The 194,615-nt window shown below is 69.6% G+C and carries 179 protein-coding genes; 44 read left to right on the forward strand and 135 right to left on the reverse strand.

The window, feature by feature from the left end:
- Nucleotides 1–146 precede the first annotated feature (146 nt).
- The 4 genes from LY41_RS21845 to LY41_RS21865 form a co-directional block, all read right to left on the reverse strand.
- Nucleotides 147–1,442 carry a thymidine phosphorylase gene (locus LY41_RS21845; protein WP_253866164.1) on the reverse strand — a complete coding sequence of 432 codons (1,296 nt, stop codon included), beginning with the start codon at nt 1,440–1,442 and terminating at the stop codon, nt 147–149.
- A gap of 39 nt (nt 1,443–1,481) precedes the next feature.
- Complete coding sequence (locus tag LY41_RS21850) at nt 1,482–2,180, reverse strand: VOC family protein (RefSeq protein ID WP_253866166.1); 699 nt, start codon at nt 2,178–2,180, stop codon at nt 1,482–1,484.
- Nucleotides 2,181–2,495: 315 nt separating this feature from the next.
- Nucleotides 2,496–2,870 (reverse strand): DUF397 domain-containing protein, encoded by a 375-nt coding sequence (locus LY41_RS21860; protein WP_253866168.1) that lies wholly within the window; start codon nt 2,868–2,870, stop codon nt 2,496–2,498.
- Nucleotides 2,871–2,898: 28 nt separating this feature from the next.
- Nucleotides 2,899–3,765, reverse strand: coding sequence for a helix-turn-helix domain-containing protein (locus tag LY41_RS21865; protein WP_253866170.1), 867 nt, complete (start codon nt 3,763–3,765; stop codon nt 2,899–2,901).
- Nucleotides 3,766–3,984: 219 nt separating this feature from the next.
- Between LY41_RS21865 and LY41_RS21870 the strand changes: the two genes are divergently transcribed.
- The 4 genes from LY41_RS21870 to LY41_RS21885 all read left to right on the forward strand — a co-directional run bounded on the left by LY41_RS21870 (nt 3,985) and on the right by LY41_RS21885 (nt 5,672).
- Nucleotides 3,985–4,236: a hypothetical protein gene (locus tag LY41_RS21870; RefSeq protein ID WP_253866172.1), complete on the forward strand. Its 252-nt coding sequence runs from the start codon at nt 3,985–3,987 to the stop codon at nt 4,234–4,236.
- A 62-nt stretch (nt 4,237–4,298) separates the two neighbouring features.
- On the forward strand, nt 4,299–4,718 hold the full coding sequence (locus tag LY41_RS21875) for a hypothetical protein (protein WP_253866174.1): 420 nt from the start codon (nt 4,299–4,301) through the stop codon (nt 4,716–4,718).
- 2 nt (nt 4,719–4,720) lie between these two features.
- Entirely contained in the window at nt 4,721–5,092 is a 372-nt protein-coding gene (locus tag LY41_RS21880) for a hypothetical protein (protein WP_253866176.1), read from the forward strand.
- A gap of 118 nt (nt 5,093–5,210) precedes the next feature.
- On the forward strand, nt 5,211–5,672 hold the full coding sequence (locus tag LY41_RS21885) for an NUDIX hydrolase (RefSeq protein ID WP_253866178.1): 462 nt from the start codon (nt 5,211–5,213) through the stop codon (nt 5,670–5,672).
- 103 nt (nt 5,673–5,775) lie between these two features.
- Here LY41_RS21885 and LY41_RS21890 read toward each other — a convergent pair whose 3' ends face one another.
- From LY41_RS21890 to LY41_RS21910, 5 genes are all read right to left on the reverse strand, one after another.
- Nucleotides 5,776–6,168 (reverse strand): cytidine deaminase, encoded by a 393-nt coding sequence (locus LY41_RS21890; protein WP_253866180.1) that lies wholly within the window; start codon nt 6,166–6,168, stop codon nt 5,776–5,778.
- Entirely contained in the window at nt 6,165–7,412 is a 1,248-nt protein-coding gene (locus tag LY41_RS21895; RefSeq protein ID WP_253866430.1) for an ABC transporter permease, read from the reverse strand. Before LY41_RS21895 ends, LY41_RS21890 begins: the two co-directional genes overlap by 4 nt.
- Nucleotides 7,413–7,420: 8 nt before the next feature.
- A complete protein-coding gene (locus LY41_RS21900; protein ID WP_253866181.1) occupies nt 7,421–8,515 on the reverse strand; it encodes an ABC transporter permease in 1,095 nt (364 codons plus the stop codon).
- 121 nt (nt 8,516–8,636) lie between these two features.
- Nucleotides 8,637–10,172, reverse strand: a complete 1,536-nt coding sequence (locus LY41_RS21905) for an ABC transporter ATP-binding protein (protein WP_253866183.1) — start codon at nt 10,170–10,172, stop codon at nt 8,637–8,639.
- A 225-nt stretch (nt 10,173–10,397) separates the two neighbouring features.
- On the reverse strand, nt 10,398–11,513 hold the full coding sequence (locus LY41_RS21910; RefSeq protein WP_253866433.1) for a BMP family lipoprotein: 1,116 nt from the start codon (nt 11,511–11,513) through the stop codon (nt 10,398–10,400).
- Nucleotides 11,514–12,056: 543 nt separating this feature from the next.
- Between LY41_RS21910 and sdhC the strand changes: the two genes are divergently transcribed.
- Genes sdhC through LY41_RS21930 form a run of 4 tightly spaced genes read left to right on the forward strand, consistent with a single transcriptional unit; the run spans nt 12,057 to nt 15,541 of the window.
- Nucleotides 12,057–12,503 carry a succinate dehydrogenase, cytochrome b556 subunit gene (sdhC, locus tag LY41_RS21915; RefSeq protein ID WP_253866185.1) on the forward strand — a complete coding sequence of 149 codons (447 nt, stop codon included), beginning with the start codon at nt 12,057–12,059 and terminating at the stop codon, nt 12,501–12,503.
- A complete protein-coding gene (locus LY41_RS21920; RefSeq protein WP_253866187.1) occupies nt 12,503–12,916 on the forward strand; it encodes a succinate dehydrogenase hydrophobic membrane anchor subunit in 414 nt (137 codons plus the stop codon). The genes sdhC and LY41_RS21920 overlap by 1 nt, the downstream gene beginning before the upstream one ends.
- Nucleotides 12,917–12,939: 23 nt before the next feature.
- On the forward strand, nt 12,940–14,730 hold the full coding sequence (gene sdhA, locus LY41_RS21925) for a succinate dehydrogenase flavoprotein subunit (protein WP_253866189.1): 1,791 nt from the start codon (nt 12,940–12,942) through the stop codon (nt 14,728–14,730).
- A 34-nt stretch (nt 14,731–14,764) separates the two neighbouring features.
- Nucleotides 14,765–15,541, forward strand: a complete 777-nt coding sequence (locus LY41_RS21930; protein ID WP_253866191.1) for a succinate dehydrogenase iron-sulfur subunit — start codon at nt 14,765–14,767, stop codon at nt 15,539–15,541.
- A 355-nt stretch (nt 15,542–15,896) separates the two neighbouring features.
- Here LY41_RS21930 and LY41_RS21935 read toward each other — a convergent pair whose 3' ends face one another.
- Nucleotides 15,897–16,151: an SCO4848 family membrane protein gene (locus LY41_RS21935; protein ID WP_253866193.1), complete on the reverse strand. Its 255-nt coding sequence runs from the start codon at nt 16,149–16,151 to the stop codon at nt 15,897–15,899.
- An 87-nt stretch (nt 16,152–16,238) separates the two neighbouring features.
- On the opposite strand from LY41_RS21935, the gene LY41_RS21940 reads away from it, so the two are divergent.
- The gene (locus LY41_RS21940; protein ID WP_253866195.1) at nt 16,239–17,492 is read left to right on the forward strand and encodes a D-alanyl-D-alanine carboxypeptidase family protein; all 1,254 of its coding nucleotides are present in this window, start codon (nt 16,239–16,241) and stop codon (nt 17,490–17,492) included.
- 24 nt (nt 17,493–17,516) lie between these two features.
- On the opposite strand, the gene LY41_RS21945 is transcribed toward LY41_RS21940, so the two are convergent.
- The 5 genes from LY41_RS21945 to LY41_RS21965 form a co-directional block, all read right to left on the reverse strand.
- Nucleotides 17,517–18,761, reverse strand: coding sequence for an MFS transporter (locus LY41_RS21945; RefSeq protein WP_253866435.1), 1,245 nt, complete (start codon nt 18,759–18,761; stop codon nt 17,517–17,519).
- Nucleotides 18,762–19,020: 259 nt separating this feature from the next.
- Entirely contained in the window at nt 19,021–19,992 is a 972-nt protein-coding gene (yhjD, locus tag LY41_RS21950; RefSeq protein ID WP_372493344.1) for an inner membrane protein YhjD, read from the reverse strand.
- A 186-nt stretch (nt 19,993–20,178) separates the two neighbouring features.
- Nucleotides 20,179–22,710: a bifunctional FO biosynthesis protein CofGH gene (locus tag LY41_RS21955; protein WP_253866199.1), complete on the reverse strand. Its 2,532-nt coding sequence runs from the start codon at nt 22,708–22,710 to the stop codon at nt 20,179–20,181.
- A gap of 95 nt (nt 22,711–22,805) precedes the next feature.
- On the reverse strand, nt 22,806–23,291 hold the full coding sequence (locus LY41_RS21960; RefSeq protein WP_372493337.1) for a hypothetical protein: 486 nt from the start codon (nt 23,289–23,291) through the stop codon (nt 22,806–22,808).
- A 406-nt stretch (nt 23,292–23,697) separates the two neighbouring features.
- A complete protein-coding gene (locus LY41_RS21965; protein WP_253866201.1) occupies nt 23,698–24,264 on the reverse strand; it encodes a TetR/AcrR family transcriptional regulator in 567 nt (188 codons plus the stop codon).
- 100 nt (nt 24,265–24,364) lie between these two features.
- Between LY41_RS21965 and LY41_RS21970 the strand changes: the two genes are divergently transcribed.
- Nucleotides 24,365–24,826 carry a nuclear transport factor 2 family protein gene (locus LY41_RS21970; protein WP_253866203.1) on the forward strand — a complete coding sequence of 154 codons (462 nt, stop codon included), beginning with the start codon at nt 24,365–24,367 and terminating at the stop codon, nt 24,824–24,826.
- 231 nt (nt 24,827–25,057) lie between these two features.
- On the opposite strand, the gene LY41_RS21975 is transcribed toward LY41_RS21970, so the two are convergent.
- The 8 genes from LY41_RS21975 to LY41_RS22010 form a co-directional block, all read right to left on the reverse strand.
- Nucleotides 25,058–26,338, reverse strand: a complete 1,281-nt coding sequence (locus LY41_RS21975; RefSeq protein WP_253866205.1) for a peptidoglycan-binding protein — start codon at nt 26,336–26,338, stop codon at nt 25,058–25,060.
- Between the two features lie 208 nt (nt 26,339–26,546).
- Entirely contained in the window at nt 26,547–26,765 is a 219-nt protein-coding gene (locus tag LY41_RS21980; protein ID WP_253866207.1) for a hypothetical protein, read from the reverse strand.
- Nucleotides 26,762–26,938, reverse strand: coding sequence for a hypothetical protein (locus LY41_RS21985; protein WP_253866209.1), 177 nt, complete (start codon nt 26,936–26,938; stop codon nt 26,762–26,764). The genes LY41_RS21980 and LY41_RS21985 overlap by 4 nt, the downstream gene beginning before the upstream one ends.
- A 39-nt stretch (nt 26,939–26,977) precedes the next feature.
- The gene (locus LY41_RS21990; RefSeq protein WP_253866211.1) at nt 26,978–27,835 is read right to left on the reverse strand and encodes a helix-turn-helix domain-containing protein; all 858 of its coding nucleotides are present in this window, start codon (nt 27,833–27,835) and stop codon (nt 26,978–26,980) included.
- Nucleotides 27,819–28,337, reverse strand: coding sequence for a DUF6879 family protein (locus tag LY41_RS21995; RefSeq protein WP_253866212.1), 519 nt, complete (start codon nt 28,335–28,337; stop codon nt 27,819–27,821). The genes LY41_RS21990 and LY41_RS21995 overlap by 17 nt, the downstream gene beginning before the upstream one ends.
- A 236-nt stretch (nt 28,338–28,573) precedes the next feature.
- Nucleotides 28,574–29,392, reverse strand: a complete 819-nt coding sequence (locus LY41_RS22000; protein WP_253866213.1) for an exodeoxyribonuclease III — start codon at nt 29,390–29,392, stop codon at nt 28,574–28,576.
- 132 nt (nt 29,393–29,524) lie between these two features.
- Nucleotides 29,525–29,845 (reverse strand): SH3 domain-containing protein, encoded by a 321-nt coding sequence (locus LY41_RS22005; RefSeq protein ID WP_308292293.1) that lies wholly within the window; start codon nt 29,843–29,845, stop codon nt 29,525–29,527.
- 175 nt (nt 29,846–30,020) lie between these two features.
- Nucleotides 30,021–31,244: an NADP-dependent isocitrate dehydrogenase gene (locus LY41_RS22010; RefSeq protein WP_253866215.1), complete on the reverse strand. Its 1,224-nt coding sequence runs from the start codon at nt 31,242–31,244 to the stop codon at nt 30,021–30,023.
- Between the two features lie 628 nt (nt 31,245–31,872).
- Here LY41_RS22010 and LY41_RS22015 point away from each other — a divergent pair.
- Both LY41_RS22015 and LY41_RS22020 read left to right on the forward strand, forming a co-directional pair.
- Entirely contained in the window at nt 31,873–32,073 is a 201-nt protein-coding gene (locus tag LY41_RS22015) for a DUF1918 domain-containing protein (protein WP_253866217.1), read from the forward strand.
- A 487-nt stretch (nt 32,074–32,560) separates the two neighbouring features.
- Nucleotides 32,561–33,772: an MFS transporter gene (locus tag LY41_RS22020; RefSeq protein ID WP_253866218.1), complete on the forward strand. Its 1,212-nt coding sequence runs from the start codon at nt 32,561–32,563 to the stop codon at nt 33,770–33,772.
- Between the two features lie 106 nt (nt 33,773–33,878).
- On the opposite strand, the gene LY41_RS22025 is transcribed toward LY41_RS22020, so the two are convergent.
- The 3 genes from LY41_RS22025 to LY41_RS22035 are packed head-to-tail and all read right to left on the reverse strand — an operon-like array spanning nt 33,879 to nt 36,099.
- Nucleotides 33,879–34,199, reverse strand: coding sequence for a DUF3017 domain-containing protein (locus LY41_RS22025; protein ID WP_372493338.1), 321 nt, complete (start codon nt 34,197–34,199; stop codon nt 33,879–33,881).
- A gap of 3 nt (nt 34,200–34,202) precedes the next feature.
- Nucleotides 34,203–35,054 (reverse strand): bifunctional methylenetetrahydrofolate dehydrogenase/methenyltetrahydrofolate cyclohydrolase, encoded by an 852-nt coding sequence (locus tag LY41_RS22030; RefSeq protein ID WP_253866220.1) that lies wholly within the window; start codon nt 35,052–35,054, stop codon nt 34,203–34,205.
- A gap of 22 nt (nt 35,055–35,076) precedes the next feature.
- Nucleotides 35,077–36,099 (reverse strand): DMT family transporter, encoded by a 1,023-nt coding sequence (locus tag LY41_RS22035; protein ID WP_301297490.1) that lies wholly within the window; start codon nt 36,097–36,099, stop codon nt 35,077–35,079.
- Between the two features lie 173 nt (nt 36,100–36,272).
- Between LY41_RS22035 and LY41_RS24205 the strand changes: the two genes are divergently transcribed.
- Nucleotides 36,273–39,788 (forward strand): glycohydrolase toxin TNT-related protein, encoded by a 3,516-nt coding sequence (locus LY41_RS24205; RefSeq protein WP_253866222.1) that lies wholly within the window; start codon nt 36,273–36,275, stop codon nt 39,786–39,788.
- A 102-nt stretch (nt 39,789–39,890) separates the two neighbouring features.
- Here LY41_RS24205 and LY41_RS22045 read toward each other — a convergent pair whose 3' ends face one another.
- From LY41_RS22045 to imuA', 5 genes are all read right to left on the reverse strand, one after another.
- Nucleotides 39,891–40,475 (reverse strand): pentapeptide repeat-containing protein, encoded by a 585-nt coding sequence (locus tag LY41_RS22045; protein ID WP_253866444.1) that lies wholly within the window; start codon nt 40,473–40,475, stop codon nt 39,891–39,893.
- A gap of 129 nt (nt 40,476–40,604) precedes the next feature.
- Nucleotides 40,605–44,120 (reverse strand): error-prone DNA polymerase, encoded by a 3,516-nt coding sequence (locus LY41_RS22050; protein WP_253866223.1) that lies wholly within the window; start codon nt 44,118–44,120, stop codon nt 40,605–40,607.
- A gap of 3 nt (nt 44,121–44,123) precedes the next feature.
- A complete protein-coding gene (locus tag LY41_RS22055) occupies nt 44,124–44,261 on the reverse strand; it encodes a hypothetical protein (protein ID WP_253866225.1) in 138 nt (45 codons plus the stop codon).
- On the reverse strand, nt 44,261–45,922 hold the full coding sequence (locus tag LY41_RS22060; RefSeq protein WP_443678878.1) for a DNA polymerase Y family protein: 1,662 nt from the start codon (nt 45,920–45,922) through the stop codon (nt 44,261–44,263). Before LY41_RS22060 ends, LY41_RS22055 begins: the two co-directional genes overlap by 1 nt.
- Nucleotides 45,919–46,788 (reverse strand): DnaE2-dependent mutagenesis accessory factor ImuA', encoded by an 870-nt coding sequence (gene imuA' / locus LY41_RS22065; protein WP_253866227.1) that lies wholly within the window; start codon nt 46,786–46,788, stop codon nt 45,919–45,921. The genes LY41_RS22060 and imuA' overlap by 4 nt, the downstream gene beginning before the upstream one ends.
- 380 nt (nt 46,789–47,168) lie before the next feature.
- Here imuA' and LY41_RS22070 point away from each other — a divergent pair, with 380 nt between their 5' ends.
- The 3 genes from LY41_RS22070 (at nt 47,169) to LY41_RS22080 (ending at nt 49,465) form a co-directional block, all read left to right on the forward strand.
- Nucleotides 47,169–47,906, forward strand: a complete 738-nt coding sequence (locus tag LY41_RS22070; RefSeq protein ID WP_253866228.1) for an ANTAR domain-containing protein — start codon at nt 47,169–47,171, stop codon at nt 47,904–47,906.
- Nucleotides 47,907–47,963: 57 nt separating this feature from the next.
- Nucleotides 47,964–48,722: a GAF and ANTAR domain-containing protein gene (locus LY41_RS22075; protein ID WP_253866230.1), complete on the forward strand. Its 759-nt coding sequence runs from the start codon at nt 47,964–47,966 to the stop codon at nt 48,720–48,722.
- Between the two features lie 233 nt (nt 48,723–48,955).
- Nucleotides 48,956–49,465: an STAS domain-containing protein gene (locus LY41_RS22080; RefSeq protein ID WP_253866232.1), complete on the forward strand. Its 510-nt coding sequence runs from the start codon at nt 48,956–48,958 to the stop codon at nt 49,463–49,465.
- Between the two features lie 220 nt (nt 49,466–49,685).
- Here LY41_RS22080 and purH read toward each other — a convergent pair whose 3' ends face one another.
- The 7 genes from purH to LY41_RS22115 all read right to left on the reverse strand — a co-directional run bounded on the left by purH (nt 49,686) and on the right by LY41_RS22115 (nt 59,500).
- The gene (gene purH, locus LY41_RS22085; RefSeq protein ID WP_253866233.1) at nt 49,686–51,257 is read right to left on the reverse strand and encodes a bifunctional phosphoribosylaminoimidazolecarboxamide formyltransferase/IMP cyclohydrolase; all 1,572 of its coding nucleotides are present in this window, start codon (nt 51,255–51,257) and stop codon (nt 49,686–49,688) included.
- A complete protein-coding gene (gene purN / locus LY41_RS22090; RefSeq protein ID WP_253866234.1) occupies nt 51,254–51,871 on the reverse strand; it encodes a phosphoribosylglycinamide formyltransferase in 618 nt (205 codons plus the stop codon). The genes purH and purN overlap by 4 nt, the downstream gene beginning before the upstream one ends.
- A 124-nt stretch (nt 51,872–51,995) precedes the next feature.
- The gene (locus LY41_RS22095; RefSeq protein WP_253866235.1) at nt 51,996–53,837 is read right to left on the reverse strand and encodes a cell division protein PerM; all 1,842 of its coding nucleotides are present in this window, start codon (nt 53,835–53,837) and stop codon (nt 51,996–51,998) included.
- A 220-nt stretch (nt 53,838–54,057) separates the two neighbouring features.
- The gene (locus LY41_RS22100; protein ID WP_308292294.1) at nt 54,058–54,819 is read right to left on the reverse strand and encodes a DUF5336 domain-containing protein; all 762 of its coding nucleotides are present in this window, start codon (nt 54,817–54,819) and stop codon (nt 54,058–54,060) included.
- A gap of 472 nt (nt 54,820–55,291) precedes the next feature.
- A complete protein-coding gene (sucD, locus tag LY41_RS22105; protein WP_253866237.1) occupies nt 55,292–56,179 on the reverse strand; it encodes a succinate--CoA ligase subunit alpha in 888 nt (295 codons plus the stop codon).
- A 5-nt stretch (nt 56,180–56,184) separates the two neighbouring features.
- Complete coding sequence (gene sucC / locus LY41_RS22110; RefSeq protein ID WP_253866239.1) at nt 56,185–57,351, reverse strand: ADP-forming succinate--CoA ligase subunit beta; 1,167 nt, start codon at nt 57,349–57,351, stop codon at nt 56,185–56,187.
- A gap of 265 nt (nt 57,352–57,616) precedes the next feature.
- Entirely contained in the window at nt 57,617–59,500 is a 1,884-nt protein-coding gene (locus LY41_RS22115; protein WP_253866240.1) for a hypothetical protein, read from the reverse strand.
- Nucleotides 59,501–60,289: 789 nt separating this feature from the next.
- Here LY41_RS22115 and LY41_RS22120 point away from each other — a divergent pair.
- On the forward strand, nt 60,290–61,012 hold the full coding sequence (locus LY41_RS22120; protein WP_253866447.1) for a M23 family metallopeptidase: 723 nt from the start codon (nt 60,290–60,292) through the stop codon (nt 61,010–61,012).
- An 835-nt stretch (nt 61,013–61,847) separates the two neighbouring features.
- Here the strand turns inward: LY41_RS22120 and pcrA are convergent.
- Complete coding sequence (gene pcrA, locus LY41_RS22125; protein ID WP_253866241.1) at nt 61,848–64,304, reverse strand: DNA helicase PcrA; 2,457 nt, start codon at nt 64,302–64,304, stop codon at nt 61,848–61,850.
- Between the two features lie 220 nt (nt 64,305–64,524).
- Here pcrA and LY41_RS22130 point away from each other — a divergent pair, with 220 nt between their 5' ends.
- The 6 genes from LY41_RS22130 (at nt 64,525) to LY41_RS22155 (ending at nt 70,661) form a co-directional block, all read left to right on the forward strand.
- Nucleotides 64,525–64,869: a chorismate mutase gene (locus tag LY41_RS22130; RefSeq protein WP_253866242.1), complete on the forward strand. Its 345-nt coding sequence runs from the start codon at nt 64,525–64,527 to the stop codon at nt 64,867–64,869.
- A 149-nt stretch (nt 64,870–65,018) separates the two neighbouring features.
- A complete protein-coding gene (locus LY41_RS22135; protein ID WP_253866243.1) occupies nt 65,019–65,333 on the forward strand; it encodes a hypothetical protein in 315 nt (104 codons plus the stop codon).
- A gap of 409 nt (nt 65,334–65,742) precedes the next feature.
- Nucleotides 65,743–67,182 (forward strand): hypothetical protein, encoded by a 1,440-nt coding sequence (locus LY41_RS22140; RefSeq protein ID WP_253866244.1) that lies wholly within the window; start codon nt 65,743–65,745, stop codon nt 67,180–67,182.
- Between the two features lie 227 nt (nt 67,183–67,409).
- Nucleotides 67,410–67,811: a hypothetical protein gene (locus LY41_RS22145; protein ID WP_253866245.1), complete on the forward strand. Its 402-nt coding sequence runs from the start codon at nt 67,410–67,412 to the stop codon at nt 67,809–67,811.
- Nucleotides 67,812–68,003: 192 nt separating this feature from the next.
- A complete protein-coding gene (locus tag LY41_RS22150) occupies nt 68,004–69,695 on the forward strand; it encodes a serine/threonine-protein kinase (protein WP_253866246.1) in 1,692 nt (563 codons plus the stop codon).
- 18 nt (nt 69,696–69,713) lie between these two features.
- Nucleotides 69,714–70,661: a serine/threonine-protein kinase gene (locus tag LY41_RS22155; protein WP_253866247.1), complete on the forward strand. Its 948-nt coding sequence runs from the start codon at nt 69,714–69,716 to the stop codon at nt 70,659–70,661.
- Between the two features lie 3 nt (nt 70,662–70,664).
- Here the strand turns inward: LY41_RS22155 and LY41_RS22160 are convergent, their stop codons facing one another.
- The 3 genes from LY41_RS22160 to LY41_RS22170 form a co-directional block, all read right to left on the reverse strand.
- Complete coding sequence (locus tag LY41_RS22160) at nt 70,665–71,603, reverse strand: DMT family transporter (protein WP_253866248.1); 939 nt, start codon at nt 71,601–71,603, stop codon at nt 70,665–70,667.
- A 219-nt stretch (nt 71,604–71,822) separates the two neighbouring features.
- A complete protein-coding gene (locus tag LY41_RS22165) occupies nt 71,823–72,593 on the reverse strand; it encodes a response regulator (RefSeq protein ID WP_253866249.1) in 771 nt (256 codons plus the stop codon).
- The gene (locus LY41_RS22170; RefSeq protein ID WP_372493346.1) at nt 72,590–74,128 is read right to left on the reverse strand and encodes a PspC domain-containing protein; all 1,539 of its coding nucleotides are present in this window, start codon (nt 74,126–74,128) and stop codon (nt 72,590–72,592) included. The genes LY41_RS22165 and LY41_RS22170 overlap by 4 nt, the downstream gene beginning before the upstream one ends.
- Nucleotides 74,129–74,478: 350 nt before the next feature.
- Between LY41_RS22170 and LY41_RS22175 the strand changes: the two genes are divergently transcribed.
- On the forward strand, nt 74,479–75,753 hold the full coding sequence (locus tag LY41_RS22175; RefSeq protein ID WP_253866251.1) for a PspC domain-containing protein: 1,275 nt from the start codon (nt 74,479–74,481) through the stop codon (nt 75,751–75,753).
- Nucleotides 75,743–75,967, forward strand: coding sequence for a hypothetical protein (locus LY41_RS22180; RefSeq protein WP_253866252.1), 225 nt, complete (start codon nt 75,743–75,745; stop codon nt 75,965–75,967). Before LY41_RS22175 ends, LY41_RS22180 begins: the two co-directional genes overlap by 11 nt.
- 171 nt (nt 75,968–76,138) lie before the next feature.
- Here the strand turns inward: LY41_RS22180 and LY41_RS22185 are convergent, their stop codons facing one another.
- Nucleotides 76,139–76,918: an E3 ubiquitin ligase family protein gene (locus tag LY41_RS22185; protein WP_253866253.1), complete on the reverse strand. Its 780-nt coding sequence runs from the start codon at nt 76,916–76,918 to the stop codon at nt 76,139–76,141.
- 28 nt (nt 76,919–76,946) lie between these two features.
- On the reverse strand, nt 76,947–78,563 hold the full coding sequence (guaA, locus tag LY41_RS22190) for a glutamine-hydrolyzing GMP synthase (protein ID WP_253866254.1): 1,617 nt from the start codon (nt 78,561–78,563) through the stop codon (nt 76,947–76,949).
- 169 nt (nt 78,564–78,732) lie between these two features.
- Between guaA and LY41_RS22195 the strand changes: the two genes are divergently transcribed.
- A complete protein-coding gene (locus LY41_RS22195) occupies nt 78,733–80,058 on the forward strand; it encodes an aldehyde dehydrogenase family protein (RefSeq protein ID WP_253866256.1) in 1,326 nt (441 codons plus the stop codon).
- Between the two features lie 642 nt (nt 80,059–80,700).
- On the opposite strand, the gene LY41_RS22200 is transcribed toward LY41_RS22195, so the two are convergent.
- From LY41_RS22200 to guaB, 3 genes are all read right to left on the reverse strand, one after another.
- Entirely contained in the window at nt 80,701–82,470 is a 1,770-nt protein-coding gene (locus LY41_RS22200; RefSeq protein ID WP_253866258.1) for a GMC oxidoreductase, read from the reverse strand.
- A gap of 164 nt (nt 82,471–82,634) precedes the next feature.
- On the reverse strand, nt 82,635–83,816 hold the full coding sequence (locus LY41_RS22205; protein ID WP_253866260.1) for a GuaB3 family IMP dehydrogenase-related protein: 1,182 nt from the start codon (nt 83,814–83,816) through the stop codon (nt 82,635–82,637).
- A gap of 117 nt (nt 83,817–83,933) precedes the next feature.
- Entirely contained in the window at nt 83,934–85,418 is a 1,485-nt protein-coding gene (gene guaB, locus LY41_RS22210) for an IMP dehydrogenase (protein ID WP_253866449.1), read from the reverse strand.
- A gap of 175 nt (nt 85,419–85,593) precedes the next feature.
- Between guaB and LY41_RS22215 the strand changes: the two genes are divergently transcribed.
- Nucleotides 85,594–85,989 (forward strand): DUF5319 domain-containing protein, encoded by a 396-nt coding sequence (locus tag LY41_RS22215; RefSeq protein ID WP_253866262.1) that lies wholly within the window; start codon nt 85,594–85,596, stop codon nt 85,987–85,989.
- Nucleotides 85,990–86,551: 562 nt separating this feature from the next.
- Here the strand turns inward: LY41_RS22215 and LY41_RS22220 are convergent.
- The 4 genes from LY41_RS22220 to LY41_RS22235 all read right to left on the reverse strand — a co-directional run bounded on the left by LY41_RS22220 (nt 86,552) and on the right by LY41_RS22235 (nt 90,743).
- Nucleotides 86,552–87,871 (reverse strand): anti-sigma-D factor RsdA, encoded by a 1,320-nt coding sequence (locus LY41_RS22220; RefSeq protein WP_253866263.1) that lies wholly within the window; start codon nt 87,869–87,871, stop codon nt 86,552–86,554.
- On the reverse strand, nt 87,872–88,444 hold the full coding sequence (locus LY41_RS22225) for a sigma-70 family RNA polymerase sigma factor (RefSeq protein WP_253866265.1): 573 nt from the start codon (nt 88,442–88,444) through the stop codon (nt 87,872–87,874). It lies immediately after the preceding gene.
- A 511-nt stretch (nt 88,445–88,955) separates the two neighbouring features.
- Nucleotides 88,956–89,552 carry a response regulator transcription factor gene (locus LY41_RS22230; protein WP_253866267.1) on the reverse strand — a complete coding sequence of 199 codons (597 nt, stop codon included), beginning with the start codon at nt 89,550–89,552 and terminating at the stop codon, nt 88,956–88,958.
- Nucleotides 89,553–89,681: 129 nt separating this feature from the next.
- Nucleotides 89,682–90,743: a hypothetical protein gene (locus LY41_RS22235; RefSeq protein ID WP_253866269.1), complete on the reverse strand. Its 1,062-nt coding sequence runs from the start codon at nt 90,741–90,743 to the stop codon at nt 89,682–89,684.
- 262 nt (nt 90,744–91,005) lie between these two features.
- Between LY41_RS22235 and LY41_RS22240 the strand changes: the two genes are divergently transcribed.
- Nucleotides 91,006–91,305 carry a WhiB family transcriptional regulator gene (locus LY41_RS22240; protein ID WP_253866271.1) on the forward strand — a complete coding sequence of 100 codons (300 nt, stop codon included), beginning with the start codon at nt 91,006–91,008 and terminating at the stop codon, nt 91,303–91,305.
- Nucleotides 91,306–91,419: 114 nt separating this feature from the next.
- Here LY41_RS22240 and LY41_RS22245 read toward each other — a convergent pair whose 3' ends face one another.
- Nucleotides 91,420–92,016 (reverse strand): TetR/AcrR family transcriptional regulator, encoded by a 597-nt coding sequence (locus LY41_RS22245; RefSeq protein ID WP_253866273.1) that lies wholly within the window; start codon nt 92,014–92,016, stop codon nt 91,420–91,422.
- Nucleotides 92,017–92,112: 96 nt separating this feature from the next.
- Here LY41_RS22245 and LY41_RS22250 point away from each other — a divergent pair, with 96 nt between their 5' ends.
- Nucleotides 92,113–92,850 carry an SDR family NAD(P)-dependent oxidoreductase gene (locus LY41_RS22250; RefSeq protein WP_253866276.1) on the forward strand — a complete coding sequence of 246 codons (738 nt, stop codon included), beginning with the start codon at nt 92,113–92,115 and terminating at the stop codon, nt 92,848–92,850.
- A gap of 211 nt (nt 92,851–93,061) precedes the next feature.
- Here the strand turns inward: LY41_RS22250 and groL are convergent, their stop codons facing one another.
- Both groL and groES read right to left on the reverse strand, forming a co-directional pair.
- Entirely contained in the window at nt 93,062–94,675 is a 1,614-nt protein-coding gene (groL, locus tag LY41_RS22255) for a chaperonin GroEL (RefSeq protein WP_253866277.1), read from the reverse strand.
- A gap of 81 nt (nt 94,676–94,756) precedes the next feature.
- Nucleotides 94,757–95,050: a co-chaperone GroES gene (groES, locus tag LY41_RS22260; RefSeq protein ID WP_308292295.1), complete on the reverse strand. Its 294-nt coding sequence runs from the start codon at nt 95,048–95,050 to the stop codon at nt 94,757–94,759.
- A gap of 260 nt (nt 95,051–95,310) precedes the next feature.
- Between groES and LY41_RS22265 the strand changes: the two genes are divergently transcribed.
- Complete coding sequence (locus LY41_RS22265; RefSeq protein WP_253866279.1) at nt 95,311–96,513, forward strand: alpha/beta fold hydrolase; 1,203 nt, start codon at nt 95,311–95,313, stop codon at nt 96,511–96,513.
- 308 nt (nt 96,514–96,821) lie between these two features.
- Nucleotides 96,822–98,840: an N-acetylmuramoyl-L-alanine amidase gene (locus tag LY41_RS22270; protein ID WP_253866281.1), complete on the forward strand. Its 2,019-nt coding sequence runs from the start codon at nt 96,822–96,824 to the stop codon at nt 98,838–98,840.
- 228 nt (nt 98,841–99,068) lie between these two features.
- On the opposite strand, the gene LY41_RS22275 is transcribed toward LY41_RS22270, so the two are convergent.
- The 8 genes from LY41_RS22275 to tsaB all read right to left on the reverse strand — a co-directional run bounded on the left by LY41_RS22275 (nt 99,069) and on the right by tsaB (nt 104,457).
- A complete protein-coding gene (locus LY41_RS22275; RefSeq protein WP_253866283.1) occupies nt 99,069–99,713 on the reverse strand; it encodes a hypothetical protein in 645 nt (214 codons plus the stop codon).
- Between the two features lie 3 nt (nt 99,714–99,716).
- Entirely contained in the window at nt 99,717–100,229 is a 513-nt protein-coding gene (locus LY41_RS22280; protein ID WP_253866286.1) for a DUF3558 family protein, read from the reverse strand.
- 46 nt (nt 100,230–100,275) lie between these two features.
- Complete coding sequence (locus tag LY41_RS22285) at nt 100,276–100,731, reverse strand: hypothetical protein (protein WP_253866288.1); 456 nt, start codon at nt 100,729–100,731, stop codon at nt 100,276–100,278.
- 17 nt (nt 100,732–100,748) lie between these two features.
- Entirely contained in the window at nt 100,749–101,639 is an 891-nt protein-coding gene (locus LY41_RS22290) for a WXG100 family type VII secretion target (protein WP_253866289.1), read from the reverse strand.
- Entirely contained in the window at nt 101,629–101,880 is a 252-nt protein-coding gene (locus LY41_RS22295) for a hypothetical protein (protein ID WP_253866291.1), read from the reverse strand. The genes LY41_RS22290 and LY41_RS22295 overlap by 11 nt, the downstream gene beginning before the upstream one ends.
- Nucleotides 101,881–102,113: 233 nt before the next feature.
- Complete coding sequence (gene tsaD / locus LY41_RS22300; protein ID WP_253866292.1) at nt 102,114–103,160, reverse strand: tRNA (adenosine(37)-N6)-threonylcarbamoyltransferase complex transferase subunit TsaD; 1,047 nt, start codon at nt 103,158–103,160, stop codon at nt 102,114–102,116.
- Nucleotides 103,160–103,654 (reverse strand): ribosomal protein S18-alanine N-acetyltransferase, encoded by a 495-nt coding sequence (gene rimI, locus LY41_RS22305; RefSeq protein WP_253866452.1) that lies wholly within the window; start codon nt 103,652–103,654, stop codon nt 103,160–103,162. The genes tsaD and rimI overlap by 1 nt, the downstream gene beginning before the upstream one ends.
- A 77-nt stretch (nt 103,655–103,731) precedes the next feature.
- A complete protein-coding gene (tsaB, locus tag LY41_RS22310) occupies nt 103,732–104,457 on the reverse strand; it encodes a tRNA (adenosine(37)-N6)-threonylcarbamoyltransferase complex dimerization subunit type 1 TsaB (RefSeq protein ID WP_253866294.1) in 726 nt (241 codons plus the stop codon).
- Between the two features lie 108 nt (nt 104,458–104,565).
- Here tsaB and LY41_RS22315 point away from each other — a divergent pair, with 108 nt between their 5' ends.
- Nucleotides 104,566–106,089 carry an acyl-CoA synthetase gene (locus LY41_RS22315; RefSeq protein ID WP_253866296.1) on the forward strand — a complete coding sequence of 508 codons (1,524 nt, stop codon included), beginning with the start codon at nt 104,566–104,568 and terminating at the stop codon, nt 106,087–106,089.
- 190 nt (nt 106,090–106,279) lie between these two features.
- On the opposite strand, the gene tsaE is transcribed toward LY41_RS22315, so the two are convergent.
- From tsaE to glmS, 5 genes are all read right to left on the reverse strand, one after another.
- Nucleotides 106,280–106,735: a tRNA (adenosine(37)-N6)-threonylcarbamoyltransferase complex ATPase subunit type 1 TsaE gene (gene tsaE, locus LY41_RS22320; RefSeq protein ID WP_372493339.1), complete on the reverse strand. Its 456-nt coding sequence runs from the start codon at nt 106,733–106,735 to the stop codon at nt 106,280–106,282.
- A complete protein-coding gene (locus LY41_RS22325; protein WP_372493340.1) occupies nt 106,732–107,739 on the reverse strand; it encodes an alpha/beta fold hydrolase in 1,008 nt (335 codons plus the stop codon). Before LY41_RS22325 ends, tsaE begins: the two co-directional genes overlap by 4 nt.
- Complete coding sequence (gene alr, locus LY41_RS22330) at nt 107,736–108,866, reverse strand: alanine racemase (protein WP_253866302.1); 1,131 nt, start codon at nt 108,864–108,866, stop codon at nt 107,736–107,738. The genes LY41_RS22325 and alr overlap by 4 nt, the downstream gene beginning before the upstream one ends.
- Before the next feature lie 100 nt (nt 108,867–108,966).
- Nucleotides 108,967–110,439 carry an NAD(P)H-hydrate dehydratase gene (locus tag LY41_RS22335; protein ID WP_253866304.1) on the reverse strand — a complete coding sequence of 491 codons (1,473 nt, stop codon included), beginning with the start codon at nt 110,437–110,439 and terminating at the stop codon, nt 108,967–108,969.
- Nucleotides 110,440–110,444: 5 nt separating this feature from the next.
- Nucleotides 110,445–112,310 (reverse strand): glutamine--fructose-6-phosphate transaminase (isomerizing), encoded by a 1,866-nt coding sequence (gene glmS / locus LY41_RS22340; RefSeq protein WP_253866305.1) that lies wholly within the window; start codon nt 112,308–112,310, stop codon nt 110,445–110,447.
- Nucleotides 112,311–112,535: 225 nt separating this feature from the next.
- On the opposite strand from glmS, the gene LY41_RS22345 reads away from it, so the two are divergent.
- Nucleotides 112,536–113,384, forward strand: a complete 849-nt coding sequence (locus tag LY41_RS22345; protein WP_253866307.1) for a dienelactone hydrolase family protein — start codon at nt 112,536–112,538, stop codon at nt 113,382–113,384.
- 64 nt (nt 113,385–113,448) lie between these two features.
- Here LY41_RS22345 and LY41_RS22350 read toward each other — a convergent pair whose 3' ends face one another.
- The 16 genes from LY41_RS22350 to eccCa form a co-directional block, all read right to left on the reverse strand.
- Entirely contained in the window at nt 113,449–114,675 is a 1,227-nt protein-coding gene (locus tag LY41_RS22350) for a beta-ketoacyl synthase N-terminal-like domain-containing protein (RefSeq protein ID WP_253866309.1), read from the reverse strand.
- Entirely contained in the window at nt 114,672–115,916 is a 1,245-nt protein-coding gene (locus LY41_RS22355) for a beta-ketoacyl-[acyl-carrier-protein] synthase family protein (RefSeq protein ID WP_253866311.1), read from the reverse strand. Before LY41_RS22355 ends, LY41_RS22350 begins: the two co-directional genes overlap by 4 nt.
- 44 nt (nt 115,917–115,960) lie before the next feature.
- A complete protein-coding gene (locus tag LY41_RS22360) occupies nt 115,961–116,332 on the reverse strand; it encodes an acyl carrier protein (protein WP_253866313.1) in 372 nt (123 codons plus the stop codon).
- A 167-nt stretch (nt 116,333–116,499) separates the two neighbouring features.
- Complete coding sequence (locus LY41_RS22365; RefSeq protein ID WP_253866315.1) at nt 116,500–116,973, reverse strand: hypothetical protein; 474 nt, start codon at nt 116,971–116,973, stop codon at nt 116,500–116,502.
- Nucleotides 116,974–117,080: 107 nt separating this feature from the next.
- Nucleotides 117,081–119,558 carry a WXG100 family type VII secretion target gene (locus LY41_RS22370; protein ID WP_253866317.1) on the reverse strand — a complete coding sequence of 826 codons (2,478 nt, stop codon included), beginning with the start codon at nt 119,556–119,558 and terminating at the stop codon, nt 117,081–117,083.
- Nucleotides 119,555–119,884 (reverse strand): hypothetical protein, encoded by a 330-nt coding sequence (locus LY41_RS22375; protein WP_253866319.1) that lies wholly within the window; start codon nt 119,882–119,884, stop codon nt 119,555–119,557. The genes LY41_RS22370 and LY41_RS22375 overlap by 4 nt, the downstream gene beginning before the upstream one ends.
- A gap of 435 nt (nt 119,885–120,319) precedes the next feature.
- Nucleotides 120,320–120,781, reverse strand: a complete 462-nt coding sequence (locus LY41_RS22380; RefSeq protein WP_253866321.1) for a hypothetical protein — start codon at nt 120,779–120,781, stop codon at nt 120,320–120,322.
- Nucleotides 120,782–120,866: 85 nt separating this feature from the next.
- Nucleotides 120,867–123,887: a hypothetical protein gene (locus LY41_RS22385; protein ID WP_253866323.1), complete on the reverse strand. Its 3,021-nt coding sequence runs from the start codon at nt 123,885–123,887 to the stop codon at nt 120,867–120,869.
- Between the two features lie 2 nt (nt 123,888–123,889).
- Entirely contained in the window at nt 123,890–124,216 is a 327-nt protein-coding gene (locus tag LY41_RS22390; protein WP_308292296.1) for a WXG100 family type VII secretion target, read from the reverse strand.
- A gap of 262 nt (nt 124,217–124,478) precedes the next feature.
- Nucleotides 124,479–125,822: a phosphoglucosamine mutase gene (glmM, locus tag LY41_RS22395; RefSeq protein WP_253866325.1), complete on the reverse strand. Its 1,344-nt coding sequence runs from the start codon at nt 125,820–125,822 to the stop codon at nt 124,479–124,481.
- 486 nt (nt 125,823–126,308) lie between these two features.
- Nucleotides 126,309–126,779 carry a 30S ribosomal protein S9 gene (gene rpsI / locus LY41_RS22400; protein ID WP_253866327.1) on the reverse strand — a complete coding sequence of 157 codons (471 nt, stop codon included), beginning with the start codon at nt 126,777–126,779 and terminating at the stop codon, nt 126,309–126,311.
- 14 nt (nt 126,780–126,793) lie between these two features.
- Entirely contained in the window at nt 126,794–127,246 is a 453-nt protein-coding gene (gene rplM / locus LY41_RS22405) for a 50S ribosomal protein L13 (RefSeq protein WP_253866329.1), read from the reverse strand.
- A gap of 390 nt (nt 127,247–127,636) precedes the next feature.
- Nucleotides 127,637–127,927: a WXG100 family type VII secretion target gene (locus LY41_RS22410; RefSeq protein WP_253866456.1), complete on the reverse strand. Its 291-nt coding sequence runs from the start codon at nt 127,925–127,927 to the stop codon at nt 127,637–127,639.
- A 57-nt stretch (nt 127,928–127,984) separates the two neighbouring features.
- Nucleotides 127,985–128,302, reverse strand: a complete 318-nt coding sequence (locus LY41_RS22415; protein WP_253866331.1) for a WXG100 family type VII secretion target — start codon at nt 128,300–128,302, stop codon at nt 127,985–127,987.
- A 333-nt stretch (nt 128,303–128,635) separates the two neighbouring features.
- On the reverse strand, nt 128,636–130,882 hold the full coding sequence (locus tag LY41_RS22420) for a type VII secretion-associated protein (protein ID WP_253866332.1): 2,247 nt from the start codon (nt 130,880–130,882) through the stop codon (nt 128,636–128,638).
- Nucleotides 130,883–130,934: 52 nt separating this feature from the next.
- On the reverse strand, nt 130,935–134,966 hold the full coding sequence (eccCa, locus tag LY41_RS22425) for a type VII secretion protein EccCa (protein WP_253866334.1): 4,032 nt from the start codon (nt 134,964–134,966) through the stop codon (nt 130,935–130,937).
- A 304-nt stretch (nt 134,967–135,270) separates the two neighbouring features.
- Here eccCa and eccD point away from each other — a divergent pair, with 304 nt between their 5' ends.
- Both eccD and LY41_RS22435 read left to right on the forward strand, forming a co-directional pair.
- Entirely contained in the window at nt 135,271–136,665 is a 1,395-nt protein-coding gene (gene eccD / locus LY41_RS22430) for a type VII secretion integral membrane protein EccD (protein ID WP_253866336.1), read from the forward strand.
- Between the two features lie 119 nt (nt 136,666–136,784).
- Nucleotides 136,785–138,515, forward strand: coding sequence for a S8 family serine peptidase (locus tag LY41_RS22435; protein ID WP_308292297.1), 1,731 nt, complete (start codon nt 136,785–136,787; stop codon nt 138,513–138,515).
- A 171-nt stretch (nt 138,516–138,686) separates the two neighbouring features.
- Here LY41_RS22435 and eccB read toward each other — a convergent pair whose 3' ends face one another.
- Entirely contained in the window at nt 138,687–140,327 is a 1,641-nt protein-coding gene (eccB, locus tag LY41_RS22440) for a type VII secretion protein EccB (protein ID WP_301297494.1), read from the reverse strand.
- 705 nt (nt 140,328–141,032) lie between these two features.
- Here eccB and eccE point away from each other — a divergent pair.
- Together eccE and LY41_RS22450 are read left to right on the forward strand one after the other, a co-directional pair.
- On the forward strand, nt 141,033–142,214 hold the full coding sequence (gene eccE / locus LY41_RS22445; RefSeq protein ID WP_253866340.1) for a type VII secretion protein EccE: 1,182 nt from the start codon (nt 141,033–141,035) through the stop codon (nt 142,212–142,214).
- A 76-nt stretch (nt 142,215–142,290) separates the two neighbouring features.
- The gene (locus LY41_RS22450; RefSeq protein WP_253866342.1) at nt 142,291–143,010 is read left to right on the forward strand and encodes a hypothetical protein; all 720 of its coding nucleotides are present in this window, start codon (nt 142,291–142,293) and stop codon (nt 143,008–143,010) included.
- A 220-nt stretch (nt 143,011–143,230) separates the two neighbouring features.
- Here LY41_RS22450 and LY41_RS22455 read toward each other — a convergent pair whose 3' ends face one another.
- From LY41_RS22455 to rpsL, 37 genes are all read right to left on the reverse strand, one after another.
- Nucleotides 143,231–144,058: a tRNA pseudouridine synthase A gene (locus LY41_RS22455; RefSeq protein WP_253866344.1), complete on the reverse strand. Its 828-nt coding sequence runs from the start codon at nt 144,056–144,058 to the stop codon at nt 143,231–143,233.
- A gap of 71 nt (nt 144,059–144,129) precedes the next feature.
- Complete coding sequence (rplQ, locus tag LY41_RS22460) at nt 144,130–144,687, reverse strand: 50S ribosomal protein L17 (RefSeq protein WP_253866346.1); 558 nt, start codon at nt 144,685–144,687, stop codon at nt 144,130–144,132.
- 70 nt (nt 144,688–144,757) lie between these two features.
- Nucleotides 144,758–145,837 carry a DNA-directed RNA polymerase subunit alpha gene (locus LY41_RS22465; RefSeq protein WP_253866348.1) on the reverse strand — a complete coding sequence of 360 codons (1,080 nt, stop codon included), beginning with the start codon at nt 145,835–145,837 and terminating at the stop codon, nt 144,758–144,760.
- Between the two features lie 91 nt (nt 145,838–145,928).
- The gene (gene rpsD, locus LY41_RS22470) at nt 145,929–146,534 is read right to left on the reverse strand and encodes a 30S ribosomal protein S4 (RefSeq protein ID WP_253866350.1); all 606 of its coding nucleotides are present in this window, start codon (nt 146,532–146,534) and stop codon (nt 145,929–145,931) included.
- A 23-nt stretch (nt 146,535–146,557) separates the two neighbouring features.
- Nucleotides 146,558–146,956, reverse strand: coding sequence for a 30S ribosomal protein S11 (gene rpsK / locus LY41_RS22475; RefSeq protein WP_253866352.1), 399 nt, complete (start codon nt 146,954–146,956; stop codon nt 146,558–146,560).
- A gap of 16 nt (nt 146,957–146,972) precedes the next feature.
- On the reverse strand, nt 146,973–147,164 hold the full coding sequence (locus LY41_RS22480; RefSeq protein WP_253866469.1) for a hypothetical protein: 192 nt from the start codon (nt 147,162–147,164) through the stop codon (nt 146,973–146,975).
- Nucleotides 147,164–147,541: a 30S ribosomal protein S13 gene (gene rpsM, locus LY41_RS22485; RefSeq protein ID WP_253866355.1), complete on the reverse strand. Its 378-nt coding sequence runs from the start codon at nt 147,539–147,541 to the stop codon at nt 147,164–147,166. Before rpsM ends, LY41_RS22480 begins: the two co-directional genes overlap by 1 nt.
- Nucleotides 147,542–147,879: 338 nt before the next feature.
- A complete protein-coding gene (rpmJ, locus tag LY41_RS22490) occupies nt 147,880–147,993 on the reverse strand; it encodes a 50S ribosomal protein L36 (protein WP_005453284.1) in 114 nt (37 codons plus the stop codon).
- Between the two features lie 79 nt (nt 147,994–148,072).
- Nucleotides 148,073–148,294, reverse strand: a complete 222-nt coding sequence (infA, locus tag LY41_RS22495) for a translation initiation factor IF-1 (protein WP_030532868.1) — start codon at nt 148,292–148,294, stop codon at nt 148,073–148,075.
- A gap of 383 nt (nt 148,295–148,677) precedes the next feature.
- The gene (gene map / locus LY41_RS22500; protein WP_253866459.1) at nt 148,678–149,478 is read right to left on the reverse strand and encodes a type I methionyl aminopeptidase; all 801 of its coding nucleotides are present in this window, start codon (nt 149,476–149,478) and stop codon (nt 148,678–148,680) included.
- A 29-nt stretch (nt 149,479–149,507) separates the two neighbouring features.
- Nucleotides 149,508–150,062, reverse strand: a complete 555-nt coding sequence (locus LY41_RS22505) for an adenylate kinase (RefSeq protein ID WP_253866357.1) — start codon at nt 150,060–150,062, stop codon at nt 149,508–149,510.
- A complete protein-coding gene (gene secY / locus LY41_RS22510; RefSeq protein ID WP_253866359.1) occupies nt 150,059–151,366 on the reverse strand; it encodes a preprotein translocase subunit SecY in 1,308 nt (435 codons plus the stop codon). The genes LY41_RS22505 and secY overlap by 4 nt, the downstream gene beginning before the upstream one ends.
- Nucleotides 151,367–151,724: 358 nt before the next feature.
- Nucleotides 151,725–152,168 (reverse strand): 50S ribosomal protein L15, encoded by a 444-nt coding sequence (rplO, locus tag LY41_RS22515; RefSeq protein WP_253866361.1) that lies wholly within the window; start codon nt 152,166–152,168, stop codon nt 151,725–151,727.
- Complete coding sequence (rpmD, locus tag LY41_RS22520; protein WP_253866363.1) at nt 152,165–152,350, reverse strand: 50S ribosomal protein L30; 186 nt, start codon at nt 152,348–152,350, stop codon at nt 152,165–152,167. The genes rplO and rpmD overlap by 4 nt, the downstream gene beginning before the upstream one ends.
- A gap of 1 nt (nt 152,351) precedes the next feature.
- Nucleotides 152,352–152,993: a 30S ribosomal protein S5 gene (gene rpsE / locus LY41_RS22525; RefSeq protein WP_253866365.1), complete on the reverse strand. Its 642-nt coding sequence runs from the start codon at nt 152,991–152,993 to the stop codon at nt 152,352–152,354.
- A 34-nt stretch (nt 152,994–153,027) separates the two neighbouring features.
- The gene (gene rplR / locus LY41_RS22530) at nt 153,028–153,426 is read right to left on the reverse strand and encodes a 50S ribosomal protein L18 (protein ID WP_253866367.1); all 399 of its coding nucleotides are present in this window, start codon (nt 153,424–153,426) and stop codon (nt 153,028–153,030) included.
- A 2-nt stretch (nt 153,427–153,428) separates the two neighbouring features.
- Nucleotides 153,429–153,968 (reverse strand): 50S ribosomal protein L6, encoded by a 540-nt coding sequence (rplF, locus tag LY41_RS22535; RefSeq protein WP_253866369.1) that lies wholly within the window; start codon nt 153,966–153,968, stop codon nt 153,429–153,431.
- Nucleotides 153,969–153,984: 16 nt separating this feature from the next.
- Nucleotides 153,985–154,383 carry a 30S ribosomal protein S8 gene (gene rpsH, locus LY41_RS22540; protein WP_253866371.1) on the reverse strand — a complete coding sequence of 133 codons (399 nt, stop codon included), beginning with the start codon at nt 154,381–154,383 and terminating at the stop codon, nt 153,985–153,987.
- 79 nt (nt 154,384–154,462) lie between these two features.
- Nucleotides 154,463–154,648 carry a type Z 30S ribosomal protein S14 gene (locus LY41_RS22545; protein ID WP_253866373.1) on the reverse strand — a complete coding sequence of 62 codons (186 nt, stop codon included), beginning with the start codon at nt 154,646–154,648 and terminating at the stop codon, nt 154,463–154,465.
- Nucleotides 154,649–154,651: 3 nt separating this feature from the next.
- Nucleotides 154,652–155,221, reverse strand: coding sequence for a 50S ribosomal protein L5 (gene rplE, locus LY41_RS22550; RefSeq protein ID WP_253866375.1), 570 nt, complete (start codon nt 155,219–155,221; stop codon nt 154,652–154,654).
- Nucleotides 155,221–155,535: a 50S ribosomal protein L24 gene (rplX, locus tag LY41_RS22555; protein ID WP_253866377.1), complete on the reverse strand. Its 315-nt coding sequence runs from the start codon at nt 155,533–155,535 to the stop codon at nt 155,221–155,223. The genes rplE and rplX overlap by 1 nt, the downstream gene beginning before the upstream one ends.
- Complete coding sequence (rplN, locus tag LY41_RS22560; RefSeq protein WP_253866379.1) at nt 155,536–155,904, reverse strand: 50S ribosomal protein L14; 369 nt, start codon at nt 155,902–155,904, stop codon at nt 155,536–155,538.
- Nucleotides 155,905–155,985: 81 nt separating this feature from the next.
- A complete protein-coding gene (rpsQ, locus tag LY41_RS22565; RefSeq protein ID WP_253866381.1) occupies nt 155,986–156,267 on the reverse strand; it encodes a 30S ribosomal protein S17 in 282 nt (93 codons plus the stop codon).
- Nucleotides 156,264–156,515 carry a 50S ribosomal protein L29 gene (gene rpmC, locus LY41_RS22570; protein ID WP_030532883.1) on the reverse strand — a complete coding sequence of 84 codons (252 nt, stop codon included), beginning with the start codon at nt 156,513–156,515 and terminating at the stop codon, nt 156,264–156,266. The genes rpsQ and rpmC overlap by 4 nt, the downstream gene beginning before the upstream one ends.
- Nucleotides 156,515–156,934, reverse strand: a complete 420-nt coding sequence (gene rplP, locus LY41_RS22575) for a 50S ribosomal protein L16 (protein WP_183779642.1) — start codon at nt 156,932–156,934, stop codon at nt 156,515–156,517. The genes rpmC and rplP overlap by 1 nt, the downstream gene beginning before the upstream one ends.
- A gap of 3 nt (nt 156,935–156,937) precedes the next feature.
- On the reverse strand, nt 156,938–157,774 hold the full coding sequence (rpsC, locus tag LY41_RS22580) for a 30S ribosomal protein S3 (protein ID WP_253866383.1): 837 nt from the start codon (nt 157,772–157,774) through the stop codon (nt 156,938–156,940).
- Nucleotides 157,774–158,184 carry a 50S ribosomal protein L22 gene (rplV, locus tag LY41_RS22585; protein WP_253866385.1) on the reverse strand — a complete coding sequence of 137 codons (411 nt, stop codon included), beginning with the start codon at nt 158,182–158,184 and terminating at the stop codon, nt 157,774–157,776. The genes rpsC and rplV overlap by 1 nt, the downstream gene beginning before the upstream one ends.
- Nucleotides 158,185–158,214: 30 nt before the next feature.
- Complete coding sequence (gene rpsS, locus LY41_RS22590) at nt 158,215–158,496, reverse strand: 30S ribosomal protein S19 (RefSeq protein ID WP_253866387.1); 282 nt, start codon at nt 158,494–158,496, stop codon at nt 158,215–158,217.
- An 18-nt stretch (nt 158,497–158,514) separates the two neighbouring features.
- Complete coding sequence (gene rplB, locus LY41_RS22595; protein ID WP_253866389.1) at nt 158,515–159,354, reverse strand: 50S ribosomal protein L2; 840 nt, start codon at nt 159,352–159,354, stop codon at nt 158,515–158,517.
- A 14-nt stretch (nt 159,355–159,368) separates the two neighbouring features.
- Complete coding sequence (rplW, locus tag LY41_RS22600) at nt 159,369–159,677, reverse strand: 50S ribosomal protein L23 (protein WP_253827837.1); 309 nt, start codon at nt 159,675–159,677, stop codon at nt 159,369–159,371.
- Nucleotides 159,674–160,366: a 50S ribosomal protein L4 gene (gene rplD, locus LY41_RS22605; RefSeq protein WP_253866391.1), complete on the reverse strand. Its 693-nt coding sequence runs from the start codon at nt 160,364–160,366 to the stop codon at nt 159,674–159,676. The genes rplW and rplD overlap by 4 nt, the downstream gene beginning before the upstream one ends.
- Nucleotides 160,363–161,019 carry a 50S ribosomal protein L3 gene (gene rplC, locus LY41_RS22610; protein WP_253866393.1) on the reverse strand — a complete coding sequence of 219 codons (657 nt, stop codon included), beginning with the start codon at nt 161,017–161,019 and terminating at the stop codon, nt 160,363–160,365. The genes rplD and rplC overlap by 4 nt, the downstream gene beginning before the upstream one ends.
- A gap of 69 nt (nt 161,020–161,088) precedes the next feature.
- Nucleotides 161,089–161,394, reverse strand: coding sequence for a 30S ribosomal protein S10 (rpsJ, locus tag LY41_RS22615; protein WP_028848712.1), 306 nt, complete (start codon nt 161,392–161,394; stop codon nt 161,089–161,091).
- Between the two features lie 474 nt (nt 161,395–161,868).
- Complete coding sequence (gene tuf, locus LY41_RS22620; RefSeq protein WP_253866395.1) at nt 161,869–163,062, reverse strand: elongation factor Tu; 1,194 nt, start codon at nt 163,060–163,062, stop codon at nt 161,869–161,871.
- A 233-nt stretch (nt 163,063–163,295) separates the two neighbouring features.
- On the reverse strand, nt 163,296–165,395 hold the full coding sequence (gene fusA / locus LY41_RS22625; RefSeq protein ID WP_253866397.1) for an elongation factor G: 2,100 nt from the start codon (nt 165,393–165,395) through the stop codon (nt 163,296–163,298).
- A gap of 89 nt (nt 165,396–165,484) precedes the next feature.
- Nucleotides 165,485–165,955 (reverse strand): 30S ribosomal protein S7, encoded by a 471-nt coding sequence (gene rpsG / locus LY41_RS22630; RefSeq protein WP_183779664.1) that lies wholly within the window; start codon nt 165,953–165,955, stop codon nt 165,485–165,487.
- On the reverse strand, nt 165,955–166,329 hold the full coding sequence (gene rpsL / locus LY41_RS22635) for a 30S ribosomal protein S12 (protein WP_030532894.1): 375 nt from the start codon (nt 166,327–166,329) through the stop codon (nt 165,955–165,957). Before rpsL ends, rpsG begins: the two co-directional genes overlap by 1 nt.
- 730 nt (nt 166,330–167,059) lie before the next feature.
- Between rpsL and LY41_RS22640 the strand changes: the two genes are divergently transcribed.
- From LY41_RS22640 to LY41_RS22670, 7 genes are all read left to right on the forward strand, one after another.
- Nucleotides 167,060–167,731, forward strand: coding sequence for a hypothetical protein (locus LY41_RS22640; RefSeq protein WP_253866399.1), 672 nt, complete (start codon nt 167,060–167,062; stop codon nt 167,729–167,731).
- Between the two features lie 179 nt (nt 167,732–167,910).
- Nucleotides 167,911–168,246 carry a type VII secretion target gene (locus LY41_RS22645; protein ID WP_253866401.1) on the forward strand — a complete coding sequence of 112 codons (336 nt, stop codon included), beginning with the start codon at nt 167,911–167,913 and terminating at the stop codon, nt 168,244–168,246.
- 11 nt (nt 168,247–168,257) lie between these two features.
- Nucleotides 168,258–169,400, forward strand: a complete 1,143-nt coding sequence (locus tag LY41_RS22650; RefSeq protein WP_253866403.1) for a hypothetical protein — start codon at nt 168,258–168,260, stop codon at nt 169,398–169,400.
- Between the two features lie 172 nt (nt 169,401–169,572).
- On the forward strand, nt 169,573–170,151 hold the full coding sequence (locus LY41_RS22655; RefSeq protein WP_253866405.1) for a YbaB/EbfC family nucleoid-associated protein: 579 nt from the start codon (nt 169,573–169,575) through the stop codon (nt 170,149–170,151).
- Nucleotides 170,152–170,462: 311 nt separating this feature from the next.
- The gene (locus LY41_RS22660) at nt 170,463–170,783 is read left to right on the forward strand and encodes an ESX-1 secretion-associated protein (RefSeq protein WP_253866407.1); all 321 of its coding nucleotides are present in this window, start codon (nt 170,463–170,465) and stop codon (nt 170,781–170,783) included.
- 2 nt (nt 170,784–170,785) lie between these two features.
- Entirely contained in the window at nt 170,786–171,901 is a 1,116-nt protein-coding gene (locus LY41_RS22665; protein ID WP_253866409.1) for a hypothetical protein, read from the forward strand.
- A 3-nt stretch (nt 171,902–171,904) separates the two neighbouring features.
- Complete coding sequence (locus LY41_RS22670; protein WP_253866411.1) at nt 171,905–173,341, forward strand: hypothetical protein; 1,437 nt, start codon at nt 171,905–171,907, stop codon at nt 173,339–173,341.
- A gap of 194 nt (nt 173,342–173,535) precedes the next feature.
- Here LY41_RS22670 and LY41_RS22675 read toward each other — a convergent pair whose 3' ends face one another.
- The 14 genes from LY41_RS22675 to LY41_RS22740 form a co-directional block, all read right to left on the reverse strand.
- Nucleotides 173,536–177,447 (reverse strand): DNA-directed RNA polymerase subunit beta', encoded by a 3,912-nt coding sequence (locus tag LY41_RS22675; RefSeq protein ID WP_253866413.1) that lies wholly within the window; start codon nt 177,445–177,447, stop codon nt 173,536–173,538.
- Nucleotides 177,448–177,562: 115 nt separating this feature from the next.
- On the reverse strand, nt 177,563–181,057 hold the full coding sequence (rpoB, locus tag LY41_RS22680) for a DNA-directed RNA polymerase subunit beta (RefSeq protein WP_253866415.1): 3,495 nt from the start codon (nt 181,055–181,057) through the stop codon (nt 177,563–177,565).
- Nucleotides 181,058–181,443: 386 nt separating this feature from the next.
- On the reverse strand, nt 181,444–182,661 hold the full coding sequence (locus LY41_RS22685) for a hypothetical protein (RefSeq protein WP_253866416.1): 1,218 nt from the start codon (nt 182,659–182,661) through the stop codon (nt 181,444–181,446).
- A 149-nt stretch (nt 182,662–182,810) separates the two neighbouring features.
- Nucleotides 182,811–183,707, reverse strand: coding sequence for an Rv1363c family protein (locus tag LY41_RS22690; protein ID WP_253866418.1), 897 nt, complete (start codon nt 183,705–183,707; stop codon nt 182,811–182,813).
- A gap of 57 nt (nt 183,708–183,764) precedes the next feature.
- A complete protein-coding gene (locus tag LY41_RS22695; RefSeq protein ID WP_253866420.1) occupies nt 183,765–185,027 on the reverse strand; it encodes an MCE family protein in 1,263 nt (420 codons plus the stop codon).
- A complete protein-coding gene (locus tag LY41_RS22700; protein WP_253866461.1) occupies nt 185,027–186,199 on the reverse strand; it encodes an MCE family protein in 1,173 nt (390 codons plus the stop codon). The genes LY41_RS22695 and LY41_RS22700 overlap by 1 nt, the downstream gene beginning before the upstream one ends.
- Before the next feature lie 38 nt (nt 186,200–186,237).
- Nucleotides 186,238–187,422, reverse strand: a complete 1,185-nt coding sequence (locus LY41_RS22705; protein WP_253866421.1) for an MCE family protein — start codon at nt 187,420–187,422, stop codon at nt 186,238–186,240.
- Complete coding sequence (locus LY41_RS22710) at nt 187,419–188,405, reverse strand: MCE family protein (RefSeq protein ID WP_253866463.1); 987 nt, start codon at nt 188,403–188,405, stop codon at nt 187,419–187,421. Before LY41_RS22710 ends, LY41_RS22705 begins: the two co-directional genes overlap by 4 nt.
- Entirely contained in the window at nt 188,402–189,676 is a 1,275-nt protein-coding gene (locus LY41_RS22715; RefSeq protein ID WP_253866423.1) for an MCE family protein, read from the reverse strand. Before LY41_RS22715 ends, LY41_RS22710 begins: the two co-directional genes overlap by 4 nt.
- Complete coding sequence (locus tag LY41_RS22720; RefSeq protein WP_253866424.1) at nt 189,676–191,037, reverse strand: MCE family protein; 1,362 nt, start codon at nt 191,035–191,037, stop codon at nt 189,676–189,678. The genes LY41_RS22715 and LY41_RS22720 overlap by 1 nt, the downstream gene beginning before the upstream one ends.
- Nucleotides 191,034–191,873 (reverse strand): MlaE family ABC transporter permease, encoded by an 840-nt coding sequence (locus LY41_RS22725; RefSeq protein ID WP_253866426.1) that lies wholly within the window; start codon nt 191,871–191,873, stop codon nt 191,034–191,036. Before LY41_RS22725 ends, LY41_RS22720 begins: the two co-directional genes overlap by 4 nt.
- A 3-nt stretch (nt 191,874–191,876) precedes the next feature.
- On the reverse strand, nt 191,877–192,629 hold the full coding sequence (locus LY41_RS22730; RefSeq protein ID WP_253866465.1) for an MlaE family ABC transporter permease: 753 nt from the start codon (nt 192,627–192,629) through the stop codon (nt 191,877–191,879).
- Between the two features lie 32 nt (nt 192,630–192,661).
- Nucleotides 192,662–193,816, reverse strand: coding sequence for an ABC transporter ATP-binding protein (locus tag LY41_RS22735; RefSeq protein WP_253866467.1), 1,155 nt, complete (start codon nt 193,814–193,816; stop codon nt 192,662–192,664).
- A 505-nt stretch (nt 193,817–194,321) separates the two neighbouring features.
- Nucleotides 194,322–194,615: IS30 family transposase (locus LY41_RS22740; RefSeq protein WP_253866428.1), on the reverse strand; the 294-nt coding region annotated here is incomplete at its 5' end.

Below are 194,615 nucleotides of genomic sequence, written 5' to 3' on the forward strand. Positions count from 1 at the left end.
GCCACAAACCTCTCACGCCGACCCACAACCGACACGATCGCCACAACCTCCCACAACTCAGGGTGTTGCAACCACCGCTAGAACCCGCCGCCCTTGGGGGCACTGAACCCGTCGGGGCGCGACCCCGCTCGGGCGGACGCGCCAACTTACGAGCGGACCGTGTCGAGGACGGGTGTGGCGGGCCACGGGGTGCGGTCGGGAGCCGCGTCCGACACCTCGATGCCGCCTTCCAACGCCGCCAGGGCTGCGGGCACCGCGTCGGGGGTGTCGGTGTGCAGTTCGAGCAGCGGCCTGCCCGCCTCGACCCGCTCGCCCGGCTTCGCCAGGCAGCGCACGCCTGCCGCAGCCTGCACCGGGTCCTCCTTCCGCTCCCGCCCGGCGCCGAGCCGCCATGCCGCCACGCCGACGGCGCGGGCGTCCAGCGTCGTCAGCACACCGGTCTCCGGTGCTTCGACGACGTGGACGTGATCGGGTTTCGGCAGGGGCGCGTCCGGGTCGCCGCCCTGGGCGCTGATCATGCGGCACCACGTCTCGTACGCCTCGCCCGACGCGAGGACAGTGCCCGGATCGACGTCGCCGTGCCCGGCGAGCGCCAGCATCTCGCGGGCCAGCGCCAGCGTCAGCGCCACGACGTCGTCCGGCCCCTCGCCACGGAGCACGTCGACGGCCTCGGCCACTTCGACCGCGTTGCCGACGGCCGCGCCGAGCGGGGTCGACATGTCGGTCAGCAGCGCCCGCGTCGGCAGTCCGTGCGCGGTGCCGATGTCGACGAGCGTCTTCGCCAGCACCCGCGCCTCGTCGAGCGAGCCCATGAACGCCCCCGAACCGACCTTCACGTCGAGCACCAGGCCGCCGGCGCCCTCGGCGATCTTCTTGCTCATGATCGAACTGGCGATGAGGGGCACCGATTCGACGGTGGCCGTGACGTCCCGCAGCGCGTACAGCTTCCGGTCGGCGGGCGCGAGGGTGTCGGTCGCGGCACAGACCACCGCACCGATGTCCTCCAGCTGCCTGCCGATGGCGTGCGCGGACAGCTGCGCCCGCCAGCCCGGGATCGATTCGAGTTTGTCCAGCGTGCCGCCGGTGTGTCCCAGCCCGCGGCCGGACAGCTGCGGCACCGCGGCGCCGCACGTGGCGACCAGCGGCGCCAGCGGCAGCGTGATCTTGTCTCCGACGCCGCCGGTGGAGTGCTTGTCGACGGTCGGGCGGGAGACGTGCAGGGCGAGCCGCTCCCCCGAGTCGATCATCGCGCCGGTCCACCGCGCCGTCTCGGCCGGGTCCATCCCGCGCAGGAACACGGCCATGGCCAGTGCGGCCATCTGCTCCTCGGCGACAACACCGCGGGTGTAGGCGTCCATGACCCAGTCGAGCTGTTCCGGGGTCAGCGTCCCGCCGTCGCGCTTGGCTCGGATGATGTCGACTGCGGCGAACGGTTCGTGCATGCCGACAACCCTATGTCCGATCAGGCCCGCCCGGCGCGCTTACGCGTCGAGTACGCAGAACTCGTTACCGGAGGGATCAGTGAAGACCCGCCATGGGAGGTCGGTGTCCCCGCCAACGGGGCATGCGCCCATCGCGGGCAGCTGATCGACCAGATCGTCGTCGCCGGTGGGTCGCACGTTGACGTGCAGCCGGTTCTTTCCCACTTTCGGGCCGGCCTCGGGGCAGAGTTCGAGCAGCGGACCCACGCCGGCAGGATGGCGCAACGCCGGCATGTCTCCGCTGCTCGGACACGGCACCCAGCCGATGATCGACGCCCAGAACCGGGCGTCGCGGTCGGGGTCCGCGCTCTGCATCGGCAGTGCGGCAATCGGCCCGGAATCGCGGAAGACCTCGCGCTCGTCCATCACGCAGAACGGGTTTCCCTCCGGGTCGGCCAACACGACCCACGACTCGTCACCCTGGCCGACGTCGGCATGGACCGCACCCAGCCCGAGCAGGTGCTCCACCACCTCCGCCTGCCGAACGCCGCGCAGATCCGGGTGCAGCCGCGACCGCGAGTGGGAGGGCTCGGCGACCCGTGGGAAACACAGGTCCAGAAAGACCTCGTCGGCCACCCGAACGCGGGCGTCGAACAGGTCCGCCTCGTCGGTCAGCGGATCGGCGTCGAGAGCCGCGGCCCAGAACGATCCGAGCCGCCGCGGATCGCGGGCCTCCCACACGATGTTCTCCAGGCGCATGCGAACAGCCTCCGAGTCGGTCGGCACCTCACCGGACGGCGGGGCTCATGCGGGCAGGTCGGTCGGTCCGAACGCGTCCGGCGGCACGGCCGCCCCGCTCGGGGTGTCGAGGAGGCACTCCGGACCGCCGAGTACATGCCGACAACCCTATGTCCGATCAGGCCCGCCCGGCGCGCTTACGCGTCGAGTACGCAGAACTCGTTACCGGAAACTGCGGGTGACACGGAACGGCCGGTGCGACCGACGCCCGGAATCACGAAGGCCCCGCTGCCCTACACAACGGGCAACGGGGCCTTCAACCGGCGAGCCGGACTCCTATGCGGCGGCGTACGCGATGGCGTCGAACTCGTGCTTGACGATGCCGTCCTGGAACGCGGCAACCTCGGCCGCGGTGAACACCAGCTCCACCGCGCCGCCACGACGACGAAAGACATACGTGCCGTCGGTCCGCCGCACCATCTCCAGGCAGAGACCTTCAGGCTCGCCCGCACGAGCGCCGGCCAGATAGGCGTCGAACTCCTCCGCCGTGAACACGAGCCGCTGGTCCTCGGCCGCGCCGAAGACCGTCTTGTCGTCACGCAGCTCGACCCAGCCGTCCCGACGGGCCACCCGAACGCATTCCTTGTCAGGTTCGCTGCGAGTCGCCTTGCGGAACTCGACCTCAGCGAACGACGGAGGTGCAGTGTTCATTCCTACGGACTCCCTATGGTTTGGGGGTTCACTGTTTCCACTCGTCCAGCACCTTGGCGATGAACTCGCGGCTCTCATCGAACCGCAGCGCGGCGTTGGTGAGACGAGCCCATGCGGACTCGTAGGCGGCGAGCGCCTTCCGATCGTCCAGGTACCGGATTTCTCCTTCGGCTTCGGTGTAGACGAGTTCTAGCGGCCCGGCTGCGCCGGGCGAGGGCACCCTCACCACGGTGAACCGGTTGCCGACCGGCGAACGTCGCCCCGGCTGCGTCTTGAACGGCATCACCTGGAGCATCACGTGCTTGCGGTTGGACAGGGTGATCAGGTGCTCGATCTGCGCACGCATGACGTCTTCGTCGCCCCACATCCGGCGAAGGCAGGACTCCGACAGCACGAAGTGCACGGCAGGCGGGTTCGGCTTGTCCAGGATTTCCTGACGGGCGAGCCGTGCGGCCACGCGATCGTCCACGGTCGGCCCGCCGTCGACCGGTGGAGCGTCCTCGTGCATGGCTCGCGCGTAGGGCTCGATCTGGAGCAGACCGGGGACGAGTTCCACTCCGGCCTGGCGGATCTGGTCTGCGCGCTTCTCGAGATCGACCAGCAGGCGGAGGTCTTCGGAGTACGCGCGGTTGTGACCCGTGGACCAGAAGCCGCGCTTGTGGTTGTCGCGCCGCAGCTCCCGCAGTGCTTCGTTGTACCCCTCGTCGGTGAAGCCGAGGGTGCGCGCCAGCCGTTCCAGGTCGCCGACGGTGATGGATCCGGCGCCGTTGATCAGTCCCGCGATCCGGCTCTGACTCGTCTCGATGATCGAGGCCGCCTCGGTCTGCGACACGTTCGCGGTCTCGATCATGTGCGCGATCTCGCGACCGAGCAGGAACTTCCGAGCAGTACGCATGGTTGCCATTGACATTGGAGCCCTCTCCGTGACGTGTGGACACCCCGCCACGGGTCGAGCCGACGCCTCCCTTCATCACAAAGGGTATCGCTTGGCTCTACTCGAATGGAGGGGTAGGCAAAAGGTAATTATCACTGTAGCTTCTATCGAAAGACGCTACGGCATATCACGATGATGTCGATATGACCTAGAGCGTAGGACGCTATCTCGGAGAAGGTTATGACTGGCCAGGAGAACGCGGCGAAGGCGGCGAACACGTCGCCGACCAGGAGAAACGTCGGCTGCACCGATGGGCTCCAGCGGCCGAAGAAGGTCAGCACCTATCTCGGCGGTCACCACGTCGTCCTTCTCGCGCCGCTGGCCGAAACCGCGCTCATGACCCCCGAGGCCGCGCGGGAGCTGGCCGGCCACCTGAACGAGCACGCCGACGCGATCGAGACGCGGCAGCGGGTCGCACCGGTCGCGCAGTGATGAGCCCTGCCCGGTCGGCCTGCAACCACCACGCCGCTCCTGCAACCACCACGAGGTGAGTCATGACCACCACACCCGCCCGGCTGTTCGTCACGTGGTTCCGCAGCGGAACCGACGGCCGGGACCACGCCGTCACGGACGAGGCGAACGCGCTGGCACACCAACGCTGCGACGACGCCGCGGCCGTCTGCGGCCACCGCGTCACCCCGGTCCCACTGACCGTCCCACCCGGACCGCGCTGCCACGCCTGCCAGCGGTACCTGCACGCCCGCACCGCCCTGCCGGACTTCGACCAGCGGACGGACCCACCACCCCGCCGTCGCCGCACGCCGACCTTCCTGCGGCGGCTGGTGCCCAAGTCCCCTGCCCGGTCCGTTGCCGCCCAGGCACTCCCCCGAACGGACCGGGCAGGGCCGGACCACGGCGGCTCCGCCGAGACCCCGACCTCCGGCGGGGCCGCCGTGCACCACCCCGAGGAATGATCGTGGCCCTCATCCCACCCTCCGACGAGGAAGCCCCACACCTCGCCGCCCTACGGCGCGCCGTGGAACTCGGGTTCCGGTTCAGACCACTCACCGTCACACCCGAGGACGGCGGCGTACCGGCCGCGCTGTACGCCGAACGCTGGTGCCGCTACGGGGTGGTCGAGAACATCACCGTGCCCTCGATGGACCAGACGATCGCGCGACGTCTCCGCACCGAGGACTACCCCCACGGCGACCCGCTCTGGCAACACATCGGCACGGTCGCCGACGTGATCCACGAGCTCCTGGCACTCCCGGCCCACGGCTTCCCCGGCGCGCCCACGCTCGCCCGCCGAACATCCGACTCGTTCTGGCTGCCCGGTAACCCCTGATGCTCGCCGAAACAGCCACGCGCCGGGGCGGCACCGCGTAAGCTGCCGCCGGTCCGGCGCGCCCCGTCCTCGGGTGCGTGCCGGCTCCGGCCGCAATCACGAACGCGAGGACCGATCCGTGCCCGACCGTCACCTCATCGACGTCCACGTCCTGTTGGCCCACGGCACCGAACTGCTGCTGACCACGCGCCGGGGCGGAGCTTTCGACGGCATGTGGCACCTCCCGTCCGGCAAGCTCGACGGGGGCGAGGACGTGCTCACCGCTGCCGCCCGTGAGGCCGAGGAGGAGATCGGCGTGATGATCGACCCGGGCAACCTCACGCACGTGCACACCATCCACGTCAACGGCTCCGGCCCCGAACCCCGCGTCGGCCTGTTCTTCGTCACGACCAGGTGGATCGGCGAGCCGTCGAACCGGGAGCCGGAGAAGTGCTCCGGCCTCGGCTGGTTCGATCTGCACCGGCTCCCCACCAACCTGATCGAGTACCCGGCGGCCGGGATCCGGGCCTACCGCGACGGTGTCCCCTTCTCCGTCATGGGATGGGCACCGCAGCCGGGTCAGGCGACGATCAGCGCCTGACCGCCGCACCCGGCAACGGCTCGGGTTACCACCCGCCCGAACGAATGCAACCCCGGCGCACCGGATGCGCCGGGGTTGCGTTGTCCTCACGGGACGGCAGGCCTCACGCGGGCAGGTCGGCCGGCCCGAACGCGTCCGGCAGCACGTCCGACATCGGCAGCACTCCGCTCGGGGTGTCGACGAGGCAGTCGGGCCCGCCGAGTTCGTACAGGATCTGCCGGCACCGGCCGCACGGCATGAGCAGCTCGCCGGACCCGCCACGGCACGCCACGGCCGTCAGCCGCCCGCCGCCGGACAGGCGCAGCTGGCCCGCCATCGTGCACTCGGCGCACAGGCCGACGCCGTAGGAGGCGTTCTCGACGTTGCAGCCGGTCACCACGCGCCCGTCGCTGACCAACCCGGCCACACCGACGTGCAGCCCCGAGTACGGTGCGTACGCCAGCACGGCCGCTGCCGTCGCCCGATCGCGCAGCGACTCCCAGCCCGGAACCGTCATGAGTCTTCCCCTCGCCGGTACTGTTTGCCGATCGCCTTCGGCACTCGCAAGCGCTGCGCCGCGACCGCCAGCACGACGATCGTCACGAAGTGCGGCGTGTACGGGATCAGGTCGCTCGGCAGCTCGTCGTTCGTCCAGTAGATCCAGTACAGCACCACCGCACCGGCGACGCCGCCCGCAGCGGCCCACCAGTGCCGCCTGATCAGCTGCAGGATCACGATGACCGCCAGCAGCAGCACCGCGCCGTAGCAGAGCGCCAGCACCGCCGCACCGCCGCCGGACAGCTGCAGTCCGTCGGCGTAACCGAACAGCGCGGCACCGCCGAGCAGACCACCCGGACGGTAGTTACCGAAGATCATCGCCGCGAGGCCGATGTAGCCGCGGCCGTTGACCTGGTTCTCGAGATAGTCCGCGCCGCCCTGGAGCAGCACCAGCGACGCACCGCCCATGCCGGCGAACCCGCCGGACGCGGCCACGGCGATGTACTTGTGCAGATAGACGTTCACGCCGAGGGATTCGGCCGCCACCGGGCTCTCACCGCACGAGCGCAGCCGCAGCCCGAACCGCGTGCGCCAGAGGACGAAGTAGCTCGCGGGCACCAGCAGCAGCGCGATCATGGCCAGCGGCGAGATGTGCGTGACGAGCCCGCGCAGCAGACCGGCCACATCGGACAGCACCACGCGCTGCTCGTCCTCGAGGACGGCGAGCCAGTCGGACAGGAACGTGGCCGAGTACGTGTCGAACTTCTCCACCGACGGCGACTCGCGCGGGTTACCGGAGATCGGCTCGAACACCAGGTTCGCCAGGTACTTCGCCACGCCGAGCCCGAGCAGGTTGATCGCCACACCGGACACGATGTGGTTGACGTTGAACGTCACGACCGCCACCGCATGCAGCAACCCGCCGAGCAGGCCGAACAGGATGCCCGCAGCCAGGCCGACCCACACACCACCGTGGTAAGCGCCCCAGGCCGACCCCCACGTACCGAGGATCATCATGCCTTCGAGGCCGATGTTCATCACGCCCGCGCGCTCGGCCCACAACCCGCCGAGCGCGGCCAGCAGAATCGGCAACCCCAGCCGCAACGCCGTCTGCGAGGTGCCGCTCGAGGTCAGGATCGGCATGTCGGTCAGATACGACGCCGTCGACAGCACGCCGATCGCCACGACCGCCCACAGCGCGCCGCGCGCCCACCCGGGCACCCTGCGCTTCGACGTCGTCGCCGTCGGGTCCGGCTTCTCCATCACCGTGCTCACACCGCACCGCCTTCCGCGACGTTCGCCGGCTGACCGTTCCGCCCGGCGCGGCCGACCCGGCGCTGCTCGGCGGCCAGGTCGGCGCGGCGGACGATCTCGTACGCCACCACGACGGACAGGACGATCGTGCCCTGCATGATCGTGGCGATCTCACTGGGAATGCCGATCGACTCCAGCGAGACGGCCGACCGGTCGAGGAACGCCCACAGCAGCGCACCGAACGCGATGCCTGCGGGGTGGTTCCGGCCGAGCAGCGCGACCGCGAGGCCCGTGAAGCCGTAGCCCTGCGTCGCCGTCATGGCGTAGACGTAGTCGCGGCCGAGCAGTTCGGGCATCGCGACCAGCCCCGCGACCGCACCGGAGAGCAGCATCGCGGCCAGCGTCATCTTCCGCGCGCTCACCCCACCCGCGGCGGCTGCCGTCTTCGATTCGCCGCTGGCCTTGAGTTCGAAGCCGAACCGCGTCCGGTTGAGCATGAACCAGTAGCCGTAGCCCAGCGCGCCCGCGATGACGACGAAGCCGAACAGCGTGCCCGCCTCGCCGAGCGGAATGCCCGGGATCCGGCCCGACGGCGCGATCTCCACGGTGGAGAGGTTGTTGCCGTGCAGCACACCGAACTGTTCCGGGTTGATCAGGAACGCGACGATGCCGAACACGATCGAATTCAGCATGATCGTCGTGATGACCTCGCTGACCCCGCGGTAGACCTTCAGTAACGCGGGCAGCAGCGCATACAACGCGCCCGAGAACATCGCGACCAGCAGGATGGCGATCACGTGCAGCACCGGCGGCAGCTGCATCCACCCACCGACGATCGCCGCGACCACCGCGGCGAACCGGTACTGGCCCTCGACGCCGATGTTGAACACGTTCATCTGGAAGCCGATCGCCGCGGCCAGGCCAGCCAGGTAGTAGACGATCCCGAGGTTGACCGTGGACACGGCCGTGTTGCCCTCGAACAGCTGCGCGCCCATCGTCGCGAACGCCTCGAGCGGGCTCGCGCCCGAGATCAGCAGCGCGACCGACGACAACAGCATCGCGAACACGATCGCGAGCGCGGGAGGCAGCAGAGCGGTACGCCAGTTGATCATGCCGCGCCCTCCCCTGTCCTGCGGGACACCCTCCCCTGCTGCGGCGAAAAAGCATGCCGCAGCGGGGGCCCAACCCGGTCGGCCGCCATGAACGCCGCTCCGCAAGCTCCGCAATTCTCGTTCATGCGGCCTCCTCCCCTGCGCCCGTCATGGCGGAGCCGAGCTCGGTCGGCGTCACCGTCGCCGGATCGGCCTCGCTGACGAGACGGCCCCGGAGCATCACCCGGATCGTGTCGGACAGCCCGATCAGCTCGTCCAGGTCGGCCGAGACGAGCAGCACCGCCAGCCCGTCATGGCGTGCCGCGCGCATCTGCTCCCAGATCAGCGCCTGCGCCCCGACGTCCACACCACGGGTCGGATGCGCCGCGATCAGCAGCACCGGCTCGCCCGACAGCTCCCTGCCCACGATGAGCTTCTGCTGGTTACCGCCCGACAACGCGCCCGCGAGCACCTCGACGCCCGGCGTGCGAACGTCGTATTCGGCCACGACACGCTCGGTGTCCCGCCGCGCGGCACCGCGGTTGATCAGCCGGCCGTTCGAGACCGGTCGGCGGGTCTGATAGCCGAGGATCCGGTTGCTCCACAACGGTTGCCGCAACAGCAGCCCGTGGCGGTGGCGGTCCTCGGCGATGTACCCGATCCCCGCCTCCCGCCGGGCCAGCGTGCCCAGGCGCGTGATGTCGCGCAGCTCGCTGCCTGCGGAGGCCAGCTCGACCGTGCCCGCCGACGCCCTGCGCATACCCATGATGGTCTCGACCAGCTCGGTCTGCCCGTTGCCCTCGACACCCGCGATGCCGAGGATCTCGCCCGCGCGCACGGTCAGGGACACGTCGTCGAGCAGTGCCCGTCCACTGTCCTCGGCATCGAGCCGCAGCTCGCGCACGCGCAGCACCGCGCGGTCGGTGACCGTCGACTCGCGCGTCTCGGGGCTCGGCAGCTCCGAGCCGACCATCATCTCGGCCAGCTCGTGCGAGGTGACCGTCGTCGGATCGACGGTGCCGACGGTCGTGCCGCGCCGGATGATCGTCACCTCGTCGGCGATCGCCCGCACCTCGTCGAGCTTGTGCGAGATGAACAGGAACGTGTATCCCTCGGTCTGCATGCTGCGGACCGTCTCGAACAGCGCGTCGACCTCCTGCGGCACCAGCACCGCCGTCGGCTCGTCGAGGATGACGATGCGCGCGCCGCGGTAAAGCACCTTCACGATCTCGACCCGCTGCCGATCGGCGACGCCGAGGTTCTCCACCAGCGTGTCGGCGTCGACGTGCAGACCGGTCTGCTCGGCGAGTGCGGTCAGCCTGGCTCGGGCCTTGCGGCCCATACCGTGCAGCCCCTCCGCCCCGAGCAGCACGTTCTCCCGCACCGTCAGGTTGTCGGCGAGCATGAAGTGCTGATGCACCATGCCGATGCCGGCCTTGATCGCGTCCTGTGGGTTGCGCAGTTCGACGATCTCGCCGCCGACGGAAACGGTGCCTTCGTCCGGCTGCTGCATCCCGTACAGGATCTTCATCAGCGTGGACTTGCCCGCGCCGTTCTCGCCGCACACGGCGTGGACCTCCCCCGCGTGCACGGTCAGGTGCACGTCGGAATTGGCCACCACGCCGGGAAAGCGTTTGGTGATCCCGGTGAGTTCGACCACCGGTTCCGATTCGGTCATCTGTTTCTTCCGCCTTGCTCGAGCGGGCTGGGTTGGCAGGGGCGCCGTACTGGCGGGCTCCGCGGGACGGCAGGCCGGTGGGCTCGGCGTCACGCGGAGCGATCAAAGCAGATACGCGGGTTCCGGTGCGGGAAAAGCGCCGGGAAAGAAGTGCGTGGGGCTCACCGGCGGCGTCACACCGCCCGCGAGCCCCACGCATGCGTCAGGCCTGATGCCGGCCCGACGTCAGCCTTCGGGGGTTTCGGAGACCTCGATGTCACCGTCCACGATGGCCTTCTTGTAGCCCTCGAGCTCGTCGGTGACGTCCTCGATCGCCGGGTTGGACGTCGAGTAGCCCACCCCGTCGACCGACAGGTCGAACCGCTCCGGCAGATCGGCCGGGTCGCCCTCGGCGACCGCGGCGATGTAGTCGTACACGGCGACGTCGACCTTCTTGAGCATCGACGTGACGATGGTGTCCTTCACGTCGGCGAGCGTCTTCTGCTCATACTGGTCGGAGTCGACACCGATGCCGAGCGCATCGCCCGCGGCGGCCGCCTCGAACACGCCCTGGCCGGACGCGCCCGCGGCGTGGAACAGCACGTCGGAGCCCTGGCTGATCATCGACTTGGACTTGACGTTGGCCTTGGCCGGGTCGTTGAAGCCGCTGATGTCGCCTGCCGGCGTGAGGTACTCGCTCGTGACCTCGATGTTGTCGCCGCCCGCAGCCTCGACGCCCTGCTCGAAGCCGGCCTGGAACTTCTGGATCAGCGGCGTCTTCACCCCGCCGACGAAGCCGACGTGGCACTCGGACGTCTTGTACGCGGCGGCCACACCCGCGAGGAAGGAACCTTCCTCCTCGGCGAACACCAGCGGAGTCACGTTCTCCTCGTCCACGGAGTTGTCGTCGACGAGCGCGAACTCGGTGTCCGGGTACTTCGGTGCGACCTTGCCGACCGCCTCCGCGTAGGCGAAGCCGACCGCGATGATCGGGTTGTTGCCCTGCTCGGCCATCTGGCGCAGGCGCTGTTCCTTCGCCGCCTCGGACTCGGTGCCCGCGGCAGGGCTCTCGTTGCCCTTCTCGGCGCCGAAGTCCTCGACGGCCCTGTCGACACCGGCGGCGGCGGCGTCGTTGAACGAGGCGTCGCCCCGGCCGCCGACATCGAAGGCGAGGCCGACCTTGAGGTCGCCGGCGTCGACGTCGCCGTGGTCGGTGGTCTGTTCTTCCTGACTGCCTTCGGGCGCGGCGGGAGCCTCCTCGGTGACGCAGCTGCCCGGTTCGCCGCCGCCATCACCTGCCGCCTGATTCCCGTCGCCCCCAGAATCCTTGGCGCAGCCCGCCATTGCCAGCACGCCGGCCATGGCGATTGCCGCCAGCGCTCCACCACGCTTTCGACGCACGGTGTCACTCCCTCCCCGCCTTGCGGGCGGACGAACTGAAAGATGTGCCCGGTTTCTCGGTCGGACTGGCGAACCGTACCGCTCCGTGACCTACACGGCAGCCGAACGGAACTCCACGTAATCCAAATGTTCAAATTCCGACCGATACTGCCGGGTGCGGCTCACGCAGCGTTACCGTCGAACGTCGCAAACCCCGAGGGCGAGGCGATGCCCCGAAGGGCACCTTGGGGGCGTTGAGTGCCCCGAAGGTGCCCTTCGGGGCACGTGGGGGTCGCCGGATGCACGCGAAGGTGTGACGCCCGCGACGTCACGAACGGCGTGGCCTGCGGTAGGGGGCGTGAACTCGCTGTCTGGTCGATCACAGCTGGGAACCCGAGGTTGAGCCCGGCATGTCCGGCAGGTCTAGCATTCGGCGGGTATACGACGCTCGGGACATCATGACCTCGGGAAAGACGCGGTCCTGCCGGGCGAGAAGTCCATCGTGACGTTGGAGGCCGTACACCGATGTCCACCACTGCGAGCACCGCCCCTGAGGCCGGTGCGAGTGATCGGGCGGGCGCCTCACGCCGGAGCGGAACGTTCTACCGCGGCGACCCCGGCATGTGGTCCTGGGTAGCGCATCGCGTTACCGGGGTGCTCACCTTTTTCTTCCTGTTCGTGCACGTGCTCGACACGGCGCTCGTCCGGGTTTCCCCGAACGCCTACGACGAGGTCATCGAGACCTACAAGTCGCCCTTCGTCAATCTCCTCGAAGTGGGTCTCGTCGGCGCGGTGCTCTACCACGCGCTCAACGGCATCCGGGTCATCCTGGTCGATTTCTGGGAGAAGGGACCCCAGTACCAGCGCCCGATGTTGTGGACCACCCTCGGCATCTGGGTCCTCGTGATGATCCCGGGCACGTACTTCATGCTCGCGCGCACGGTGAGCGAAATGTTCGGAGGCGGCCACTGATGAGCGAATCGCTGACTCTCGAAAAGCCGCGTTCCCCGCGGCGCCGGGCAGCCCGCCGGAACAACTTCGAGCTCTACAGCTGGGCATTCATGCGGATCTCCGGCCTCGCGCTGGTGATCCTGGTGCTGGGTCACCTGTTCATCATGAACATCCTCGACGGCGGCGTGCACCGCATCAACTTCGCGTTCGTCGCGGGCCGCTGGTCCTCGCCGTTCTGGCAGTTCTGGGACCTGGCGATGCTCTGGCTGGCCCAGCTGCACGGCGGCAACGGCCTGCGCACGATCATCGACGACTACGCGCGTAAGGACACCACGCGCTTCTGGTTGAAGATGCTGCTCTACGCCTCCATGGCCGTCATCCTCGTGCTCGGCACGCTGGTGATCTTCACGTTCGACCCGAACATCACGGCCTGAACCCCACCACACGGAGACTTCTCATGCAGTTCCACAAGTACGACGTGGTGATCGTCGGGGCTGGTGGCGCCGGCATGCGCGCGGCGATCGAAGCCGGTCAGCGCTCCCGCACGGCCGTACTCACCAAGCTGTACCCGACGCGCTCCCACACCGGCGCGGCGCAGGGCGGCATGTGCGCCGCGCTGGCGAACGTCGAGGAGGACAACTGGGAGTGGCACACCTTCGACACCGTCAAGGGTGGCGACTACCTGACCGACCAGGACGCCGCGGAGATCATGGCCAAGGAGGCCATCGACGCAGTGCTGGACCTGGAGAAGATGGGCCTTCCGTTCAACCGCACGGAGGAAGGCAAGATCGACCAGCGGCGCTTCGGCGGTCACACACGTGACCACGGCAAGGCCGCGGTGCGCCGGGCCTGCTACGCGGCCGACCGCACCGGCCACATGATCCTGCAGACGCTGTACCAGAACTGCGTCAAGCACGGCATCGAGTTCTTCAACGAGTTCTACGTCCTCGACGTGACGATGTCGACGAACGAGAACGGCGAGCAGGTCGCCTCCGGCGCGGTCGCCTACGAACTCGCGACCGGCGAGATCCACGTCTTCCAGGCCAAGTCGATCGTGTTCGCCACGGGCGGCTTCGGCAAGGTCTTCAAGACGACGTCGAACGCGCACACCCTGACCGGCGACGGCATGGGCATCTATGCGCGCAAGGGCCTGCCGCTGGAGGACATGGAGTTCTACCAGTTCCACCCGACCGGTCTGGCCGGTCTCGGCATCCTGCTCACGGAGGGTGCACGCGGTGAGGGCGCGATCCTGCGCAACGAGTCGGGCGAGCGGTTCATGGAGCGCTACGCCCCGACGATCAAGGACCTCGCGCCGCGTGACATCGTCGCCCGCTCGATGGTGCTCGAGGTACTCGAAGGCCGCGGTGCCGGCCCGGAGAAGGACTACGTCTTCCTCGACTGCACACACCTCGGCGAGGAGGTCCTCGAGACCAAGCTGCCGGACATCACCGAGTTCGCGCGCACCTACCTGGGCGTCGACCCGGTGCACGAGCCGGTGCCGGTGTATCCGACGGCGCACTACGCCATGGGCGGCATCCCGACGAACGTCAAGGGCGAGGCGCTCCAGGACAACGACACCGCCATCCGCGGCCTGTACGCCGCGGGCGAAGCGGCGTGCGTGTCCGTCCACGGTTCGAACCGGCTGGGCACCAACTCGCTGCTCGACATCAACGTGTTCGGCCGCCGCGCCGGTATCGCCGCCGCGGAGTACGCGAACGACGTCGATCACGTCGCACTGCCCGAGGGCTCGGCCACGATGGTCCAGGGCATGGTCGATCACCTGCGCACTGCCTCCGGCGGCGAGCGGGTGGCCGACATCCGCAACGCGCTGCAGCAGACGATGGACACGAACGCGGCCGTGTACCGCACCGAGGACACGCTGAAGCAGGCACTGTCCGACGTGCAGGCACTCAAGGAGCGCTACGGCCGGATCGCCGTCCACGACAAGGGCAAGCGCTACAACACCGACCTGCTCGAAGCCGTCGAGCTGGGCTTCCTGCTGGATCTGGCCGAGATGCTCGTGAACGCGGCGCTCGCGCGCAAGGAGTCCCGTGGCGGTCACGCCCGCGAGGACTACCCGGACCGCGACGACACCAACTTCCTGCGGCACTCGATGACGTACAAGATCCTGCCGGAGGAGGAGGACCCGAACGCGCCGCTGGGCCTCACCGGGTTCACGGCCGATCTGCGGCTGGATTACAAGCCGGTCGTCTTCACCCGGTACGAGCCCATGGAGCGGAAGTACTGATGCGTACTCCCGCACCGCACGCGGAGGATGTGAAATGACAGCGGTAGCTGAACCCACGAACGACACGTCGCAGATCCCGGCTCCGGAAGGCTCCGTCACCATCACGGTGAAGATCCTGCGGTTCAATCCGGAGATCGACAACGAGCCGCACTGGGAGTCCTACGACGTCCCGGCGCTGCCGACCGACCGTGTGCTGAACCTGCTGATGAACATCAAGAACTACGCGGACGGCACGCTGTCGTTCCGTCGTAGCTGTGCGCACGGCATCTGCGGGTCGGACGCGATGCAGATCAACGGCATCAACCGCCTGGCCTGCAAGGTCCTGGTCAAGGACCTGCTCGCGAAGGACGGCAAGCCGACCACGGTCAGCGTGGCGCCGATCAAGGGCCTGCCGACCATGAAGGACCTCTATGTCGACATGGAGCCGTTCTTCGAGGCGTTCCGTTCGGTGAAGCCGTACCTGATCGCCTACGGCAACGAGCCGACCAACGAGCGCTACCAGTCGGCAGCCGACCGCGAGCGCTTCGACGACACGACCAAGTGCATCCTGTGCGCCTGCTGCACGTCGTCGTGCCCGGTGTACTGGGCGGACGGTTCGTACTTCGGCCCGGCCGCGATCGTCAACGCGCACCGGTTCATCTTCGACTCGCGGGACGAGGCGTCCGAGGAGCGGCTGGACATCCTCAACGACACCGAGGGCGTGTGGCGCTGCCGCACGACGTTCAACTGCACCGACGCCTGCCCGCGCGGCATCCAGGTGACCAAGGCGATCCAGGAGGTCAAGCGCGCGCTGCTGTTCAAGCGCACCTGACCGATCCGAACACCCGGTCCGAACACCCGGTCCGAACACACAGCGGGGCGGCCCGGCTCACGACGAGCCGGGCCGCCCCGCTGTCGCATGTCCTGCACTCGTGTTGCGCCTTCCGGGCGCCGTGTTGCGCCTTCCGGGGGCCGTGTTGCGCCTTCCGGGCGCCGTGTTGCGCCTTCCGGGCGCCGTGTTGCGCCTTCCGGGCGCCGTGTTGCGCCTTCCGGGGGCCGTGTTGCGGCTCCGGGGGCAGACCACCGCCCCGGCGCGCGGCACCCGGCCGCGCCGATCGGCACTCGGCACTCGGCACTCGGCACTCGGCACTCGGCACTCGACGCTGCAGGGATCGGCGCTGCAGGGCTCAGTCCGAGCCGGCCTCTTCCCGCCGCGTGCGCAGGGCGCGCAGACCGCGCCAGCCGAGAACGCCGATGATCGTGCCCAGTACGAACGACACGATCGCCAGCACGAGGTGCACCCAGAAGAACGACGTCGGCGAGCCGTCGGCGGCCCACGCGTTGTCACTGCTCCACAGGTTGCGGGCGAACGTGATCCAGATGATCCACGACCACACGCCGAAGGCCAGCAGAAACACCGAGACACCGCGAGACATGCGCATGCGCACCAGTCTCCTCACCCGGCACCCGTCACCCCGCCCCGGGGGATCACCCGGTTGGACACGCGCACACCTGGTTAGTCTTCGCGGGTGCGCACAGCTCCTGCCCGGATTCTGGTGATCGCCGTGCTGGCGGGTCTCGTCGTGACGAGCGCGCCGCTCGTACCCTCGGCGGCACCCGCGGCTCAGGCCCAGTCGAACTGCCCGAACGCGACCTTGCCACCTCCCCCTGTCGACGAGTCCGAAGAACCCGAACCCGGACACCGCGAGCCGGATCCACTGCCCGTGCCCGCGGAGACTCCCGGCGGCGGCAGGCTCGGCGAATGCGGGCTCGTCCTGCCGCCCGGCGCGCCGCGCCCGCCGCAGCCACTGACCGCGAAGAACTGGCTCATCCAGGACCTCGACAGCGGGCAGGTGCTGGCCGCGCGGCATCCGCACGGCAGGCAGCGCCCGGCGTCGCTGATCAAGACGGTGCTGGCACTCGTGGTGATCGAGGAGCTCGACCCGAACCGCATCGTCAGGCCGACGCAGGAGGACGCCGATCAGGAATGCTCCTGTGTCGGGATCGAGGCGGGATCGCCGTACTCGGTGCACGACCTCCTGATGGGCCTGATGATGGAGTCCGGCAACGACGCGGCGCACGCGCTGGCCACGGCGCTCGGCGGGGTTCCGGAGGCCTTGCGGAAGATGAACCGGCTGGCCCGCGACCTCGGCGCGACCGACACCCGCGCGGCGACGCCGTCGGGACTCGACGGTCCCGGCATGGTGACGTCGGCCTACGACCAGGCCCTGCTGTACCGGTACGCGTTGTCGAAGCCGCGGTACGTCGAAGCCGTCACCACGCAGGAGATCCGGTTCCCCGGCGCCCGGGGTGAACCGTCGTACCCGGTGACCAACGACGACCGGCTGCACACCGAGTACGCCGGATTCATCGGCGGCAAAACCGGGTTCACCAGCGACGCGCGGCACACCTACGTCGGCGGCGCGGAACGTAACGGCCGGCGCATCGCGGTCGTGCTGCTGCGCGGCGAACAGCGGCCGATCCGGCTCAGCGAGCAGGCGATGAACATGCTCGACTACGGCTTCCAGCTCGCCGCCGCGGGCACGCCGAGCGTCGGCCGCGTCACGACCGCGCCGCCGCCCCCTCCGCAGCCCACGCAGACGGAGGCCGACACCGGCGACGGCGACGATGCCGGTGCGGCCGGCGACCGGCAGAGCACCTCCGCGCGCGCCGCCGACGACCGGGACCAGTCGGCAGGCGTCGGATGGATCATCGGGATCGTGATCCTCGTGGCGGTCGCGACGGGCGTCGGCATCGCGCTCACGCGGGACGAGCAGCTCTAGCCGCAGCTCAGCCGTCGCCGCGGCTCAGCCGTCGTCGTCCGCCGCGCCGTCGGTGGACCGGCTCGCCGTGGTGGAACGCTCGGCGGACGAGGTCTCGGCGGGGCGGGTCTTCGACGGGAGCGTCTCCCTGGCCGGCAACCACAGCACGAACGCGCCCGCGGCGATGACCCCGGTGACGGCGAACGCCGCGGTGAACGACCACTGCTCGGCGATCGCGCCTGCGGCCAGCGGGCCGACGACCGCGCCGACGTCGGCGGCCATCTGGAACCCGGCGAGTACGGAACCGCCGCGGGCCTTCGACCCGAGGACGTCGGCGAGCGCCGCGTTCTGCGACGGGTTGAGAAGGCCCGAGCCGATACCCGTCACCACGGTCGCGGCCAGGAACAGCCACGTGTCCTCGGTGAGCCCGAGCGAGACGGCGCCGACGGCCAGCAGTGCCAGCCCGGCGAGTGCGGGCGGCTTGCGGCCGTGGGTGTCGGCGAACCGGCCCGAACCGAGCAGCACGAGCGCGTTGGCCCCGGCGAACAGCGCGAGCGCGAGCCCGGCGAACGTCGCGTCCCGGTGCAGCACGTTCTCCACGAACAGCGGGATCAGCGACATGCGCACGCCGAGCACGACCCAGCCGTTGGTGAGGTTGGACGTGAGCGCGGCGCGGTAGGTGGGGTGACCCAGCGCGTCGCGGAACGTCATCGTGGGCGCGTCGTCCTCGTCGGCCCGGGAAGCCAGGTCGGAGCGGCGCAGCTGCCAGAACACGAGCAGGGTCGCGGCCACGAGCGCCACGCCGTACACGAGGAACGGCGCGCGCAGCGACACCGCGACCAGTCCGCTGCCCAGTACGGGACCCGCGACACCGCCGAGCAGGAAGCTGGTGCCCCACAGGCCCGATGCGCGGCCGCGCAGCTGCGGCGGCGAGATGCGGATGAGCAGGCCGATCGCCGACACGGTGAACATCGTCGACCCGACACCGCCGATGGCGCGGAACAACAGCAGCTGCCAGTACTCGGTCGCGAAGGCGCACAGGATCGTCGAGGCGGCCACGATCGACACGCCCCACAGGTACGTCGGACGCTCGCCGAACCGCGTCACGAGCCGTCCGCTCACGGGTGCGAACAGCAGCCGCACCAGGGCGAACGAGCTGACCACGAACGACGCGGCGGTCAGGCCGACGTCGAAGCTGCGGGCGAAGCTCGGCAGGGCGGGCCCGATGATGCCGTAGCCGATCGCGATGAGGAAGCTCGCCGCGACCAGGACGTACACCTCGCGGGGCAGGCGCGCCGGAGCCGGAGCGTCGCCGGTGTCTGCGCCGGGGTCGCCTGCGGTCTCGGAGGCGTCATCAGGGGCGGTGCCGGATGCGGCGTCGGATGCGTCGTCGGAACCGGTTCCCGGAGCTCGATCGGTCACTGCACACTCCTTCCGGAGCGAGCCTAATGACCTTCGCGGGGAAACGGCCCGAGGTCGCGCCCCGCCGCACCCCGCCCAGTCGGCGCGGTCGGCGCGGTCGTCCCGGGCGGCACCGCGACGGCGGCGGTCACGTCCGCTTGCGGCCGAGCCAGCCGAGCAGCGCGCCGAGGCCGAACGCGCCCGCCGCCGTGCCCATGCCGGCGCCGCGGCGGACGGTGACGGCCGGGCGGACGATCGTCGCGGGCGGCGGCTCGATCACGCGGACCTGGTTCTCGCGCGCGCTCGCCGTCCAGGCGGTGACGAACAGCAGGAAGCGCGACACCAGGTTGGCGAACACGAGCAGACCGATGATGGGCCCGAACAGGGCGCCGCTGGGCGAGCTCGTGACGCCGGCGAGATAGACCGAGGCGACGTTCTTGAGCAGTTCGAAGCCGAGCGCGGCGAGCACGGCTCCCTTGACAGCACTGCGGGCGTTGACCCGCTCGCGCGGCAGCTGGGCGATCACCCACGTGAACACCAGCACGTTCGCGGCCAGCGACAGCACGATCGTCGCGGCGCGCAGCGCGTACTGGGCCCAGACGTAGTCGTCGAGGCCGACGAGCCCGAGCAGCCACGCCCCCGCCGCGCCGCCGACCGCCGTCAGACCGAACGAGACCACCATCGCCGCGCCCAGGCCGCCCAGGGCCAGCAGGTCCTTCAGTTTCGTGGACAGGAACGGTTTCTTCGGCGGCTGCTGCGCCCACTGGGCGGTGAGCGCGTCGCGGAGGTTACCCATCCAGCCGAGCCCGGAGTAGAGCGCACCGAGCAGACCGATCACACCGAGTCCGGCACGCGAGTCCTTGACCGATTCGACGATCTCGCTCAGGAATTCCCGCAGCCCCACCGGAGCCGACGAGACGATGCCCTGCCGGAGCTCGTCCATCAGTTCCTGATCGCCGGCCAGCACGAAGCCCGCGACCGAGAACCCGACCATGAGCAGCGGAAACAGCGACAGCACCGAGAAGTAGGTGATCGCGGCGGCGTAGTGGTTGCCGTGCCGCGCTGTGAAGGCGTCACCCGCTCTGACCAGGTGATCCAGCCACGGATACTTGCGCCGCATCCGCGGCAGGAACCCCTCTTTTTCCGCCTTCTGCTCTGTCACGCGCAGGAAGCTAACGGCGCGGCGCATACCGGTGCAAACCGACGCGCACGGGCGTCAACCTCCGCCGCCCGATCGTGACCGGGCCGTTCGTCCCTCGGAGGCATCCTCGGGTCGCCTCCGAGGGACGGTCGAGCAGCCCGCTTCCTACAGTGCGGGCGTCAGGGTGCGGCCGTAGGTGGTGCCGCGCTGCCTGGCCGGGCGGCCCGCCAGGTCGGCGAGGGCGCCCAGCTCGTCGGCGGTGCGCGACGAGCCGTGCTCCGAACCGGCCATCCGCGAGATGGTCTCCTCCATGAGCGTGCCGCCGATGTCGTTGGCGCCGCCCCGCAGGATCTGTGCCGTCCCCTCGTCGCCGAGCTTGACCCACGAGCACTGCACGTTGTCGATCAGCCCGTGCAGGGCCAGCCGCGCGACGGCGTGCACCGCCCGGTTGTCCCGCACCGTCGGCCCGGGACGGGCCACGCCCGCGAGGTAGATCGGCGCGTTGTGGTGCACGAACGGCAGCGCGACGAACTCGGTGAACCCACCGGTCTCCCGTGCGATCCCGCCGAGCACCCGCAGGTGGCCGAGCCAGTGTCCGGGGTGGTCGACGTGGCCGTACATCATCGTGCTCGACGACGGGAGGCCCACGCGGTGCGCGGTCGTCACGACGTCGATCCAGGTCTTCGCGGGCAGTTTGCCCTTGGTGAGCACCCAGCGGACGTCGTCGTCGAGGATCTCGGCGGCCGTACCGGGGATCGAGTCGAGTCCGGCGTCGCGCAGCTCGGTGAGCCATTCCTGGATGCTCACGCCCGCCTTCGAGGCGGCCGAGACGATCTCCATCGGCGAGAACGCGTGGACGTGCATGTCCGGCACGGCCTTCTTGATGGCGCGCACCACGTCGGCGTAGTAGCCGACCGGCAGTTTCGGATCGATGCCGCCCTGCATGCACACCTCGGTGGCACCCGCCTCGGACGCCTCCACGGCACGCGCGGCCACCTCGTCGGTGGACAGCCGGAAGGCGTCGGTGTCGCGCTCCCGCTGGGCGAACGCGCAGAACCGGCAGCCGACGTAGCAGACGTTCGAGAAGTTGATGTTGCGGTTGACGACGTAGGTGATGTCCCCGCCCACCACGTCGGCACGCAGGTCGTCGGCCAGCCGCGTCAGTGTCTCCAGTGCAGGGCCGTCGGCCGTGAGCAGCGCCATGGCGGCCTCGGCATTGGACTCGTCGAGCAGCGCGGCCGGGTTCTCCTCGGCGATCCGGAGCCCTTCGCGGGCCTCGGTGTCCAATCGCTCCGGTCCGTTGTGGACACTGCCGCGAAGGGCGTCCCAGTCACCGTAGACACTGTCGAAGTCGCCGCGCCGGTCGGACGTGCGGCCCTCGGTGTCGATGGTGGCGTTCAGGTCGGCGCGGCCGATGGTGTCGATGCCGCCGTCGGGTTCCTGCCACTCGCGGCCCGTGACGGTCGCGGACGCGTCGGCGAGACCGTCCGCTGCGGACAGCGCCCGGACGTGGGAGTGCAGCCGGATGTCGATCCACTTCTCGGCGTCGCGCACGTACTTCGGATACGCGGTCAGCCGTTCGCGCAGGTCGAATCCGGCGTCGGCGGTCCACCGGGCGAGTTCGTCGACGTGCGGCCACGGCGCCTCGGGGTTGACGTGGTCCGGCGTGACCGGCGAGACGCCGCCCCAGTCGTCGATCCCGGCGCGCAGGATCAGCCCGTGCTCGTCGCCGACGAGGTTCGGCGGCGCCTGCACGCTGACCCCCGGCGGCAGCAACAGTCGCGCGACGGCGACGGTGGCGGCGAGTTCGGCCAGATCCGCGTCGTCGTGAGCCCGCATCGCGGTGTCCGGTTTGGACCGGAAGTTCTGGACGATGATCTCCTGCACGTTCCGGTACTGCCGGGCACGTGTGCGGATCTCGTGCAGCGATTCGGCCCGCTCGGTGATCGTTTCGCCGATGCCCACGAGGATGCCCGTGGTGAACGGGACACCGACGCGGCCCGCGTCGTCGAGCACGCGCAGCCGCACGGCGGGTTCCTTGTCCGGGCTGCCGTAGTGCGGCCCGCCCTGCTCCGACCACAGTCGTTCGGCCGTGGTCTCGAGCATCATGCCCATACTCGGCGCAACGGGCTTGAGGCGCTGCAGCTCCTCCCAGCTCATGACACCGGGGTTCAGGTGCGGCAGCAGACCGGTCTCCTCGAGCACACTGATGGCACAGGACCGCACATAGTCCAAGGTGGATTCGTAGCCGCGTTCGTCGAGCCACTGCCGAGCCTGCGGCCACCGCTCCTCCGGCCGGTCGCCGAGCGTGAACAGCGCCTCCTTGCAGCCGGCGGCGGCACCGGCGCGCGCGATGTCGAGCACTTCCTCGCGTTCGAGATACAGCGATTCGGCCTTGCCCGGCACCGTGACGAACGTGCAGTAGTGGCACCGGTCCCGGCACAGATGGGTGAGCGGGATGAAGACCTTGCGGCTGTAGGTGACGACGCCGGTTCTGCCCTGATCGGCCAGGTGGGCTTCGCGGACGCGGCTCGCGATGTCCAGTAGCGCGTTCAAATCGTCGCCGCGGGCGTGCAGCAGGACGGCGGACTCGGTGACGTCGAGCGAGGAACCGTCGGCGGCCCGTTTCAGGGCGCGGCGCATGGCCGAGGACGACGGAGCGGGTTCGGGCGGGGCGAGCGGGATCTGGCGAGCCATGGCCCCGACAGTAAGGCGTCCGCTCACCGGAGTGCCACGAGCGAGGACTCACACCGGCGCCGACGGCGCACGCGGGGAGCGTGCCGGAGTCGGCGTCAGTCGACCGTGACGCTCGCCGTGGCGCCGTCCACCGAGGCACGCGGGCCGGGAGGGCGGACAGCGGCAGAGGCAGCAGGCGCAGCGGGAGCGGCGGCGGGGACGGCGTCCGGTGCGATGGTCGCAACCTCGGCGGCGTCCGGTGCCGGCCCTGCAGCTGCGGCGGGGTTCCGGTCGCCCCCGCAGGCGGCCGCTTCGCGAGCCTTCTTGCGCCGTTGGCGGACGACGCCGGCGACCATGCCGAGGACGCCGAACACGATCGCGGCCAGGCCGACCGGTCCGAGCACACCCAGCGTCATCGCGTTCGGTGTGGGCTGGGCCAGTGTTCCCGCGGCCGGGGCTGCCGCCGCGGGGGCGCTCGCGACGGTCGCCGCGCCGAGCGTGATCACGGTGGTCAGGGTGGTTGTGGTCAGGGCGGTTACAGCCACCGCCGACGCGCGCCGTGCGCGCGTCGGATGAGCCGGCTCCCGGTCAGAACTGCCCACCGCACGTCCTCCTGCATCACCCACACCGACCATCACCCCGAAAGGTGAGGTCGGCAAACGACGAGACTACTGACAGTGTCGTAAGCGTCCACCGGCGCCACGACGCGGGTGAGAGTAGCGACCCGCACAGACCAACGTATGCGCGGGGGCCGTAGCGGTTGAGTAAAATGCGCCCGGAACCGCCGAAGGTCGCCCACCGGCCGCCGTGTACACCGGCACCCGGCGCACCGGACTACACCATCCGGACGACCCCGCCCCGGCCCCGACTCCGACCCCGTCTCGGCCCCGGTCCCGGTCCCGGCCCCGGTCCCGGTCCCGGTCCCGGTCCCGCAGCACGATCCCGGACTCGGCAATCGCCTCCGGTCCGCGCCGCACCCGGCGGTTGACGACATCGGCACGGCCGGGATCAGGGAGTTCCGAGCAGCGCCGCAGCGGCTGCGCGCGCATCCCGGGCCGGGGCAGGGCCGCCGCTGATGCCGGCAGTCACGATGGCCCCTTCGGCGAGCAGGAAAACCGGTTCGACCACCGGCATCCCGGTGGCGTGGACCCACTCGGAGATCTGGTCGTGAAAAGCCTGCTTGTGTGATCGGACTTCGGCCAGCACCGCCTCGGACGACGGCCCGAGTTCGCCGTGAGCATTGATCCAGGCGCATCCGCGGAACCCGGGTTCGGCGAACCACTCGGCAAGCCAGTCGAAGATCGCGAGTACGCGCTCCCGGGGGTCGGCGACCGGCTCCACGTGGGCGGCCAGACTGTGTCGCCATCGCTGATCACGACGTCCCAGCACCGCCACCACGAGGTCCTCCTTCGTCGCGAAGAACCGGTAGATCCGCTTGAGCGGCAGCCCGGATGCTGCGCGGACCGCGTCCATGCCGACCGCCTGGATGCCCCGCTCGTAGAAGAGCCCCTCCGCCGTGTCGAGCAGAGCGTCGCGGTCCAGGCGGTTCTGTTCCTCGGTGATCGGTGCGGGCATCCCGGCTCCTTGGCATTGAGAACGTGCGTTCCCTATTGTAGACTCCACTGGTGGAGAACGAACGTTCTCACCATGGTGAGGACGACGTCAGGAGGATGGAATGCCGGAGGTTCGCCCGCCCTACCCGCCGTTCACGCAGGAGACGGCGCTGCAGAAGGTCCAGGCGGCCGAGGATGCCTGGAACACCCGCGATCCACAGCGGGTGGCACTGGCCTATACACCGGACTCGACATGGCGGAACCGGGACACGTTCGTCCGCGGCCGCGAGGAGATCGTCGCGTTCTTGACCCGGAAGTGGGAGCGCGAGCTGGACTACGCGCTGCGGAAGAGCCTGTGGGACTTCCGTGAGAACCGGATCGCCGTCCGGTTCCAGTACGAATGCCACGACGCGGAGGGCCGGTCGTGGCGCAGTTACGGCAACGAACTGTGGGAATTCGACGAGTACGGCCTCATGCGGCGCCGCGAGGCGAGCATCAACGACGTTGCCATCTCCGACGCCGATCGGCGCATCCGCGGCCCCCGGCCCAAGGACGAGTACGGTGTCGACATCCCGCTCCGGTAGCGCGCGAAACAGCGTCCCCGGGCCTGCGGGCTCGGGCCAGGGGCAGCTCGGGGCCGGCCGGCCCGGGCTCGGTGGACTCGGGCAACACGGCCGGCTGAGCCCACCGAGCCCGGGTAGCCGATGGGAAACACTGTGCTCCACACTCATGCGGCCTGCCGCCCGGTGGCCGCGTCCTCGGCCACCGGGCGGCATCACCCACGACGGGCGGCATCACGCCGCAATGGGGCACTATCACCCCACGATGATGCCGCGGTCGTACCTCGCGGCCGCTTCGAGGCGGCTGCGGGTGTAGAGCTTGATGCCGAAGCTGGCGCGCCCGGGGTCCGACACGTAGAAGTCACCGGCCGAATTGGTGCCCCGCGCGACGACGTAATGCCCGTAGCTCGGGGCACCGCCCAGCAGAACGCCGTGGTTCACGTTGAGGATCACCGGCTTCCCGTCCGCTGCGGCGGCGAGCGCGCTGGCGTAGTTCACCTTCCGTGCGTTCGTGTCGTACGCGCCGAGGCCGCGGATGAGGTGCTTGACGTCGGCACCCCACGTGTCGGCCGGGATCTGGCAGGCCTCGCGCATGTTCATCACGGCCTGCTTGTGCGAGCCCGACGGCGGCCGGCCCAGGGCGTACAGCGTGATGACCGCCGAGGTCGGACCGCAGTTCTCGTCGCTCATCGGGCCGGTGGCCATCTGGTTGATGACGATGAGGTCGCCCGAGCCGCCGGGGTCGGGGTCCGGGTCCGACCCCTTCTTGCGCTGAACGCCGAGCGCAGCCATCGTCTTTGCGCCCGCATAGCCGTCGACGGAGAGACCCTCCGAACTCTGGAACTTCTTCACCGCCGACTCGGTGACCGGGCCGTAATCACCATCCGCGCCCACACCGACGGCGGACTGCACGGCCTTCACGACCTTGGCAAGCTCACCCTGCGTAACCGGCCCCGCGTAACCGTCCTTCTCGAGGCCGCGGTCCGACTGGAAGTCCTTGACTGCACTGGTCGTCATCGGGCCGTTGTGGCCGTCGATCACGCCGCGGTAGTAGTAGAGCCCCTTGAGCGACCTCTGCGTGTCGGCCACGCTCGCACTCTTCTTGCGCTGGACGCCGAGCGCAGCCATCGTCTTTGCGCCCGCATAGCCGTCGACGGAGAGACCCTCCGAACTCTGGAACTTCTTCACCGCCGACTCGGTGACCGGGCCGTAATCACCATCCGCGCCCACACCGACGGCGGACTGCACGGCCTTCACGACCTTGGCAAGCTCACCCTGCGTAACCGGCCCCGCGTAACCGTCCTTCTCGAGGCCGCGGTCCGACTGGAAGTCCTTGACCGCACTGGTCGTCATCGGGCCGTTGTGGCCGTCGATCACGCCGCGGTAGTAGTAGAGCCCCTTGAGCGACCTCTGCGTGTCGGCCATCGTCCCGGCCTGCGCGGACGTCGGAATCAGGACGCTGGTGGCAGCGGCCATTCCGACGGCTGCACTTCCCCGGAGCATGGAACGGCGCGTGACGGGCCTGAGGTTCTTCACGGTGCTTCCTTCCATCGTCGTGCCATGAGGCGACGGCGACACCGAGCGGCGATGTCACCCGTGTGCCAGACGAGTGAAGCACCGGAAAGAACACGGACAGTACCGACGGAAGTCGTCGTAGCGTCAGTGACCTCCGTTCGTCGGGGAAGCGACACATCGACGCATCAGGGCATCCGGCGAGCGTTTCCGGCAGCGGCCCGTCCTCGGCTCAGCGAACCGGCGCCATCGCCAGGCACTGGACACACGGCATCCCCTGCGGGCTGTTGACGGTCTCGGCGTCACCGGGCCCGAACCGGGCGCCGCACACCGCACCGAGGTTGTCCGGCACGTCGGCCAGCGAAGCGGGAAGCACGACGAGGTGCACCGTTCGCCGGGACTCGCCGACCACGCCACGCCGGTAACGGACCATGACCGTCACCCGGTTCATGCCGACACCACCGCATCGGCCGGGAAGCAGACGGGACACGGGTCGACGTCGACGATGTCCGGTGAGTCCGTGTTGATCAACCGGCCGCACTCGGTCAGCGTCAACTCACCCGGTGGCCACAACAGACCTTCCCGTATCCGGTGCACGATTCCGAGACCGTCGCAATTCCCCATATAGCCACGCTAGGGAGACCGGCCCCAAGGAATCCAGTTTTACCCGTGATCTCGCATAAACTCTTCAGCCACAGAGCCGAGGATATTTCTTGCATCGTCTCCCGAAGCGGCGTGCTCCCGGAAGTGATCAAACAAGTTGAGGTGATATGCGACGTCTCGGGAGTCTCGCAGCGCTAGGGAACCCGAAAGGGTTTCAGTCGTGACCAGTCGGTCATCGTAGACCACAAACACGTTCAGGGGTGGAGAACTAATCTCCGCCGACAGTGGCAGTATCGCTAGGTCTACGTTCGGTCGTTTCGACACGGTCGCTAGGTGCCGTACCTGATCGACCATCACCGGTTCCGGTGCTAGTTTGATCCGCACAGCTTGCTCAGTCAGCACGAAATGAAACCGCTTGGTTTCATCATTCAGCGTTTCTTGAGCGTCCAGACGTGCCCGCACGGCACGGTCTACGTCGCGTGCCGGTCTACCTTCAATAGTCGGTGTCAGCGTCCGACGCGCGTACTCGGGCGTTTGCAAGAGACCTGACGGCATCACCGGGAGTAGATGCCGAACCACGGAAGATGATTCGGTTAGAGACTTAATCTCGGCCTGCCGTCGCCAGATACCGAGCCGTGCCGCTGATCGCACTGATACGTAATCAACGTTAGCGGTCCGAGTCAGCGCGAGAACGTCGCGCCTGACGTCATCGGGTACCGAATCGAGCCCCTGAAGAATCCGCTCTACGTCTGAAACCGTCGGCAGGGCCTTACCGGACTCAATCCGGCTGATCTTGGATTGAGACATAGAGATACGAGCGGCTAGCCTCTCTCCCGAGAGTCCAGCCGCTTTCCGTAGCTGCCTGAGCGTGTCCGCTAGGTCTTTACGGTCTCGCTTGTCGCTATCCGGTTCGAGCATCCCACTCGCTGAACGGCACGGCGTAAGCCAGTGCCGTATCTCGCCACTTCCGGTACATCGATAGATCCGGGTTTTCCCGCTGGTCTCGGTTGATCAATGAACCGTCCGGGTTGAAGTTCAGATCGACCACGGTTTCGTCATCGAACAACCAAAAGTCATGCGACGGTAGGTCAAGTTCGAGGTCCGTCACGTCGAGTATGCGGATATCCTCGCCTGCCTCGATGTTCCCAGGGATACCCCAGTCGAATTGATGCCGCTGGTACTCAGTCAGCGGCCGACGCACGACACGGACACGGCCGATACTCCGGCCGGATGCCACGATGCCACGCACCCGCTCGTGCCAGGCAGCGTTAAACCCCTCGGGGATCGACTCACCAGCAAGCCACCGGGCGAAGTCCGAATCTTCACGCGGTATGGCGTACGACGGTTGGCACTCGAACCGCCAGGCGGTCCGCTGGTAGGTCTCGAACCGTTCCCGGAATGCGTCACCGTCCAGGATCACCGCTGGGCCGCCTTGAGTGCGTCATACGCGGCTAGCACGACTTCCGGGGGCAGCTCGACGGCCGTTTCCCCATCGCCGAGTGACAAGCCGTCTGCGGCCGCTACAGGCGTTCCCTGGACTACGGCCGTACCCCGGTCGGAGACGTACACGGCCGGACAATCACCGTCGTGGCACCCGGATACCTTGCGTAGCTTCATGCTCACAGGATCGGTGACCGCCCGCACTGGGAGCAAGGTTTACCCGCGTTGTTGCATAAGGTCGGCGTCGAACGTCGCCGTCACCGGGGCGTGGTCGGACCAGCGCTGGTCGTACGACGGCGCCCGCTCGACCACCACCGACGTGCACGTCTCGGCCAAGCCGGGCGTCGCGGCGACGTAATCGATCCGCCACCCGGAATCGTTGTCGAAGGCCTTGCCGCGGTAGGACCACCAGGTGTACGGGCCCGGGCCGTCCGGGTCGAGCCTGCGCTGCACGTCGACGTAGCCCGCCTCGCCGAACACGCGGCTCATCCACTCGCGCTCACTCGGCAGGAAGCCCGAGTTCTTCTTGTTGCCCTTCCAGTTCTTCAGGTCGATCTCGGCGTGGGCGATGTTCCAGTCGCCCATCACGACGACCTCGCGCCCGTCGGCGGCCGCCTTCTCGCGCAGTTCGACGAGGTACGGCAGGAAGGCGTCGAGGAACCGCTCCTTCTCGTCCTGCCGCGGCGTGCCGACCTCACCGCTCGGCAGGTACAGACTCGCCACGACGACGCCGGGCAGCTCCATCTCGACGTACCGCCCGCTCGCCTCGAACTCGGCCTCGCCGAACCCGATGCGCGTGGCCTCCGGTTCGGACCGGCTGTAGAGCGTCGCGCCGTTGCGCCCCTTGACCTCGGACACGGCGTGGGCGGCGTGCCAGCCGTCGGGGTCGGCGAGCACTTTCGGGATGGCGTCGAGGTCGGCGCGCACCTCCTGGCAGGCCACGACGTCGGCCTGCGTCCGGCCGAACCACTCGGTGAAGCCCTTTTTCGCGGCTGCGCGGATGCCGTTGACGTTGACGGTGGAGACGGTGAACACGCGCCCCAGGTTAGCCGCCGGCCCCGACACCCCCGCGGCCGGAAACGGGCGGGAGGCGGAACGGCGGCGCCGCGAAGGGAACGTTTGGGGCGTTGAGCGCCCCGAAGGTGCCCTTGGGGGCACTGAAGCGGGTCAGCAGGAGGCGCCGTCGACGGGTTCGAGGAAGTCGTCGGCGGCCCATTCGCCGTCGGCGAGCTTGCGGAAGCCGTCACGCACCTCGCCGGTCGCATCCGTCTCGGCGTCCTGCTGCAGCGAGCCGACGACCGCGTCGCCGGTGGACGGCCCGGACCGCACGTTCAGCACGTCCGCCTCGACCGTCATGCTGCAGCCGCCGTCGCCGTTCGAACCCTCGGCTTCCGAACTCAGCTCACCCCCGGTCATCACGTACAGCCCGATCACGGCGATCAACGCGACGAGGATGAGCAACGTCCGCTTCGGAATCCCGAGTATCACGAGTGCTCCTTATCCGTTCCCGACATGCACTCGCCCGCAGGGTACGGCCCGGTTTCCCGGCCCGTAAGCCCCGGAAGGCCCAACCACTCGGCTCGGCGAACGGCCGACCACGCACAGCGACGGGCCCCGGCAGGAGATCGTCCTGCCGGGGCCCGTGGGAGCGAAACGGCCGTGATCAGCCCTGAGCCATCTTCTTCTGGAGGTTCTCGTCCAGCGTCGCCAGGAACTCCTCCGTGGTCTGGTACGGCGTGTCACCACCGACCAGCAGCGCGAGGTCCTTGGTCATCTTGCCGCTCTCGACGGACTCGATGACGACCTGCTCGAGCTTGTTGGCGAAGCCGATCAGCTCGGCGTTGCCGTCCAGCTGGCCGCGGTGCTCGAGGCCGCGGGTCCAGGCGAAGATCGACGCGATCGGGTTCGTCGACGTGGCCTTGCCCTGCTGGTGCTGACGGTAGTGCCGGGTCACCGTGCCGTGCGCGGCCTCGGCCTCGACGGTGCGGCCGTCCGGGCTGCGCAGCACCGACGTCATCAGGCCGAGCGAGCCGTAACCCTGCGCGACCGTGTCGGACTGCACGTCACCGTCGTAGTTCTTGCAGGCCCAGACGTAGCCGCCGTCCCACTTCAGCGACGCGGCGACCATGTCGTCGATCAGCCGGTGCTCGTAGGTCAGGCCCTTCGCCTCGAAGTCGGCCTTGAACTCCTTCTCGTAGATCTCCTCGAAGATGTCCTTGAACATCCCGTCGTAGGCCTTGAGGATCGTGTTCTTGGTCGACATGTAGACCGGGAACTCGCGGTCCAGGCCGTACTGCAGCGAGGCGCGCGCGAAGTCCTCGATGGACTTGCGGTAGTTGTACATACCCATCGCGACGCCGCCGCCCTCGGGGAAGTTCGCGACCTCGAACTCCATCGGCTCGGAACCGTCGGCGGGCGTGTAGGTCATCGTGACCGTGCCGGGGCCGGGAACCTTGAAGTCGGTGGCCTTGTACTGGTCGGCGTGGGCGTGACGGCCGACGATGACCGGCTTCGTCCAGCCCGGCACCAGACGCGGGATGTTCTGGATGACGATCGGCTCGCGGAAGATGACGCCGCCGAGGATGTTGCGGATGGTGCCGTTCGGGCTCCGCCACATCTTCTTCAGGCCGAATTCCTCGACGCGTGCCTCGTCCGGCGTGATCGTGGCGCACTTGACACCGACGCCGTGCTTGTTGATGGCGTTCGCCGCGTCGACCGTGATCTGGTCGTCGGTCCGGTCGCGCTCCTCGATTCCCAGGTCGTAGTACTCGAGGTTCACGTCGAGATACGGGTGGATCAGCTTGTCCTTGATGAACTGCCAGATGATGCGGGTCATCTCGTCGCCGTCGAGTTCGACGACGGTGCCCTCGACCTTGATCTTGGCCATGAGCTGGCGGCGCTCCTCTCGCTTTCGCGTCGCGGATCTCGCGTTCGTGTTCGCCTGATACCGCTGCGCATTAGCCGTTGCGTAGCGGTACAAGCGTACTGCTGAATGGACACCGGCCCGGCGCCCCCTGGTTACTGGCCAGTACTGATCCGGACCACAGCGACGCCGACAAATCGCAGCTCACCCCGAAATCTACGTGTTCCGGGGGTCCGGGGGCAGGCGTCACGGCTGCATCGATCACGTGGGATCGCCCACGCCCCACGGCGCCCGGCAACCGCCGGACTCGACCCGGGAGGACCGACGAGGCGACGCGACTGGGAATCGAGATCGAACCCGAGCCCACACCGTGACAGGAACTGGTCGACATCTGACGGGCCGCCGACGACATCGAGCGGTTCGAATCGGCGTGGAACCGGGACCACTCCTACCCGCTCTCCGGCGAGAAGACCGCACCCGGTGGTGTTCAACCTGCCGCACCACGTGCCCGCGGGGTATCTCGACCGGCTGGCCGAGGCCGCCGAACCACTGACCACCCGATCCTCCGGCCCCGCGTGATCGACTCGCCGAGCGGTCCAGCCGCTCCTACGCTGGGCTGCACCGGCAACCGCACCCAGCGGAGGTGAACGTCATGCAGGCAGTAGTCGGCGACCAGATCCGCGTGCACGGCCGGGTCGTGGGCGAGGCCGAACGGCTGGGCGAGATCGTCGAGGTCCGCGGCGACTCGGGTGGGCCGCCCTATCTGGTGCGCTTCACCGATGGCCACGAACGGCTCGTCTTCCCCGGCCCGGACAGCGAGGTCGAGGACACCCACCCGCGGCAGCAGTCGTAACCCCGGCAGTCGTAACCGGGCACGGCCGGACGACGACCGGCCCCACCCCGCGCGCAGGGCCGATCCTGCACCCACGGCCCTGCACCCGAGCGCGAAGCACCCCGGCCGAGACGGCCGGCGACAGAGCGGCCAGCGACGGAGCGGCGCGCGTTACCGCCGCACACCGTGGCGATCGTCACGGCGCACAGCCACGGCGCCGGGATGACATCCGGGCACCGGCGCGTTCACACTTGAGTACAGAGCAGTTATCCGCGACGGCCCGCGGTCGACTGTTCTTTTTTTGCGACGTCACTTGAACGATCCAGTAGCTCAGGTCTCCCGAACTGAGCGACCCGAACGCTCGAGTCCCGTCACCCCGCCCTCCCGGTCCCTCCCGCGCCCGCGCGTTCGAGGAACACCCCCGCCCGGCACGAGCCCGGCCGCGATCAGCGACGACCGCTCCGCCCCGGGCCCGGCCGACCCGATCCTGCTCCCCGAGAGGAGAACTGTGCCCGTCGCGCTCCTCGCGCTGGCCATCGGTGCCTTCGGCATCGGAACGACCGAATTCGTCATGATGGGCGTGCTGCCGCAGGCCGCCGCCGATTTCGGGGTCTCGATCCCCGCCGCAGGTCACCTGATCTCCGCCTACGCCCTGGGCGTGGTGGTGGGTGCTCCGCTGCTCACCGCCGCCGCCGTGCGACTGCCCCGCAAGACGATGCTCCTGGCGATGATGGGGCTGTTCGTCGCGGGAAACACCCTGTTCGTACTGTCCCCGAACCACGAGCTGGGTGTGCTGTTCCGGTTCGTCGCCGGGCTGCCGCACGGCGCGTTCTTCGGCGCGGGCGCCGTCGTGGCCGCGAGCCTCGTCGACCGCGGCGCCAAGGCCAAGGCGGTGTCGATGATGTTCCTGGGCCTGACGCTCGCGAACGTCGTCGGCGTGCCGCTGGGAACCCTGCTCGGCCAGCAGGTCGGCTGGCGCGCGACGTTCGCCGTCGTCGCGGTGATCGGCGTGGTCGCACTGGTGGCCGTGCTGCGCCTGGTGCCGCACCAGGGCGCGCCCGCGGGTGCCTCGCTACGCGGCGAGGTGGCGGCCTTCCGTAAACCGCAGGTGTGGCTGGCGCTGGCGATCGTCACGTTCGGCATGGGCGGCGGGTTCGCCTGCCTGAGCTACGTGACGCCGATGATGACCGACGTCGCCGGGTTCGACCCCGCGACCGTGACGCTGCTGCTGTCGCTGGCCGGTGTCGGCATGACACTGGGCAACGTCCTCGGCGGGCGCCTCGCCGACCGCAACCCGACGCCCGCACTGTGCGGCGCACTGGGCGGCCTGGCCGTGGTGCTGGCGATGTTCACCGTCACCGCAGGCAGCAAGATCGGCGCGACGATCACGATCTTCCTGGTCGGTGTCGCCTCGTTCATGGTCGGCCCGATCCTGCAGGCCCGCGTGATGGAGAAGGCGGGCGGCAGCCCGTCGCTGGTGTCGGCGGCGATCCAGTCGGCGTTCAACATCGCCAACTCGATCGGCGCGTACCTGGGCGGGCTCGTCATCGCGGGCGGCCTCGGCCTCGTGTCCCCGAACTGGGTCGGCGCCGCGCTCGCGACACTGGGACTGGGCCTGGCCGTCGTGGCCGCGCTCACCGAACGCCGGGAGCGGGCGGCCACCGTCGGCGCAGCACCCACCGAAGAAGCCGCACCCGCCGAGGAGCCCGCACTGGTGTGACCTCCCGCGGTACCGGCGTCCGTGCCGGCCTGCCGGGCACGCGGCACGCTCCGCGTGCCCGGCGGGTCAGCCGGGTCGGCGCGGGCCAGCCCCGGTCAGACGGCGGTCAGCCGAACGGTCCGCCCGTGATGGTCAGCGCGTCGAAGACGATGAACCCGCCCAGGCCGACGTAGCAGAGCACGTCGACCACCCGGCTGCGGATCGTGAGGAGTCCGGCCTGCGCGTCGGAGAGCACCACCCGCAGCACGGCGGCGACCAGCAAGGCTCCGCCGATCAGCGCGGTGCCCTGGCGCCAGTGGTACATGCCGATGCGCACCCCGCCCGCCACGACGAGCAGCAGCACGACCGCCAGCGGCACGTGCACGAGCCAGCCGCGGCGGCCGGCCCCGTCGCCGGTGCCGTGTTCGGGCCGGTCGGGCGCGGTCACGCCTCAGCCCGCCGCGCGCTCGGCGGCCTCGACGACGTTGGAGATGAGCATCGCGCGGGTCATCGGGCCCACGCCGCCGGGGTTGGGCGACAGGAATCCGGCGACCTCCTCGACGCCCGGTGCGACGTCGCCCGCGAGCTTGCCGTCGACCCGCGAGACGCCGACGTCGAGCACCGCGGCGCCCGGCTTGATCATCTCCGGCGTGATCAGGCCCGGCGACCCGGCGGCCGCGACGACGACGTCCGCACGCTCGACCTCGCTCGCCAGGTCGCGGGTGCCGGTGTGGCACAGCGTGACGGTGGCGTTCTCGCTGCGGCGCGTCAGCAGCAGGCCGATGGTGCGGCCCACGGTGATGCCGCGGCCCACCACGGTGACGTTGGCGCCCTTCAGCGGCACGTCGTAGCGGCGGAGCAGCTCGATGACACCGAGCGGCGTGCACGGCAGCGCACCCTGCTCACCCAGCACGAGCCGGCCGAGGCTGATCGGCGCGAGCCCGTCGGCGTCCTTCTCGGGCGGAATGCGCTCGAGGATCGCGTTCTCGTCGAGGTGCGCGGGCAGCGGCAGCTGGACGATGTAGCCGGTGCAGGCCGGGTCGGCGTTGAGCTCGTCGATGACCTGCTCGAGCTCGGCCTGCGTCGTACTACTCGGCAGGTCCCGGCGGATCGAGGTGACCCCGACCTTCGCACTGTCGGCGTGCTTGGCCTTCACGTACGAGTGCGAACCGGGGTCGTCGCCCACCAGCACCGTCCCGAGACCGGGCGTGATGCCCCGCTCGGCGAGCGCGGCGACCCGGGGGGTCAGCTCCGCGAAGATGGCGTCCTTGGTGGCCTTGCCGTCGAGAGTCGTCGCCGTCACGTCGTTCAGTCTCCCAATCCCGCTAACCGTGCTTCCCGGCGCCCGGCCGTTTCCGCCCACCGAGCGATGCGACGCCGATGGCCAGCAGTGCCACCCCGCAGGCGACGACCGTCGACGTCGTCAGTCCGTTGCCCTCCGTGGGCAGGAACGCGTCGAGCAGCATCGATCCGAGGAGCTGCCCGGCGACCGTGCTCAGCCCGAGCAACAGCACCCCGATCCACGACACGACGAACGACGCGACCGCGATGAACACGATGCCGACGAGCCCGCCGAGATACAGCACCGGGTTGCCGGGCAGCGCAGCGGGCGCGCCGTGGAGGGCGAGCGACACCAGCGAGGCGAGCACCAGCATCGCGGTGCCCGTGGTGAAGTTGACGAGCGCCGCCGTGAGCGAGCTGCCGGAAGCCGCACCCACGTGCCCGTTGAACGCCTGCTGCACCGCCATGCCCGCACCCGCGACGAACGGCAGGATCAGCAGCGCGATCCGCGCGGGATCGGCCTGGCCCGCGACGTCCCCGGCCACCGCACCGGCCACGGCGGCCACGGTCATCACCGCGCCGGCCACCCGCAGCACCGTGGTGGGCTCCTTACCCGAGGGGCCCAGCCCGAACCGGTCGACGAACAGGCCGCTGACGGTCTGCCCCGCCACGACACCCACGGTGAACAGCGCGACACCGATCAGCGACACGGTCAGCGATTGGCCCAGCACATAGGTGCCGCCCGCGATTCCGCCCAGGAAGTGCCAGGGGCGCAGCCTGCCGCTGCGCAGCGCGGCCACGGCGGCGCGCGTGCCGGCGCGCATCGGCCGCGACACGGCGAGCCAGCACAGCAACAGCAGCAGACCGCCGCCGAACGAGATGACGGCGGCGAGTGCGGAATCGCCGAGTTCGAGGCCGAGCTGGCCGTTGATGCGCGCCTGCACGGACATGCCGAATCCTGCGGATACGGCGAGCACCACGCCCCACAGCTTCCGGATCGTGGAGGTGGGCGTGGACGCGGTCTGGGTGGCGGAATCCGGAGCCGGATCCGCACTGGCGGTAGCCATCGCCTGTCATTGTGCGCGCCGCGGTGATCACCGCTGCGGGTGTCACCGCCCAAGTGTGGCCGCCCCCACTCCGGCCTCGTCTCAGCCGCTGACAGCCGTGCGGCAGGGTGAGACGTGCCGCCCATGTCGGTGGTGGTCGTGCATTCGTGAAACGTATTAGCCAAGATGTGGGCGTGGCACTTCCGACCCAGCTGAACGCGACCGAGCAGGACACGCTGGTCAAACAGATCGGCCTCTCGCTGCTGCGGGCCGCCCCACGGGACTGGCGCAGGGTGACCGCGGTGTACCGCGCCGTGGGGAGGTATCACGAACTGACCGGCGAGGTCGTCACGGCCGACGGCGCGACGCAGGAATGGGTGGCGACCCACGACATCGCGACGCTGTTCGGCAAGCTCCGCGCCGGCATGTACCGCGAGGGCCGCGGCACCTGGTTCAACGCCCGTTACCAGCTCGACCACCCGTCGAGCTACAACCTCGAGTACGACCGCGACGAACCGTCGTGGGACCTCGCGCCGCCGTCGCAGGCCTACGCCGACGAGCTGCGCATGTTCCCCCGCTCCGAGGAGAACGTGCCGGACTGGCTGATGCGCCGCATGGCAGGCCTCACTCCGGAACGCTCCGGACCGCGATTCCGCATGGCACGGATCTTCGACGGCGCGGGGCCGAGCGGCCCCGTCGTCACCCGGCCGGAGCTCGACCCGGACGAACGGGACCGCGTACTCGCCTACCTCGACGCCGCCCCGACGGTCGGCCCCGCCCGCGGTTACGACGTCGACCGCCTCGCCGCCGACCACGCCGCCGAGGTGCCGATCGCGTTCCACAGCGACGGGGCCTGGATCTGGCCCGCCGCCGTGCCCTACTACCTGCGTACGCACGGGGTCGCACCCGAAGCGGATCTGCTGCAGCACATCCGCGCCGCCGGGTTCACGGTCCCCGACGTGCCCGACGAGACCCGCCAGGCCGCGGCCGCCCACGTGGCGCACGGCCAGGGCCCGCAGCACGCTCCGCAACAGGGGCCTCCTGCGGCACCCGGCGCCGCGGCCGCACAGCCGACGACCCACGCCCCTCCGGGCTCCTCCGAACAGCTCCGGCGGGGCGAACACTCCGACCGGGCAGGCGAGTCCCCCGCGGATGCGGCGGGCGGCCCGGTCCCGGGTTCGGTCCCGGGTTCGGGTTCGGGTTCGGGTTCGGGTTCGGGTTCGGGTTCGGGTTCGGGTGAACCATCGACCACGGGAGCAGCAGCTCAGGGCGCCGCCGGCCTGGCCGGTGCGGGTGCGGCCGGCGCTGCGGGCGCTGCCGGTGTTGCGGGCGCTGCCGGTGGGATGGCCGCTCGCAACGGAACGGCCCCCGGGAACCGGCCGGCCGATACGGACTCCGCCGACTCCGACGCGCCGGAGCTGCCGATGCGCCGTCCCGGCAGGGCCGCCCAGGAGTTCGACGAGCAGTTCAGTGGCATCAACGGTGCGGAACACACGAGCACGGCGAGCCCGGCGTCGCCGTTCGTCCCCGCAGACCGCGACGACGTTCCCGCCGAGGCGGGGACCGGGCGCGAGCCGGGAATCGGTGAGGACACCGCCTCGAGCGACGTCGATGGACCGGGCGGCATCGACACCGCCGTCTCGCCTGCCGACCCCGACGACCTCGGCCCGGAGGCCGAGACCGCGGCCTACACGCTCCCGAACCGTGGCGCCGACGTCGGCGAAACCGGCCCGGCCGCACCCGGCGAGGCCTGGTCGGACGAAACACCACCCGCGGACGCGTACGACGAACCTTCGTACGACCGCAGTTCCTACGGCGATTCCTACAGCGGCTCCTACACCGACTCCCCGCACGGCGGCGACTCTCCTTACGGCGGCGACTCCCCGTACGGGGCCGAGCCGCTGCACGAGCAGAGCACGACCTTCACGCCGATCCCGACGTTCGGCGCCGACGAACCGGGCTCCCGCCCCGGCGCGGGTTCCGCTGCCGGCGACCCCACCGACCCCACCGACGCCGCCGGCGGCACTGCTGTCGGCAGCGGCGACACGGCTCCGGCTGACACGGCTCCCGGTGAGGCTCGTCCCGGTGAGGCCGGGATCGACCGCGCACCCGGCACGGCCGGTGACGACCTGTCGGGCGCAGCCGCGCCGGGCGACACCGGCCCCGACGTCGACTCGGGCCCACCGACCACGCTCACCGAGCCGGTCTCTCCGGCCGCAGCGCCGAGGCCGGACGTGGAACCGGATGCGGCCGTGCCCCCGCTGGATCAGCCTGCCGGCACGCCCGGCCCCGCCGGAGTGCCGCAGCCCCCGCACCCGGGACAGGAACCGCCCGCCGAACTCGACGAGGAACGGACGGCGCCGACCCCACGACAGGACGTCGACGAACCGGCGACGCCCTCCGCTTCCGCCGAGGCAGGTGCAGTCGGCGACATCGGCGCAGCCGGTGGGCTCGGCGTGGCCGGTGGGCTCGGTGCGGCCGCCGCGGCCGGTGCGGTCGCAGGCGGTTTCGCGGGTCGCGACGACTCCGACGAGTACGGTGCCCGCGGTTACGGCGACCGCGACTACGGCGACTACGGCGACTACGGCGACCGCGAACAACGGGATCACGGCGAACCCCGGGGCTACGGCGATCACCGCGGTTACGACTACCGAGACGACCGCGTCTCCGCCGTCGACGCGGATCCCGGACCGCCCACACAGATCGGCAATATGCCGCCGCAGGACCCGGAACTCGACGACCTGCAGGACAAGCTCGACGAGCTCGAGGTCCCGGACGAGTACTACGCGCTGGGTATGCCGTCCGACTACGGCTGGAGCCTCGAGCGCGTCACCGACGGTTGGCGGGTCGGCTGGTACGACGGCGAGCTGAAGAGCACGGCCGTGTTCGGCGACGTGGCGGACGCGAAGGCGTTCATGCTCGGCAAGGTCCTGCTCTCCCCCGACGGCGTCGACGAAGCCCCCGAAGAACCGGCCCACCCCGACCCGGAATTCGAACCGGAACGAGCGGCGCCGGAGCCCCCGGAGGCAGCACCGTCCGGTCCGCTGCTGGCGACCCTCAGCCCCGAGATCGCCACCGGAACCCGGCAGGTCGCGGAAGAACCGGTCGCGAACACGCGGGCGGTCTCGGCCGCCGACGATCCCGCCGCGGGCCGCGGCGGCCCGGTCCCGCAGGCGGCACCCGTACCTGCCCGGGAACCGGTGGCCCAGCAGGCCGCCGCCGCGCCGCACCGGCCGGCCGTGGGCGAACCGCAGCAGGCGGGGCGGCCGCAGTCCGGGCAGGCCGGACAGCAGCCGGGCGGTCAGCAGGGCGGTCAGCAGGGCGGTCAGCAGGGCGGACAGCCGCAGAACAGTCAGCAGTGGCCGATCCAGCCGCTGCCCGGTGAGCCGCCGCTGACGCTGTTCCGCGGCAAGGAAATGCGCACCCTGCCCGTGGGCAGCGAACTCGACCGGTTCGGCGGCGCGAACGGCAACCTGACCTACGCCGCGGGCACCCCGTTCGAGGAACGGTCCCTCGTGCCGGAGTGGGTCAACCGGCCGTACCACGTGTACCGCGTCCAGCGGCCGCTCGAAGCACTCGCGGGCGTCGCCATCCCGTGGTTCAACCAGCCCGGTGGTGGTGCGGCGTACATGCTGCCGGCATCCATCGAGGAGCTGCTGGCCGACGGCGACCTCATCGAGCTCGACCCCGGCGAGCCACCGGTCGACTGAACCCCGGAAAAGCCGAGCCCCAAGAAGCCGAGTCCCAGGAAGCCGAGCCCAGAAGCAACAGCGCCGCGGAAAAGCCGAGCCCCGGGGGAACGGGGCCCGGACTCAGTTCACGACCAGGCCGTGGGCCGCGGCGAACAGGACCGCCGTGTCGACGTCCACCCGGGTGCCCGACATGTCGGCCGCCGCCAGGGCGGGCGCATCCAGGCGGGCACCGCGCAGGTCTGCGTCGGTCAGTGTCGTTCCGGCCAGCCTGGCACCGGTCAGATCGGCCTCCCGCAGGTTCGCCCTGCGGAGGTCGGTACCGGTCAGATTGGCCTCGCGCAGGCGCAGCCCCGACAGGTCCGTACCACGCAGCACGGCGTCGGTCAGTGACACGAGCGTCAGGTCGCAGTCGGTCAGCGTGACCGTCCGGAGGCCGCAGTGGACGAACACGCTGCCGAGCAGCGAGCATCCGGTCCACGAGACGTCGCCGAGCATGGTGCGGTCGAACGTGCACGTCCGGAAGGCCGAGGACCGGTGCACGGATTCGCCGAGGTCCGTGCGGGTGAAATCGCAATGGTCGAACGTGCACCCGGACGTGGTCAGCTCGCGCAGATCGGCATCGGTGAAATCGCACCGGACGAACCGTCTGCCCTCCCACCGCTGTCCGGAGAGCACGGCGTCGCGGTAGTCCTCGCCGGTCTCCACCCCGTTCGTGGTCCCGGTCCCCGTGTCGGTCCCGATGTCGGTGTCGGTATCGGTATCGGTCCCGGTGTCGGTGCCGGATTCGGAAGAGCGCACGCCGCCACAATCGCACATGCGCTCGCCGGCGCGCGGTCACCGGAAGTCCCTCGATTTCGCGGTGATCCGCATCGGCAGATGCTGCAACCGGTCGGCGCGCAGGCTGACCACGTCGTCGGCACGTTCGACGACGCCGCGCACCAGCATCGCCGAGCTCGACCGCGCGACCCGGTGGTAGCGCTCCCACAGTCCCCGGGTGCAGATCACGTTGACCATGCCCGTCTCGTCCTCGAGGTTGATGAACGTGATGCCGCCCGCCGTCGCGGGCCGCTGGCGATGGGTGACGGCTCCGCCGACGAGCACGCGCGTGCCGCCGGCGACCCGCGGCAGTTCCTGCGCCGGGACGACCCCGAGCGCGTCGAGCCGGGGGCGGATGAACTGGGTCGGGAAGCTGCCGGGGGACAGTCCCGTCGCCCAGACGTCCGCGGCCGCCAGTTCGACCTCGTCCATGCCGGGCAGTGCCGGGGCCTCGGCCGCCGGTGTGGTGCCGGGCAGGTTCTCCGGCCGCTCCTGTGCCACGGCTCCCGCGGACCAGAGCGCTTTGCGCCGATCACCCCGCACCTCGTCGAAGCCGCCGAAGGCACCGGCGGTGGCGAGCGCTTCCAACTGCGGGGTGGTGAGCCGGACCCGCCTGGCCACGTCGGCCATGTCGCGGTACGGGCCGTGTGCCTCCCGTTCGGCGACGAGTTCGTCGGCCAGGGCCGTGCCGATCGCGCGCACCGCCCCGAGTCCGATGCGGACGGCATGGGTGGCCGCGGCCGTGCCGCCCGGTCCGGCCTCGGCGCCGTTACCGGGTCCGGGTCCGGAATCGCTGCCGGGTCCGGACCCGGAACGGGGTTCGGCGCCGGGTTCGGCGCCGGGCAACGAGGTCTCCGGATTCGGCGAGCCGTCCGGGACCGGTGACTCCAGGCGGGAGAGGGAGTCACTGGCGTTGATGTCCGGGCCGCGGACCTCGACACCGTGCCTGCGGGCATCGGCCGTCAGCGACTGCGGCGAGTAGAACCCCATCGGCTGCGCCCGCAACAGCCCCGCGCAGAAGGCGTCCGGGTGGTGGTACTTGAAGTAGGCACTGGCGAACACCACGTACGCGAAGCTCAGCGCGTGACTCTCCGGGAATCCGAAATGGGAGAACGCGCGCATCCGTTCGAAGATGTGCGCGGCCATGTCGCGGTCGAGTCCGTTGCGCTCCGCACCGTCGTAGAACCGCTGCCGAAGCCGTTCCATCTTCCGGCCGGACCGCTTCGATCCCATGGCGTGGCGCAGCGTGTCCGCCTCGGCCGCGGTGAATCCGGCGACGTCCACGGCGAGCTGCATCATCTGTTCCTGGAACAGCGGCACCCCGTACGTCTTGCCGAGCGCGTTCGCCAGCAGCGGATGGTCGTGGTCCCACTCCTCCTCCCCGTTGGCCCGCCGGATGTACGGATGCACCGAACCGCCCTGGATCGGACCGGGGCGGATCAGCGCGACCTCGATGGCCAGGTCGTAGAACTTCTTCGGTCTGAGCCGGGGCAGAGTCGCGAGTTGCGCCCGGCTCTCCACCTGGAACACGCCGATCGCGTCCGCACGCCGCAGCATCGCGTAGACGTCGCCGTCGTCGAGCGGCAGATCACTGAGGTCGATGTCGATGCCCTTGACCTCGCGCACCATGTCGCGCATGTAACGCAGGGCCGACAGCATGCCCAGGCCGAGCAGGTCGAACTTGACCAGCCCGCCCCAGGCGCAGTCGTCCTTCTCCCACTGCAGCACGCTCCGGCCCGCCATGCGCGCCCATTCGACCGGGCACACCTCGCTCACCGGACGATCACAGATGACCATGCCGCCGGGGTGGATGCCGAGATGCCGCGGCGCATGCTCCAGCGCACCCGCCACGTCGAGCACCCCGTCCGGGATGTCGTGATCGGACTGCTGCCGGAGCTGCCGGAGCGGGCCCCGGTGGTCGATCTGCTTGCTCCACGCGTCCTGCTGTCCGGGGGAATGCCCCAGTGCCTTCGCCGCGTCGCGGACCGCCGACCGGGGCCGGTACGTGATCACGTTCGCGACCAGCGCGGTGCACAACCTGCCGTACTTGCCGTAGACGTACTGGATCACCTCCTCCCGCCGGTCGGATTCGATGTCCAGATCGATGTCCGGATAGCCGTCGCGGTCCGGGGCGAGGAACCGTTCGAAGAGCAGTTCCCACTTCACCGGGTCGACCCTCGTGATGCCGAGTGCGTAGCAGACGGCGGAGTTCGCCGCCGAGCCCCTGCCCTGGCACAGGATGTCGCGGCGGCGGCAGAACTCCACGATGTCCCAGACGATCAGGAAGTACCCGGGGAATCCGAGGCGTTCGATGACGTCGAGTTCGTGGTCGAGCTGGGCACGGGCTTTCCGGTTCCGTTGCCGGGATCCGTAGCGTTGCTCGGCTCCCGCGTAGGTCATCGCGCGCAGGTGGCTCGCCTCGTCGGAGTCGTCCGGAACGTCGAACGGCGGCAGCTTCGGCGCGAGGATCTCCAGAGGAAAGGCGTACCGCTCGGCCAGCAGCGCGGCGCGCTGGACCGCCCCGGGGTAGCGGGCGAACCTGGCCTGCATCTCGGCGCCCGACCGCAGGTGCGCCGCCCCGGACGCGGCGAGCCAGCCCTCCATCTCGTCGAGACTGCGCCGAGCGCGGATCGCCGAGACCGCCTGCGCCACGTGGGCCTGCTGCGGCCGTGCGTAGTGGACGGCACCCGTCGCGACGGTCTGTATCCCCAGGTCGGCGGCGATCTCGGCGAGACGGTCGTTGCGGGTGCTGTCGAGCGGCCCGCCGTGGTCGACGAGTTCGACGTACACGTCGTCACGGCCGAACCGGTCGGCCAGCCTGCGCAGGGCGGCAGCCGCCGCCTCCGGCCCGCCTTCGGCCAGACCGCGCCGGACGGACCCGTTGCGGCACCCGGTCAGCACCGCACACCGGCCCGCGACCTCGTCGGTGATCTCGTCGAGGTCGTACACCGGCCGCCCCTTCTCCGCCCGCTGCTCCGCGGGCGGGTCGTGATCGTGCCCCCGGAGCTGGCCGGACGTGATGGCACGGCAGAGGCTCGTGTACCCGTCGGCGCCCTTCGCGAGCAGCAACAGGTGCTGCCCGCCCGGGTCGGCGGCCCCGGCCTGCGGTTCGGACAGCCCGAGGCTGAGTTCGGCACCGAACACGGTGCGCATGCCGACCTCCTTGGCCGCCTCGGCGAAGCGGGCCGCGCCGTACATGCCGTCGTGGTCGGTGATCGCGACGGCGTCGAGTTCCAGCCTCGCCGCCTCCTCGACCAGGTCCTCGGGGTGGCTGGTGCCGTCGAGGAAGCTGAAGTTCGAGTGACAGTGCAGCTCGGCGTAGGGCACGCGGACCGCGGCGCCGGCATCGTCGTGGCCGGGTGGGGGCAGGTCGGCGGGCCTGGTGTACTTCTCCCGCCTGCGTCCCCACGCCGGACTGTCGTTCCCGTCCCCTGCGGCACCCGATCCCGCACCGGAGGTGCCGGACAGCGGGCCGCGGCCCGACAGGGTGCGTTCCAGGTCCCGCCACGGGACGGGCGGGTTGTTCCACCCCATGGCTCATTCGCCTTCCGGCGATCGTCTCGGTTCGGGGATCTCCCGTCGCAGCAGGGCCGACGAATCCGGCAGGAACGCCGGGTCCGGGTACTCCTCGCCGGGACTCCCTTCGGCGGCACCCGGCAGCGACTCGTCGTACATCAGTCGTACACCCCTTCCACTGTCCACTTCGGATTTCCCTGTTCCTGCCACCGCAACAGCACGGCGACCGGTTGCGGCTGCCGGCCGGACTCGAGCACGACCTGCAGCCGGACACAGCGCCCCCGGTCACCGGGCACCCACCAGCGGGCCGTGACCGGCCACGGGCCCGCCCAGTTCCGCACCCGGCACGGCCCGCCGTCGCCGAGTTCGACGGTCCACGGCCACGCGGTGAGCCGGTGCCGATCGGTGACGTCGAGCTGCTGCCCGTCCTCCCCGGCGACCACGGCGGGAGGTGGCTCGTCGAACACGGTCGCCGGCGAGGGGCTCGGCAGTTGCTGCGGCCACGGCGCGGCATGACCTTCCGCCGGGGTACGGCGATCTCCCCACGGCACGAGCCGCACCTGTTCGGCGGGACCGCGACCGCCGTCGAACACGGCGGTGCAGACTCCCTCGGGACCGATCAGCCCCTGGACGTGCACCAGCGCGCGAGCCGCCCTGTCCGCTTCCGGTGTGTGTTCGGCGCCGGAACCTCCCGCCCACAGTCCGAGTTGCAGCGCGCTGCCTTCGACGGTCTCCTCCGGTTCGAGCCGGAGCACGGACACCCCGGACGTCGGCGTGCGCCCGCGGCCACGGGTCAGCCAGCCCTCGAACTGCCACCGCACCCGGTCCGCGATGCCGTCCGGGGTGAGCGGTTCCGCGCAACGCCAGCTGCGGCCGAGTTCCTCGCCGTGTTCGGTCGTGGCATGGACGCCCAGCCTGGTGCAGGCGAGACCGCGGGTGGCCAGTCCTTCGTGGAACCGGCTCGCCAGGGTCCGGGCCAGGAACGCGGCCGCGTCGACCCGGTCGAGCGGCGGGTCGCACGTTTCCGTCACGGCGAGATCGGGCGCCGGACGGCGCCTGCCGGGAGGCCGTTCGTCCCGGCCGCTCGCCAGCCGGTGCGCCAGCACTCCGTCGGCGCCGAACCGGGCGAGCACGTCCCGTTCGGTCAGCTGGGCGAACGCGCCGAGCGTGCGGATTCCCAAGCGCCGCAGCAGGTCCACCAGTTCCCCACGATCGCTGCCCGGCTGGTCGAGTTCCTGCACCCCGAGCGGGGCCAGGAACTCCGCGGCCGTCCCCGCAGGCACCGGCCGTGCCCGGTGAGCGGCCAGCGTCGCGGCGAACAGCCCTTCGGAGACGCCCACCTGACATTCGGCACCGGCCTGCACCGACACGTGGTCGACGAGCCGCTCCAGCAGCCGGTGTTCGCCGCCGAAGTAGCGGGACGCACCCGCGACCGGTACGGCCACCACGCCGGGGCGCACGACCTCCACCCCGACGACCAGCTCCTCCACCGCCGCCGCCACGGTGTCGAAGAGCCGGGCGTCGCGATCCGCATCGGCGGCGAACACGGCCAGCTCGGGACACCGGGACTGCGCCTCTCTGCGCCGCATGCCACGCCGGATCCCGGCTGCCCGCGCCACCGCCGAGCACGCCACGATCCGGTTCGCGGCCAGCACCGCGGCCGGTTCCGCCACGGAGAGACCCGCCTCCGCGGCGGCCGCCGCCACCGGCCAGTCCGGGCACCACAGCACCAGCAGCCGCGGCGACCGCGATGACTGGGGTGTCTGCGATGACTGGGGCGACGGGGGTTTCGGAGAGGGAGTGTTCGGAGAGAGGCTCATCCCGCCCGCACCTCCCGCAGCTCCCGCAGCTCCCGCAGCTCCCGCGGCGACCGGCGCGTTCCGGCGGGTTCGACCCGTGCGATCGCCCCGTCCGGCCCCGGCACCAGCAGTGAGGTGCGCTTCGGCCGCGCCGCACCGCGCCGGCCCGCCGTCTCGACGAGGACCTCACGCTGCGCGAGATATCCGTAACCGCCGTCGACTCCCGACCAGTTCACCGCCTCGCAGCGCAGTTCGACGTCCGCCCCCGGCCACGAACCGGCCGTCAGCAGCACCGAACCGCGGTGCCTCGCCCGCGCCGACAACCGCCGGGCGAGGTTCGGATCACGGGTGCCGCCTACCCCGTCCGCGGGAACGACCACCAGGTCGATCCCGTCCAGCAGAGCCGCTGCCACCCGGGGAGAATCCGCGCCGGGACGGGGAATCAGCGCGAGCCGGTGCACCGCCACCCCGAGTTCACGCGCCGCGAGGACACCGAGTTTCGGCATCCCCACCACCGCCGCCCATGCCCCACGGGCGGTCGCCTCGGCCAACAGCGCCAGCAGCAACGACGTCGACCCGCCCACCGAGACCGTGCTGCCCCGGCGCAATCCGCCCCACGGCACCAGATCCGCCAACGCGGACGCCACGGGCAGCACCCTGTCGTCGGCACCTGCCGAGTCCACCGCACCTGCCGAGTCCACCGGGCCCGTGGAATCCACCGCACCACCGGAAGCCACCGCCGGGCCCTGCGGCTCTGCGGGAGATACCGCCCGCCGAATCGCCGCGATCTCGTCCGCCGTTCCCACCCCGGGCAACGACGCCAGCCGTGCCACGGTGTCGCGGACACTCCCGCCGCTCGCGGAACCCATCCCCTCCGGTACGGACATCGCCGCCACCTCCCCCGCACACCCGGGAAACCGGCCCACGCCGCAGGGCGTGGGCACCGATACCTCTCCGTCGCTTGATGTTCTGTCGCCTGATGCCACTCAGCCGCGGGGAAGGCGGCTCCGTCCGATGCCGACACCCGAGTACCGAAGCTCGGTACCAGCGCTCGAGCATCGACATCGAACCGTGCATGATCGAACCGTTGTTCGACGCCCATCATAGAACACGAGTTCGAAGAACCTGTCAAGCGGCTGCCGCGCCGTGTCACACGGCTGCGTCGCAGCGCCCCGGCCGTCTCCGGACCCACGTGCTGCCGGCCCGGCCGTCGGGTACAAACACCGTGGCACCGCCGGTGTCGTCGACGATGCGGCAGGATGGGCAGATGGGCGAGCGAACGGCACGGGTGTTCTCGTGGGTCGCCGCAGCCGCCGCCGACGACGGTGAAGGTGACGGCCGGATCTCCCCCGCGGCGTTGTGCCGGGCTGCCCGGACGCGACTGGACGTCGACGGGGTGAGCATGACGGCGATGACCGGACACGGCATGCACACCCCGGTCGCCGCCTCGGGGGAACTGGCGGCCGAACTGGAGGAGCTGCAGGTCACTCTCGGCGAAGGCCCGGGGCTCGCGGCGTTCACGTTCGGCTCGCCGATGCTGGTCCCCGATCTGGCCGCGTCCGCTGCCCGTTGGCCCGGGTTCGCCGCGGCCGCCCGCGAACGTGACGTGGCCGCGGTGTTCGCGTTCCCTTTGCACACGGGCACGATCCAGCTGGGTGTGTTCGAGCTCCACCGCGTCGCCACGGGCCCGCTGGCGACCGGGGACCTCGCGAACGCGCTGGTCTTCGCCGATCTGGCGTTGCAGCTGTTGCTGGACAGCTCCTCCGGGGTGGGCCGGCAGCCCGACCGCCATCCGATCGACGACACCTCCCGCGGCCGGGACGCGGTGCACCAGGCGACCGGCATGATCGCGGTGCAGTTGGAAGTCGGCATGGCCGAAGCGCTGGCGCGGCTGCGGGCCCACGCTTTCACCGGCGACACCCCGCTGAGCGAGGTCGCCGCCGACGTGGTGGCCCGCCGACTCCGGTTCCGGCCCGAGGCCGAACCGGACGAGACTCCGGGATGAACCCGGCGCAGGACAACCCGGGTGTACTGCACCGGACGACGCCGTAAGGTGGAAGAGATGGCAATGCGGGAACAACGAGTGGCCGACACATTCGTGGAGCTGGCGGACACCTTGGTCGCCGGCTTCGACACGGTCGAGTTCCTGCACACGTTGACCGAGCGATGCGTGGAACTGCTCGACGCCGACACGGCAGGGCTGCTGCTGGCCGACGAGCGCGGTTCGCTGCGGCTCGTCGCCGCGTCCACCGGCCAGACCCAGCTCCTGGAACTGTTCCAGTTGCAGGAGGAAGAGGGCCCGTGCCTGGAGTGCTATCACAGCGGCCAGGTCGTGACCCTGCCCGACGTCAGCGAGGTGGCGGGGCGCTGGCCCCGGTTCTCGGCGATGGCGACGGAGCTGGGGTTCGCGGGCGTGCATGCCATCCCGATGCAACTGCGGACCCAGGTCATCGGCACGCTGAACCTGTTCCGCACCCATCCGAACGGGCTCGACGAGACGGACGCGAGGCTGGGCAAGGCGCTGGTCGACGTGGCCACCATCGGCCTGCTCTCCGAGCGGGCGGTACGCCACCAGGAGATGGTCACCGAGCAGTTGCAGACCGCGCTGAACAGCCGCGTCACCATCGAACAGGCCAAAGGTGTCCTCGCCGAACGTTATTCCGTGACCCCGGATCAGGCGTTCACCGCGATGCGCCGCCACGCTCGCAGTCGCAACCAGCGCCTTGCCGAGGTGGCCGGCGAGATCATCGCGGGCACGCTCGACGTCACCGACGCCGTCGCCGACGCCCGGGACCGGGACCGGGACCACAGCCGCTCGTAGCCCCGCAGCCGCTCGTAGCCCCACAGCCGTCCGTAGCCCCACAGCCGTCCGTAGCCCCACAGCCGTCCGTAGCCCCGCAGCTGCCCCGACGACCCGGCGCATCGTCGGGTATCGCACTCATGTTGCCGAGCGGCCACTTCTGCTAGATTCGCTTCGGGTACCCAGACGCTGCGTACCTGCCATCTCACCACCCCGGACCCCGGTGGTATCGCACCTCCCCGAAGGGTTCCGGCATGTGTGCATCATCTTCGTTTCCCCAGCGTGCCCGCAACCGACCACTGCACTCGTCCTGGGACGTTGCCGGTGACGTCCCGGGCGATTCGCTGCTGCGATGGGACATCCGGTCCCACGGTCACCTCGTGGTGGCGACCGTCGACGGGGAACTCGACCTCGCCACCACGCCCTCGCTCGCCGACGGACTCTCGCCGGGTGTCACGACGGGCAACCATGTGGTGCTGGACGTCGCGCGGATGACCTTCTGCGGCACCGCCGGGCTGAACCTGTTCGTCACGCTGCACCACCACACCGACGCCACGGGCGGATCGCTGCGCCTCGTCGCGCCGAGCGTCGCGCTGCGACGAGTACTCGACCTGGTCGCGCTGGACGACGTCCTACTGACGGCACCGGACGTCACGAGCGCCGCCCGCCTGGCGGGCGCGGGGAGGAACGCCGCTGCCGAACCCGGCTTTTCGACGCCCGTCCTTTCGACGCAACCGCACCGGCCCGGCCTGTCAACCAGGTGACCGCCCATTCGAGCGGGCGCCTCGACCCGCAACGACGACAGTCGCCGGTGATGAGCAGCAGCCGGTGACGAGCAGCAGCCGCGTGCTCAGGAACACGAGCGGAATCGCCAGCAGGCACAGCACCGCGTAGAACGGCAGGATCACCGCGGCGCCGACAGCGGCGCGACACACGTCCGCCCCGGCGCCGACACGCGGCACCGGGGCGGACGAGGGGAACGGATCAGTGCGCGAAGTGGCGCGTGCCCGTGAGGTACAGCGTGACGCCCGCGGCCTCGGCTGCGGCGACGACCTCGGCGTCCCGCACCGAACCGCCGGGCTGCACGACCGCGCGCACGCCGGCGTCCAGCAGCACCTGCAGGCCGTCGGGGAACGGGAAGAACGCGTCCGACGCGGCGACCGAACCCTGGGCCCGCTCGCCTGCACGCTGCACCGCCAGGCGCGACGAGTCGACCCGGTTGACCTGTCCCATGCCGACACCGACCGTGGCGCGGTCGTGGGCCAGCAGGATCGCGTTCGACTTCACCGCGCGAATCGCCCGCCACGCGAACCGCAGGTCGGCGAGGGTCCGTTCGTCGGCGGCCGTGCCTGTCGCGAGGGTCCAGTCGGCCGGGTCGTCGCCCTCGGCGTCGATCCGGTCCGCGCTCTGCATCAACATGCCGCCCGAGATGGGCCGCAGCTCGACCGCACCCGACATCAGGGCGGGCAGCGTCAGCAGGCGCACGTTCTTCTTCCGGGTCAGCACCTCGAGCGCGTCGTCGTCGAACGCCGGGGCGAGCACGACCTCGGTGAACACGTCCGCGACCTGCTCGGCCATCGGCAGCGACACCGGACGGTTCGCCGCGATCACGCCGCCGAACGCCGACACCGGATCGCACGCGTGCGCGCCCCGGTGCGCCTCGGCGATGTCGTCGCCCAGCGCGATGCCGCACGGGTTGGCATGTTTGATGATCGCCACGGCCGGTTCATCGAAGTCGGCGGCAGCGCGACGGGCCGCGTCGGTATCGACGTAGTTGTTGTACGACATGGCCTTGCCGTGCAGCTGCTCGGCGTGGGCGATGCCGGGCTCACCGGAACGCCGGTACACCGCGGCCGACTGGTGCGGGTTCTCGCCGTACCGGAGCACGTCGCCGCGCTCCCACGTGGCACCCACGAAGTCGGCGTAGCCGGACTCGTCCGCCGGCGCGTACGCATTCGCGAACCACGACGCCACGGCCGTGTCGTACGACGCCGTGTGCGCGTACGCCCGCGCGGCCAACCGCTTGCGCTCCCCCAGCGTCAACCCGCCCGCACGCACACGCTCGAGCACCCACTCGTAGTTCGACGGGTCGACGACGACGCCCACGCTGCCGTGGTTCTTCGCCGCGGCGCGCACCATCGCGGGACCGCCGATGTCGATGTTCTCGACGCAGTCCTCCTGGCTCGCCCCCGAGGCCACCGCCTGCTCGAACGGGTACAGGTTCACCACGAGCAGGTCGAACGGCGCGATGTCGAGCGATTCCAGCTGCGATTCGTGCTCGGCGCTGGTCCGGTCCGCCAGCAGGCCCGCGTGCACCCGCGGGTGCAGCGTCTTCACGCGGCCGTCGAACGACTCGGGGAACCCGGTGATCTCCTCGACCTTCGTCACCGGCACGCCCGCATCGGCGAGCACCCTCGCCGTACCGCCGGTCGAGACGATCTCCACCCCGGCGGCGTGCAGGCCGGTGCCGAGCTCGAGCAGGCCCGCCTTGTCCGACACCCCGATCAGCGCACGCCGAATCCGGCGCTGCCCGGCCCCAGGAGTCTGCTCGCTCACGACAACCTCACCTTTCGTCCGTCCACCGTGCACCCCGCACGGGCCAGCTTCGCGATCACCTCCACGAGCAGGCGACGCTCGGTCACCTTGATCCGCTCGTGCAGGCTCGACTCGTCGTCGTCGGGCTCCACGACCACCGGATCCTGCGCGATGATCGGCCCCGTATCGACGCCGGTGTCGACGAAATGCACCGTCGACCCCGTGACCTTGACCCCCAGTGCGAGCGCATCGGCGACCGCGTGCATACCGGGGAACGCGGGCAGCAGCGCCGGATGCGTGTTGATCACGCGGTTCGGGAACGTTTCCAGGAACGTCGGCCCGAGCAGTTTCATGAACCCGGCCGACACGACCAGATCGGGCTCGTACGGGGCGACGGCGCCGGTCAGCGCCGCGTCCCACGCACTGCGATCGGGATGATCGGTGGTGCGGACCGTGAACTGCGGAATCCCGCACCGTTCGGCCCGCGCGAGGGCTTCGACGTCCCTGCGGTCGGTACCCACTGCCACGACGGTGGCAGGGAACGACGGTTCCGCTGTCGCATCGAGCACGGCCTGCAACAGGCTGCCGGACCCCGAGGCGAGAACGACCAGTTTCGCCGGTGCCGGCAACTCCAACCTGGTAACCAGAACGCTTCTCCTCGCCGGTTGTCCCGCGACGGCGCACATCGCATGAGCCGGGGCCAGCCTAACGCCGGGGGTTCGGCCACCGCGGCGAGGGCGCGGCCGGGGGCGGCGCCGATCACACCTTGGACTCTCCCGTGCCGCTCGAACCACCGGTGCCGGGACCGGAGCCGGGGCCGTCGCGATCGCCGGAGGCTGCAGGGGTGTCGTCTTCGGAATCGGCGGATTCTTCGGAGGCTGCCGGGCCGTCGTCGGGGCCGGAGGCTGCCGGGCCGTCGTCGGAGTCGGCGGGACTGTCGGAGTCCTCGAGGTCGGGGCTGTCGAGGGCATCGGGGCTGTCGGGGGCGTCGGGGGCGTCGGAATCTGTGCGGCGCTCCGCCACGGCGGCGGATCCCGAGTCGTCGACGTGGTCCGGGACGTCGCGCTCGTCGTCGAGCTCGTCCGGCTCGACGGGTTCGACGGGTTCGGCTGCTGCTGCGTCGGCAGCCGCGCGGCCCGTGGTGTCTCCGGCACCATCGGCGTCGGCGTCCTCGACACCGGTGTCCTCGTCGGCGTCCTCGACACCGGTGTCCGCGTCGTCGGTGTCCGCGTCGTCGAGGTCCGTCTCGTCGTCAGGATCGGCGTCCGGATCGACGGGGTCGCCGGTCTCGTCCGTGTCGGCGTCCTCGTCGGCGGTCGCATCCCCGTCGGCGTCGGCCTCGTCCCCGTCGGCGTCCCCATCGACATCGGCGTCGGTCTCGTCGGCGTCGGCCTCGTCGGCCTCCTCCCCGTCGGCGTCGGCCTCGGACGCAGACGTCGGCCGCGGGCCCGCGAACCAGGCGACGAGCGCGCCGGGAACCGCGATCCACAGGAAGGCCGCGATCGAGACGAATCCCAGCGGAATACCCACCGGGTCGAACGGCCCCGCCGCGAGCTGCCCACCCGAGAGGAAGCCTGCCAGCACCGTGCCGAAACCGACCAGCGCGCCGGCGACACCGACGGTCCGCAACCGTGCCACCGGGTCCTCATGGCATGTCCGCAGCCACCAGCCGATACCCGCACCCACCGCCGCGGGCAACAGCATCAGCGCAGGCCACCACAGCGCCTGTTCGTCCGGCAGCGCACCGAGCAGCGGGAACGGCGGCACCTCTCCCCCGGTGAACGACAGCGGCCCGACCTCGACCCCGCCGAACTGCATTCCGGGCCCGGTCGCGAAGCCCATCGCCAGCACCACTGCATTCGGCACGTAACCCAGCGACAGCAGCCACAGTCCCGTCGCACTGCCCGCGCCCGGCGCCAACTCTGCGAACAGGGCTGCGATCGTCGACGTCGACAGTGCCGTGGCCAACAGCAACGTCACCCCGCCCGCAGCGACCAGCCCCGCCAGTCCCAGCGCACCCGCGCGCAGTCCGGCCACGGCGAGCGGGTCGAGGTAGCGGCGCACCGCCGTCGTCAGACCACACGGTTTCGCGACGCCTGCGGCCGCCGCGAGGCCCGACACCAGCGCGGGCACGAACAGGGCCGTCAGCAGATCGACGGTGATGAAGGCGTCGCCGACCAGCAGCGCGGCGACACCGCCCACCACGGCATGCGCACCGGCCACGACACCGATCAGCAACGGCGCGCGATCCGGGGTGGAACACCCCAGCCGCTGAGCCGCCCCGGACGCCGCCCGCGCGATCAGCACGCACACCAACAGCGTCGGCAGCAACGGCAGCACTCCGAGCGGCAGTCCGTCGATCTCCAGCGGCACCTGGTAGGCGGCGAGCCACACCGGCCCCGTTGCCGACAGGACCGCACCGGTCGAGAAATGCGACGACGTGGCGATCGCGAGGATCAGCGTCAGCAACGCCGACGTGGCCAGCAAACCGGTGACGATCGGCGCCAGCGCGGCCATCGCCAGCGCCCGTACCCAGGTGGAACGGGATACCGGCTCGCCGTCCGCATGCGCGGAACGGAAGGTCGAGGCGAGCGGGCTCATGTTCTCGACCATCGCAAACGACCCGGCCCCGCAAGCGTGCGCCACGCCGCCGGGAGGACCTGACGAGAATCACGTTCGCCCGACCGGGTCGTACACGGACGGCAACCACAGGCGGCGAACGCAGCAGGCGAACACGGCAACTGACGACCACAGCGACGACGAACGCCCACGACCGGTGTCCGGCCGTGGGCGTTCGTCGAGCGGGAGAAGCCGCGCGGAGTCAGCTCCCCTGCGGCGGGCCCTGCTGGCCGGGCTGGCCCTGCTGCTGCCCGGGCTGGCCCTGCTGGCCCGGCTGCTGACCGGACTGGCCGCTCTCGTGCGGCTGGAAGAACTGCCCCTGCTGCGAGGCGTACGCCGTCGGCTGCTGGTGCGGGTTGTTCACCGGCTGCGGCGGCTCACCGAGCTGGCCCGGCGGCTGGCCCGGTTGACCCGGCTGGCCATGCTGCGGGAAGGCCCCGGACTGCGGCCCCGGCTGCCCGAATCCGCCCTGACCGGGCTGGCCGAACTGGCCGGGCTGGCCGAATTGGCCGGGCTGCTGACCGAACTGGCCTGCGGGCTGCGGCTGCGACTGCGGCGGCTTGATGATGTTCTCGTCGAACAGGTACGCCGCGATCGCCACCAGCGTCTGCACGATGCCGAAGATCAAGATCATGATCGCGCCGAGGCCGTACGACAATTCGGTCGCGAACGAGGTGAGAAGGAACGGCAGCAGCACACCCAGCGCAAAGATCGCCGGCCATGGTCCAGGCTTGTGCTCGCCCGGGATGACGGCCATCAGAGCCGCCAAACCACTCAGAAGGAACGCCATCGGCAACCACGCGAAGGCGAGGCCCAACTGGTAGAAGCCGACACTGCTCTGTCCACCAAAGACCGAAAACTGGGTATCCTCCAACGAGAGAACACTCGCGAAGCCCAGGAACAGGTTCAGCAGGCCGAGGCCGGCCGTCGCAAGGAAGAGAATCTGCGGCAGGCTGATCTTCATGCCTCCGCCGCCGGCTGGCGGCGCAGGCGGCCCCGGGAACTGTTGTTGCGGCTGCTGCGGGCCCTGACCGGGGAATCCACCCGTGCCGGGGCCACCGCTCGGGAAGCTCATCCGTTGTTCTCCTGTCGTGATTCTGCTCGCGGGCACGGCGGATCGGTCTCACCTGCCGTGCCTGACCCGGGATACGCGGCCGCGCCATGCCGACGGCCACAGCACGGACGTTAGCGCACCGACCTGAGACCTCTGCCGTTAGACGGATGATGCGCCCGACCGGTTTCACCCCGAGGCCGACTGACCGACAACGGCGTTGCCGTGCGCACTCCGGCCGGAGGTGCACCGCGCGATCCGGTGCACCGGATCGCCCGAACACACCGGATCCCCCAGATACAACGAGGGACCGAGCACAAAAGTGCCCGGTCCCTCGTTGTGTGTATTCCGGAACTCGGAGCCGTGGAGCCCGGAGCCGTGTGGCTCACAGGGCCTTGTACAGCTCCCGCGCCAGGTCGGCGGTCTCGGTCGGCGTCTTGCCGACCTTCACGCCCGCGGCCTCGAGCGCTTCCTTCTTCGCCTGCGCCGTACCCGCGGAGCCCGACACGATGGCGCCGGCGTGGCCCATCGTCTTGCCCTCGGGCGCGGTGAAGCCGGCGACGTAGCCGACGACCGGCTTCGTGACGTTGGCCTTGACGTACTCGGCCGCACGCTCCTCGGCGTCACCACCGATTTCACCGATCATCACGATGACGTCGGTCTCCGGGTCGGCCTGGAACGCCTCGAGCGCGTCGATGTGCGTGGTGCCGATGATCGGGTCACCGCCGATACCGATGCTGGTGGAGAAGCCGATGTCACGCAGCTCGTACATCATCTGGTACGTCAGCGTGCCGGACTTCGACACCAGGCCGATCCTGCCGGGGCCGGTGATGTCCGCCGGGATGATGCCCGCGTTGGACTGCGACGGCGAGATGATGCCCGGGCAGTTCGGGCCGATGATGCGGGTCTTGTTGCCCTTCGCGTTGGCGTGCGCCCAGAAGTAGGCCGCGTCGTGCACCGGGATGCCCTCGGTGATGACGACGGCCAGGCCGATCTCGGCATCGATGGCCTCGATGACGGCGTCCTTGGCGAACTTCGGCGGCACGAAGATGACGCTGACGTCGGCGCCCGTCTCCTTCATCGCCTCGCCGACGGAGCCGAACACGCCCAGCTCCTTGTCGGCGATCGTGACGGTCTGGCCTGCCTTGCGAGCGTTGACACCACCGACGATGTTCGTGCCCGCGGCGATCATCTTGGTCGCGTGCTTGGTGCCCTCGGACCCGGTGATGCCCTGGACGATGACTTTGCTGCTGGAATCGAGGAAGATCGACATGTCTCTTACGCTCCTGCCGCCAGCTCGGCGGCCTTGTCCGCCGCGTTGTCCATGGTGTCCACCTGCGTGACCAGCGGGTGGTTGGCCTCGTTGAGGATGCGGCGGCCTTCCTCGACGTTGTTGCCGTCCAGGCGCACGACGAGGGGCTTGGTCGCGTCGTCGCCCAGGATCTTCAGCGCCTCGACGATGCCGCTGGCGACCGCGTCGCAGGCCGTGATGCCACCGAAGACGTTGACGAACACGCTCGTGACGTCGGAGTCACCGAGGATGACGTCCAGGCCGGCAGCCATGACCTCGGCCGACGCACCGCCACCGATGTCGAGGAAGTTCGCCGGCTTCACGCCGCCGTGGTTCTCGCCCGCGTAGGCGACGACGTCCAGCGTCGACATGACGAGACCGGCACCGTTACCGATGATGCCGACCTGGCCGTCGAGCTTGACGTAGTTGAGGTCCTTCGCCTTGGCCTTGGCCTCGAGCGGGTCCTCGGCCGCCTTGTCGACGAGCTCCTCGTGGGCCGGGTGCCGGAAGTCGGCGTTCCCGTCGAGGGTCACCTTGCCGTCGAGGGCGACGATCTTGTCCTGCGGGTCGCGCACCAGCGGGTTGATCTCGACCAGCGTGGCGTCCTCGGCCACGAAGGTCTCCCACAGCTTCACGACGACGTCCGCGGCCTCGTCCTTGACCTCCTCGGGGAACTTGCCCCGCGTGAGGATGTCGAGGGCCTTCGCCTTGTCGACGCCTTCGATCGGGTCGATGGCCACTCGCGCGAGCGCGTCGGGGCGCTCGACGGCGAGCTGTTCGATCTCCACGCCACCTTCGGCCGAGGCCATGGCGAGGAAGGTGCGGTTGGCGCGGTCGAGCAGGAACGAGAAGTAGTACTCCTCGGAGATGTCCGACGCCGCGGTCACCAACACCCGTCGCGTGATGTGACCCTTGATGTCCAGACCGAGGATGGCCTCGGCCTTCTCTTTCGCCTCCGCAGCACTCTCGGCCAGCTTGACGCCGCCCGCCTTGCCGCGTCCACCGGCCTTGACCTGCGATTTGACGACGACCTGCCCACCGATCTTCTCGGCAGCGGCCTGCGCTTCTTCCGGGGTGCTCGCCACGGCGCCGGGCAGTACCGGCACGCCGTGGGCGGCGAAGAGATCCTTCGCCTGATATTCGTAGAGGTCCACTACTTCAGTCTCCTGACGACACACGCCACTCTGGCCTGCACGGCCAACGGTTTGCGGAACGCTGGCTTTACAAACCGTGCTGCCGGACGTAACGACCCTATCGATCCGTTCTCGACACGCCGCGGCCACCTCGGGTGAACTCGGTCACCGAACCGCCGCTGAGCTGGGGAATGTGGCACAGATCGCCGTCTACTGAAACCATTCAGCATCTATTGCCGATCGGCTACCGAAGAGTAGGTCGACATTCTGTGCGGGAATCGCCGCGTCAATGCCGTTTCCGGCCGAGAACCGGGGAGTCCGCATTCTCCCGCGGCGACCGCGCCAGCGCCGCCGCCGTCGCGGCCACCAGCACCGCGAGGACCGCCGCGAACGCGAACCAGAACCCCGGGCCCACGCTCACGCCCGCGATCTCCCCACGGCTCAGCGGGAACGACGCCGCATGCAGAGCCAGCACCACACCCACGCCGCACAGCAGGCCGACCGCACGGGTCGGCCTGCTCCGGGGAACCAGTGCCAGGGCACCGAGGACCACGACCGCCCCGGCGAGCAGACCCCACGACGGCGTGCCGAACCGCGCCCAGAGCCCCGCGGCCACGTAGTCGGGCGCGGTGAACACGGGCAGGCCGAACGCCACGATCGCCAGGACACCGGCAACGGCCAGTGCGCCGAGCAGCACCACCGGTGTCCGCGGGACCCCCGCCGCGGCGGTGCCGGACCCGTCGCCGTCGTCGAGGTCGTCGCTGTTGTCGCGGTTGCCGCTGTTGTCGCGGTTGCCGCTGTTGTCGTGGCCGCTGTTGTCGTCGCTGCGGTCGAGACCGTCGCTGTCGTCGAGGTCGTCACGTTCGACGGCCCCGGCGACCACGGACGAGCAGGCCGCCACGGCGGCGCCGACCATCGCCACCCACGTCCAGACGACACCGGGTCCGGACGAGGCGACACCGCCCGCCGAGCCCGTCGCAGTGACCGCGGTGTCCAGCACGGCCGTCCCGGCGACGAACACGGCGACCCAGGCCACGGACAGCACCGGCCGGACGAGAACCGCGGCCCGCGGCAGGGCCAGCGCCGCCCCCAGCACCCCGACCACGAGCCCGGCCGCCAGCAACGACCACCGGGCCGGACTCTCCGGCGCCGCGACCTGCCCCTGGGTCTCGAGCTGCGGCGTCAATGCGCCGATCACGGCGCACCCGCCTGCGGCGAGTGCGAGCACGCCCGTGGCGGCCCGCAGCCGCGAGCTGCCCGGCAACCGCACCCCGACCGCGCCCACCTCGGCGCCGACCACCGGCATCCGCACCAGTGCCGCGAGCACGAGCACCGCCAGACCGGCGAGCGTCACGACCGGCCCGGGGGACAGACCCAGCGTTCCGATGCCGAGCGCCGCCACCACGGCTGGCAGGGCGAGTGCCGCACCACCGGCCGCCGCGCCGAGCAGACAGCCCCGCATCAGGTCCGTGTCTCCCGACGAGGCGGCGATCGCCGCCGTCACCGGCAGCGCCGCGGCCACCAGGAGATAGCCGGCCATCGCGACGACCGGCCCTTCGAACGCGTTCTGCGCGAGCAGATACACATCGGCCGAGGTGAACGGCTGCATCACCAGACCGATCGCGGCGACCACGGCCGCCGACACGGCCAGCGCGAGCCGCCTGCCCGGCTCACCGGTCTCGGTGGCCACGGCACCGTCCCCGCCGCCCGCACGGGAGCGCAGGGCCAGCACGCCGGCCACGCCGGTCGCCGCGTGCCCGGCGACGAGCAACCACAGCCCTGCCGCCGGGGAATGGGCGTACAGATCCGACGGCAGATACAGCTCGGGACGCACCGCCCGCGACGGGCCGGCGGCGAACTGCAGATCCAGCACGGCCCGCCCCGGCGCGAGCGCGGCGACACCGGCCAGGACCCCGGCGGCGGCGACGGTTCCGCCCCGCACCACACACGCCCCGGCCACCACGAGCGGCAGCCCCGCGAGCACCACCAGGAGCACCGGGCCCGCTGCCAGGCCACGCTGCCCGCCGTCGACGACGGGCAGCAGTGCACCCGTGGTCAGCAACAGGAACGCCAGCACCGACACCGCGAAGGCCGCAGGCAACGCCGACGCGGCACCACTCGCACGGAACTCGCGCCGCGTCCCGGCATCCCGACCTGGTCGCGGACTCACCGCCACGACTCCTGCCGCCGCACGTCCTGCCGCCGCACGTCCTGCCGCCGCACGTCCTGCCGCCGCACGTCCTGCCGTCGCGGCGCCGACAGGGTGGCAGACATCGCGGTATCACTGAGACACCGCGCGGCGGAGGACCGGGAGACCGTCATCGGCGCCGACGCTAGCAACGGCCGGCACCGACAGCCGACCTGACCGACATCACGACGCCCAACAACCGGCATCGCAACAACCGGCATCGCAACAACGACGGGCATCACGCCCCCATCACACCGGTGACCCATCGGTATCACCACCAGCATCTCGGAATGCCGCGAAACGGGATGTTCGGACCACCGGTTGCCCAGGTGTAATCCAAATCACACGAGTAGCCGAATCGTCGCTGTACCTTGCGTGATCGCACTCGACGAGCACGCGCCGATCACCCCCGTACGGCCGATGGACACGTTGGGGGTCTTGCCCCTCCAGGCGGCCCTTGGTTACTGTCCCGCAGTCCCCATTACGGTCAGATCACGAACACGTGGTGGTTCCGCCTCCCCGAGAGGCGGATGCCGCCATCAGGGCGATCACCCCCGAGGTCGTCCACCGGGTTCCCCCGCCCGGCGTTCGCGAACTGACTCCCCCGAGTAACGGAAGGCCCCTGCCTTGGCTCGACACCGCTCTCATAGCGGCCAAGCCACCTCGCCTGCGCTTGACGACGCGCTGGACGGAATGGACGACGAGTCGTTCGTTCGCACGCGTGGCGCCCATCGGCTGCCCGCGCCGTCCTCCGCTCTGCGTGGTCGTGTGATGGTCGCGGCCGTCGCCGCCGGCGCGTTCGCCGCCGCGGCGGCGGGGCAGACCCTGCAAAACACGTCCTCCAACGAAGCTCAGTCCGGTTCCGTGGACACCAGCACGGATGTGACGCCGCTGGCGAACTCTCATGACGCGAGTGCGGCCATGGGAATGGGAGGCGACGCCCCGGTCGCCGCCCCGCAGCTGCTCCAGGTGCAGGACACGAACGACAAGGCCGCGGCCACGGCCGAGGTTCAGAAGCTGAACCGGAGCGCCGAGGTCACCGACGAGCGCCTGGCCGCCGAGGCCGAGGCCCGCCGCCTCGCCGCCATCGAGGCCGCCCGCCCCAAGGTGGTCAAGCCGACCGAGGGCATCTTCACCTCGGGCTTCGGCGCCCGGTGGGGAACGACCCACTACGGCATCGACCTCGCCAACTCGATCGGTACCCCGATCGTCTCCGCCGTCGACGGCACGGTCATCGAAGCGGGCCCCGCCAGTGGTTTCGGCCAGTGGGTGAAGGTGCAGCGCGACGACGGCACCGTCACCGTCTACGGCCACATCTCCAGCTACTCGGTCCACGAGGGCCAGCGGGTCAAGGCCGGCGACCAGATCGCGCTGATGGGCAACGAGGGCCAGTCGACCGGTCCGCACCTGCACTTCGAGGTCTGGGCCTCCGACGACGGCCAGAAGCTCAACCCGACGACGTGGCTCGCCGAGCACGGCATCCACGTCGGCTGACCGCCACCCCTCGGAGTCACCACACCCTGCGCCGCTCGGCCCGGGATTCGACGGGCAGTCTGCGCAGGAAGTACCCGACGGCGACCTGCCAGACGGTGCACAACCTGCGGTCGTGACGGGGTCCGCACACACGGCAACCGCCGTCGCCGGTGCGCTCGTGCAGGCGCAGGAGCAGCTTCCACGCCGCGACCAGTCGATCGACCTCCGGAACCCGTCGACCACACCGAGCCGCAGCCTGCGTGGACAATCCGCCCAGCGCCTCGAGGACCCCCGCCCGGACCGCCAGGAACCACCCTTCGGGGCCGGCCTCGTGCTGTCGCCCCGGCCCGCCCCGGCGACGACTCCGGTGCCGAGGCCGACCGCGCGCTCGTAGCCGTCGCCACACGGACGTGCCGCGCTCACCCGGGCACGCACCCGACCGAGCACTCGCCGCCACGACGCCGCGCGGCGAGGCTCCCGATCCACCAGCACTCGACCCCTCAGTACTCGACCGTTCCACCGTCTGCGCCTCGGCGCTCCCTGCGCGGTCCACACTCGCCATCCCCCATCTCCGAACAGCTCCGAACCCGTGTTCGAGATGAAGGATATCGCGAGGGGGTGACAAAATCAGGGCAGGTGGTTCACTGTCACCCGAACAGACGATCGAATGCGGAAGCCTTCGCGGCCACGGTCACCACCGGGCCGTCCCCCAGCCCCAGCCCCAGCCACAGCCACCGACCGCAGGCCACCAACCACGGTGCCGCAGACCGCCGACCCGCAGCCCGCGATACCGCAGCCCACAGTGCCGCGATCCACAGTGCCGCAGCCCACAGTGCCGCGGCGCCGGCACCTCGGCCTACAGCTTCACCATCGGCACGCTGCCGATCAGCATCAGCCGTACCGTGCCGGCCCCACCGAAGTCGATGGTCGCCGTCGCGCGCGGACCGGTCCCTTCCGTCGACACGACCGTGCCGAGTCCGTACTTGTCGTGGTTCACGCGGTCACCGGCGTCGAGCTTGAGCGCGATCGTGTCCTTCCAATCGCCGCGCGTGCCCTTAAATCCCGTGGTGCGCATGCCACCGGAGGCAAGCTGCGACTGCGCCGAATCCGACCCGGTTCCCGGGCGTCCGCCCCACGTCGTCGCGGCCCGCGGCGAACCACCTCCGGACGATCCTCCCGACGACGGAGCCTCACGCCGCCAGTCGAGCAGCTCGGCAGGGATCTCGTCGAGGAACCGCGACGCCGGGTTGGCCGAGGGCTGGCCCCACTGCGTCCGGACGAGCGCGCGGGAGACGTACAAGCGCTCGCGCGCCCGCGTGATCGCGACGTACGCGAGCCTGCGCTCCTCGGCCAGCTCTTTCGGTTCACCGAGCGCGCGCAGGTGCGGGAAGACACCGTCCTCCCAGCCGGTACCGAACACGACCGGGTATTCGAGGCCCTTCGCGGTGTGCACGGTCATCAGCGTGACCACCCCCGCGTCGTCGTCCTCGTCGGCCTCGTCGGCCTCATCGCCGCCGTCGGACTCGGGGATCGAATCCGCGTCGGCGACCAGCGACACCCGCTCGAGGAACGCGGGCAACGACCCCGGCTCCGGCGTCGGCACGTCCGGTTCCTCATCCGTGTCCGGTTCCTCATCCGTGTCCGGCTCCGGGGCGAGCGCGGCGGCCTCGGCGGCCGACTCGGTGAACTCGCGTGCCACCGTGACGAGCTCGTCGAGGTTCTCCAGCCGCGAGGCGTCCTGCGGATCGTTGGAGGAGTCCAGTTCGGCGCGATAGCCTGTGCGGTCGAGTACCGCCTCGAGAATGTCGGCGATCTCGGTGCCGGAGTCGACCAGCTCGTAGAACCCGTCCAGCAGCTCGACGAACGCCGTGATCGCCTTGCGCGAGCGCGGGTTGAGCATCGGAACCTTGTCGGCGACCGCGTCCCGCAGCGCCGAGACGAACGAGATCCGCTCCCGCTCGGCGTGCGTGGCCACGCACGCCTCCGCCCGGTCGCCGATGCCGCGTTTGGGCACGTTCAGGATCCGCCGCAGGCTGACGGTGTCGTCCGGATTCGCCAGCACCCGCAGGTACGCCAGCACATCGCGGATCTCCTTGCGCTCGTAGAACCGCACCCCGCCGACCACGCGGTACGGCAGCCCGAGGCGAATGAAGATCTCCTCGAACACCCGCGACTGGTTGTTGGTGCGGTAGAACACCGCGATATCGGAGTACTGCGCCGCACCCTGGTCGACCAGGGCGTCGATCTCGCCCGCGACGAACGCGGCCTCGTCGTGCTCGTTGTCGGCGACGTAGCCGACGACCTTCTCGCCGTCGCCCTCGGACGTCCACAGGCGCTTGTCCCTGCGGTTCGGGTTGCGCGAGATGACCGAATTGGCCGCGGACAGGATCGTCTGCGTCGACCGGTAGTTCTGCTCGAGCAGGATCGTGCGGGCACTCGGGAAGTCCCGTTCGAACTCCTCGATGTTGCGGATCGTCGCGCCACGGAAGGCGTAGATCGACTGGTCGGCGTCGCCGACGACACACAGCTCGGCCGGTTCGACACCGGATTCGGTCGGCTCCGTGCCCACGAGCTCACGCACCAGCGTGTACTGCGCGTGGTTGGTGTCCTGGTACTCGTCGACCAGCACGTGCCGGAAACGACGGCGGTAGTACTCGGCGACGTCGGGAAACACCTGGAACAGCTCGACCGTGCGCATGATCAGGTCGTCGAAGTCCATCGCATTGGCCTGCGAGAGCCTGCGCTGGTACTCGACGTAGACCTCGGCGGCCCTGCGCTCGAAGTCGTTGGTCGCGTGCGAACCCGCGGACTCGGAATCGATCAGCTCGTTCTTCAGGTTCGAGATGTGCGCGCCCAGCGCCCGCGGCTGGTACCGCTTCGCATCCAGGTCCAGATCCCGGGCGACCAGGGTGAGCAGCCTGCGCGCGTCGTCGGCATCGTAGATGGAGAAGTTCGACGACATCTCGAGGGTCTTCGCCTCGCGCCGCAGCACCCGCACACACATCGAGTGGAACGTCGACACCCACATCGCGCCGGACCGGCGGCCGACCAGCTCACTCACCCGCTCGCGCATCTCGGCGGCGGCCTTGTTGGTGAACGTGATCGCCATGATCTGCCCGGGATGCGCCCCGCGCGCGGCCAGCAGGTACGCGATCCTGCGCGTGAGCACCCGGGTCTTGCCGGAGCCGGCACCGGCAACCACCAGCAACGGCGCGCCCGCATGCTCCACGGCGGCGCGCTGCGACGGGTTCAGGTCGCCGGTCAGCTCGGTGTGGGAGCCCTGGTCCGGGGGAAGATCGAAGAGGGTGCTCATTGTGACTTCACGCTACCTCGCACCCCCGACAGCGCCGGAATGTGCCATACTCACGCCGTGGTCGACGCGACGTGCCGATTTTTCTACGGGATCCGGACTCCGGCTCCCGTGATCGCGTGCTGACCCAGCCATCACCTCAAGCCCCGGAGTCCTCGGACCCGGGGCTTTCGTCGGCTCGGGGTCCGGGTCCGGGCCCACGCCGACACGACCGGAGGGTCACATGAACGCCCAGACTCACGACGATTCGCAGGCCACCGAGGCGCCGACCACCGAAGCGCAGTCCACCGAGGCGCCGTCCGCCGACGCGCAGGCCGCCGAGGGCGAGCCGACGATCGACGACCTGCGCCAGGAGATCGACTGGCTCGACGCCGAGATCCTGCGCCTGGTCAAGCGCCGTGCCGAGGTTTCGCGGACGATCGGTGCCGCGCGGATGGCGGCGGGCGGCCCGCGCATCGTCTACAACCGCGAGATGGACGTACTCGCCCGGTACCGCGAACTCGGCCCCGAGGGCAGGCAGCTCGCGCTCGCCCTGCTGAACCTCGGCCGCGGACGACTGGGGCAGTGACCCGGCCCTCGCCGACCCCGCCCTCGCCGACCCGGCCAGCACCGACCCGGCCCTCGCCGCTGCCCGGCACCGCCGGTGCGCCCTACCCACGGTAGCGCCGATTCTCTTCCGCCCACCGCCATGCCACCTCGTTCGGGCACACTGGACACATGGAAACGATCATCCACCTGATCGCCGTCGTGGCCGCTCTCGCGAGCGTCCTCGTGGCGCTCGGCCACACCGGTTACCTGGCACTGCTCAACAGCGCGGCGGCCAAGCGGGCGGGCGGCGGCCCGGTTGCCGAGTACGTGCGCAGCCGCTGGCCCGTCGCGGGCGGCACGACGGGCGCATCGCTGCTGGCTCTCCTGCTGACCTTCGGCAATTCGTTCCTCGACGTCGTGGCGATTCTGCTCGCCGCGGGCAGCGGAGCCGTCGCGACGAAGGCGTTGCAGTCCACCCGGACGAAGTACCGCTCCGGCAACTGACGTAGTCGCTTACGCAACGAAACCGGGGTGCGCCCGGTGGAGTGATATCCGTGCACCAACGGTTTCAACTCCAGCCGGAAACGCCTGAAGCTCCTACCCTTGTGCAAGTGAGGGTTTCGAGGGGCACCGTGCGCGCTACAACGTGTGACGCACGTGCATGCGGTCGTGCAGCTGCGCGTGCGCCGCGCGCCGTCCGCCCCGGCGACACCGGCCACGTCACGGCGCGCGTCAGCGCCTGCGTGACTGCCCGCGTCTCCACCCGTGTCACCGCCGGTGACGGTGCCAGTTTGCGCGGTGACGGTGCCAGTTCTCGCGGTGACGGTGCCAGTTCGTGCGGTAACGCTGCTCCGTTCGGACGAAACGGGACACCCCCGGCGTCAGAAGCTCCGCGAAACGGGGTCCGCATCACATGACCGCCGGCTCGCACGAGACGTTCGACTTCTTCAGCTCGACCCGGACCGCCGCGGACCGCCCCACGCCGGGCGGCCACCACGCCCGCGGTCGTCACGCCCGCGACGACCAGGCCACGCGCGACAGTGGCATCCACGACAGCGACATCCACGGCAGCGACATCCGTGGCCGTCACGCCCGCGACGACGGCGCCCGGAACGACCGGGCCGTCGGGGCGGTCTCGGGCACGCTGCCGGCGACCCCCGCTCGAGGCGCCTCACCGACTCCAGGCGCCTCACCGGCCGAAGGCACTACGCCGGCCGAAGGCACCACGCCGATGGCAGCCGTACCCGCACCTCCGCCTCGGGGGACGCCGAACTCACGGCCGCACCCCGAACCTCCCGCTGCGGGCGAACCACCCGCGCAGCGAACGCACGACGCCCGGCAGGCCCCCGTCCGCAGGCAGCGGATCGCGCTGTCGGCGGCCGCGGATCCCGACGCAGCCACGGCGACCGCACCCGGCCTGCCGGCACCGACGGCGGCGTCGGCCGCTCCCGAGCCCGCCGCCGAGCCGGAGCTCGACGCCGCCGCCGACACCGAGGCCGACGACACCGAGGCGAACGTGCGGCCCGTCCACGGGCTCGGCACGTTCGACCTGGGGTCGGTGCCGGCCTCGGTCACCCCGCCGTCGACGTGGCGCCGAGCGGCGTGGTTCGCGAGCCTGTCGTCCGGCGCGGTCGTCGTGGCGCTGCTGGTGGCGGGCACACTGCTGGTCGGCCCCGGCGGCGAGGAGTCCGCCTCGGTCGACGGCTGGCCCGACCGGAACGGCGCCGTCGCACCGCTGCTGCCCGAAGAACGTGACGACCGTGGCGGCAGGCCGGATCCCGGCGCTTCCTCGACCTCGGCGACCTCGGCGACCTCGGCCACGTCGACGGACTCCGCCGGCCCGTCCGCCACCCGGGAGGACGGGGCACCCGCGGATCCGATGCGCGACGGCGAACCCCGGCCCGGGCAGCCCGCGCAGCCCTCCGACTCCGCGCCGCCGGACACGAACCCGCCCGGCAGCGCACCGTCCGAATCGGCACCGACGTCGACGGCACCGTCGAAACCCCCGCCCACACCGGCTCCGACGTCGACGGCCTCCCAGGTCTACTTCGGCAGGCCGCACGACACGGAGGCCATGGCACAGCGGGCGCAGGCGTTCCTCGACCGGGTGACCGAGGACCCGCAGGCCGCGCACGAACTGACCAGCGGCGAGCTGCGGCGCCAGGGTGCCGAGGGACTCGAGCGCGCGTACGCCGACATCGCCTACTTCGAGGTCGAGCACATCGCAATCGACCAGTACGAGGGCGTCACGGACAACACCGTCCGGGTGACCTACGAGGACGGCAGCACGGCCCGGCAGACCCGTCGGCTGACGTTCGACCACGCCGAGAAGATTTCCTCCGACGGGGCGTGATCACGGCGAAAATCCCCACCTCAGCACCACATTTCCTGCACATTCCGATGCACGTGCATGCGCCGAACGGTCGTGGATTGCTCTAACCGAGTGATGACGATGACCGCTCGTCGTGCGGGCACAACCCTCCACCGACACGGCCTGGTGATCGACGGCAACAGCCGGTTACCTGGTTGGCAGGGGTCCGCACGAACCGAGCCACGAGACGGAGCAGACAGGACCGAACTGTGCACGAGCGCCGACACGCGAGCGACGACTGCGTCGCCGTCGAGGACGTCATCGACCGGGAGATCCTGGCCGACGACCTCGTCGACGACGCCTATCTGCGCGAGGCTCTCGCCGAACCCGGCCGGTACCTGCCCCCGCCCAGCGTGCGGGCCCGCAGTGAACCCGAGCCCGCGATAGCGGATCCGGAACCGGAACACCCCGTCGCACGCCGCGCGAAGCTGATCGCGCTCATCGTGGCGACGCTGATGGTCGTCGCCTCCATCGTCGCCGCCGCGGTCGTCACCGGCGAGGACGACACCGCCGCCACCGCTACCGCCGCCACCGCCACCACGGCCGCATCGCTACCCACAGCAGCGACACCGGAGTCGGTGTCATTCGTCTCGGTGACACAACCTTTCTGATCCCTGAGCGTCCTTCTGGTCGGAGCGACCAGCCGTACTCGCCGATGCCGCCTTCGTGTGCACAGCGTGAGCGGCCTAACCTGTGCTGAGTGGTCGGACAGCCCGACGGCTGCGTCCCGACCACCCGGCCGGTTCGGTCGGATCGGTGTGCCTACGTTCCACCACCGGAGACACCAGCCCGAAGGAGGTCGCGTGAGCGACGAAGGTCGCCTGATCGCGGGCCGCTACCGTGTCTTGAGCCGGATCGGTTCCGGCGCCATGGGGGCCGTGTGGATGGCGCAGGACGAGCTGCTGCACCGCACGGTCGCCATCAAGCAGCTCCTGCTCCAGTCCGGCCTCGACGAGCACGAGATCGACGACGCGCGCGCCCGCACGATGCGCGAGGCGCGGATCGCGGCGCGGCTCCACCACCCGAACGCCATCAGCGTGTTCGACGTCGTCACCGACGACAGCGGCCAGCCGTGCCTGGTGATGGAGTACCTCGAGTCGACGAGCCTCGCCCAGGAACTCCAGGGCGGCCGGACGCTCGCACCGGCCGACGTCGCGCACATCGGAGCCCAGGTCTCCGCGGCATTGAAGGCCGCGCACGCGGTCGGCATCGTCCACCGGGACATCAAGCCGGGCAACATCCTGCTCGCGCCGGACGGCATGGTGAAGCTGACCGACTTCGGCATCTCGCGCGCGAAGGACGACGTCACGGTCACCAAGACCGGCATGATCGCGGGCACCCCTGCCTATCTGGCACCCGAAGTGGCCATCGGCGGCGACCCGGGGCCCGAGTCCGACGTCTTCTCGCTCGGCTCGACCCTGTACGCGGCGACGGAGGGCCAGCCGCCGTTCGGCCTGTCCGAGAACACACTCAGCCTGCTGCACGCCGTCGCCGCGGGGCAGATCAACCCGCCGCGCCAGTCGGGACCCTTGACGAGCGTGCTTGCGGTCATGCTGCACCCCGAAACGCAGCACCGGCCCACCGCCGAGGAGTGCGAGGACCTGCTCGACGCCGTGTCCCGCGGGCAGACCCCGCTCGGCGGTGCCGCCGAGGGGCCCGGCGACGCCGACGGAACGTCGATACTCGGCACCGTGGGCACCACGGGCGCTGCGGCGGCCGGGGGCGCGGTCGCGGGTGCGGTCGGCGGCGTGCTGGGCACCCGCGCAGGCGAGGACCCACCCGCGGGCCACGCCGGCACGCTCGGCTCCGACGGTGCGGACGACTACTACGACGACTACGGGGCCGCCGGTTACGGAGCGGGCGGCAGCTACCCCGACCACGGCTACCCCGAGCACGACTACGACGATCCGGCCTACGCCGCCACCGCCTATGACAGCTACGGCGGATACGACGACTACGGCGAACGCACTCGGAGCGCCGGCGCCGCGGCTGCCGGTCACGACGCCTACGGCGACGATCCCTACGGCGACCCGCACGGCACGCGGGTCGCCGCCGCAGGCGGCTCGGCAGCGCCGCGCGACGAGGACGAGAAACCCCGATGGAAGGTGCCCGCCGTGGTCGGCGGTCTCGTCGTGATCGGCCTGGCCGCCTTCGCGGTGTGGGTGTTCAGCGGCCCGAGGGGCGGCGACGGCCCGGAACCCGCGGGCAACCCCGCTCCGGCCACCACGACGACGTCGCAGCCCACGAGCACACAGGCACCGTCGACGAGCTCGCCCGAGCCGACGACGGAGGAAACGACGTACGAGGAACCGACGACCACCTACGTCGAACCGGAACCGACGACCGAGGAACCGACGGCGACCTACGTCGAACCGGAGCCGACGACCGAGCCCTCGTCCGGTTCTCCGACGAGCTCCACGGAGAATTCGACGCCGCCGTCGAATTCGGAGCCGATAGAGACCGGCAGCGCCAGTGCGTCGTCACCCGAAACCTGATCCCGCCCGAGGCACTGTGTGAATTACACGGAAGGCACCGTCGTCGGCAAGCGGTACCGGCTCGACCAGCCCATCGGACGTGGTCGGGCCGGCATCGTGTGGCTGGCGTTCGACACGATGCTGCACCGGACGGTGGCGGCGAAGCGGCTGTACCTCGACCCGACGACGACCGGCGAGGCCGCCGATCACGCCCGGCGGACGGCGCTGCAGGAAGCCAGACAGGCCACACGGGTCGTGCACGCCGGGGCGGTCACCGTGTACGACGCCGTGCAGTGCGAGAACGACGTGTGGGCGATCATGGAGTACGTGCCGTGCCGCAACATGGCCGACTTCCTCGCCGAGCACGGGGAACTGACCCCGCAACAGGCCGCATACCTGGGTCACCGGCTGGGCGCGGCGCTGGCGACGGCGCACGCGATCGGTGTGACGCACCGGGCCGTCGAACCCGGGAACGTGCTGCTGTGCGACGACGGCGGCGTCAAGATCACCGACATCGGCCTGTCACAGCCGCCCGCCGACCCGGCCTACCGCGCCCCGGAACTCGCCACGGGCACCGAGCCCTCGTCCTCCTCGGACGGGTTCTCGCTCGGGGCGATGCTGTTCGCCGCGGTCGAGGGGGTGCCACCGTTCGGTGAGGACGGCACGGGGACTCCGGTCGTGCCGCGTCGCTGCGGCGCGCTGACCGGGGCCTTGCTGAAACTACTGCGCGACGATCCCGAACTGCGACCGACGATGCAGGACACCGTGCAGTCGCTGCACGCGATCACGAAGGGCAGCGAGCAGGGGCTGGTGCCGCCGACAGCGCCCGCGCTGCCGACCGTGCCGGTGCTGCCTCAGGTGGTCACCGTTTCGACCCCGCCCCACCCGCCCGCACCCGGCGCCACCGGCTCGATGCGGCGATGGCTGCTCATCGGCTCGGCCGTCGTCCTGCTCGCGATCGTCGTCGTCCTGGTGCTCGCCCTCTGACCGTCACCGGGTGAGCGACTCGGCGGGTTCGGGCACCGGCTCGGGCCTGCGCAGCGCCGCGCGGATGTGCGGGACGATCGAGAAGCCCGCGCCGGTCAGGCACAACGCCCCGCCGAGCACGGCCAGCCACGGCGGCACCTCCCCGAGGGCCAGCCACGACAGCAGCACCACGAGCGCGGGCACGACCAGCGACGACGAGCTGAGCACGCCCGCCGGGATGTTCTTCAGCGCGTACGCCCAGAAGTTGAACGCCAGTGCGGTCGGGAACAGGCCCAGGTAGACCACGGCCAGCACCGACGCACCCGAGGCCGTCGACAGGTCGCCGGCGAGGTGGCCGGAGAACGGCGTGCACGCCACCATCGCCCCGGCGATGCCGACGAACGTGACGGCGTACGAATCACCGCCGGTCAGTCGCCACTTCTGCAGCAGCACGCTCCCCGCGTAGAGCACCGCGGCGAGCACCGACAGCACCACGCCCGGCACCGTCAGCCGGCCGGTCGTCGTGGCGAGCGTGATCACGACGACACCCGCCATCGACACGCCGATCCCGACCAGCAGCCGCGCGGGCAGGCCCTCACCGAGCAACAGCCCTGACGCCAGGGCGACCAGCAGCGGCGCGATGTTGACGAGCATCGCGGCGGTGCCCGCGTCGATGTGGCGTTCGGCGAGATTCAGCACCACCGTGTACACGCCGAACCAGGACACGCCCCACAGCAGGATCCAGCCCCAGGCCGTGGCGGTGCGCGGCCATGCCGGCCGGTAGAACACGGCGCCGACCCCCAGCGCCACCACGGCCACGAACAGCCGCAACAGCGCCATCGAGCCTGCCGAGAAATGCACGCCGACATCCCGGATCACCACGAACGACGACGCCCACAACAACATGACGGCCAATGCGGCCACCCAGGGCAACACGGCGGCCTTACGGGACACGATGTGCATACCTCAAGCTTCGCCCACCACAACTAATGAGGACAAGCGAACAGTTCTGAACACCGCATAAGCCACACTGCACTTTTCACATTCAAGGGCAGCTTCGGGGAAGTGTTCGGGTAGTACCGCGTTCGGGTAGTACCGCGTTCGGATACCGCCGCGCGGATCGTGTCCGTCCGGGTGGTGGCAGGCAACGGGTGGGTGCCCCGAAGGTGCCCTTCGGGGCACTCAGACGAGGCGGCGGTCGGTGGCCCAGCGGGAGAGTTCGTAGCGGTTCGACAGCTGCGTCTTCCGCAGCACACTCGACACGTGCGTCTCGACCGTCTTCACCGAGATGAACAGCTCCGACGCGATCTCCTTGTACGCATAGCCCCGCGCGAGCAGCCGCAGCACGTCCCGCTCCCGGGGCGTGAGCTGGTCCAGCTCGGGATCGCTGATCGGTTCGGCACCCGGCCGTTCGGCGAACGCGTCCAGCACGAAGCCAGCCAGTCGCGGCGAGAACACCGCGTCACCGTCGGCCACCCGCACGATCGCCTTCACCAGCTCGGCCGACGAGATCGTCTTCGTGACATACCCGCGCGCACCGGCGCGGATCACCGCGATGACGTCCTCGGCCGCGTCGGACACCGACAGCGCGAGGAACACCACGTCCGGCAGCTCGCCGCGCAGCCGCCGCAGCACCTCGGCGCCGCCGCCGTCGGGCATGTGCACGTCGAGCAGCACCACCTGCGGTCGCACCCGCGTGATCCCGGCGACCGCTTCACCGACCGACCCGGCCTCACCGACGACGTGGACCTCGTCGCTGATCGACTGCAGCTCCGCCTTCGCACCGGCACGGAACAGCGCGTGGTCGTCGACGAGGAACACGCTCACCGGCCGGTGCGACCGCTCCTGCTCCTGCGGCTCCGCAGGCGCGCCCGGCTCGGCGCTCTCGGTGCCGTCGCCGGGAACGGTGCCGTCGGTGCCGTCGGTGCCGTCGGTGCCGTCGTCGGTGGTCATGAGGCTGCCCCCTGTGCTGATCGGTCGTATGCGGTCCCACCCGAAGCGGTGGCGCGGTCGTCGGCGGAGCCCGGGCCGGCGGCGCTGCCACCGCCGGCGCCGTCCTTGGCTGCACCGTTCTTGCGCGGCATTTCGAGCTGGATCTCGGTGCCCTCGCCGGGAGCGGTGCGCAGCCGCCACGTGCCGCCGCCGCGTTCCATCCTGCCGCGGATCGAGTCGGCCAGCCCGTGGCGGTCGTCGGACACGGCGTCGGGGTCGAATCCGGAACCGCGGTCGCGGACGAACGCCGTCACCGACGCGGGCTCGACCTCGGCGTACACGCTGACCTCGTCGACGCCCGCGTGCTTGGCTGCGTTGACGATGGCCTCGCGTGCCGCCTGGACGAGCGCGACGAGACCGTCGTCGAGCTCCACGTCCCCGACGACGACCTGCTGCACCGACATGGCGAACGTGTCCTCGACCTCGCCGCACGCCGCCGCAACGGCCTGCGCGAGTGTGGCCGGAGCAGGCTCCGATTCGCCGGCGGCACTCCCGGCACCGGCCGCACCACCGGTCGCCGCATCGCTGCGGTTCGGGGCGCCGTAGCCGTTCGGGCCGTAGAGCCACGCGCGCAGCTGGCGTTCCTGGCCGCGGGCCAGCCGGGCGACCTCGCGCGGGTGGTCGGAGCGCTTCTGGACGAGTGCCAGCGTTTGCAGCACGGAGTCGTGCAGGTGGGCTGCGATCTCGGCGCGTTCCTCGGTGCGAATGCGCGCCCGGCGTTCGTCGCCGAGGTCGCGGACGAGCCGCAACCAGAACGGCACGGTCAGCAGCGCCACCCCGACGAGAGTCGCGAGCACGGCGGCGAGCGCGAACTGCAGCTGGTCGAGGCCACTACCCCGCAGCATGATCACACCGATGCCCGTCATGACCAGCGCGACGCCAGCCAGCACGCGGATCGTCGCCGACACGCCCCCGCCGCCGAACACGGCGCCGGCCACCCCGGTTTTCGCGCCCTTGCGCCACCGCCGCCGCTGCGTCTCGTCGGCCTCGCGCCACACGACGGCCACGCCGACCAGCACCACCGCCACGGGCAGTCCCGCCCAGCCGGTGAACACGCCCGTCAGCACGCCGCCGACGACGGTGAACCCGACCCCGAGCGCGATGAGCCCGTAGGCCTGCTGGCGCTGTCGTCCGGACAGCTCCCCGCGGGATGCGTCGCGCTGTTCCTGCGGCACGAACGCCCACAGCAGGCCGTAGGACACCAGCCCCAGTCCGCCCAGTCCCGCCAGCACCGCGAACGCGGCCCGCACCCAGAGGACCTGGACGCCGAGATGCTCGGCGAGGCCGCCCGCGACACCGGCGAGCGCGCGCCCGCCCCGCACGCGGTACATCTTCGGCGGCGCCTGCTGCTCGTCGCCCGAGCTTCCGGCGTCCACGGTCACCGGGCCCGCGGGAACGGCCGTGCGCACCGTGGCGTCGCCGCCCTCTCCTCCCGGAGTCCCGGCGTCCGGATTTCCGGCGTCCGGAGCTTCCCCCGACGTCCCGCTGTCCGACATGCCGCCGTCCGACGTCCCGCTGCCCGGGGTCCCGGCGGCGGGATCCGGGACCGACGCTGTCGCTCCCGGGGCCTGCGGACCGTCGGCGGACGCACGGGTCCCGGCGTCCGGCGCGACGGCCTCGTCCCTCGGCCGCGTGCTCACCGGTCGCCTGGCTGCGGCCTGTTCCTGCACGTCATCCATGGTTACCGTCCATCGTCACAGAGAACGCGGCCGGAATCATCAGGGAAACCCCTGACGCGCGCCCCGAGACGCGCCCGGGCCCGCACCGAGCGCACGGCCGACCTCGGGGAGAGTTTCAGGGTGCTCCCCGATGTGCCGGGACCGCCGCGAGGCGCATGCTCGGTGCCATGAACAGCACGAGCGGTGCGACCGGGCACCTCGACGGGTTCGAGGCGACGGTCAAGGACTTCTGGGCGAGCAGACCCCGCCGTCCTGCACAGGGACGCAAGGTGGCCGGTGTCGCCGCGGGGGCCGGGCTGCGGTACGGCATCGACCCGGTCGTCATCCGGGTGGCGCTGGTGGCATTGACGTTCTTCGGCGGCGTCGGCCCTGCGGTGTACCTGCTGGGCTGGTTGTTCTTCGCCGGCACGGACGACGAGGTGTCGCCGTTCGAGGCGCTCCTCGGCCGTGGCGGCAGCGAGACGTCGAAGGGGCTGACGCTGCTGTTGTGCGCGGCGTGCTTCCCGGCGTTCGGGCTGGCGTTCGGCGGCACGTGGCTGGACGGTGGCGGCATCATCGGCCTGGCACTCGTGGTCACGGCGCTGTACCTGCTGCACCGCGGCCGCGGCCATCTCAACCGGCCGGCCGCACGCACGGGAACGTTCGCCGACCATACGGCTCCGGCGCAGGGAACCAGGGTCGACACGGCCACCGCCGACTGGGACGCCCTCGGCGCGAACCCGCTCGGCTGGGACCTCGCCGACCTGTCGGCACTCACGCCCGCACCCGCGCCCGCACCGCCGCCCGAGGAGCCGGAGCGTCCCGCGTGGGAACACTCCCGCAGGCACCACGGCGTCTCCAAAGTCACGTTGGTGACGCTGGCGCTGGCGGTCATCGCGGGCGCGATCGGCACGCCGCTGGCATTGACCCAGGCGGGCGGATGGAGCCTGGCGCTGACGGCGGGCGTCGTGCTGGCGATCCTCGGTGCCGGCATGGTGACCGGCGCGTTCGTCGGTGGTGGCCGCGGGCTGATCTGGTGGGCGATGCCCACCGCGGCGGCGGGTGTCCTGCTCGCGATGGTGCCGATCCAGGATTACACCGGCGGAACGGGCGAGATCGCCGCGGCGCCGGGCACCGCGGAGGCCGTCAAGGAACATTACGAACGCACCATAGGACAGATCCACCTCGACCTGACGAACATCGCCGACCCCGAGGCGGACATCGCAACGACGGCCCGGGTGGGCGCAGGCGACATCGAGGTGTTGGTCCCGGCGACGGCCGACGTGACGTTCGACTGCACGGCCCGCACCGGCACGGCGGACTGCCTCACCAGCGGCCGGACGGGCATCGGCAACGAGAGCATCACCGACCAGGACGCCGGCCCCGACGGACCCGGCGGACAACAGATCGACCTCGTGCTCGATGCCGGGGTCGGCAACGTGGAGGTGCACCGTGAAGAGTGAGACATCCCGGCGGCCGGGTGGGGACGCGGACGGGCAGCGGGTCGACCCGCTGACGCTGACCGCAGGGATCGCCACACTGGCCGTATCCGCCTACGTCCTCTCCGGCGGGCCCACCTGGTTCGGACTCCCCGACGGGCGGTGGATCCTCGCCGGCGTCGCCGTGCTCCTCGGTGTGGGCATGCTGGCCGCGTCACTGCGCAAGGAGCGGGGCTGACGGCGGCCGGCCGACTCGACCGACCCCGACACGCGCGTGGCCCGCCGGAACGGATCCAGCGGGCCACGGCGCTGGTGACTCGGGGCTGGGTGGTTCGGGGCTGGGTCGTTCGGGTCACTGGTCGTTCGGGCCGCGGGTGGTTCGGGTCGCTGGTGGTTCGGCGTGGACCGGTCAGGACACGACCTGTGCCACGACGAGCCCCGTGCCGATGACGACCCCGGCGACCGTGCCGAGCGCGAGGAATTTGTGCCGGGTCTCGCGGGACCTGCGCAGTTCGCCCTCGGAGCGGGTGGACACGATGAAGTACCCGTCCTCGGACGGCCTGCCGATGACCAGCGGGCCGATCCTGTCGTGGACCTCGCCGAGAATGTAGAGCCGCTGACCGGGCCGGACGATCCACTCCTTGTACTTGTAGCCGATCGTCCGGTTGCCGCCACCGAAGCTGGGCAACTTGATGCCGAACAATTCGACACTGTCGCGCCCGCTCTCGGCGGGTTCGAACCGGTCGACGACCTGTTCGGGGCTGTCGAGACGCTCACCGCTGGGATCGACGCCGATCGTGCGGCCCGCCTCGTCGATCACGGCGAAGCCCGCATTCGACGCGTGGTCGGTCATCTTCTCGGTACGCCGGCTCGTGCGCCGGTCGCCGTCGCGGTATTCGACGTGCTCGTACTCACGCTCGACGGTGTAGCGGTACCACACGCATTCGTGCTTGCCCAGTTCCGACGTCAGCACGCCCTCGGGCCGCGGGTGCGCCGCCCCGACCACCTCGGTGGCCTTGCGGAAGGAGCCCTTCGCGCCGAGTTCGTCGGAGACCGTGCGTTCCGCTTCGAGCTCGGGGATCGACAGCGTCTCCGTGCCGATCATCGCGTGCAGCTCCTTCTTGGTGTGCTGCATGAAGAAAAAGGCGGCCACACCCGCCACGATCAGAATCGCTCCTACGATCCACACGTCCGCTGCCCCCGGTTCGTCTCGCGCGTCATTCCCATTCGATCGTGCCCGGCGGCTTGCTCGTCACGTCCAGCACGACCCGGTTCACCTCGGCGACCTCGTTCGTGATGCGCGTCGAGATGCGCTCGAGCACGTCGTAGGGCAGCCGAGTCCAATCCGCCGTCATGGCGTCTTCGCTGGAAACGGGACGCAGCACCACCGGATGGCCGTAGGTGCGGCCGTCGCCCTGCACGCCGACGCTGCGCACGTCGGCCAGCAGCACCACGGGGCACTGCCAGATGTCGTGGTCCAGACCGGCGGCCGACAGCTCCTCGCGGGCGATCGCGTCGGCGGCGCGCAGCGTGTCGAGCCGGTCGCCGGTGACGTCACCGATGATGCGGATGCCCAGGCCCGGACCGGGGAAGGGCTGACGGTGGACGATCGTCTCCGGCAGGCCGAGTTCGAGGCCGACGCGGCGCACCTCGTCCTTGAACAGCAGCCGCAGCGGTTCGACGAGCGTGAACTGCAGGTCCTCGGGCAGGCCGCCGACGTTGTGATGGCTCTTGATGTTCGAGGTGCCGGTGCCGCCGCCGGACTCGACGACGTCCGGGTACAGCGTGCCCTGGACGAGGAACTCGGCGTCACCCTGTTCCTTGAGATCGCGCGCGGCCTCCTCGAAGACGCGGATGAACTCGCGCCCGATGATCTTGCGCTTCTCCTCGGGGTCACTGACGCCTGCGAGGGCGGCGAGGAACTGCTCGCGCGCGTCGACGGTCACGAGGTTGACGCCCGTCGCGGCGACGAAATCGCGTTCGACCTGGGTGCGTTCGCCCGCGCGCAGCAACCCGTGGTCGACGAGGACGCACGTGAGCCGCTCCCCGATCGCCCGCTGCACGAGCGCGCCCGCGACGGCCGAGTCGACGCCGCCGGACAGGGCGCAGATGGCGTGCCCGTCCCCGATCTCGGTCCTGATCCGCGCAACCTGTTCGTCCACAATGGACGATGTTGTCCACTGTGGACGAATGTGGGCGACCTCCTGCAGGAACCGGCGCAGCACCTCCTGTCCGTGCGGGGAATGCGCCACCTCGGGGTGGTACTGCACGCCCGCGAACCCGCGGCCGACGTTCTCGAACCCGGCCACCGGCGCACCCTCGCTGCTGGCCGTGACGTCGAACCCCTCGGGCGCCTTCGTCACGCAGTCGCCGTGGCTCATCCACACCGGGTGCCGCGCGGGCAGTTCCTCGTGCAGCTGCCCGCCGGAGACGTCGACCTCGGTGCGGCCGAACTCGCGGGTGCCCGTGTGCTCGACGGTGCCGCCGAGAGCGCGAGCCATCACCTGGAAGCCGTAGCAGATGCCGAACACCGGCACACCCGCGTCGAACAGCGCGGGATCGACGTCCGGCGCATCGCCGGCGTACACGCTCGACGGGCCGCCGGACAGGATGATCGCCGACGGGTTGCGGTCCAGCATCTCCGCCATCGACGCCGTGTGCGGCACGACCTCGGAGTACACCTGTGCCTCCCGCACCCGGCGCGCAATGAGCTGGGCGTACTGCGCGCCGTAATCCACGACGAGGACCGGCCCCTCGGCGGTTCCGTCCGGACCGGCGGGCGTGTTCTCGGGCACGAGCAGGACCTCCTCGCTGCGACATTCGGCTGCACCCATCGTCGCAGGTGAGCCGACGGCCGCTGCCGCCAGGTGGGCCGGACACCGGCGGGCGTGACGGCGGACACGGCGGCGCAGCGGTGGGCACTGCGACAACACAGCGGGGGGTACGGCGGCCGCGCAGCAGCGGGCGTGACGGCGGGTGAGCGGGGCCACATAGAGTGCGCCCATGAACACAGCAGGCTCGCCGGATTTCGAACTCGATGCCGACACCGAAGACGCCGACACCGAAGACGACGAGACGTACACCCCACGGCCGCGAGACGCCTGGATCGCCGGGCGCGCGGAAGCGGGTTCGGCCACCGCGGTCGTCACCCATCCCGCCGACGACACCGAGGTGGCGACCGTCGCGGTGCCCTCGCGGGACCAGGCGGCCACCGCGGTGGAGGCCGCCGTGGGACTCGGCAGGCTCGACGACGAGGAACTGCGGACGGGCGCGCTGCAGCTCGCCGCGGGCGAGCTCGAATCCCGCCGCGACGAGCTCTCGGAACTGATCACGGCCGAGAGCGGCATCCCGCTGCACTGGGCACAGCGCGAGGTGGACGAGGCCGTCGCCGTGCTGCAGTACGGCTCCCGGCATCCGCTACCGCGCGAAGGCCGGGCGAGCAGCGACGGCGCAGCGACGACGCTGATCCACGACGTCCCGCGGGGACCGGTGCTGGGCGTGGTGTCGCCGGAGGCCCCGCTGCGCAGCGCCGCCCACGCGGTGGCCGCGGCATTCGCGGTGGGTGCACCCGTGGTCGTGGCGGCCGGGACGGCGACGCCACTGTCGGCGCTGGCGCTCGGTGAGGCGCTGGGCGAGGTCGGCCTGCCCGAGGGTGCGTTCTCCGTGCTGCCGGGCGACGAACCGGAGGCCGACGACCTGGTACGCGTCGACGCGCCCGCTCCGTCGCGGGGCGCCGCCGTGGTCGTGACCGGCATCCCGGGCCCCGCCGATGTCGGCGACGTCGCCGAACGCATCGCCGTCGCCGCGACCCGGCAGGGCGGGATGCGGCCGGAGGCGGTGCGACGGGTGGTGCTGTGCTCGGCGGTCGCCGACGAGTTGCTGCCCGCGCTGACAGCGGCCGTCGAGGCCCAGCCGGCCGGCAGCGCCTACGACACGTCCGTTTCGGTGGGCACCCTGCCCGCCGACGTCCTCGAGCGGTCGGCCGCGTGGCTGGCCGACGCCGCGGCGGCCGGCGCGACCGTGCTGGCCGGCGGTACCTCCGGCGAGCCGACCCTGGTCACCGGCATCGAGGACGAACCCGGCTGCGGGCCGGTGCTGGCCGCGACGGTGGCCGACGAACCCGAGGAGGCACTCGCCGCAATCGCCGCGCCCGGAGCTGCCGCACCCGCGGTGGGACTGTTCACCGGCGACACCGCACTCGCGATGCGGGCACGGTCCCAGCTGGAGGCGGCGCGCGTGGTCGTCGGCGACGTGCCGGACTACGACCCGGCCACCGTCCGCGTCACGATGCACGCGATCACCACGCCCCAGCTGACGACGCTGACCTGACGCGCGCCTCCGGTTCCGGGCCCGTGTTGCGGCTTCCCGGGCCCGACAGCCGTCCCGTGGACGCGCTGGTGCACCGCCGGCGCGTCCACGGAGCCTCGGCGGGGCCGTCGTACAGGTCGGCCAGATGGTGCGCCAGCGTGCAACGGTGGAACGGGTCGCCCGTGACACCGATCCGAGCCCAGAGGCGCAGCAGGTCACGGCGGGCCGTGTCGCTGTCGCCGTTCCGTCCGACGGATACGGCCGACACGATGGCATCCATCGTCGGGTCGGGTGCGGTAGCCGGTGTAGCGGTCCTGAACGGGTCTCCTCGGTCGGGTCGGCCGGTGGCGGGGACGTGCCACCGGCCGAGCGACCGTCGGGCTTCAACCGACTCGAAGGTCAACCCGCCTCTGCCGACCACGCCTTCCCCACGTCACGGCACGTCGCGATCCGGCCGCCGTGCGCCGAGCACGACGACCGGATCGTCGAGGGACCGGATCGATGAGGAAGGTGGCCGGGCGCAACACGGCGTCCGGAACCCGCAACACGGCCCCCGGAACCGGCAACACAACCCCCGGAATCCGCAACACGGCGTCCCGAATGCAGGGCACACGCGGCGTGCGGGTTCCGGGCGGCGGTGCGGCGGGTTCCGGGGTGGTGCGGTCAGACCGGGGTGACGGGGAGGCGGAGCGCGCCGGGTGCCTCGTCGGGAACGGCGGGGCGGTGCGGTGCGACCGGGTCGATCCGCCGGTACGGCTCCCCCTGTGCGGGCCGGCGGTCCTCCTCGCCGACGTTCGGCCAGAAGGAGAACGCCCGCTCGGCCTGTGCCGTGATCGTCAGTGACGGGTTCACGCCCAGGTTCGCCGTGATCGCCGAGCCGTCCACGATGTGCAGGTTCGGGTAGCCGAACACGCGGTGGTACGGGTCGATGACGCCTTCGTCGGGGTTCGTGCCGATCGGTGCGCCACCGATGAAGTGGGCGGTCAGCGGGATGTCGAAGACCTCACTCCACGTGCCGCCCGAGACGCCGTCGATGTGTTCCGCCGTACGCTGCGCCGCCTCGTGGCCGGAGCGGATGAACGTCGGGTTGGGCTCGCCGTGCCCCTGCTTCGACGTGTACCGGCGACGGCCGAACAGGCCCTTCTTGGTGAACGTCGTGATCGAGTTGTCGAGGCTCTGCATGACGAGCAGGATCACGGTCCGCTCGCTCCACTTGTAGGCGTTGAGCATCCTCGCGGACTTGAGCGGATGCTTGATCATGTACTTGGCCAGCTGCTTCCACCGCGGCTCGGCGAGGCTGCCGTCGGTGGCGATGGTCTGCAGCAAGCTCATCGCGTTGCTGCCCTTGCCGTAGCGCACCGGCTCGACGTGCGTGTTCTCGTCGGGGTGGATCGACGAGGTGATCGCGATGCCCCGGCTGTAGTCGTGTTCCGGGTCGACGTCGGTGCGCGCGGCGCCGAGGATGGCCTCGGAGTTGGTGCGCGTCAGCTCGCCGAACCGGTTCGACAGCCGCGGCAGCGTGCCGTTGTCGCGCATCGCGTGCAGCAGCTTCTGCGTGCCCCACGTGCCCGCGGCCATGACGACGTGGCCCGCCGTGACGGTCGTGGTGAACTTCTTCGACGTCGTGCCCGTCTTGCGCAGGTCGACCTCGAACGTCCCTCCCCCGCCGGCTACGCCCTCGTCGACGGCGGTGCCCCCATCCCCACGGGGACGCACCGCCGTCACCGTCGTCATCGGCACGACGTGCGCCCCGCCCTGCTCGGCCAGGTACAGGTAGTTCTTGACCAGCGTGTTCTTCGCACCCACGCGGCAGCCGGTCATGCAGGCCCCGCACTCGGTGCAGCCCGTGCGCGCCGGACCGGCGCCGCCGAAGTACGGGTCGGCGGCGCCCTTGCCCGGCTCGCCGAAGTACACGCCGACCGGCGTCGAGTGATAGCTGTCGGCGACGCCCATGTCCGCGGCGACCTTCTGCATGACCTCGTCGGACGGCGTGACCGTCGGATTGGCGTTCACGCCGAGCATGCGGCTCGCCTGGTCGTAGAAGGGCGAGAGCTCGGACTCCCAGTCGGTGATGTGCGACCACTGCGGGTCCCGGTAGAACGGGGCGAGCGGCCGGTACAGCGTGTTCGCGTACACGAGCGAACCGCCGCCGACACCCGAGCCGGCGAGGATCATGCAGTCCCGCAACATGTGCACCCGCTGGATGCCGTAACACCCGAACTGCGGAGCCCACAGGTAGTTGCGCACATCCCACGAGGTCTTGGCGAAGTCCTCGTCGGTGAACCGCTTGCCCGCTTCGACGACGCCGACGCGGTAGCCCTTCTCCGTCAGCCGCAGCGCCGCGACGCTGCCGCCGAATCCGGAGCCGACGACCAGCACGTCGTAGTCGAGGTCCGTCCTGCCATCACCAGCGATGGTGTTACGCGAAGTCACAGCAAAACTGTAACGAGCCGGGCACCTCCTGGCCAGAGGTAAGTTACCAATGCGTCACTTCACCTCGTGTCGTCGAGTGACACTCGGTAACACGACCAGCGGAATCAGGCCCCGAGGTGCCCTTGGGGCGCCCCGCTGAGCTCCAGGGCGACCCAGGGGCTTGCTCAGTGGCGGACGGTCAGTTCGACGCGCTGGAACTCCTTGAGGTCGGAGTAGCCCGTCTTCGCCAGCGCCCGCCGGAGCGCACCGAACAGGTTGACCGTGCCGCTCGGGTCCTGCGACGGCCCGTGCAGCAACGTACGCAGGTCCACCACACCGCCGTTGTCGCCCGAACCGGCCGGAGCAGCGCCCGACCCCACCCGGGCCACGTGTGAGCGCGGCAGCGACGGGTGCGCCGCAGCCGACGTCCAGTACAGGCCCTGGCCCGGCGCCTCGGAGGCCGCGGCCAGCGGTGCGCCCAGCATGACGGCGTCCGCACCGCACGCGACGGCCTTGGCGATGTCCCCCGAGTGCCGCACCCCGCCGTCGGCGAGGACGTGGACGTAGCGGCCACCCGTCTCGTCGAGGTAGTCGCGGCGGGCGGCCGCGGCGTCGATCAGCGCCGTGGCCATCGGGACACCGATGCCGAGCACCTGGTCCGTGCTGGTGACGCCCGGGGTGTAACCGTGGCCGACGATGACACCCGCAGCACCGGTGCGCATCAGGTGCATCGCCGTGCGGTAGTCGCTCACCCCGCCCACGACCACGGGAACGTCGAGGTCGGCGATGAAGTCCTTGAGGTTCAGCGGGTCGGTATCGCTCGCGCCGCCGTCCTCTCCGACGTGCTCGGCCGAGACGATCGTGCCCTGCACGATGAGGATCTCCACCCCCGCGGACAGCAGATGCGGCGTGAGCTCGGCGGCGTGCTGCGGGCTGACCCGCGCCGCCACGGTGACACCGGAGTCCCGCACCGTGCGCACCGCCTCGGTGAGCAGGTCGTGCCGGATCGGCGCGGCGTGCAGCTCCTGCAGGCGCTGCACCACCTCGGCCGGTGCCGCGCCGTCCTTCGCGGCCTCGGCGACCTTGGCCAGCGCGCTCTCGGCGTCGGCGTGGCGCGCCCACAGGCCCTCGGCGTTCAGCGCGGCGAGCCCGCCGAGCCTGCCGACCTCGATGGCCGTGTGCGGCGATACGACCGCGTCCGTCGGGTGTGTCACGAGTGGCAGGTCGAACCGGTAGGCATCGATCTGCCAGCCGGTCGACACCACCTTCGACGACCGCGTCCGCCGCGACGGCACGATGTCGATGTCGTCGAAGTCGTACGACCGCCGGGCGGTCCGTCCCATGCCGATCTCGACCAGATCCCGCACGTGTAGTCCTCTCTCGCTTCCCGGATTCCGCCGCCTGCGGCTCCGCGGCCCGTCGGCCCGCGTACCCGCCGCCGGCCCGGGTACCCGCCGTCGGCGATCAGCCGCAGCCCCGGCGTGTCAGCGCGTCGTGTAGTTCGGCGATTCGACGGTCATCGTCACATCGTGCGGGTGGCTCTCCTTGAGCCCGGCCGCGGTGATCCGCACCAGCTGCGCCCGCTGCAACGCCGGAATCGTCTGCGCGCCCGCGTAGCCCATGCCGGACCGCAGCCCGCCGACGAGCTGGTGGACGACGCCGGCCAGCGGGCCGCGGAACGGGGTGCGGCCCTCGATGCCCTCGGGCACCAGCTTGTCCTCGGACAGCACGTCGTCCTGGGCATACCGGTCCTTCGAGAACGACCGCGTGCCGCCGCGCGAACTCATCGCGCCGAGCGAGCCCATGCCGCGGTAGGTCTTGAACTGTTTGCCGCCGACGAGCACGACCTCGCCGGGCGCCTCGGCGGTGCCCGCGAGCAGGCTGCCCAGCATCACGGCCGAGGCGCCGGAGGCGAGGGCCTTCGAGATGTCGCCCGAGTACTGGATACCGCCGTCGCCGATCACCGGCACTCCCGCGGGCCGGCACGCCTTGTCGGCCTCGTGGATGGCCGATACCTGCGGCATACCCACGCCCGCGACGACCCGCGTGGTGCAGATCGACCCCGGGCCGACGCCGACCTTCACGCCGTCCACGCCCGCGTCGACGAGCGCCTGCGCACCGGCCCGCGTGGCGATGTTGCCGCCGATCACGTCGACCGCGTCGCCGAGCTCCTTCTTCAACGTCGCCACCGTGTCGACCACGCCCCTCGAGTGGCCGTGCGCGGTGTCGACCACGAGCACGTCAACGCCCGCGTCCGCCAGCGCCATCGCACGCTGGTGCCCGTCGGCGCCGACACCGACCGCGGCACCCACGATCAGGCGCCCGTCGTCGTCCTTGCTGGCGTCCGGGTACTGCTCGGTCTTGACGAAGTCCTTCACCGTGATCAGCCCGCGCAGCTTGCCCGCACCGTCGACGATCGGCAGCTTCTCGATCTTGTGCTTGCGCAGCAGGCCCAGCGCCGCCTCCGCAGTCACGCCGACCTGAGCGGTCACCAGCGGCGCCGGTGTCATGACCTCGCGCACCTGCTTGGAGTGGTCCGCCTCGAACCGCATGTCGCGGTTGGTGATGATGCCCACGAGCCGGCCGGACGCATCGGTCGCGGGCACGCCGGAGATGCGGAACCGGGCGCACAGCGCGTCGACCTCGGCGAGCGTGTCGTCGGGCGAGCACGTCACCGGATCGGTCACCATGCCCGCCTCGGAACGCTTGACGATCTCGACCGCCTGCGCCTGCTCGTCGATCGGCAGGTTGCGCTGCAGCACACCCATGCCGCCCTGCCGTGCCATCGCGATGGCCATCCGCGCCTCGGTGACGGTGTCCATCGCCGCCGACAGCAGCGGGATCCGCAGCGACACGTTGCGCGAGACCCGGGTCGACGTGTCGACCGTACTCGGCACGATGTCCGACTCGGCGGGAAGCAGCAGCACGTCGTCGAAGGTCAGCCCGAGCAGCGCGAACTTGTCCGCCATCACGGCGGCGTCGTCGGCACCACCGGGCACGGCGGCGCTGGAGTCGGAGTCGGTGAACTCGCTCGGCATAGGGCGGCGAACCTTCCTCGATGCATGGGGGCTGCGGGTGACGGCACGGGGCGAAACGCCTCGTAATCGATGGTAGCTGGACGGATGGGGGTACCTTGCCGGTACCGTGCAGCCCGTGCCGCACGACGTGTTGCCCCCAGACCCATTCGCCGACGACCCCGACGACCCGGCAAAGGAGGCCGCCGAGCTCGACGAGCCGGCCGGTGAGCCGATTTCCGAGGAGGAGCGCACCGAGCTTCTCTCGGACCTCGCCGACCTGGCCGTCTACCAGGCACTTCTCGAGCCGCGGGGGGTGCGTGGAATCGTGGTGGACTGCGGTGAGTGCGACCTGCCTCACTACCACGACTGGCATCTGCTCCGTGCCAGCCTCGAGCAGCTGCTGGCCGACGGCCGTATGCGTCCCCACGAGCCGGCGTTCGATCCGGAACCCGCCGACTATGTGACGTGGGACTACTGCCGCGGCTTCGCCGACGGGATCACCACGACGGAGAACGTGTACTGAACCGCCCACGTTCTCCGGCCCGCCACCCCGATGGCCTGTGACTCCGCAGTCCTGTGGGGTCACAGTCCTGTGGGGTCACAGTCCTGTGGGGTCGCGGTCCTGTGGGGTCGCGGTCCTGTGGGGTCGCGGTCCTGTGGGGTCACAGCGGGCCGCGGGCCATCACCCGCGGGCCGCCGACGGCGGTGAATCCGCATCGGCTCGGCCACGGCCCGCGTGTCCGGGCCGAGCATGCGGTTCGCCGTACGCGAACCTGTTCGCGTACGGCGAACGTGTTTCTCGTGACGGCCCCGGCCGTACATCGGGACCGACCCCGATGACGACCCCGGCCCGATCGCACGAGCGGACAGCGAACCAGCAGGGCAGCATCCGGCAGAACCGCGAATGCCCCACAGGTCACACACCTGTGGGGCATTCTGTCGCTGGCCCAGGCCCGCCACCGGTGTGTTCCGGTGCGCCTGTCCCGTGCGCGTCGTGTCCTGTGCGCGCCGTCCCCGCGAGCATCGTGCCCGTGGACGTCACCGCATGAGCGTTGCCCCGTGAACTCGGGTGCGCCCTGGCGCGGTCAGCTGGAGCTGCCGGCCATGGCGGGCGATTCGTGGGAATCGCTGCCACCCGACGAACGGCCGGTCTCGCCGCTCGTATCGGTCGACGGCGTCGGAGCCTCGGAGCTCGACGTCTCCGTGGTCGTGTCGTCCGGCTCGGTGGTCGTCGGCTCGTCCGGACCGGTCGACGTGGTGTCCGTCGGGTCGTCCGGGCCGGGCTCCGGCTGGGATCCGGTCGACGACGACGAGTCCGGCGACGAGGAATCCGACGAGGTCGAGCTCGACGACCCGTCCTTCGACGTCGACGCGGGCGGGTTGCCCTCGTCCGGGTGACCCTGCAACCGTTCCATCAGTTGCATGTGCCGCGCCTTGAGCTGCGCGGCTTCCTCGGTCGCCGTCACGTTCTTCAGGTCCTGCTCGGCCTCCGACAGCGCGAAGCGGGCGTCGGCGTAACGGTCCGAGGCGAGCGCGAGACGAGCCTCGTCCATCGACGAGCGCACCGACGCAGCTGCCTCGACGGACCGGGCGTGATCGGTGTACAGCACCTTGCTCAGGCCCCACAGCGTGTCGCCCGGCTGGGCGTCGCGGGCGGCGAGCGCCGTGCCCGTGAACCCGATGGCCAGCACCGCAGCGGCCGCCGCGACCGGCACCATGAACCGCCGCTTGTGCCCGCGGCCTGCATGCCGCTTGGCCAGCGAGGCGGTCCTGATCTCGGTGGCGGCCGTGTCGGCATCCACCAGCTCGGGAACCCGTTCGCTGTCGATGTCCCGCCGCCATGCGAGCAGCAGCTCACTCAGCTCCGCGTCGCCGAGTTCGTCGGCGACCTTCGCGTCGGGCCCGCCGAGCGCATCGAGCAAGGCGTCGTCCGCCTGCACGGCGCTGAGATCGGCGGGAGTGTCGGCGAGCGCGGCACCGTCGGTGCCGCTCCCCTGCCCGGCGAATTCGGTGTCGGCGAGTTCGGCACCGGTGACGTCCGTGCCGGCCAGTGCCGTGCCGGCGGGCTCCGTGTCCGCAGGGGTGATGTCGACGACCTCGGCAGGCTCGACAGCGTCCGCGCCGTCGACCGTGCCTGCAGCTCCGGCAGTGCCTGCATCGCCTGCGCTGTCCTCGGAGCCGGCAGTGTTATCGAAACCGGCAGCGTCCTCGAAACCGGCGGTGTTCTCAGAGCCGGCGGTGTTCTCGGAGCCGGCAGTGTTCTCGGAGCCGGCAGTGTCCTCGAAACCGGCAGTGTCATCCGCGGTGTCATCGACATGCATCCCGGCGGACTCGACTGCTCCGGCGTCCTCGGAGTCGCGTTCCGGCTCGTCGGCCGAACCGGCAGGACCGGTGTGTTCCGTCACTCAGACCACCTCCTCAGCGGCCAGCACCTTGCGCAGCCGTGCGAGAGCACGGTGCTGAGCGACCCGGACCGCGCCGGGGGTCGAGCCCACGGCCTCCGCGGTCTCCTCCGCGGACAGCCCGACGACCACACGCAACACCACGATCTCGCGTTGTTTCTCCGGCAGGACCTGCAGCAGCTTCGTCATGCGCTCGTTCAGCTCACCCTGGATGGCGAACTGCTCGGGCCCGACGTCACGCTCCATCTCGTCCGGCACATCGGCGACCGGATCCGCCTTGTTCCGGTGGGCCGCGCGGTGCGCGTCGGCCACCTTGTGAGCGGCGATGCCGTAGACGAACGCCAGGAACGGTCGTCCCTGGTCGCGGTAGGAGGGCAGAGCGGTGAGCACCGCGAGACACACCTCCTGAGCTACGTCGTCTGCCGAAGCGTACGAACGCTCCTGCCTGCCAACACGGGCGCGGCAATACCGCACCACCAACGGACGGATCGACGCGAGCAGCCGCTCGACCGCTTGCTGATCTCCCTCAACAGCGGCGGCGACCGACTCGTCCAGTCCATCCCCCACAGTGGCCATCGCAGACAACGATCCCGGTGTTACGTCTCGGTGTGCATGAAAAACGGTGTGCATGAAAAGCGGCGCGCGGGCTCAGCGTCCCTCACGCCGGTGACGTGACCACAGTACCCGGCCACTCCTTGAGTTCCGCGTGAGTTCGCGGCACTCGGTGGCGCAGGTGATATGCCCCACGGCCGGATCTCGGTCGTAACCCGCCGCATCGCCGCATCCGGTACCCGTCACGCCCGTCACGACGGACGCCCCCTGTCGGGGATACGGACGATGCAGGCGGCGCGACACGGATCGCAGCAGCTCACAGGAACGCCAGCGGACACCGTACCGCGCCCCACAACACCCACGGCTTCGCAGGCATCGGGGCTTCGCAGGCATCGGGGCTTCGCAGGTACCGGGGCTTCGCAGGCACCGGGTGCACCCACGGCCGCTGCACAGGCGACGGGGCGCGGCATGTCGGCATGCCGCGCCCCGTCGGCGTTCGTCCCCGGGCGGCGGGTGTTGGTGGTGACGGCTCGCGTCAGGCCACGAGACCGCGACGGAAGCCGTGCGCGACGGCCTGTGCGCGATCGCGCACGCCGAGCTTGCGGAACAGCCGGCGCGCGTGCGTCTTCACGGTGTCTTCGGACAGATACAGCTCGCGGCCGATCTGGCCGTTGCTCTTGCCCTGGGCCATGCCGCGCAGCACCTGCAGCTCGCGCTCGGTGAGCTGGACACCGGGGTCGGAGGGCTGGCGCTGGGCGGGCACGGACGTGCTGGCGAGCGTGTGCGCGAGCGCGGCCACGAGCTCCGGACGCGAGGCGTCCCAGCGCAGGTAGCCCCGCGCGCCGCCCGCGATGGCCGCCGCGATGCTGCCTGCGTCGTCCGGAGCACCGAAGACGATCACGTTCGCCTGTGGGTTCGCGGACACGAGACGGCGCGTGGCCTCCACTCCGGTGGGCACGGCGCGCTGCGTGCCCACGAGCACGACGTCGACCGGCTGCCGGGAGTAGCGGGCCAGCAACTCGTCACCGTGCGCTACGCAGTCGATGCGGGCGACGCCGGGCACAGCGGACATCACGCGCGTGAGGCCTTCGCGGACACTGCGTCGGTCGTCACAGATCAAGACCGTAGTCACGGGGGTTCCTTCCTGCAGCCGGGTGACGTACTACCTCCACTATCGGACGCTTGAGCCCGGACCTTGACACGATCTGGTGGCTTTTTTGAATTTTCTCTGACCCGGATGCCGGAACGGCAGGTCGGAGACTCACACGGGCAACCAGGGCGAACCCACCGCAAGTCTACGCAACTCGGGGCCGAGTCCCGGTAACAGCGCGTGTACCTCACGCGTGGCACGACGGCGGTGCTCGTCGGCACGCGCCGGGTCGGCATCGGCTGCGAGGAGCCGGCCGGGCCAGGACAGCGACGCGAACCCGTGGGCGTCGATCGCCGCCAGCGCCGACGTCACGAGCGCCGCGGGCCGCGCCGGTGCCGCGCCGTCGGCCCCGGCCGCCGGGACCGGACCGCCCGCCGCATCGACTCCGGCCGCCGAGGCCAGGCCGCCGGCCGCATCCCATCCGGGTTCCGCATCCCATCCGGGTGCCGGGTCCCATCCGGACGCCGGGTGCGATCCGCCCGGCACGCCGGGCCCGCGTGCCAACAGCGCCGCGGCGAGGACGAGTTCCGTCTTGGCCCGGTGCCGTACCGGTACCGCGTCGGGCACCGCGCCGACGAGCCGCAGGGCCTCCTCCGCCGATACGACGGCCGTGGCCGGATCACCGCCGGCGAGTGCGGCCTCGGCGCCCACCCAGCCCGCACGGATGCGGGAGCGCCTGCTGCCGCCACCCGACCCGAAGGCCGCGTCGAGACCGGCCGTTGCGTCTCCCACGAGGCGGCGCGCCAGGGCGGGCCTGCCCAGTGCGAGGTGGTCGGCGGCCAGCCCGAGCAGGGCGTCGGCCCGGGCACCGGCGACGTCGATCCCGTCGACATCGCCGCCATGGCCGCCATGGCCGTGCAGCCCCGCCACGGCGGCGAGCGCGGCGCCGTCGGCAGGCAGGGCTGCCGCGTGTCCGCCGAGTTGCCGCCGATGGGAGGCGATCGTGCTCGCCGCGAGCGAGGTGATCACGACGTCGCGACTGTGCCGGAGCCGGTGCAACAACGTGGTCGCGGCGGCGTAGCGGCCGTGGGCACCGAGCACGACGGCGGCCAGCCAGCACTCCCGGTCGGTGCGGGCCCGCGCCGCGACACCGGCGATCCGGTGATCCGGCGTGACCGCGGGCTCACCCGGATCGCCGAACGCGAGCGTGCGGAGGCTGTTCTCGAGGGTCACGGACCCATCCTGCCGCCGGATGCCCGCCTTGCCCGAACACCGCGTCCCCGACACCGCGTACCCGGACACCGACGGGCCGGAACGCGACCCGCGACCTACACCGTGTCGGCTATTACACCTGCGGGGGATGCCTAAAGAATGAATCCTCGTGCCGATCACTTGAACAACTTTTGCCACACTTCTACCGTGCTCCTCGTTGCACCGAATGGAGTAGTCGTACTTGATCCGGTTACGTGGAGCCGGATTCGACGAGGGGACACCGATGGCGGATATCCGCAGGCTTCCCGGCCCGAATGCCGATATCTGGGATTGGCAGCTCGAGGGGTCGTGCCGGGGCATGGACAGCGGCTCGTTCTTTCACCCCGACGGAGAGAGAGGACCGGCGAGAGCACGACGGGAGGCCAGAGCAAAGGCGGTGTGCCGAGCGTGTCCGGTGCTGGAGCTGTGCCGGGAACACGCTCTCGCGGTCCACGAGCCCTACGGCGTGTGGGGCGGCCTGTCGGAAAGCGAGCGCGACCACATCATCCGCAACGAACACCGCTCACTGACCGTCGTAATGTGAATCTCTTTCCCGAGGGGGATAAAGAATGGGGTGCCCGGCCGGGCACCCCATTCTTTTGACCGAACCGTCTTTCCAGAAAACTTTTTCGCAGAACTATCTTTCCTGCGAGCGATCTCACCGATCGGGCCAGGCGTTCATCGCGAGGTCGACGATCGACCGCAACTCGCCCGCCGAACGGCCGTCCCGCGCCAGATTCGACAGCCCGTTCCGGACGGTCTCGCAGAAGCCCACGAGGGCATCGAGGTCGGCATCGGCAGGAAGCTCACCCTCCGCGACCGCCCGCTGGAGCCGCGCGGCGATCCGCTCCCGGGTCACACGCCGTTGCCCCGCGAGGAACTCCCGCACGGCGTCGTTGCCGGGGGCGCAGTTCGTCGCCGCGTCCACGACCATGCACCCACGGGGCAGCGCCGGGTCGGTGTAGAGCCCGGCGTTCGCCAGGAGCATCGCCTGGACGGCGCGCCGCACGACCGGCTCCCGATCGAGCTCGTCGACCGCCTGCCAGCCGTAGTGCCGCACGTAGTGCTCCACGGCCTCCCGGAACAGCGCCTCCTTGTCGCCGAACGCGGCATACAGGCTGGGTGATCCGATCCCCATCGCCGCGGTCAGGCCGGACACCGACGTGGCCTCGTAGCCGTACTCCCAGAACATGCGCATCGCGGCATCGAGCGCCGCCTCCCGGTCGAACGCCCTCGGGCGACCTCGGGGTGACATAGGCCTCTTTCTGTAGTGGTCGGCACAAAAAAGCTTGACCAGTCTACCCTACGCGTCCTATTTATATATCGATCGATACAAAAAAGGGGTACATGCATGACACTGACAGGCAAGGTCGCACTCGTCAGCGGCGGCAGCAGGGGAATCGGCGCAGCGATCGCCACCAGGCTCGCCGCCGACGGTGCCGACGTGGCGTTCACCTACACCTCGGCGGAGCAGCAGGCCGGCGAGGTCACGGCGCGGATCGAATCGCAGGGCAGGAAGGCGCTGGCGATACGCGCCGACAGCACCGACCCCGACGCGGTGGCGGATTCGGTCCACCGCACGGCCGAGACGCTCGGCGGCGTGGACATCCTCGTCAACAACGCGGGCGTCTTCCCGACCGCGACGATCGACGAGCTCACCGTGGCGGAGATCGACCGGACGCTGGCGATCCACGTCCGCGCCGTGCTGGTGGCCACCCAGGCCGCGAGCCGGTACCTGCGCGACGGCGGCCGGGTGATCAACATCGGCAGTAACCTCGCCGGGCGCGTTCCCGGACCGGGGCTCAGCCTGTATTCGGCGAGCAAATCGGCCCTCGACGGGCTCACGCGCGGCCTCGCACGCGACCTCGGCCCGCGCGGCATCTCGGCCGTCGTGGTGCACCCGGGGTCGACCGACACCGACATGAACCCGGCCGACGGCCCGAACGCCGCGGCACAGAAGGCGGGGCGGGCGCTGGCCGAGTACGCGGCGCCGGAGGACGTCGCCGCCACCGTGGCCCACGTGGCCGGTGAGGGCGGCCGGTTCCTCACGGGCAGCGGCATCACGGTCGACGGCGGCGCCAACACCTGAGCCGAGGCAGGACGGGCCCGCACCGCCGCCGCCCCGCACCGTCGCCGCCCCGAACGACGCCGCTCGGGGCGGCACCCGAGCGGCGCACCTCGGGACGCGCCCGAAGGATCCGCCCCGCACGACGCGCCTACCCGACGGGGCATACACGAAAGGCGGGGCGGCACCCCGATTCGGAGTGCCGCCCCGCCTTCGTCGTAGCTACGAGCAGCCGTCAGTGCGCGTGGCCGTGACCGGCGTCCTCGTCCTCGTCCTCCTCCGGCTTCTCCACCACGGAGCCCTCCGTGGTGAGCACGAGCCGGGTGATGGACGTGGCGTTGGACACCGCCGAACGCGTCACCTTGACCGGGTCGACGACACCGGCCGTGAGCAGGTCGGTGAGCTCGCCGGTCGCAGCATTGAGGCCCTGGCCCCAGCCCTGCTCCTTGATCCTGGACACCAGCACGGCCGCCTCGAGGCCGGCGTTGTGGGCGATCCAGTACAGCGGAGCGGTGAGCGCCTCACGGACGATCTTGACGCCCGTGGCCTCGTCGCCGGTGAGCCCGAGGTTGCCCTCGAGCTCCTTCGACGCGTGAGCCAGCGCGGAACCGCCACCGGGCACGATGCCCTCCTCGACGGCCGCCTTGGTGGAGGCCACGGCGTCCTCGATGCGGTGCTTGCGCTCGTTGAGCTCGGTCTCGGTGGCCGCACCGACCTTGATGACCGCGACGCCGCCGCCCAGCTTCGCGAGCCGCTCCTGGAGCTTCTCGCGGTCCCAGTCGGAGTCGGTCGTCTCGATCTCGCTGCGGATCTGGGAGATCCGGTCGGCGATGGACTCCTTGGAGCCCGCGCCGTCGACGATGGTCGTCGCGTCCTTGGTGATCTCGATGCGACGGGCCTGGCCCAGCACGTCGATGCCCGACTCGGACAGCTTCATGCCGATCTCGCTCGAGACGACCGTGCCGCCGGTGACGACGGCCAGATCGTCCAGGAACGCCTTCCGGCGGTCACCGAAGAACGGCGCCTTGACGGCCACGGCGCTGATCGTCTTGCGCAGCGAGTTGACGACGAGCGTGGACAGCGCCTCGCCCTCGACGTCCTCGGCGATGATCAGCAGCGGCTTCTTGGTCTCGGCGACCTTCTCCAGCAGCGGGAGCAGCTCGTTGAGCGACGAGATCTTCTCCCGGTGCAGCAGCACGTAGGCGTTCTCGAGGGTCGCCCGCTGCTCCTCCGGGTTCGTCGCGAAGTGCGCCGACAGGAAACCCTTGTCGAACTGCACGCCCTCGGTGATGTCGAGCTCGGTGGCCATCGTGGAGGACTCCTCCACGGTGATCACGCCGTCCTCGCCGACCTTCTCGACGGCCTCGCCGAGCAGGGCGCCGATGTTGGCGTCCCGCGACGTGACCGTGCCGACCTGGGCGATGTTGTCGCGGCCCTTGACCGGGGTGGCCTTGTTCTTCAGGAACTCGACCACGTGGTCGGTGGCCTTCTCCATCCCGGCGCCGAGCGCGGCCGGGTTCGCACCGGCGGCCACGTTGCGCAGGCCCACCTTGACCAGCGACTGTGCGAGCACGGTCGCCGTCGTGGTGCCGTCGCCCGCCACGTCGTTCGTCTTCGTGGCGACGCTCTTGGCCAGCTGGGCACCGAGGTTCTCGAACGGTTCGTCGATCTCGATGTCACGGGCGACCGTCACGCCGTCGAGCGTGACCGTCGGGCCGCCGAACTGCTTGTCCAGGACGACGTGCCGGCCACGCGGACCGAGCGTCACCTTGACGGCGTTGGCGAGCTTGTCGACCCCGCGCTCCAGCGCGCGACGAGAATCGTCGTCGAAATTGATCTGCTTGGGCATTGAGGAACCTCTCTCCGGGCACGCGAAACGCCCCGACCCCCGGCGTCAGCGGGGCCCGGGGCGTCAACGCATAGCGGGTCGTCAGTTGACGACGGCCAGCACGTCGCGGGCGGACAGGATCAAGTACTCCTCGCCGTTGTACGTGACTTCGGTGCCGCCGTACTTGGAGTAGATGACGACGTCGCCCTCGTTCACGTCCACCGGGACGCGGTTGCCCTTCTCGTCGACACGGCCCGGGCCGACGGCCAGAACCTTGCCCTCCTGGGGCTTTTCCTTGGCGGTGTCCGGGATGACGAGGCCGGAAGCCGTCGTCTCCTCGGCCTCGCTCCTCTGGACAACCATCTTGTCCTCGAGCGGTTTGATGTTCACGCTCACCGGGGTGACCTCCACGGTCTAAGAAAGCGTTGGCAGGTACCTATTGGGTACGGCGCCTACCACCCCGCCGTCGCGGGTGCCGGGGCGTGTCTGGTGCCGTTTCAATTAGCACTCTAGCCACCGGAGTGCTAGCCGCGCAAGTTGGGGTACCCCTCGGGTAGCACGATCGCGCCACGTCGCAGGGAGTGCCGACACCGACCCGACGCCGATCGGCACGCTCCGTTCAGGAACCTCGGCGCCGTCCGCCGCGTTGGGCGAGCATGCGGCGGGAACGAGCGTGGCGACTGGCCGAGCGATACGGCACCCGTTTCGTCGAACGAGACGACGAAACGCGGGTCGCGTACCTCCGCCCTGCCCCCACGGCCGGTCGGACGTCGGCGCCCGTCGTGTTCCTACCGGGCGGCCCCGGCATCGGCTCCGTGTTCCTGTACCGGGCGCTGCGGAGCCAGGCCGCCGCACGCGGCCTGGACGTATTGATGATGGAGCACCGCGGGGTCGGGTTCTCACGCCTACGGGCCGATGGGACCGAGCAGGCGTCCGCCGACGTGACCGTCGAGGCGGCGGCCGACGACCTGGCCGCGATCCTGGACACGGAAGGCGTCGAGCGGGCGGTCGTGTACGGCACGTCGTACGGTTCGTACCTCGCGCAGCTGTTCGGCGTGCGGCATCCCGGCAGGGTGGCGGGCATGGTGCTCGACTCCCCACTGCTGTCGGCCGGCGACCGCCACACCGTCCGCGCCCACCGGCGGGAGCTGCTGCTCCACGGCACGGAACGACTGCCCACGCTGGTCCGCGAGGCCGTGGCCGCCGCCGACGACCTCGGCAGCGGCCACGACGTGGAGACCGTCGGCCAGGTGGCGCAGGTCGTGTACGAATTCGCGGGGCCGGAGACACTGGAACGGCTGCTGACGACCCGGCAACGGGGCCGCGGCGGCCGGACGTGGCGGTGGCTGGCAAGTCTGGGCGCATCCGAGCGAGACGGCGAGGCGAGCCCGTTCGTCGCGGAGTTCGACCTGGTCGCAGGTATCACTCACGGCGTACTCGGGTTCGGCGCGGACGCCGACGGACTGCCGCTCGACCCGCAGCAGGCGTTCGCCGCGACCGCCGCGCACCCCGACGCGCCCGCGTTCACCGGCGACACCGTCGATCTGCCCGCGGCGCTGCCGGGCTTCACGTGGCCGACGGCGGTGGTCTCCGGCGCACGGGACCTGCGCACGCCGCGGCGGATCGCCGAGCGTGCCGTCTCACTACTGCCGGACGCCGCGTTGTTGCGCCTGCCCGAGACGGGACACAGCGCGATGGACACCCACCGGCTCGCCGCACTGCACGTCGCCCACCACGTCGAGCGCGGCGACCTTCGCGGGCTCGCGCAGCGCGCCGACCGCATCGCGACACTGCCCCGGCGCGGTATGCTGGGCACCCTCGGCCCGCTGATCCGCACCGCCGTTCGGCTGACCACCTGACCATCTGACCGCCGACAGTGCGTATGCCCCGCGCCGGGGTCAGTGCCCCGAGGTCACGGTGGTTCCACCGGGTGCGCCACATCCTCCCCTCACGACAGGTCCTCCCCTCACGACAGATCCTCCCCTCACGGCAGAGCGACTACACCGTTCGCGCGCGAACGCAACCAGGTGCCATCGGGCGCATCACCGCGGCGGCGGTCGCGGATGTCATGCGGACGGACGACCAGCCTTCCGGAGGAAAGTTCGTTCCACGATGGACGAGTTGTCGGTACGTTCCTCACGTCACATCGCTTGCGAGGAGTGAACGCATGGACACCTTCCCTCGACGTACCGCACTGCGCGCCGCCGCCGGAACCGCCGCCGCGACCGCGGGGCTCTCGGCCACGAGCGGCTCCGCCTCCGCCGCGAGCACCGCGGGAAGGAGCGCCCGGCAGCGTGCGTTCACCGCGGCCGCCGCCGAATTCGGCGTGCCGGAACGGGTACTGCTCGCCGTGTCGTACCTCGAATCCCGCTGGGACGACCACGGCGGCCGGCCGAGCAGCGGCGCCGGATACGGCCCGATGCACCTCACCGACCTGCGCACCGCGGCCGCCGGTGGCAGTCACCACGACAGCCACGGCAGCGCTGTCGGCACCGACACCCCCGCCGGCCCCGCCGACACCACCCCCACAGCCGCAGACGTCGGCGCGAACACCGCCGTCGAGGACCCGCGCGGCGACACCGCCCGGCGCCCGCTCCGGCCCACCTCCCCCGCCGAGGGACAGCCGACCGCACGGTTGCAGAGCATCGACCTCGCCGCCGAACTCACCGGTGTCGACAACGAGACACTGCGCACCGACCCCGCCGAGAACATCCGCGGCGGCGCCGCGCTCCTCGCGCACTACCACCGCACGTCCGGGGTCGGCGGCTCCGAGCCCGGCGACTTCTACGGCGCGGTCGCCCGTTACAGCGGCGCCGACGACGAGGCCACGGCCGGGTTCTTCGCCGACGAGGTGTACACCGTGCTGGCCGAGGGCGCCGAGCGCGCGACGGTCGACGGCGACACGGTGCGACTGGCCGCGTCCCCCGCGCACCCCGACCGCACCCAGTTGCGTTCGCTCGGCCTGCGCACCGCGCGCGCCGCACCGCCCGAAGGTCCCGGCGGCCTGCCCGTCGAGTGGATCCCGGCACCGTACGAACAGCTCTCCGACGACCCGGGCCACTACGGCAACCACGACCAGGCGAACCGGCCCGACAGCCAGCGCATCACGCACCTCGTCATCCACGACACCGAGTGCTCCTACGACGTCGCCCTCGGTCTGGTGCAGGATCCGGAGTACGTGTCGTGGCACTACACGATCCGCTCCTCCGACGGGCACGTCGCCCAGCACGTGCGCGCCGAGGACGTCGGGTGGCAGGCAGGCAACTGGTACGTCAACGCCACGTCGATCGGCATCGAGCACGAGGGCTTCGCCGCCGACCCCACCTGGTACACGGAGGCGATGTATCGCGCATCGGCGAAGCTGGTGCGGCACCTGGCACGCCGGTTCCGCATTCCGCTGGACCGGCACCACATCATCGGGCACGACAACGTGCCGGGCACTACCCCGGAGCACGTCGCGGGCATGCACTGGGACCCGGGTCCGTACTGGGACTGGGCGCACTACTTCGAGCTGCTCGGCGCCGCGCTGCCGACGTGGCGCGCCGACACGGGGCTCGTGGTGATCCTGCCGGACTTCGACACGAACCACGTGCCGTTCCACGGCTGCGACGCCGACGATCCGTCCGCCGCGTGCCCCGTCACCGGCTCGTCGATGGTCATGCTGCGCATCGAACCCCGCGACGACGCGCCGCTGCTGAACGACCCGGCACTGAACCCCGGCGGCGCACCGCAGTCGAGGCACCTGTCCGACTGGGGCAGTCGCGTCGTGACCGGCCAGGTGTACGCGGTCGCCGGGTCGGACGGCGACTGGACGGCGATCTGGTTCAACGGTACGAAGGCGTGGCTGAAGAACCCGGCGTCGGCGCCCGTCGCACGGCCGACGCTCGGCGTGGTGGCCGCCCCGAAGGCCGGTTCGGAGCGGATCCCCGTGTACGGGCGGGCCTATCCGGAGGCGAGCGCCTACCCCGAGGGCGTGCCGCCGCAGGAGCTCACGCCGCTGCAGTACTCGATCCCCGAGGGGCAGCGCTACGCCGTCGGCCTGGTCGTGGATGCGGAGTACTACCACGCGAAGACCTACGACGCGTCCCGGCACGTCGTCGTCCGCGGGGAGAAGTACGCCCAGGTGCAGCTCGGCCACCGCGTCGCCTACGTCCGGCTCGCCGACGTCGACACCTGGCACGTGTAGGAGCCCGCACACCCGGGGGCACCTTGGTTTCGTTCAATGCAACCAAGGTGCCCCGGGGGGCTCTCGGCACCGCGTGTCCTGCGTTCAGCAGGATTCCCGGACGATGCCCGCAGAGCGAGACCGTGTTAACGCGCACGCCGAGTTCGGCAGTCGGAGACTCCGCACCAAGCTCGTGACCGGAAGTGGCACGGGCGCCGAAGGTGCCAGCGGTGTGCGTGGCGCCGGGTGTCAGTCCAGACCGGCGCGGTCCAGGACGTCGTTGAGGAAGTCGACCCAGGGTTCCATGTCGTCGGGATACAGCGGGCCGTTCCGCCAGGTGACGATGTCGGCGCCGTGGAGCAGGAGATTCGCGTCGTCCTTGCGGCGGCATAACAGCGACCGCACGTCGCCGTTCAGCAGTGTCGCCGCGAGTTCCTTGTCCGCGGTCTTCACGCCATAACGGCGGTCGAAATAGTCGTCACCGGTGCTCTGCCCCAGACCGGCGCGCTGCGCGAGGCGGCCGAGCGTTCCGCGCGGGCCGACTTCCAGCGTCGACACCTCGCTGGCCAGGCCCACGACGACGACCTGCAAGTGCTGCCGTTTGGACCGGCCTTCGGTGTACTCGAAATCCGCGCTGTACTGGAAGACGACCAGTGGGCGGCCGCGATGCGAGCCGTGGAAGACGTAGTCCGCCCGCGGGCGTTTCCCGTCGTCGAACGGCGAGTACTTGCGGTAGCGCGAATTGTAGTCGGTGCTGTACTTCTCGTAACGCCAGCCCAGCCCTGACGCCAACTGCGCGTAGTCGCTGTGGGTCTTCTGCTTTTCCTTCCATGTGATGTAGAAGTAGATCCCGACGACGACGGCTGCGCCGACGTACCAGAGCCAGTGCGGCATGCTTCAGTCCTTCACGCCGGCCAGGGCCTTCTCGGCGATGGCCGTGGCGATCTCACAGGGCTTGTCGGCCGGGTCGATACCAGACATCGACGTACTCAATGTCTCCACCGGCGCGTCCGGCCCTAAGGTCACGTCCACCAAGCACTGATCGCCTTCCGGCGGCCGGCCCTCGACGGCATCGGCTCCGCTGATCGTGATCTTCTTCGTGTCGAGGTGATCCGCCACGGTGTCCAGACCGGTGCTGACGCTCGCGGTCGAGGCGTAGTCCGCGGTGGCGTAGTAACACTGCGGACCTCGCTTCTGACCCTCGTTGAACGAGATGCCCGTCGCCTCCTTCAGGTCCGCTGCCGTCACCAACTCACACGGGGATATCGGCGAGACCTCGGGTGTGGACGGCGTGCCCGAATCATCGCCCGCGGCACCGGACGTCTGCTGCCCACAGGAAGCCAGGGCGACCCCGCCTGCCACCACACCGAAAACAGCCGAAATTTTCCGCAAGAGCGATCCGCTGTTCATCCACACCACCTTCTTTTTGCTTCGGCCACACATCAGTACCGCAGATCTACGCAAACCATGGCGAACTGTCGAAGTAGTCGTCATCGTCCACCGGTGCCACTTTTCGATCGGAATCATCAACACCCCCCGATTCGCTCGAATCGTCCCCGTCAAGTCCGGAAACTTGACCAGCAATGACATCCAGTTGTTCCGGTGCAGAAACACGAGGATTCGATCGGAACGCTTCGACAACACCGGGGTCCCGCGCGAGAGAACCGTCCGCAACGGAACTCCATGTTATTTCTCCGCTGGCGACCCTGGTAGCGACTGCGCCCCATTCGGGGGTATTCCCAGCCCCTGTGACGTACGAAACAAAAAGATCGATTTCCTCGTCAGTCCGCCCTGCATCTTCGTCGTCGACCTGCGAAAGAAGCTCCTCCGACGCCCGAATATCTGATGCGACATCGTCGAGCGCCGCTTCGAGGGCACGCCGAGCCTCGATCATATCCGGCGATGACTGCACGTCAGACCGCTCGATTCTCACCTGACCGAGCCGCCCTTCTCCACCGACTTCGGCCCAGGGTTCAGCGTATCGTCAATTCGCGATTTCCGTTCCTCAAGCTTCCCCTTACTTTCGCGATACTCCCTGGTCTGCTTCTCCATGCCAGCCGTACCATCACGAACGTCCTTGATCACGGAGAAGCCGTCTTGTGTTGAATTTATATCCGGAATCGCCTTGATTGCATCGAATACCTGGACGAAGGACTTGATGTACTGCTTCACGACGTCAGTCAACTTCTGGATCGTCTTGTGTATCCCGAGAACTTGATTAACGATCTGAATAATTTCTTCAACATCCTCCCAGTAGGGGAACTTCTCAAAACCGGTGGCCACCCACTCAACAGCTTTGGCGAAGACACCACCCAGGCTACTAATGGCACGGGTCGCGAGATCCTTGATCTTGTTGATAATCTTCTTCAGGAGCTTCACGACAACTTCGGCCAGATTTACAAGGCCCTCCGACAGCCTGACGAACCCCGCGCCCATAAAGTCCGACATCTCTTCTGCCACAAAAAGAGCAGGACTCCAAATGTTCTCAACGAGAGATTGAAAAGCCTCGGATGCCTGACCCTGGCTCCAAGAATCCCGTAGAACAACATGGGCATTGTCGGTCAGATTCGCCGAGATTGCACGGAAATTGTCAGCCACATGCTTCCACGCTTCACCGTTCTCCGCAATGCGATTGAAGTCGCCGGAAATTGGTTCGACGAGAGTCGCATAGAGACCCTTGTTCTCGTCGCTGAAGAAGTTGCGCCAGAACCAATCGACTTCGTCCAGGAGGAAGTAGTCTTCCTCAAATTGTTCGGCGAGAGACTTCTTGGCAACCGTCGGAAAGAATCCCTTGACCTCTACGGTGTCCTTAAACTGCATTAAAGTCTCCCCCTTCCGCTGGGCGCTCGATTCGCTCTTGCGCCTCGGCCTCCGCAAGGCCGTACTGCTCAGCAGCCGATAGTAGGCTGTCAGCCATTTGATTCATCTTCTTAGTGGCCATCTCGGAAATCGGTCCAAGAGTTTCTTGGCCGAACGCGGAAAACGAATCGCCAATCGGCGCAAGCAAGCCAGTAAACCCTTTGGCGCTCAGTCCTTCATACTGCGCATCAATGCGGATCACCTCAAAACCCGTCGCCAAGTCAGAGATATACTTGGCAAGATCACGCAGAACAAGTGGGTCGACTTCGTGCCCCCCCTGTAGCAGACATAATCCCCTCCGTAGTCGAACTACGTTCGCAGGCTACTGCTCGTGGCCACCGTGTCAACTTCGCTGTAGCCGAAATCAGTGAAGCAGCCTCTCCCCACAACGATGTACACACCGGAAGCGCTCAGGACGTGCCCAGCTCACCCATCTCAGACCAGCACCGTGTCCACGGGCAGGCCGGGGTTGGCGGACAGGTCGAGGGAGCTGGGCTTGTGGCCCGCGGCAGCGACGTGGGCGCCGAGGGCGGCGATCATCGCGCCGTTGTCGGTGCACAGCCGGGGCCGCGGGAGGCGCAGCTCGATGCCGGCCTCGGCGCAGCGCTCCCGCGCCAACGTCGACAGCCGCGAGTTCGCCGCCACTCCACCGGAGACGACGAGCGTGCCGATACCGGCCTCGGTCGCGGCGCGCACCGCCTTCGCGGTGAGCACGTCGGCGACGGCCTCCTGGAACGACGCGGCGACGTCGGCGACCGGCACCTGCTCGCCGCGTTCCTGCGCACCTTCGACCCACCGGGCGACAGCGGTCTTCAGGCCCGAGAACGAGAAGTCGAACTTCGGGTCCCGCGGGCCCGTCATGCCGCGGGGGAACGCGATCGCCTGCGGATCACCGTCACGGGCGGCCTTGTCGATCGGCGGGCCGCCGGGGTACGGCAGGTCGAGCAGCCTGGCGACCTTGTCGTAGGCCTCCCCCGCCGCATCGTCCACAGTGGAACCGAGTTCGGTGATCGTGCCCGCGATGTCGTCGACCCGCAGCAGCTGCGTGTGCCCGCCGGAGACGAGCAGCGCCAGGCACGGCGTCGGCAACGGTCCGTGCTGCAGCGTGTCGACGGCGATGTGGCCCGCGAGGTGGTTGACGCCGTACAGCGGCACGTCGAGCGCCGCCGCGTAGGCCTTCGCCGCGGACACACCCACCAGCAGCGCGCCTGCCAGCCCGGGACCGGCGGTCACGGCGACCGTGTCCACATCGGACATCGACAGTCCGGCGGTGTCGAACGCGCGCTGGGTCGTCGGCACCATCGCCTCGAGGTGCGCCCGGCTGGCGATCTCCGGTACGACGCCGCCGAACCGCGCGTGCTGCTGGACGCTCGAGGCGACCTCGTCGGCCAGCAGCTCCACGGTGCCGTCGTCGTGGGCGGCGACCAGTCCGACACCGGTCTCGTCGCACGAGCTCTCGATGCCCATGATGATCTTCGCCATCAGCGGCCGTCCTCCTGTCGCTGGCCGGTGATCGCGTCCCGGCGCATCGTGTAGGCGTCGGCGCCGGAAGGCTGGTAGTAGCCCTTGCGCACGCCGAGTCGTTCGAATCCGTGCTCGCCGTACAGCCCGATCGCGCTGTCGTTGTCGACGCGCACCTCGAGAAAGACCTGCGCGGCCAGTTCGTCGGCCTTCGCCAGCACCGCGCGCAGCAGCGCCTTGCCGACACCGGTGCCCTGGTGCTCCGGGCGGACGCCGATGGTGTGCAGGCTCGTCTCGTAGTCGCCGCGCTTGCCCATGATCGCGAGGCCCGCGTAGCCGAGCACGTGCTCGTCGCCGTCGCGAACGGACCCCTCGACGGCGACGAGGTAGTGGCCGCCGAGATCGAGTTCGCTGTGGAACGCGGCGGGCGGCCACGGGCTGTCCCCGGCGAACAGCACCGTCTCGATCTCCGCGCACGCACGGACGTGCCGCCTGCGCATCGGCTCCAACCGCACGGGCGCCGCGCCGTCGGGGTTCCCGGCCTCGGGGTTCACGGTGCCGTCGGGGTTCGCGGGAGTGCTCCGGCCGGGCATCATGCCGTCACCCGCTTGCGGGGCGTCGGTTCGGCGGCGTGGGGCCTGCGCAGGTACAACGGTGTCAGCGGCCCCGGCTCGCGCGCCGTGAGGATCTCCGCCGCGGCTGCGCGCACGACGCCCTCCGGCGTCGGCTGTTCGTGGTCGGCGACGTGCCCCGCCGTCTCGGGCACCTCGGCGCGCGACCCGACGTGCGGACCGTCGGTGCGCGCCCCCGAGGCGTCGTAGGTCGCCCAGTACACCTCGCGGCGGCGGGCGTCGGTGACGACCAGGGCGGGGCAGGCCGGACCGGCGGCGATCGCATCGAGCGTGCACACCGGGTAGGCCGGAACGCCGAGGCTGTGTGCCAGCGCCGCGCCCGTGACCAGGCCCGCCCGCAGCCCGGTGTACGGCCCGGGACCGGTACCCACGGCGACGGCGCCGAGATCGGCGAGTGTGATCCCGGCGTCGGCGGTGGCCTCGAGCAGGTGCGGGGTGAGCAGCTCGCCGTGTGCCCGCGGGTCGACGGTCACGCGCGCGGCCACCTGTTCGACGACGGGTCGTGCGGCGGCAACAGCGGTGGCGCCGTCGGCCGCGGCGCTGTTGGCATCGGTACCGCCGGCAACGGCACGGGCGGCCTCGGTGTCGCCGGCCTCGGTGTCGCCGGTCGTGCCCGCCGGGCCGGACAACCGGACGATCCCGGCGGTCACCGCGGGCGTGGCGGTGTCAAGGGCGAGAATCAGCACCCTTCGAGCGTACGACGTCGCGGGGACCGCGCTGTGCGAGAGGATGGGTGCAGTCGGCCGGAGGCGCGAGCGGTCTCCCGGCCGGATCGACCGCAAGGAGGCGCACCGGTGCTTTTTCCCGCGTTGCACGACCGCCGTGAGACGACTGCGCTGAGGTTCGGCGACCGCAGCCTGACCTACGCCGAACTGGCGACCGCGGCGGCGGCCCTCGCCGAACGGCTGACGGCACGGCTCCGCTCCGGAATTCCCGCAGGCGCCGCGGACGCCCAGGGCGGGTCCGGGCGGGTCGCCGTGTGGGCGACGCCGACGCTCGAGACGGCCGTCGCCGTGGTGGGCGGACTGGCCGCAGGGACACCGGTGGTGCCCATCAACCCGAAGATCGGCGAGCGCGAACTCGCCCACATCGTCGGCGATTCCGCACCGGAACTCGTGCTCGCCGCCCCCGGCGACCGGCTGCCGGAGGGGCTGGCCACGACAGCGCGCCTCGACGTCGACGTCCTCACCGGCACCCGCACCGACAGCGCGGCACCTTCGGACGGGGACGTGCTGCCCGCCGACGGGGATGCGCTGCCCGACGAACCCGCCGCCGATACGCCCGCGGTGATCGTCTACACCTCCGGCACGACGGGCGCTCCGAAGGGCGTGGTGCATCCGCGGCGGTCGATCGCCGTGACGCTCGACGCCCTCGAGGACGCGTGGCAGTGGACGTCGGCCGACACCGTGGTGCACGGGCTGCCGCTGTTCCACGTGCACGGGCTGATCCTCGGCGTGCTCGGCCCGCTGCGCCGCGGCGGCACGGTGTGGCACCTCGGCACGTTCTCCACGGCCGCCCTGACCGACGCGCTGGCGAACGGCGCCACCATGATGTTCGGCGTCCCGACGATGTACCACCGGATCGCCGACGAGGTGGAGGCCGACCCGGCGCTGGCCGAGGCCCTGCGCGGCGCACGGCTCCTCGTCTCCGGATCGGCCGCACTGCCGGTGCACGACCAGCAGCGCATCCACGCCGCGACGGGCCAGCGTGTCGTCGAGCGCTACGGCATGTCCGAGACGATGATGAACACCAGCGTCCGCGCCGACGGCGAGCGTAAACCGGGTACGGTCGGCGTTCCGCTGCGCGGGGTCGAGCTGCGGCTGGTCGACGAGTCGGGCGCGGTGATCGAGGTGTGGGACGGCGAGACCGTCGGCGAGATCGAGGTGCGCGGGCCGAACCTGTTCACCGAGTACCTGAACCGGCCGGACGCCACTTCGGAGGCCTTCCACGACTCGTGGTTCCGCACCGGCGACATGGCCACTCGGGACGCCGACGGGTACGTGAAGATCGTGGGCCGCAAGGGGTCCGACATCATCAAGTCCGGCGGCTACAAGATCGGCGCCGGCGAGATCGAGAACGCGCTCATCGAACATCCCGGAGTGGCCGAGGCGGCGGTGACCGGCGAGCCGGACGGCGATCTCGGCGAGCGGATCGTGGCGTGGGTCGTGCCGGCCGGCGCCGCGCCGGACGAGGCCGAGCTCGCCGACCACGTGGCCCGCCTGCTGACGCCGCACAAGCGGCCGCGCGTCGTACGGTTCCTGGATCGGCTGCCGCGTAACGACATGGGCAAGCTGATGAAACGGTCGCTGCCCGGCTGACCTGCCTGGTCCCGCCCGGGACGATCGATGCCCCTGGAACCTGCAACACGGTCCCTGGAAACTGCAACACGGCCCCCGGAAACTGCAACACGGCGGTTGTTCGTCTGCACCGTGCCCGCCCACGGACCCACACCGGCACCATTCGCATGAGGGGTGGCGGTCGGGCGACGGTGGGCGCAGGACACGCGGGTCAGGAGAGGGAGTCGACTCGGGTCGTCCAGGTGCCGTGGGGTTCGACGGTGACGGTGCGGGTGTCGTCGGGGTGGCGGTCGATGCGGACGACCAGCCGGTCCTCCGACAGCGGTTCGGCCAGCCCTTCGCCCCATTCCACGACGACCGCCGACGACTCCAGTTCCGCGTCCAGGTCGAGGTCGTCCAGTTCGGACAGATCGCCGCCGAGGCGATAGGCGTCGACGTGCACGAGCGCGGCGCCGCCGTCACCGGCGGGGTGCACGCGCGCGAGCACGAACGTCGGCGAGCTGACGCGGCCGGACACGCCCATACCGTCGGCGATTCCGCGCGTCATCGTCGTCTTGCCCGCGCCGAGCGAACCGGCCAGCAGCACGAGATCACCCGCCCGCAGCCGCCGGCCCAACGACCGTCCGAACCGGATCGCGTCGTCCGCGGTACTGAGTTCGATGGTCACCGGCGCCACCACCTCGCCTTCCGTGTCGCCTTCCGTGTCGCCTTCCTCTGACTCCTGACACCGGCGCACCGCTGCACCAGTTCGATCACGTGCCGGTTGACCTCGTCCGGCTGTTCCAGGTGCAGCATGTGGCCGGCACCGGGCAGCCGCAGCAGCGACGCGTCCGGCATCTCGGCGACGATGCGCTCGGTGTGCGCCTGCGGCGTGATGCGGTCGGCGTCCCCGCCGACGACGAGCGTGTGCACGTGCGCCAGCCCTGCCAGCGCGGCGTAGCGGTCGTGGGTGCCGAACGTGTCGGCGAAGGCCGCCAACTGCTTCACCGACGACACCGCCAACATCTCCTGCATGAACGACACGACCTCGGACGGCACGTCGTGTTTACCGAACGCGAGGTGCCGCACCGCGGTGCGCGTCAGCTGACCGCCTGCGGCGCGCACGAATTCGACGATCCCCGGCTGCCATCCGGCGAGTCCGCCGACGCTGCGGGTGAACGGATTCTTCCGGGACAGCAACGATTTCGGCAGTCCGTGGCTGCCGACCTCGCCGGCGGCGGTGGCCAGCAGCGCGACGCCGCGAACCTGGGAGGCGAACAGCTGCGGAACCTGCTGGACGAGTTCCATCAGCACCATGCCGCCCATCGAATGTCCCATCAGGACGATCGCATCGTCGGGGGCGACGGCACGGATCACGGAGTGCAGATCGGCGGCGAGCTGTTCGATGGTGCACGCCGATTCGTCCGCGGGCGCGGATTCGCCGTGCCCGCGGTGGTCGTAATAGACCTGCCGCACGCGCGGATCGTCGAGCGCGGTCAGCGCCTTCCGCTGGAAGTGCCAACTTCTGCGGGACAGCCCGAATCCGTGCACGCCGATGACCGTCAGCGCGTGGTTGCCGCCCGCGGCCGGCACCTCCTCGACGGTGAGCGGGGTGCCGTCGTCGACGGCCACCCGCGACACCTTGCCGTCGTCGAACACACCGAGACGGGTCGCGGCGTCCTCGGCCGTCACGGCTCCCCGCCCGTGTACTCGCGCAGCACGCGCGGCCGGTACATGCCGGTGACGATCTCGTAGTCGATGGTCCCGATCGTGTCCGCCCATTCGCGCGCCGTCGGCCCGCCCGCCGAGCCGGTGCCGAACAGCACGACCTCGGTGCCGGCCTGCGGTTCGTCGTCGCCGCAGTCGACGACGATCTGGTCCATGCACACCCGGCCGACGACGGGCCGCCTGCGCCCGCCGAGCCACACGTCCATCCGGTCCGACAGTGTGCGCGGCACCCCGTCGGCGTAGCCGACGGGCACGAGGGCGAGCGTCGTGTCCCGCTCGGCGGTCCAGGTGAGGCCGTACGACACCGACTCCCCCGCCGCGATGCGCTTGGTCAGCACGACGTGCGAGGAGAACGTCATCGCCGGCGTGAGGTCGGCCGACTCCGGCACGGGGTTGAGGCCGTAGATCGCGATGCCGGGGCGGACGAGGTCGAAGTGCAGGTCCGGGCGGGTGAGCGTGGCGGCGGAGTTCGCCAGGTGCCGCAACGGGTTCAGGCCCGCCTCGCGCGCGAGGGCGTAGGCGTCGGCGAACCGCTGGGCCTGCCGGTCGATCGAGGGGTGGCCGGGTTCGTCGGCCGCGGCCAGGTGCGACCACACCGCGACCACGTCGATGCCCGGTTCCGCGGCGGCGGACTTCACCAGCGCGGGCCACAGTTCGGCAGGGCAGCCGTTGCGCGAGAGCCCCGTGTCGATCTTCAGGTGCACGCGCCCCCGCCTGCCCGTGTGCGCGGCGGCGGCCGCCACGCGCGCGAGTTCGGCCGCCGACGACACCGACACGTCGATGCCGGCCTCCAACGCGGGTGTGAAATCGGTGTCGACGGCGTCGAGCCAGCTCAGCAGCGGCGCGTCGATCCCGGCCTCGCGCAGGGCCAGCGCCTCGGCCAGCGAGCACGCCCCCAGCCACGTCGCGCCACCGCGCAGGGCCGCGCGGGCGACCTGTTCGGCGCCGTGGCCGTAGCCGTCGGCCTTGACGATCGCCATCGCGGCGGCGCCCGACTCGGCCGCGCGCGACGAGAGCAGCGCAACGTTACGGCGGATCGCGCCGAGGTCCACGGTCGCCAGCGCCCGCGCCGGCCGGGTGTGTGCGGTCATGAGCTTCCTGCGCTGCTGTCGAGGGCCGTCGCCGGGTGGCGGCGGCCGGTCGTTCGAGGGTGCGGGCACGTGGCTGCGGGCCGGGACGGGTCGCCGCGGTTCACGTGCCGCGCGGGCCATCCTCGCACAGCGCGCGCACCTGCCGGATCGCCTCCGGCACGGCCATGAGCACCTGCGATGCCGACGTCGGCGCGCCTGCCGCGGCGATCTCCCCCGCGCGGGCGTGGACGTCGGCGGCCGCGCCCGCCGCGAGCCACGGGTCGAGTCCCGCGGCGAGCAACCCGCCGAGGATGCCGGAGAGCACGTCGCCGGACCCCGCGGTCGCGAGCCAGGCACCGCGCGGCCGGTTGACGAGCACTCGCCCGTCGGGGGCGGCGACGAGCGTGCCGTGGCCCTTCAGCAGCACGACGGCGTCGAACCGGCGGGCCGCGTCACGGGCGGCGGCCACGCGGTCGGCGCCGGGGCTCGCCCCGGTCAGTCGGGCGAACTCGCCGTCGTGCGGGGTGAGTACCAGCGGCGTGCCGGGGTCGCGCGCGTCGAGGACCTCGGGGCGCGTGGCCAGAAGCGTGATCGCATCGGCGTCGGCGCACACGGGCACGCCCTGCCCGAGGACGTGGGCGAGGACGTCGTGGCCATCGCGCCCGGTGCCGAGACCGGGGCCCGCCGACCACGCCTGCACGCGGCCCGCATCGGCCACCGATCCGGTCGCGACGACCTCCGGCCACCAGGCGCGCACCTCGTCGGCGGCCGGTCCGGCGTAGCGCACCATGCCGGACGTCGCCCGCACCGCGGCGCCGGTGGCGAGGACCGCCGCACCGGGATAGGTCGCCGAGCCCGCGGCGATGCCCGTCACGCCCTGGGTGTACTTGTCGTCGGCGGGCGCCGGCACCGGCCAGGCCGCGGCGACGTCGGCGACGTCGAGCTGCTGCAGGTCGGGCGCGCGATCGTGCTCGGCGCCCAGCGGCAGGCCGAGGTCGACGAGCGTGACGTCGCCGCACCGGCCGGGATTGAGCACGTGCACGGGTTTGCGGGCGCCGAACGTGACCGTGGCGACGGCCTGTACCGCAGGGCCGTCGACGGCTCCGGTGTCGGGATCGACGCCGCTGGGCAGGTCGACGGCGAGTACGGGTGCGGCGACCCGCTCGAACACGTCGGCGGCCGCAGGCCGCAGTGGGCCGCGCGCGGAGATGCCGACGACGCCGTCGACCACCAGATCGGCCCGGCCGGTCCACTGTGGAAGGTCCGATTCGGACAGTACGCGACCACCGGAACGGCGGAACGCGGACAGCCCCGCGGCGTGCGCCCTCTCCGGAGTCAGCAGCACCGCGCCGACGCCCACGCCCCGCTTACGCAGGAACGCGCCCGCCCACAGTGCGTCGCCGCCGTTGTTGCCCGCCCCGACGACGAGCAGCACGCGGCGGCCCGCGACACCGCAGGCGTGCTCGGTGAGCAGTGCGGCCGCCCGCACGGCGACGGCATGGGCGGCGCGGTGCATGAGCGCACCGTCGGGCGTGCGCGCCAGCACCTCGTCCTCGGCCTCCCGCACCCCGGCGGCCGGCCACACGCCGCGCACGGCGCCTACTCCACCGTCACGGACTTGGCAAGGTTGCGCGGCTTGTCGACGTCGAAGCCGCGGGTCCGCGCGATCTCGGCGGCCAGCACCTGCAGCGGCACGGTCGAGACCAGCGGCTGCAGCAGCGTCGACACGGCGGGCACCTCGATGAGCTCGTCGGCGAACGGGCGCACCGTTTCGTCGCCCTCCTCGGCGATGACGACGGTGCGGGCGCCGCGGGCCTGGATCTCGCTGATGTTCGACACCAGCTTGGCGTGCAGCACCGCGCGGCCCCGCGGCGACGGCATGACGACCACGACCGGCAGGTCCTGCTCGATCAGCGCGATCGGACCGTGCTTGAGCTCGCCCGCGGCGAAGCCCTCGGCGTGCATGTAGGCGAGTTCCTTGAGCTTGAGCGCGCCTTCGAGCGCCACCGGATACCCGACGTGCCTGCCCAGGAACAGCACGGCCTTCGACTCGGCGAGCCGCGCGCCGAGTTCACGTACCTGGTCGACGCTCTCCAGCGCCTGTTCGACCGCCTTCGGCATGGCTTCGAGCTCGGCGAACTCGCGGCCCACCTCGTCGGGGAACTTGGTCCCGCGGGCCTGTGCGAGCGCGAGACCCACGAGGTAGTTGGCGGCGATCTGCGCGAGGAACGCCTTCGTGGACGCGACGCCGATCTCCGGGCCCGCGTGGGTGTACAGCACGGCGTCCGACTCGCGCGGGATCTGTGCACCGTTGGTGTTGCAGACCGCCAGCACCCGGGCCTTCTGCTCCCTGGCGTGGCGCACGGCCTCGAGGGTGTCCATCGTCTCGCCGGACTGGGAGACGGCCACGACGAGCGTGTCGCGGTCCAGCACCGGGTCGCGGTAACGGAACTCGCTGGCCAGCTCCACCTCGACGGGCAGGCGGCACCAGTGCTCGATCGCGTACTTGGCGACCAGCCCCGAGTGGTACGCCGACCCGCAGGCGATGACGAACACCTTGTCGATGTCGCGCAGGTCCTGGTCGGCGATGCGCTGCTCGTCGAGGACGACCCGGCCACCCGAGAAGTGCCCGCGCAGCGAGTTGGCGAGCGCCTCGGGCTGCTCCTCGATCTCCTTGAGCATGAAGTACTCGTGGCCGCCCTTCTCGGCGGCCGACAGGTCCCAGTCGACCGTGAACGGCTTGCCCTGGGCGAGTTCGCCGTGGAAGTCGCTGACCTCGTAGCCCTCGCGGGTGATGGTCACGAGCTGGTCCTGGCCGAGCTCGACGGCCTCGCGGGTGTGCTCGATGAACGCGGCGACGTCGGAGGCCACGAACGTCTCCCCGTCGCCGACACCCACCACCAGCGGCGACGAGCGGCGTGCGGCGACGATCTGGCCCGGATGGTCAGCGTGCGTCACGACCAAGGTGAACGCACCGTCGAGCTTGCGGCACACCGCGCGGACGCTGGCCGGCAGGTCACCGGCGGTGTCCGGGTCCTTCTCGTAGGCGCGCGCGATGAGGTGCGCGGCCGTTTCGGTGTCGGTGTCGCTTTCGAGCTCGATCCCGTCGGCCTCCAGCTCGACGCGGAGCGCGGCGAAGTTCTCGATGATGCCGTTGTGCACCACCGCGACACGTCCGGCCGCGTCGCGGTGCGGGTGCGAGTTGCGGTCCACCGGCGGGCCGTGCGTGGCCCAGCGCGTGTGGCCCATCCCGGACGTGCCCTCGAACCGGGACCGGCCGGTCGCATCGACCGCGGCCTCCAGGTTCGCGAGCCTGCCCGCCTTCCGCTCGACGGTCAGGCCGCCCTCACCGTCCAGGACGGCGACGCCCGCCGAGTCGTAGCCGCGGTACTCCATGCGTCGCAGCCCACCGAGCACCACATCCAGTGCGTCCCGGTGCCCGACGTATCCGACGATTCCACACACGCCCCCCAGCGTATCGACACCTCGCCGCGGCGCCGTTCCGGCCGTGGCGAGCGGGTGTGGTGGCGGCCCACGGGGTGTGTGCCCCGAAGGGCACCTTCGGGGCGTTGAGTGCCCCCAAGGTGCCCTTCGGGGCATGAACACCACGGCGCCTCGGCCGCGACAGTGCGGATCGCGGACCTGTGTCGGCCGTCTCGCCGGCACGGGTTGTCGCGTAATCTGCCCGGCATGGCCAAGGCGAAGCAGTTGCTCGAGGACCTCACCTTCCCGGGACCGCACGATGTGCTGCGCGGCGACCTGGCACTGGTCGGGTTGCCGGGCGTGGTCTACACGCCGAAGGAGGGCCGCGGACTGGCGGCCGTCGCGTTCGGGCACGGGTGGCTGCAGCCGACCGGTCAGTATCGCGAGCTGCTGCGGCACCTGGCGAGCTGGGGCATCGTCGCGGCCGCCCCGTCGACACAGGGTGGGCCGCTGCCCTCGCACCGGCTGCTGGCCGACGACCTGCTGTCGACCCTGGACATGGTCACGAACGTACGGCTGGGACCGGGCGCCATCAGCGTCGATCCGGAGAAGGTGGGCGTCGGCGGGCATTCCGTGGGCGGTGGCTCGGCGGTGCTGGCGGCCGCGAAGGAGCCGAAGGTCCGCGCCGTCGGCACGTTCGCCGCCGCTCAGACGATGCCGTCGGCGTCGACGGCGGCCGGACAGGTGCGCTGTCCCGGGCTGCACCTGGCGGGCGGGGACGACCTCGTCGCACCCGCCCAGGGCAACGCCGAGGCCATCGCACGCGCCTGGGCGGGGCCGGTGCAGTTGCGGACCATGCCGAAGGCGTCGCATCTGGCCGTCACCGACGGCATGCACTGGAGCAGGCTGCTCGTGCACGGCAAGCCCAACCGTGCGGCGCACCGCACGGTGCGTGCGCTGCTGACGGCGTTCTTCCTGACGCACCTGACCGGCACCACGACGTACCTGCCGCTGCTCGAGGAGAGCGTCAAGGCGGCCAAGCTCGTCGACCTCGACGAGGCGGACACGGACTCGGCCACCGGCTCCGGCAGGACCGCGCTCGCGAAGGCGAGCTGACCGGGCCGCGGCTCAACGGCAGAGCACAACCCAACGGCAGCGCAACCCAACGGCAGAGCGCGGCTCAGTAGACGCGCAGCAGTCCGCAGCCGAGGTTGCCGTCCTCGTCGACGGCGGTCGCCAGCGCGAGGCCGGGCCGGTCGAGCAGCAGTGTGACCTGGAACGGGCCGGTCGCCGCACCCGTGTCTCCGAGGATCTCGCCGGGGTCGCGCACGTCGGCGTGACCGATGGTGCGGGCGAGGGCATCGCGTTCGGCGGCGGCGAGCTCCCCGGGTGGTGCCGACACGGCGACGGTGCGCACGTCGCTCGCGGCGACGCCGGCGCGTTCGAGCGTGCGGCGGATGCAGACCTCGAGCGCTGCCGCCGGATCGTCGTCGACGGCGACCCGGGTGTCGATGCCCAGCAGTTCGGCGAGCGGAGTGCGCGCGGGGTGCTGCTGTCCACCGGTGTCCTGTCCGCCGGTGCGGTCCCCGCCGTCGTGGTTCCCGCCGTCGTGGTTCTCGCCGTCGTGGTTCTCGCCGGTGTGGTCCCCGCCGTCGTGGTTCTCGCCGTCGTGGTTCTCGCCGGTGTGGTCCCCGCCGTCCGGTGCCGCCGGTTCGAGGAGCAGCACCGCAGCGCCCTCGCCCAGCGGACGGCCGGCCGCGCTGCCCGCATCCGCCCTGCGCTGGTCGGCGATCCACTGACGGGCGGGGCCGTACTCCTCGACGGCGCCGCACAGCACGGCGTCCGCGCGGCCGGTGGCGAGCAGCCGCGAGCCGTAGCGCAGGGTCGAAAGGCCGGACATGCGGCCACCGGCAATCGTCGTGTTCGGCCCGGTGAGGCCGTGCCGGATGGCCGTCTGGCCGGCAGCGCTGTTCATCAGGGCGAACGGCATGAGCGCGGGGTTGACGCGGTACGGCTTCTTGCGGGTCAGCGATTCGCGCGTGAAGTCGAACTGCGTCTGCGCGCTCCCCGACGTCGTCCCGAGCACGACCCCGGCGACGACGCCCTCTTGAGCGGCATGGGCGTCAGCGCCCCGAAGGGCACCTTCGGGGCATTCCACGACGGTGGCGAGGTCGGCCGCGGTGGCCACGGCCAGGGCGCTGCAGCGGTCCATCGACGACGTGCCCTTCGGGCCGAGGGCCTCGGTGACGTCGAAGTCGGCCGCGACGTGGGCCTCGGCGGGCACGGGCTCGCCCACCGGGGCCGGGTCGGGCCTGCGGGCCGGATCGGCGTAGGCGGTGCGGTGGGCCTCGGCACCGACACCGCACGCCGAGATCGCCGACCACGCCGTGATCACCGCGCCGGTCATGCGGGCCTGCCCAGTACGAGCACGGCGTTGTTGCCGCCGAACGCGAGCGCGTTGTTCGCCACCACACGCAGGTCGGCGTCCACGGCGGTGTTGGGAACGCAGTCGACCGCACACTCCGGGTCGGTCTCGGTGTGGTTGATCGTCGGCGGGACGAATCCGCGGTCGATGCCCAGGGCACACGCCACGGCGGCGAGCGCGCTGGCCGCACCCATCGTGTGGCCGAGCATCGACTTGACCGACACCGTGCGCGGAACCCCGTCCCCGGAAACGGACCCGCCCTCACCAGCAGCGGACCCGCCCTCCCCGGACGCGGACCCGAACACGCTGTGGATCGCGCCGCACTCGGTGACGTCGTTGGCCTTGGTGCCCGTGCCGTGGGCGGAGATCAGGTCGACCTCCCCGGGTGCGAGGCCCGCATCGGCGAGCGCCAGGTCCATGCACCGGGCGACGCTCTCGCCGTGCGGGGCGACCTGGTGGTGGGCGTCGCAGTTGAGGCCGTAGCCGAGCACCTCGGCGTAGATCCTGGCGCCGCGGGCCACGGCGTCGTCGAGCGTCTCGAGCAGCAGCACGGCGCCGCCCTCACCGGTGTGAATGCCGTGGCGGTCGACGTCGAACGGCCTGCACCGGTCGGGGTCGACCGCGCCGAGGCGGTAGAAGCCGGTGAACGTCATGCGGCACAGGGCGTCGGCGCCGCCGCAGAGGGCGTAGTCGGCCTCGCCGGTGCGGATCGCGTCGACACCGCCACCGATCGCGTAGTTGCCCGCGGCGCAGGCGGTGGCGATGGTCGACACCTCGACGTCGGCGAGCCCCAGGTCGCGGGCGACGCCGGTGGCGAGGCGGCTCGCGGGCACCCGCCGCGCGGCGGCCGGGTCGGTCGCCGCGGGGCCGTCGTGGACGAACGAGGCGGCGAGACGTTCGCCGTCGTCGGAACCGCCGTCGGTGGTGCCGACGGACACGAGACCACGCCGGTCACGCAGGTCGTCCTCGCCGAGCCCGGCGTCGTCGAGCGCCATCCTGGCCGAGGCGATGGCGAACTGCGTCGCCCGGCCCGCCTCGTCGACGGGCACGCGCCGCAGCCACGGCTCCGGGTCGAACCCGACGACCTCACAACCGGTGGCGTGCGCGAATCCGGTGGTGTCGAACGCCTCGATCGGGCGCGCCCCGCTGCGGCCCTCCCGCAGCCCGCGCGCGTAGGCGTCGGCGCCGGTGCCGATGGAGGACACGACGCCGACGCCCGTCACGACGACACGGCACCGGCCCGCCTGCACCCGAGCAGAAGCCACGGCTACGCGCCCAGTGCGTCGCCGAGCACGTCGTACACGCCCTGCAGATGCACCAGCCGCTCCAGCTCGTCCTCGTCGATCTCCACGTCGAACTCGATCTCCAGATGCGACAACAACTCGATCAGCTTCATCGAGTCCGCACCCAGATCGTCCACGAACCGGTCCTCGAGACCCACCGATTCCGGCTCGGTCTCCAGCACGCGGCACACCAGCGCCGTGATCTCCCCGGCCCGTTCCCGGATCACGGCAGGCACGGCACCGTTCACCCCGGCACCGTCTGCCACGGCGCCGTCCGTCACGGCAGCGTCCGTCACGGCAGCGTCCAGCTCGGCAGTGCCCGTTCCCACACCGGGCTCGGCAGCACTGTCCGTCACGACGCTGTCCGTTCCTGCGCTGTCCGTTGCGGCGCTGTCCGTTGCGGCGCTGTCCGTTCCTGCGCTGTCCGTTCCTGCGCTGTCCGTTGCGGCGCTGTCCGTTCCTGCGCTGTCCGTTCCTGCGCTGTCCGTTCCTGCGCTGTACTCGGCATTCATGTCGGGGGCGCTCATTTCATGTACGTCTCGTTGGAGAAGTCCTCGTCGTCCTCGTCGTAGGCGGGCGCGGGCCTGCGCACGGGCTGAGGCTGCGGTGCGGGCGAGGCCGGAGCGGGCGGGTCCGCTGCGGGCGGTGCGGCCTGCTGCGGCGCCTCCGCGGGCGACGTGGGCTGGGTGGGCCGCTCCGCGTGGGGCGCGGGCCGATCCGCACCTGCCGTCTCGTCCTCGACGCCGAAGTGCAGCACGTGCTCCTCGTCCTCGCGCGAACGTCCGGTGTCGAAACCGCTGTTCGCGCGCTGGCGCTTGGCCAGTTCGATGAGGTGTTTCGCCGACCGCTCGGCCACCTCGCCGCGCTGTGACAGGTTCTCCGATGCGCGCTGTTTCGCCTCGGCCGCCTTGCGTTCGCGCAGCGCCCGCCGGTCGGCCAGTTCCCGGTTGATCTGGTCGAATCGGGCGATCGCAGCCGCCGCCCTGCCCTCAGCCATGAACCTCTCCTGCTGTCATGTCCTCCCCCGCCGGAGTATCACTCGTCGCAGTGCGCTCGTTCGTCGTGCGCTCGTTCGTCGCAGTGCGCTCACTGGTCCTGGCGCGCTCACTTGTCGTACCGCACCGCGGGCGGGTCGTCGCCGATCGTGCCCGTGATGGCCTGCGGGGACTCCGAACCGTCGAACAGTCCGCCGTCGATGCGGTAGCTCGACGTCCGCGCCTCGCCACCGCCGCCCTGGCCACCTGCTCCGGCACCGCCCATGGGCGCACCCATCATGCCGCCGCCCATGCCGGCGCGGCCGCCGGTCCCCGAGCCACCGGCACCACCGGCCTCGCCACCCGACGGGGCCGCAGCCGCCGCCGGTGCGCCGCTCGCGGGAGGCGCACCGGTCGTGGCGCTCGTCGACGAACCCTCGTCCAACGGCTGCGGCGGTCCGCCCTCGGCCGAGAACCCGCCGCCTCCGCCGTCGAGGGAGCCCGCACCCGCGCCGATGGAACCGGCACCGGCGCCGATCGAGCCGGAGCCCGCCGCCCCGCCGCCCGATCCTCCGCCGGAGTCGCCACCGAGGTCACCCAGGTCGCTCGAGCTCGACGAAGGTGGGGTGAACCCGTTCGGCAGCGACGAGAGCCCGCTGTCGGGGCCGCCGTCCAGTCCGTCGAGCGTGTACGTGGTGGGCTCGCCGTTGCCGTCGTCGACGGTGACGAGCGTCGGGCCGTCCGGACCGTCGGGCTGTTCGGCGACGAGCTCCATGTCGCCGTCCTCGATGCGGATCTTGCCGTCCGGGTCGGGCCGGTAGACCTTGTCGCCTGCCGCGCCGCCCCCGTCGCCGGCGCCCGTCGGGCCGAAGTCGCCGCGATCACCGGTGTCGGCACCGGCGTCGCCGGCGTCGTCCCCGGTGCCGAAGTCGAGCTGGTAGTCCTGCAGCGGGCCGTCGCCGTCGTCGACGGAGATCTCCATCTTGCCGTCGGCGTCCGGCTCGGTGATCTCGAGCTTGTTGTCGCCCTCCTCGACGGTGAGCTTGTCGCGGTCGCCTCCCGGCCTGCCGAGCAGACTGTCGGGCTCGCCGTCCCCGTCGGTGTCGATGGTCGACTGCGGCGTCGTCACGTCGGGGATCTCGCCGTCGGTGCCGCTCCCGGGGCCGCCGGTGCCGGACGCCGGCGTCTCGAACTCCGGCGCCTCGGGGGTCGAGACCTCCGGCGTCGGCGTGGCCGGGGCGCCGCCTCCGCCCGACGCACCGCCACCGGGGCTGCCGCCGCCCGGGGTGGACACGCCCGGCCCCGGGGTCGGCACGTCCGGCGTACTCGCTCCGCCTCCGGGGGTTCCCACGCCCGCGTCGACGCCGGGCTGCTGACCACCCGGTTGCGTGCCGCCCGGCTGGTTGGGGAAGCCGTTCTCGTACGCGCCGAGGTACTCGTTGAGCGTGCCGTAGGCCTGGTCGACGGCTTCCTTCGTCGACTCGCACAGCGACGTGAACGACGAGTACAGGTTGTCGTACAGGTCGACGTTCCACGATTCGCGGATCCACGTCTTGCATTCGGTCTGGACGAGTTCCTTGTTCTCGTCGTTGAGACCGCAGTTGTCGGCGCGGATCGTGGATTCGAGGTTGGAACCGCACACCGAGTCGACCCACGCGGCCACTTCGAGGACCTCGTCCTGGCTGTCGAAGTCGCCCTTCGCGAGGGCCATGACCTTCCTTGCGGTCTCCGGTGTGGCCTGGCCGACGGTCGGTGTGTACAGCTGCATGACCTGCTCGGCCTTCTGCTTGACCGAGTCGAACACCGTGCGGACGGCGGTCTCGATCACCTGGGAGGCGCCGGACAGGTGCTCAAGCAGGTCGGTCGAGTTCGGTTCGATGTCCTCGTTGTAGCGCTGGTACGACGTGTTGGCCGCGTCGCCGGTCCAGTCGCGATACAGCGAGTTGAGGTCCTCCTGGGTGCTCTGCTGCAGCCCCTCCAGCGTGCCGAACGCCTTCTTCAGCTGCTCGGCGTCGTCGAGGAACTTCTGGAAGTCGATGCCGCCCTGCTGCCAGTACTGTTCCTTGATGTCCGAGGCGTAGTCGAGCGGGCCGTCGATGTGCTGCGAATCGGCCGGGACCTCCGCGTCGATCGGCAGGAACTTGTGGAACGTGTCCAGCGCGTCCTCGGCCAGTTCGAGCAGCTCGTCGGAAGTGGTGACACCGGTCGTCGTCGACGAGGACGACGGGCCGGGCGGCTGTGCCTGCTCGAGCTCTTCCTTGTTCTCGTCGAGCTTCGACTCGACCTGGTCGCCGCGGTAGCTGCCTTCCTCCGACTCTTCGCGCGCCTTGTCGTAGGGGTCCTTGTCGCTGTCGTAGCCCTGGTAGCTGCGCCAGTCGCCGCCACCGTAGGGACCACCGCCGTAGGGACTGCCGCCGTACGGATCGCCCTGCGGAGTGGACGAGACGTTGTACTTCTCGTAATAGGACTCGGCGGAGTCGTTGCCGTCGCCCGCCATCGCGTAGTGCCCGAGGACCGCCTGCTTGGTGTCGGCGGAGACATGGGGATCGTCGAGGATCTCCTTCGTCTCGTCCCACGTGTACTTCGGTTCGCTGTCGAAGATGCTCACAGTCCACTCCCCGCCTGTGAGGCCGCCTGGGCCTGGGAATCCTCGGCCGAGCCGTACTGCTGCGCGGCCGCGCCGATCGTGCCCGCGAACGACGTCAGCGAGCTGCACATGGCCTGTGCCGCCTCGCCGATCGTCTGGATGCCGGCCGTGTAGTCGCCGCTGAAGTCGGCGTGTGCCTTGCCGAATCCGTTCTCGCCGACGTTCGACGTGCCGACGTCGGAGACGTCTTCCTGTGCGCTGGCCGCGGCATCGCTGATGCGTGTGGCTTGGTTCGACATCGAACCCTGGTCGGCCGTATAGCCCTGCGGCGCGTTGACCCCGCTCACGTCCGCACCCCCTGGAATCGTCGTGGTCCTGACATCGTCTGTGGTCGTCTGCGGGATACGACGCGAGAAGTACCCGATCGGTGCCGTCGCATCTGCACACGAAATGTACCGGGTTGGGGTGATCGAAGAAACGCGAATCGGACGTACCGGCCCGACGGGGAACGCTGCGGCTGGGGTTGCGCGGGTGGGGCTGTTGCGGGGTGGGCGGCGGCCGGCCGCGGGTGATGTGGCATGGGCGGACACGCGACGGCGGCGGCCGGCCGGACCGTGGTGATCCGGACGACCGCCGCCGTATACGTGTGCGGTGCCGCGCGGGTGGGTATTGCGCCGTGCGGGTGGGTAGCTGCTGCGCCGTGCGGGTAGCTGCTGCGCCGTCGTCACCCGCGTCGTCAGCCCGCGTCGTCAGCGAACGCAGGTCGCCGACGTGGGTCGTGGCTAGACGAACCAGTCCCGATTGGCGAAGTCCTCATCGTCGTCCTCGTCGCGCCGGGGCAGGGCGGGACGCCGGGCCGGCGGAGTGGACGGCTGCGGAGGCGGTGGTGCGGCCGGGGACTGCGATGCCGGTGCGGCGGGCTGTGCGGGTGCCGCGTCGGCCTGCGCCTCCTCCGACTCGTCACCGACGGGGCCGAAGTCCATCGTGCGGCCGCCACCGTCGTCGCGCCGCTGCAACCACTCGTTCTTCGAGTTCGGATCCTCGGCGGCTTCCTTGTTGGCGGCGATCTGCTCGTCGAGCTCTTTGTTCAATTGCTCGGCAGCTTGCCGACGTTCTTCGACAGCCTCTTCGCGCTCTTGCTCCGCTTGCTCGGCCCATTCGTTGATCTCTGCAGTTGCCGCACGTAACCGGGCCTGATTTTCGGCGAGCTTTTCCACCAGATCCGGATCTGCATTCTCGACCACCGACTGCTTCCCCTCTACTTCGCGAATCCTCGACCGGACGGATTGACCTGGGATTACCAGCCTTGTCCCGGTAATCGATGTGCTGTCAGCGACCGAAGGACACAGCGGTTTCGGCGCCCTCACCGATCGTGCCGGTGATGTGGTTCCCGCCCGCTACTTCACCGAACAGCTCACTGACGGCGTCGAGGATGAACTGGCTCTGCCGTTCCTCGTCGCCGCCGCCACCGCCGCCACCACCGGCGCCGCCCATGCCGCCGCCCATCATGCCGCCGCCCATACCGGAACCACCGGCACCGCCGCCGCTGTCGCCGGAGCCACCGGGCCCGCCGCCGTCGCCGGAGTCGTCACCGGCACCGGTGTCCTCGCCCATACCGGCCTCGGCGAGACTGCTGTCGCCCGGCATCTCACCGGCGCCACCGCCGAGTGCGCCGTCGCCCAGGGACGAACCGAGGCTGGAGGCGGGCGCCGTCGCATCGTCGGCGCCGTTCTCACCGCTCGCCCCGGCGTCACCGCCCGGTGACTGGGCTGCGTCCGCCGTGTCGGCCTTCCTCGCGCCACCGTCGTCGGGTCCGGCCGCACCACCGTCGCCGGCCGAGCCCGCCCCGTCGGGGATCGACGAGCCGGCGCCGCCCGCACCCAGGTCGGGACCCGCGCCGGCCTGTCCGGCTTCGCTCGCCGACGCGACGGACCCGGTTCCACCGGGCGCACTGCCCTCCGCGGCCGCTCCGGCACCGGCAGTGCCGGAGCCAGTACCGGATCCGGAGTCGGAGTCAGCCCGGGGAGCGCCGTCCTGGCTGCCAAGCTCGTCCATGTCCGGCCCATCGGCAGCCATGCCGCGGGCCGCGGACTCGACGCCACCGCCGCCGGGGCGAATGCCGCCGCCACTTCCCGCGCCGGACCCGGAGGTCTCCTCCTCGCCGAGGGTGTAGGTGGTGGGCTCGCCCTTGCCGTCGTCGACCGTCACCTTGGTCGGACCGTCGGGGCCGTCGGGCTGTTCGGCGACGATCTCGGTGTCGCCGTCCTCGATGCGGATCTTGCCGTCCTCGTCCGGCGTGTGGACCTTCTCGCCCCGGGCACCGCTCGGACCGTCGTCCTGGGTGCCATCGGCGGCCCCGTCACCGGACCCCTGCGGACCGAAGTCCTGCCGACCCTGTTCACCGGGAGTCTGGCCCTGACCTGCGTCTTGTCCCTGGCCGGGCTGTCCCGGGCCGGCACCCTGACCCGGACCGGCACTCTGCCCCGGGCCGCCGTCGGTCTGTCCACCCGGCTGGGCTCCGCCGGAGGCGTCGTCGCCGCCTCCGAAGTCGAGTTTGTAGTCCTTGAGCGGGCCGTTGCCGTCGTCGACGGAGATCGCCATCTCGCCGTTGGCATCGGGCTCGGCGAACTCGAACTTCTTGTCGCCCTGCTCGACGGTCAGGGTGTCACGCTCGACGGCGTCCTTGACGGCCTCGCCGGTCGCCGGATCGATCGGGTACGGCTCGCCGGTCTCCGGGTCGGTTTCGAGCTTGCCGCCCGTGACGGGGTTCTTGCCCTCACCTGCTTCACCCGGCTTCGGCTGACCGTTACCGCTTTGATCGGGCAGCTGCTCACCAGCCGCAGCCGGGTCGACCGACGCCGCGGGGGGAGGGACTGACGACGAGCTGGGAGTCGGGCCAGCCGATGGCGGTGGATTACCACCGGTCATCGGCGGGCCACCGGTCGGCACGGTCTGATTCTCACCGGGGACCGCGGACTTGTCGCCACCCTTTCCCATCTGGTCGCCGAACGCCTGCCCCAGATTCTTGTTGAGGGCATTGATCATGTCCGAGTAGTTCGTCTGGACACCCTGTTGGACGTACTGTTGCCCAAAAGCGTGGAACTGCTCGGCCTTCTGCTCGTAAGCGGCGACGAAGGCCTTCAACTGAGCTTCGGCGTCCTCCAAGGCCTGCCTGCCACGTGCAAGCTCCTGTTTAGCATTGTAGATATCGACCGTATCCGCAAACTTGTAATCCTGAAAGTCAAAAAATGGCGACTGCTCACCAGAAGGGGAAAGCATGCCGAGTAAATTATAGGAAACGTAAGCCTCGGTCATGCTTTCCAGGAAGCCCGGGTCCGTCTTTTCCTGGACCTGCTGAATTCCGCCGCGAAACTCCTGGCCGACCTTGATCAGGGTGTCGATGTCGGACGGAACAAGACCCGAGATTCTGCCGTTTCCGTACATGTCCAGCACGGCCTTGACGTACTCGGCCACACATTCCCGCACCGTTTCGATGCCGGCCATCACGCTGTCAGAGGCCGTATTGAGCGCCTGCGAGAGATCACCGGCGTTCTCGTTTATCGTGTTGTTTCGCTGACTGGCCGCATCTTTGGCATCGCCGACCCACTCGGACGTGCCGTCCTTCCAGGCCCCATGCAGCGATTCCTTCGCCTCACTGACCTTCTTATGCGTGTCCGACAAAACATTGGAGTCCTGCCAGAAACAATGGAACTCGATGCCGCGAAATTCGTCCAGGCCACTCCGGATGTCGTCCGGCGTATTCCCGCTGACTGAGTACTTGGCCGACGCGCCCGCTTCCCCCTGACTGGAATTCGGGTTGTTGATCTCGGCCCGGGGCATCTCGCGCTGGCCCTTCTCGCCCGATTCCGCGTTATAACCGAGGGACTTGACCTCGGTGTACTTCGGATGAAACTCACTGAAGAGCTTGACGATCAACTTTGCCTTGTCGATGATCTGGTCCGAGGAGCTGTACGATTTCAGATCCTGCAGACTGCCTTTCGCATCCGAAATTTCTCCCTGATGCGATTCCCGCTGCGCCCTACGAAACGCTCGCTTCCCGTTGTAAATATTCTCGAGCGGAGCCTCGCCGCCGTCTTTGATGTCTTCCGCGTCGTACCCGTATTTGCTGGAGTACTTGTAGATCTCCTGATGACTGACCACGCCCGCATTGGACAAAGCCATCAGCATCTGACCGCGATGTTCCGACGAGACATTCGGATCGTCGAGCAGAGCCTTCATCTCGTTCAGATCCGCTTCGGTGAATTCCGATTTGGCCACTTGTTGGACCGCCGCTGTGCGGGCTTCGTCACCAACCATACCGCTCACAGCGAGAGTAGTGCGGTCATCCATCGTCAGACCTCCTTCGAGGCGATGGTCTCCGCGCTCACGGCCTCGTCGTCCTCGTAGGCATTAGCGGCCTGCTTCATTTTGTCGCCGAGATCCGCGGCCTGTTCGCCGTACTTGGTCACGGCATCGCGGTACTTTTCTATCGCCTCCGCATAGGGCTTGGCGGTCTCCGACCACGCCTTGCCGACCTGCGCCTCACCGACGTCGGTCTCCAGCTTTCCGCCGGCCTCCTTCAGCTGTTCACCATCCTGGGTGTAAGCCTTACCGGCCGCGCGAAGCTTGCCGTAGTTGACTTGTTGACCACCGGCCATCGGTTCCTCCCCCTGTTGCATGGTCGTGCAGGTCGAGCTTGTTCGTCACGGTTCGGACGCAACACGATGACGTCCGGTGCCGCTACGGATGCTCAGAGAAACATACCGAATCGGCCACGTCCACGTCGCACGAACGACGACACTGGTGGCGGACCTCGCCCTCCCGGGCCGGACCATCCCCACAGCGGCACCGCAGGTCATCACAAGCGCCCCGGCGCCGACGGCGGCCGACGCCCCGCTCGGGCGATCGGCGCCTCTGGTCAACCGGCCTCGGGCATCCGCTTCACGCGACCGTCGCGACGACTCCCGCCAGCCGGTCCGCCGCGGCCTGGGCGACTGCCTCGGCCTTCGCCTCCACCATCACCCGCACCAGCTGCTCGGTTCCCGACGGGCGCAACAGCACACGCCCCTCCTCGCCCAGCTCGTCGGTCACCGCGTCGACCGCGTCCTTCACCGTCTCCGACGCCGCCACCACGGCCTTGTCGGCCACGCGGACGTTCACCAGCACCTGCGGCAGCCGCCGCATCACCCCGGCCAGCTCGGCCAGGGGCTTGCCCGTCGCCGCGGCCCTGCTCATCAGCCGCAACGCCGTCAACAGCCCGTCCCCGGTCGTCGCGTGCGAGGGCAGCACCACGTGCCCCGACTGTTCCCCACCGAGCGCGAACCCGCCTGCCCGCAGCTCCTCCAGCACGTACCGGTCGCCGACCGCCGCCGTGCGCAGCGTGATGTCGTGCTCCTTCATCGCCAGATGCAGACCCAGGTTGCTCATCACCGTCGCCACGAGCGTCGTGTGCGCCAGCTCGCCGCGTTCGGCCATGTCCAGCGCCAGCACCGCCAGGATCTGGTCACCGTCCACGAGCGTGCCGTCGGCATCCACGGCCAGGCACCGGTCGGCATCGCCGTCGTGCGCGATCCCCAGATCCGCACCGTGGGCGACGACCGCCTCCTGCAGCTGCTCCGGATGCGTCGACCCGCACCCGTCGTTGATGTTCACCCCGTCGGGCTCCGCGTTGATCGCCACGACGTCGGCGCCCGCCCTCCGGTACGCCTCAGGGGCCGCCGTCGACGCCGCGCCGTTCGCACAGTCCACGACCACCGTCAGCCCCGACAGCACATGCGGCGTCGCGCCCACCAGATGCCGCACGTACCGGTCCAGCGCATCCTCGACCTCGGTCACCCGGCCGATCTCCGACCCCGTCGGCCGCACCCGGCCCGGGCCGCCGCCTGCGAGCGCCGTCTCGATCTCGTCCTCGATACTGTCCGGCAGTTTGTGCCCGCCCTCGCCGAACAGCTTCACCCCGTTGTCCGGCATCGGGTTGTGCGAGGCCGAGATCATGACACCGAAATCCGCACCCAGGTCGCCCACGAGGAACGCCACAGCCGGCGTCGGCAGCACCCCGACCCGCAACACGTCCGCACCCGCCGACGCGAGCCCCGCAGCCACCGCGGCCTCCAGCATCTCGCCGCTGGCCCGCGGGTCCCGCCCGACTACCGCCACCGGGCGGTGCGACCGGTCGTGCGCCGCCAGCACCCCCGCAGCAGCCGAGGCCACCGACATCGCCAGCTCCGGCGTCAGCTCACTGTTCGCAAGACCGCGCACACCATCGGTGCCGAACAGGCGGGCCATACGTTCCTCCAACTACACACTTCTCGCGCCCGAAGGCGCCCGGAGATCCCACGGTGAGCACTCCACGCTGCGCGGACAACTTAGCGACACACGCGCGGGCGATATCGGCGGGTCACCGCTTCTGCTACCGCAGGTGCCCGACCAGCAACGCTTCGCAGCCCGGCCCGACGGTCCACCGGTCGGCCCGCCGACGGCGAACCGGACCGGTACCGCCCACACCGGCGCACCGCTCACGAGCGCCGACCGGCGACACCCGCGGGCACAACACGGCCCCGGAACCCGCAACACAGCCCCCGGAGAACGCGACACGGGCCCCGGAGAGCGCAACACTGGCCCCGGAGCCCGCAACACGGCCCCCGGAATCCGCAACACGAGCCCTTGGGAGGGGGTGAACATGCGAAAGCGCCCACCCGTGTATCGGATGGGCGCTTTCGCATGTTGCCGCGCACGCCTGTGACGCACGCGACCGAAAACGTTCGGGGAACGTCAGCGCTTCGAGTACTGCGGCGCCTTACGGGCCTTCTTGAGGCCGTACTTCTTGCGCTCCGTCGCACGCGCGTCACGCGTGAGGAAGCCGGCCTTCTTCAGCGCCGGACGGTCGTCGGCGTCGATCTCGGCCAGCGCACGGGCGATGGCCATGCGCAGCGCGCCGGCCTGACCCGACGGGCCGCCGCCACGCAGGTTCGCGGCGATGTCGAACGACTCCGGCTTCTCGACCGTGCTCAGCGGCTCACGGATGAGCTGCTGGTGCACCTTGTTCGGGAAGTAGTCCTCGAGGGACTTGCCGTTGAGCTTGAACTGGCCGTTGCCGGGCACGAGACGCACCCGGACGACGGCTTCCTTGCGCCGGCCAACCGTTTGCGCGGTGCCACCGGCGGCGCGAGACGGCTTCGGCGCGGCCGGCGTCTCGCTCATCACAGCCGCTTCGGTGGCGGCCTCGGTCTCGGTGCTGGTCACAGGCTGTTCCTCACTCACTTGGTCACCTGAGCGATCTTGGTGATCTCGTGCGGCTGCGGGTTCTGCGCGGCGTGCGGGTGGTCCGGGCCGGCGTAGACCTTCAGCTTCTTACCCATGGCACGGCCGAGCTTGTTCTTCGGCAGCATGCCCTTGATGGTCTTCTCGAGCAGTCGCTCGGGCTTGCTGTCCAGCAGCTCGCCGAACGAGTGCTTACGCAGGCCGCCCGGGTGACCGGTGTGGCGGTACGCGAACTTCTGCTCGCGCTTGTTGCCGGTGAGGGCGACCTTCTCAGCGTTCACGATGATGACGAAGTCACCCGTGTCCACGTGGGGAGCGTAGGTCGGCTTGTGCTTGCCGCGCAGCAGCGTGGCAACCTCGGTCGCGAGCCGGCCGAGCACGACGTCCTGGGCGTCGATCACGTGCCAGGCACGGGTGACATCGCCGGGCTTAGGGCTGTACGTGGGCAAGGGTCTACCTCGTCGTCAAGATTGCTGTTGGGTACGTGCGGGCTGGGCGCAAACACTCGGCGCGCGCACAGACTACGAAGATACCCGGTCGCTTCGGGGAGCGTGGAAGCGGGGTCGGGTCGGCCGGTCATTCTAATCCCGGTGACGCCGGCCGCCGAGGAGGCCGCACCGGCGCGTCGACCTCCGGCCCGCGTCAGTTTACGCACCGCGCCGACCAGGTCCGAGCCCCCGGGGGCACAGCTGCGCGCTCCTGGGGCTTGGTCGCGCCCCCGGGACGCATCCTGCCGATGCAGCACCACTGCCCGAACACCTCCGGACAGGCGAAAGCGGGCCCGACCCGGACGTCGGACCCGCTTCACACAGCCTCGTCAGCTGGCGGCCGGAGCCTGCTCAGCCGAACATGCCCTTGATGCCCTGCTCCGTGCCCTGGTACGAGTCGGCGATCTGCGGCAGCGCGGTCGCGATCTGCGCGAGAACCTGCTTGAGGTCGTCGAGCGACCGGTCCCAGTTCTGCTGCAGCTCCTGCCAGGCGGCCATGGCCTCACCTTCCCACTCGCTGGTGAGCGGGGCGAGGTTGCTCTTCAGCTGCTCGAACAGGGCCTCCAGCTCGGCGCCGGTGGACTTGCAGTCCTCGGCCGCCACCTGGATGGTCTCGTAATTGACCTTAATTCCGGACATGATCTTTTTCCCTCCAGAAAGTCTGAGAAATGAAGTGAATCAGGGTGTGGGAGCGCCTGCTCAGAGGCCGCCGAGAACGTTGCCGATGTTGCTGATGGAGGAGTTCTGCTCTTCCTCGGCCTGCTCGTACTTCTGGCCCGACTGCTGCAGCAGGTCCGCGATGTCCTGCAGCGCCTGGTTCAGCTTCATGTTCTTCTCGTCGAACGCGGCCATGACGTTCTGGAACGCGCCGGCGGCCTGACCCTGCCAACCGGCCGACGTGGCCTCGATGTTCGACCGCAGCTTCTGCATGTTGGCGTCCATCTGACCCTTGGTCTCGGACACGTCCTGGAACGCCTTCTGGAACTGCTCCGGTGTCCCTGCAAAACCGCCAGCCATTGGGAATGACCCCCTTCGTTAGTGGTTCGGTCGAGTACTTCCTCGTTGGTACTGACCCTACGACGGAGACCCTGCCACGATCGGTTCCGCGATGTCCTGCCGGATTCGGAAGTCGTTGCTCCCGTAAACGCGACTGGTCGGAACCAGCGGGAACAGACGCTGTTTTCGCAGGTCAGAGTCATATTTTCGGGGTCGCGCAGACGTTCTCGAAAGCATCCGCGACACGGACGGGCTACCGACGAAGGATCGATTCCGGGCATCGCCGGCCGGGGTTTGCAACCCGCAGCCCGGCAGACCGTGACTCCGCCGCCCGCTACCCGGCCGCGGCGGACGTCAGTTCGTGAATTCGAGGGTTCCGACGATCTGGTTGCAGCCCGATTCCAGCCGCTGCTCCATCTCCACGATGCGGCATCCGACGCTGACCTGTGCGCGGCCGTTGGCCTGGACGTACCACTTGATGATCACGCCGTCGGACGGGAATTCCTCGTAGTAGATGGTGTCCTTGTCCGCGTAGCTGTGGTGCTGGCGGAAATTGCGGTACTGACCGGGATTCTGCCCGTTCGCCTCGTCGGCATCGGCGCGCAGTGTGTCGTAGAGCTGCCGGTGCTGGCTGCCCGCGTCGAAATCCTGCTCGATCTGCTGGACGACGACCCGGTCCGCGCCGTCCGACTGCTTCGGTGCGAACGCGACGCGGGCGCGCTGGGTGTCCTCGAGGACCCTCTCCCAGCCCTCGGGGGCGACGAACGAGTACGAGAACCGCGCGACCTCGGTACCCGGCGGACGGTCGTCGCGCAGGAAGAAGAACCATCCGGCCGTGCCAGCCAGCAGCAACGCGACCACCACGGCCGCCGACCAGGCGAGGACGCGGCGCTTGCGCTTCGGCGCCCGTTCGCCGTCACCGCCGTCGACGGCGTGCGGGCCCGACCCCTGGTGGCCGAACCCGCCGTACGCGGGCGCCTGCTGCTGATACTGCTGCTGATTCGGGTGCGGGCCACCCGGCTGCTGCTGCGGGAACGGCCCGCTCTGCGGCGGGGCCTGACCCGGCGGGGCGGACGGCTGCCGCGCACCGGCGGGCGGCTGTCCTGGTGTTCCGGGTGACTGTCCCGGCGCTCCGGGTGGCTGTCCCGGCGTTCCGGGCGGGGTCGGCCTGCCCGGCGCGGGCGGATGACCGCCCTGCAGGCCCGCCGCCTGCTGATTCGGGGCCTGCGGGGTCTGCGGGGCCTGCGGGGTCTGCGGGGCCTGCGGGGTCTGCGGGTACTGCCCCGGCCGGGCCGGCCCACCGTGCCAGCCCTGCGGCGTCCCGGCCTGCTGCACGGGCACCCCCTGCGGCGCCTGCCCGGCCGGACCCGCACCGCCCGTCCGCCCCTGCACGGCCCGGCCGGCCTCGTCCCGGCCGACGACCGTCGTCGTCTCGCCGCCCCGCCCCGGCAGCGCACCCGGCACGGCGCCGCCGCGGTCCGGGATCACCTGCACCGCGCGCAGTGCACCACGGGCGACGACCGTTTCCGGCTGATCGAGCGTCGTCGGGACGACACCGGTGCGCTCGTGGACCAGCCGGGACATCTTCGGGATCCGGCTCGACCCGCCCACCAGGAAGATCGCCGTCAGCTGCTTCGCCCTCAGCTTGGCGTCCTCGATCGTGGCGAGCGTGAGCTCGACGGTCCTGCCCAGCGGCGAGGCGATCAGTTCCTCGAGCTGCTCCCGGGTGACGTGGGCGTCGGCGAACGGCGGCGGCATCGGCACGTCGGTGTAGGCGTGGCGCGAGAGCGTCTCCTTCGCACCCCGGATGTCCTGCCGCAGCACGCGCCTGCGCCTGCGGTCCGCCAGCTCGCGGCCCTGCACCAGTTCGTCCCACGACTCCCGGTCGGCCGCCGACACCAGCGACCCGACGTGCTCGAGCAGCGCCTGGTCGATGTCGGCACCGCCGAACCCCGGGTCGCCGCGCGTGGCCAGCACCTCGAACGCCGTGCGCCGCTGCTGCGACTCCGTTCTGCGCACCACGCTGACGTCGATCGTGCCGCCGCCGAAGTCCAGCACGGCCAGCGTGTCACCGGGGCTGCCGGTGAACGCGACCGTCTTCTCCGGATTGCCGCCCTTCGCGGGCGTGTACGTCGCCGCGTGGAACACCGCGGCCGCCACCGGTTCCGGGACGAGCGCCACCTCGTGGCCCAGTCCGGACGCCGCCTGCCGCAGCAACCGCGTGCGCACCGCGCCCCAGTCCGCGGGATGCGTCAGGACGAGCAGGTCGACGTCGGCGCCCGCAGCGAGCCTGCGCGCCTCCCCCACCGCCCGCGACAACACCGCGCGCACCACGTCGACGACCGACAGCACCGTCTCGCCCAGCAGCAGCTCGCCCTCGTCGATACGCCGCTTCGGCGTCGGCTCGAACCGCGCCGGATCGACCGCAGCCTGGCGTTCGGCCTCCTGGCCGACGAACAGCGTGCCGTCGGCGTGCGCGTACACCGCCGACGGCATGAGCGGCTGGCCGTCGACCACGACGACCTGCGGCTGCCGTTCCCCGATGGCGGCCACGACACAGGTACTCGACGTGCCGAAATCGATCGCGACGCGAAAGGTCACCGGTCGCCCCCGGAGTCGGCGGCGACCGGTGACCCGTTCGTCAGCGCGGTGATCACTCGGGGTTGATCCACGAGACGTGCATGAGCTGCTTGCCGATCTTGCGGCTGACGATGTTGCCGCGGCCCGGAGGCATCGGGGCGGCCTTGACGTTGCCGAGCAGCTGACCCTCGTCCTTGGAACCGTTCATGACGATGCCGGGCATCGCCAGTTCCTTGAGCTTGCCGAGGATCGGATCCATACCGGTCCGCGCGGCACCACCCGTGCGGCGGGCGACGATCATGTGCAGGCCGACGTCCTTCGCCTGGGCCAGGTACTCGCCCAGCGGCCGCAGCGGGTTGTTCTGCTGCGTCGCCACGAGGTCGTAGTCGTCGACGATCACGAACAGCTCCGGGCCCTGCCACCACGAGCGGTCCTTGAGCTGCTGCGGCGTGACGTCCGGACCGGGCAGGCGCTTCTCCATCGACCCGGTCACCTCCTTGACGATGCCGTCGAGCTGGTTGGCCGAGACCACGTACGACAGCACCTGGTCGCCCTCGACGAAGCCGAGCATCGTGCGCCGGTAGTCGACGAGGATCAGCACCGCTTCCTTCGCCGTGTACCGCTCGGTGATGCCCCGGACGATCTGCCGCAGCAGGTTCGTCTTGCCGGACTCGCCGTCGGCGTAGGCCAGGAAGTGCGGATCCGCCTGGAAGTCGAGGTACACGGGCGCCAGCTCGTCCTCGTTGACGCCGATCGGCACCAGCTTCGAATCGCGGCGGCGATCCATCGCGAGCAGGTCGTCGTACGGCATGACCTCCGGCAGCAGCCGCACCTGCGGCGCCTTCGGGCCCTGCCACGCCGCGCTGATCTTCGCGACGGCGTCGCTCACGCCGTCGCCGATGCTCTCCGGGTCGCTCGACCCGTCGATGCGCGGCAGCCCGCCGAGAAAGTGCAGCTTCTCGCGGTTCAGGCCACGACCGGGACGGGAAGCAGGGATGTTCACCGCGGTGCGGCGGTCGATGTCGGACTCGCTCGGGTCACCGAGGCGCAGCTCGAACCGGGTGCCGAGCATGTCCTTGATGGCAGGGCGGATGTCGGCCCACCGGTTCGACGCGATGACCACGTGCACGCCGTAGGCCAGGCCCTGCACCGCGAGCTTGGTGATCTGCGGTTCCAGCTCCTCGAAGTCGTCGCGCAGCGCACGCCAGCCGTCGACGATGAGGAACGCGTCACCGAACGCGTCCTGTTCCGCGGTGATGTCGCCCCGGCGCTTGCGGTTCCGGAAGTCGGGCATCGAGTCGACGTTCAGCTCACCGAACCGCGACTCCCGCTCGTTGGCGAGCGTCGTCAGCTCCGCGACGATACGGCGCGCCTTGTCCGGATCCCGCCGCGCCACGGCGACACCGCCGACGTGCGGCAGCCGGTCCAGTGAGCCGAGTGTGCCGCCGCCGAGGTCGATCGCGTAGAACTGCGCCTCCTGCGGCGTGTGCGTCAGCGCCATCGACATGATCAGCGTCCGCAGCAACGTCGATTTGCCCGACTGCGGACCGCCCACGACCGCGCCGTGACCCGAACCGCCGGAGAAGTCCGCCCACAGCGGGTCGCGCCGCTGCTCGTACGGGCGGTCGACGATGCCGAGCGGCACCTGCAGCTTGCCGTTGCCGAAGAACCCGACCGGCGACAGGCCGCGTTCGTCGGTCGGGTTGAGGTTCGGCAGCAGCGTGTCGAGCGAATTCGGCTCGGTCAGCGGCGGCAGCCACACCTCGTGGGCGGGCGGGCCCTGGCCGACCAGCCTGCCGACGATGACGTCGAGCTCACTCGGTTCGACGGCCTCGTCCGACTCCGGTTGCTCCGGCTTCTCCGGTTCCGGCTCCGGCTCCGGTTCGGGCTCCGGTTCCTTGGGCAGTTCGATGTAGTCCGGCACGAACCGCTGCGGCCGCTTGTCGGCACGCACGACCTTCGCGCCCGGCGCCGCCTCCTTGATACCGGCGGGCCGGTACGGACCGGACACGTAGGACGCCTTGAACCGTTCGAGCGTCGACGTGTCGTACTTGAGGTACCCGCCGCCCGGCACCGACGGCAGCTCGAACGCGTCCGGCACGCCGATCGCGGCGCGGGACTCCGCGGCGGAGAACGTCTTCAGGCCGATCCGGTACGACAGGTGCGAGTCCAGGCCGCGCAGCTTGCCCTCTTCGAGGCGCTGCGAGGCGAGCAGCATGTGCATCTGCAGCGACCGGCCCAGCCGGCCGATCGCGACGAACAGCTCGATGAAGTCGGGCTTCTCGCTCAGCAGCTCGGAGAATTCGTCGACCACGATGAACAGTGCGGGCAGCGGATCGAGGTCGGCACCGTTCTCCCGTGCCTTCTCGTACTCCCACACGTTCTTGAAGTTGCCGCCGGTCTTGAGCGCCTCCTGCCTGCGGTTCATCTCACCGGCGAGCGCGTCCTTCATCCGGTCGACCAGCGTGACCTCGTCGGCGAGGTTGGTGATGACCGCCGACACGTGCGGCGCCTTGTCCAGGCCGAGGAACGTCGCACCACCCTTGAAGTCGACGAGCACGAAGTTCAACGACGTCGACGAGTGCGTGGCGAGCATGCCGAGCACGAGGGTGCGCAGGAACTCGGACTTACCGGAACCGGTCGCACCGATGCACAGGCCGTGCGGGCCCATGCCCTCCATGGCGGCTTCCTTGATGTCCAGCTCGACCGCCTGGCCCATCTCGCCGACCCCGAACGGCACGCGGTAGCGGTCGCGCACGGGGCGCGGCCGCCACGCCTGCTGCACGTCGAACGTCATCGGATCGCCCGGGATACCGAGCAGCTCCAGCAGGCCCGGGTTGGACAGCAGCGGCTGCTCCTCGCCGTCGTCGGCTGCGGCCGTGCCGATGCGGTACGGCGACAGCTTCCGCGCGAGCGCCTCGATCTCGACGACGCTGAGGGTGTCGGGGGCACCGAACCACTCGACTCCGCCCGCGCTGCGCGCACCGAGCCGTTCGGGCTCGGCGACCAGGCGCAGGCCGCGGCGGGCGGCGAGATTGCCGATCGTGTCGGACAGGTCGACGAGCGTGACGCCGACGAGGCCCTCCTCCAGCAGGATCCGCTCCTCGCCGGTGACATCGGCGTCGTCGAGGATGATCACGATGTGGGGCTGGTCCGGCGGCGGCGTCGCGTTGCGCGAGAACCGCTGCCGGTCACGCAGATCCTCCTCGAGCCACTGCTCGAGCTGCGCCAGCGAACCGGACATCATGCGCAGCTGGCCGATGCCGTCCGACAGCGTCGGATGCTGGGTGTGGGGCAGCCACTTGGCCCACTCCCAGTCCGCCTTCGCCCTTCCCGTCGACGCGACCGCGATGAGCACGTCCTCCGGGCTGTGGAACGTGACGAGCTGCGCGAGCGCCGCGCGCGTCAGCCCGCGGACGAGTTCGCGCTCCCCCTGCACACCGACGGCCGCGAACCCGCGCAGCGTGATCTGCGTCGGCAGGTCCGGGACGATCGAGTGCGCCCGCACGAAGCGGCGCAGCGCCAGCGTGGCGATCGGCTCCAGCTCGTCGACCGGGCCGGTCTGCGGCGGCACGAGGCGCGTGGCCAGCCGGTGTGCACTGCGGCCGACCCGCAGGTGCAGGAAGTCCTGGTCGTTCTGCCTGCGCTCCCACATCCGGCGCGTGGCCGCCATCGACCACAGCGTCTGCGGATCCGGGTGCACCCACTCCAGCGAGGCACGCTGCTCCTCCATCGCCTCGCGGGCGCGTTCGCGCATCTGACCGAGGTAGCGCAGGTAGTCCTTGCGGTCCTCGTTCATCTCGGCCTTCTTCGGGCCGCCCCCTTTGCCGCCGCCCGCGAACATGCCGACCATCGACATGACCATCATCATCGGCATCATCATGAACATCGGGTTCGGCATGCCCTCGTTGGCCTGCAGCCGGGGCACGATCATCATCCCGACCATGCCCAGCATCGCCACGATCATGACGACGGGCAGGATCTTCATCATGATGTTGCCGGGAACCGCACGGGGCACCTCGGGCGGCGGCTCGAGATGAACCTCTCCGCCCGGAGGGCGGGGAGCAGCCAGACGTGGCGACCGCTTGAATTGCAGCGTGCTCACCGAAAAGACCCCTCTTCAACTCGGCTGATCGAGTCGCCATGCGACCGGCCACATACTGGCCGAGACCACACGGTAGCGAACGAGGGCAACCGGCGATCCACAGACCGGCGAACTCACTCCCGGCCGCGTCGAATCCACCTCACCGGGCCGCCGAATGCGCTAGAACGGCACCCGCGGGCGCAGCTGCGCCCGCGGAAGTCGGATACGCCCGCGGCAACCATAGTCGTCCGGGCGGGCGAACGGTAAGTTGCCGTGCGCGGTATAAGTACCGGGTCAGCGATACATCCATGTAGGGGGACAACAGGTGGCAACGGGCACGACCGTATTCAGCCGGGTCACGGTGGTCGCACCGAACACCCGTATCGACGTCGCACTGCCGGCCGACGTGGCCGTTGCGGACCTGATGCCGATGCTGCTGGAGATGGCCAAGGAGGTCGCACCGGACGGCGGCGCCCGGCACGGCGGCTGGGCGCTGGCCAAACTGGGCGACGCTCCGCTCGACCCGAGCCGCACGCTCGCGTCGCTCGGCGTCGTCGACGGCGAGCTGCTGCAGCTGCGCAAGCGCAACGAGAACCCGCCACCGCCGCTCTACGACGACGTCGTGGACGCCATCGCGGAGGCCGACCCGGACGGCTTCCGCCCGTGGAGCAAGGACACGGCCCGCAAAATCGGCCACGCCGCGGGCGGCCTGTCGGCCGTACTCGCCGGGCTCGCACTCTTCCTCGGCGGCATCGGCGGCTACCCGCTGTTCGCCGCGATCGCCTCCGGCGTACTGGCCATCGCCTGCGTCGCGCTCGGTTCCACCCTGGTCCGCGCCTACCAGGCGATCTCGACCGGTGTGCTGGTCTCCGCGGCGGGCGGGCTGCCGATGGCGTTCGTCGCAGGCTTCTTCATCGTGCCGATGGACATCTCGGTCCGGCCGAACCTGCTCCTGGCCAGTGCCCTCGTGGTGGTGGTCGCCGCCGCCTCGATCATGATCATGGGCACGGGCCTGACGACGTTCATCGCCGCGGCGACGGTGGGCGTGTTCGGCGTCGTCTCCTTCCTCGTCGCCACGCTCGTCGGCCACCCGGCACCCGGCATCGCCGCGGGGACGGCCGCGGTGGCACTGGGCTGCATCTCGATGCTCCCCCGCGCGACGATCTGGCTCGCGAAGCTGCCACTGCCGACCGTTCCGGGGACGGCCGACGAGCTCAAGGAAGACTCCGAGATCCCGGACTACTCCGACATCGAGCAGCGCACCAGCTCCGCGCACAACTACATGACGGGCCTGCTCGTCGGCTGCGGCTCGGTCACCGCCCTCGCGGCGATGCTCACCGCGACCTCCGGCGACATCTGGGGCATTCTGACCGGCGCCTTCGCCACCGTCGTCCTGCTGCTGCGCGCGCGGACGTACGCCAACGGCGCACAGGCCGTCGCACTGCTGGTCACCGGAATGGTCTCCGCCGCGGGCATCCTCATCGGCTGGCTGCAGGGCGCCGAACCGTTCGACCAGCTGCTGTGGGCCACGGCCGCGTTCGTCGTGATCACCGCGGGCTCCGTCGTTCTGGGTGTCGTGATCCCCAACCAGCGGTTCTCACCACCGGTACGGCGCACGGTCGACATCCTGGAGGCCGTCTGCATCGCAGCGGTGCTGCCGCTCGCGCTGGCGGTCATGGGGCTGTACTCGTACTTCCGCCACCTCGACCTCCTGGGCTGACGGCCGTCCCGGGGTCGGGAGCGGCGCCGGGCGCCGGCGACAGCCCACACAGGCACGCCAGACACGTGCAGGCGCACAGACCCGCGCAGGCACGCCAGACAGACGTCAAGGGGGTTACGGTGCGTTCGGTCGGTCCACACGCCGCCGGTTCGAGGTCGGCCGGCAGGTTCGACACCGGTTCACGGACCGGTGTACGCCGATCCGGGCCGGCACGCCGGATCTCGGCGGTACTGCTCACCGCGGCACTCGGGGCCACCACGGCGATGATCCCGGCACTGCCCGCAGCCGCCCAGTCCGACGACTGGACTCCCCCGGCCGACGCCGGACTGCCACCGGTGGGCCAGCTGAAGCTCGACGGCCCGAACGAGCACTACGAGCGCAACACCGAGTGCGTCACCGCAGCCGAACTCGACGAGGCCGACCGCCTCCGGCAGGCCCCGTGGGGGCAGATGTACCTGCGGCTCGACGAGGCCCATCGCATCCTGGCCGCCGAGAACAAGCAACCGGGCGCAGGCGAAACGGTCACCGTGATCGACACCGGCGTCGAGGACGGCCATCCGTACATGCGCGGCGCCGACGGGAAGAGCCGGGTCACCGGCGTCGGCGAGTACGTGGCGGAGGACGCCGGACCGGGCGTTCGCGACTGCGACGGCCACGGCACCGAGGTCGCGGGCATCATCGGCGCGAACACCCCGCCGGACATCGGCTTCCAGGGTGTCGCTCCGCACGTGCAGATCAACGCGATCCGCCAGTCCAGCCAGTACTACGAGAAGAGCGACGAACCGGAGCAGCCGCAGAACCCCGGCGGTGACGGCGACGGTGACGGCGGCGGCGGCGACGGCGACGGCGGCGGTGACGGCGGCGGCGACGGCGATCCCGGCGGCGGCGGCCAGGACGGCGGCGGTGGCCAGGACGGTGACGGCGACGCGGGGACCGGCGAGTCGTCGGCCACGGGGACGTCGCAGCGTCAGGCCGACAGCGAAGAGGGAGCCGGCACGCTCGCCACGCTGGCGGCCGCGATCATCAAGGGCGCCGACGCGGCCCCCGGCAGCGTCATGAACGTCTCCATCAACAACTGCCAGCCGTACTCGAAGCAGGTCGACGTCGAGAACCAGAAGGTGCAGGCTGCCGTCAAATACGCGCACGAGGAGAAGAACGTCGTCGTGGTGACCGCGGCGGGCAACGTCGGCGAGAACTGCCGACAGAACACCGACTCCGACAACCTCAGCTCGGTCGTGTCACCGCCGGTGTTCGCCGACCACGTGCTGTCGGTGGCCGCGGTCGGCGAAGAAGGCACGGCCCCGTTCAGCATGAACGGACCGTGGGTCGGCGTCGCCGCACCCGGCACGAAGATCATCTCCCTCGACCCGGCCGAAGAGTCCGACCGCATCGTCAACCAGACGATCGACCCCAACGGCGAGGCGGCCCCGATCGAGGGCACGAGCTTCGCAGCACCGTACGTCGCCGGGCTGGCCGTACTGGTGCGGCAGATGTACCCGAACCTCGACGCCACGCAGGTCATGGACCGCATCAAATACACCGCGCACCACCCGGCCACCCCCGACGGCCACGATCAGTACATCGGCGAAGGCGTCATCGACCCGGTCGCGGCGCTGACCGCGGACGTGCCCACCGAGATGGGCATCGAGCCGATCCAGCAGCAGCCGCTGCCCGACGATCTTCCGCCGGCGAACATCCCCAACTGGACGCCGTTCACCGTGGCCATCGCGGGCTCGGCAGGCGCGCTGGTGGCCATCGGCGTGACGATGTTCGTGGTGCACACGGTGCGGCGGAAACAGCAGACGGCACCCGCATCCGCGAAGACGTCGTCGTCGGGCTCGCCCGGCTGATTCGGGCGGAGTGCGGCCGAACCCGTCCGGGACCCGCCCGAACACGACCGTGGCCCCGCCCGAACACGACTGTGGCCCCGCAGCTCTGCCGGACGAGCTCGCGGGGCCACGGTCACACCGTTCGGTGCGCATGCACCGGCACGGTGACGACACCGGTCGGCACAGCGCCGGTCAGCCGCCTGCTGCGGCTCCGTTGCCGACACCCGGTGTCTGCACCTGCACCGAGTCGTACGTCTGCCGCACGTCCTGATAGTTCAGCGAGGAACCCGCCGGCAGCATCTTGAGGATCGTCTCCGGCGCCGCCTCGAACATGTTCCCGGACAGGCCGAGCCACTCGGCCGTCGTCACGTCCGGAATGCTGTAGCGAATACCCCGGTCGGAGACCAGCTGCAACGGCCCGCCGCCGAACGTCTCCCGCGTGGTCGCCGCGCGGACGACCGCCGCGTGGCCGGGCTGCATGTAGAACTGGTCGACCTGGTTGTACCCGTCGGGCGCAGGCGTGCCCACGTCGATCGGGTTGGCGTCGTCGGGCAGCGGCGACGTGTTGTGCACGTACAACCGCGTGACCGAGTCACGGGCACGGCCTTCGCCCTCGACGGTCCAGCCGAGACAGGTGTGCGGGGTCAGCTCCTGATCGACGACCTCGAGATCACCGGTCACCGGCAGATGGTCGAGCTCGAGCCAGCCCTGGTCGCCGTCGGTCAGCTTCGGCGCACTGGCGACCGCGCCGGGCCCCACCTCCCGCGCCGTCGCGGCGCTCTCGTCGGCGGCGAGGATGACGCTGGCCGCACCCTCGTTGATCTCCTGAATGCCGTGCTGCAGGACGACGTAGTACGCCGTCGAGCCCGCGTCCTGCACCTCGAGCACCGACCCGGCCCGCGCCGACGACGCATCGAAGCCCTGCGGGCTGCTGCCCTTACCTGCGATCGGCGGGGCGACCAGCTCACCGGACGCGTTCGGGATCGCCTCGAGCAGGCTCGGCGACATCTTCCGGATGTCGTCCTCGCTCAGCCCGAACGCGTTCACGATCGGATCGTCCGTGGCCATGGTGACCACGGCCTTCACGGCATCACCCTGGCCGGCCTGGGTATCCGCCTGACGGTAGATCAGGTAGACGGTCTCGTCGTCGCCCTTCGAGCTCTTGGCGAGAATCGCCTGGTTCCGCGGCAGTTCGTTGCCCGTGTTCCCCCCGGACTCGCCCGCGAGCACCTGGCTCGTGACCTCGGCCTCCTGCCGCGCGGTCTGGTCGGGCAGCGAGCTGTCGTAGTTCAGGTTGTCGCACACGGCCCAGTTCTGGCCGATCGTCTGCTCGTCCGTCGGCAGCAACGGCGGTCCGTCCGGAATGCCCCGCAGCCGTTCGCGGCCGATGTCGACCAGCTGCGTGTCCGGCACGACCTCCGGTTCCATATCGGCGGGGTCGGGCGCCTGCGGCAGCTGTCCCCCACCTGCGCCGCCGTCGCTGCCCTGCTGCTCCTGCGCCATGCTCAGCAGCTTCGCCGACGCGACGTTGAACGTCGGGATGAGGCGCTTGTCGCCGCCCTGCGCCTGGTGCACGACATAGACCTGACCGGACTGCTCGCTGATCACGATGCCGCTGTCGGGCACCTTCGGCGCCGGCTTGAAAATGCCGAACACCAGGAACCCGAGGCAGCCGAGCGCGCCGAGGACGACGCCGACCGTGGTGGCACGTCCGTGCGTCCGCATCGGGTCGTGCAGCATGACCGGGTCCTTGCGCACCAGGGCCGACTGCATCCGCCGCAGTACGAACCGGTACGCGTGAACCTGTGACTTTGTTGTCGGTGTTGACGGCATTCTCGCCCCACTGCCTCCCCATCGCGATACGGTCCCGCAGGATAGCCGTGCAGGACCGGCTGGTGTTGGTTTCTACCAACACCCGCTAGTCTGCGGCTCCCCGGGATGGCCGTTTCCGCTGCATGACCGTCACACGCATCTCACAGCGGACGAATCAGGGTGCGCCTGCAGGCCGGCCGGGCACACGCGAGGGACAAGAGGGGAAGAAGCCAGCGGATGTCCGTCACCACTCCACCTTCATCGGGCCCGCCTCCGGGAGGGAGGCCACCGGGCCCGGGACCGCAGCGCCCGCAGGGACCGGGGGGACCCGGACCGGGCGGCCCCGGTGGACCGGGCAGGCCCGGCCCCGGTGGACCCGCGGGCCCGAACGGCCCGGCAGGTCCCGTCGGACCGGCGGGACCCGGCGGACCCGCAGGGCCGGGTCGTCCCGGACCGCCCCAGCCGGGTGGCCCTGCAGGCCCCGGCGGACCCGGTGGCGGCCCCCAGGGCCCCGGTGGTCCTGGCGGTCCTGGCCCGGGCGGCCCCGGCGGACCCGGTGGCGGCGGCCCCGGCGGACCGGGCGGCCCCGGCGGACCCAGCGGCCCGCACGGTTCCGGTGGCCCCGAACCCACGCCGTCCGAGCCGCCGAAGCCCCCGGAGCCGGAGCCACGCAACGCACCACCCGCCCGGAAGCGGGCCCTCGGTGCGAGCCTCGGCCCGCTTCCGGTGATGAACCTCGTCCTCATCGAGATCGGACTCGCCATCGGGCTGGTCCTCGTGGCGATCGACGAAGCGCTGCTGTGGGTGGGCGTCGGCGTCCTCGGCCTGACGGTGATCCTGGCTCTGCTGCGCTGGCACGGACAGTGGTTCACGCAGTGGGCGGGCCTGACGTCGCGGTACACGTTCCGTTCGCGCGCCCGCACGGCGACCCCGCCACCTCCGAGGTCGATCGAAACGGTGGACGACGAGGAAGAGACGGTCATCAGCGACGACGACGTGCGCGTCAACCTGCTGCGGCTGGCGATTCCGGGCCTGGTCGTCGCGCACGGCAGCGACCACGAACACTCCGACGTCGGCCTCGCCTGGCACGACGGCACCTGGACGGCGGTGCTGCTCGTCGAGCCGACCCCGGCGCTGATCACGCAGGCGGGCGGGGCGCCCAGCCTGCCGCTGTCGGCACTCGCGCCGTGCCTGGAAGACCGCGGCGTGGTGCTCGACTCCATCCAGATGACGTGGCACTGCTACCCCGGCAGCGCGGCGCTGCCCTCCGATTCGCCTGCGCTCAGCTCGTACATGGAGGTCCTCGGCCCGCTCCCGGCCGCGGCGCGGCGGACGACGTGGATCTCACTGCGGCTGGACCCGAAGCGCTGCGCCGCCGCCGTCCAGGAACGCGGCGGCGGTGTCGTCGGTGCGCACCGTGCGCTGATGGGCGCGCTCTCGCGGGTCCGCAACGCCCTCGAGTCGAACGGGGTCCCCACCCGCCCGCTGGACGCCGACGAACTGCTGCGCGCCGGCATCTCCGCGGCCGAGCTCACCGGCGTCGTCGGCTCGGGCCAGAAGGTGTCGCTCAAGGAGAAGTGGACGGGCGTCACCGCCGCGGGCATCGGCCACGCCAGCTACGCGATCACCGGCTGGCCGAAGGGCAAGGTCACGCAGAACCTGAACGCCCTGACCAGTGTGCGCGCGCTCTCGTCCACCGTCGGCATGGCGATTTCCCCCGCCGAGGACGAGGGCAAGGTCACCCTGCGCGGCATCGTCCGGGTCAGTGCCCGCAACCCGCGTGAGCTCGAGTCGGCCGACCAGCGGCTCGGTACGCTGGCGGACAACGTCGGCGTCTCGCTGACCCCGCTGAACGGCAAACAGACCGACGGACTGGCGGCGACGATTCCACTGGGGGGCACCGCATGACGGGCCCGGGAACGACGGCCGGCGAGCATCGCAGGGCTGCCACGGCCCGAGGCGCGGAGCGGGGAGGAATCGAGAAATGACGCGACTGCAGGACCCGACGAAGGTCGACGGGGTGGCGCCCGAGTTCATCGCCGACCCCGAGCTGCTCGACGCGGTCAGCCCGTCCGGCGACCGCGGCGGCATCATCCTCGGCTCCGGACTGCAGGGCGAGCCGCTGACGGTCTCGGCACTGCGGTCGGTGCCCACGCGCATCGTGGTGGTCGGCGGGCTGTACCTGGCTCGGCAGGTGGCGATGCGGGCGATGGCCGTCGGTGCGTGGTGCATCGTCGCGACGGGCCGTCCGGCCGCGTGGCACGTGCTGCAGCAGGCCGCCGGCACGCAGCGGGACGGCCAGCCCTCGCCGCTGGTGCAGATCCGTAGGCTCTCGCCCGTCGAACTGCCGCGGCCGTCGGAGGACGCGCCGCTGCTGGTGGTCAACGACGGTGGCCCGACGCCGCAGGACCTGTTCCCGCCACGGTCGCCGTGGCAGACGACGGTGTACGTGCTGCCGTACCTGCACCCGCAGGCCACGGCGGTCGCCAACGGCGCCGACCTGGTGCTCATGCAGCGGCTGCCCGCGGGTCAGGCCGACCTGGCGGCGCAGATCTGGCGGCTGCCGCAGCAGATGACCCGCCAGCTGACGACCTTGAAGGACGACCACGTGGTGGCGCTCGGCCGGAACCTGTGGCGCCCGCTCCGCCTCGTCACCACGAGCAAGGAGCAGGCCCTCCTCGGCCCGGTCCGCCGCGGCGACTGACGGCACCCACCGACCGACAGCCCCGTGGGTGCCCCGTGAGCACCTGGCCTGTGGGTACACCTTCGGGGCACTCAACGCCCCAGATCTTCCCCTCACGCCCCGGAACGACAACCGCCCCTCAGCTTTCCTCGAGCTGAGGGGCGGTTGCGCGAAGGGAACAATCGGGGCGCCCAACGCCCCGAAGGTGCCCTTGGGGGCATTCCCGCTGCGGGCGGGATCGTCAGAGGCTGTCGCGGACGTTGCGGGTGTGTGCGGCGCGGGCCGCGAGCTCGCCGTCCGGCGGGTAGTCGATCGCCTGCAGCGTCAGTCCGTGGGCGGGTGCGACGGAGCTGCCACGCACCCGGCTCTCGAGCACGCGGCGCGGCCAGTCGACGTCCCGCCTGCCGTCGCCGGCCATCAGCACCGCACCGACGAGACTGCGGACCATGGAGTGGCAGAACGCATCGGCCGACACGTCGGCGTGCAGGTCGTACTCACCCACGCGGCGCCACGTGAACCGCTGCAGCTCCCTCACCGTCGTCGCGCCCTCGCGCTGCTTGCAGTACGCGGCGAAGTCCTGCAGCCCCAGCAGCTCCTGGGACGCCTCCTGCAGCACGTCGACGTCCAGCGGGCGGTGCCACGCCAGCGTGTCCTTCCGGCGCAGCGGATCGACACCCCAGGGTGCATCGGAAACCCGGTAGCGGTAATGCCTGCGCACGGCGGAGAACCGGGCGTCGAATCCGTCCGCGGCGACGGATGCCGCGAGCACGCGCACGTCCGCAGGCAGCAGTCGATTCCACCGGTGCCGCATGCGGTCCAGGTCCGGGAGCCCGCGGTCGTCGACCGTCAGCCTGCGCGACGTCGGCTGCCCGTCGTAGGGCGCGACGTCGACGTGCACGACCTGCCGCGCCGCGTGCACCCCGGCATCCGTACGGCCCGCGACGACCACGGACCCCGGCACCGACGCGCCGGGCGGCTGTGTCGCGAGCGCATCCTCCAGCGACCCCTGCACGGTGCGCCTACCGGGCTGCCTGGCCCAGCCGGAGAAGTCCGTGCCGTCGTAGGTCACCTCGAGGCGCAGACGAACGAGCCCGCCCTCCCCAGTGGGAACGGCGGGCTCGTTCGATGCGTGGCTGCCTGTCAGGCCTCGTCCTTCTTCTCGGACTCGGTCTTCTCGGCCTCGGCGGCCGGGCTGTCGGCCGAGTCGGCGGAATCGGCCGAGTCGGCGCTGTCCGCGGAGTCCGCGCTGTCGGCGCTCTCTGCGGACTCGGCTTCGGCGGCGGCCGGCTCGTCCTTGGCGAACTTCGTGCCGCGAGCCTTCTCGGCCTCCGACGTCACGGTCTTCTCCGCCACCAGCTCGACGACCGCCATCGGGGCGTTGTCGCCCTTGCGCGGCAGCGTCTTGGTGATGCGGAGATAACCACCGTTGCGGTCGGCGAAGTGCGGGCCGATCTCGGCGAGCAGCTTGTGCACGACGTCCTTGTTGCGGACGGTCCGCATGATCTGACGCCGGTTGTGCACGTCGCCGCGCTTGGCCTTCGTGATCAGCTTTTCCGCGAGCGGCCGGACACGCCTGGCCTTGGCCTCGGTGGTGGTGATCTTGCCGTGCTCGAACAGCGACGTGGCCAGGTTCGCCAGCATCAGCCGCTCATGCGACGGCGATCCACCGAGACGGCGTCCCTTGGTGGGGGTGGGCATCGGTTCTCCTCGTTAGCTTCTCAGCCGCGAGACCCGGTGGCCGGCGCAGGCCGGCCACCGTCGTCGGGTCCTACAGCTGTTCCGTCTCTGCGTAGTCCTGGCCATCGTCGTGGCCGTCGTCGGACAGACCCTCGGGGACGCCGACGGACATGTCGTCGCCCCAGCCCTCACCGTCGTCGTAATTGGCGGCCGCGGTCGTCGGGTCGAACCCGGGCGGGCTGTCCTTGAGCGCGAGGCCGAGGCCGACGAGCTTCATCTTCACCTCGTCGATCGACTTCGCACCGAAGTTGCGGATGTCGAGCAGGTCGGCCTCGCTGCGCGAGACCAGCTCGCCGACCGTGTGAATTCCCTCGCGCTTGAGGCAGTTGTAGGACCGCACCGTCAGGTCCAGGTCCTCGATCGGCATCGCGTAGGCGGCGATGGTGTCCGCCTCCTGCGGCGACGGGCCGATCTCGATGCCCTCCGCGTCGATGTTCAGCTCCCGGGCGAGGCCGAACAGCTCGACGAGCGTCCGGCCCGCCGACGCCACGGCGTCCCGCGGCGTCATCGACGGCTTCGTCTCCACGTCCAGGATCAGCTTGTCGAAGTCGGTCCGCTGTTCGACACGCGTGGCCTCGACCTTGTACGTCACCTTCAGCACCGGCGAGTAGATCGAGTCGACCGGAATCCGGCCGATCTCGGCACCCGCCTGCTTGTTCTGCAGCGCAGGCACGTAGCCACGGCCACGCTCGACGACGAGCTCGACCTCGAGCTTGCCCTTGTCGTTGAGCCAGCCGATGTGCAGATCCGGGTTGTGCACGGTCACGCCGGCCGGCGGCACGATGTCCGCCGCGGTGACCTCGCCCGGGCCCTGCTTGCGCAGGTACATGGTGACGGGCTCGTCCTCCTCGGAGGACACCACGAGCTCCTTGAGGTTCAGGATGATCTCGGTGACGTCCTCCTTCACCCCCGGCACGGTGGTGAACTCGTGCAGAACGCCGTCGATGCGGATGCTCGTGATCGCAGCACCCGGGATCGACGACAGCAACGTACGCCGGAGCGAGTTGCCGAGCGTGTAGCCGAAGCCCGGCTCGAGCGGCTCGATGGTGAACCGGGACCGGGTCTCGTTGACCGTCTCTTCGCCGAGAGCCGGTCGCTGGGAAATCAGCACTGTTCCTTGTCCTTTCCTGCCGACGCCCGCCATATGACGTCGAAAGGGATGGCGGAGCGGCGGCGCGGATCCGCCGCGCCGCCGCCGGCGATCACTTCGAGTAGTACTCGACGATCAGCTGTTCCTGCACGGGAATCTCGATCTGCGCCCGCTCCGGGAGCTGGTGCACGAGAATCCGCAGCGTCGAGGGCACGACCTGCAGCCAACCCGGGATCGGACGCTCGCCCATCGCTTCCTTGGCTGCCACGAACGGCAGCATCTTCGCCGACCGCGGCCGCACGTCGATGATGTCGAACTTGGACACCCGGTAGCTCGGCACGTTCACGTTCTTGCCGTTGACCGTGAAGTGGCCGTGGCCGACGAGCTGACGGGCCTGGCGGCGCGTACGGGCGATACCCGCGCGGTACACGACGTTGTCCAGCCGCGACTCGCAGATCTGCAGTAGGTTCTCGCCGGTCTTGCCGGAACGCCGTGCGGCTTCCTCGTAGTACCGGCGGAACTGGCGCTCGAGCACGCCGTAGGTGTGGCGGGCCTTCTGCTTCTCCTGCAGCTGAAGCAGGTACTCGCTCTCCTTGACCCGGCCGCGGCCGTGCTGGCCCGGCGGGTAGGGACGACGTTCAAAGGCCTGGTCGCCGCCGATGAGGTCGGTCTTGAGGCGACGCGACAGACGCGTCGCGGGGCCGGTGTAACGAGCCATTTGTGTCTACTCCTCCCCGTTCCTCAGACCCGACGACGCTTCGGCGGGCGGCAGCCGTTGTGCGGCTGCGGGGTCACGTCCTGGATGGTGCCGACCTCGAGGCCGGCGGCCTGCAGCGAACGGATCGCGGTCTCACGGCCCGAACCCGGGCCCTTCACGAACACGTCGACCTTCTTCATGCCGTGTTCGGCGGCCTTGCGGGCCGCGTTCTCGGCGGCCATCTGGGCGGCGAACGGCGTGGACTTACGCGAGCCCTTGAAGCCGACGTGACCGGACGAAGCCCACGAGATCACAGCACCGTCCGGATCGGTGATCGAAATGATCGTGTTGTTGAACGTGCTCTTGATGTGAGCATGCCCGTGGGCAACATTTTTCTTCTCTTTGCGACGCACCTTCTTGGCGCCGCCACTGCGGGGTGGCATTCGGGTGATCTCCTCGTTAGCGCGAGTGCTTCTCGTCGGCGGCCGCGGCGGCTTCCTGCTGCCCGCGCCGGATGATCGTCCCGGCGTCGGAGTACAGCTCGCGCAGCGCCATCGGACGGGCGTACAGCGACTTCGGCGACGTCGCGTGGTTGGTGCGCGAGCCGGCGCCCGCACGCATCGCACGCCGCTTGGTCCGTACGACGGCCATCAGCGGCCTGCCTTCTTCTTGCCGGCGACCGTCTTCTTCGGGCCCTTGCGCGTACGCGCGTTGGTCTTGGTGCGCTGGCCGCGGACCGGCAGCCCACGGCGCCAGCGGAGACCCTCGTAGCACCCGATCTCGATCTTCCGACGGATGTCGGCGTTCACCTCGCGGCGGAGGTCACCCTCGACCCTGAAGTTCTCTTCGATGTGGTCACGCAGCTTCACCAGGTCGTCGTCGCCGAGGTCCTTGACCCGGGTGTCCGGGTTCAGTTCCGTCGCGACGGCGATCTGCGTGGCGCTGGTACGGCCGATGCCGTAGATGTAGGTCAGCGCGATCTCCAGCCGCTTGTCGCGGGGGAGATCGACGCCAGCGAGTCGTGCCATTGGCGCTCGTGCTCCTTCGTTTCGTCTTCAGGTCTGCTCCCCGACCACTTCCGGGACGACTCGCGTCTCCACCCGCTCTCGCGGGCGGTGTCCCGGCCCCGGCCTGAAGTCCGGGGGTAGGCCCTGTCCGGTGTGTCACCGGTCAGAGCAGGTTCGGGGAGGCTCTAGTTCTCACAGTGCGCTGTTCTCACGGTGCTCTGCTGTCACGGTGCACTGCTGTCACGGTGCTCTGTTGTCACAGTGGTGTCACAGTGCTCGTGGTTGTCACAGTGCTCGTGTGAGGTGCCAGTGCTCTGGTGTCACAGTGTCAGGTCACTGTCGACAAGTGGACGAGCTGCTCAGCCCTGCCGCTGCTTGTGCCGCAGGTTGTCGCAGATCACCATGATCCGGCCGTGCCGCCGGACCACCTGGCACTTGTCGCAGATTCGCTTGACGCTCGGCTTGACCTTCACGTCTCCTGCTTTCGTCGTGTCGAATAACCGTGTGCCCTACCGGGGAGGACACCTCAGGCATCCGCCACGCCCTCCGTGATCACTTGTAGCGGTAGACGATGCGACCACGAGACAGATCGTAGGGCGACAGCTCCACAACCACCTTGTCCTCAGGCAGGATGCGGATGTAGTGCTGCCGCATCTTGCCGCTGATGTGGGCCAGGACCTTGTGGCCGTTCTCCAACTCGACACGAAACATCGCGTTGGGGAGCGGCTCGATCACGCGACCCTCTACCTCGATGGCCCCGTCTTTCTTCGCCATGTACTCCGCAATTCGTGATTGGTTGAGCGATGGTGCTTACCTGGACTGACGCGCGCTCCACCGGCGTCCGAACACGTCGAGTGGCCGGAAGGATCCCGAAATCGGAAATCCGCGTCCGCCCGCTCGGGTGTCGGAGAACAGCATGGAAGGCACGCCAGCAGTAGAGTCTACCCACCTCGTGTCACGGCTCCCAAACCGGGGCCAGTTGTGATAGGTGCGGCGCGTGCGCGCTACGTGACCGGGCCTACCCGATCCGGACGGTCACCGTCCTGGTCGCCACGCTGTCCTGGTCGCCACGCTGTCCTGGTCGCCACGCTGTCCTGGTCGCCACGCTGTCCCGGTCGCCACGCTGTCCCGATCGATCACACCGTCCGGTGAACCGGTCACGCGGCCGACGCGTCCTCCGGAGCCGTGAGCACCCACGGGCCGTCGGCGGTGACCGCCACGGTGTGTTCCCAGTGCGCCGCGCGGGAACCGTCGTCGGTGATGACGGTCCAGCCGTCGTCGAGCTCCACCGTCTCGCCGGATCCGCCGGTCAGCATCGGTTCGATCGCCAGAGTCACCCCGGGGCGCAGCTCCGGGCCCCTGCCCGGCTTGCCGAGGTTCGGCAGGAACGGCTCCATGTGCATTTCACGGCCGATGCCGTGTCCGCCGTACTCCTCGATCATCCCGTACTCGACGCCGTCGTCACCGGTCCGGCGCAGGGCTTCCATCTCGATGGCGTGCGAGATGTCGGTGAGCCGCGCGCCCGGCAGCGCCGCGTCGATCCCGGCCTCCATCGTCGACCTCGTCGCCGCCGACAGCTTCCGGTCGGGCTCGCTCACCTCGCCCACGGAGATGGTCACGGCCGAATCGCCGTGCCAGCCCTCGAGGATGGCGCCGCAGTCGACCGACAGCAGGTCACCGTCCGCGAGGACCAGCTCCGACGACGGGATGCCGTGCACGATCTGGTCGTTCACCGACGCGCAGATCGAACCGGGAAAACCGTAGTAGCCCTTGAACGAGGGCACCGCATCGGCATCCCTGATCAGCTGCTCGGCCAGAGCGTCCAGTTCGAGCGTGCTCACGCCCGGCTTGGCGGCCGCGGTGACGGTCGCGAGAGTGCGCGAGACGATGAGACCCGCCGCACGCATGGCCTCCAGCTCGCCACGTGACTTCGCTTCGATCGAACCGCCGCGGCGCATCCACCGCGGCATCCTCAGGCCGAGCAGGTTCACGAGCTCTTGCCGAGCGCGTCCAGCACACGCTGAGAGACCTCGTCGACCTCGCCGATGCCGTCCACGGTCACCACGATGTCGGCGTAGTACTCGAGCAACGGCGCCGTCTCCTGCCGGTAGACCTCCTGGCGACGGCGGATGACCTCTTCGGTGTCGTCACTGCGGCCGCGGGACAGCAGCCGCTCGACCAGCTCGTCGTCGCTCACCTTCAGCTCGATCACGCCATCGAGGCCCGTGTTCTGCGCACCGAGCATGTCGCCCAGTACCTCGGCCTGCTTCGTGTTGCGCGGGAACCCGTCCAGCAGGAAACCGGCCTTCGCGTCCGGCTCCTGCAGCCGCTCGCGCACCATCTCGTTGGTCACCGAGTCGGGGACGAGCTCGCCGGCGTCCATGTACCGCTTCGCCTCGAGGCCCAGCGGCGTCTCGTTGCCGACATTGGCGCGAAACAGATCGCCTGTCGAAATGTGCGGAACGCCCAGTCGCTCGGAGAGAGAGACCGCCTGCGTCCCCTTGCCCGCTCCGGGAGGACCCACAAGGAGCACACGCGTCATCGGAGGAACCCTTCGTAGTTGCGCTGCATGAGCTGGCTTTCGATCTGCTTCACCGTGTCGAGTCCGACACCGACCATGATCAGAACCGCGGTGCCGCCGAGCGGGAAGTTCTGGTTCTGGCCTTCGCCGGTGAGGGACAGGAAGAAGTTCGGCAGGATTGCCACGATGCCAAGGTAGATCGATCCGGGCAACGTGATCCTGCTCAGCACGAAGCGCAAGTACTCGGCGGTCGGCCTGCCCGGACGGATACCGGGGATGAAGCCGCCGAACTTCTTCATCTCCTCGGCGCGATCGTCAACGTTGAAGGTGATCGTGATGTAGAAGTACGTGAAGAAGATGATCAGGGCGAAGTACAGCAGCATGTGCAGCCAGCTGCTCTGATCACTCAGGTACGTCTGGATGAACTGCGTGAAGCCCGACGGATTCTGCGGATCCCCGGTGAGATTCACCAGCAGGTCCGGCAGGTACAGCAGCGACGAGCCGAAGATCACCGGAATGACACCGGCCTGGTTGACCTTGATCGGCAGGTACGTCGACGTACCCCCGTACATCCGCCTGCCGACCATGCGCTTGGCGTACTGCACCGGAATGCGGCGCTGACCCTGTTCGACGAAGACGACGCTCGCGATGATCACCAGCGCCAGCAGGCAGACGAACGCGAACACGACCGGCGTGTTCTGGTTCAGGATGTTGGCACCCTCGGCCGGGATCTGCGCCGCGATGTTCAGGAAGATCAGCAGCGACATACCGTTGCCGACACCGCGTTCGGTGATCAGCTCGCCGAGCCACATCATCATGGCCGTACCGGCCGTCATGGTCAGGACGGTGATGGCCAATGTGGCGACGCCGCCGTCCGGGAAGATCGATTCCGTGCAGTTCGGGAACATCCCGCCGCGCTCGGCCAGCGCGATCACGCCGGTCGCCTGCAGGATCGCCAGCGCGATCGTCAGGTAGCGCGTGTACTGCGTCAGCTTGCCCTGACCGGACTGGCCCTCCTTCTTCAGCTCTTCGAAGTGCGGGATGACCACCGTGAGCAACTGCACGATGATGCTCGCCGTGATGTACGGCATGATGCCCGTCGCGAAGACGGAGAGCTGCAGGAGCGCGCCGCCGCTGAACAGATTCAGCAGCGTGAAGAAACTCTGACCCTCGACCTGCGCCTGACAAGCCTGAACGCTGTTGTACGAGACGCCAGGCGCTGGAATGACCGCCCCGAGCCGGTACACGGCCACGATCATCAACGTGAACAGGATCTTCTTGCGCAGGTCCGGCGTGGCAAGAGCCGAGCGGAAGGCGCTGAGCACGCGGGGGACCTCCTCGACGTCGCCGGCGGATTCCGGCGATCGGCTTGGCCGGCGGTCTCGGAACGCCGGCGGGACGACTCGCTTCGCTGGCAGGCTGGCCAGCCGGACGCTTGGAAGACAGAGGACGTCCCCAGGCGCCTCGACGACTCTAACAGCCGCTCAGAGTGGCGATTCAGCGAGTTGCCGAACCGACCGCAGGCTACCTACGGAAGTCGCCCTGCTGCCCGCGGGCCGCCCGGGAAGCGACGAACGCCACTCCCCCGGGCCGCAACCGGCGAGGTGCCCGCACCGGGCCGGCACACACGCAGCGGCCCGCCCGGCTGTCGCCGGACGGGCCGCTGCCCCGAATTCTCGAGCGTCAGAGCGTGATGGCCGAGCCACCCGCAGCCTCGAGCTTCTCCTTCGCGCTCGCGGAGAACGCGTCGGCGGAAACCTCGAGCTTGACGCCGTCGACGTCACCGTTGCCGAGAACCTTGACGAGGTGGCCCTTGCGGACGAGGCCGCCTGCCACGAGCTCGTCCTTGCTCACCTTGCCGCCGTCGGCGAACACCCGGGCGATGTCGCCCACGTTCACCGGCTGGTACTCGGTACGGAAGCGGTTCTTGAAGCCACGCAGCTTCGGGAGCCGCATCTGGATGGGCATCTGCCCACCCTCGAAGCCGGCGGGCACGTTCTTCCGGGCCTTGGTGCCCTTCGTACCGCGACCGGCGGTCTTGCCCTTCGAACCCTCACCACGGCCGACGCGGTCCTTCTCCCGCTTGGCGCCGGGTGCGGGCTTCAGGTCATGGATCTTGATGGTCATGAGTTGACCTCCTCCACGCTCACCAGGTGCCGCACCGCCTGGACCAGGCCACGGACGTCACGGGTGTCCTCACGCACCACGGACTGGCGGATCTTCCGCAGTCCCAGGGTACGCAGGGTGTCCCGATGATTCTGCCGCGTACCGACCGTGCTCTTGATCTGAGTGACCTTCAGCTGCGCCATCTCAGACCTCCTGACCCGCGCGCTGACGCAGCATGCGCGCCGGCGCGACGTCCTCGAGCGGCAGGCCACGGCGAGCCGCGACCTCTTCCGGACGGGACAGGCCCTTCAGTGCGGCCACGGTCGCGTGCACGATGTTGATCGCGTTGTCGCTACCCAGCGACTTCGAGAGCACGTCGTGCACACCCGCGCACTCCAGCACGGCACGCACCGGGCCACCGGCGATGACACCGGTACCGGCCGAGGCCGGCCGCAGCAGCACCACACCGGCGGCGTCCTCACCCTGAACCGGGTGCGGGATGCTGCCCGCGATGCGGGGCACGCGGAAGAAGTTCTTCTTGCCTTCCTCGACGCCCTTGGCGATCGCCGAGGGCACCTCCTTGGCCTTGCCGTAGCCGACGCCGACCTGACCGTCGCCGTCACCGACCACGACCAGAGCGGTGAAGCTGAAGCGACGACCGCCCTTGACGACCTTGGCCACGCGGTTGATCGCTACAACGCGCTCGAGGTGCGGGTTCTTTTCCTGGGCCGCCCCACGGCCACCGTCACGACGGTCCCTGCGGTCCCGGCCGCCACCGCGTTCGCGGTTCTGGTTGTTGTCGCCGGTTCCGCTCTGGCCGCCGGATTGCCGCGTACGTCCCGGCATCAGGCGTTCCTTCCGTTCTCGAACTTGTTCACCATCAGAATTCCAACCCCGCTTCGCGAGCGGCGTCCGCCAGCGCCGCGATCCGGCCGTGGTAGGCGTCGCCGCCCCGGTCGAGCACCGCGTACTCGACACCCGCGTTCTTGGCGCGGGATGCCACCAGTTCGCCGACCTTGGCGGCCTTGGCCTTCTTGTCGCCCTCGACGGCGGCCACCTCGGCCTCGAGCGTCGACGACGAGGCCACCGTGTGGCCGGCCACGTCGTCGATCAGCTGCACGTAGATGTGCCGGGAGGAGCGCTTCACCGACAGTCGCGGACGCTCCGCGGTGCCGAAGATCTTCTTGCGCAGCCGGTTGTGCCTGCGAGCCTTGCTCACGCGGCGACGGGTCGAGACATCCTTGCCGATCGGCCTGCGCTTCGTAACCGTTTCGCTCATGATCACTTACCCGTCTTTCCGACCTTGCGACGGATGCGCTCACCCTCGTAGCGCAGGCCCTTGCCCTTGTACGGGTCAGGACGCCGCAGCTTGCGGATGACCGCAGCGGTCTGGCCGACCTTCTGCTTGTCGATGCCGGCCACCGAGAACTTCGTCGGGCTCTCCACGGCGAACGTGATGCCCTCCGGAGCCTTGATCAGCACCGGGTGGCTGTAGCCGAGGGCGAACTCGAGGTCCGAGCCCTTGGCCTGCACGCGGTAACCGACCCCGTGGATCTCCATCTTCTTCTCGTAGCCCTCGCTGACGCCGACGACCAGGTTGTTCACCAGCGTCCGCGTGAGGCCGTGCAGCGAGCGGTTCTCACGCTCGTCGTCCGGGCGATTGACCACGATCGCACCGTCGGCGTCGCGCTCGACGACGATCGGCTCCGGCACCGTGTGCTCAAGGGTGCCCTTCGGACCCGTGACCGACACGTGCTGGCCGTCGATGTTCACCTCGACCCCGGAGGGGACGGTGATCGGCAGCTTTCCAATGCGTGACATTGCCTTGTCCCCTCCCTTACCAGACGTAGGCGAGGACTTCGCCGCCCACGCCGTTGCGCATGGCCTGACGGTCGGTCTGGAGGCCGGCCGACGTCGAGATGATCGCGACGCCGAGGCCACCGAGAACCTTCGGCAGGTTGTTGGATTTCGCGTACACACGCAGACCCGGCTTCGACACGCGGCGGAGGCCGGCGATGCTGCGCTCACGGTTCGGCCCGAATTTGAGGCTCACGACGAGGTTCTGGTGCTTCTCGCCGGGCGCGGTGCCGTAGTCCGCGATGTAACCCTCGCGCTTGAGGATCTCGGAGATGTTCTCCTTGATCTTCGAGTGCGGGAGCGTCACCTCGTCGTGGTGCGCCGAGTTCGCATTCCGCAGACGTGTCAGAAAGTCTGCGATCGGGTCGGTCATCGTCATGGTGACCTGTCAACCTTTCTCGCCCTGGTTCCCCGGCACCGCCGGGGCCTGTGGCGAAGTGGGAGTTATCGGGGCGCCTTCACCAGCTGGACTTGCTCACGCCGGGAAGCTGTCCCGCGTGCGCCATTTCCCGCAGGCAGATGCGGCAGAGGCCGAACTTGCGGTAGACCGAGTGCGGCCGGCCGCAGCGCTGGCAACGGGTGTAGCCCCGCACCTTGAACTTCGGCTTCCGGGCGGCCTTGGCGATAAGGGACTTCTTAGCCATTGCTCACGCCTCCTTAAAGGGGAAGCCGAGCTTGCGGAGCAGCGCACGGCCCTCGTCGTCGTTGTTGGCGGTCGTCACGACCGTGACGTCCATGCCGCGCGAGCGGTCGATGGAGTCGGGGTCGATCTCGTGGAACATCGACTGCTCCGACAGGCCGAACGTGTAGTTGCCGTGCCCGTCGAACTGCTTGCTCGAGAGCCCGCGGAAGTCGCGGATACGCGGCAGCGCGATGTTCAGCAGCCGGTCCAGGAACTCCCACATGCGGTCGTTGCGCAGCGTCGCACGCGCACCGATCGGCATGCCCTCACGCAGCTTGAACTGCGCGATGGACTTGCGGGCCCTGCGCACCTCGGGCTTCTGCCCGGTGATGGCGGCCAGGTCACGCACTGCGCCCTCGATGAGCTTGCTGTCACGGGCGGCGTCGCCGACGCCCATGTTCACGACGACCTTCGTGACACCGGGAATCTGGTGCACGTTGGCCAGGTCGAACTCCTCGCGCAGCTGGCCCGCGATTTCCTCGCGGTAGCGGACCTTGAGCCGCGGGGTCGGGTGTGTCGTCTCTGCGGTGGTCATCAGATGTCCTTGCCCGTCTTACGCGAGATCCGAACCTTCTTGCCGTCCTCGCCGAAGCGGTAACCGACCCGGGTCGGGTTCCCGTCGGAGTCCACGACCATCACGTTCGAGACGTGGATCAGGGCCTCCTGCGTGACGATGCCGCCGGACTCGGCGCCCCGCTGATTCTGCGAGATCCGCGTGTGCTTCTTGATCCGGTTCACGCCCTCGACGAGGACCTTGCTGCGCTCCGGGACGGCCTTGATGACCTTGCCCTTCGCACCCTTGTCCTTGCCCGCGACGACGAGAACGGTGTCGCCCTTCTTGACCTTCATTCAGAGCACCTCCGGCGCCAACGAGATGATCTTCATGAACTTCCGGTCGCGCAGCTCACGACCGACCGGCCCGAAGATGCGCGTGCCTCGCGGATCGTTGTCGTTCTTGATGAGCACCGCGGCGTTCTCGTCGAAGGCGATGTAGGAGCCGTCGGGGCGACGCTTCTCCTTCGCTGTACGGACGATGACCGCCTTGACGACGTCACCACGCTTCACATTGGCGGCCGGGATGGCGTCCTTGACTGTGGCGACGATGACGTCGCCGATGCCCGCGTAGCGCCGCCCCGAGCCACCGAGCACGCGGATGGTCAGGATCTCCTTGGCACCCGTGTTGTCGGCGACTCGCAGTCGCGACTCCTGCTGGATCACGTCAACTCCTGTATGTCGCGCCGGTTCTCGGGTTGTCCTTCCGAGCCTGGCGGAACGAATGGGGCTGTTGCGGCCCCCTGATTACTTGGCCTTCTCGCGGATCTCGACCAGCCGGTACCGCTTCGTGGCGGACATCGGGCGGGTCTCCATCACGATGACGCGGTCACCCACGCCGGCCGTGTTCTGTTCGTCGTGCGCCTTGACCTTCTTGGTCGAGCGCATGACCTTGCCGTACAGCGGGTGCTTCTTGCGGTCCTCGAGCTCCACGACAATCGTCTTGTCCATCTTGTCGGACACGACCAGGCCCTCACGGACCTTCCGGTAGTTCCGACCGGAGTCGGCCTTCTGCAGCGGCTCGCTCATGCGGCACCTTCACTCTCGTCAGTCTCGTCAGGCGCGATCGAGAGACCGAGCTCGCGCTCACGCATCACCGTGTAGATGCGCGCGATGTCAGCGCGGACCGTGCGAAGCCTGCGGTTGTTGTCGAGCTGGCCGGTCGCCATCTGGAACCGGAGGTTGAACAGCTCCTCCTTCGATTCCTTCAGACGCAGCACGAGCTCTTCCGCAGTAAGCTCACGCAGCTCCGACGCAGCAACTCCAGCTGCCGCCATCAGAACTCACCACCTTCACGGCTCACGATCCTGCACTTCATCGGCAACTTGTGGATCGCGCGGCGCATGGCCTCGCGGGCCACGGCCTCGTTCGGGAAGCTCATCTCGAACATCACGCGGCCCGGCTTGACGTTGGCGACCCACCACTCCGGCGAGCCCTTACCGGAACCCATGCGGGTCTCGGCCGGCTTCTTCGTGAGCGGACGGTCCGGGAAGATGTTGATCCAGATCTTCCCGCCACGCTTGATGTGGCGCGTCATGGCGATACGAGCGGACTCGATCTGCCGGTTCGTCACGTAGGCGTGCTCGAGCGCCTGGATGCCGTAGTCACCGAAGGTGACCTTCGTGCCGCCCTTGGCGGCACCCTTGCGCTTCGGCGCGTGCTGCTTACGGTGCTTGACCTTGCGTGGGATGAGCACGCCTCAGCCCTCCGTCTTCTCTCCAGCGTCCGACTCGGCCACCTCGGGGGCCTTGCTGGACGCGACGTCTGTGTCGGCCTTGGCGGCACGGCCGGCCTCGGTCGACGTCGGCGTGGTACCGGAGGCACCACCACGACGCCGCTGCGGACGCTCCCGGCGCGGTGCGCGCTCGGCCGCCGCGGCGGCGTCACGCTCGGCCTTGGCCTTCAGCCCACCGACCAGCTCGCCCTTGTAGATCCACACCTTCACGCCGATGCGGCCGAACGTCGTCTTGGCCTCGAAGAAGCCGTAGTCGATGTCGGCACGCAGCGTGTGCAGCGGGACCCGGCCGTCGCGGTAGTGCTCGGAGCGCGACATCTCGGCACCGCCGAGACGACCGCTGCACTGCACGCGGATGCCCTTGACCTGCGGCGACCGCATGGACGTCTGGATCGCCTTCCGCATGGCGCGCCGGAACGCGACACGGTTGGACAGCTGCTCCGCGATGCCCTGCGCCACCAGCTGGGCGTCGGACTCGGAGTTCTTCACCTCGAGGATGTTCAGCTGCACCTGCTTGCCGGTCAGCTTCTCCAGCGACCCGCGGATGCGGTCGGCCTCGGCGCCGCGGCGGCCGATGACGATGCCCGGCCGGGCGGTGTGGATGTCGACGCGGACCCGGTCCCGGGTGCGCTCGATCTCCACCTTGGAGATGCCGGCCCGCTCCATGCCCGTGGACAGGAGCTTGCGGATCTTGACGTCCTCGGCCACGTAGTCCGAGTACTGCTTGTCGGCGTACCAGCGAGACTTCCAGTCCGTGGTGATCCCGAGCCGGAAGCCGTGCGGGTTGATCTTCTGGCCCACTACCGGCCACCTGCCTTCTTGCTCTTCTTCGCCTCAGGACGGGACTCGACCTCGACGGTGATCTGGCTCGTCCGCTTCCGGATCCGGAACGCGCGCCCCTGGGCACGCGGCTGGATGCGCTTGAGCGTCGGGCCGTCATCGGCGTAGGCGTTCTTGACCCACAGCGTGTCGGGGTCCAGGTCGAGGTTGTTCTCGGCGTTGGCCATCGCACTGGCGAGGACCTTGGACAGCTGGTACGACGCCGACTGCGGCGAGTACTTCAGCGTCGTCAGAGCGTCGTTCGCGTTCTGACCCTTGATCAGCTCGATCACCCGGCGCACCTTGGTCGGCGAGTCCCGGACGAAGCGAGCCCGCGCGAAAGCCGTCGGCAGGGTCTCCTGCTCGGCTACCGCGTCGTTACGCGCGTTCATCGTTACTTCCTTCTCTTAAGGTGCGCTGCTTCAGCGGCGACGAGATTTGCGGTCGTCCTTGACGTGGCCCTTGAAGCTCCGCGTCGGGGCGAACTCGCCCAGTTTGTGGCCGACCATGGCCTCGGTGACGAAAACCGGAACGTGCTTGCGGCCGTCGTGCACCGCGAGGGTGTGGCCGAGCATGTCCGGAATGATCGTGGACCGGCGGGACCAGGTCTTGATCACGGTCTTCTTGCCCGACTCGTTGAGCGCGTCCACCTTCTTGAGCAGGTGGTCGTCCACGAAGGGCCCCTTTTTCAGGCTACGCGGCATGTTCTTCTACCTCCCTGCTCAGCGCTTCTTCTTCTTGCCGGTCTTCCGGCGGCGGACGATCATCTTGTCGCTTTCCTTGCGACGGCGGGTGCGGCCTTCCGGCTGGCCGTTCGGGTTCACCGGGTGGCGACCACCGGAGCTCTTACCCTCACCACCACCGTGCGGGTGGTCGATCGGGTTCATCACGACACCGCGGACCGTCGGGCGCTTGCCACGCCAGCGGCTGCGGCCCGCCTTACCCCAGTTGATGTTGGAGTGCTCCGAGTTGCCGACCTCGCCGATCGTGGCGCGGTTGCGCACGTCCACGTTGCGGATCTCGCCCGAAGGCATCCGCAGCTGGGCGTACGGACCGTCCTTGGCGACGAGCTGCACGCGGGCGCCGGCCGAACGCGCGATCTTCGCGCCGCCGCCCGGGCGGAGCTCGATCGCGTGGATCACGGTGCCGACCGGGATGTTGCGCAGCGGCAGGTTGTTGCCCGGCTTGATGTCGGCGGACGGGCCGTTCTCCACCTTGCTGCCCTGCTTCAGCTTGTCCGGCGCGATGATGTAGCGCTTCTCGCCGTCCGCGTAGTGCAGGAGCGCGATACGAGCGGACCGGTTGGGGTCGTACTCGATGTGCGCGACCTTGGCGGGGATGCCGTCCTTGTCGTTGCGACGGAAGTCGATGATCCGGTAGGCGCGCTTGTGGCCACCGCCCTTGTGACGGGTGGTGATCTTGCCACCGGAGTTGCGACCACCGGTCTGGTTGACCGGCTTGACCAGCGACTTCTCCGGCGTCGACCGAGTGATCTCGGAGAAGTCGGCCACGCTCGAGCCGCGACGGCCCGGAGTGGTCGGCTTGTGCTTACGGATGCCCATGTCTTCTCAGTCCCTTACGCGCCTGCGCCGAAGATCTCGATCGGCTTGCTCTCGGGCGACAGCGTGACGATCGCGCGCTTGGTGTCCTTGCGCTTGCCGAAGCCGGTCCGGGTGCGCTTGCGCTTGCCCTCCCGGTTGAGCGTGTTCACGCTGATCACCTTGACGCCGAAGACCTTCTCGACCGCGATCTTGATCTGGGTCTTGTTGGCGTCCGGACGGACCACGAACGTGTACTTGTTGTCCTCGAGCAGCCCGTAGGACTTCTCGGAGATCACCGGCGCGATGAGGATGTCACGCGGGTCGGGGATGGCCACCGAGCTCACTGCTGGTCACTCCCTTCCGAGACCTCGCCGGAGGTCGCCGAAGCCTTCACGCGCTTGCCCTTGACCGGGCCGGCGAGAAAGGCGTCCAGCGCCGCCTTGCTGAAGACCACGTCGTCGTTGACCAGCACGTCGTACGTGTTGAGCTGGTCCGCCGTGATCAGGTGGACGTTCTCGAGGTTGCGGGCCGAGCGCCACTGCGTGTCCTCGTTGCGGTGCAGGACCACGAGGACGCGCTTGCCGCTCGTCAGCTCCGCCAGCGTCTTCTTGGCCTCCTTCGTCGACGGCGTGTCACCGTCGACGAGGGCCGTCACCGCGTGGACCTGCTCGTTGCGCGCCCGGTCCGACAGGGCACCGCGCAGAGCGGCGACCTTCATCTTCTTCGGGGTGCGCTGGGAGTAGTCACGCGGCGTCGGACCGTGGACGGTGCCGCCGCCGGTGAACTGCGGGGCCCGCTCCGAACCCTGCCGCGCGCGACCGGTGCCCTTCTGGCGGTACGGCTTACGACCGCCGCCGGACACCTCCCCACGCGTCTTCGTGTCGTGCGTGCCCTGGCGGGCAGCGCCCAGCTGAGCCACCACGACCTGGTGCATCAGCGGGATGTTCGCCTGGACGTCGAAGATCTCGGCTGGCAGCTCGACGGAGCCGTCGGTCTGGCCGGCCGGGGTCTTCACCTCGATCGTCGCGGTCATGCGGTCACACCACCCTTCGCGGCGCTACGGACGAAGAGAAGGCCGCCCTTCGGGCCGGGAATCGCACCCTTGATCAGCAGCAGACCGTCGTCGGCACGCACCTGGTGGACCTTCAGGCCCGAGGTGGTGACGCGGTTGCCGCCCATCCGGCCGGACATCCGGATGCCCTTGAACACCCGGCCCGGGGTGGCGGCGCCGCCGATCGCGCCCGGCTTGCGGTGGGTCGCCTGGTTACCGTGGCTGGCGCCCTGACCGGAAAAGCCGTGCCGCTTCATCGTGCCGGCGAAGCCCTTGCCCTTCGTGGTGCCGGTGATGTCGACGATGGCGCCGTCCTCGAACATCTCCGCGGTCAGCTCCTGGCCGACCTCGTAGCTGTCCGCGTCGGACGTGCGCAGCTCGGCGACGTGGCGCCGCGGCGTCACACCGGCCCGGTCGAAGTGGCCCGTTTCCGGCTTGTTGACCTTGCGCGGGTCAATGGCGCCGTAGGCCAGCTGCACGGCCGAGTAGCCGTCCTTCTCCTGATTGCGCACCTGCGTCACGAGGTTCGGCCCGGTCTGCACGACGGTCACCGGGACGACCCGGTTGTTCTCGTCGAAGACCTGCGTCATGCCGAGCTTCGTGCCCAGAATGCCCTTCACTTGCCTGTCAGACATATTCAGTCTCTTATCTCCGCCGCTGCGCGTGCCCGATGATTCGGACCCTGCAAGCAGGTCCTCGAACGCTTACTGGATGTTCACGTCGACGCTCGCCGGGAGGTCGATACGCATCAGCGCGTCGACCGTCTTCGGCGTCGGATCCACGATGTCGATCAGCCGCTTGTGCGTGCGCATCTCGAAGTGCTCGCGCGAGTCCTTGTACTTGTGCGGCGAGCGGATGACGCAGTAAACGTTCTTCTCGGTGGGCAGCGGCACCGGCCCCACCACGGAGGCGCCGGTGCGCGTGACCGTCTCGACGATCTTGCGCGCACTCGAGTCGATCGCCTCGTGGTCGTAGGCCTTGAGCCGGATGCGGATCTTCTGTCCCGCCATGGTGGCAGCTCGTTCCTTCGTCCTTGGTCTCGAGCCACCGGTCCGACATCGGCTCCTCGGCCGGGCCTTCGGCCCAACCTCGTCACCGATACGCCTGGCGGCGATCGGACCGACTCGAGACAACGTCTCGTGCCGCTTGTCTGAAGCCTCGCAAGGTCCTCGTCGAACCCAGTTGGAGGTTTCTGCACGTCAACGATCCAACCTCCGGTCCACGCGGTCGGGCGTGTCGCCCTTGGCGCGCAGGCGGACCCGAAGGATCATCGTCGTGCCCTAGGTCTTTGCTCTGCGAAGTGGCCACTGCCGACATGGCAGAGGATCCACTCCCGACTCACAGTCGACGACTGTCGCTGTCAGTCCAGGACGCTCGCGCCGGGGCGGCCGATTCTCGGCTGTTCGTAGAATCGGCCGCCCCGCGTCGAGCAACCTAAATAGGATGCCATACCGAAATATGACTCCCGCACCCGGGGGTGCGAATCACTTGTTGATCTTGGTGACCTGGCCGGCGCCGACGGTACGGCCACCCTCACGGATGGCGAACCGCAGACCCTCGTCCATGGCGATCGGCTGAATCAGCTGCACCGAGATCTCGGTGTTGTCGCCCGGCATGACCATCTCGGTACCCTCGGGGAGGGTCACGACGCCGGTCACGTCGGTCGTCCGGAAGTAGAACTGCGGACGGTAGTTGTTGAAGAACGGCGTGTGACGGCCGCCCTCGTCCTTGGACAGGATGTAGACCGAGCCCTCGAACTCCGTGTGCGGGGTCGTGGTGCCCGGCTTCACGATGACCTGGCCACGCTCGACGTCCTCACGCTTGATACCGCGCAGGAGCAGCGCCGCGTTGTCACCGGCCTGGCCGGAGTCGAGCAGCTTGTTGAACATCTCGATCGAGGTCACCGTGGTCTTGGTGGCCTTCTCGCGGATGCCGACGATCTCGACGTCCTCGTTGAGCTTGATGCCGCCACGCTCGATACGGCCGGTGACGACCGTGCCGCGGCCGGTGATCGTGAAGACGTCCTCGACCGGCATCAGGAACGGCTGGTCGACAGCACGCTCCGGGTCCGGGATGTTGTCGTCGACGGCGGTCATCAGCTCGACGACCGCGTCGGCCCAGCCCTCGTCGCCCTCGAGCGCCTTCAGCGCCGAGACCTTGACGACCGGGGCGTCGTCGCCCGGGAACTCCTGCTCGGAGAGCAGCTCACGGACCTCCATCTCGACGAGCTCGAGGATCTCCTCGTCGTCGACCATGTCGGCCTTGTTCAGCGCCACGACGATGTACGGCACGCCGACCTGACGGGCGAGCAGCACGTGCTCCCGCGTCTGCGGCATCGGGCCGTCACTGGCCGCGACCACGAGGATCGCGCCGTCCATCTGGGCCGCACCCGTGATCATGTTCTTCACGTAGTCGGCGTGGCCCGGGGCGTCGACGTGCGCGTAGTGACGCTTCTCGGTCTCGTACTCGACGTGCGAGATGTTGATCGTGATGCCGCGCTGCTTCTCTTCCGGCGCGTTGTCGATCTGGTCGAACGCACGCGACTTGTTGAGCTCCGGGAAACGCTCGTGCAGCACCTTGGTGATAGCCGCGGTCAGCGTGGTCTTGCCGTGGTCAACGTGACCGATGGTCCCGATGTTGACGTGCGGCTTGCTCCGCTCGAACTTCGCCTTCGCCACTGGAATGTCCTCCTGGACTGTACTTGCTCGCTCCCGGCGTGGCTGCGCCGATTGCGACTCGATCTGGTCGGTTGTGCGGACCTTAGGGGAGGCCCCTTTTCCGCCCGCTTTGGGTGCTGGTGGGAGTTACTCCCCTGTCGCCACAGTGTGGGTTGGAAGACTCCGAGCTCGCTCCGCTCCTCGTTCGCCGTCCTGATGCGGGGAACCCGCACCCGGGCCGCTCACTGCGATGCTCACTCGCCCGTCGCCTTCGCGATGATCTCCTTCGCGACGCTCGACGGAACCTCGGCGTAGGAGTCAAAGACCATCGTGTAGTTGGCACGACCCTGCGTCTTCGACCGCAGGTCGCCCACGTACCCGAACATCTCCGACAGCGGCACGAGCGCCTTGACGACACGCGTGCCAGACCGCTCCTCCATGGCCTGAACCTGGCCACGGCGGGAGTTCAAGTCACCGATGACGTCACCCATGTAGTCCTCGGGTGTGGTGACCTCGACGGCCATCATCGGTTCCAGCAGTACCGGGTTCGCCTGCCGCGCGGCGTCCTTGAGCGCCACGGAGCCGGCGACCTTGAAGGCCATCTCCGAAGAGTCGACCTCGTGGTACGCACCGTCCAACAAGGTGAGCTTCAACCCGACGAGCGGGTAGCCGGCCTGCACGCCGTACTGCATGGCGTCCTGCGCGCCCTCGTCCACGGACGGGATGTACTCCCGCGGGATGCGGCCACCGGTCACCTGGTTGTCGAATTCGTAGAGAGCACCATCGCCGGTGGTCAGCGGCTCGAGCTTGATGATCACCCGCGCGAACTGACCGGAACCACCGGTCTGCTTCTTGTGGGTGTATTCGAACTTGTCCACCGTCTTGCGGATGGTCTCACGGTAAGCGACCTGCGGCTTACCGATGTTCGCCTCGACCTTGAAGTCGCTCTTCATCCGGTTGACGAGCACCTCGAGGTGGAGCTCGCCCATACCCTCGATGATCGTCTGACCGGTCTCGTCGTCCTGGCTGACCCGGAAGGTCGGGTCCTCCTCCGCGAGCTTCTGGATCGCGGTCGAGAGCTTCTCCTGGTCGGACTTCGTCTTCGGCTCGATCGCGACCTTGATGACCGGTTCCGGGAAGGTCATCGACTCGAGCACGATCGGGCTCTGCGGGTCGGCCAGGGTGTCACCGGTGGTGGTGTCCTTCAGGCCCTGCACCGCGTAGATGTGGCCGGCCTGCGCCTCGTCGACGGGATTCTCCTTGTTGGAGTGCATCTGGAAGATCTTCCCGATGCGCTCCTTGCGCTGCCGCGTCGCGTTGATGATCTGCGTGCCGGAGCCGACCTTGCCGGAGTAGACCCGGATGTAGGTGAGCTTGCCGTAGAACGGGTGCACCGAAATCTTCGACACCAGCGCCGCGAACGGCTCCTGCGTCGACGGCTTGCGCTCGGCGGGCGTCTCACCGTCGAACAGCGTGCCCTGGACCGGCGGAACGTCGAGCGGCGACGGCAGGTAGTCGACCACCGCGTCGAGCATGGGCTGCACGCCCTTGTTCTTGAACGCGGAGCCTGCGAGCACCGGGAAGGCCTCCCGGTCGATCGTCAGCTTGCGGATACCGGTCCTGATCTCGGCCTCGGTCAGCTCCTCGCCACCGAAGTACTTCTCGAGCAGCTCCTCGTCGGACTCGGCGACCTGCTCGACCAGCTTCTCGCGGTACTCCGCGGCCCGGTCGGCCAGATCGGCCGGAATGTCCTCGATCTCGTACTGCTCGCCCTTCTTGACGTCACCACGCCAGGTCAGGGCCTTCATCGTGACGAGGTCGACGATGCCCTCGAACTCCGATTCCACACCGATCGGCAGCTGCAGCACCAACGGCTTCGCGCCGAGGCGCTCCTCGATCGTGCCGACGGTGAAGTAGAAGTCGGCGCCCAGCTTGTCCATCTTGTTGACGAAGCAGATGCGCGGAACGTCGTACTTGTCCGCCTGACGCCAGACCTGCTCGGACTGCGGCTCGACACCTTCCTTGCCGTCGAACACGGCGACCGCGCCGTCGAGCACGCGAAGGCTCCGCTCCACCTCGACGGTGAAGTCGACGTGGCCGGGGGTGTCGATGATGTTGATCTGGTTGTCGCCCCAGAACGTGGTGGTGGCAGCCGAGGTGATGGTGATGCCCCGGTTCTGCTCCTCCTCCATCCAGTCCATCGTCGACGCACCGTCGTGGGTCTCGCCGAGCTTGTAGTTGATCCCCGTGTAGAACAGGATCCGCTCGGTAGCGGTGGTCTTACCGGCGTCAATGTGGGCCATGATGCCGATGTTGCGGACCTTTTTCAGGTCGGTCAGCACGTCACGTGCCACTTGAATGTTCCCCTGTCTCAAGCTCGGGGCCCGGCACTGGCTCGATCATTCACGTCGACCGGGCGTCGGTTTACTTCAGTGGTGGCGGTTCACCAGCGGTAGTGCGCGAAGGCCTTGTTGGACTCGGCCATCTTGTGCGTGTCCTCGCGGCGCTTCACGCTGGCCCCGAGGCCGTTGCTCGCGTCGAGCAGCTCGTTCTGCAGGCGCTCGACCATCGTCTTCTCACGGCGCTGGCGCGAGTACGTGACCATCCAGCGGAGCGCAAGGGTCGTGGAGCGACCGGGCTTGACCTCGATGGGCACCTGGTACGTGGCACCACCGACACGACGGCTCTTCACCTCGAGGGAAGGCTTGACGTTGTCGAGGGCGCGCTTCAGCGTGACGACCGGGTCGGTGCCGGTCTTCTCGCGAGCGCCTTCCAGGGCGCCGTACACGATGCGCTCGGCCAGCGAGCGCTTGCCGTCGGTCAGCACCTTGTTGATCAGCTGCGTGACGAGCGGCGATGCGTAGACCGGGTCAGCGATCAGCGGCCGCTTCGGGGCCGGACCCTTGCGGGGCATTAGCTCTTCTCCTTCTTAGCGCCGTACCGGCTGCGCGCCTGCTTACGGTTCTTCACGCCCTGCGTGTCGAGCGAACCGCGGACGATCTTGTAGCGAACACCGGGGAGGTCCTTCACACGACCACCACGCACGAGCACCATCGAGTGCTCCTGCAGGTTGTGGCCCTCGCCCGGGATGTAGGCGGTGACCTCGATGCCGCTGGTCAGCCGGACACGCGCGACCTTACGGAGCGCGGAGTTCGGCTTCTTCGGCGTGGTGGTGTAGACGCGGGTGCACACGCCGCGCCGCTGCGGGCTCCCCTTGAGCGCCGCGGTCTTCTGCTTGGCAGCCTTGTCCTGGCGGCCCTTGCGGACCAGCTGCTGGATCGTGGGCAATGGACCAGCTTTCTCTCGCGTCTGGAAAAGCTTCTGCAAGCTTTACTGTGTGGCTCTGTCTCTGTGTGAGTCGTGTCTGTGTGTGAGTCGTCGTCTCCGGTGAGTCGTCGTCTGTGGGTGAGTCGCTGTACGACTCTCCGCCTTAACGACTCTTCCTTTTACGACTCTTCTCCTCTTACGACTCTGCCTCCCCGGTCCCCGCGGTCGGGCGTGTCGGGCCCGCGTCAGGGTCGTAACGACCCGTGAACTCCCGTCGGGTTTCCGGAGTTGCGATTTCCGGAGCTCCGATCCGCCGCCGTACTACACGAGCACCACACGAGCGCTACACGAGTACCGCAGGTGCTACAGAATGCGTACGGAGTCCGCAGCAGTTCTGCAACGACCTGATGACACGGTCCGGACACGAAAATCCGACCCGTGAGCACGTCGACGCACGGAGCAGCCCGGCGACGTGCCGGGCACAGATTCCAAAGATACCCGCCCGTGCCGACAGCAACGACCCGGGGGTCCCTAACGGCCCCGGGAGCCGGTGTCGACGGCGGTGGTCGTCGGGTACGGTACCGCGATCACCGCCCGGGTCGGAACGAGATGCGCAGGTGCGGACACGGAAGAGCCGACGCGCGGAGATGCCGGTGGCCAGCCTAGCGCGACGCGCCTCCGGTTTCGAGCATCTCGGGCGGATCCGCGCGCCGCAGGCGGAGGGCACCGATACGAGGGGAGTCTCAGGGGCATGCATCCGGGCACGTTGATGGTGATTCTGCTGGGGCTGTGTGCCGTGGGCGCGCTCGTGGCGTTCGTCGTGTCCCGCCGGGGCGCCGAGAAGAAGAAGACCGACAGAGCAGAGTTCGCCCGCCGGACCGGCGCGGTCGAGCACTACTACGAGCAGGGAACCCGGCCCGGCTTCGGCGTCTTTCCCGAGAAGGACGCCTTCACCGGCGCCCCGTTCACCTACGCCGTGGAATTCACCTACGCGGGCTATCCCGTCGTCGCGGCCGAATGGCGCACCGGCGGCCCCAACTCGCAGCTGCGCCACACCGGCAACATCCAGGTCCCGAGCGGCCTGCCCGCCGACGCGCCGTACCTGATGATCGGCGAGTACATGCGCTACGGGATCGACCCGGAAACCCACGGCAGGCTCCCGGCGCTCGACGGTTTCGCCGACAAGCGGCTGCGCGCGCTGTGTCCCGACGAGGCGTTCGCGCGCCGGATCGTCACACCCGAACTCGCCGAGATCGTCGCCGCGTACCGGCGCAACCGCATGATGCCGCGGGTCACGTTCGAAGGCGGTGTCGTCCACATGCGCGCAGGCCAGCGGCTCGACCCGGACGGACTGTTCCGGAACGCCGAGCTGCTCACCCGGATCGCGCGGCTCGTCGCCGCGCAGCAGCAACCACCCCGCTGACCGGCCGCAGCTGCAGCCGCGGCCGCACCGCCCGCAGCAGCCCGCCCGGCACAACGCGCCCGGCACGCCCTGTCCGGCGCACCTGCACCGGCGCGGACCCACCCGATCAATTTTCGCCCCGAGGGAACCGTTCGGCCGGTGATCCGGTCGAAACCGGCAGAGTTTTCCAGGAGGCGGACATGACCGGATTCAACGTCGAAATCGAGGCCCTCGAGGGCTACGGCGACAATCTCAAGTCCTTCAAGGAGCAGGCGACGACCTTCGACGAGCTCACCGGCCGCGCCGATGTCGGCGACGAGTCGTGGGGAGTCGTCGGGATCATGACGAAGGGCAAGTACGACGAGGCCCTCGCCGAGCTGAAGAACCTGATCTCATCGCTGAAAACCGGCCTCGACACGACGTCCGACAAGATCTCGACGGCGGCAAAGGCCTACCGGGGTAACGACGACCAGCACGTCGTGACCCTCGGCCAGTACGAGGGTCAGATCGACACGACCGACGAGCCGCGAGTCTGAGGAGCAGCGCCATGACCGAGGTCAACGACGTCGCGGGCGACGTGAGCCTGAACGCGGACAAGGAATCGGGCTTCGGCGACTACGCGATGGGCGTCGCCAAGAACACTCCCGGTGTCGAGACCGCCATCAAAGGCGTCGACACCGTCAGCAACTACTGGAAGGGCCTTCCCGACGATCCGGATGCGGCCGACGTCGTGCTGCACGGGGCCAACTGCGCCACCGACACGGCGGCCTTCATCGCCGAATGCGGCACGGAAGCGGCGACGGCCGTGCTCGACCCGGTCGGCTGGCTGGTCGGCCACGGCCTCGACTTCCTGCTGAATCTGATCACGCCGCTGCAGGACGCGCTGCACGCCGTCACCGGCGACGGCCCGGCACTGGAGAAGGCGTCGAAGGACTTCCAGGGCATCGGGGACGGGCTCGTCGACTACGCCGACGAGTTCCGGCGGGTCGCCGACGAGGCGCTGGCCGACTGGAACGGTGACGCGGCCGGTGCGGCGAAGAACGCGCTCGCCGACTTCTCCAAAGGCATCGACGGCGTGTCCACCAGCGCCGGCGGGGTCGTGGAGATCCTGAAGCTGTCCTCGATGCTCATGAAGGTCATCGAGGAGGTCATCAAGGCCATCATCACCGAGATCGTCAGCTGGCTGATCGCGCTGTGGGTGCCCGCGCTCGCGGCCGCGGTGCCGACGGCGGGTGCCTCGACGGCGGCGGCCGGTGCGGCCACGGCGCCGAAGGCTGCGGCCACGGTCTCAAAGGTGACCGCGAAGCTGGGCAAGCTCGGCAAGATCCTCGACAAAATCTTCGAGTTCTTCCAGAAGTTCGGCTCGACGATGGTCAAGCTGGGCAAGCGCCTCGGCGTGAAGCCGAACGGCATCGCGACAAAGGCCGACGAACTCGCCGAGATCAGCACGAACGCCGGCAAGATCGGGAAGATCGCGGGCGAGGCCGCGCAGTCGGGAGGCGGCAAGCTGCTCGGCGAGACCCTCGGCGTCGACCCGACCAAGCCGACGGGCGAGGGCGCAGCCGGTGCAGCCAAGACGGTCAACGACTTCTACGGCAAGGTCACCGACCACACCCGTGATCTCAAGGGCGCCACGGAGGCCTCCGACGGCCCCTCCGCCGAGGAGACCGAGGACAACCTGCGGATGTGACGGCCGCTGGGCAGGCACCCACGCCCGTCCTGCCCCCGTTCCACGGTCGGGCAGGATGGGCCGGGCGGCATGCACACGTACGCGCGGACCGGGGACGATGGAACGTGCCGACAACGGGTGAGGCGTCGCACCGGTAGCCACCGTCCAACCTTTTCATCGAGGGAGAAGCAACGTGTCAGCTGAGTTCGACCGGCTCGTCGCGGAGTTCGAGAAGTTCCAGTCGAAGATGAAGCACGTCGACCAGCAGATGGCCGGCGTGGAGGACATGCAGAGCGAACTGTCCGAACTCGAGGCGAGCGCCACGAACGCCGACCGTTCGGTCACCGTCATCGCCGGCCCCGGCGGCGCGGTCAAGGATCTGCAGCTCACCGACAAGGCCATGAGCCAGCCGCCGCAGGCGCTCGCCGCGGCCATCAAGTCGACCCTCTCGGAGGCCGTCGCCGAGGCCGCACGCAAACAGGCGGGCATCGTCGACAACCACATGGGCGGGATGGGCATCAACGCCACCGAGCAGGTCATCGAGACCCAGGCCGAAGCGTTCGGCATGCCGGCCGAGGAACTGCGCCAGCGCATGGCCGAGGAGCAGCCGGTGCACCGGGAGGTGCCGGTCGAAGAGGAGTACCAGGAGGACTACTCCCGCGGGAGCGTCTTCGGCGACGAGGACGACGGCCGCTCCGCTCCCCCGCCTGCGCAGGGCAGCTCGGCGGGCGACGAGTTCCTCAAGAACCTGTTCGAGGAGGACGACCGCTGAGCCGGTCCTGACTGTCGCCACCGTCCGGGAGGGCGCGTGGCCCGGCCGAGCGGCTCGGCGACAACGACTCGACTCCCACCCGCATCGCCCGTGAGGGCGCGGGGAGTCGTCACCACAGACACGGCAGAGGCGGCGCCGGCAGTGACGGGCGCCGCCTCTGCCGTGTCAACGCTGCGAGCCCGGATTCCCGACTCCCGCTGTCACGTGTGCAGCTGAGACGGCATGATGTTCTGGCAGACGCGCGCCGGAACGCCACCGGCGCCGCGCGCCGGCAGCATCATCGCGGCGGCAGCACCATCGAGGGAGGGACCATGAGCGGCTTCGACGTCAATTCCGATGAACTGGACACCTACGCCGGCAAACTGGGCGGCCAGCGCTCGACGGCCAATCAGATCGGCGGTCTCGTCGACAAGGCCGATGTCGGCGACCAGTCCTGGGGAATCGTCGGCATCTTCGTCCTCGACAACTACAAGGAGATGCTCAGCGACCTCAAGGACCTGTTCACCAGCCTCGACGACGGGTTCGCATCCGGTGAGGACAAGTTCACGAACGCGGCCAAGGGCTACCGCGAGAAGGAGCAAGCAGTGAAGGAGCTCCTGGACACGTTCAACATGGAAGTGGGGGGCAAGTAGCCATGGCCGAGGAGAAGACCGAAGCCGGCGGCGTCGAGATCACGACCGGCGACAAGAGCCTGGGCAAGACGGCGCTCGAATCCGCACCGTTCCTCGGAGGCGCGGTCAAGACCTTCGACGCCGGCAGCAAGCTCACCGACGGTGCCACTCCTTCCGAGATCGGCGGACTGCTCTCCGAAGGCACGAACTTCATCTCGTCCTGCAGGGGCACCGCGGGCGAGATCGCCATGGACCCCATCGGCTGGCTGGTCGGGCAAGGCCTGGACTTCCTCATCTCCGTCTGCCAGCCGATCCAGGACGCCATCCACGTGGTCAGCGGCGACGGCCCCGCGCTGCAGCAGGCAGCCGACAACTTCAAGGCGATCGGCGAAGGTATCGAGAAGCTGAGCGGCAAGTTCAGCGAGGAACTGAAATCGTCGCTGCAGAACTGGGGCGGCGAGGCGTCCGAGGCCGCGGGCACGAAGCTCGCCGACTTCTCCAAGGGCATCGACGGCGTCGCCGGTCAGGCGGGCGACCTCGTGTCGATGCTCCAGATGTCCAGCATGGTGATGACGGTCATCGAGGAGTTCATCAAAGCCATCCTGACCGAGCTCATCACATGGCTGATCATGATCTGGATCCCGGCACTCGCCGCAGCGGTGCCGACCGCGGGCGCGTCCACCGCCGCCGCGGGAACCGCCACCGGCGTCCGCGCGGCGAGCACGGGCAGCCGGGTGTCCCGCATGGTCCAGAAGCTGCAGGACGTGCTGACCAAGATCATGGACTTCGTGCGCAGGATGCGGACCCGGATGGGCAACCTCAATCAGGGCGTTCGCCAGGCGATGGACCACCGGAAGATGCGGAGCGGCCTCGCCGACCTGGCGGTCCAGGACGGGAACGCCACCCTCAACGAGAAGCTGCTGAGCGGCAACGGCCTGGTCGGCGAACGGCTGCAACAGGGCTTGGGCAAGTCCCTGTGGGACGCGGGCAAAGGTTCGCTCCAGGATCAGGTCGGAAAGGGTCAGAACGGCAAGGGGAAGCTGTACGGCAACATCGGCAAGGTCACCGGAGCCGCTGAGGGCGAGGGAATCGGCGAGGACCAGTCCAAGAGCGAGACCGAAGACCACCTGGACATCTGAGGCATGGAAGTTCTACTCGAGATGTGGCCGCTGCTGCTCGGCTTCGCGGCCCTCGGCTTCGGCGGGTACTACTTGTCCAGGCGAAAAGACCGGCAGCAGGACGAGGACCACGTCGCCCTGCTCCACGAGATGGCCGCGCCGCTGGGCGGCACCGTGCTGACCCGTGGCCACGCCGACGGCTGGTCGGCCGCGCTGTGGCCACCGTTCGAGATGACGACCCGTGGGTTGGCCCGGCTGGCGGTGCGCCGTAAGCCGCGGTTCGACGTGGCCGTGGAGTTCACCCGCGGACCGTGGCGGGTGCGCATCAGCGAGGCGTCGATACGGCGGAGGACCACCGGCCCCGGCCACACCAGCACCTCGTACGAACACCGCATCGACATCGTCACGGCCGACCTCCCGCCGCTCCGGGTGACCGAACAGCGGGACGCGGACTTCATGGGCAGGCCGGCGGATCCGAACAACGACCCCGCCCCCGGCGACGGCTCCCTCCTCACCGAGGCCCCGGCCACCGTGGTCCAACGCCAGGGTCACTGGGTCCGGGCCGCGATCTCCGCCCCGGCGAACCAGCACCTCACCGCGTTCACCAGTGACCACGCCGCGGCCGCGCGCATGCTGAACGCCCAGGCCACATCGTGGCTGCTCGACCGGCAGCGCACGTGGCCCCGCATGTACACGTTCGAATCCGGCCTGCTGTACACCACGGCACCCGGCCGCATCGATCCGTTCGAGGTCACCGCGACCGTCAACACGATGCTCGGGTTCCTCGACTGCATCCCCGGAGCGGCACCTGCCGGATCCACGGCCGAGTCGACGCCGGCTCGGTCGAGCACCGATGCGGCATCCGCCCGGTCTGCGGTCGAAGACGAGAACCACCTGATCGCCGAGCCCGCGCCGTCGACGGCGGACAACGAGGACGGCGAGAGCGACGGGGGCGACGAGGAGAAGTCGTCGGTCATGTCGAAGCTGGGCATCGCCGGCATCGTCGTCGCCTCGCTCGCACTGCTGCTCGGCCTGCTCGGCTACGGCAGTGTCGCCTTGATCAACGGCGTCGCGATGGCGACCGGACTGTCCCAGGACGTCGAGGTGCGCATCGTCGGCGAATCCGACTGGAAGTCCCGACGGCAGACCAGCATCACGGAGAAGTACATCGGCGAGTACACGCTCGACGGCCGAGCCCACCAGGTCGGGGTGGCCAGCGGCGAGGTCGGTGACGTGATCGAGGGACAGCTCCCGGCACTGCCGATCGACTGGCTCGGGTTCCACGACACCGAACCGACGACCGACTCCAACTGGTGGGTGCCGTACCTGTACATCCTCGCCGGGGTGGTCTGCTTCGGACTGCTCGTGGGTCCGATATGGCTGGCCCAATCCGAGGGACAGGGGCCGCCGTCCGCAGCGCAGGGACCGCCGGCCGGGAACCCGTCGATGCGGCCGGAATGAACCCGTCCACCTAGCGCCGCTACTTGCCCACTCAGCCGCTACCTCCCCACTCGGTAGCCCGCTGAGTCGCCCACTCGGTAGCCCACTGAGTAGCGGCGGCGCACCCGGCCCGGCACGACCAGAACACGAAACCGGGAGCACGAAAAAGACCCTCGGTCCACACGGACCGAGGGTCTTTTCGACGCCGCTACTGCTTACCGGAAGTCGCGACCGAAGTCGTAGTCGTCCAGCGGCACCGCGGCACCGGTACCCGTACCGAACACGTCCGGGGTGTAGTAGCCGTCGTCGTAGGACGGGATCGCGTACGCCGCGACCCGCGCCTCCTCGGTCGGCTGCACCTGGATGTTGCGGTACTTGTTGATACCCGTACCGGCCGGGATCAACTTACCGATGATCACGTTCTCCTTCAGGCCGACCAGGGAGTCGCTGCGGCCGTTGATCGCCGCGTCGGTCAGGACCCGCGTGGTCTCCTGGAACGACGCCGCCGACAGCCACGAGTCCGTGGTCAGCGAGGCCTTCGTGATACCCATCAGCACCGGGCGGCCCGAGGCGGGCTCCCCGCCCTCGGCCACCGCGTGCCGGTTGGTCTGCTCGAAGCGCGTACGCTCCGGCAGCTCGCCCGGTAGGAACTCGGTGGCACCCGAGTCGATGATCGTCACGCGGCGCAGCATCTGCCGCACGATGACCTCGATGTGCTTGTCGTGGATGCCCACACCCTGCGCGCGGTAGACCTTCTGGACCTCTTCCACGAGGTGCATCTGCGCCTCGCGCGGGCCCATCACACGCAGCACCTCGTGCGGGTCCGGTGTGCCCTCGAGCAACGGCTGACCGACGCCGACGTGGTCGCCGTCGGCGAGCGGACCGTTCGGGCCGACCGCGAGCCGCTGCCGCTTCGACAGCTTGTCGAAGACGATCTCCTCGCTGCCGTCGTCCGGCACGAGCGTGATCTTCCAGAACCGCTCGCTCTCCTCGATGCGCACCCGGCCGTCGACGTCGGCGATCGGTGCCTTGCCCCGCGGGACACGGGCCTCGAACAGCTCCGTGACACGCGGCAGACCCGTCGTGATGTCGTCACCGGCGACACCGCCCTGGTGGAACGTACGCATCGTCAGCTGCGTACCCGGCTCACCGATCGACTGGGCCGCGACGATACCGACGGCCTCGCCGACGTCCACCAGCTTGCCGGTGGCCATGGAACGGCCGTAGCAGGTCGCACACACACCGACCGAGGACTCACAGGTCAGGACGCTGCGCACCTTGACCTTGGTGATGCCGCTGGCGATCAGCTTCTCGATCGCCGGGTCGCCGAGGTCGTCGCCCGCGTTGAGCACCACGTTGCCGGAGGCGTCCACCGCGTCGGAGGCCAGGCTCCGGGCGTAGGCGTTCGTCTCGACGTTCTGCCCGCGCACGATGCGACCGTCGCCGAGGTCCTCACCGACGACCATGTTGATGCCGCGGTTGGTACCGCAGTCGACCTCGCGGACGATGACGTCCTGCGAGACGTCCACCAGACGACGGGTCAGGTAACCCGAGTCGGCGGTACGCAGGGCGGTGTCGGCCAGACCCTTACGGGCACCGTGCGTGGCGATGAAGTACTCCGCCACCGACAGGCCCTCACGGAAGTTGGCCTTGATCGGGCGCGGGATGTACTCACCCTTCGGGTTGGACACCAGGCCACGCATACCGGCCAGCGACCGGACCTGCGTCATGTTGCCCGCCGCACCCGACTTCACGATCATCGAGATCGGGTTGTCGTCCGGGAAGTGGTCCTCCATGACCTTGGCGACGTCCTCCGTCGCCTGGCCCCACACCTTGACGAGCTCGTTGTTGCGCTCGGAGTGCGAGAGCTGACCGCGCTGGTAGCGCTTCTCCACCTGGGCGGCCTTCGACTCGAAGTCGTCGAGGATCTCCTTCTTCTCCGGCGGCACGAGCACGTCGGAGATGGCGACCGTGACGCCCGAGCGCGTGGCCCAGTGGAAACCGGCGTCCTTGAGCCGGTCCAGGGTCTGCGCGACCTGCGTCATCGAGTACCGCTCGGCCAGGTCGTTGACGATCGCGCCCTGGCGCTTCTTCGGCAACGGCTCGTTGACGAACGGGTAGTCCGCCGGGAGCAGGTCGTTGAACATGACCCGGCCCAGCGTCGTCTCGGCCAGCCACGGCTGACCGGGCTCCCAGCCCGACTCCCGCAGCTTCGGCTCGTCCTCGCGGGAGGGCTGCCGGTCGTTCACGCGGATCTTGATCGGCGCGTGCAGACCCAGCTGCTGCAGGTCCAAGGCCATGATCGCCTCGGCCTCGGACGAGTACACGTTGCCGGCACCCGCCGCGTTCTCGTCGAGCCGCGTGAGGTGGTACAGGCCCGTGACCATGTCCAGTCGGGGCATCGCCAGCGGACGCCCCGAGGCGGGCGACAGAATGTTGTTCGCCGACAACATCAGGATGCGCGCCTCGGCCTGCGCCTCTGCCGAGAGCGGGAGGTGCACGGCCATCTGGTCACCGTCGAAGTCCGCGTTGAACGCCTCGCAGACCAGCGGGTGCAGCTGAATGGCCTTGCCTTCCACCAGCTGCGGCTCGAAGGCCTGGATACCGAGGCGGTGCAGCGTCGGAGCACGGTTCAGCAGGACGGGGTGGCCGCTGATGACCTCTTCCAGCACGTCCCACACGGCCGGCTTCGACCGCTCCACCATGCGCTTGGCGGACTTGATGTTCTGCGCGTGGTTGAGATCCACCAGCCGCTTCATGACGAACGGCTTGAACAGCTCGAGCGCCATGTCCTTCGGCAGACCGCACTGGTGCAGCTTCAGCTGCGGGCCGACGATGATGACGCTTCGGCCGGAGTAGTCGACGCGCTTACCGAGCAGGTTCTGGCGGAACCGGCCCTGCTTGCCCTTGAGCAGGTCGGACAGCGACTTCAGCGGCCGGTTGCCGGGCCCGGTCACCGGGCGACCGCGACGGCCGTTGTCGAACAGCGCGTCGACGGACTCCTGCAGCATCCGCTTCTCGTTGTTGACGATGATCTCGGGCGCACCGAGGTCGATCAGTCGCTTGAGCCGGTTGTTGCGATTGATGACCCGGCGGTACAGGTCGTTGAGGTCGGACGTGGCGAAGCGGCCACCGTCCAGCTGCACCATCGGGCGCAGCTCCGGCGGGATCACCGGGACGGCGTCGAGCACCATGCCGCGCGGGTCGTTGCCCGTGGACTGGAACGCCGCGACGACCTTCAGCCGCTTGAGCGCACGGAGCTTCTTCTGGCCCTTCCCGCCGCGGATGACCTCGCGCAGCGACTCGGCCTCCGCGTCGACGTCGAAGTCCTCCGCCAGCTTCTGGATGGACTCGGCACCCATGCCGCCGGTGAAGTACTCGCCGTAGCGGTCGAGGAGCTCGCGGTAGAGCAGCTCGTCGACGATCAGCTGGCGCGGCTCGAGCTTGGTGAAGGTGTTCCAGACCTCCTCGAGGCGGTCCAGCTCGCGCTGGGCCTTGTCGCGGAGCTGGCGCATCTCACGCTCGCCGCCCTCCTTGACCTTGCGCTTGACGTCGGACTTCGCGCCCTCGTTCTCGAGCTCGGCCAGGTCGGCTTCCAGCTTCTGCGCACGCTCCTCGATGTCGGAGTCGCGCTTGGCCTCGATGTTCTTGCGTTCCACGCCGATCTCGCTCTCGAGCGTCGGCATGTCGTTGTGGCGCAGCTCCGTGTTCACGCTCGTGATCACGTACGCCGCGAAGTAGATGATCTTCTCGAGGTCCTTCGGGGCGAGGTCGAGCAGGTAGCCCAGCCGCGACGGAACACCCTTGAAGTACCAGATGTGCGTGACCGGGGCGGCCAGCTCGATGTGGCCCATGCGCTCACGCCGCACCTTGGCGCGGGTCACCTCGACGCCGCAGCGCTCACAGATGATGCCCTTGAAGCGCACCCGCTTGTACTTGCCGCAGTAGCACTCCCAGTCCCGGGTCGGACCGAAGATCTTCTCGCAGAAGAGCCCGTCCTTCTCCGGCTTCAGAGTGCGGTAGTTGATGGTTTCGGGCTTCTTGACCTCACCGAAGGACCACTGGCGGATGTCGTCGGCGGTGGCCAGTCCGATTCGAAGCTCATCGAAGAAATTGACGTCCAGCACTAGTCCGCCCCTCCGGAACGTTGCAATACGAAGAAAGTGTTAGGACACATGGCTTTCCTTTGGCCGGCCGCCGGGCGATGCGCACGCGGAACCGCCCGGCGGCCATGGCGGGTCGTTAACCCTGGACGATCTCGTCGGCGGACGGCGCCTCGTTGCGGGACAGGTTGATACCGAGGTTCGCCGCGGCGCGCTCGAGGTCCTCGTCGTCGGAGTCGCGCATCTCGATGGCGGCACCGTCGCTGGAGAGCACCTCGACGTTCAGGCACAGCGACTGGAGCTCCTTCAACAGGACCTTGAAGGACTCCGGGATGCCCGGGGACGGCATGTTCTCGCCCTTGACGACGGCCTCGTAGACCTTCACGCGGCCGAGCACGTCGTCGGACTTGATGGTGAGCAGTTCCTGCAGCGTGTACGCCGCGCCGTAGGCCTGCATCGCCCAGCACTCCATCTCACCGAAGCGCTGGCCACCGAACTGCGCCTTACCACCGAGCGGCTGCTGCGTGATCATCGAGTACGGACCCGTCGACCGCGCGTGGATCTTGTCGTCCACCATGTGGTGCAGCTTCAGCATGTACATGTAGCCGACGGCCACCGGATACGGGTACGGCTCACCGGAGCGGCCGTCCAGCAGCGTCGCCTTGCCGTCCTCGCTGACCATGCGCTCGCCGTCGCGGTTCGGCTTCGTCGACGCCAGCAGGCCCATCAGCTCGGCCTCGCGCGCACCGTCGAACACCGGCGTCGCGGTGTTGGTGTCCGGGTCGACATCCTTCAGGTCCTCGGGCAGCTGCGCAGCCCATTCGGGGGCACCCTCGACCTTCCAGCCCTGCGAGGCCAGCCAGCCGAGGTGCAGCTCGAGAATCTGTCCGATGTTCATACGACGCGGCACACCGTGCGTGTTCAGCACGACGTCGATCGGGGTGCCGTCCGGCATGAACGGCATGTCCTCGGTCGGCAGGATCTTGCCGACGACACCCTTGTTGCCGTGCCGGCCCGCGAGCTTGTCGCCGTCCTGGACCTTCGACTTCTTCGCCACGTACACGCGCACGAGCTCGTTGACGCCCGGGGGCAGCTCGTCGTCCTCCTCGCGGGAGAACACGCGGATGCCGATGACCTTGCCGGTCTCGCCGTGCGGCACCTTCAGTGAGGTGTCGCGGACCTCGCGGGCCTTCTCACCGAAGATCGCGCGCAGCAGGCGCTCCTCCGGCGTCAGCTCCGTCTCGCCCTTCGGCGTGACCTTGCCGACCAGGATGTCGCCGTCGCGGACCTCGGCACCGATGCGGATGATGCCGCGCTCGTCGAGGTCGGCCAGCACGTCCTCGGAGACGTTCGGGATGTCCCGGGTGATCTCCTCGGCACCGAGCTTGGTGTCGCGGGCGTCGATCTCGTGCTCCTCGATGTGGATCGAGGTGAGCACGTCGTCCTGGACGAGCCGCTGCGAGATGACGATGGCGTCCTCGTAGTTGTGGCCCTCCCACGGCATGACCGCCACGAGCAGGTTCTTGCCGAGCGCCGTCTCACCGTCCTCGGTGGACGGACCGTCGGCCAGCACCTGGCCCTGCTCGACGCGGTCGCCCTCGTTGACCACCGGACGGTGGTTGAAGCAGGTGCCCGCGTTCGTGCGGCGGAACTTGTAGAGCCCGTAGGTCTTCCGCGTGCCGTCGTCGTGCATGACGGTGACCATGTCGGCGGAGAGCTCCTCGACCACGCCGGCCTGCTCGGCGACCAGCATGTCGCCGGAGTCGATCGCGGACCGCAGCTCCACACCGGTGCCGACGAGCGGCGAGGAGGACTGCAGCAGCGGCACCGCCTGACGCTGCATGTTCGCGCCCATCAGCGCACGGTTCGCGTCGTCGTGCTCGAGGAACGGGATCATCGCGGTCGCGATCGAGACCATCTGCCGCGGCGAGACGTCCATGTAGTCCACGTCCGTCGGGTCGATCAGCTCGACCTCGCCGCCCTTCTTCCGGACCAGGACGCTCTCCTCGAGGAAGTGCCCGTCGTCGCCGATCGGCGCGTTCGCCTGCGCCTTGACGTGACGGTCCTCCTCGTCCGCGGTCAGGTAGTCGACCTGGTCGGTGACCTGGCCCTCGACGACCTTGCGGTAGGGCGTTTCGATGAAGCCGAACGGGTTGACCCGCGCGTAGGAGCACAGCGAGCCGATGAGGCCGATGTTCGGGCCTTCCGGCGTCTCGATCGGGCACATGCGGCCGTAGTGCGACGGGTGGACGTCGCGGACCTCCATGCCGGCGCGCTCACGCGAGAGCCCACCCGGGCCGAGGGCGTTCAGCCGGCGCTTGTGGGTCAGGCCGTCGACCGGGTTGGTCTGCTGCATGAACTGCGAGAGCTGCGAGGTGCCGAAGAACTCGCGGATCGCGGCCACGACCGGACGGATGTTGATCAGCGTCTGCGGCGTGATCGCCTCGACGTCCTGCGTCGTCATCCGCTCGCGGACCACGCGCTCCATGCGGGAGAGGCCGACCCGGATCTGGTTCTGGATCAGCTCGCCAACGGTACGGATGCGACGGTTGCCGAAGTGGTCGATGTCGTCGGTCTCGACGGGCACCTCGGCCTCGCCGAGCTGCATCGTCTCCTCGCCCGCGTGCAGGCGGACGAGGTACTCGATGGTGGCGACGATGTCCTCTTCGGTCATCGTGCCGGTCTCGTAGGACGTCGAGAGCCCGAGCTTCTTGTTGAGCTTGTAGCGGCCGACCTTGGCGAGGTCGTAGCGCTTGTCCTTGAAGAACAGGTTCTCGAGGAGCGTCTGCGCGCTCTCCTTCGTCGGCGGCTCACCGGGGCGCAGCTTGCGGTAGATGTCGAGCAGCGCCTCGTCGGTGCCCGCCGTGGAGTCCTTCTCGAGCGTCGCGAGCAGCGTCTCGGAGAACGAGAAACGCTCGCGGATCTGCTCGGTCGTCCAGCCGAGCGCCTTCAGCAGGACGGTGACGGGCTGGCGGCGCTTGCGGTCGATACGCACACCGACGGTGTCGCGCTTGTCGACGTCGAACTCGAGCCACGCACCACGGCTCGGGATCACCTTGACGCTGAAGACGTCCTTGTCCGTCGACTTGTCGATGGACTGGTCGAAGTAGACACCGGGCGACCGGACCAGCTGCGAGACGACGACCCGCTCGGTGCCGTTGATGATGAACGTGCCCTTGTCGGTCATCACGGGGAAATCGCCCATGAAGACCGTCTGGCTCTTGATCTCGCCGGTGTTGTTGTTGACGAACTCGGCGGTGACGAACAGCGGCGCCGCGTACGTCATGTCCTTGTCCTTGCACTCCTCGACCGAGGCCTTCACCTCGTCGAAGCGCGGGTCGGAGAAGGAGAGGGACATCGAACCGGAGAAGTCCTCGATGGGCGAGATCTCGCCGAGAACTTCTGCGAGGCCACCGAGCGGGTTCTCCTCGCCGTCGTTGACGGCGCGTTCGAACCATGACTCGGAACCGGTGAACCATTCGAAAGACCGGATCTGCACGTCGAGCAGGTCAGGAGTAGCCAGCGGTTCACGGATCTTCGCGAATGAGACCCGCTTCGGTGCTCCTGGAATTTCCGTTGACGAGCGCGTCGAGGTGGTCGCAGCAGTGGCCTGATTCGCGGGAGAGACTGCCAAGATGCGTCCTTCCGGGGACATTAAGCGGTTGAGCAGCCGCGTAGCGACGAGCAACACGAACTGTCAAGGGTGCGGTAGTGCCGACCATCCTAGCTACCGACAAAGGGCAGCATGAAAGTGGGCAGCGCAAAGAAACAGTCTAGCCCCGAAGATGGCGCCTTGTCGAGGGGGCCTGCCCAAGACGTGGAGCCCAGCCTCGTTCGCTCATCTCCGGCTCGCCTCCCGCAAGGCTCACCGTTGCCTGTAAGCGTGAACCCCCGTGAGCGCTGAGTCAAGCATCCACACGCCCGATGCGTCCGACCGGCGAGTACGAAATAGATCACGTACGCCCGACTCTGGACAGTCGAACCGCCGGTATGGCAACCCGGCCGCCGGAGCGAACGGAATCAGTTCCCGCCCTGCTCACCGCCGTTCTCGCCGCCCTGCTGACCATCCTGCTGGCCGCCGTTCTCGCCGCCGTTCTCGCCGCCGTCCTGGTCGCCCTGCTGGTCGCCGTTCTGGTTGCCGTCCTGACTGCCCTGGCCGTCTCCGGGCAGTGGCGCGCCGGACGGGTCCTGCGACTGTCCGGGAGTGGGTGCGGCCTGCTGCGCGGCGTAGGTGTCCAGGTTGGTCACCTTCCACTCGCCGTCGCGCTTCTCCGTCTCCAGCCACATCGCGGCGCCGCCCACGGCGGGCTGGTCGTCGGACGGCCGGGTGGCCGCCTGGTCGATCAAGACCATGACCCGCGCGCGGTCACCGTCGAGGTTGACGACGGCACTGCGCGCCGCGTGCACCGTGACCACGATCTTCTGCTCCGGAGCGAGCCGCTTGATCTCGCCCATGAGCGCGTCGTACTTCTGCTCGACCTCGCCACCGGCCAGGAGCTCTTCCGCGGCCTCCTCGGTTTTGCCGAGGTTGTTGTGGTCGATCGAGAACAGCCGCTCGGCCGCCTTCTCCATCGCCTCCTTGACCTCCGCCGTGGCGGGACCGTCGACCAGCGCGGTGTTCGACGTCGCCGCACGCGCCTCGCTGCCCTTGATCTGGAAGAACACCGCGGCCCCCGCCAGCAGCAGGCCCGCGACCAGCAGCACCGCGACCGCGGCGAACCCCGGCCGCCTGCGTGACGTGCTGCGCGTGCCGAGCTTCCGGACCGCGGTGGCCGCGGGCGCACCCGGCTCGTCCGCTTCGAGGGTCTCGGCCTCGTCGAGGTTCGCGGGCTTGGCACGCCCGCCGTCCTTGGCCTTGCGGCGCGGGCCGGGACTCGGAGCCGGCTTCGCCGCACCCGCGCTGCCGGCATCGGCGTCGTCGGTGTCACGGTCGTCGGTGTCGTCGGTGTCGTCGGTGTCGTCGGCGTCGTCGGTGTCGCGGTCGCCGGCCGTGCCCGTCTCGTCCTCGGGCTCGGAATCGGCCTCGGCGCGGGCACGGCCCGAACGCGCCGTGCCGGCGCCCTCCGCGGACTCGGCAGCCTCGACCGTCTCAGCGGCCCCTGCCGTCTCACCGGTCTCACCGGTCTCGGTAGCCTCCACGTCTTCGGTGGACCCCGGCTTGCGCAAGCCCGCAACCTTGGGACGGCGCGACGGCGTCGGCCGCGGCTGCGGGCTGGGCTTGCGACGGTTCGATGACACGGTGGGACTCCGTTCTCGGCTACCGCGTTGTTCTCGGCTACCGCGTTGTTCTCGGCTACCGCGTTGTTCTCGGTGCTGCCGCGTTGTTCTCGGTGCCAGCTCGGTCTTTCTCGGTGCTGGCGCGGTGTTTCTCGGTGCTGCCTACGCGCCTACTGCTGGCCGGCCCCGGTGACGGGCACGTCACCGATCTGCGAGACCTTCCACGGGCCGTCACCACCCTCCCGCGAGAGCTGCACCTCGAGCCGCATGGTCTTCATGCCCTGCTGATCACCGCGCTGGATGTCCGCGCTCGCCGCGACGATCGCACTCGCCTTGCCCTCACGCTCGTTCAGCTCGCTGACGGCCACCTCGTGCACGGTGGTCGTCACCTTCGACTCCGCTTTGCTGATCGCCTCGCGATAGGTCTTCTCGGCCTGCTGGATCTGGTTCGCCAGCTCACCGGTGCTGAGTTCCTTCTGCCTGCTGAAGTACTCGTCCAGCTTCGTGTGGTCGAGTTCGGTGAACGCCGTGACGGCCTGCCCCGCAACGCGTGTGACGTCCTGCCGCTCAGCCGCGATCTCGGCGTCGTCCCCGGTCGCGCTCACCAGCCACATCACGCCGAACACCGCGGCCACGATCAGTGCCGCCGTCGCGAAGGCAGCCGCGCCCATCAGTGCCCAGCGCGGCGGTGCCGACCGGCCGTCGGTGCCGGCACCGTCCTCGCCGGTCTCGGTGTCACGGTCGTCGGCGTCGCTGTCGTCGGCGTCGCTGTCGTCGGTGTCGCTGTCGTCGGCGTCGGTGTCGCTGTCGTCGGCCTCGTCACCGCCGGACCCGGCCTCGGCGCCGTCGGTGCGGGCGGCGCCCGCCTCCCCCGCGCTCTCCACAGACTCCGCGCTCTCCACAGACTCCGCGTTCTCCACAGACTCCGCGTTCTCCACAGACTCCGCGCTCTCCACAGACTCTGCGCTCTCCGAGCTCGCCGTCCCCGGGACGTCGGCGTCGGCCTCGCCGGTGCCGTCTTCCGCCTCGCCGGTGAGGCGGGCCTTCTCCGGCTCGTCCGAACTCATAGTGCTCCAGGGTATTGCGGTGGTGTCAGCTTGCTGTGTGTCGTCGCCCGGCCGGGTTCACGGACGAACCAGGCCGGCGAGCTGGTCGAGGCTCGTGATGTCGAGCCCCGGGCTGCTCGCCACGCCGGGAGTGCCGCGCAGCGAGGCCAGCTCCTCCTCGTCCCGCGTCGAGTTCTCCTCCAGCTGCTGCTGGCTGGGCTGCACCGGGACGCCGTTGTACGGCGCGTTCTGCGAACCACGCACGCTGATCGGGCTCCCGACCGGTTCGGCGCAGTACGCGTCCTCCTTGGGAGGCCGCTCCGAGGTTTCGTTGCCCTGACGGTACTCGTCGGGCGAACGGTAGCCCTTGGTGCACGACGGCGGGTTGAACAGGTTCAGCGCGAGGCCGAGGTGAGCGGTGCCGTCGCCGGGCACGACGGAGGACGCACCGCCGGTCACCATCGGGTAGGCGATGAACATCATCTCCAGCCCGTCTCGTCGTGTGACCAGCAGATTCGACGTCGTCAGCAGGTTCGCCGTCAGCGCCGACAGGCCCGGGCCCGTCTCGGCGAGGACCTGCTGCACCTGGTCGCCGACCTGCGGCGCGACGTCGACGAGCTTGCGAATGTCGGCGTCGGAGTCCTTCAGCGTCTTCGACAGATCGCGCAGGTCACGGCTGAACGAGCGCATCGACCCGCTCATCTCGTTCTGTGTGCGCAGCACCTTCGTCCCGGATTCGAGCAACTCCACCGTCTGCGGCACGTGCTCGGAGGCGACCTCGGTGAACTCCTGCGTGGTGTCCATCAGCTGCTGGAGGTCGCGGCCGGTGCCGTTGAACGCGTCGTAGGACTCGTCGACCACCGTGCGCAGCGAATCGGTCGGCACGGACTTGGCCAGTGACGACAGGTCACCGATCAGCTTCTCCGTCGGCACGGGCGTCGTCGTGTTCCGCGCGTCGATGACCGAACCCGCATCGAGGAACGGCCCGTCGGAACTGCGCGGCCGCAGGTCGACGTACTGCTCACCGACGGCGGACCGGTTCGCCACGACGGCCTGCAGGTCGGCGGGCACCTGCGGCGCGTCCGGTTCGATGTCCAGTTCGGCCTCGGTGCCGTCGGAGGTCAGGCTGAGCGGGCCGACGCTGCCGATGTTGGCTCCGCGGTAGGTCACCTCGGCACCTTCGAAGATGCCGCCGGATTCGTTGAGCTGCAGCTGCACCGTGTACCCGCCCTGGCCGAACGTCTCCTCGACGTCGGTGAACCGCACGAGTGCGTACACGACCGCGACCACGGAGATGATCGCGAACACGACGAGCTGGATCTTGGTCCTGCGTACCAGCATCAGCTACCGCCCCCCGACAGGGTTTCGAAGATCCCCTCGACGCCCGACGAGGACGTCCGGGCAGGCGGGCTGTCCTGCCCCCCGGATTCCGGTGCCGCCTGTTCCTCGGACGCTTCGCCCAGCGGCAACGGCGGTGGGTTACCGCCCGTGCCCTCCTGCTGCGTGGTCATGTCTCCCAGGATCGGGATGTCCTTGAGCGGGTTCTGCCTGCTGCGACCGAGGTTGGCCAGCACTTCCTCGAGATCCAGGTCCAGGTCGAGGTAGAGGTTGAAGAAGTCGCCCTTGGCACCCTTCACCGCCTGGTCGCTGAACGGGTAGCTGAGCATCAGTTCGAGTGACTTCGGCAGGTCCGAGCCCGCCTCGCCGAGCTTGCGCAGCGTCGGCATCAGGGCCTTCAGGTTGGCGACCAGGTCCTCCTGACTCTGGTTGATCGTCCGCGTGGCGACCCCGGACACGCGGTTCAGCGCCTGCAGCATCGTCACCAGCTGGCCCCGCTGCTGTTCGAGCACCTCCAGGCCGGGTCCCAGGTTGTCGATGGCGCCCGCGATGCGGTCCTTCTGCCCCTTCAGGCTCATCGACAGCCGGTTCAGGCCGTCCAGCGCGCTGGTGATGTCGCCCGACTGCGCGTCGAGCGCCGACACCAGTTTGTCGGCATTGCGCAGCAGACCCTTGATGTCCTGCTCGTTGCCGGACAACGCGGCGTTGAGTTCCTTGGTGATGTTGTTCAGCTGCTCGACGCCACCACCGTTGAGCAGCATCGACAGTGCGCCGAGGACCTCTTCCACCTCGGTGCTGCGGTCGGTGCGCTCGACCGGGATCGTGTCGCCCGTTGTCAGCTCCGCCTCCGCGACGTCCTGGCCGGGCTCGCTCAGCTGGACGTATTTCTCACCGAGCAGGCTGGACTGGCGCAGGTTCGCGATCGCGTTGGCGGGCAGGTCGATGTCACCGTTGACCAGCAACGTCACCTCGGCCGTCCAGCCGTCCTCGGCCAGGCCGATCTCCTCGACCCGGCCCACCGGCACCTCGTCGACCTTCACCCCGGACTGCGGCACGAGGTCGAGGACGTCGCGGAACTGCACCTTCACGCGGTACGGGTCGTCGCCGAGATCGGCACCGCCGGGCAGCGGCACGTCGTACACGCCGGAGAAGCCGCAGCCGGACACGGCCAGCATCGTCGCGGCCGCTCCCGCCGACAACAGCTTGCGGAACTTCACTGGCCACCTCCCGAGGACAGCACCTGCTCGGTCACAGGCAGCGGCAACGGCGGCAGCTCGCCGTTGTTCAGCGCGTGCACCGACTGCGCCAGCGACGGCAGCGGCACCGTGTTGTCCACGACGTCGGCCACGCCCTGGCACAGGTTGCCGATGGCGTCGAGCGCGTCCGGCGTCTGCTTGAGCAGGTTGCACACCATCGTCGCCGGCGGCTGGGTGAGCTCGTTGAGGTTCGGCCGCGCGTCGAGCGTGCCCGAGGAGGCGTTGTAGGTGTTCGCCAGGTTCGTCAGCGCCAGCGGGGCGATGTCGAGTATCTCGGCGAGCGCGCCGCGCTGTTCGACGAGCACCCGCGTGACGCTGGCGAGCTTGTCGACGTTCGACTTGAGCTTGCCGCGGTTGTTCTCGACGAAGCCCTTGACCGACGTCAGGGCCGTGCCGAGCTGCTTGACCGTCGCCGCCAGGTTCTCGCGCTCACCCGAGAGGTATCCGCTGACGTCGGCGAGCTGTTGTTCGAACTTGCGCACCGTCCGGTCGCTGTCGGCCAGCGTCGTGGAGAACTTCGCCAGGTTCTCCACGGTGTCGAACAGGTCGCCCGAATTACCGGACAGGGTTCCCGCGGCCTTGCCCAGCTTGGTGATCGTGTCGTGCAGTGCCTCGCCGTTGCCGTCGAGGTTCTCGGCCGTGGTGTCGAGCAGGTCCGACAGCGAGCCGTTCTCGTTGGCGCCGTTCGGGCCGAGCGATTCGGACACGCGGCTGAGGCTCTCGGCGAGCTGGTCGATCTCGAGGGGCACCTCGGTGCGGTCCTGGCTGATCGTCGCTCCCGCATCGAGCGTCGGGCCGCCGGTGTAGGCGGGCGCGAGCTGCACGTACCGGTCCGACACCAGGGACGGGGCGACGATGATCGCCTTCGCGTCCGCCGGGATCTCCACGCCGCGGTCGTAGGTCATCTCCACGAGCACGCGCTCACCCTGCGGTTCGACGCCTGTGACCTCGCCCATCTCGACGCCGAGCACGCGGACGGTGTTGCCCTCGTACAGGCCGATGGCGCTCGGGAAGTAGGCGCTGACGCGCTTGCTGCCCGCGTCCTGCAGCGTCCACCACAGGCCGCCCGCCACGACGAGCGCCAGCACGATGGCGAACGTGACGCCGCGAGCGAGTCGCTGACCGAGCCGAGTGGTGATCATTTGACGTTGCACCCCTCTTCGTTGATCGGCCCGACGGAGGGGAGAAGGAAACCGCAGATGTAGTTGTCGAACCAGCGGCCGTTGCCGATCGTGTTGTTGAAGACGCGGATGAACGGCGCGAACCGGCGGATGCCCTCGCTCAGCGAATCCTGATTGCGCTGCAGCATGCCGGTGAGCCGGTCCAGCTTGTTCAGCACCGGGCCGATCTGCTCACTGTTGTCGCTGACCAGGCCACGCAGCTGCTTCGACAGCTCCTGGCTGCCGTTCAGCATCGTGGTGATCGCCTGCTTGCGCCGCTGCAGCTCGCCCAGCAGCGTCGAGCCGTCCTCCATCAGCTTCACGAGCTGCTCGTCGCGGCCCGCGAGCGTGCCGGAGATCTGCTTGGTGTTCTTGAGCAGGCTCTTGAGCTGCTGATCGCGCTTGGAGATGGTGTCCGACAGCTGCGACAGCCCACTCAGCGCGCCCTGCACCTCGTCGGGGGTGCCGGAGAACGTCTCGGACAGCACGTCGAAGCTGTCCGCCAACTGGTCGGTGTCGACCTCGTCGACGGTGCCGGACAGGTCACGGAACGCCTCGAGCACGTCGTACGGAGCGGTGGTCCGCTCACGCGGGATCGTCGACCCCGGGTCGAGCGGGCTCTCCCCCACCGGGTCGAGCGCCACGTACTTCTGCCCCAGCAACGTCTTGATCTTGATCGTTGCCGAGGTGCGATCGCCCAGCCAGGCGTCGCGGACCTTGAACGACACGTTCACCCGGTCGCCGTCCAGCTCGACGTCGCTGACGTTGCCGACCTTCACGCCCGCCACGCGCACCTCGTCGTCGGCCTTCAGCCCCGCGGCCTCGCTGAACTCGGCCTGGTACGTCGTACCGCCGCCGATGATCGGCAGGTCCTCGGTGTTCATCGCCGCTCCGATGCCGAGCACGATCACGATGATGCCGGCGATCGCGATGGGGATCGGGTTGCGCTTCTGGAAGCTCTTCATTCGCTGATGCACCGCTCCCTGTTGACCGGCGCGACGGGCACGTTGACGGGCTCCTGCATGAGACCCGGGATCCGGACGTTGCCGCTCGCACTGCACATGAAGAAGTTGAACCACGAGCCGTAGTCGGCGGTCGCGGCCATCCTGCTCGCCTTCTCCGGCAGGAACTGGATGAAGTGCTCGACGACCTGCTCCTGGTCGTTGAGGTTGCCCGCCAGCTCCCCGAGGGCCTTGATGTCCTGCTTCAGCGGTTCACGGCCCTCCTTCAGCAGGCCGGCGGTGGTCTGCGCCAGCCCGCCGAGCGCGTCGATCGACTGCCCGATCGGGTCCTTGTCCTTGGCCAGGCCCGACACCAGCTTCTGCAGCCGTTGGATCAGCTGATCCAACTGCGGCGTGCGCTCGTTGATCGTCGACAGCACCGTGTTCAGGTTGTTGATGACCTGCCCGATCACCTTGTCCTTCTCGGCGAGCGTCGTCGTCAGCGACGCGGTGTGCGACAGCAGGCTCTCGACCGTGCCGCCCTCACCCTGCAGTACCTGGATGATCTCGTACGAGAGCTTGTTGACGTCGTCCGGCGACAGCGCCCGGAACAGCGGCTTGAACCCGTTGAACAGCTCGTTCAGGTCGAGTGCCGGGGTGGTCTGCTCCAGCGGGATCGTGTCGCCGGGTTCGAGCGTGCCCTGCGGATTCGCACCGCCCGTCTGGTTGCCGCCACCCTGGTTGTCGCCGCCACCCTGGTTGTCGCTGCCGCCCTCGTTGTCGCCGCCCCCGTTGTCGCTGCCCTGGTCGTCGCTGCCCTCGTTGTCGCTGCCCTGGTCGTCGCTGCCCTCGTTGTCGCTGCCCTGGTCGTCGCCGGTGCCCTGGCTGTCACCCTGACTGTCGGCACCCTGGTCGTCCCCGGTGTGGTTCGCGGTCTGCGTCACGCCGCCCGCGCCGCCGCGCTCGAGCGAGATGTAGCGCTGGCCCACGAGGTTGCGGAACTTGATCGACGCCTGGATGTTCGCGGGCAGCTCCCGCCCGGATTCGACCTCGAACTCCACCTCGGCGAGCCTGCGGTCGACGATCTCGACGGAGTTGACCTGGCCCACGCGCACGCCCGCGATGCGCACGTCGTCGTTGGGGATCACCATCGTCGCGTCGGTGAACCGGGCCTTGTACGTCACGGTGTCGGACAGGTTCACGTTCGCGATGCTGATCGCGAGCACACCTGTGAGCAGCACCGTGACGGTGATGAAGACACCGAGCTTGACCAGTGGTGCGGTGAGTCCACGCATTATTCGACCGTCACCTCCGCTCCTCGGTACATCGGGGCAATGAGCAGGGCACCCCAGCCGGGCACCTCATCGGGGTCCATATCGATGCGCGGCCCGGTCAGCTGCGAGATCAGCCGCAGCTCACCCGCCGAGCCCGCCGGGTCGCCACCGGCGACGCCGGGCGCCGCCGCGCCGCCACCGGTGTTGTTGTAGCCACCCGCGTTCGCCGGGTCGTCGGCCTGGCTGAGGCCGTCGTTGGCCGACCGCGCCGGGGGCGGCGGGGTGCTGCCGTCCTTCACCGGGCCGTCCGGCGGGTACTGCGGGAACGGATCGGGCGGATTCTCGAAGTCGTAGCAGCGCGGGCCCCGGTGGTCGTTCCACTCCGGCTCGTCCTGACCCGGCTTGTACGGACCGCGGTTGGTGGTGATCTCCATCGTCGCGTGCAGGCCGGGCTCGTTGGTGCCCTTGCCGAACGCCTTGTCGATCCGCGGCACCAGCTCGGCCATCTGCCCGAGGAAGCACGGGTAGGACGGCGCGTACTCGGCCAGCAATTCCGCCGTCGGCCGGGCCGTGTCGGCGAGCTGGATGAGGTTCGACGAATTGGCCTTCAGCCACGAGTGCAGGTCCGTGGAGGCGCCCGTCACGCTGGTGTACATGTTCGACAGCGCCTGGCGCTTCTCGACGATCGTCCTGCTCGTCGTGGTGAAGTTGTCGAGCGTCTGCACCAGGTCCGGGGTGACGTCGGAGAGGTTGTGCGAGAACTTCGCCAACTCCCGCAGGTTCTCCTGCAGCTTCGGCACGTGCGGGTTCAGCTCGCCCAGGTAGCTGCCGAGGTCCGACAACGTCGTGCCCAGCTCCTCGCCGCGGCCCTCCAGCGCCGTCGAGATCGCGGTGAGCGTGGTCGAGAGCTTCTGCGGCTGCACCGCCTGCAGCACCGGCATCAGGTCCGACAGCGCCTGCTCGAGCTCGATCGCGCTTTCGGTGCGGTCCTGCGGGATGACATCACCCGAGCGCAGCGGCGTCGCGGCAGCACCGTCCGGGATCTCCAGGTCGACGAAGCGCTCACCGAAGAGGGTCTTCGGCAGGAACCGCGCCGACACGTTCGCCGGCACCAGCTCGGCGTGTTCGGGATCGAGGTTCAGCGTCAGCTCGGTGGCCCCGCCCACGGACGGGGTGATCTCGCCGACGCTGCCGACGATCAGCCCCCGCACCTTCACGTCGGAGTTCTCGGACAGCTGATTGCCGAGCTCGTCGGCCTCGAGCGTCACCGTCACGTACGAGGTGAACGCCTTGTTGTAGATGGCCACGCTCAGGGCCACACCGCCGACCAGCAGTCCGACCAGCAGCAGTCCCAGCAGCCTTCGACGCAGTGTCGCCATCATCCCGCGATCCTCACCGTCGTGTCGGTTCCCCAGAGCGCAAATCCGACGAAGAAGTTGACCACCGCCACCGTGACGATCGACAACCGCACGGCACGGCCGACGGCCACGCCCACACCGGCGGGGCCACCGCTGGCTTTGTACCCGTAGTAGCAGTGCGTGAGGATGATCAGGACGCTGAAGATCAGCACCTTGATGAACGAGTACAGCACGTCTTGCGGTGGCAGGAACATGTCGAAGTAGTGGTCATAGGTACCCGCCGATTGGCCGTAGATGTGGACGACCACGGCGCGCGAAGCCAGGTACGACGACATCAGGCCGATCACGTACAGCGGGATGATGGCGATGAACCCGGCGATGATCCGCGTCGTCACCAGGTACGGCAGGCTCGGCACCGCCATCACCTCGAGCGCGTCGATCTCCTCGGAGATGCGCATCGCGCCGAGCTGAGCGGTGAAGCCGGATCCCACGGTCGCCGACAGCGCGAGACCCGCCACCAATGGCGCGATCTCCCGGGTGTTGAAGAACGACGTCAGAAAGCCGGTGAACGCCGAGGTGCCGATCGAGTCGAGGGCCGAGAAACCCTGCAGACCGACGAGGACACCGGTGAACAACGTCAGGCCGACCATCACACCGACGGTGCCACCGATCATCGCCAGCGAACCGGAGCCGAAGCTCACCTCCGCCAGCAGGCGCAGCACTTCCTTCATGTACCGCCGGATCGTCCGCGGCGCCCACGCGAGGGCGCGCCCGTAGAACGACATCTGGTCGCCGAGATCGTCGAGCGTCTCGAGCGGGCGGTTCGCGATCTTCTTCGCGCGCTGGGTCACGGAGGCCATCGGTCAGCCCAACTTCGGCGGGACGAGCTGCAGGTAGATCAACGTCATGACGGTGTTGACCACGAACAGCAGCAGGAACGTGATGACGACGGACTGGTTGACCGCGTCGCCGACGCCCTTCGGGCCCGGTGGCGGGTTCAGCCCCCGGTAGGCGGCCACGACGGCGGCGAGGAAGCCGAAGATGAGCGCCTTGAGCTCGCCGACCCACAGGTCGGGAAGTTGCGCCAGCGCCGAGAAGCTCGCCAGGTACGCACCAGGGGTGCCGCCCTGCAGTACGACGTTGAAGAAGTAGCCACCCAGCACGCCGATGACACTGACCATGCCGTTGAGCAGCACCGCGATGAGCATGCACGCCAGCACCCGCGGCACGACGAGGCGCTGCACTGCGGAGACGCCGAGCACCTCCATGGCGTCGATCTCCTCGCGGATGGTGCGCGCACCGATGTCGGCACAGATCGCCGACCCGCCTGCACCCGCGACGAGCAGCGCCGTCACCAGTGGCGCGGCCTGTTGCACGGTCGCGAGCACGCTGCCGGCACCCGTGTAGGACTCCGCACCGAGCTGACTCGCGAGCGACCCGAACTGCAGCGAGATGACCGCGCCGAACGGAATCGCCACCAGAGCTGTCGGCATGATCGTGACGCTGGCGATGAACCAGGCCTGCTGGATGAACTCCCGCAGCTGGAACGGCCGCTGGAAGATGCCGCGGCCGATGTCGAGGCCGAGCGCGAACAGCTTGCCGGTCTCCCGCAGCATCCCGAGGCCGGGAACGGAGGTGGACCGAGCGCTCATGAGCCGCCCCGCCGCCGACGCAGGGGCCTGGTCGGCGCGGACTGCTCGTCGCCCGGCCAGGCGGGCGAGGACGGTAGCTCGGCGACGTCGCCCGCGTCCAGGTCACCGTGGTGGGCCGGCATCCGGCTGCCCGCGGTGACGGCGGGTTCCGGAATACCGTAGTACCTGCGTTCCTCGGGCGTCAGCGAGGCGATGATGCCTTCGCGGGCGGGCTCGGGAAGGGTGTGGAGGACGCCTGCGACGCGGCCCTTCCGGCGGACCGCTCCCTGCCGTTCGGGCAGTCCCGGCGTGGGCTGCAGCTGCGGCACGATGCCGCGCACGTCCTCGGTCGAGCCGTCGTGGTGGCCCGCGTCGGCCTGTTCCTGCTCGAGCGCCATCTGCGCCGAGTCCTTCTCCTCGCTCATGCCGATCGGGCCGAGCCTGCGGCCGTTGAGGAACTGCTCCACGACGGGTTCGTCGGAGGTCAGCAGCACCTCGCGGGGACCGAACATGATGAGTTCCTTACGGAACAGCATGCCGATGTTGTCCGGCACGGTACGGGCGAGGTTGATGTTGTGGGTGACGATGAGGATCGTCGCGTCGATCTGCGCGTTCAGGTCGATCAGCAGTTGCGACAGGTACGCCGTGCGCACCGGGTCCAGACCGGAGTCCGGCTCGTCGCACAGGATGATCTCGGGGTCGAGCACCAGCGCGCGGGCCAGTCCGGCACGCTTGCGCATACCGCCGGAGATCTCGCCGGGCAGCTTGTCCTCCGAGCCGGACAGACCGGTCAGCTCGAGCTTTTCGAGCACGATCCTGCGAACCTCGGTCTCGGACTTCTTCGTGTGCTCCCGCAGCGGGAACGCAACATTGTCGTAGAGGTTCATCGACCCGAACAGCGCGCCGTCCTGGAACAGCACGCCGAACAGCTTGCGCGTGTCGTAGAGCTTGCGCTCCGAACACGTGACGACGTCGATGCCGTTGATCTCGCACCTGCCCTTGTCGGGCTTGAGCAGGCCGATCATCGACTTGAGGAACACCGACTTGCCGGTGCCCGACGGGCCGAGCATCACCGACACTTCCCCAGGCGGCAGGTTCAGCGTCACGTCACGCCAGATGGCCTGCTTACCGAAGGACTTGGTCAAGCCCTCGATGACCACCTCGGCACCCATCGCACCCTCCCGGAGCGGTTCCACGGCCGCGGCCGGTGCCCCGCCGTGCCGGCGGGCGCGCCCGACGGCACGCACCTCACCGGAGGTACCGACCGCCATGTCCGCAGCGTCTTCCTGTTACGAGCAACGACCGAAGCCCGCATAAGTTACTCACTGGTTCACACGAAATTCGCGCGTCCGGAGTAATGCTCCGGAACCGACCGTGTGATGTGGCTGTGCAAGGTAACCCACGGCCGTACGGGTGCACGAGCAGCACGCCCTCGAATGTGAGAAACCGACCCGCCGGTACGGACCGCCCACCTTCCCGCGCCCCTTCCGTACGCTGCGAAAACAGCCCGTTCACGGCCTGGCGCGAGGCGCACGAACCGGCTGGACCGGCCCATTCACGGCAATTCTTCCGGCATACGAAAAGCCGGCATTGCAGAAACGCCCCGAAGGGCACCTTCGGGGCGCTCAACGCCCCGAAGGTGGGCGGGTTCTAGGGGTGGTTGCAACACCGGGTGATTTAGACGAGTTTTAGCAGACGCTCGGCTGGGGTGTCCCAGCCGAGCGTTTTGCGTGGGCGGCTGTTGAGTTTTTGTGCGACGAGTTCGAGGTCTTCGGGGCCGTGGACGGACAGGTCGGTGCCCTTGGGGAAGTACTGGCGCAGCAGCCGGTTGGTGTTCTCGTTCGAGCCGCGCTGCCAGGGGGAGGCGGGATGGCAGAAGTAGACCGGGACGCCGGTGGCGACCCGGAACGCCTGGTGCGCGGCCATCTCCGCCCCTTGGTCCCAGGTCAGCGACCCGCGTAGGTGAGCCGG

Source organism: Prauserella halophila (genome assembly GCF_024171895.1).
In the GTDB taxonomy this organism is placed as follows: Bacteria; Actinomycetota; Actinomycetes; order Mycobacteriales; family Pseudonocardiaceae; genus Prauserella; species Prauserella halophila.

What these genes read in the sequence shown, in the direction of transcription:
- LY41_RS21970 (WP_253866203.1), top strand. Translation starts at nt 24,365, where the DNA reads ATGCCGGAGGTTCGCCCGCCCTACCCGCCGTTCACGCAGGAGACGGCG.
- rplC (WP_253866393.1), bottom strand. Translation starts at nt 161,019, where the DNA reads ATGTCTGACAGGCAAGTGAAGGGCATTCTGGGCACGAAGCTCGGCATG.
- rpsK (WP_253866352.1), bottom strand. Translation starts at nt 146,956, where the DNA reads ATGCCACCCCGCAGTGGCGGCGCCAAGAAGGTGCGTCGCAAAGAGAAG.
- LY41_RS21910 (WP_253866433.1), bottom strand. Translation starts at nt 11,513, where the DNA reads ATGGCCGGCGTGCTGGCAATGGCGGGCTGCGCCAAGGATTCTGGGGGC.
- LY41_RS21980 (WP_253866207.1), bottom strand. Translation starts at nt 26,765, where the DNA reads ATGAACCGGGTGACGGTCATGGTCCGTTACCGGCGTGGCGTGGTCGGC.
- rplO (WP_253866361.1), bottom strand. Translation starts at nt 152,168, where the DNA reads ATGACCATCAAGATCCATGACCTGAAGCCCGCACCCGGCGCCAAGCGG.
- rplQ (WP_253866346.1), bottom strand. Translation starts at nt 144,687, where the DNA reads ATGCCCACCCCCACCAAGGGACGCCGTCTCGGTGGATCGCCGTCGCAT.
- LY41_RS22545 (WP_253866373.1), bottom strand. Translation starts at nt 154,648, where the DNA reads ATGGCTAAGAAGTCCCTTATCGCCAAGGCCGCCCGGAAGCCGAAGTTC.
- LY41_RS21865 (WP_253866170.1), bottom strand. Translation starts at nt 3,765, where the DNA reads ATGCGTACTGCTCGGAAGTTCCTGCTCGGTCGCGAGATCGCGCACATG.
- LY41_RS21870 (WP_253866172.1), top strand. Translation starts at nt 3,985, where the DNA reads ATGACTGGCCAGGAGAACGCGGCGAAGGCGGCGAACACGTCGCCGACC.
- rpsG (WP_183779664.1), bottom strand. Translation starts at nt 165,955, where the DNA reads ATGCCCCGCAAGGGTCCGGCCCCGAAGCGGCCGCTGATCGCTGACCCG.
- LY41_RS22060 (WP_443678878.1), bottom strand. Translation starts at nt 45,922, where the DNA reads ATGAGCCTCTCTCCGAACACTCCCTCTCCGAAACCCCCGTCGCCCCAG.
- LY41_RS22280 (WP_253866286.1), bottom strand. Translation starts at nt 100,229, where the DNA reads ATGAACAGCGGATCGCTCTTGCGGAAAATTTCGGCTGTTTTCGGTGTG.
- LY41_RS22050 (WP_253866223.1), bottom strand. Translation starts at nt 44,120, where the DNA reads ATGGGGTGGAACAACCCGCCCGTCCCGTGGCGGGACCTGGAACGCACC.
- LY41_RS21930 (WP_253866191.1), top strand. Translation starts at nt 14,765, where the DNA reads ATGACAGCGGTAGCTGAACCCACGAACGACACGTCGCAGATCCCGGCT.
- LY41_RS21990 (WP_253866211.1), bottom strand. Translation starts at nt 27,835, where the DNA reads ATGCTCGAACCGGATAGCGACAAGCGAGACCGTAAAGACCTAGCGGAC.
- LY41_RS21985 (WP_253866209.1), bottom strand. Translation starts at nt 26,938, where the DNA reads ATGGGGAATTGCGACGGTCTCGGAATCGTGCACCGGATACGGGAAGGT.
- LY41_RS21965 (WP_253866201.1), bottom strand. Translation starts at nt 24,264, where the DNA reads ATGCCCGCACCGATCACCGAGGAACAGAACCGCCTGGACCGCGACGCT.
- LY41_RS22275 (WP_253866283.1), bottom strand. Translation starts at nt 99,713, where the DNA reads ATGCCGCACTGGCTCTGGTACGTCGGCGCAGCCGTCGTCGTCGGGATC.
- LY41_RS22175 (WP_253866251.1), top strand. Translation starts at nt 74,479, where the DNA reads ATGAACAGCACGAGCGGTGCGACCGGGCACCTCGACGGGTTCGAGGCG.
- LY41_RS21875 (WP_253866174.1), top strand. Translation starts at nt 4,299, where the DNA reads ATGACCACCACACCCGCCCGGCTGTTCGTCACGTGGTTCCGCAGCGGA.
- LY41_RS21955 (WP_253866199.1), bottom strand. Translation starts at nt 22,710, where the DNA reads ATGGCTCGCCAGATCCCGCTCGCCCCGCCCGAACCCGCTCCGTCGTCC.
- LY41_RS22645 (WP_253866401.1), top strand. Translation starts at nt 167,911, where the DNA reads ATGACCGGATTCAACGTCGAAATCGAGGCCCTCGAGGGCTACGGCGAC.
- LY41_RS22010 (WP_253866215.1), bottom strand. Translation starts at nt 31,244, where the DNA reads ATGGCCAAGATCAAGGTCGAGGGCACCGTCGTCGAACTCGACGGCGAC.
- LY41_RS22695 (WP_253866420.1), bottom strand. Translation starts at nt 185,027, where the DNA reads ATGCTGGTACGCAGGACCAAGATCCAGCTCGTCGTGTTCGCGATCATC.
- LY41_RS22365 (WP_253866315.1), bottom strand. Translation starts at nt 116,973, where the DNA reads ATGGCTGAGGGCAGGGCGGCGGCTGCGATCGCCCGATTCGACCAGATC.
- LY41_RS22730 (WP_253866465.1), bottom strand. Translation starts at nt 192,629, where the DNA reads ATGCTGCGGGAGACCGGCAAGCTGTTCGCGCTCGGCCTCGACATCGGC.
- LY41_RS21895 (WP_253866430.1), bottom strand. Translation starts at nt 7,412, where the DNA reads ATGGAGAAGCCGGACCCGACGGCGACGACGTCGAAGCGCAGGGTGCCC.
- eccB (WP_301297494.1), bottom strand. Translation starts at nt 140,327, where the DNA reads ATGCCGTCAACACCGACAACAAAGTCACAGGTTCACGCGTACCGGTTC.
- LY41_RS22640 (WP_253866399.1), top strand. Translation starts at nt 167,060, where the DNA reads ATGCATCCGGGCACGTTGATGGTGATTCTGCTGGGGCTGTGTGCCGTG.
- LY41_RS21905 (WP_253866183.1), bottom strand. Translation starts at nt 10,172, where the DNA reads ATGACCGAATCGGAACCGGTGGTCGAACTCACCGGGATCACCAAACGC.
- rpsH (WP_253866371.1), bottom strand. Translation starts at nt 154,383, where the DNA reads ATGACGATGACCGACCCGATCGCAGACTTTCTGACACGTCTGCGGAAT.
- LY41_RS22385 (WP_253866323.1), bottom strand. Translation starts at nt 123,887, where the DNA reads ATGGATGACCGCACTACTCTCGCTGTGAGCGGTATGGTTGGTGACGAA.
- LY41_RS21850 (WP_253866166.1), bottom strand. Translation starts at nt 2,180, where the DNA reads ATGCGCCTGGAGAACATCGTGTGGGAGGCCCGCGATCCGCGGCGGCTC.
- rpsQ (WP_253866381.1), bottom strand. Translation starts at nt 156,267, where the DNA reads ATGAGCGAGCCGCTGCAGAAGGCCGACTCCGGTCGGAACTACCGGAAG.
- LY41_RS22140 (WP_253866244.1), top strand. Translation starts at nt 65,743, where the DNA reads ATGACCGCCGGCTCGCACGAGACGTTCGACTTCTTCAGCTCGACCCGG.
- rpmD (WP_253866363.1), bottom strand. Translation starts at nt 152,350, where the DNA reads ATGGCGCAGCTGAAGGTCACTCAGATCAAGAGCACGGTCGGTACGCGG.
- LY41_RS22015 (WP_253866217.1), top strand. Translation starts at nt 31,873, where the DNA reads ATGCAGGCAGTAGTCGGCGACCAGATCCGCGTGCACGGCCGGGTCGTG.
- LY41_RS22710 (WP_253866463.1), bottom strand. Translation starts at nt 188,405, where the DNA reads ATGAAGAGCTTCCAGAAGCGCAACCCGATCCCCATCGCGATCGCCGGC.
- LY41_RS22480 (WP_253866469.1), bottom strand. Translation starts at nt 147,164, where the DNA reads ATGGCCGTCGTACGGACCAAGCGGCGTGCGATGCGTGCGGGCGCCGGC.
- LY41_RS21920 (WP_253866187.1), top strand. Translation starts at nt 12,503, where the DNA reads ATGAGCGAATCGCTGACTCTCGAAAAGCCGCGTTCCCCGCGGCGCCGG.
- LY41_RS21890 (WP_253866180.1), bottom strand. Translation starts at nt 6,168, where the DNA reads ATGACGGTTCCGGGCTGGGAGTCGCTGCGCGATCGGGCGACGGCAGCG.
- LY41_RS22070 (WP_253866228.1), top strand. Translation starts at nt 47,169, where the DNA reads ATGGGCGAGCGAACGGCACGGGTGTTCTCGTGGGTCGCCGCAGCCGCC.
- rplR (WP_253866367.1), bottom strand. Translation starts at nt 153,426, where the DNA reads ATGAGCGAAACGGTTACGAAGCGCAGGCCGATCGGCAAGGATGTCTCG.
- LY41_RS22035 (WP_301297490.1), bottom strand. Translation starts at nt 36,099, where the DNA reads ATGGCTACCGCCAGTGCGGATCCGGCTCCGGATTCCGCCACCCAGACC.
- infA (WP_030532868.1), bottom strand. Translation starts at nt 148,294, where the DNA reads ATGGCGAAGAAAGACGGGGCCATCGAGGTAGAGGGTCGCGTGATCGAG.
- LY41_RS22505 (WP_253866357.1), bottom strand. Translation starts at nt 150,062, where the DNA reads ATGACGCGTGTGCTCCTTGTGGGTCCTCCCGGAGCGGGCAAGGGGACG.
- LY41_RS22165 (WP_253866249.1), bottom strand. Translation starts at nt 72,593, where the DNA reads ATGACCACCGACGACGGCACCGACGGCACCGACGGCACCGACGGCACC.
- groL (WP_253866277.1), bottom strand. Translation starts at nt 94,675, where the DNA reads ATGCCCAAGCAGATCAATTTCGACGACGATTCTCGTCGCGCGCTGGAG.
- LY41_RS21860 (WP_253866168.1), bottom strand. Translation starts at nt 2,870, where the DNA reads ATGAACACTGCACCTCCGTCGTTCGCTGAGGTCGAGTTCCGCAAGGCG.
- LY41_RS22095 (WP_253866235.1), bottom strand. Translation starts at nt 53,837, where the DNA reads ATGAGCCCGCTCGCCTCGACCTTCCGTTCCGCGCATGCGGACGGCGAG.
- sdhC (WP_253866185.1), top strand. Translation starts at nt 12,057, where the DNA reads ATGTCCACCACTGCGAGCACCGCCCCTGAGGCCGGTGCGAGTGATCGG.
- LY41_RS22245 (WP_253866273.1), bottom strand. Translation starts at nt 92,016, where the DNA reads ATGTCACCCCGAGGTCGCCCGAGGGCGTTCGACCGGGAGGCGGCGCTC.
- LY41_RS21900 (WP_253866181.1), bottom strand. Translation starts at nt 8,515, where the DNA reads ATGATCAACTGGCGTACCGCTCTGCTGCCTCCCGCGCTCGCGATCGTG.
- rpsJ (WP_028848712.1), bottom strand. Translation starts at nt 161,394, where the DNA reads ATGGCGGGACAGAAGATCCGCATCCGGCTCAAGGCCTACGACCACGAG.
- LY41_RS22130 (WP_253866242.1), top strand. Translation starts at nt 64,525, where the DNA reads ATGAACGCCCAGACTCACGACGATTCGCAGGCCACCGAGGCGCCGACC.
- rplF (WP_253866369.1), bottom strand. Translation starts at nt 153,968, where the DNA reads ATGTCACGCATTGGAAAGCTGCCGATCACCGTCCCCTCCGGGGTCGAG.
- LY41_RS22725 (WP_253866426.1), bottom strand. Translation starts at nt 191,873, where the DNA reads ATGGCCTCCGTGACCCAGCGCGCGAAGAAGATCGCGAACCGCCCGCTC.
- rplE (WP_253866375.1), bottom strand. Translation starts at nt 155,221, where the DNA reads ATGACCACCGCAGAGACGACACACCCGACCCCGCGGCTCAAGGTCCGC.
- LY41_RS22120 (WP_253866447.1), top strand. Translation starts at nt 60,290, where the DNA reads ATGGTCGCGGCCGTCGCCGCCGGCGCGTTCGCCGCCGCGGCGGCGGGG.
- LY41_RS22080 (WP_253866232.1), top strand. Translation starts at nt 48,956, where the DNA reads ATGTGTGCATCATCTTCGTTTCCCCAGCGTGCCCGCAACCGACCACTG.
- LY41_RS22270 (WP_253866281.1), top strand. Translation starts at nt 96,822, where the DNA reads ATGGACACCTTCCCTCGACGTACCGCACTGCGCGCCGCCGCCGGAACC.
- LY41_RS22690 (WP_253866418.1), bottom strand. Translation starts at nt 183,707, where the DNA reads ATGAGTTCGGACGAGCCGGAGAAGGCCCGCCTCACCGGCGAGGCGGAA.
- LY41_RS22660 (WP_253866407.1), top strand. Translation starts at nt 170,463, where the DNA reads ATGAGCGGCTTCGACGTCAATTCCGATGAACTGGACACCTACGCCGGC.
- LY41_RS22450 (WP_253866342.1), top strand. Translation starts at nt 142,291, where the DNA reads ATGACGCGACTGCAGGACCCGACGAAGGTCGACGGGGTGGCGCCCGAG.
- LY41_RS22650 (WP_253866403.1), top strand. Translation starts at nt 168,258, where the DNA reads ATGACCGAGGTCAACGACGTCGCGGGCGACGTGAGCCTGAACGCGGAC.
- LY41_RS22290 (WP_253866289.1), bottom strand. Translation starts at nt 101,639, where the DNA reads ATGCAGTTTAAGGACACCGTAGAGGTCAAGGGATTCTTTCCGACGGTT.
- rpsS (WP_253866387.1), bottom strand. Translation starts at nt 158,496, where the DNA reads ATGCCGCGTAGCCTGAAAAAGGGGCCCTTCGTGGACGACCACCTGCTC.
- rpsM (WP_253866355.1), bottom strand. Translation starts at nt 147,541, where the DNA reads ATGGCACGACTCGCTGGCGTCGATCTCCCCCGCGACAAGCGGCTGGAG.
- LY41_RS22135 (WP_253866243.1), top strand. Translation starts at nt 65,019, where the DNA reads ATGGAAACGATCATCCACCTGATCGCCGTCGTGGCCGCTCTCGCGAGC.
- LY41_RS22700 (WP_253866461.1), bottom strand. Translation starts at nt 186,199, where the DNA reads ATGCTGGCCGTGTCCGGCTGCGGCTTCTCCGGCGTGTACGACGTGCCG.
- LY41_RS21845 (WP_253866164.1), bottom strand. Translation starts at nt 1,442, where the DNA reads ATGCACGAACCGTTCGCCGCAGTCGACATCATCCGAGCCAAGCGCGAC.
- imuA' (WP_253866227.1), bottom strand. Translation starts at nt 46,788, where the DNA reads ATGTCCGTACCGGAGGGGATGGGTTCCGCGAGCGGCGGGAGTGTCCGC.
- rpsE (WP_253866365.1), bottom strand. Translation starts at nt 152,993, where the DNA reads ATGCCGGGACGTACGCGGCAATCCGGCGGCCAGAGCGGAACCGGCGAC.
- guaB (WP_253866449.1), bottom strand. Translation starts at nt 85,418, where the DNA reads ATGGCGGACAAGTTCGCGCTGCTCGGGCTGACCTTCGACGACGTGCTG.
- LY41_RS22390 (WP_308292296.1), bottom strand. Translation starts at nt 124,216, where the DNA reads ATGCAACAGGGGGAGGAACCGATGGCCGGTGGTCAACAAGTCAACTAC.
- LY41_RS22735 (WP_253866467.1), bottom strand. Translation starts at nt 193,816, where the DNA reads ATGGGTGCCGAGGTGGTCATCGAGGGCTTGACCAAGTCCTTCGGTAAG.
- LY41_RS22265 (WP_253866279.1), top strand. Translation starts at nt 95,311, where the DNA reads ATGCGGCGGGAACGAGCGTGGCGACTGGCCGAGCGATACGGCACCCGT.
- LY41_RS22055 (WP_253866225.1), bottom strand. Translation starts at nt 44,261, where the DNA reads ATGTACGACGAGTCGCTGCCGGGTGCCGCCGAAGGGAGTCCCGGCGAG.
- LY41_RS22345 (WP_253866307.1), top strand. Translation starts at nt 112,536, where the DNA reads ATGGCCAAGGCGAAGCAGTTGCTCGAGGACCTCACCTTCCCGGGACCG.
- LY41_RS22075 (WP_253866230.1), top strand. Translation starts at nt 47,964, where the DNA reads ATGGCAATGCGGGAACAACGAGTGGCCGACACATTCGTGGAGCTGGCG.
- glmM (WP_253866325.1), bottom strand. Translation starts at nt 125,822, where the DNA reads ATGGCCCGCCTGTTCGGCACCGATGGTGTGCGCGGTCTTGCGAACAGT.
- LY41_RS22250 (WP_253866276.1), top strand. Translation starts at nt 92,113, where the DNA reads ATGACACTGACAGGCAAGGTCGCACTCGTCAGCGGCGGCAGCAGGGGA.
- pcrA (WP_253866241.1), bottom strand. Translation starts at nt 64,304, where the DNA reads ATGAGCACCCTCTTCGATCTTCCCCCGGACCAGGGCTCCCACACCGAG.
- LY41_RS22415 (WP_253866331.1), bottom strand. Translation starts at nt 128,302, where the DNA reads ATGGCTGGCGGTTTTGCAGGGACACCGGAGCAGTTCCAGAAGGCGTTC.
- sdhA (WP_253866189.1), top strand. Translation starts at nt 12,940, where the DNA reads ATGCAGTTCCACAAGTACGACGTGGTGATCGTCGGGGCTGGTGGCGCC.
- LY41_RS22720 (WP_253866424.1), bottom strand. Translation starts at nt 191,037, where the DNA reads ATGATGGCGACACTGCGTCGAAGGCTGCTGGGACTGCTGCTGGTCGGA.
- LY41_RS22350 (WP_253866309.1), bottom strand. Translation starts at nt 114,675, where the DNA reads ATGACCGGCGCGGTGATCACGGCGTGGTCGGCGATCTCGGCGTGCGGT.
- LY41_RS22160 (WP_253866248.1), bottom strand. Translation starts at nt 71,603, where the DNA reads ATGCACATCGTGTCCCGTAAGGCCGCCGTGTTGCCCTGGGTGGCCGCA.
- LY41_RS22170 (WP_372493346.1), bottom strand. Translation starts at nt 74,128, where the DNA reads ATGTCGGACAGCGGGACGTCGGGGGAAGCTCCGGACGCCGGAAATCCG.
- map (WP_253866459.1), bottom strand. Translation starts at nt 149,478, where the DNA reads ATGCGCCGCGGCGGTTCGATCGAAGCGAAGTCACGTGGCGAGCTGGAG.
- yhjD (WP_372493344.1), bottom strand. Translation starts at nt 19,992, where the DNA reads ATGCGGCGCAAGTATCCGTGGCTGGATCACCTGGTCAGAGCGGGTGAC.
- LY41_RS22100 (WP_308292294.1), bottom strand. Translation starts at nt 54,819, where the DNA reads ATGAAGATCAGCCTGCCGCAGATTCTCTTCCTTGCGACGGCCGGCCTC.
- LY41_RS22240 (WP_253866271.1), top strand. Translation starts at nt 91,006, where the DNA reads ATGGCGGATATCCGCAGGCTTCCCGGCCCGAATGCCGATATCTGGGAT.
- alr (WP_253866302.1), bottom strand. Translation starts at nt 108,866, where the DNA reads ATGACCGCACACACCCGGCCGGCGCGGGCGCTGGCGACCGTGGACCTC.
- LY41_RS22225 (WP_253866265.1), bottom strand. Translation starts at nt 88,444, where the DNA reads ATGGCCACTGTGGGGGATGGACTGGACGAGTCGGTCGCCGCCGCTGTT.
- LY41_RS22670 (WP_253866411.1), top strand. Translation starts at nt 171,905, where the DNA reads ATGGAAGTTCTACTCGAGATGTGGCCGCTGCTGCTCGGCTTCGCGGCC.
- LY41_RS22705 (WP_253866421.1), bottom strand. Translation starts at nt 187,422, where the DNA reads ATGATCACCACTCGGCTCGGTCAGCGACTCGCTCGCGGCGTCACGTTC.
- tsaD (WP_253866292.1), bottom strand. Translation starts at nt 103,160, where the DNA reads ATGGCGAAGATCATCATGGGCATCGAGAGCTCGTGCGACGAGACCGGT.
- rplV (WP_253866385.1), bottom strand. Translation starts at nt 158,184, where the DNA reads ATGAACGCGCGTAACGACGCGGTAGCCGAGCAGGAGACCCTGCCGACG.
- LY41_RS22195 (WP_253866256.1), top strand. Translation starts at nt 78,733, where the DNA reads ATGAACACAGCAGGCTCGCCGGATTTCGAACTCGATGCCGACACCGAA.
- rpmC (WP_030532883.1), bottom strand. Translation starts at nt 156,515, where the DNA reads ATGGCGGCAGCTGGAGTTGCTGCGTCGGAGCTGCGTGAGCTTACTGCG.
- rpsD (WP_253866350.1), bottom strand. Translation starts at nt 146,534, where the DNA reads ATGGCTCGTTACACCGGCCCCGCGACGCGTCTGTCGCGTCGCCTCAAG.
- guaA (WP_253866254.1), bottom strand. Translation starts at nt 78,563, where the DNA reads ATGGGTGCAGCCGAATGTCGCAGCGAGGAGGTCCTGCTCGTGCCCGAG.
- rplX (WP_253866377.1), bottom strand. Translation starts at nt 155,535, where the DNA reads ATGAAGGTCAAGAAGGGCGACACCGTTCTCGTCGTCGCGGGCAAGGAC.
- LY41_RS21935 (WP_253866193.1), bottom strand. Translation starts at nt 16,151, where the DNA reads ATGCGCATGTCTCGCGGTGTCTCGGTGTTTCTGCTGGCCTTCGGCGTG.
- LY41_RS22665 (WP_253866409.1), top strand. Translation starts at nt 170,786, where the DNA reads ATGGCCGAGGAGAAGACCGAAGCCGGCGGCGTCGAGATCACGACCGGC.
- rplD (WP_253866391.1), bottom strand. Translation starts at nt 160,366, where the DNA reads ATGACCGCGACGATCGAGGTGAAGACCCCGGCCGGCCAGACCGACGGC.
- rplB (WP_253866389.1), bottom strand. Translation starts at nt 159,354, where the DNA reads ATGGGCATCCGTAAGCACAAGCCGACCACTCCGGGCCGTCGCGGCTCG.
- sucD (WP_253866237.1), bottom strand. Translation starts at nt 56,179, where the DNA reads ATGTCGATCTTCCTCGATTCCAGCAGCAAAGTCATCGTCCAGGGCATC.
- LY41_RS22715 (WP_253866423.1), bottom strand. Translation starts at nt 189,676, where the DNA reads ATGCGTGGACTCACCGCACCACTGGTCAAGCTCGGTGTCTTCATCACC.